We start from the raw sequence: 181887 nt of genomic DNA on the forward strand, positions 1-181887 counted from the left end.
GAGCCCTCCGCTGTCGAGCCGTTCCTTGAGGTGATCGGCGTCGTCCTTCTTGTTGAACGGGCCTGCACGCACACGGTAGACGGTCCGGCCGGCCTGCTCGCGTTCGGTCACGCGGGCTTCCACCCCCATCAGCGACAGCTTGGCGCGCTGCGCTTCGGCGTCCTCGGAGGTGCGGAAGGCGCCGGCCTGCACGAAGTACATGAAGGGGTCGGTGCTGGGGGCGGCGTTCGCGCTGCTGCTGGTGCCCGCGCGCGCCTTGGCGAGATCGCCCAGGGGGTCGCTCGACGGCGTGGCGTTGGCCTCGGCCGGCACGGGCGCGGGGCGTGCCGTGCGCGGCGGGGTGGCCGGGTCGCTGCCACGGGAACCCGGGGCAACCACCACTGGCACGGGCGCGGCCGGCGGGTTGAGAGGGCCGACGCTGGCCGGCTGCGTGGGCGTTGCTGGCGTCGCCGCGGCGGCGCGGGGCGGCGGCGCCGACTTGCCCGCGAGCGGCGCATTCGGATCCCAGTCGCGGTTCTTGCGCGCCTCGGCTTCGTCCTGCTCGGGGCCGCCGCGCTGCGTCTTGGTCATGAACGGGATCGGAACTTTGGTCACGTAGACCGCGATGCCGAGCGCCACGCCGAGCCCGAGCACCAGCCCGATGATCAAGCCGATGACGATGTTGCCGCTTTGTCTTTGTTTCATGGTGGAGGTCGAAATCACATCTTTCGCGGCGCGCTCACGCCGAGAACAGCGAGGCCATTGTGCAGCACCTGCGCAGTCGCCGCGACCAGCGCGAGGCGGGCCCGCTTCACCGGCTCGTCGTCGACCAGGATGCGCTCGGCGTCGTAATAGCTGTGGTAGCTGGCGGCCAGTTCGCGCAGGTAGAAGGTGACGTCGTGCGGTGCGAAATCCTTCGCCGCGGCGGTCAGCATGGCGGGGTATTTCGCGAGTTGCAGCAGCAGGGCCTGCGACGCCGGGCTTTGCAGCGGCGACAGGTCCACGTCCTTGAGCGTAGCCGCATCGCCGCCCCACGCTGCCAGCACCGAGCAGATCCGCGCATGGGCGTACTGCACGTAGTAGACGGGGTTGTCGTTGTTCTGCGCCAGCGCGAGGTCGATGTCGAAGGTGTATTCGGTGTCGGGCTTGCGGCTCAGCAGGAAGAAGCGAACCGCGTCGGTGCTGGTCCACTCGATCAGGTCGCGCAGCGTGACGTAGCTGCCCGCGCGCTTGCTGATCTTGACCTCTTCGCCGCCGCGCATCACGCGCACCATGGTGTGCAGCACGTAGTCGGGGTAGCCGGCGGGAATGCCGACGCCGGCCGCCTGCAGGCCGGCGCGCACGCGCGCGATCGTGCCGTGGTGGTCGGTGCCCTGGATGTTGACCACCTGGTGGAAACCACGCTCCCACTTGGCGATGTGGTATGCCACGTCGGGCACGAAGTAGGTGTAGGTGCCGTCGCCCTTGCGCATGACGCGGTCCTTGTCGTCGCCGTACTCGGTCGACTTGAGCCACAGCGCGCCGTCCTGCTCATAGGTCTTGCCGGCGTCGACGAGCTTCTGCACCGTCGCCTCGACCCGGCCGCTGGTGTAGAGGCTGGACTCGAGGTAGTAGTTGTCGAACTTCACCTGGAACGCCTTCAGGTCCAGGTCCTGCTCGTGGCGCAGGTAGGCAACGGCGAACTGGCGGATCGAATCGATATCGTCCACGTCGCCGCTGGCGGTGTACTCGCGATCGTCGGAGCGCACGGTCTTCTTCGCCTTGAAGTCCTCGGCGATGTCGGCGATGTATTCGCCGTTGTAGGCCTGCTCGGGCCATTCGGCGTCGCCGGGCTTGAGGCCCTTGGCGCGCAGCTGCGTGCTGGTGGCGAGCGTCTGGATCTGCACGCCGGCGTCGTTGTAATAGAACTCTCGCCAGACGCTGTCGCCTTGCGTGGCGAGCAGGTTGCAGATGGCGTCGCCGAGCGCGGCCTGGCGGCCATGGCCGACGTGCAGCGGACCGGTGGGGTTGGCGGAGACGAACTCGACCAGCACACGCTCGTCGCGGGCCGGCTGCTTGCCGAAATCCGCGCCCGCCTCCAGCACCTCGTGCACGACCTGCTGCTTGGCAGCGGTCTTGAGGCGGATGTTGAGGAAGCCGGGACCGGCGATCTCGACGGCTTCGACCCATCGGGTGAAGGCCGGCGTGGCCTGCAGGGCGGCACTGAGTTCTTCGGCCAGCTCGCGCGGCTTGCGCTGGAGCGGCTTGGCGAGCTGCATGGCCGCCGTGCTTGCGAAGTCGCCGTGGGCCGCCACCTTGGGCGACTCGAACGCGGCTTTGCTGCCGGCGCCGGGCGAGAGGGATTCGAGCGTGTTCGCGAGCGCCGCGAGCAGCTCCTGTTTGACCAATAGCATTCGCGAATTTTACCGGGGGCAAAACCTTCGCCAGTAACGATCATCAATGATCGTCATCCAACAGTGAACGACGACCGTTAGGATGGACAAGCCCCGGGGCGGGGAAGACCTGTCACAACCCTTCGTCAAGGAATTACTCCATCATGAAAAAGCTCCTTTCCCTGTTGGCTCTGGGTGCCTCCCTGTCGTTCGGTGCTGCACATGCGCAATCCACTTGTGACGCGCAGGCCGCGGAGAAGAAGCTGAATGGCGCCGCCAAGACCAGTTTCGTCACGAAGTGCGAAAAGGACGCCAAGGCTTCAGCGGCGCCCGCTTGCGCCGCGAAGGCGATCGACAAGAACGGCAAGCCGCTGGCGGGTGCCGCCAAGAACAGCTTCATGAAGAAGTGCGAAAGCGACGCGAAAGGCTAACTCGCCCATCGGGCCGAGCTGCGCTGACCACGGCGGCGACTCGCTACTTCAGAACGCCGAAGAGGTTGTTGTAGTCGTCGGTCCAGGGCTCCAGGCCCGCGATCTGCTCGATCTTCGAACTGGCCAGCCGAATGGCGCCGTTGGCGAGCCGGCCGGGCTCGCGAGCGACCAGCACCCAGTCGGTGTTCCGCAGCCCCTCGGCGCTCGGCTCGTCGTGCACCAGGGCGACGTGCAGGCCTTTTGCCAGCGCGATTTTCTCGACCACGGGCGCCAGCGCGAGGAAGCGGTTGGTGACGTGAAAGGCGACGATGCCTTCCGGACGCATGTGTCTCAGGTAGACATCCATCGCCTCGGAGGTAATGAGGTGGATCGGGACCGAATCGCCTGAGAACGCGTCAACCGCCAGCACGTCGAAGGCCTGAGGCGGTTCGCGCTCCAGCGCCAGGCGTGCGTCGCCGAGCACGCGCTCGATGCGAGCCGGACTGTCGGCAAGGAAGCTGAATTCGCTGTCGGCCAGATCGAATACTTCCGGATTGATTTCGTAGACGCGGTACACATCGCCGGGTCGGCCGTAGGTGGCGAGGGTGCCAGCGCCCAGTCCGATGAGCCCGATCCGTCGCGATCGGGCAGGCGCGGCCGCGATGGCCAGCCCGACACCGGAGCTCGGTCCGTAGTACGTGGTGGGTTCGCGCCGTCGCGCGGGTGCGAGGTACTGCTCTCCGTGCTTGACGGAGCCGTGGTACATCTGGCGCACGTGGTCTTTCGCTTCGCCGCGCAAAGTGTCGAGGGTGACCAGCGTGCCGTAGAAATTGCGCTGCATGCGGCGCGCACCCGTCGCGTCCCCTTCCACCTGCAAGGCGAGAAACCACGCGCAGGCGCCCGCCAGCGCGAGCGAGGCCGCCATGCCAACGCGTCGCTGTCGCCACAGGACGGCCGCGATCAGCGCGCACAGCGTGAGGCCCACGCCGAGTTCGTAGTACGCCGGCAGCACATGCGGCGCGACGAGCCCCACGCTCACGCCACCGAGCGCGCCGCCCAGCGACAGCATGAGGTAAAAGCGCGTGAGGTACGCGCTGCCCGGCCGCAGGCGCGACATCTCGCCATGCAGGAACATGCACAGCGCGAACAGGCCGACGACGTAGATCGGCAGTGCGGTCCGAAGGTTCGAGCCGAGGCTGTCCTGCAGCCCGAATGCGCACAACGCCAGCATCACAGCCGCCAGCGGCACGAAGACCGCACGGCGATACCAGCGGTCGCTCTCGAAAGTCAGCACGAAGCTCAACAGGTAGACCGAGAGCGGCAGCACCCACAGGAAAGGGATGGCCGCGACGTTCTGCGTGATGTGATTCGTGATGGCGAGTAGCAGCCACGAGCCAAGGGCCGGCAGGGCGAGCCACGTCAGGTAGTCGGCGATTCGAGGTTTCGCGGCAGGCATCCCCTCGACGCCCGGCTTGCGCGTGGCGGGGTGCGCACCGGCGGCCCAGTGCCGCGCCACGTACAGCGTCGTTCCGGCGCAGAGCACCACGAACACGCCGTACGCGATCGACCATCCCCAGGCTTGCTGCACCAGCGTGCTGCGGGGCTCGATCAGCACCGGATAGCTCAAAAGCGACGCGAGCGATGCGAAGTTGGAGAGCGAGAAGTAGCGGTACACCTGCGCACCCCAGGGCGTGCGCGCGACCCACGATTGCACCAGCGGCCCGGTGGTCGATAGGAGGAAATAGGGCAGGCCGATGGTCCCGAGCAGCAGCCCGAGGATCCAGAGCGTCGGGTCCTCCGCGCCGGTCGGCTTCCAGCGCGCGTTCGTCACGATCGGCAGGAAGGCCAGGCTCGCAAGCAGCAGCCCGACGTGCAACCTGGCCTGCGCCCGCGCGGCGAGGCGGCGCGTGATCCAGTCGGAATACGCATAGCCCGCCAGCAGCACGACCTGGAAGAAGACCATGCAGATCGACCACACCGCGGCCGAGCCGCCGAACCACGGCAGGATCTGCTTGGCGATCAGCGGCTGGACCAGGAAGAGCAGGAAGGCGCTCGTGAAGATCGTGCCGGCGAACAGCGCCTTGATGCTTGCCGGCCGCACGGGACGCTAGCTCCTGGCGCCGAAACCGCGCGCGAGAAAGACTGCCACCAGCGGAATCAGCGCGATCAAGTGCGCCTGGATCATCACCAGCTTGCGCGTCTTGCGGATCTCGGCCTCGGCCGGCAGCGAGCCGCTCGACCGCAGCGCCTTGCGCCAGCGGGAGTAGGTGAGCGTCGGAAAGATCGAGATCACGCCCACGATGATGAAGAGCGTGAGCTTCAGGTACAACAGCGGATTGGTCCAGTACCACGCCGTGCCCTTGATACCCCACCAGGTGCGCGCGACGCCGGTGGCGAGCACCGCGATCGCGGCGATGCCGTAGACCATGTCCACCTTGCCCAGCCGCTCGACCACCGCGGCGTTAAGCCACTCCACGCGGCACAGCGCGGCCTCGCTGGCGATGAAGACGACCATCGTGAGGATGGCCAGCAGGTGCAGGTAGGCAAGGATGGCTTCGAGCGTCATCGTGGAGGTTCCTTGGTTGTCGGGAGCGCAGCGATTGTGCCGCCCCAGAACTCGGGGCGTGCGTACTGCGCCTTCAGGAAATCGAGCCACAGTCGCACGCGCAACGGCAGGTGCTTGCGCTGGGGAAACACCGCATAGATGCCGTTCGGCGGCGCGGCGAATTCGTCCAGCAGCGGCACCAGCAGCCCGGCATCGATCTCGGCCTCCACCTCCCAGGTGCTGCGCCACGCGATGCCGTGGCCGGACAGGCACCAGTCGTGCAGCACCTGGCCATCGGAACAATCGAGCGGTCCGGTCGGCTTCAGGTGGATCACCTCGTGCTCGCCGTCGTCGGTCGGCACCCGAAAGGCCCAGCCGCGGGTCTGCGAGGCATCGCTCGACAGGCTGAGGCAGGCGAAGCGCGACAGCTCGCCCGGATGACGTGGGGCGCCGTGCCGGCGGATGAATCCAGGCGTCGCAACGCAGCGGCGCCGGTTGTCGGCAAGGCGCAGGCTCACCAGCGACGAATCGGGCAGGTCGCCGACGCGCACCGCGCAATCGAAACTCTCGCCGGCCATGTCGACCAGCCGGTCGCTGAGGTTCAATGAGATGGTGACTTCGGGATGCAGTTCGTGAAAGCGCGGCACCAGCGGCGCCACGTGCCGCCGGCCGAAGCCGGCCGGCGCGGTCACGCGCAAGTGACCGCTGGCCTTCACGCCGCCCGCGCTCACGCTGGCTTCCGCATTCGCCAACTCGACCAGCAGGCGCTGGCAGTCCTCCAGAAAGGCGCTGCCCTCGTGCGTGAGCGTGAGGCGGCGCGTGGTGCGCAGCAGGAGCTTGACGCCCAGCCGCTCTTCGAGCGCGTCCAGCCTCCGTCCGATGATCGCCGGCGCCACGCCCTCCGCCTTGGCCGCCGCCGTGAGGCTGCCGCGCGTGGCGATCGCGACGAAGGATTCGAGTTGCTTCAGGCGGTCCATGGCGGGCGATTATGCGTAGCGCATGCTGAAAACCCGGCCGGGCTGGCGACGCTGACGCGGCGCGCCTAAGCATTCCTACGGATGGCGGGCGGACTGCGATCGGCCTACAAGGCGTTTGTCAGGACTGTCCGGAGCACCATCGTGAACCCACTTGCCTCCAGCCGCGTCACCTGCATGCTTCCCGTGAAGGATCTCGCCCGCGCCCGCCGCTTCTATGAGGATTCGCTGGGCCTGGAGCCGCTCGGCGCCAAGCCGGACGGCAAGTTCATCTACCACTGTGGCGGCACCGAACTCGCGCTCTTCCCCAAGCCCGAAGGCACCAAGGCCGAACACACGGCACTGAGTTTTCGCGTGGAGCGCATCGATGAAGCGGTGAAGGCGCTGGAGCAGCGCGGCGTGCGCTTTGCCGACTACGACCTGCCGGGGCTCAAGACGGTCGAGCACGTGTGCGTGCTCGGCTCCGAGAAGGCGGCCTGGTTCGAGGACCCCGAGGGCAACATCCTCTGCTTGCACGAGGACATTTGAGCTCGCCCCCAGGCTCGCGCACTTCGTGTTTCTGGCCTTCCGGATTAGGTGCTGCAGGTGACGTCGTGCGACTTCAGCGCCGCGATCTGCGCGTCGGTATAGCCGACCTCCCTGAGCAGGGCGTCGGTGTGCTCGCCCAGCAGCGGGGGCTGCAGGCGGATGCCCGGGCGTTCGCCGCCGAGCGTGAAGGGCATCAACGGCACCTTCGATTCGCTGCCGTCGTTCATGCGGATCGGCGCGAGCCCGCCGGTCGCGTTGAGGTGCGGGTCGTCGAACAGATCCTGCGGCTTGGTGATGGGGGCGAAGGGAAGTTCGTTCTTCTCGAACACCGCGCTCAACTCCGCCGCGCTGTGCTCCGCCAGGTGCGAGCGCAGGATCGGCATCATCCATTCGCGCGCGAGCACGCGGTCGTTGTTGGTCTTCAGGCGCGGATCGGCCAGCATCTCTTCCAGGCCGAAGGCCTTGCAGAAGATGCTCCACTGCTTGTCGCTGACCGCCGCCAGGAATATCTGCTCGCCGTCCTTGACGGTGAACACGTCGTACACGCCCCAGGCCGAGATGCGGCTGGGCATCGGGTCGGCGGCCTTGCCGGTGGCGGCGAACTGCATCATGTGCTGGGCCACGAGGAAGATGTTGTTCTCGAACAGCGCCGACTGCACCTCGCACCCCTTGCCGGTGAGTTCGCGCTGGCGCAGCGCCGCCATCGCACCGATCGCGCCGAACATGCCGCCCATGATGTCGTTGACGCTGGTTCCCGCACGCAGCGGATCGCCGGCGCGGCCGGTCATGTAGGCGAGGCCGCCCATCATCTGCACCACTTCGTCGAGCGCGGTGCGGTGGTCGTAGGGGCCGGGGAGGAAGCCCTTGTGGCTCACGTAGATGAGGCGAGGGTTGAGCTTCTGCAGGCTGTCGTAGTCCAGCCCCAGCTTCTTCATCGTGCCGGGCTTGAAGTTCTCGCTCACGATGTCGGCGGTGGCGATCAGGCGCAGCGCGGCTTCGACGCCCTCGGGCTTCTTGAGGTCGAGCGCGATGCTCTTCTTGTTGCGGTTGAAGGTCGGGAAGAAGCCGGCGCCGGAGCCCAGCAGGCGCCGCGTGTTGTCGCCCTCGATGGGCTCGACCTTGATGACCTCGGCACCCAGGTCAGCGAGCAGCATGCCGCAGGTGGGCCCCATGACCATGTGGGTGAATTCGACGACGCGGATGCCCGCGTAAGGCAGTGGTGTGGACTCAGACATGAGCGCCCCCCTGGAAACCCTGGACGAAGCCCTTGGGCAGGCCGGCCTCGGGCGTCATGCCGTAGACCGGTTCGCCCGGCAGGCCGGCGATGAGCGGCGCGCGGGCCGCAATGAGCTGGTCGATGTCGATGCCGGTGCGCACGCCCATGGCCTCGAACATGAAGACGAGGTCCTCGGTGACGACGTTGCCCGAGGCGCCGGGCGCATAGGGGCAACCGCCCAGGCCGCCGAGCGACGAGTCGAAGGTGCGCACGCCTTCCTCGTAGGCCGCGAGGCAGTTGGCCAGCCCGAGCCCGCGTGTGTTGTGCATGTGGGCCGCGCCGGCCTTGTCGCCGAGTTCGGCGCGCAGGCGCTTGAAGAGGCGCCGGACCTGCGCCGGGTTTGCGTAACCCACCGTATCGGACAGGCCCGACTCGTCGGCGCCGGCCGCCACGCATTGCGCCGCCAGCCAGATGACCTCGTCCTCCGGCACCTCGCCCTGCAGCGTGCAGCCGAAGGCGGTGGAGATGCCCGCTTCAAGCCGGACCTGCGGCGCGATGTCGCGGCGCAGCTCGGAGATCGCGCGGACCTCCTCGACCATCTCCTCGCGCGTCTTGCGCACATTGGCGAGCGAATGGGCCGCGCTGGCCGAGACCGGCATCGTCAGCTTGTGCACGCCGGCCGCGAGCGCGGCTTCGGCGCCCTTGCGGTTGGGCACGAGCGCCATCACGGTCAGGCCGGGCAGCGTGACGGCGTGGCGCACCACCTCGGCGGCGTCGGCCATCTGCGGCAGCAGCCGCGCAGGCACGAAAGAGGCCACCTCGATCTCGCGGATTCCGGCCTTGTAGAGCGCGTCGATCCAGCGCAGCTTGTCGGCCGTCGGCATGGTGGACTTGACGGACTGCAGGCCGTCGCGTGGGCCGACCTCGCTGATGAGGACATCGGGGACAGTCATCGGGATTCGTCTCCTGGAGCGGTGGTGTTTGACAGTTCTATCTTGTAGAACTATATTCCGTTAAACAGAATTAAACCGGTGATCGCACGTCCTGTCAAGGCCATCCCATGCCACGCAAAGCCCAAACCGAATCGGTATCCGACCTGAACGCAGCGCCCGGCGGCGCCGCGGCGGTCGATCGTGCGCTCAGTCTGCTCTCGGCGTTCCGGCCCGGCGACGACGCACTCACGCTCGCGCAGTTTGCCGAGCGCACGCAGCTCTACAAGAGCACGGTGCTGCGCCTGCTCGCCTCGCTGGAACATGCGCGCCTGATCCGCCGGCAGGTGGATGGCCGCTACGCGCTCGGGACGGAAATCGCGCGCCTGCACGCGCTGTATGCGGCGTCCTTCTCGCTGGACGACGTGGTGCTGCCGGTGCTGCGCGAGCTCGTGGCGGCCACCGGCGAAAGCGCCGCGTACCACGTGCGCCTGCAGCAAGGCGCAGGCTGGGCACGGCTGTGCCTCTACCGCATCGACTCGCCGCACGTGGTGCGCGACCACGTCCGCGCGGGCGATCTGCTGCCCTCGGATCGCGGCGCCGGCGCGCGCATCCTGATCGCCTTCGGGCCGGAAGGCGAGCAGCCGCGCGGCGCGAAGGAGCGCGAGTTCTACGAATCGATCCGCGCGCAGGGCTATTGCGCCCTGGTCGGCGACCGCACGGCCGAGTTGGCCGGCATCTCGGCCCCGGTGTTCCATGCCGACGGCCGCTTGGCCGCGGCGGTCACGCTGACGATGCCGACCCACCGCTACGACGAGCGCTATATCGAGCCCGTACGAGCGGCCGCGCACCAACTGAGCGGCAAGGTCTAGTTGGCCCTCGGCCTCTATTCAGCCTTGAACCCGGACGCCTTGATCGGCATCTCCCAGCGTTTGAGGTGCGCCGCCTGGATGGCCGCCAGTTCGGCCGGTCCGGAATGTGCGGGCACCAGGCCCAGTGCGTAGATCTTTTCCTGAACGTCCGGGGCGCGAAGCGCGCTGGCAACGGCGCGATCGATGCGCTGCGCCATGTCCGGCGCCATGCCGGGCGGGCCGTAGAGCCCGAAGAAGGCGTCGGCCGTCACGTCGATGCCGATTTCCTTGAGCGTGGGTACATCCGGCAGCGCCCTGCTGCGCTGCTCGCCAGTCACGGCCAGGATGCGCACCTTGCCGGCGCGATGGTGCTCGATGGTCTCCGACGCCGTGTCGACCATCAGCGGCACCTGGCCGCCGATGAGGTCCTGGGCGGCAGGCGCGCCGCCGCGATAGGCCACATGGGTCATCGGAACGCCCGAAGCCTGGGCGAGAAGCTGGCCGGCGAAATGCGGCACGGTCCCCGCGCCCGATGTGGCGTAGTTGGCCTTGCCCGGATTGGCCTTCATCCAGGCCAGCACGGTCTTGAGATCGCCCGCTGGAGCGCCCGGTCCGGCGGTCACGGCGAAGTCGAAGGTGCTTGCCAGCGAGATCGGCGTGAAGTCCTTTGTCGTGTCGTAGCCGAGGTTCTGGTAGAGCCACGGGTGGATCACCAGCGCGCCGCTTGGCGAGAAGAGCAAGGTGTTGCCATCCGGCGCGGCACGCTTGACTTCGGCCAGCGCCAGGCGGCCCGCCGCGCCCGGCTTGTTGTCGATGATGACGTTCTGCCCCAGGGAGACGCGCATCTTCTCCGCCAGCAGGCGCGCCACCACGTCGGCCGAACCGCCCGGCGGAAAGCCGACGAGGATTCGGGTCGTGTGGTCCTGGGCGAGCGCGAAAGGCGCGGCGAACGTGGTTGCAACGGCAGCCGCAACGGGTATGGCAGCGACGCGCGCTGCGAAATCACGACGTTTCATGCGGTGGGTCTCCTCGGGGTTGTTGTTCTGTGCGCGGGTCGATCAACGGGCGCCGATCGCGTCGCGCAGCGCGGCGAGCACTGCACGGTTCTGTTCCGGCAAGCCAATGGTGATGCGCAGCCACTGCGGCACGCCGTAGCCGTCGAGCGTCGAAACGGCGATGCCGGCCGCCATCAGCCGCGAGCAGATCGCCTGGCCGTCGCCGACCTGCACCATCAGGAAGTTGCCGGATGACGGGAGGGTCTGCAGGCCAAGTTCGGCCAGGCCTGCCGCGAGTTGCGCGCGACCGTCCATGTTGAGCTGATAGCTGCGCGCCAGGAATGCTTCGTCGGCGAGCGCGGCTAGCGCTGCAGCCTGGGCCGGACTGCTCACGTTGAAACGGGGCCGCTGCGCGTTCATCCGCGAAGCCAACGCCGATTGAGAGACGCCGTAGCCGATGCGCATCCCGGCCAGGCCGTAGGCCTTGGAGAAGGTGCGCGCCACGATCAGGTTGGGAAAGCGCCGCACCCATTCGATGCTGCCGTAGCGCTGCGCGGGCGCGAGGTACTCGGTGTAGGCCTCGTCGAGCAACACCGTGACGTGCGTCGGCACCGCCTGCAGGAAGTCGAGCAGCGGGCCCGCTTCGAGAAAGGTACCCGTCGGATTGTTCGGGTTGGCCACGAAGACCAGCCGCGTGTCTTCGCCGATCGCGGCCCGCATCGCTTGGAGGTCATGTCCGAAATCACGCGCCGGCACGACCGTGCTCTTCGCATGGGCGTGCGCGGCCGCCTGTGCATAGACGACGAAGCCGTACTGCGAATAGACAACGCCTTCGCCCGGCTTCAGGCTCACCTGCGCCGCAAGCTCGAGGATTTCACTGGAGCCGCAGCCCAGCGTCAGCCAGTCGAGCGGCACGTCGAGCCGCGCCGCCAGCGCGTTCTTGAGCGCCGTGCCGTTGCTGTCGGGGTAGTTGCCCGCGCCTTCGAGCGCTGCCGCCGCGGCGCGGCGCGCGGATTCGGGCATGCCGAGCGGGTTTTCGTTGGAGGCCAGGAGGATCATTGATTTCAACGTGATATTTAACAAGTTAAATATATCGAGGATGTTCGTGGCGCTTATCAGGGCGTACCCTTTGACGTTGAGGCTTCAGATTCTTCGATTACCCTCAATTTAGTCACTGATCATTCACAGTTTCGGCTCTTACTCGCCAGTCAGGTATCGAATAAAGTTCCCGGCTGCACCTCTCAAGGAGAAAAGAACCATGACCGCCCGCACCACTGTTCACGGCCTCCAGGTCGCCAACGAACTCCATCGCTTCATCGAAGACATCGTCCTGCCCGCCACCGGCGTTGCGAGTGACACCTTCTGGAAGGGCTTCGACGCCATCGTCAGCGAATTCGCGCCCAAGAACATCGCCCTGCTCGCCGAGCGCGACCGCCTGCAGGCCGAGATGGACAAGTGGCACAAGGCCCACCCCGGCCCGATCACCGACATGCCGGCCTACCGCGGCTTCCTGGAATCGATCGGCTACCTGCTGCCGCAACCGAAGGACGTGCAGACCACCACGGCCAACGTCGACGCCGAACTGGCGTTGCAGGCCGGTCCGCAACTGGTGGTGCCGATCCTGAACGCACGCTATGCACTCAACGCGGCGAACGCACGCTGGGGCTCGCTGTACGACGCCCTCTACGGCACCGACGCGATTCCCGAGACCGGCGGCGCCGAGAAGGGCAAGGGCTACAACCCGGCGCGCGGCGCCAAGGTGATCGGGTTCGCACGCAACGTGCTCGACCAGGCCGCGCCGCTGGAGAACGGCTCGCACAAGAACGCGACTGGCTACACGGTCGAACACGGCAAGCTGGTGATCGCGCTGCAGAGCAGCAGCACGGAACTCAAGGACCCGACGCAGTTCATCGGCTACCAGGGTGATGCGGCCGCGCCGAAGTCGGTGCTGATCAAGCACAACGGCATCCACGTCGACATCCAGATCGATCGCAGTACCGCCATCGGCAAGAGCGATGCGGCGGGCATCAGCGACGTCGTGCTCGAATCGGCGCTCTCGACCATCCTCGACCTCGAAGACTCCGTGGCCGTGGTCGACGCCGAGGACAAGGTGCTCGCCTATTCGAACTGGCTCGGCATCCTGCAAGGCACTCTGACCGAGGAAGTCGCCAAGGGCGGCAAGACCTTCACGCGCGGCCTCAACCCGGACCGCGAATACACGGGCGCCGACGGCAAGCCGGTCAAGCTGCATGGCCGCTCGCTGATGTTCGTGCGCAATGTCGGCCACCTGATGACCAACCCGGCCATCCTGTACGCCGGCGGCAAGGAGATCCCCGAAGGGATCATGGACGCGGTGATCACGACGACCATCGCCACCATCGACCTGAAGCGCAAGGGCAACTCGCGCACGGGCAGCGTCTACATCGTCAAGCCGAAGATGCACGGCCCCGCCGAAGTGGGCTTCGCGAGCGCGCTGTTCGGCCGCATCGAGGAAATTCTCGGCCTGCCCGCCAACACCGTGAAGCTCGGCATCATGGACGAGGAGCGCCGCACCAGCGTGAACCTCAAGGCCTGCATCGCCGAGGCCGCCGCGCGCGTGGCCTTCATCAACACCGGCTTCCTCGACCGCACGGGCGACGAGATGCACACCGCCATGTACGCCGGCGCGATGCTGCGCAAGGGCGACATGAAGACCACGCCCTGGATCCAGGCCTACGAGAAGAACAACGTGCTGGTCGGCCTCTCGTGCGGCTTGCGTGGCAAGGCGCAGATCGGCAAGGGCATGTGGGCCATGCCCGACCTGATGGCCGCAATGCTCGAACAGAAGATCGGCCATCCCAAGGCCGGCGCGAACACCGCCTGGGTGCCATCGCCCACGGCTGCCACGCTGCATGCGTTGCACTACCACCAGGTGAGCGTGGCCGATGTGCAGAAGCAGTTGGAGAAGATCGACGCCAACGCCGAGCGCGACAACATCCTGAGCGACCTGCTCAAGGTGCCGGTCGCGCCGCACGTGAACTGGACCGACGCCGAGCGCCAGCAGGAACTCGACAACAACGTGCAGGGCATCCTGGGCTACGTCGTGCGCTGGATCGACCAGGGCGTCGGCTGCTCCAAGGTGCCGGACATCCACAACGTCGGCCTGATGGAAGACCGCGCGACCCTGCGCATCTCCAGCCAGCACATCGCCAACTGGCTGCTGCACGGCGTGGTGACGAAGGAGCAGGTCGATGCGACCTTCCAGCGCATGGCCGCGGTGGTGGACCAGCAGAACGCCGGCGATCCGCTCTACAAGAAGATGGCGGGCAACTTCGGCACCTCGGCTGCGTACAAGGCCGCGCTGGAGCTGGTGTTCAAGGGCGTCGAGCAGCCGAGCGGCTACACCGAGCCGCTGCTGCACGCATGGCGGTTGAAGGTGAAGGCGGGCGCCTGAGCCGCTGACTAGGACTGCGCGCGAGGCCGCGCGCGCTCCAGGATTCTGCCGACTTCGGCCGGATCCATCCCGTACATTTCCGCGAATTCGGCCACTGGACGGCCGCTGGCCTCGAAGGCGCGCAGCAACGCCTCGCGCCTCGCGGTCCGCGCGCCGACTTCTGCAAAGGCCTCGTCGAGCACGGCGCTCGATGCTTCGTCACCCGTGCGAACAGCCAGCACGTATTCCTCGCGCGTGAGACCAGAGGCCTCGATGGCCTCGACCAGACGGTCGCGCAGCTTGGGCCGAAGATCTTCGCTGCTGCGGGCCTGCCGCCGCTTGAAGACTTCGAGGATGGCGTGATGCACGTGCTCGGGCGCAACGGGTTCGACGGGCTGCCCGTTCAGGTCGTGGCGCTGCTCGCCGGCCGCCACGGCCTCGAGGTAGCGCGTGGAGCGGGCATGAAGCCCGAGTGCGATCTTGAGATCTTCCTTCTTGAACTCGTCCGGATGCAGGGCGAGCAGTTCCTGGTACACGCCGAGCTTCAGCGGCAGGAAGCGCGCACCGAACATCTTGGGATACAGCTCGAACAGCTTTTCGAGGGCGGGATGAACCTTGCGCGCACGCTGGGGCACCTTCGGGTTGGCGTTCTTCGGCTTGGCGTTCTGCCGCTCGCGGCCGCCTTTCTTGGCGGCCGCGGGTGCGGGGACGGTTTCGGGGGTCGGAGTCATCGAGATTTCTTGTCTGCGGAATCGGGGGCCCAACGGGCGAATGCGTTGCCCCGACTGTAATGCCGTGGCAAAGCCCCTTCCTCAGCCCCTCTGCGCCGCTTCAGCTTCGGCGCGCAGCCAGCGCACGAAGTCCTGGGCGTCAGGATTGCCTGCCGCACGGCGCGAGGTCTCGATGAAATAGCCGCGCCGCGACGCCGCGCCCTCGCTGAACGGCGCCACCAACTGCCCGGTCTGAACCAGCTCACGCAACAGCGGGAGACGACCGATCACCACACCCTGGCCGGCCACTGCCGCGGCGACAGCGTCGGCGTACTGCGTGAAGCGCATGGTGTTCTTCATCCGCAGGTCGGACAGCCCCATCACTTCGAGCCAAGGCTCCCAGTCGACCGTGGGCGCCTCGGCATGGTTGGGCATGTCGACAGTCAGCAGGGTCTGTTCCACCAGATCGCCTGGCACGTGCAAGGCGACAGCGATGCGCGGAGCGCACAGCGGCATGACGGACTCTTCGAACAGCGTCGCCCCGGTGCCGCGCGTGATCGGCACGAAGCGCACTGCCACGTCGATACGGCTGCGCTCCAAGTCCAGCACGTCGAGCGTCGCGGACACACGCACGTCGACCAGCGGGTGGTCGGCCGTGAAATGCGCGAGGCGGGGAATGAGCCACAGAGAGGCAAAGCCCGGCGTGGTGGTGATCGCGACCTGCCGCATGGCCGGCGCCGCCCGGAGCCGGGCGGTGGCGTCGCGCAGACGTTCCAGGCTCTCGACCACGGCGCGCTGCAGTACACGTCCGGCCTCGGTGAGCGCAAGTGCGCGATGGCGGCGCTCGAACAGCAGCACGCCGAGGCTGGCTTCGAGCTGCTGGATCTGCCGGCTCACCGCCGATTGGGTGAGAAACACCTCGGCGGCGGCTTGGGTGAAGCTCAGCGTCCGCGCGGCAGCCTCGAAGCTGCGCAACAGCTCCAACGGGGGTAGTTCGACCGCGGGCGCAGGGGTCTTCGCATTCTCTGGATGCATGCAACGAGTTCCGAATGACCGTATGACACGTAGGGCTCAGATCACTATATTCATTCTCATGACGAATGCCAAGGAGCCCGCGATGAACACCCGCCCGCAACGCCTGAGTCTGAGCCTGCCGAAGAAAGCCATCTTCACCCTGCCCGATGCCCATGACGTGGACATCGAATGCCAGGCCGGCAGCCTGTGGATCACGCTCGATCACGACCCGCGCGACATCATCCTCGAAGAGGGTGAGCGATTTCGCAGCGACGTGCACCGGCGCGCGCTGGTGGCAGCGCTGGAGCCCTCGTGCGTGCGTTTCACCGCCGAACGCCTCACGGTGGCGGCGGAGCGCGCACGGCCGGAACGCTCTGCGTCGCCCTGGCGACTGTGGCCCCACGGGATGACCCCGGCTTGACCCCAGGGCCCGGGCGTTGAACCATCAACGCTCGCGGCCATGGATGCACCTTTCGCGCCGGGCCCCCATTTCTCGGACGAAGGACATTCCATGGCAGAGGCATACATCGTGGCCACCGCGCGCACCGCCGGTGGCCGCCGCGGCGGCAAGCTCGCGGGCTGGCATCCGGTCGACCTGGCAGCGCAGGTCATCGACGCACTGGTTGAACGAAGCGGCATCGATCCCGCCGCAGTGGAGGACGTGATCCTCGGCTGCGTCAGCCAGGTCGGCGAACAGGCGACCAACGTTGCGCGCAATGCGGTGCTGGCGTCGAAGCTGCCCGAATCGGTGCCGGGCACTTCCGTCGACCGCCAGTGCGGTTCCTCCCAGCAGGCGCTGCATTTCGCGGCGCAGGCGGTGATGTCGGGCAGCATGGACGCAGTGATCGCGGCCGGCGTCGAGAGCATGACCCGCGTCCCCATGTTCACGCCCAACGCGCTGCCGGCCAAGGCCGGCCTCGGCATCTACATGAGTCCCGCGATGCAGCGGCGCTATCCCGGCGTGGAATTCAGCCAGTTCACCGGCGCCGAGATGATCGCGAAGAACTACGGCCTCTCGAAGGACGCGCTCGACCGCTATGCCTTCGAGAGCCACAGGCGCGCCATCGCCGCCAGCCGCGAAGGCGCGTTCAAGGACGAGATCGTGCCGGTAGAGATCCGACTGGCCGACGGTTCGGCCAGCGGCGAGATGCACACCGTCGACGAAGGCATTCGCTTCGACGCCACGCTCGAAGGCATCGCCGGCGTCAAGCTGATCGCCGAGGGCGGGCGCTGCACCGCCGCCACCGCCAGCCAGATCTGCGACGGCGCCAGCGGCGTTCTGGTCGTCAACGAGCGCGGCCTGAAGGCGCTGGGCGTGAAGCCGCTCGCGCGCATCCACCACATGAGCGTGATGGGACACGACCCGGTGATCATGCTGGAGGCGCCGATTCCGGCGACCGCACGCGCCCTCGCGAAAGCGGGCATGAGGATCGAGGACATCGACCTGTACGAAGTCAACGAAGCCTTCGCGCCGGTGCCGCTGGCCTGGCTGCAGACACTGGGCGCCGACGCCGCGCGGCTGAACGTGAACGGAGGCGCCATCGCGCTGGGGCATCCGCTGGGCGCCTCGGGCACCAAGCTGATGACCACGCTGGTGAATGCGCTCGGCCAGCGTGGCAAGCGCTACGGCCTGCAGACCATGTGCGAAGGCGGTGGCATGGCCAACGTCACCATCGTGGAAAGGCTTTGACATGAGCCCCGTCCTCTACGAACTGAACGACGGCATCGCGACGATCACGCTGAACCTGCCGGCCAAGCTCAATCCGATCGCGCTCGAACTGCAGACGGCACTGCGCGAGGCATTCGCGCGCGTGCGCCATGACCGCAGCGTGCGCGCCGTCGTGCTCACCGGCGCCGGCAAGGCCTTCTGCGTGGGCGCCGACCTCAGCGCGATGCGAGAACCCGTGGAGGGGAAAACGCTCGGCGACCAGACGGCCGACTGGATGCAGTCGATGAGCAACCCCCTGATCGAGGAACTGCGCGCGCTGCCAGTGCCGGTGGTCTGCGCGGTCAACGGCCCCGCGGCCGGCGCGGGCGTGGGCCTGGCGCTGGCGTGCGACATCGTCGTGGCTGCGCGCAGCGCGTATTTCTACCTGCCCTTCCTGCCCAAGCTGGGCATCGTGCCGGACCTCGGCTGCACCTGGTTCATCCCGCGTCGCGTCGGACCTGCGCGCTCCATGGGCATGGCCTTGCTCGACGAGAAGCTCGGCGCTGAAACGGCGGCGCAGTGGGGACTGATCTGGGCCTGCATCGACGACAAGTTGCTGCTGCTCGAAGCCTCGAAGATCGCGCAACGGCTGGCGCAGTTGCCGGTGCATGCAGTGATCGAGGCGCGCAAGGCCATCGAGCAGTCGGAGCGCCACTCGCTGCCGGACCAGCTCCACTACGAGAGCGAGCGCCAGCGAGAGCTGATCGAACAACCGACCTTCGCGGAGGGCGTGATGGCCTTCCTGCAAAAACGCGCTCCCGTGTTTCCGAAACGCTCATGACCATGATTGAACGCACCCTTTTCACGCCCGACCACGAGGCCTTCCGCGACAGCTTCCGCCGCTTCATGGACAAGGAGATCGCACCCTTCCACGACGCGTGGGAAGAGCAGGGCTACGTCGACCGCAAGGTCTGGGACAAGGCCGGCGAGAACGGCTTTCTCTGCATGGCTCTGCCCGAGGAATACGGCGGCGCGGGCGCCGACCTGCTTTATTCGGTGATCCAGTTCGAGGAACTCTGGGTCCGCGGCTTCACGGGGATCGGCTACGCGCTGCACAGCGAGATCGTGGCGCCGTACATCCTGCGCTACGGCACGGAAGAACAGAAGAAGCACTATCTGCCGAAGCTCGCTAGCGGCGAGATGATCGGCGCCATCGCGATGAGCGAGCCTGCCGCCGGCAGCGACCTGCAAGGCGTGCGCACGACCGCACTGAAGCAGCCGGACGGCAGCTACCTGATGAACGGCAGCAAGACCTTCATCACCAACGGCTGGCACGCCGATCTGGTGATCGTGGTTGCCAAGACCGACCCGGCCGGCGGCGCCAAGGGCACCAGCCTGTTCCTGGTAGAGCGCGGCATGCCGGGCTTCGAGAAAGGCAAGCGCCTGAAGAAACTTGGCCTGAAGGCGCAGGACACATCGGAGTTGTTCTTCAACGATGTCCGGCTGCCGGCCGATGCGCTGCTCGGCGGCGCGGCGCAGGAAAACCGCGGCTTCGTCTGCCTGATGGAACAGTTGCCGTGGGAACGGTTGCAGATCGCGATCAGCGCGGTCGCGGCGTCCCAGGCCGCCATCGACCAGACGGTGGCCTACGTGAAGGACCGCAAGGTCTTCGGCCAGCCCGTGGGCGCCTACCAGAACACGCGCTACACGCTGGCCGAGTTGCAGACCGAGGTTCAGGTGGCGCAGGTCTTCGTCGACAAGTGCATCGAACTGCTGATGCGGGAGAAGCTCGACACTGCGACCGCCAGCATGGCCAAGTACTGGACCACGGATCTGCAGTGCAAGGTGATGGATGAATGCGTGCAACTGCATGGCGGCTACGGCTTCATGTGGGAGTACCCGATCACGCGCGCCTATGCCGACGCGCGGGTGCAGCGCATCTACGGCGGCACGAACGAGATCATGAAAGAGGTGATCACGCGTTCGATGGGCCTGCCCGGACGCTGAAGCCTGGGCACTGGCATCCGACGGAGGGCTGCGGGACAATGCCGCATGCCCATCCTCAACGCCTTCTACGCCCAGTCCGGCGGCGTCACCTCCGTGATCAACGCCTCGGCCTGCGGCGTGATCGAGACGGCGCGCCAGCATCCCGATCGCGTCGGCAACGTGTACGCCGGCCGCAACGGCATCATCGGCGCGCTGACCGAGGAGCTGATCGACACCGGCCGCGAATCGGCCGAGGCGATCGCGGCCCTGCGCTCCACGCCCTCGGGTGCCTTCGGGTCGTGCCGCTACAAACTCAAGTCGCTCGAGAAGAACCGGCGCGAGTACGAGCGCCTGATCGAGGTCTTCAAGGCGCACGGCATCGGCTATTTCTTCTACAACGGCGGCGGCGATTCGGCAGACACCTGCTTCAAGGTAAGCCAGTTGTCGCAATCGCTGGGCTATCCGCTGCAGGCGATCCACGTGCCGAAGACCATCGACAACGACCTGCCGCTGACCGACTGCTGCCCCGGCTTCGGCTCGGTCGCGAAGTACGTGGCGGTGTCCACGCTCGAAGCCTCGCTGGACGTGCGCTCCATGGCGGCTACGTCGACCAAGGTGTTCGTGATCGAGGTGATGGGGCGCCATGCGGGCTGGATCGCTGCTGCCGGCGGGCTCGTGGCGGACCACGGCATTCCGGTCGTGATCCTGTTCCCGGAGATTCCCTTCGACCAGCCGGCCTTTCTCGCGCGAGTCGACGCGTTCGTGAAGTACCACGGCTACTGCACCGTGGTGGTGTCCGAAGGCTGCCATCACCCGGACGGCACCTTCCTCGCGGAGCAGGGCACCAAGGACGCCTTCGGTCACGCCCAGCTCGGCGGTGCGGCACCGGTGGTGGCGCAAATGGTCAAGGAGGCGCTGGGTTACAAGTTTCATTGGGCGGTGGCCGATTACCTCCAGCGTTCGGCGCGGCACATCGCATCGGCCACCGATGTGCGCCAGGCTTATGAACTCGGGCAACGCGCAGTCGAGCTCGCGCTCGAAGGCCGCAACTCGGTGATGCCGACAATCGACCGGACCTCCGACGAGCCCTATGCGTACAGCATCGGCACGGCGCCGCTCGATGCGGTGGCCAACGCCGAGAAGTTCATGCCGCGCGATTTCATTTCGGAGGATGGCTACGGCATCACGGACAAGTGCCGGCGCTATCTGCTGCCGCTGATCCAGGGCGAGGACTATCCGGCCTACCGCGACGGCCTGCCGGTCTACGTCACGCTGCAAAACATCGCGGTCGACAAGAAGCTGCCGGCCTTCGAGGTCAAGTGATGCGCGAAGTTGCAGGGCCTGATCCGTCCCGCTGCCCCCTGTGCGGCGAAACGAATCGCTGCGCGATGGAACTCGCGCGCGAGACCGGCCAGGCGCAGCCGCCGTGCTGGTGCATGGAAGCCGACTTCAGCGCCGATCTGCTCGCGCGGGTGCCTGCCGAGAAGCGCCGCCTCGCCTGCATCTGCGCGCGATGCGCCGCGCTGGCGGTGGTTCAGGACTGAGAAGCCGGCGCCTGGACGGTATCCGGCGCATCCGCAGCCGGCTCAGCAACCGGTTCGGCCGGCGCAGCCAGGTCGTTGTGCGACACCATCGCCGGCAGCCCGCCGCGCGCCCGCTGCTCGGTGATCACCTCGTGGATGAACTGCAGCTTGCCGACGGCAGCGCGCGGCAGGACGAAGGGGTAGTAGTCCGGCTGCCCCATGCTGCGCGACAACTCGTTGAGCACGTTGGTGAGCCGCACCCAGCCGTTCAGGAAATCGAGGAATTTCCCCGCGTTGGGGTCTTCGGGCTGCCAGAGATCGGCCAGCTCGAAGAGATCGCTCGTGAGTTCGACGTTCTGCGCGTCGACCCCGAAGCTCATCGCCGTATCGGCCGTATCGGCCATGTGCAGGTAGTGCGCCCAGGTCTCGGCCCAGTCTTCCCAGGGGTGCGAACTGGCGTAGCTGGTCACGAAGCGGTTGGCCCAGTCCGGCGCAGGGCCGTTGTCGTAGTGGTTGCGCAGCGCCGTGGCGTAGTCGGCCCGCTCGTCGCCGAAAAGCTCGCGGAAGCTGTCGATCCACGGCGTCGGGAGGACCAGCAGGTCCCAGTAGTAGTGGCCGATCTCGTGTCGAAAGTGGCCGAGCAGCGTGCGATAGGGCTCGCGCATCTCCGCGCGGATGCGCTCGCGCACGGCGTCTTCGGCCTCCTCGGCGTTGAGCGTGATCACGCCCATTTCGTGGCCGGTCATCACGTGCGGGCCACCGGGCATGTGGCTCAGGAAGTCGAAGGCCAGGCCGTGGACCGGATCGCTCAGGCGCGTCACCACCGGCAGGCCGAGGGCGAACAGCTGGGAGATCAGCCGCCGCTTCGCCAGTTCGAGGTTGCGCCACAGGTCGCCGTTGCTTGCGACGGAGAGGTCCGGGATGGTGCGCGTCACGCTGCATGAAATGCAGAGGCCGGGCACCAGGCCGTCGGTGTTGAAGCCGGGGTCGTCGCCTTCGCGCGGCGCGGGAACCATCCAGTTGCAGGCCGCCTCGGTCATCAGGTTGGCGCAGCGCCGGTACGCCTTGCCGTGGGTATCCCCGAACACGGTAAACGCGTCCGGCTCGGCGCCTTCGTGCGTGGCCGGCGCGAGCGGAACCACGCCCAGGCTTTCGACGACGTAGCCCAGTGGCGTCTGGCAGGCGAGGCACTGGCTGTTGCGCAGGAACACGGGGCGGCCGCACTGGCACTGGTAGGCGCGACTGACGCTGGGCGCCTGGAGCTCCGCAGCCAGGGACGGCGCGGGTTCGGCGGAGAAGGCGAGGTCTTCGTTGTTGTCGTTCTCGGGTTCCATGGCGGCAGATCTCTTGTCAAAGTCGGGACGACGCGAACTCATTGTGGACGCGAGCGACATGCCGATGCGGTGCTCAAACGCCCGTATCCTTGTAGGACGGCCCGAGCCGGTTCCGCCCCATGAACAATCCTCCCGTGCAATCCCTCAGCAGCCGCTATGGCGAGCGCTACCGCTGGCTTCTGCTGTTTTCCGTGATGGTGGGCGTGATGGCCTCGATCATGTCATCGACCATCGTCAACGTCGCGATACCCGGCATGAGTCACCACTTCGCGCTGGGGCAGGAGCGGGCGCAGTGGGTGAGCTCGGGCTTCATGGTCGCGATGACCGTGTCGATGCTCACCACGCCCTGGCTGCTGTCGCGCTACGGCTACCGGCGCACTTACATCGGCACGATGGTGCTGCTGCTGGTGGGCGGTCTGATGGGCGGACTGGCGAACAACTTCTCGCTGGTGCTGATCGCGCGGGTGGCCGAAGGGCTCGCGGCGGGCGTCGTGCAGCCGATCCCGGCCATCATCATCCTGCGCGCCTTCGAGCCGCACGAGCAGGGCCGCGCCAGCGGGATCTTCGGCATGGGGGTCGTGCTGGCGCCGGCCATCGGTCCGAGCATCGGCGGGGTGCTGGTCGACCTGTTCGGCTGGCGCTCGATCTTCTTCATGGTGGTGCCGTTCTGCCTGAGCTCGATCTGGCTGGCCTTCAAGTTCGTGCCGACCACCGCGCCGGGCGGCGTGGTGGCCGCCCGCAGCGGTGGGCTGGACTGGCGCGGGCTGACGCTCGGCACGGTCGGCACGTTGTGTCTTCTCAACGGGCTGGTGGAACTGCGCGGCGATTCGCCATGGCAGGCTGTCGCGCTGCTGGCTGCGGCGGCCATCGCGTTCGCCGCCTTCATCGCGTGGCAGAAGCGTCTCGCGACGACGGGCGGCCTGCCGCTGATGAACCTGGCGCTGTTCAAGTACCGGCAGTTCGCGATGGGCAGCGTGGTGGCCTTCATCTACGGCACGGCGCTGTTCGGCTCGACCTACCTGCTGCCGGTCTACATGCAGGTCGGGCTGCATCTGTCGGCCTCGCACGTCGGCACGATCCTGTTGCCGGCGGGCATCGTGCTGGCGTTGACGATCGCGGGCGTCGGGCGGCTGGCCGACAAGCATCCGACCTACCTGCTGGTCTGCACCGGCCTAGGGCTGCTGGCGGCCTCCTTCGCGCTGATGATGGTGCTGCGCATCGACAGTGCCCTCTGGCTGCTGGTGGTGTTCGCAATCGTGGGGCGGGTGGGGCTGGGCTTCATCCTGCCCTCGCTCAATCTGGGCTCGATGCGGCCGCTGGCCAAGCCGCTGATTCCGCAAGGCGCGAGCGCCATCAATTTCCTGCGCATGCTTGGCGGCGCCGCCGGGGTGAGCCTCTGCGCGATCGTGCTCGAATGGCGCTTGGCGGCGCACGGGGACTCGCTGGCCAACGTGGCCACCAGCCCTGCACGGATCGCCGCCTTCGACGAGGTGTTCGCCATGCTGGCAGCCCTGTGCGCTCTGGCCATCTGCGCGGCATGGCAACTGCGGGAGAAGGCCCCGAACAACCGTGACGCCCCCCCGTCGATTAACCTCGACCCAAATTGAACACCATCCCATTCACCGGCCGCGCAAGGCGCGCCGCCCCCGCAGGCTCCCGCGGAACCGGCTCCGCCGGGCCGCCGGGAGCGCCCCCTGCAAGGGGGTGGAGAGCGACACGAAGTGCGCGAGCCTGGGGGTAAGCCTATGTGCCAGCTTCTGGGAATGAATTGCAACACGCCGACCGACGTGACCTTCAGCTTCACGGGGTTCGCGCAGCGGGGCGGTCGCACAGACCACCATGCCGACGGCTGGGGCATCGCCTTCTTCGAGGACCGCGGCCTGCGGCATTTCGTCGACCACCAGCCGGCGTGCGAGTCACCGGTGGCGGAACTGATCCGGCGCTATCCGATCCAGAGCCGCAACGTCATCGCGCACATCCGCAAGGCGACGCAGGGCGCGATCAACCTGCAGAACTGCCATCCCTTCGTGCGCGAGCTGTGGGGCCGCTACTGGGTGTTCGCGCACAACGGCGACCTCAAGGACTTCCGGCCGCGCCTCCACGGCAACTTCCATCCGGTAGGCAGCACCGACAGCGAACACGCCTTCTGCTGGATCATGCAGGAGCTGGCCAAGTCCCACGCGGACGTGCCGAGCGTCGATGAACTCACGCTCACGCTGCGCGAGCTGGCACCCCGTCTGGCTGCGCAGGGCACCTTCAATTTCATGCTGTCGAACGGGCAGGCCTTGTGGGCGCACGCATCGACGCATCTCTGGTACGTGGAGCGCAAGCATCCCTTCGTGACGGCCGAGCTGTCCGACGAGGACCTCAGCATCGACTTCGCTCAGCACACCACGCCGAACGATCGGGTCGCCGTGGTGGTGACGGCGCCACTGACCACGAACGAGACCTGGACAGCCTTCGCGCCGCAGGAGCTGGCGGTGTTCGTGGACGGGCGGCGCAACGGCTGAGCCCCCGCCAGCCTCGCCACAGGGGCGCTGTTTGACTTGAAAACAACGCGGCGGACTCTTTTCGAGCGCTTGAGAACCTTCGCCTGCATGCGGACGAAGATAATAACCATTCTCATTCCCGTTCAAAAAAAGAGCCTCCCATGCGTTCAGTCCGCTTTCCCCTTCGCCCCGTCACCCTCGCCACCGCCCTCGCGCTGCAGGCCCTGATCGCGACGGCGCAAACGACACCGGCCGCACCCGCCGAAGCGGGCGGCGGCACCTTGTCCACCGTGACGGTCGAAGCCAGCGCGGACGCGTCCGCAGCCGGCCTGACGAAGCCCTTCGCGGGCGGACAAGTGGCGCGCGGCGGGCGAATCGGGATTCTGGGCACGCTCGACAACATGGATTCGCCCTTCAGCGCGACGACCTACACCAACGAACTGATCCAGAACCAGCAGGCCCGCAGCGTGGGCGACGTGCTGCTCAACGACCCCTCCGTGCGCGTGGCGCGCGGTTTCGGCAACTTCCAGGAGACGTACTTCATCCGCGGCTTCCTGCTGGGTTCCGACAGCATTGCGTACAACGGCATCTACAGCCTGCTGCCGCGCCAATACATCTCGTCTGAACTGTTCGAGCGAGTGGAAGTGCTTCGCGGCCCCAGTGCTTTCCTGAACGGCTCGGCCCCAGGAGGCGACGGCATCGGCGGCTCGGTCAACCTGCTGCCCAAGCGCGCCGGCAACGAACCCCTCACGCAACTCACGCTCGGAGGCTCCACCGGCTCGCAGTTCTACGGTGCGGCCGACATCGCGCGCCGGTTCGGACCTGACGACAGCGTAGGCATCCGCGTCAACGCGGCCCGTCGGGACGGCGGCACGGGCGTCGACCACGAAAACGTGGAACTCGACGTGGCATCCGTCGGACTCGACTGGCGCAGCCGGAACGCCCGGCTCTCGGCCGACATCGGCTACCAAGACCATCGCCTGAGCCAGACGCGCACCAACGTCGCGCTGGCGAGCAACCTCGTCCTGGTGCCATCGGCGCCGGATGCCAAGACCAACTGGGCGCAGCCCTGGACCTATTCGAACGAACGCGACACCTTCGGCACCGTGCGGGGCGAGTACGACTTCAGCGACAACGTCACCGGCTGGTTCGCCGCTGGCGCGCGCAGCGGCAGCGAAGCCAATTCGCTCGCCAACATCACGGTGGACAACGCACTCACCGGCGCCGGCACCACGTACCGGTTCGACAACACGGCGGATGAGGACGTGAAGGCCGCGCAGGTGGGCGTGCGCGGCACGGTCAGGACGGGCTCGGTCAAGCACACGCTGGTGGCCGGCTACGACTACTTCAATTCGGAGCGCAAGAACGCCTATCGCTTCGACTTCCTCAATACCCAGGCCACGAATCTCTACAACCCCGTCTATTCGCCGCTGCCCGCGTTCGGCCCCTTCGCATTCGGCGGCAACGACCTGGCCAACCCGGCGCTCACGCAGGAGAAGCGGCTGACGAGCTACGTCGTCGGCGACACCATGGGCTTCATGGACGACACCTTGCTGTTCACGCTGGGAGCACGTCGCCAGACCCTCAGGATCGACAACTTCGCCTACGACACCGGCGTGCGCTCGGGCGGCAACGACGAGAGCCATACCAGCCCCGCCGCGGGCCTCGTCTTCAAGGTCACCAAGGAAGTGTCCGCCTACGGGAACTACGTCGAGAACCTCGCCCCGGGCGAAACCGCGCCCGCGCAGGTCGGCGGACTTCCGGTGGTCAACGTGGGCGAGACGCTGCAGCCCTATGTCGCGCAACAGAAGGAGATCGGCGTCAAGTACGAAAGCGCCGGGCTCGGCGCCACGGCCGCCCTGTTCTCGATCGAGAAGCCGCGCGCCTTGCGCAATGCGGCCGGATTCTTCGTGGCGGAAGGCCAGGACCGCCACCAGGGTCTCGAACTCAATGTCTTCGGCGAACCGATCAAGGGCTTCCGTGTCCTGGGCGGGGTGACCTTCCTCAATGCCGAGCAACGAAACACCGGCAACATCGCGACCAACGGCAACAAGGTCATCGGCGTGCCGAACCAACAGGGCACCATCGGGGTGGAATGGGACGTGCCGGGCGTGCCGGGCCTCACGCTCGACGGCCGCGTCATCGCGACCGGCGCCAGCTACGCGGATGATCTGAACACCTTGCGCGTTCCCGGCTGGGGGCGCCTGGACATCGGCGCGCGCTACGTCACGGAAGTGTCGGGCAAGCTGCTGACGGTGCGAGGCCGCATCAACAACGTGGCGGATCGCAACTACTGGGCATCGGTGGGTGGCTATCCGGGCGCCGGCTACCTCGTGCTCGGCAACCCGCTCACCTTCACCCTGACGGCTTCCGTCGAGTTCTGAGATGCCGGCCGGCGGCGGGTCCGACCGGATCCGTCGTCAAGCCGGCTTCAGCAGCGCTTCCAGCGCATCGATGAACATGGCCGGCACGTCGAAGCCGGTCTGTTCCGTGATCTCCTGAAAGCAGGTCGGGCTGGTGACGTTGATTTCGGTCAGCGAGCCGCCGATCACGTCCAGCCCGATCAGCAGCAGCCCGCGCGCACTCAGCACCGAGCCAATGGCCTCGGCGATCTTGCGGTCCTGCTCGGTCAGCGGCTGGGCGACGCCCTTGCCGCCCGCCGCGAGATTGCCACGGACCTCCGTGCCTTGCGGGATGCGCGCGAGGCTGTAGGGCACCGGCTGGCCGCCGATCACCAGAACGCGCTTGTCGCCCTGCGAGATCTCCGGCACGAAGCGCTGCACCATGATCGTCTCAGCGCCGTTCTTGTTGAGCGTCTCGACGATCGAGCCGAGGTTCAGCGCATCGGCCTTCACGCGGAAGATGCCCATGCCGCCCATGCCGTCGAGCGGCTTCAGGATGATGTCCTGGTGCTCGGCGTGGAAGGCGCGCACGGCGGCCGCATCGCGCGTGACCAGCGTGGGCGTGGTGAACTCCGCAAACTCCATGATCGCGAGCTTCTCCGGATGGTCGCGCAGGGCCCGCGGCTTGTTCACCACGCGGGCGCCTTCGCGCTCGGCCTGCTCCAGCAGGTGCGTCGCGTAGATGTACTCGGCGTCGAAAGGCGGGTCCTTGCGCATCAGGACGACGTCGAACTCACGCAGAGGGCGCTCCAGGATCGCGGCTTCGCTGAACCAGACATCCGGATCACCCGTTAGCGTGATGGCGCGCGACCTGGCGGTGACCGGACGGCCGCGTTGCCAGCCCAGATCGCGAGGCTCGCACGCAGAGAGGGTGTGGCCGCGGCGCTGCGCCTCCCGCATCATCGAGAAGGTCGTGTCCTTGTAGATCTTGAAGTGCTCGAGCGGGTCGGCAACGAAGAGGATGTGCATTTCAGGAGGTCTTTCCCGCGGTCGGGGCGGAAATGTTGGAAGACTGGGAAGGCGCCGCTTCGTCAGCGGCCCGGTTGTCCAGCTTGATCTTGCAGGCAGCGGCGATGTCCTTGCCGGCGAAGGGTTTGCGGCCGAGTTGCTGGATGCCCAGCGCGACGGCGCCCGCCACCACGCCCCAGAAGGCAGAACCGATGCCCACGAGCGTGACGCCTGAGAGCGTGACGAGAAAAGTGATGAGCGCGGCCTCGCGGTGCGATTCATCGCGCACCGCTGCCGCGAGTCCGCTCCCGATGGTGCCTAGCAGCGCCAGACCGGCGATGGCGGCGACCAGCTCTTTCGGAAACGCCGTCAGCAGCCCGGTGACCGCGGCGCCGAACAGGCCGATCAACACGTAGATCGCGCCGCAGCTCACCGCCGCGGTGTAGCGCCGCGCGGGGTCTTCATGCGCCTCGCGGCCCATGCAGATGGCCGCGGTGATGGCGCTGAGGTTGAGCGCGAAGGCACCGAAGGGCGCGAAGACCAGCGTGAGGAGCCCGCTGATCGTGATGAGCTTGGACACCGGCAGGTCGTAGCCCGCGGCGCGGATGGCAGCCACGCCCGGCAGGTTCTGCGACGCCATGGTCACCACGAACAGCGGCAACGCGAGGCTGACGGTCGCCTGCCAGGTGAAGACGGGCATCGTGAACACCGGCATCGCCACGCTGAAGTGCACCGCACCCCAGGCGAGTTCGCCACGTGCCGCCACGAAGACGATGGCGACCAGCAGCGTGAGCGGGACGGCGTAGCGTGGCAGCAGCCGCTTGCCGAGCAGATAGGTGCCGAGCATCAGCAGCACCAGCGGTAGCGCCGTCTGCGCGGCAACGAACGCCTGCAGCCCGAAGCGAGCCAGCACGCCGGCCAGCAGCGCCGAGGCCAGGGCCATCGGAATCCTGTTCATCACACGTTCGAACCAGCCGGTCGCGCCCGCGAGGGTCATCAGCACCGCGCAGACGATGAACGCGCCGACCGCCTCGTTCATTCCGTAGCCCGCGCCGGCCACCGCGAGCACCGCCGCGCCCGGCGTGCTCCAGGCGATCATGACGGGCTTGCGCCACCACAGCGAGGGCAGCGCTGACGCCAGGCCCATGCCGAGACCCAGGGCCCACATCCACGAGGAAATCATCTCCGGCGTGGCGCCGAAGGCCTGCGCGGCCTGGAACACGATCGCCACCGAACTCGTGAAGCCCACGAGCACCGCGACGAAGCCCGCGGTGAGAGCCGAGAGGCTCAGATCCTTGAAAAAGCGCATGCCGACGATTGTGCCCCGAGGGTTGTCTCAGCCCAGGAACACCGCGGAACCGGCTACGCCGGGCCGTTGGTGTTGCCCCCGGCAGGGGGTGGGCGGCCACACGAAGTGGGCAAGCCTGGGGGCGAGCCTAAATTTCTATTTTTGAGCCCAGCTCCACCACGGCGTTGTTCGGCAGGTTCAGGAAGTCGGCAGCGCCGCTCGCGCTGTGATGCATCTGCGCAAAGAGCTTTTCGCGCCACGGCGCCATGCCGCTGCCGAGCGTGGGGATCACCACGTCACGCGACAGGAAGTAACTGGTCGTCATCACCTCGAGCTGGCATCCGCGCAGGCGGGCATGCTCCAGCGCGCGCGGCAGGTCGACGTCGTTCTTGAAGCCGTAGTGAACGATCACCTGCCAGCAATGGTGGCCGAGTGGCTCCATCTCGATGCGCTTGTCCATCGGAATCCAAGGCACCTCGTGGTTGCGCACGGTGACGAACAGATTCTGGTCGTGCATCACCTTGTTGTGCTTGAGGTTGTGCAGGAGCGCATTGGGCACCACGCCCGGCTCCGCGGTCATGAACACGGCGGTTCCGTCGACGCGCGCCGGCGGATTCACGAACACCGAGCCCAGGAAGTCCTTCAAGTCGATGGCCTCGGCCAGCTGCATCTCGCCCATGAGGCGCCGGCCTTCCTTCCAGGTCAGCATCAGCATGAAGATCGAGCCGCCGATCACCAGCGGGAACCAGCCGCCCTCGAACAGCTTGAGCAGGTTCGACGCGAAGAACAGGAAGTCGACCACGAAGAAGGCGCCGGTCGCGGCGACGCACAGGACCAGCGGGTACTTCCACGCGTAGCGGATCACGAAGAAAGTCAGCACGGTCGTGATCAGCATGTCGGTGGTCACGGCGATGCCGTAGGCCGCAGCCAGGTTGCTCGACGAGCGGAACATGACGACCGCGAGCACGATGGCGACGAACAGGCCCCAGTTGACGAAAGGCATGTAGATCTGGCCCGCCGTGCGCACGCTGGTGTGCTCGATGTTCAGGCGCGGCAGGTAGCCGAGCTGGATCACCTGCCGCGTGACGCTGAACGCGCCCGTGATGAGGGCCTGCGATGCGATCACCGTGGCGGCCGTGGCGAGGAACACCAAAGGCAGCAGCGCCCACTCCGGCGCCATCATGAAGAAGGGGTTCTGTACGGCCAGCGGGTTCTCCAGCAGCAGGGCGCCCTGCCCGAAGTAGTTGAGCGTCAGCGCCGGCATCACCACCGAAAACCAGGCGACGCGAATCGGGCGCTTGCCGAAGTGCCCGAGGTCGGCATAGAGCGCCTCGGCACCGGTCACGCACAGCACGATCGCGCCCAGGATGATGAAGCTGGTACCTGGGTTGTCCCACATGAAGCGCAGCGCGTAGTGCGGGCTGACCGCCTTCAGGATCTCGGGGTGATTCAGGATCTGCGACACGCCGAGCAGCGCAATCGCCGCGAACCACACGAGCGTGATCGGGCCGAAGAAGCGACCGATGCCCGCGGTGCCGCGCTTCTGCACCGCGAACAGGCAGAACAGCACGACCAGCGTGATGGGGATCACGTAGTGCCTGAACTGCGGCGACACCACCTCCAGGCCCTCGACTGCCGACAGCACCGAGATGGCCGGCGTGATGACGCCGTCACCGTAGAAGAGCGACGTGCCGAAGATGCCGATGACCAGCAGCCCCTGGCGCAGGCGAGGCTTGTCGACCACGGCCTGCGAGGCCAGGGCCAGCATCGCGACCAGGCCGCCTTCGCCCTCGTTGTCGGCCCGGAGCACGAGCACCACGTACTTGAGCGAGACGATCACCGTCAGCGTCCAGAAGAACATCGACAGGATGCCGTAGACGTTCTCGACGGTGAAGGGAACGTGACCGTGGCCGAACACCTCCTTGACGGAATAAAGCACGCTGGTGCCGATGTCGCCATAGACGACGCCGACGGCCGCGATGATCAACGCGAGGGAGGAGGATTTGGGGGCGGACACGAGGTCGATGCAAAGGGCTCTGTCGGACATGTTCGCCCGGGCGCGTCGCCGGCCTGAATGGCCGTCGCATCACTCCACCCTCAATTTTGCGGTTGCTATGGGGTCGCTATTTTGCCGCTGTCGCGAAGGCTCGCAAGGTGTAGCACGAAATCATTCATAGACTTCGGCATCGGGATCGGTCGCCTCGAGCTCGTAGCTGGCCGCCACCATCGCCAGCCGGCCGATCACACCGTACATATAGAAGCGGTTCGGGGCGCTGGCCCCGGGCTTCGCACCCGGTTGCGGTAAGTGCGCACTCTCCGAAAACGCCAGCGGCACGAAGCTCGCGCCCGGCAGATTGAGGTTCTCGTCCGGGTTGCGCTCGGCATGCACCCGGTAGAAGCCGCCTACCACGTAGCGATCCATCATGTAGACGACGGGCTCGGCGACGCCGTTGTGCACCCGCTCGTTGGTCAACACACCTTCCTGCACGATCAGGTCGTTCAGGTCCTGGCCGTCCTTGGCCCCGCCCTTGTTGCGCGACCGCTGGGCGAGCGCTTCAATTTCCTTGGCGTCGCGCACCGTCAGGACGCCCATGCCGTGGGCGCTGTTGTCGGCCTTGACGACGACGAATGGCTTCTCGTTGATGCCGTATTCCTTGTACTTGCGGCGCACCTTGGTGAGCAGCGCATCCACGTGGCTCGTGAGCACGTCTATGCCCTGGCCGCTCGTGAAGCTGATGTCGCCGGCCTTGGCGTACATCGGATTGATCAGCCAGGGATCGATGCCCAGCAGCTTGCCGAAGCGCTTGGAGACCTCTTCGTAGCTGTGGAAGTGGTTGCTCTTGCGGCGTACCGACCAGCCGGCATGCAGCGGCGGCAGCAGGTACTGCTCATGCAAGTCTTCGAGGATGCCGGGCGTTCCGGCCGAGAGGTCGCTGTTGAGCAGGATGGTGCAGGGGTCGAAGTGCTTGAGGCCGAGGCGCCGCTTGCTCCGCACCACCGGCTCCAGGCACACCGTCTCGCCATTCGGCAGCTCGATCTTCTTGGGCGACTTGATCGCCGGGTCGATGGAGCCCACACGCACGTTGAGCCCCGCCATGTGGAAGATGCGCACCAGTTGCGCAACGTTGGCCAGGTAGAAGGTATTGCGCGCGTGGTTCTCCGGAATCACCAGCAGATTGCGCGCCTCGGGACAGATCTTCTCGATCGCCGCCTGTGCAGCCTGCACTGCCAGCGGCAGCATCTCCTGCGTCAGGTTGTTCCAGCCGCCCGGGTAGAGATTGGTGTCGACCGGCGCCAGCTTGAAGCCGGCATTGCGGATGTCCGCCGAACTGTAGAACGGCGGTGTGTGTTCCATCCATTCGAGCCGGAACCAGCGCTCGATGGCCGGCGTGGAATCGAGGATGCGCTGCTCGAGTTCGTTGATGGGGCCGGTCAGGGCGGTAACGAGATGGGGGACCATGCGGCGGCCTTCTTGGATTGCAGCTTGAGCTAAGAGCGGAATTGTAGATTTGGGGCCGCATGCCCCGATGACAACCCGCAGCAACGCCGCGCATTCAATTTGGAAACACCGGGGTCAGGTTCTGACCTCACCTTGGCCGAGAACGACGTACTTGAGCGACGTCAGCCCCTCGATACCCACCGGCCCGCGCGCATGGAACTTGTCCGTGCTGATGCCGATTTCGGCACCGAGCCCGAATTCGAAGCCATCGGCAAAGCGGGTGCTGGCGTTGACCATCACGCTGGCGGAGTCGACTTCGCGCAGGAAGCGCTGCGCATTCATGTGGTCGCGCGTGACGATCGCATCGGTGTGGTGGCTCGAATAGCGGTTGATGTGCGCGATGGCTTCGTCCACCCCATCGACCACCTTGACGCTGATCACGGCGGCCAGGTATTCCTCCGACCAATCCGACTCCACGGCGTCCACGACCGATCGGCCCGGCGCGTGCAGGCCTTCGCGCAGGATCCGCGCCGCCGCCGGGTCGCAGCGCATCTCCACGCCCTTGGCAGCGAAGATCGCGCCGATTTCCGGCAGGAAAGTTTCGGCGATCGATGCAGCCACGAGCAGCCCCTCGGCCGCGTTGCACGGGCTGTACTTCTGTGTCTTGGCGTTGTCGACGATCTTCAGCGCCATGTCGAGTTCGGCCGTGTCGTCCACGTAGACGTGGCAATTGCCGTCCAGGTGCTTGATCACCGGCACTTTGGCATCGCGGCTGATGCGCTCGATCAGGCCCTTGCCGCCTCGCGGAATGATCACGTCGACGAACTCGGGCATGGCGATCAACTGACCCACGGCCTCGCGATCGGTGGTCTGCACCAGTTGCACGGCATCGACCGGCAGGCCCGCCTCGGCGAGCGATTCGGACACCAGTTGCGCCAGCGCCTTGTTCGATTCGATCGCCTCCGAACCGCCGCGCAGGATCGCCGCGTTGCCGCTCTTGATCGCCAGGCTCGCGGCTTCGATGGTCACGTTGGGCCGGCTCTCGTAGATCATGCCGAAGACGCCGATCGGCACGCGCATCTGTCCGACGCGGATGCCGCTGGGCTGCTGCTTCATGCCGATCACTTCGCCGATCACATCGGACATGGCTGCCAACTGCTCGCAGCCCAGGGCGACGGTCTCGATGACCTTCGGCGTGAGCTTGAGCCGATCAACCATCGGCGCCGACAGGCCGGCGCCTTCGGCGCGGGCCATATCCTTGGCATTGGCCTCGGCCAGCGGGCCGCCGACCGCGCGCAGCTTGCGCGCGAGAGCTCTGAGGGCCTTGTTCTTGGTGGCGGCATCGGCGCGCGCCATCTGGACGGAGGCCTGCTTGGCCTGCTCACCGAGGGTCCGCACGTACTCGGGGACATTCAACATATTCATCCCCCGGATTGTGCCGTGACCCCGAAGGTCAGCGGGCGTGAAGGGGCAGTCGTGCACCGCACTGGTGCATCGAAGGTGCCTCTAGGCGCCCTTGCCGCCCGCGCAGGCACGGCACAGCATCAACGCCAGGCGCTGCAAGGCCTGCCAGCCGTTGGCTGGCCAGTCGGGCTGCTTCAGGCCCTTGACGATGCCGTCGACCACGTGCGCCGATCGCAGCATGCGGGCGAGCGCACGGTCGTCCAAACGAGGCAGAACGCGCTCGAAAGCCCGCTCTCGCGGACCCCAGATCCGGTTTTCGCGCAGCGCCATGGGCAATGGGCGGCCAGCCGACATCGCGTCCTTCACGCGCTTCAGCGCGCGGATGTCCTCGGCCAGCGTGTAGTGCACCAGCACCTCGGCCTCGCCTTCGGCCTGCAGCCCTTCGAGCATGCGCGAGACACGCTGCGGGTTGCCGGCCAGCACGGCCTCGGACAGCTTGAAGACGTCGTAGCGTGCGACGTTGTTGACCGCGCCTTCGACCTGCTCCCAGCTCAGTTCGCCCTCGGGATGCAGCAGCGCGAGCTTCTGGATCTCCTGGTACGCCGCGAGAAGGTTGCCCTCCACGCGATCGGCGAAGAACTGCAGCGTGCGCTGGCCCTCCTCGCCGGCCTTCACGCGCTGGCCTTGCTGTGCGAGGCGCTGCGCGATCCATTGCGGCAGCGCGGTGCGCTCGATGGTCTCGATCTGCAGACTGACACCGTTGTTCTCGAGTGCAGAGAACCAGGCGCCGGTGCGCGTGGCCTTGTCGAGGCGCGGCAGCATCACCAGCGTGAGGGTGCTGTCGTTGCCCTGCGCGGCCTCGGCGATCTGCTGCAGCGCCACACTGCCGTCCTTGCCCGGCTTGCCCGAGGGAATTCGGATCTCGACGATCTGCCGGTCTGCAAAGAGGCTCAGCGAACCACCCGCCGCGAGCACGCCGCTCCAGTCGAAATGCGCGCCGGCCACGGTGTACGAACTGCGCTCGGTGTAGCCCTGCGTGCGTGCTGCCGCACGGATCGCATCGGCAGCTTCCTGCGCGAGCAACGGCTCGTCGCCGTGGATGGCGTACAGAGGCGCCACCCGCTTGGCGAGGTGCGCGGAAAGTTGGGCCGGCGCCAGTTGCACGGGATCTCAGGCGGCTTTGATCGCGGCGAGCCGACGCAGGATCTGCTGCGCGATGTCGGTCTGCATGTCGCGGAAGAGAAGCTCTGCCTCACCTTCCTTGGCCAGCGCCGCGGTTTCGTTGTAGGTGATGTCGCGGGTCTGCTGAATCGCGGTCGGGCCCATCAGTTCCTTGCCGTTTTGCCCGCGCACCCGGAATCGAATGGTCAGTCGCAGATTGAGTTCGCGCACCTGGCCCGAGGCGTTGGTCGAGATCACGATGTTTTCGCGGCTCTCGCCCAGGATTTCGAACACGGCCTCCGCCTCGTCGGCCTGATCGGCCGGGAGGACCTGGACCGTGCCGGCCGCCCTCAGGTTGCGCCGCAGGTAGTTCGCGAACGCCGTATTGCCCGGCACCGCAATGCTGTTGAACGCGAAGTCCGGCGCCTTGCGCAATTGAAAGCCGCAACCAGCAAGCGCCAGAGAAGCCGCGGCCATGGCCAAGAGGCCACGGCGCGGCAGTGCGGTGCGTGAATTCATGCGCTTCACAGGACCACGTTCACCAGCCGGCCCGGAACCACGATCACGCGCTTGGCCGTCGCGCCTTCGGTGTGCCTGGCGAGGACTTCGCTCGCGAGCACGATCTTCTCGATCTCCTGCTTCGAGGCGGCGGCCGGCACGCGAAGCGAACCGCGCAGCTTTCCGTTGACCTGCAGCATCAGTTCGATCTCGTCCTGTTCGAGCGCGGAGACGTCGACCACGGGCCAGGGCGCATCGAGCAGATCGCCCATGTCCTTGTCGTAGCCAAGCTGCTGCCACAGCTGGTGCGCGATGTGCGGCGTGGCCGGGTAGAGGCAGCGCAGCAGGATGCCGAAGCCCTCGCGCACGGCCGCACGGTCGCCCGAATCGGCCGTGGCAGGCTTGAAGCCTTCCAGCGCGTTGAGCAGCTTCATCGCGCCCGACACCACGGTGTTGTATTGCATGCGCTGGTAGTCGTAGTCGATCTGGCGCAAGACGGTGTGCACTTCGTGCCGCAGCGCCTTGGCATCCTTGCCGAATTTGAGCGCCTTGCCGGCTGGGCCGTCATCGGCCGCCGCACCGTGCAGCGACAGACCGAAGTTCCAGACCCGGCGCAGGAAGCGGTAGCTGCCTTCGACCGCCGCGTCGTTCCACTCGAGCGTCGCCTCGGGCGGCGCGGTGAACATCGTGTAGAGCCGTGCGGTGTCGGCGCCGTACTTCTCGATCAGGTCTTGCGGATCGACGCCGTTGCGCTCGGTCTTGCCCATCTTGCCGACGCCGCCGTACACCAGCCGGGTACCGTCGGCCAGCGTGCCACCGGTGATGCGGCCCTGCGCGTCGAGCACGGGAGTGACTTCGGACGGCGGGTGGTAGTCCTTGCCGCCCTTCTCGCCACGCGTGAAGTAGATGTGATTGAGCACCATGCCCTGCGTCAGCAGCTTGCTGAAGGGCTCGTCGACCGTCACGAGGCCGAGGTCGCGCATGACCTTGGTCCAGAAGCGCGCGTAGAGCAAATGCAAGATCGCATGCTCGATGCCGCCGATGTACTGGTCCATCGGCATCCAGTACTTCGCGCCGTCGGCCACCATCGCCCCGTCGCTCTTCGGATCGCAGTAGCGCATGAAATACCACGAGCTGTCGACGAAGGTGTCCATCGTGTCGGTCTCCCGGCGCGCGGCCTTGCCGCAGACCGGGCAGACGACGCCCGCATGGAAGCCTTCGTGCTTCGCGAGCGGATTGCCGGAGCCATCGGGTACGCAATCCGTCGGCAGCACGACCGGCAGGTCCTTCTCGGGCACCGGCACGGCGCCGTGTTCTTCGCAATGAATGATCGGGATCGGCGTGCCCCAGTAGCGCTGGCGGCTCACGCCCCAGTCGCGCAGGCGCCAAGTGGTCTGCATCTCGCCCAGTCCCTTCAGGTCGAGCGCATGGGCGACCGCCTTGACCGCCTCGCCGTAGTGCATGCCGCTGAAGTTGTCGGAATTGATGGTCACGCCGCGCTGCTTGTCGGCGTACCAGTCCTGCCAGCGGTGGTAGTCGAAGTGCGGCTCGTCGTCGACCAGCACGACCTGGATGATCTCGATGCCGTACTTGTTGGCAAAGGCGAAATCGCGCTCGTCGTGCGCGGGCACGCCCATCACGGCGCCGTCGCCATAGCCGATGAGCACATAGTTGCCAACCCAGACCGGAACCTGCTCCTCGGTGATGGGGTGCGTGACGGTGAGCCCCGTGGGCACGCCCTTCTTTTCCTGCGTGGCGATTTCGGCCTCGGTCGTGCCGCCGCTCTTGCACTCTTCAATGAACGCGGCAACCTTGGAATTCGCCTTCGCGGCGTGCAGCGCCAGCGGATGCTCCGGCGCCACGGCGCAGAAGGTGACGCCCATGATGGTGTCGGCACGCGTCGTGAACACGTACATGCGGCCGCCCTGGATCAGCTCGCCCTTGTCGTCCTTGATCTTGTGCGTGAACGCGAAGCGCACGCCTTCGCTCTTGCCGATCCAGTTTTCCTGCATCAGCTTGACGCGTTCTGGCCAGCCGGGGAGCTTGTGCTGGGTGTGGTCGAGGAGTTCCTCGGCGTAATCGCTGATCTTGAGGTAGTAGCCGGGGATCTCGCGCCGTTCGACGGTCGCACCGGTGCGCCAGCCCTTGCCGTCGATCACCTGCTCGTTGGCCAGCACGGTCTGATCCACTGGATCCCAGTTGACGACCTGCGTCTTGCGGTAGGCAATGCCCTTTTCGAGCATCTTCAGGAACAGCCACTGGTTCCACTTGTAATAGCCCGGATCGCAGGTCGCGATCTCGCGGCTCCAGTCGATCGCCAACCCCATGGCCTGGAGCTGGCTCTTCATGTAGCCAATGTTCTCGTAGGTCCACTGCGCCGGCGGCACGCCGTTCTTGAGCGCCGCGTTCTCGGCCGGCAGGCCGAAGGCATCCCAGCCCATGGGCATCAGGACGTTGTAGCCGCTCATGCGCAGGTAGCGCGTGAGCATGTCGTTGATCGTGTAGTTGCGCACGTGGCCCATGTGCAGCTTGCCGCTGGGGTACGGCAGCATCGAACAGGCGTAGTACTTTTTCCTGCGCGTGTCCTCGGTCACGCGGTAGGCATCGGCGGCGGTCCAGTGGGCCTGGGCTGCGGACTCGACGTCGCTGGGTTTATAGCTGGGGTTCATTGGGCTTCGCAACAGCCCGGCACCAGGCGGCCGGGGGAAGACGGATTATCGCGGGTTGGGCAATGGCCCACTTCTCGCATGCCACAATGATTTCGAATTGACAGAGGCACGCATGGTCAAGGACTGGTGGCGCGGGGCGGTGATCTACCAGATCTACCCGCGCAGCTTCATGGACAGCAATGGCGACGGCATCGGCGATCTGCCCGGGATCACGGCCAGGCTCGATCACGTCGCCGAGTTGGGCGCGGATGCCATCTGGGTCTCGCCCTTCTTCCGATCGCCGATGAAGGATTTCGGCTACGACGTGGCCGACTACCGCGCGGTCGACCCGATGTTCGGCACGCTCGCAGACTTCGACGCGCTGCTCGCCCGGGCCCATGCACTTGGGCTCAAGGTCATCATCGACCAGGTTCTGTCCCACACCTCCGACCAGCACGCATGGTTCGCGGCCAGCCGCGCGAACCGCCAGAACCCGCAGGCCGACTGGTACGTCTGGGCCGATCCGCGGCCCGACGGCACGCCGCCCAACAACTGGCTGTCGGTCTTCGGCGGCCCGGCCTGGCAGTGGGACTCGCGCCGGCGGCAGTACTACCTGCACAGCTTCCTGACCGAGCAGCCCGATCTCAACTTCCATTGCCCCGCGGTGCAGGACACGCTGCTCGGCGAAGTGCGTTTCTGGTGCGAGCGCGGTGTGGACGGCTTCCGCTTCGACGCCTGCAACCACCAATTCCACGATGCGCAACTGCGCGACAACCCGCCCGCCGACGGCGGCACGGTCAGTACGGTGCGCACCGACAACCCCTACGCGATGCAGCAGCACCTGCACGACAAGAGCCAGCCCGAGAACCTGCTCTTCCTCGAACGGCTGCGCAAGCTTCTGGACGAATATGGCGCGGTGGCGCTCGGCGAAGTCGGCGACGAGGACGCGCCGCCCGTGATGGCCCGGTACACCGAGCTTGGCAAGCGGCTGCACCTGGCATACAGCTTCAGCCTGCTCACGAGCGAGCACAGCGCGCGCCATCTGCGCACTCAGGTCGAGGCACTGGACAGCGCGCTCGCCAAGACGGGAGGCTGGGGCTGCTGGGCCGTCTCGAACCACGACGTGCCACGTGTCGCCAGCCGGTGGAATGCCGACGGCCAGGACGACACCCGCCGCGACCGCCTCTGGCTCACGCTGCTGCTGTCGCTGCGCGGGAGTGCCAGCATCTACCAGGGCGAGGAACTCGGGCTGCCCGAAGCGGAGGTGCCTTTCGAATTGCTTCAAGACCCGTATGGACGCGCCTTCTGGCCCGAGTTCAAGGGCCGCGACGGCGCCCGAACCCCGATCCCCTGGCTCGCCGACGAAGAGCACGCCGGTTTCACCAGCGGCGCGCCGTGGTTGCCCGTGTCCGACACGCACATCCCGCTGGCCATCGACCAGCAGGCGGGCGACCCGAAATCCATGCTGAGCTTCAGCCGGGCGTTGCTGCACTGGCGGCGCGGCCAGCCGCTGCTTCGCACCGGCAGCATGAAGTTCCTGGATGCACCCGAACCCTTGCTGTGGTTCGAGCGGCGGGAGGGCAACGCCTGGCTGCAGGCAGTGTTCAATCTCTCCGCCGAGCCGGCTTCATTGGCTTTGCGACAAGCACTCGCACCGATCGCGGGTGCTCCTTTCGCCGGCACGCAGCTCGAAGGCCGGACCCTCGCGTTGCCGCCCTTCGGCGTCTTCTTCGGAGAACCGCTTCATGCTCCCTGATGCCGAAGTCCGCGCCTTGATGCGCGCCGAGCACGGCGATCCTTTCGCCGTGCTCGGGCCGCACGACAGCGACGACGGCTTGTGGGTTCGCGCGCTGCTGCCGGGCGCCAAGGCCGTGGCGGTGATGCATTCCGGCTCGGGCTGGCCGCTGGCCGAACTCGACCGCCAGGGCGGCAGCGACCTCTTCGCCGGGCTCGTGCCCGCTTCGGAGGCCCGGCTGGGCTACCGCTTCAAGGTCGACTGGGGCACGCACAGCTCGCTGCTCGACGACCCGTACCGCTTTTCTTTCGTGCTCGGGGAAACCGACGTCTGGTTGCTGGCCGAAGGCACGCACCTGCGGCCCTTCGAGCAGTTGGGGGCGCACCTGCGCGAAATCGACGGCGTGCGCGGCGTCGCATTCGCGGTGTGGGCGCCGAATGCACGGCGCGTCTCGGTGGTCGGCGATTTCAACCAATGGGACGGCCGCCGCCACATGATGCGGCTGCGCCGCGAGTGCGGCGTGTGGGAGATCTTCGCGCCGCACGTGGCGCCGGGCGACAGCTACGAGTTCGAGATCCTGTCGGCGCAAGGACAGGTGCTGCGCAAGGCCGACCCCATCGGCTTTTCCGCGCGGCTGCGGCCCGACACGGCGTGCGTCGTGCAGCCGCTGCCGCAGCCCGCGAAAGTGCCTCCCGGCCGTGCCGAAGCCAATGCACGCGGCGCGCCGATCAGCATCTATGAGGTCCATCTTGGCTCGTGGCGGCGCAAGAACGGCCATGAATGGCTCGACTACCGCGAGCTGGCCGACACGCTCGTGCCCTATGCGCGCGACATGGGCTTCACCCACATCGAGCTGCTGCCGATCAGCGAACACCCCTTCGACGGCTCCTGGGGCTACCAGCCGATCGGCCTTTACGCGCCGACCTCGCGCTTCGGCACGCCGGGCGACTTCCGTGCCTTCGTCGAGGCCGCGCACGCGGCCGGGCTGGGCGTGATCCTCGACTGGGTGCCCGCGCATTTCCCGACCGACTCGCACGGACTCGGCAACTTCGACGGCACGGCCCTGTATGAGTACGCCGATCCGCGCGAAGGCTTCCACAACGACTGGCAGACGCTGATCTTCAATTACGCGCGCACAGAGGTGCGCAACTACCTCGTCGGCAATGCGCTCTACTGGCTGGAGCGCTACGGCGTCGACGGGCTGCGCGTCGATGCGGTCGCCTCGATGCTGTACCGCGACTACAGCCGCGAGCCGGGCCAGTGGGTGCCCAACGCGCAAGGCGGCCGCGAGAACCTGGAGGCCATCGACTTCCTCCGGCGGATGAACCGCGTGGTCGGCGTCGAGCGGCCCGGCGCCGTGACCATCGCCGAGGAGTCGACCAGTTTCCCGGGTGTGACCCGGCCGCCCGAGAACGGCGGCCTCGGCTTCCACTACAAGTGGAACATGGGCTGGATGAACGACACGCTGGCCTATGCAGGCATCGACCCGGTCCATCGCAAGCACCACCACCAGAAGATCACCTTCGGGCTGATGTACGCGCACACCGAGAACTTCGTGCTGCCGCTGTCGCACGACGAAGTGGTGCACGGCAAGGGCTCGATGATCGGCCGCATGCCGGGCGACGTCTGGCGGAAGTTCGCGGGACTGCGCAATCTCTATGGCTACCTGTGGGCGTATCCGGGCAAGAAGCTGCTGTTCATGGGCGGCGAGTTCGCGCAGTGGGCCGAATGGGATGCCGACCGCAGCCTGGACTGGCATCTGTTGGAGCAGGCGGCGCACCAAGGCATCCGGCGACTGGTGCGGGATCTGAACAATGTCTACCGCCATTTCCCCGCGTTGCACGAGCTTGATTGCGAGGCGCAGGGTTTCGCGTGGCTCAGCCATGACGATGTGCAGCACTCGGTGTTCGCGTTCGTGCGGCGCGCGCGAGATGGCGCATTCGTGGTGGCCGTGTGCAACTTCACACCGGTGGTGCGGCATGGCTACCGGCTGGGGGTGCCGGCCGCAGGGCGGTATCGGGAGATCATCAACACCGACAACGCGTTGTACGGTGGCACCGGCGTGGGCAACGGGATGATCCAGAGCGAGGCGGCGGACTGGCAAGGGCAGGCACAGTCGCTGGTGATTTCCGTGCCGCCCCTGGGCACCGTGATGTGGGTGCTGGAATGAGTGGCCTCCGTGCCATGTCGGGCGACGGCTCTCCCTACCCGCTGGGCGCCACTCCGGGGTCCGACGGCGTCAACTTCGCTCTCGCCGCCCCCAGCGCCACGGCCGTCGAGCTGTGCCTCTTCGACACCCTGGGCCAACACGAACAGCAGCGCCTCAAGCTGGCGAAGCGCGCCAACGGCGTCTGGCACACCCGTCTGCCCAGCGCCCGGCCGGGGCTGGTCTATGGCTGGCGCGTTCACGGCCCTTGGGCTCCTCACGAGGGCCAGCGCTTCAACCCCTCCAAGGTGCTCCTCGATCCGTACGCGCGCGAAGTGGTCGGCCAGTACGGCGGCGAAGACCTGTTCCTAGGCCACGACCCTGCCGACCCGGGCCGCCGCGACCCGCGCGACAACGCCTCCATCGCGCTCAAGGCAAGAGTCACCGCGCCGATGCCTCCGGGCGGCCCGGCGCGCCCTCGCGTCGAGCCTGGAGCCCGCGTGATCTATGAAGCCCACGTCCGCGGCCAGACCCAGTTGCACCCCGACGTGCCCCCCGCCCTCCGCGGCACCTATGCCGGCCTTGCGGAACCGGCGGTGCTCGACCACCTGCAGCGGCTCGGCGTCACCACGCTGAACCTGATGCCCGTGCAGCACCGCGCCGATGAATCGAGGCTGCTCGCGCTGGGCCTGCGCAACTACTGGGGCTACAGCCCCATCGGCTGGTTCGCGCCCGAGACGCGCTACTGGAGCGGCCGGCCCGGAACCACGCCCTCGAGCGAGTTCCGCGCGATGGCGGACGCGGTGCACGCCCGGGGCATGGAACTCGTGATCGACGTGGTCTTCAACCACAGCGGCGAGACCGACGAATTCGGCCCGACGCTGAGCCTGCGCGGCATCGACAACTCGCTCTATTACCACTTGCGCCCGGACGACCGGTCGCTCTACCAGAACTGGACGGGCTGCGGCAATTGCCTGAACCTGGCCGAGCCGCGCGTGGTGCAGCTCGTCATGGACAGCCTGCGCCACTGGGTCACCGAACTCGGCGTCGATGGCTTTCGCTTCGACCTCGCACCCGTGCTGGCGCGTCGCGAAGGCGGCGAGTTCGATCCGCGCGCGCCCTTCTTCGCGGCCATCGCGCAAGATCCGTTGCTGGCGCAGGCCCTGCTGATCGCCGAGCCGTGGGACATCGGCCCTGGCGGCTATCGCCTCGGCGAATTCCCGCCCGGCTGGATGGAGTGGAACGACCGCTTCCGCGATACGCAACGCGGCTTCTGGTTGCACCGCAGCGCGGGCCTCGGCGAGTTCGCGCAGCGTCTCACGGCATCGGGCAACGACTTCAACCATCACGGCCGCGCGCCCACCGCCAGCGTCAACTTCGTCACCGCGCACGATGGCTTCACCTTGCGCGACCTGCTCAGCTACAACGAGCGCCACAACCTGGCGAATGGCGAACAGAACCGCGATGGCCATGGCCATAACCTGAGCCGCAACTGCGGGGTCGAAGGCGACACCGATGACGCGCTGGTCTTGGCCGAGCGCCAGCGGCTGCAGCGCGCGCTGCTGGCTGCGCTGCTTCTCTCCCAAGGCACGCCGATGCTGCTCGGCGGCGATGAGCTCAACCACACCCAGCGCGGCAACAACAACGCTTACTGCCAGGACAACGACATCACCTGGCTGGCCTGGAACCGCGCCGATGCCGGCCTGACCGCTTTCGTCGCCCGTGTGCTGGCGCTTCGCCGCGAGGCCGAGCCCCTGCGCAGCGTCCGATGGTGGCCGGCCGTGCCGCCCTCGGGCGCCGCGACGTTGCGGTGGCTGACGCCCGCGGGCGACGCCATGACCCCGGGCGATTGGGAGCGCGGTGACCTGCATGCGCTGGCGATCGTCTTCGAAGCCATCCCGCCCGCCGCTAACTGGGTCATGCTGGTCAATGCAGAGGAACGCGACGTCGGCTTCGAGCTGCCGCCGGGTCGTTGGCTGCTTCAGCTGGCGAGCGACACGGACGACGCGCTGTCCGGCGCACCACTCGACGGCACCCAGGTCTTGCGCCCCGGCAGCCTCCGGGTCGCAAAAACATAGGAGCCAAGCGCCCGCCGGGGTGCTAGGCTGGATCACCGGGAAACGGAAAAAACCAACGGAGACATCTGATGGCCCAAATCGAGCAACCGACACTCCAGGCTCACCAACTCGTTCGCCGCACCATCGCCCTGGTGCTGGCCGGTGGACGAGGCTCCCGACTCAAGCAGCTCACCGACCGACGGGCCAAGCCGGCGGTCTACTTCGGCGGCAAGTTCCGCATCATCGATTTCGCGCTGTCGAACTGCCTCAACTCCGGCATCCGGCGCATGGCGGTCGTGACGCAATACAAGTCGCATTCGCTGATGCGTCACCTGCAGCGCGGCTGGAGCTTCCTACGCGCCGAACTCAACGAGATGGTCGACGTGCTGCCGGCCCAGCAACGCGTCGGCGATGAGCACTGGTATCGCGGCACGGCCGATGCGGTTTACCAGAACCTGGACATCATCCAGACCCGATCGACGCCACACGACTACGTGGTCGTGCTGGCCGGCGACCACGTCTACAAGATGGACTACTCGATCATGCTGACCGACCACGTCGCGCACGGCCTGGGCTGCACGGTCGGCTGCATCGAAGTGCCGCGCATGGAAGCAGTGGCCTTCGGCGTCATGGCAGTCGAAAAGGACCGCAAGATCACCGAGTTCCTGGAAAAGCCGGCCGACCCGCCCTCGATGCCCGGCAACCCCGACGTGGCGCTGGCGAGCATGGGCATCTACATCTTCGATTCCGAGTATCTCTACGAATTGCTCGAGGAAGACAACGCCAACCCGGAATCGAACCACGATTTCGGCAAGGACATCATTCCGCGCGTGGTCGCCGCAGGCCGGGCGGTGGCCCATCCCTTCGGCATGTCGTGCGTCACGCGGGCCCGGCGCGGCGCCGATGCCAAGGCCTACTGGCGCGACGTGGGCACGATTGATGCATTCTGGGCAGCCAACCTGGACCTGGCATCCATCACCCCGGAGCTCGACATCTATGACACCGACTGGCCCATCTGGACCTACCAGCGGCAATTGCCCCCGGCGAAGTTCGTGCTCGATCGCGAAGGCAAGCACGGCATGACCGTCAACACCATCGTCTCGGGCGGCTGCATCGTCTCGGGCTCCAAGGTGAGCAGCTCGGTGCTGTTCTCGGGCGTTCGCGTGCATTCCTTCTGCGAGATCAACGAGGCGGTGTTGCTGCCGGACGTGGAAGTCGGCCGGGGCGCGCGGCTCAACAAGGTGGTGGTGGACCGCGCCTGCGTGATTCCCGACGAGATGGTGGTCGGCGAAGACCCGGCGGCCGATGCCGCGCGCTTCGAACGCACCGAAGGGGGTGTGGTCCTGATCACGCGCGAGATGCTCAAGCGTCTCGAGCCGTAGCAAGCGCATGCGGGTCCTCCAGGTCAGCGCCGAACTGTTTCCCCTGCTCAAGACCGGAGGGCTGGCCGACATCGCGGGTGCGCTGCCGCTGGCGCTGATGGCGGCGGGGCAGGACGTGCGGGTGCTGCTGCCGGGATTCCCGGCCATCGTGGCCGGGGTACGCGACGCGGTGGTGGTGAAGGCGTTCGTGGCGCCCTGGGGCGAACGCGCAAACCTGTGCTTCGGCCGCATCGTGACGCCCGGCGCGCGGGACATCGCCGCCTATGTGATCGACGCGCCGGCGCTCTACGACCGGCCCGGCAATCCTTACGAAGATCTCGCCCGCGAGCCCTACGGCGACAACCACCGGCGATTCGCACTCCTCGGCTGGGCCGCGGCACAGATGGCGCAGGGGCTGGACGCCGACTGGCAGCCCGAAATCGTGCATGCCCATGACTGGCATGCCGCGCTGGCACCGGCTTACATGGCCTTTGCGCCACCTGACGGGCGACCCCGCGTGGGCAGCGTGTTCACGGTGCACAACCTGGCCTACCAGGGCCTGTTCGCGCCTCGGCATTTTCCTGAGCTTGGCTTGCCGCCGGCGGCCTTCGGCGTCGACGGGCTGGAGTACTACGGCCAGTTGTCGTTCATGAAGGGCGGACTCTGCTTTGCCGACCGCATCACCACCGTCAGCCCGACCTATGCGCGCGAGATCCAGACACCCGAGCAGGGTTGCGGGCTGGACGGCCTGCTGCGCAGCCGCGCGCACGTGCTCACGGGCATCCTCAACGCCGTCGACGATCAGGTCTGGAATCCGGCCACCGATGCGCTGATTCCCTACCGCTACGACCTGCGGCGGCTGGGCGGCAAGGCGCAGTGCAAGGCCGCGCTGCAGGAAGAATTCGGCCTGGCGCCGCAAGCCGATGCGCCACTGTTCGTGGTGGTGAGCCGGCTGACCGAGCAGAAGGGCCTGCACCTCGTGCTCGGCGGGCTCGACGCGCTGCTGGCGCAAGGCGGCCAGCTCGCCCTGCTCGGCAGCGGAGACGCGCCGCTCGAAACGGCCTTCCGGCAGCGCGCCGCCGCGGCGCCGGAATCGGTCAGCGTCACGCTGGGCTATAGCGAGGACCTGGCTCACCGCCTGTTCGGCGCGGGCGACGTCACGCTGGTCCCGTCGCTCTACGAGCCCTGCGGGCTCACGCAGATGTACGGGCTCAAGTACGGCAGCCTGCCGCTGGTGCACCGCGTCGGCGGCCTGGCCGACACCGTCGTCGATGCCACGCTGGAAGACATGGCCAGCGGTGAAGCCACGGGCCTTGCTTTCGATGACTTCGATGCCGCGGGCTATGCACGCGCGCTTCGTCGCGCCTTCGCGCTCTACCGGCGTCCGGCCGACTGGCGCGCCGTTCGCGCGAATGCCATGCGCCGCCCCGCCGACTGGGGCACTGCCGCCGCCCGCTACCTCGATGTCTACGCCGAGGCCCTGGCTTGAAGCCCGTCCGTCAGAGAACCCACGCCGCTCCCACCATGACCATCGCAGAATTCAAGTACGACCACCCCGACCGCGACGTCGCCGCCTTCAAGCGCGCCGTCGCCAACAAGCTCATCTACGCGGTCGGCAAGGACCCGGTGGCCGCCAGCCCCGACGACTGGCTGCACGCCACCGCGCTCGCCGTGCGCGACCAGATCGTCGAACGCTGGATGGGCACCACCCGCGCCATCTACGCGCAACGGCTCAAGCGGGTCTACTACCTGTCGATGGAGTTCCTGATCGGGCGCACCTTCACCAACGCACTGCTCGCCCTGGAGTTGCAGGACACGGTGAAGCAGGCGCTGGCCGACTTCGGCGTCGACATCCGCGCGGTGGCCGAGCGCGAGCCCGACGCCGCCCTGGGCAACGGCGGCCTAGGCCGGCTCGCCGCCTGCTTCCTCGATTCGATGGCCACGCTCGGCGTGCCGGGCCTGGGCTACGGCATCCGCTACGAGTACGGCATGTTCCGCCAGCGCATCGTCGACGGCCAGCAGGTGGAGACGCCCGACTACTGGCTCACGCGCGGCAATCCCTGGGAATTTCAGCGGCCCGAGGTGACCTACCGCGTGCGCTTCGGCGGCCACGTGCAGCGGCGCGAAGGCAAGGGCACGCCCTACGGCGCGGCGAACTGGGTGGACACCCACGACGTGCTGGCCGTGGCCTACGACACCATCATCCCCGGCTACGGCACGCAGGCCACCAACACGCTGCGGTTGTGGTCCGCGCGTGCGACCGAAGAAATCGATCTCTCGGCCTTCAACCGCGGCAACTACTTCGAGGCCGTCGAAAGCAAGAACCACTCGGAGAACGTCTCGCGCGTGCTCTACCCCGACGACTCCACGCCGTCGGGTCGCGAGTTGCGGCTGCACCAGGAATATTTCTTCGTCAGCGCGAGCGTTCAGGACCTTGTGCGGCGCTACCTGCGCAACCACACCGACTTCGATGCCTTGCCTGACCAGGTCAGCATCCACCTCAACGACACGCACCCGGTGCTGGCCGTGCCGGAGCTGATGCGCCTCCTGATCGACGAGCATGACCTGCCCTGGGACGCGGCATGGGCCCACACCCAGAAAGTTTTCAGCTACACCAACCACACGCTGATGCACGAGGCGCTGGAGACTTGGCCGGTGGAGATGTTCGGACGCGTGCTGCCGCGCCACCTGCAAATCCTTTTCGACATGAACTCGCGCTTTCTCGCGACGGTGACGCAGGCGCATGGCCACGACGTCGAGCTGCTGCGCCGCCTGTCGCTGATCGACGAGTCCGGCGAGCGACGCGTGCGCATGGCCTACGTCGCCGTGCTCGCCAGCCATTCCATCAACGGCGTGTCGGGCCTGCACTCTGAACTCATGAAGCAATCGATCTTCGCGGACTTCGCGAAGCTGTTTCCCGAGCGCTTCAACAACAAGACCAACGGCGTGACGCCGCGGCGCTGGCTCGCGCAGGCCAATGCGCCGCTGGCGGCGCTCCTCGACACGCGCATCGGCCGCGGCTGGCGGCGCGACCTGACGCAGCTCGAAGTGCTGCGGCCCATGGCGCAGCAGCCGGCCTTCGTGCGCGCGTTCCGCCATGCCAAGCGCGAGAACAAGCTGCGGCTGGCCAACTGGATCGACGAGCATCTGCGGATCGACGTCAATACCGACGCGCTGTTCGACGTGCAGGTCAAGCGCATGCACGAGTACAAGCGGCAACTGCTCAATGTGCTGCACGTGATCACGCGCTACCACCGCATCCTGGATGCGCCGGATGCCGGTCACGTGCCGCGCGTGGTGGTGTTCGCCGGCAAGGCGGCTTCGGCGTACCACATGGCCAAACTCGTGATCCGGCTCATCAACGACGTCGCACACGTCATCAACAACGACGAGCGCGTGGGCAAGCTGCTGAAAGTGGTGTTCCTGCCGAACTACAGCGTCAGCCTGGCCGAGGTCATCATGCCAGCGGCCGACCTGTCCGAGCAGATTTCGACGGCCGGCACCGAAGCCTCGGGCACCGGCAACATGAAGTTCGCGCTGAACGGCGCCTTGACCATCGGCACGCTCGACGGCGCCAACGTCGAGATGCGCGACAGCGTCGGCGCGGAGAACTTCTTCATCTTCGGCAACACCACGCCGCAGGTGGCCGACATTCGCGCGAGCGGCTACCAACCGCGCGACATCTACGAAGCCAACCCGGAACTCCAGCGGGTGCTCGACAGCGTCCGCGACGGCGCCTTCTCGCCCACCGAACCGGCGCGCTACCAGCAGATCTTCGACGCGCTGGTGAGCTGGGGCGATCACTACCTGCTGCTGGCCGACTATGCGAGCTATGTCGAGGCGCAGGAGAAGGTCGATGCGCTGTATCGCGATCCGGATGCGTGGACGCGCATGGCAATCCTCAATGTGGCGGGGATGGGCGCGTTCTCGTCGGACCGGACGATTGCGCAGTATGCGCATGAGATATGGAAGACAAGACCTGTGGTCTTGTCTTCCTGAGCTCACCCCCAGGCTCGCGCACTTCGTGTCGCTCTCCACCCCCTTTCAGGGGGCAACACCTGCGGCCCGGCGAAGCCGGTTCCGCGGTGTTTCACCGACGGGCCTGCTTCGCGGCCTTGGATTCAGGGCTTTTGGGGCGGGGTCTCCGTGACGAAGCCGATGCGGCTCAGGCCGGCCTTGTTGGCGATACCCATCAGTTCGACGACCTTGCCGTAGGGCACCGTCTGGTCCGCGCGCAGTTGGACTTCGGTGTCGCGGCTTTCGGCGGCCGCCTTGGTCAGGCCGGCGGCCAGTTCTTCGGGCGTGACCGGCTTGTCGTTCAGGTAGACCTTGCCCGCCGCATCGACCACGAGGGAGACGAACTTCGGCGTGTCGCCGGATTGACCCGCGTCGGTTCGCGGCAGGTTGAGTTTGATCGAGCTGGCCATCAGCGGTGCGGTGATGATGAAGATCACGAGCAGCACGAGCATCACGTCGACCAGGGGCGTGACGTTGATGTCCGACAGCGGGCGCTGACCCCCTGCGCCGGTCGATCGTCCGCCGGTGGCTGTGCTGCCTAGCGATGTACGACCGAAGGCCATACTGCGGCTCCCGCCCTCAGGCAGGCATCGGCCGCGCCGGCGGCAGTGGAATTTCCCGCCGCACGGGTTCGCCGAGCATGCCCAGCAGGTCGTGCGCGAAGCCTTCGAGTTCGGCTTCGATACGGCCGACCACACGTCCGAACACGTTGTAGGCCAGCACGGCCGGAATCGCGACGGCGAGGCCGAAGGCCGTCATGATCAACGCCTCGCCGACCGGGCCAGCGACCTTGTCGATGGTGAAGCCGCCCGTTTCGCCGGCGATGCCGACGAGAGCGCGGTAAATGCCCCAGACCGTGCCGAGCAGGCCGACGAAGGGCGCCGTGGCGCCGACAGTCGCGAGCAGGATCTGGCCGGCCTGCAGTCGCCGCAATGCCGCATGCAAGGCATCGCGCAGGACGCGTGTGACTCGCTGGGTCCGGTCAACGGCACCCCCGAGCGTGGCGCTGTCGGCATGCGTCGCGAGGTTCCTGACTGCGCTCACCGCCGGCAGGACCAGCGCTGCGCGATCGAAGGCCTTGAGGCTCAGCTCCGCATCCCCTATGGACGGCGACTGCCAGAACGCTGCGATGCTGCGCACCACGTCGCGCGTCCCGCCACGCAGGAGCCACGCTTTCCAGAGAATCACGACCCAGCTCGACACCGACATCACCAGCAGGAGCACCGCGACCGAGCGGCTGACGGCGTCACCGTGGGCGAGCAGCGCGAGGATGCTCATGCAGCCCCCACGCTCGGCACTGGCGTGTCCTCGCTGCCCCCCGAGGGCGCGCGAGCTTGCTTGGGACGGCCCAGCGCGGCGCTCATGCTCGGGGTCAGCGCAGACCCAGGACGTCGAACATGTCGAACAGACCTGCGCGCTGGTTGGCGAGGAAGCGCACGGCGCGCAGGCTGCCTTGCGCATAGGTCGCGCGGCTGGCCGACTTGTGCGTGATTTCGATGCGCTCGCCGGTGCCCGCAAACAGCACCGTGTGGTCGCCGACGATGTCGCCGCCGCGGATGGTGGCGAAACCGATGGTCGACGGATCGCGTTCGCCGGTGACGCCCTCGCGCGCGTAGACGGCGCATTCCTTGAGATCGCGGCCGAGCGCGTCGGCGATCACCTCGCCCATCTTGAGCGCCGTGCCCGAGGGCGCGTCGACCTTGTGCCGGTGGTGCGCTTCGATGATCTCGATGTCATAGCCGGTCGACAGCGCCTTGGCGGCCATTTCGAGCAGCTTGAGGGTGACGTTGACGCCGACGCTCATGTTCGGCGCCATCACGATCGCGATGTCCTTGGCGGCCTCGGCGATCTCCGCCTTCTGCGCATCGCTGAAGCCGGTGGTGCCGATCACGAGCTGCACACCGAGTTCGCGGCACACGACAAGGTGCGCCAGCGTGCCTTCGGGCCGCGTGAAGTCGATCAACACCTGCGCATCCTTGAGCCCGGCGCGCAGGTCGGACGCGACCGGAACGCCGCTCGTGAAGCCCAGGAACGCAGCCGCATCGCTGCCGATCGCCGCGCTGCCCACGACGTCGAGCGCGCCAGCGAGGCAGCAATCCGGCGCTTCGCGCACGGCCTCGATCAGCATGTGGCCCATGCGCCCGGAAGCGCCCGCGATCGCGACGCGACGCGGTGAAGAAGTTGGAGATGAAGAGTCGGTCACGCGTTTCAGCCTCTGGAAATGCGGAATTCGAAAAAGAGCGCGACGACCGGAGGCGGCCGGCGCGTGTTCAGCGCGATTCGAGCGAAGGGTAGGCCGCAGGCAGTGCCGGCGGAGGCGTGGCGGGCGCTGCCGCAGCATCGCCGTCCGCCTTCTTGTCCTTGGAGGGGACGAACTTCTTGAGCTGGTCTTCGGTCGCCTCCAGCGGCGGCACCTTGCCGCTGCGCTTGCGGGTGTCGAGTTGAACGACGAATTCTTCCTCGCTCGGCATCGGATCGCCTTCGAAGCGCTCGAGCACCTCGCCGTTGAAGAACAGCGTCAGGTGGCGGCGTTGCGGCTCGACGCCCTGGCGCCGGATCGTGAACACATAGTCCCAGCGATTGGAGTGGAAGACATCGGTCAGGAGCGACGTACCGAGGATCTCACGCACCTGTTGGCGCGACATGCCGGGCTTGAGCGCCTCGACCTGTTCCTTGGACACGAAATTGCCCTGAACCACTTCGACCTTGTAGGGGGTGACCGCGGTCAGGGCGCCGCGCGCGCTGTCGCCGACACTGCTGCAAGCGCCGAGGCAGAGGCTCGTGGCGAGGGCGCCGAAGAGCAGCCAGAGGCGGCGTTGTGGAATGGCAGGCATGGAAAAAGGGTTGGGCGATATGATCAAATCATTGTAGCGGCTGGCCCCCGGCGGGCCCTTCCCGCAAGGCTGGCGCAGGGAACCACCATGGCTAACATCGACGAACTCAAGAATACGGGCCTCAAGGCCACTCTGCCGCGCCTCAAGATTCTCGAAATCTTCCAGAACGGCGGCCAACGCCACATGACGGCGGAAGACGTGTTTCGCGTCCTCCTCAACGACCATTCCGATATCGGCCTGGCTACGGTCTACCGCGTTCTGACGCAGTTCGAGCAGGCCGGCATCCTCGAGCGCAGCCATTTCGAGAGCGGCAAGGCGGTCTACGAACTCAACGAAGGCAAGCACCACGACCACCTCGTGTGCACGTCCTGCGGCAAGGTCGAGGAGTTCTACGACGCAGAGATCGAACGCCGCCAGCAAATGATCGCCAAGGACAAGGGCTGGATTCTGCAGGACCACGCCATGTCCCTCTACGGCCTCTGCGCCGACTGCACCAACAAGCACTGAGCACAATAGGCTCGCCCCCAGGCTTGCTCACTTCGCGTAGCCGCCCACCCCCTACCGGGGGCAACACCGGCGGCCCGGCAAAGCCGGTTCCCCGGTGTTCCTGGGATTCGCGCTAGTCGTCTTCTCTGGCGCTTTCCATGGCCTTGTGATGGCGGGCGACGAAGTCGGCGTAGGTGTCGATGCCGCGCAGTTGCAGGATCGAGTTGCGCACGGCGGCCTCGACCAGCACGGCGATGTTGCGGCCGGCCACCACCTGGATGATCACCTTGCGCACCGGAATGCCCAGCACGTCCTGGGTGAGCGGCGCCGAGGGCATGCGCTCGTAGTCGCGCTCGAAGCTGTCGCGCCGCACGAGGTGGACGATCAGCTTGAGCCGCATCTTCCGGCGTACGGCCGTCTCGCCGAAGATCGCGCGAATGTCGAGCAGGCCGATGCCTCGCACCTCGAGCAGGTTCTGCAGCAGTTCGGGGCAGCGCCCTTCCAGAGTGGTCTGGTTGATGCGGTAGAGATCGACCGCGTCGTCGGCCACGAGGCCGTTGCCGCGCGAAATCAACTCCAGGCCGAGTTCGCTCTTTCCGAGCCCGGACTCGCCCGTGATCATCACGCCCAGCCCCAGGATGTCCATAAACACGCCATGCATCGATGTGCGCTCGGCGAAATGCTTGGAGAGATAGGCCCGCAGCAGGTCGATCACGAAAGCCGACGATTCACGTGTGGCGAACAGCGGCAATTGCGCGCGCTCGCAGATCGACAGCAATTCGTCGGGCGCCGGCTGGCCGTCCGCCAGCACCAGCATCGGTGGCTCCAGGGTCACGATGCGGGCAATGCGCCGTGCGCAGTCTTCCGGCGTGCCGCGCGTGAGATAGGCGACTTCGCGGGCTCCCAGGATCTGTACGCGGTACGGGTGGATGTAGTTCAGATAGCCCACCAGATCGGCCGCGGACTGGGCGCGGCTGATGACGTCCGGATCGAACTGACGCTCCGACGCGCCCAATCCCGCCAGCCACTCCCACCGGAGCGAGCCGCGAAACTCCTCGAACATCGCGTCGGCGCTGATGACGGTCGGCTTCATGCGCCAGACCGTCCCACGCCTGCGCGGATCAGGCGACCTGGGCGGATTGCCATCCTGCGATCAGGGCGTGCAGTGCCGCGGCGTCCGAACTCGACTTGATCTGCTCGCGCAGATTGGCGTCGCTGAGGAGTTCGGCGATCTCGGAAAGTATTTCAAGATGCTTCTGCGTGGCTGCTTCCGGCACGAGCAGGAAGATCAGCAGGACGACAGGCTGTTCGTCCGGTGCGTCGAATCCGATCGGGTTCGCCAACTGGAACACGGCGGCCATGGGCGACTTGAGGCCCTTGATGCGTCCGTGCGGGATGGCCACGCCATGGCCCAACCCGGTCGAGCCGAGGCGCTCGCGGGCAAAGAGGCTGTCGGTGATGAGGGCGCGGCCGAGACCATGCAGGTTCTCGAACAGCAAGCCTGCTTCTTCAAAAGCACGCTTCTTGCTGGTGGCGTCAACGCTCACGAGCACTTGAGCGGGAGGCAGGATGGACGCGAGTCGGTTCATGTTGGGGCAGGGCGGGGGCGATTATGCACCCACCCCGCAAAAAGCAAAGAGCCACCCGAAGGTGGCCCGCAAGAGTATTTGCCCGGAGTGGTACTACATCACACGCTTGGGCGCTTCGTGATGATGGTCCTGCAGGCGGTCCTTGTGGCGGACGACTTGCCTGTCGAGTTTGTCGACCAATTCGTCGACAGCAGCGTAGAGATCAGCGTGGCTCGACTCGGCGAACATGTCATTGCCCTTGACGTGAATGTTGCATTCGGCGCGTTGCCGGCGCTCCTTTTCCTTTTGCTTTTCCACCGTGAGGATCACCTTGACATCGACTACCTGGTCGAAATGGCGGGTGATCCGGTCCAGCTTGCTCGTAACGTAGTTGCGCAAGGCGGGTGTGACGTCGAGGTGATGACCGCTGATCGTCAAATTCATGAATGACCTCCTGGAATTGACGGTTGGGGAAATAGCCGCACCCCTTGGTAGGGAGATACAGCCGGGGAAACGAAAGCAGAGTGGGGAGAAGAGACGGAGAGGGGGAAGAGAAGAGAAAGCGGAGAAGGTCGGTTCACTATGCCCATGCTGTCATCGAATTGCAATCTTTCCGAACACGTACAAAGGGCCATTCCCCGTAGGGATTTCCCAACGCCATGAATCTGATAGCTGTCCCCTCGCCACGGCCCCGGCGCGAGGCGGGCGAAGCCCGGCAAGTCCGCGAGACACCGCGGTTCCGGCGCCGCCGGTCCGCCGGTGTTGCCCCCGGCAGGGGGTAGGCGAAGCGACACGCAGTGCGCGCAGCCTGGGGGCGAGCCTACTTCCAGGCGGCGCGCATGCGGCGCAACAGGTCGATCGTGGCGGCTGGCGCCGGCACGTGCGGCGCTCTCTCTGGCGGCGGCGGCCACGTCTGCTGCTCGAAGCGCTCGGCGTCGGACGCCGTGATGAAGCGCGTACGCCCCGCATACAAGTGTCGGTCGCCGCGAACCGCTTGTTGCGTGACGTAGAAGCGCTGCGGCACCAGCAAGTGCAGATGGTCGCGCGCACGCGTCATCGCGACGTACAGCAACCGCCGCTCCTCTTCGAGTTCTTGCGCCCCCTGCGCAACATCGGCCGGAATGCAGCCGTCGACCACGTTCAACACATGCACCGAGGTCCACTCCTGCCCCTTGGCCGAGTGAATGGTCGAAAGAATCAGGTAGTCCTCGTCGAGCAGGGGAGGCCCCGGCCGGTCGCTGGTGGCTTCGGGCGGGTCGAGCGTGAGTTCGGTCAGGAAGCGCTCGCGCGACGCATAGCCCGACGCCAGTCGCGCCAATTGTTCGACATCGCCGCGGCGCAGTTCGGCGTCCTCGTGGAGGCGCTCCAGATGCGGCAGGTACCACCGCAGCGCCAGGTCCATATCGGCGGGCCAGGCAAGCGCAGGCTCGCGCAGCGCTGCATAGATGGCGGCAAATCGCGCCCACTCGGTCTGCGCGGCGGAGGGCGGAACGAAGGCCTGCACGACCGCACCCGGATCGGCCGCTTCGGCCATTGCGTCGAGCAGACGGGTGGAAGTGACCGGCCCGATGCCCGGAATCAGTTGAGTGACGCGGAATCCCGCCATGCGCCCTCGCGGGTTCTGCGCAAAGCGCAGCACGGCGAGCAGGTCCTTTACATGCGCGGCTTCAAGAAACTTGAGCCCGCCGTATTTGACGAAGGGAATGTTGCGCCGCGCCAATTCAAGCTCGAGCGCGGCGCTGTGCGTCGACGTGCGAAACAGCACCGCCTGTGATTTGAGCGCCAGGCCGCCTTCGCGATGTGCCAGAACGCGGTCGGCCACCCAGCGTGCCTGCTGCGCCTCGTCGGGCACCAGCACAAGTTGGGGTCGGCCGGCCGAAGACTTGTCGGTCCAGAGCGTTTTCGCATGGCGCTCCGCGGCGGCGGCGATTACGGCGTTCGAGACATCGAGGATGGGCTGCGTCGAGCGGTAGTTGCGCTCCAGCGTGACGATTCGCGCGGGCCGGCTGAACTGCTGTGGAAAGTCGAGGATGTTGCGAACCGTTGCACCACGAAATGCGTAGATCGACTGCGCGTCGTCGCCCACCACCGTGACGCCACGTCCATCCGGCTTCATCGAACGCAGGATGGCGGCCTGCAGCAGATTCGTGTCCTGGTATTCGTCGACCAGCACATGATCGAAGCGCGCGCCGACGTGCTCGGCGAGTGTCGGCTCCGCCACCATCTCGGCCCAGTACAGCAGCAGGTCGTCGTAGTCGAGCACGTGCTGCTGCTGCTTGGCCTCGACATAGGCGCCGAACAGCCGCTTGAGTTCGGATTCCCATTCTGCGCACCAGGGAAACGCGTGTTTCAGCACTTCCGCCAGCGGCGCGCAGGTGTTGACGGTGCGCGAGTAGATCGAGAGGCAGGTGCCCTTCTGCGGAAAGCGCCGCGTCGTGGACGACAGGCCGAGGTCGTTGCGCACCAGCCCCATGAGGTCTTCGGCGTCGCCACGATCATGGATGGTGAAGTTCTCGTCCAGGCCGACCTGCGCCGCGTACTCGCGCAGCAGCCGCGCGCCGATGCCGTGGAAGGTGCCCGCCCAAGGCAGCGCCGGCGGCGCGTCGGTTTTCAGGCCGAGCACGCGCGCCAGCACCTGTCCGGCCCGGCGCTCCATCTCCTGCGCGGCACGGCGGGAGAAGGTCAGCAGCAGGATGCGCTGCGGATCGGCGCCGCGCGCGATCAGGTGGGCCACGCGGTGGGCCAGCGTGCTGGTCTTGCCGGAACCCGCGCCGGCGATCACGAGCAAGGGGCGATCGTCCCGCAGCACGTCGCCCAGGGCGACGTCCACACCGTGCTCCACCGCCGCGCGCTGCTCGTCGTTGAGCTGGGCGAGCGCGGTCGCCAGGCGATCGGTCTGGCTGGCGGAGGTGGGTTTCGCGACGCTCTGCATCGACGCAACTTTACTGTATGTCCATCCAGATACGGCCGGCGATGCCCGGAGGGCGGATGACATAATCGCGCCTCGCTGCAAACCGGAGCCTTTCATATGGAAATCGACCCGTCTCGGCAGCTTTCGCTCCCCCTCTGACACGTCCGTTGGCGAGGGAGTTGAAAGCGCCCCACCCCCTTCGCCCAACCGCCAGACCATTCACGGGAGTGAGCCATGCTCAACATCTTCACGCTCGCCAACGGTCGCCTCGTCCAGGAAGAGATCGAGGCGCTCGAAGAGCTTTCCCAGTTCCAGCCCATCTGGGTCGACCTCGAATCACCCACCGTCGAGGAAAAGCGCTGGATCAAGCAGTACTACGGCCTCTCCATCCCCGAAGACGCGATGGACGAGGACATCGAGGAATCCGCCCGCTTCTACGAAGAAGACAACGGCGAACTCCACATCCGCAGCGACTTTCTGATCGATGACGACGAGAACCCGCGCTCGGTGCGGGTGGCCTTCATCCTCAACCAGCACAACACGGAACTGCGCAGCCGCGGCGTGCTGTTCTCGATCCACGACGAGGACGTGCCCGTCTTCCGCCTGTTGCGCATGCGCGCACGCCGCGCGCCCGGCCTGATCGAGGACGCCAAGGAAGTGCTCCTGAAGCTGTTCGACGCCGACGCCGAATACTCGGCCGACACGCTAGAGAACATCTACGACGAACTCGAATCCGCCGGCAAGAAGGTGCTCTCGGGCAACGTGAGCGACGAACTGGCCGGCGAGGTGCTCGGCCTGATCGCGCGGCAGGAAGACTTGAACGGCCGCATCCGCCGCAACGTGATGGACACCCGCCGCGCCGTGAGCTTCATGATGCGCAGCCGCATGCTCAACGCCGAGCAGTTCGAGGAGGCGCGACAGATCCTTCGCGACATCGAATCGCTCGACAACCACACGGCCTTCCTGTTCGACAAGATCAACTTCCTGATGGATGCGACCGTCGGTTTCATCAACATCAACCAGAACAAGACCATCAAGATCTTCTCGGTCGCGAGCGTGGCGCTGCTGCCGCCGACCTTGATCGCGAGCGTGTACGGCATGAACTTCAAGTTCATGCCCGAACTCGATCTGAGCTACGGCTATGCCTACGCGATCGTGCTGATGATCGCGAGCGCGCTGGTGCCGATGTGGTACTTCCGCCGGCGCGGCTGGCTCAAATAGTCGCGGGCGCATCCGTCGGGAGCGTGGCCAGCCACGCGTCGATCACCGCGAGGCTGTAGCGGCTCGCGACCGCCGAGACGAATCGCGTGAAGTCGCCGTGGGCCGCGTCGTCGGCCCGATCGGAAATCGTGCGCACCGCGGCGAAGGGCACGCCGTAGTCGTGGCACACCTGCGCCACGGCGGCGCCCTCCATTTCGACCGCGAGCGCGTCGGGCAATGCCAGGCGCAGCGCTTCGCTTTCGGCCGAGGTCGACACGAAGCGGTCCCCGCTGACCAGCAGGCCGCGATGGACCTTCGGCGCGGTCAGTTTGAAGTCCTCGACCACCTTCTCGCCCAGGAGCGTGACCGGATCGCTCAGCAGGTCGGCGGCCACGACCGCCAACGCATCGCTGATTGCGGTGTCGGCCGCAAAGCGCGCGTGGCCGGTCAGCGGCACTTCGTACTTCGGGAAGATCGGCGAAGCGTCCAGGTCGTGCTGCAGAAGCCTGGTCGCCACGACCACGTCGCCGACGTCGACGCCCGGCGCCAGCCCACCGGCAACGCCGGTGAACACGATGGCCCGCACGCCGAATCGTTCCATCAACACCGTTGCCGTGGTGGCCGCCGCGACCTTGCCGATGCGCGACAGCACCGCGACCACGAGTTGCCCCTGCAGGTGGCCGACCCAGTAGTCCCGGCCGGCAACGTGGATGCGCTGCTCGTCAGGCATCTGCGCGAGCAGCGCCGCCAACTCCTCGTGCATGGCAGCCACGATGGCGATAGGCAGCCGGGGCGAATCGCTCATCGCGCGTCCTGTCTCAAGCCGTCACTGCTTGATGTCAACACCGTAGAAGGTATGGCGGCCGAACGGGCTCAATTTGAAGTCGACGACTTCCTTGCGAACCGGCTTCAACTGCACCGCATGTGCGATGGTGAACCACGGCGCTTGCTCCTTGAAGATCACTTGCGCCTTCTTGTAAAGCGCATCGCGCTCGGCCTGCTTGGGCACGTTCTTCGCCTGCACGACCAGGTCCTCGTAGGGCTTGTAGCAGAACTTCGCCACATTGCTGCCGCTGGCCGATTGCGCCGACGCGCAGCCCAGCAGGGTGTAGAGGAAGTTGTCCGGATCGCCGTTGTCGCCCGTCCAGCCGAGCATGCCCATCTGGTGCTCGCCGGCCTGCATGCGCTTGCGGTACTCGCCCCATTCGAAGGACTTGATCTCGGCCTTGACGCCGATCTTCGCGAGGTCGGCCTGCATCAGTTCGGCGATGCGCTTGGCGTTCGGGTTGTAGGGACGCTGAACCGGCATCGCCCACAGGTCGGTGGTGAACCCGTCCGGATAGCCCGCCTGCGCCAAGAGCTTCTTCGCGGCTTCCGGATCGTACGGGTCGTCCTTGATCGCGTCGTTGTATGACCACATGGTCGGCGGGATCGGATTCTTTGCGGCGACGCCGGTGCTGAGGTAGACGCCGTCGATGATGGCCTTCTTGTTGATCGCCATGTTGAGCGCCTTGCGCACGCGCACGTCGTCGAATGGCTTCTTCTGGGTGTTGTAGGCGAGGTAGCCGACGTTGAGACCGGCCTGCTCCAGCACCTGCACGTTGGGGTCCTTGCGGATCGCGTCCAGGTCGGCGGGATTCGGGTACGGCATCACGTGGCACTCGCCCTTCTGCAGCTTGGCCCAGCGCACCGACGCATCGGGCGTGATCGCGAAGATCAGGTCGTCGATCTTGGCCTTGCCACCCCAGTACTGCGGGAAGGCCTTGAAGCGGACGATGGCGTCCTTCTGGTACTGCACGAGATAGAAGGGGCCGGTGCCGATCGGATCCTGGTCGATCTTCTCCGGCGTGCCGGCCTTGAGCATCGCGATCGCGTATTCCTTCGACTGGATGCCGGCATAGGGCATCGCGAGGTTGGCGAGGAAAGGCGCCTCCGGCTTGTTCAGCGTGAACTTCACCGTGTAGTCATCGATGCGGTCGATGGACTTCAGCAGCTTGGGCATGCCCATGTCGTTGAAGTAGGAGTGGTTCGGGCTCGTGACCTTGAAGTAGGGGTCGTTCTCCTTCCACTGTCGCTCCATCATGAAGATGACGTCGTCGGCATTGAAGTCCCGCGTCGGCTTGAAGCTCTTGGCCGTGTTGTGCCACTTGACGCCCTTGCGCAGCTTGAAGGTGTACTCCGTGCCGTCGGGCGAAATGGTCCAACTCTCGGCGAGGCCCGGCACCACCTTGGTCGTGCCGCGCTCGAAATCGACGAGGTTGTTGTAGACCTGCGTGGTGGCGTCGAAAGAGGTGCCCGTGGTGTTCACGGCCGCATAGAAATTCTCGGGACTGCCCTCCGAGCAGTAGACCAGCGTCTTGGCCGAAGCGGCGCCGCAGGCGATCGCGAGCGCCGCCGGCGCCAGCAGCGCGGCAGTGCGAAGGCGGCGCGAGAGTTTGGAAGTGGGGGACATGTCGGTCGACTCCTTCAGGGTTGAATCCGCACTCAAGCGGGCAGGGAATGATCGGCACGGACTTCCGCCGCACCATCGAGAAATTTTTCGGCATGGTGGCAGGCCACCATGCGTTCGTCGAGCAGGCGCGGCAGCGGCCGTTCCGTGCGGCAGCGCTCGGTGGCATGCGCGCAACGCGTGTTGAACACGCATCCCGGCGGCGGCGCCAGCGGTGAAGGCAACTCGCCCTTCAGCACGATGCGTTCTGCCGCGAGGCCGGGTGTCGAGGCCAGCAGCGCCTGCGTGTACGGGTGCAGCGGCCGCGCGAAGATGCGCGCCTTGGGACCCTGCTCCACCGCATGGCCGAGGTACATCACCAGCACGTCGTGCGCGATGTGGCGCACCACGCCGAGGTCGTGCGAGATGAAGAGATAGGACAGCCCCAGCTCGGCCTGCAGATCCGCCAGCAGGTTCAGCACCTGTGCCTGGATCGACACATCGAGCGCGGACACGGGCTCGTCGGCCACCAGCAGGCGCGGATCGAGCATCAGCGCGCGCGCGATCGCGATGCGCTGGCGCTGGCCACCCGAGAACATGTGCGGATAGCGGTTGGCGTACTCGGGCCGCAGCCCGACGCGCGCCAGCATGTCCCGGGCCTTTGCGGCGCGCTCCGACTTGCCGAGCGACGTGTTGATCGCGAGCGGGTCTTCGAGCACGGCCGAGATCTTCTTTCGGGGGTTGAGCGAACCGTACGGGTTCTGGAACACCAGCTGCACGGCCTGCCGCAATTCGCGCCGACGCTCGGCGGGCGGGTCGACCGCATCGTGGCCAACCAGCGTGAGGGAGCCCGCCGTCGGCTTCTCGATCAACGCAACCATGCGTGCCAAGGTCGACTTGCCGCAACCCGATTCGCCGACCACCGCGAGCGTTCGGCCTTTCTCCAGCTTGAAGGAGATGTTGCCGACGGCCTGCAGATGCGCAGGGGCGCGAAAGAGTCCGCGCCGGACCGAATACACGCGCTGCAGCCCCTTGGCCTCGACGACCACTTCGCTCATCGCACGAACTCCACCACCTGCGCGCCATCGCGTGCAAGCGCCTCGTCGCGCCGGGGATCGCCGAGGGCGTAATGACAGCGCACCTGCCCGCCCATCCACTCCCGCAGTTCGGGCCGCTCGGTGCGCGAATGCGCCGTCGCGTAACTGCAGCGCGGCGAGAAGAGGCAGCCGGCCGGCCGATCGTGCACACCCGGGACCACGCCAGCGATGGTGGCAAGCCGCCCTTTGCCCGCGGTGCGTTCGGGCAATGCCGCAAGCAGAGCCGCGGTGTAGGGGTGCTGCGGCGCGGCGAACAGCTCGGTCACGCCGCGCTCCTCCATCACCTGGCCCGCATACATCACGGCCACGCGCTGGGCCATCTCGCTGACCACGCCCATGTTGTGCGTGATCAGCACCAGCCCCATGCCGCGCTCCTTCTGCAGGCTGCGCAGCAGGTCGAGGATCTGCGCCTGAATGGTCACATCGAGCGCGGTGGTCGGTTCGTCGGCGATCAGCAGGCGCGGGTTGCATGCGATCGCCATGGCGATCATCACGCGCTGGTTCATGCCGCCCGACAACTGGTGCGGGTAGGCGCCGAGGCGCGATGACGCAGCGGGGATGCCCACCTGTTCGAGCAACTCGGTCGCGCGCTTCTTCGCCTCGCGCTTGTCGAGGTTCAGGTGCAGGCGCAAGGTCTCCATCAACTGCCACCCAATCGTGAAGCAGGGATTGAGGCTGGTCGTCGGCTCCTGGAAAATCATCGCGACGTCCTTGCCGACGAGGCTGCGCCGCTCCTTGTCGGAGATGCCGAGCAAATCGTGGCCGGCAAAACGCAGGTGCTGCGCACGCACACGGCCGGGCCAGCCGATGAGGCCCATCAGCGCCATCATCGTGACGCTCTTGCCCGAACCCGATTCGCCGACGATGCCGAGCACCTCGCCCTGCTCCAGGCGCAGGCTCACGCCATCGACCGCATGCAGCGTGCCGCCTTGCGTGGGGAACTCCACATGCAGGTCGCGAATGTCTAACAACGGCATGGCGTGGGCAACTTCAGCGTTTGAGTTTGGGGTCCAGGGCGTCGCGCAAGCCGTCACCCAGCAGGTTGAATGCGAGCACGGCGGCGAGGATCGCGAGGCCCGGAAATGTCACGACCCACCACGCGCGCAAGACGAACTCGCGCGCGTCGGCCAGCATGGTTCCCCATTCCGGTGACGGCGGCTGTGCACCGAGGCCGAGGAAGCCCAGCGCCGCCGCATCGAGGATGGCGGTCGAAACCCCCAGAGAGGCCTGCACGATGAGCGGCGCGGCGCAGTTGGGCAGCACCTCGCGGAACATGAGGCGCAGCGTGCCCGCACCGCTCACGCGCGCGGCCGTCACGTAATCGCGCGACACCTCGGAGATCACGGCGGCGCGTGTGATGCGCACGTAGTGCGGCAGCACCACGATCGCGACCGCGAGCATCGCATTGATCAGCCCCGGCCCAAGGATCGCCACGATCACGATCGCGAGCAGCAGGCTCGGCAGCGTGAGGATCACATCCATCAGCCGCATGATCGCGATCTCGAGCACGCCACGAAAGAAGCCGGCGATCAGCCCCAGCGAGATGCCGACCGCGACCGAGATCGCGACGACGGCCATGCCGATCGACAGCGAGAGCCGCGCGCCATACATGAGCCGCGAGAGGATGTCCCGGCCGATGGCGTCGGTGCCCAGAAGATGCGCCATCGATCCGCCATCCTGCCAGGCCGGAGGGCGCAGGAAGGCTGTGCTGTCGGTCTGGTTGGGCGCATGCGGCGCGATCCACGGCGCGAACAGCGCCACCAGCAGCAGGAACACGACCACTCCCAGACCGATGACCGCGCCGCGATTGGCCGAGAACGAGCCCCAGAACTCGCGCCACGGCCCCGGTGGTGCAGTACCTATTTCGACGGGAACTGTGGTCGCGCTCATCGCGATTGCCGGATGCGGGGATTGATGAAGCCGTAGGCCAGGTCGACCACGACGTTGACCACCATCACGATGACGCCGAGCAGCAGCATGCCGCCCTGGAGCACGGGATAGTCGCGCCGGCCGATGGCCTCGATCAGCCACTTGCCGACACCGGGCCAGGAAAAGATGGTCTCGGTCAGGATGGCTCCCGTGAAGAGCACGCCAACCTGCAGCCCGATCACCGTGACTACCGGGATCAGCGCATTGCGCAGTGCATGCACGCCCACCACGCGCAGCGGCGCGAGTCCCTTGGCGCGCGCGGTGCGGATGTAGTCCTCGCCGAGCACTTCGAGCATGGCCGATCGCGTCATCCGCGCGATCACCGCGAGCGTGTTCGTGCCAAGCACGATGGCCGGCAGGATCAGGTGCTGCAGCGCCGAGAAAAACGCGCCCTTGTCATCCGACAGCAACGAATCGATGAGCAGGAAGCCGGTCACCGGCTCGATGTAGTACTGCACCGCGATGCGGCCCGAGACCGGCGTCCAGCCGAGCTGCACCGAAAAGAACAGGATCAGCAGCAACCCCCACCAGAAGATGGGCATCGAGTAGCCGGTGAGCGAAGTTGCCATCACGCCGTGGTCGAACAGCGAGTTGCGCTTGACCGCCGCAATGATGCCCGCCGGAATGCCGAGGATCAGCGCGAAGAGGATGGCGCACACCGCCAGTTCGACCGTGGCCGGGAAGAGCGCGAGAAACTCGCTCATCACCGGTTCCTGGGTGATGACCGACTTGCCCAGGTCGCCGTGCATCACGCGCTCGATGTAGATGCCGTATTGCGTGAAGAGCGGCTTGTCGAGTCCGTAGTCCTTCAGCAGTTGCGCGTGGCGGACCGGATCGATGCCGCGCTCGCCCGCGAGCGTCTCGATGGGGTCGCCCGGCACCAGCCGGATCAGGAAAAACGCAAGCAGCGTCATGCCGATGAAGGTCGGCACGAGGAGGCTTGCGCGTGTCAGGATGAATCGAAACATTCAGTCCCAATATGCAAGAGCGATGCCGGGTCGCGTCCCCGGCCGAACCCTTACTTTTTGACGTCGCGCAATTCGCGCCGCAGGATCTTGCCGACCGGCGTCTTGGGAAGATCGGTGCGGAACTCGATCACACGCGGCTGCTTGTAGCCGGTGAGGTTTGCACGGCAGAACTCGCGCACCTCGGCCTCGGTGAGGTCGGCGTCCTTCTTGACGATCACAAGCTTCACGGTCTCGCCGGTCTTCTCGTCGACGATGCCCACCGCGGCGCATTCGAGCACGCCCGGGATCTGTGCGACCACGTCCTCGATCTCGTTCGGGTACACGTTGAAGCCCGAGACCAGGATCATGTCCTTCTTGCGGTCGACGATCTTGAAGTAGCCGCGCTCGTCGACCACGCCGACGTCGCCGGTCTTGAAGTAGCCGTCGGCCGTCATGACCTTGGCCGTTTCGTCGGGACGCTGCCAGTAGCCGGCCATCACCTGCGGCCCCTTGACCGCGACCTCGCCGGCCTGGCCCAGGGCGACGTCGTGGCCGTCGTCGTCGATCAGCTTCACATAGGTGCTAGGCAAGGGCACACCGATGGTGCCGGTGTACGCGATGCTCGTCGTCGGATTGCAGGTGACCGACGGCGAGGTTTCCGAAAGACCGTAGCCCTCGCAGATCGGGCAGCCCGTCTTGTCGAGCCACAGCTTGGCCACCGCGCCCTGCACCGCCATGCCGCCGCCGACGGAGACCTTCAGGTTCTTCCAGTTGACGGTGCCGAAGTCGGGATGGTTCGCGAGGCCGTTGAATAGCGTATTCACGGCCGGGAAGCTGTGGAAGGTGTGCTTCGACAACTCCTTGAGCACGCCCGCGATGTCGCGCGGATTCGGGATCAGGATCAGCTTTCCGCCCGTGCGCATGCTCAGCATCATGTTCACGGTGAAAGCGAAGATGTGATACAGCGGCAGCGCGCAAACGCTGGTCGGCTGTTCGCCGGCGGGCACCTTCTGCATGACCGGATCGTTCCAGGCTTCGGACTGCAGCACGTTGGCGATCACGTTGCGTTGCAGCAGCACTGCGCCCTTCGACACGCCGGTGGTGCCGCCGGTGTATTGCAGCACCGCGACGTCGTCGGGACCGATCGCGACCGGCTGGACGGTGCGCGACGCGCCCTTTTCGAGCGCTTCGTTGAACCGCACCGCACCGGGCAGGCTGTATTGGGGCACCATCTTCTTGACGTTGCGCACGACGTAGTTGACCAGCGCACCCTTCAGCAGGCCCAGGCGGTCGCCCATCGCGGCCAAAACGACGTGCTTGACCGGCGTGGCCGCCATGCATTGCTGCAGCGTGGTGCCGAAGTTCTCCATGATGACGATCGCCTTGGAGCCCGAATCCTTGAGTTGGTGCTCCAGTTCCCGCGGCGTGTAGAGCGGGTTCACGTTGACGAGGATCAAGCCGGCGCGCAGCAGGCCCGCCACAGCGATCGGGTACTGCGGGCAGTTCGGCATCATCACGGCGACGCGGTCGCCCTTGACGAGGCCCAGGCCTTGCAAGTAGCCGGCGAAAGCACGGCTTTGACGGTCGACATCGGCGTAGCTCACGTCCTTGCCCATGAAGCTGTAGGCCGTGCGATCCGCGTACTTCGCGAAGCTTTCTTCCATGAGCGCGACCAGCGAGGGGTAGCGTGAGGCGTCGATGTCGGCGGGCACGCCTTGCGGATAGCTGCCAAGCCAGGGTCGGTCAGTCACAGTTAGTCTCCAATGCAAAATATTGTGTCGAAATTTGCCGCCATCGTAACTTGACGTTCGGATGTGGCACGGGCCGCGACACTGCGCGGCCCGTGGTTTTTTGCGCGCCGCGCCGAGAGTTACTCGATCGCCTTGGCCATGTCCTCTACGACCTTCTTGGCGTCGCCGAAGACCATCATGGTCTTGTCCATGTAGAACAGTTCGTTGTCCAGGCCGGCGTAGCCCGCGGCCATCGAGCGCTTGTTCACGATCACCGTCTTGGCCTTGTAGGCCTCCAGGATCGGCATGCCGTAGATCGGCGTGCCCTTGGTGAGCGCGGCCGGGTTCACCACGTCGTTGGCGCCCAGGATGATCGCGACGTCGGCCTGCGCGAACTCGCCGTTGATGTCCTCCATCTCGAAGACCTGGTCGTAAGGCACCTCGGCCTCGGCCAGCAGCACGTTCATGTGCCCCGGCATGCGGCCCGCCACCGGGTGGATCGCGTACTTCACCGTCACGCCCTTGTGCGTGAGCTTCTCGGCGAGCTCGTTGACCGCGTGCTGGGCGCGCGCCACCGCCAGGCCGTAGCCCGGCACGATGATCACCGTGTCGGCATTGGACAGCATGTAGGCCGCATCGTCGGCGCTGCCGCTCTTGACCGGGCGCTGCTCCTGGGTGCCCGTGGCCGCACTGGCCGCCTCGCCGCCGAAGCCGCCCAGGATCACGTTGAAGAACGAGCGATTCATCGCCTTGCACATGATGTAGCTCAGGATCGCACCCGAGGAGCCCACCAGCGAGCCCGCCACGATCAGCATCGCGTTGTTCAGGCTGAAGCCGATGCCCGCGGCCGCCCAGCCCGAGTAGCTGTTGAGCATCGACACCACCACCGGCATGTCCGCGCCGCCGATCGGGATGATGATCAAGACGCCCATCACGAAGGCCAGCACCAGCATCGCGAGGAAGGCCGCCCAGCTCTCGGTGGCCATGTAGACCAGCCCGAGCGCGATGGTCAGCAGGCCCAGCACGAGGTTGAGCATGTGCTGGCCCTTGAACTGCACCGGCGCGCCCTGGAACAGGCGGAACTTGTACTTGCCCGAGAGCTTGCCGAAGGCGATCACCGAGCCGCTGAAGGTGATGGCACCGATGGCCGCACCCAGGAACAGTTCGAGCCGGTTGCCCGCGGGAATGGCGTAGCGCAGGAAGCCGTCGATGACGGCCGCGCCTTCGGGCGTGTTGACACCGACCGCGGCCGCCACCGGCGGCGGCGTGATGCCGAAGGCCCAGGGCTCGACCACGGCGGCCACGGCGATGAAGACCGCGGCCAGACCGATCATGCTGTGGAAGAACGCGACCAGTTCGGGCATCTGCGTCATCTCGACGGTCTTGGCGCGATAGGCGCCATAGCCGCCGCCGACCACCAGGCCCAGCAGCACCCAGGCCATGCCCATGGCCTTGCCGCCGGAGAGCTGCACGATCAGCGCCGCGGTGGTCAGGATGGCGATGGCCATGCCGACCATGCCGAACAGGTTGCCCCGGATGGAGGTGGTGGGGTGGGAGAGGCCCTTCAGCGCCTGGATGAAGCAGACACTGGCAATGAGATACAGCAGCGTGACAACGTTCATGCTCATGCTGCATTCCCCTTGTCCGCAGCACCGGCCGCAGGCGCCTTCTTGTCCTTCTTTCTGAACATCTCCAGCATCCGCCGGGTGACCAGGAAGCCGCCGAAGACGTTCACTGCCGCGAGCGCCACGGCCAGCACGCCCATGGTCTTGCCCAGGCCGCTTTCCGTGAGCGCCGCCGCCAGCATGGCGCCCACGATCACGATCGCCGAGATGGCGTTGGTGACCGCCATCAGCGGCGTGTGCAACGCCGGCGTGACGGTCCACACCACGTGGTAGCCGACGTAGATGGCCAGCACGAAGATGATGAGGTTGATGACGGTGTGTGAAACGGGATCCATGCTGCTTCTCCTCGCGGTTCGCTTATTTCTTGGTGACCTGGCCGTCTTGCGCCATGCGGCAGGCCGCCACGATGTCGTCTTCGAGGTCGATCTTCAGCGCGCCTTCCTTGGTCACGATGAGCTTCAGGAAGTCGAGCACGTTGCGCGCATAGAGCGAGGAGGCGTCCGCCGCGACCAGCGCCGGCAGATTGGTCTCGCCGACGATGGTCACGCCGTGCTTCACGACCGTCTTGTCGGCCTCGGACAGCGGGCAGTTGCCTCCGACGCCCTCAGGGCCCTTGCCCGCGGCGATGTCGACGATCACCGAACCCGGCTTCATCGACTTGACCATCTCCTCGGTGATCAGGGTGGGCGCGGCACGGCCCGGGATCAGCGCGGTGCTGATCACGATGTCGGCCAGCGCCACGCGCTTGGCGACCTCGACCTGCTGGCGCGCCAGCCAGCTCGGCGGCATCGGCTTGGCGTAGCCGCCGACGCCGACGGCGGCTTCCTTCTCCTCATCGGTGTCGTAGGACACCTCGATGAACTTGCCGCCCAGCGATTCGATCTGTTCCTTGACGCTCGGGCGCACGTCCGACGCCTCGATGACCGCGCCCAGCCGCTTGGCCGTGGCGATGGCCTGCAACCCCGCCACGCCGACGCCGAGGATCACGACCCGTGCCGCTTTCACGGTGCCGGCAGCGGTCATCAGCATCGGGAAGAAGCGCTGGTACTTGTCGGCCGCGACCATCACGGCCTTGTAGCCGGCGATGTTGGCCTGCGAGGACAGCACGTCCATGCTCTGCGCGCGCGTGGTGCGCGGGGCCGCCTCGAGTGCGAAGGCGGTGAGGCCGGCCGCCGCGAGACGCTGCAGGCCAGCGGCATCGAAGGGATTGAGCATGCCGATGACGACGGTGCCCGGTTTCATGAGCGCGATCTCGTTGTCAAAGGGCGTGCGCACCTTGAGCACGAGGTCGGCGCCCAGGGCCCCGGCCTGGTCGGTGATCTCGGCACCGGCGGCCTCGTAGGCGGCATCGGTGACGCTGGCGGCAACGCCGGCGCCCGCCTGAACGCGGATGACATGACCCTGAGCCACGAGCTTTTTCGCAGTCTCCGGAGTGACGGCGACTCGGGATTCGCCTAGCGCAGTTTCGGCCGGCACGCCTATCAGCATGAACTTCTCCTCAGACAGCGTTGAAATTTCGCGCCGAGCTTACATGAAGACGTTCCCCTCAAGTTGTCCCTGGAGTGCACCTTCGAGCAGGTTGCCTGTGCGTCACCGCAACGCCTGCCGCTACCAAATTCTCGGCAGTATTGGGGTATGCACTCATTGATTGCGTGAACAAGTTGCGATGCCAAAACGGGCATGGATAGGTACACTCCCGGCACGTGACCGATCAAAGACTTCGGCACGCAATAACGAGATACAGGGAATGGAATGCGAATAGCAGCTTGACGATGAGGCGGTCCAGCTCGACTTGATCCGCCACACGATGGAGGGCATGGGTCACGAATGCCATGGCTTCAGCGATGGGAAGACGTTGCTGCGCGATCTCCGCCAGCAGACCTACGACCTGCTGATCCTCGATTGGACTCTCCCCGATGTACAGGGTCCCCGCGTGGTGCGATGGATCCGCGAGGATCTCAGCAGCCGGATCCCCATTCTTTTCGTGACCAACCGGCGCGAAGAGAAGGACATGGTCGAGGGGCTGGCGGCCGGCGCTGATGACTTCATGGTCAAGCCGATCCGCGTGGCCGAACTGCAGGCCCGCGTTCACGCATTGCTGCGCCGCTCCTATCCCGCCCAGCATGACGCCGACCTGATCTTCGGCGCCTACCACTTCGTCCCCGCGACCCGCAGCCTGCGGGTCCACGGAACGCTGGCCGAACTGAGCCACCGCGAATACGAGCTGGCCCTGTTCCTCTTCCAGAACCTCGGCCGACTGCTGTCGCGCGAACATTTGCGCGAAGCGGTATGGGGCGTGGGGGCTGAGTCGCCTTCGCGCTCGCTCGACACGCACATCTCCCGCCTTCGGGTGAAGCTGGATCTGATGCCATCCAACGGGTTTCTGCTGTCGGCGGTCTACGGACTCGGCTACCGGCTGGAGTCCATCGACGCCAACCTGCTCAGCTCGCTCTACAACTCGACGAGCCAGCCGGAATGAGCTCCGGCAGTCCGCGGCGCACTGCGGACACAGCCCCCTCGGACCGCTGGCGCTGGGCGCAACGACGCGGCCCGTGGCTGCTCCTTGCGGTGGCGCTGGTATTGCTGGTCAGTGGCCTCAGCCTGACCCAGCCGATGCCGAGGGCTGACCGGCTGCTGCAGGACAGCGCGCGCGCCGCACTGGCGGCGCCGCCGTCGAACGACATCGTGATCGTGGCCATCGACGAGAAAAGCCTCGACGCGATCGGCCGCTGGCCGTGGCGCCGCGCGCAGCACGCCGAGTTGCTGCGCGCCATTTCCGCCCAGTCGCCGAAATGCATCGGCTTCGACGTACTGTCGGCCGAGCGCGACGCGAGCCATGCGGGCGACGACGCGGTGCTCGCCGACGCCATGCGCGACAGCGGCTGCGTCGTGCTCCCAACCGCCCTGCAAATCCTCGGGCAGCGCTCCCAGCAAGAGTTGCGGCCCTTGCCCGTACTGGCCGAGGCGGCCGCCGGCATCGGGCACGTCCACCTGTCGGTCGACCGGGATGGCCTTGCACGCAGCGCCTATGCCCGCGAAGGCTTTGCGGAAAGCATGCGACCGCACTTCGTGATCGCGCTACGCGACGCCGCGGCCGGAGCGGGCGCTAGCGCCCCCTCGGCACCGCTGCCCGACGCCGAGCCCGCTGCGCCGGCCTCCGACGGAGTGCAGCGCACCTGGTTGCGCCGCGACTTCGAGGCGATCATGTTCACGCGCGGACCCGCGCGCTTCAGGACCGTCTCCTATGTCGATGTGCTTCGCGGCAACGTCGATCCCGACGCGTTCCGCAACCGCTACGTGCTCGTTGGCACGACGGCTCCGGGACTCGGCGACGCCCATGCCAATTCGGCCCCGAACCAGCCCGGCCTCATGCCAGGGGTGGAGATCTTCGCCAACATGCTCCAGGCATTGCTCGCCGGGCAGCACGTGAAATTCGCCGCGCCCTGGCAGAACCTGCTCTTCAATCTCGGGCCACTGCTCGCGGCGCTTTTCGGCGTGCTGTGGCTGAGGCCGCTGGGCGTGACGGCGCTGATCGGCGCCATGCTGGCGCTTCAACTCGGCATGCTGGGGCAGCCCTCGGTCAACGTGCTGTTCGCTCCCGCAGCCGGCGTCGCCGGTCTGCTGGCGCTGTACCCGCTCTGGAGCCATATGCGGCTCTCCGCGGCCATCCGCTATCTGCGCCGCGGTACCGATGAGCTGCTGCGCGATGTCGGCCGCCGGCCGACTTCCGCACAGCGTTACGTCGTCGGCGATTTTCTCGACCGCCAGATGGACGCCACCCGGGCCGCCGCGACACGTATGCGCGACGTGCACCGCTTCGTACGCGACGGCATCGACCATCTGCCCGACCCGACCCTGACCCTTAGCACCGAGGGCAGGGTGGTGCTGGCCAACGTCGCCGCGCAACGCTACTGGCAACACGACGCCAGCGAAATACACGGCCAGGACGCCCATGGGCTCCTGGCCGACATCCGCTCGCGCAACAACGGCGCGCGCATGATGCCGAAAGGCGCGCTGCTTGGCGAACTTCGAGCCATCGCGGGCGAGGGCGAAGACTCCATGGGGCGCGCCGTGCTCCTGCGCTGTGTTCCCTTCTTTGACGCAGGTGACGAACACGCTGGCTGGATGGTCTCCCTGGTAGACATCACGAAAATGCGCCGTGCGCAGAGCCAGCGCGACGAGGCGCTCCGCTTCATCTCCCACGATGCGCGCGAGCCCAGCGCGACGATCCTCACCATCATCGAACTCGCACGCGAGCGGCCTGAGACCTTCGCCGACGGATCGCTGCTCGAGCGCATCGAACGTCAGGCGCGCACAGGGCTCGAGTTGGCCGACGGATTCGTGAACCTCGCGCGCGCCGAGGCAGAGCCATTTCGCGCCGAACTGCTCGACCTGGTCGCATTGCTGCAGCAGACCATCGACGACAGCTGGGCACGCGCGCGCCGGCGCCAGGTGCGCATCGTCCTGGTCAAGGCGCTCGACGAAGCGCAGTGCATTGCCGACCGCAACCTGTTGATGCGTGCCCTGGCCAATGTGCTGAGCAACGCGCTCAAGTATTCCCCTTCGGGCGCCGACCTCGAATGCAGCGTGCAGGAAGACGAGCGAAATTGGCGGGTGGCGTTCCGGGACCACGGGCCCGGCATTCCGGTCGAGTTGCAGTCGCAGCTTTTCCAGCCCTTTCACCGCCTGAATCACGAGGCGCATCCCGAAGTCCACGGTGTCGGACTCGGGCTGCTGCTGGTGCGAACGGTCGTCCAGCGTCACGGTGGCTCGGTCGAAATCGACAGCGCGCAGGGTGCCGGCTGTATCGTCACGCTGGTGCTTCCAAAGCCGACGTCCGTCGAGCGCGAGGCACTGGGATCCCACGAGGAATCATGAATATGGCAGAACGCTGGAAGCCCAACGTCACGGTGGCCGCAGTGATCGAGCAGGACGGGCGCTTCCTGCTCGTCGAGGAAGAAACCCCCGAGGGGCTCCTCCTCAACACACCGGCAGGCCATCTCGACCCCGGCGAATCCCCCGCCGAAGGGTGCGCCCGCGAAACACTGGAAGAAACAGCCCATCGCTTCACGCCCACCGCCCTCATCGGCATCTACATGGCGCGGACGCGGCGCGAAGAAGACATCACCTACCTCCGCTTCGCCTTCACCGGCACGCTGGGCGCACAGGAGCCAGGACGCCTCCTCGACCACGGCATCGTGCGCACACTGTGGATGACCGCAGACGAGATCCGCGCCAGCACCACGCGCCACCGCAGCCCCCTGCTCCTGCAGTGCGTCGAAGACTATCTCGCAGGCAAACGCCACCCCCTCGACCTGATCCACGTAGACGACTCGGTATAGGAGCCGCCGTCCAAGAAACACCGCGGAACCGGCTCCGCCGGTCCGCTGGTGTTGCCCCCGGCAGGGGGTCAGCGAAGCGACACGGAGTGCGCGAAGCTTGGGGGCGAGCCTATGACCCCGCCCCCGAGGCACACCTCGCCGTCGTACAACACGGCCGACTGCCCCGGCGTCACCGCCCACTGAGGCTCCGCGAACTCCAGCCGGAAAGCGCCATTGGCGCCTTCACGCAGTTCGCACTTGGCATCGGCCTGGCGATAGCGCGACTTCGCGCCATAGGCGCCGGCCACCGGCGCGTCGCCCGCGACCCAACTGGCATCGTCGGCTTCCAGCGTCGGCGACAGCAGCCACGGGTGGTCATGCCCCTGCACCACCCAGAGCGTGTTGTTCGCGACATCCTTGCGCGCTACGAACCATGGCGAATGGTCGCCTGCACCCCGTTGCGCGCCCTTGGCCTTGATGCCGCCAATGCCGAGTCCCTGGCGCTGCCCGAGCGTGTAGAAACTCAGGCCCTGGTGCTCGCCGATCTGGCGGCCGCGCTCGTCGCGAATCGGGCCCGGCTCCTTCGAGATGTAGCGATTGAGGAACTCGCGGAACGGCCGCTCGCCGATGAAGCAGATGCCGGTTGAGTCTTTCTTCTTCGCGTTGGGCAGGCCGATCTCGTCGGCGATGCGGCGCACCTCGGTCTTGTGCAGCTCGCCGACCGGAAACAGGGTCTTCGACAACTGCCGCTGGTTCAAGCGGTGCAGGAAATAACTCTGGTCCTTGCCCGGGTCGAGGCCCTTGAGCAGTTCATGCCGGCCGGTGACGTCGTTGCGGCGGACACGGGCGTAATGGCCGGTAGCGATCTTCTCCGCGCCGAGCCGCATCGCGTGGTCGAGGAAGGCCTTGAACTTGATCTCTGCGTTGCACAGCACGTCGGGATTGGGCGTGCGCCCGGCCTGGTATTCGCGCAGGAACTCGGCGAACACGCGGTCCTTGTAGTCGGCCGCGAAGTTGACGTGCTCGATCTCGATGCCCAGCACGTCGGCCACGCTGGCCGCGTCGATGAAGTCGATGTTCGACGAGCAGTACTCGCTGTCGTCGTCGTCTTCCCAGTTCTTCATGAAGATGCCGACCACCTCGTGGCCTTGCTGTTTCAGCAGGTGCGCCGTGACCGCGGAGTCGACTCCGCCGCTCAGGCCCACCACGATGCGCTGCTTTTCCATAGGGTCGGGATTGTCCCAGCACCGGCAAGCCGGTGCCCGCATCCGGGAAATCACCGAGAGGCGGACCCGCCCGCTCCGCCGGCCGGCTCCCACAATGGACTGCCCAACCGGAGACAAAAATGGTTTCTTCTCCCTCCAGCGCCACGCCCTGGACGAAGTCCTATCCGAGCGGCATGCGCTGGGATGCCGAACTCCCCACCCGGCCGGTGCAGCAGATCCTCGACGAGGCCGTGGCGCAATGGCCCGACCGGCCGGCCATCGAGTTCATGGGCCAGGTCATCACCTACCGCGAATTCGGCGACGCCGTCGAGCATGCGGCTGCGGGCCTGAAGGCGCTGGGCGTCCAGCCCGGAGTGCACGTCGGCCTCTTCCTGCCCAACACGCCGCACTACCCGATCGCATTCTTCGCGGTGCTGAAGGCCGGCGGGACGGTGGTGAACTACTCGCCGCTGGATGCCGAGCGGGTGCTGGCCCACAAGATCGAGGACAGCCGAACGGACATCCTCGTCACCCTCGACCTCGCCACGCTCTACCCGCAGATGGCGCGGCTGCTCGGCAACTCGCGCCTGAAGAAGTTGGTCGTGGGCAGCCTCACGGACTATGGCGCGGCCCGGGATGCGGTGCGTGCACACCTGCAGGCCGCGGGCCAGCTCGCCGCCGTTTCGACGGACGATCGGCACATGTCCTTCACCCAACTCCTCGCGAACGACGGCCGCTACCAGCAGCATGACGTCAGCTCCGTCGACGACGAGATCGTGGTGCTGCAATACACCGGCGGCACCACCGGACTGCCGAAGGGCGCGATGCTCACGCACGCCAACCTGTCGTCGGCCTGCGCGCAGTACCTCGAATCGACTGGCGGCGATCCGCCGATCCTCGACCCGGGCAGGGAGCGGGTGCTGGTCGTGCTGCCGCTGTTCCATATCTATTCGCTGAGCGTGAACATGATGCTGGGCATCCGGCTGGGCGCTCACCTGGTGCTCCACACGCGCTTCGATCTCGATGCCGTGATGAACGACCTCGCGGCCAAGAAGATCACGGTGTTCCCCGGCGTGCCGACGATGTTCACCGCCATCATCAACCACCCGAAGGCCGGCGAGACCGACCTGCGCTCGCTGAAGTTCTGCGGCTCGGGCCGCGCGCCATTGCCGGTCGAAGTGGAAAACCGCTTCTTCTCGCTCACCGGCTGCCACCTCAACGAAGGCTGGGGCATGACGGAGACGTCGCCGACCGGCACCTTCACGCCCGCGCGCGGCATCCGCAAGGCCGGCTCCTGCGGCATGCCGCTGCCGGGCATCCGCCTCAAGCTCCTGAGCCTGGACGACCCGTCGAAGGAAGCCGCCATCGGCGAGCCGGGCGAGCTGTGCATCCGGGGCCCCAACGTGATGAAGGGCTACTGGAACAACGAGGCCGCCACGGCGGCTTCGATGACACCCGACGGCTACTTCAAGAGCGGCGACGTCGCGAAGATGGATGCCGACGGCTTCTTCTACATCGTCGACCGCACCAAGGACATGCTGCTGTGCGGCGGCTACAACGTCTACCCGCGCGTGCTGGAGGAGGCGATGTACGAACACCCGAGCATTGCCGAGGTGTGCGTGATCGGCATCCCCGACGAATACCGCGGACAGTCGCCCAAGGCCTTCATCAAGTTGAAGGAAGGCGCGCCGGCCTTCACGCTCGACGAGTTCAAGCTGTTCCTGAAGGACCGTCTGGGCAAGCACGAGATGGTGGGCGCGATCGAGATCCGCGACGAGCTGCCCAAGACCGCCGTGGGCAAGCTGTCGAAGAAGGAATTGGTCGATGAGGAAGAGCGCAGGCGGAGCGAGGCGGCTTCCGCAAGGAGCACGTCATGATTCATCTCAGCGGCATGGACGCATCGTTCCTGCACCTCGAAACCCCCGAGTCACCGATGCACGTCGGCAGCCTGCAGCTGCTCGACCTCCCCGCGGACTACGAAGGCGACTTCGCAGAGGACGCCAAGAAGTACCTGAGCGGCCGCCTGCACCTCGCATCGGTGTTCGTGCGCAAGCTGGCGATGATGCCATTCGACCTCGCCAACCCCGTCTGGGTGGACGATGACGACCTGGATCTCGAGCACCACATCCATCACGTGATCATGCCGAGGCCGGGCACGATGGCGCAGCTCGAACGCCTGGTTGGTCGGCTGCATTCGTCGCTGCTCGACCGCAGCCGACCCTTGTGGGAGATCCACATCATCGAGGGCCTGCAGACGGGCCAGGTGGCGCTCTACAGCAAGATGCACCATGCGGCCATCGACGGCCAGGCCGGCGTCGCCGTGGCGAAGGCACTGTTCGACATCTCGGAGACGCCTTCGGTGGTCAAGGCGCCACGCGCCACGCGCCGGCGTGATTCATCCCAACTCGGCATGGCCGAGCTGGCCAGCGCGGCGCTCAGCAACACGGTGCAGCAGTACGTCAAGCTCATCGAGTCGATTCCGACCACCGCGAAGGCCATCTCCAGCGTGCTGATGCCGGTGTCCGAGGCCACCGGCAAGCGGACCTTCGAGTTGCCCAAGGGGGTGAAGACCGCGCCGAAGACGCCGCTCAATGTGTCGATCACCAACCAGCGTTCGTTCGCAGGCCGGTCCGTGCCGCTGGCCGAGATCAAGCAGATGGCGAAGGCCGCCAACGTCAGCCTCAACGACGTCGTGCTGGCGATTTGCGCTGGCGCGCTCAAGCGCTATTTGGCGGACTACGGCTGCAGGCCCGACAAGCCGCTGATGGCGGCGGTGCCGGTGTCGCTGCGCAGCGAGGGCAACACCGACCTCAACAATCAGGTGTCGACGATGCTGGTGAGCCTGGCCACCGATATCTCGGACCCGCTCGAAAGGCTCGCGGCCATCCACGAATCGTCTAGCGAAGGCAAGAAGCTCACAGGCAACGTCAAGGCAGCCATACCGATGGACTTTCCATCGCTGGGCATGCCCACGATCGTGTCGGGGCTTGCATCACTCTATGGGCGCTCGGGCCTGGCCGACAAGCTGCCGCCGATCGCCAACGTGGCGATCTCGAACGTGCCGGGGCCTTCGTTCCCGCTCTACTTCGCGGGGGCCAGGCTGGCGACCTACTTCCCGGTGTCGATCCCTGGGCACGGGCTGGCGCTCAACATGACGGTGCAGAGCTACAACGGCTCGCTCGAATTCGGCCTCACGGCCTGCCGGCGCGCCGTGCCGGACGTGGCGGACCTTGCCGACTACGTCGTGGCGGAACACAAGAAGCTGTTATCGCTGACCCTTCGACACCACAGCGGCGCACAGCCAGAGGTCGAGGAGCAAAAGGCAGCGCCGCCAGTTGCAACAGCCCCCTTGAAGCCGCCATCGAAGCGCAAGCCCGCGGCTAAGAAGCGGGTTGCACCTGCGAAGACAGCTCCGCCAAGATCTCGTAAGACCGCAAGCGGGCTTGGTGGTCGAACACCTGCGAGGTGATCATCAGTTCGTCCGCACCGGTCCGCTCCACGAATTCCCGGACCTTGGCCTGCACCGTGTCGCGCGCGCCGACGGCCGAACAGGACAGCACCGAATCCAGCAACGCGTTTTCGGCAGGGCCCACGCGCTCGCGATAGCCTTCGACCGGCGGCGGCAGGCGTCCGGGCCGTCCACTGCGCAGGTTCACGAAGGCCTGCTGCCAGGAGGTCGCACGGAACGCGGCCTCTTCATCCGTCTCGGCGGCGAACACATTGAAGCCGAGCATCACGTAGGGCTTGGCCAGCTGCGCCGAGGGCTTGAAGGTCTCTCGGTAGATCCGGATCGCCTGCATCAACTGCTGCGGCGCGAAGTGCGAGGCAAAGGCATAGGGCAGGCCCAGGTGGGCTGCGAGCTGCGCCCCGAAGGTGCTCGAACCGAGAACCCAAACGGGCACCTCGAGTCCCATGCCCGGCACGGCGCGCACCGGCTGCCGGGGCTCCTTCGACATGAAGTCCATCAGCTCGATGACGTCCTGCGGAAACCGGTCGGCATCGGACTGCAGGTCGCGCCTGAGCGCCTGCGCGGTGCGCTGGTCGGAGCCCGGGGCGCGGCCGAGGCCGAGGTCGATGCGGCCCGGATAGAGCGACTCCAACGTGCCGAACTGTTCGGCGATGACCAGGGGCGAGTGATTGGGCAGCATCACGCCGCCAGCACCGATGCGGATGGTCGACGTGCCGGCACCAATGTAGGCCAGCAGCACGGCCGTGGCCGCGCTCGCGATGCCGGGCATGCCGTGGTGCTCGGCCAGCCAGTAGCGGCGATAGCCCAGCTTCTCGCCATGCTGCGCCAGGCTGAGCGAATTGCGGAAGGATTGCGCGGCGTCGCCGCCTTCAGTGATGGGGGAAAGATCGAGGATCGAAAACGGAGTCATGGCGCTATCTTGGCTCGGATCGCGTCGCTTCAAGCCGCGAAGGGCTATTCGCCCGGCTGCGGGTAGTCTTGGCACATGGCACTGCGTTCTTTCAGGCTCCTGGCGGCTCTCTTCATGCTTGCGTTGGTCGGTTGTGGCTCACTTCCCGGCGACGTCCATCGACCGGTCTCGTACAGCCTGCTGCCCTCACCCGACGAGAGCCCTATCGCGCGGCTTGCGGCGGACCAGTTGCCGGCCGGGGCCCAGTCCGGGTTCAGGCTGCTGCCGCTGGCTCGTACGCGCTCGACGCACGGCTGGCGCTGATCCGTCACGCCTCGCGCACGCTCGACCTGCAGTACTACATCTGGGACAACGACGAATCGGGCCGCGCGGTCTTCGGCGCCTTGAAGGACGCGGCCGAGCGCGGTGTCCGCGTGCGGCTGCTGCTGGACGACCTGAACACCACGAGCGTCGATAAGCTGCTGCAGGCCCTCTCCAGCGTACCGAACATGGAGATCCGCCTGTTCAACCCCTTCTGTTGTGCGCGCGCGAGCCTGGCGGGACGCATCGCGACGTCGCTGGGCGAACTTCCCCGGCTCGACCGTCGCATGCACAACAAGCTGTTGATCGCTGACGGCGCGCTTGCGATGATCGGCGGCCGCAACATTTCGGACGAATACTTTGCGCGAAACCCGGTCGCCAACTTCATCGACCTCGACGCCATCGCGGCGGGGCGCGTGGTGCCGCAACTGGCCATGCACTTCGATCGCTACTGGAACAGCGACGAGTCCTTTCCCGTGTCGTACTTTTCGAGTTCGCGCGACCCCGGAGTCAATTCCGGCTTGCTGCAGAAGCTGTTGCCGCCGAGCACGGGTCGTATGGAGCTCGAGCTTCCCGAGAAGGATCTCCTCGAGTTGGAACCCGTCAGCAAGGAACTCCAGGCCAACCAACTGACCCTGGTGGCCGGCCTCGCTTACGCCGTGGCCGATCGCCCTTCCAAGCGCTTCCTGCCCCCCGAGGAACTGGAGTCCAGCAGCCTGATGACTGGCGCATTGAGCCAGATGCTCGGTGCCCGCACGGAGCTGGTGGTGACGTCACCCTATCTCGTCCCGGGCAAGCCCGGCATGAGCGTGCTGCAGAGCCTGCAGCAGAAGGGCGTGCGCATGACACTCGTCACCAATTCGCTACCCGCCACCGATTCGGCCTTCGTCTATTTCGGCTATGCGCGCTACCGACCCCGCATTGCGAACGCAGGCGTCGAGATCTACGAGGTCAGCGCGAGCACGCCGCATGGCAACAAGGCCGTGTTCGGCGGCGGCTCCTCGCGTGGCCGCCTGCATGCGAAGCTGGCGGTCATCGACGAGGAAGTCGTGCTGCTGGGATCGCTCAACCTCGACCCGCGCTCCGCGCGCAGGAACACGGAACTGGGCGTTGCCGTCGACAGCCCCGAACTGGCGAAGCAGGCGCTGCGCATCGTCGAGGCCATGAAGGCGGAGGCCTATCGCGTTCGGCAGGAGCCCGAAGGCGGTTCGCTGGCGTGGGTTCCGCCCAACGAGGAAGACGATCAGGCGTTCAATGAAGAGCCGGGCGTGTCCGCATTGAACGCACTGCAAAGGCTCCTGCTGAATCCGCTCGTGCCCGAAGACCTTCTGTGAGACAGGCGCGGTTGCAGAGTCAGGCCAGGGCCTTGGCCTTCAGCTTCGCGAACTCGTCCTGACTGATCGTTCCGGCATCCAGCAGGGCCTTGGCGTCGGTAATCTGTTCGGCGGGCGACTTGCCGGCCACCAGACGGATGTACGCATCGGTGTCGGACTTGGCTCGCTGCATGCTGGCGCGCTGCCGCTCGGCCATGCCCCTGCCGCGCGCGACGATATAGACGATGGCGGTCAGCCCCGGAAGAAAGATCAACCCGACGAGCCACAGCACCTTGGATCCGCCGCCCAGATCCGGATCTCGAAACATGTCGACAACGATCTGAAAGAGGATAAAGAGGTATGCCACCATCACGAAGGTCGACAGCATCAGCAGAATCAGATCCCAGAAATTGCTCATTTCACATCCTCTCGTAGTTGTCTTGATTGAACCTACACAGTGAGCGCGCCGGTCGCGAGCGCGTACAGCGCGACGATCGCCGCGATGGCGAATACGGCGAAGACGATCGTCTCGGGAAAGGTGAAGAGCTGCTTTTTCTGCTCGCGCCGGGCCAGAAAATAGAGGAAGGTTCCGGGCGCGTAGAGCACCGCCGACAACAGCAGGTACTTCGCCCCGCCTGCGTACAGCATGCCCGCGGCATAGACGACGGCGATCGCGCCGCGCACCCGATCGACCGAGCGACTTCGCTCATCGGGCGCGTAGGTCTCGCCGGTCCATGCGAGCTTGAAGCCGTACGCCGCGACAAGCAGATATGGAATGAGCGTCATCGAGCTGGTCATCTTCAGCGCCAGCGTGAAGGCGTACTCGGCAAACCAGGTGACGAGCAGGAAGACCTGGATGACTATGTTCGTCAGCCACAGCGCGGCTGCGGGGGTTCCGTTCTTGTTTTCGCCGGCGAGAAAGCTCGGCATCGTCTTGTTCTTGGCCGCCGAGTGCAGGACCTCCGCAGCCAGCAGAGACCAGGAAAGGTAGTTGCCGAGGATCGAGATGAGCAGCCCGATGCTGATGAACACCAGGCCCCAGGGTCCGACGATGGACGCCATCACGCCGGCCATCGCCGGGGTGGGGAGCGCCGCGAGATCGGGACGCAGCAGCACGCCGTAGGAGAGCATGGTGACCATGATCAGCAGGCACAGCACACCCAGGAAGCCGAGCACGGTGGCAATGCCCACGTCCTCCCGCTTCTTCGCATAGCGCGAGTAGACGCTGGCCCCTTCGATGCCGACGAACACGAACACCGTGACCAGCATCGTGTTGCGGACCTGGCCGGCGAGGCTCGACAGGGTCTGCTCTTCGCCGCCCCAGAAGTTCATCGCGAAGATGTCCGCCTTGAATCCGGCGATGGCGAAGAAGATGAAGACAGCGATCGGCACGATCTTCGCGACGGTGGCGATGGTGTTCAGCGCAGCCGCCTCCTTCACGCCGCGCAGGATCAGGACGTGCACCGCCCACAGCAGGACCGATGCGGACACGATCGCCACAGCGGTCGTCCCGTCGCCGAAGACCGGGAAAAACTGGCCCAGCGTCGCCTTGATCAGCACGAGGCAGGCGACATCGGCGAGGCAGCAGCCGATCCAGTAGCCCACCGCCGACGCAAAGCCGAGATAGTTGCCGAAACCTTCCTTGGCGTAGGCATAGATGCCCGTGTCGAGATCGGGCCGTCGCCGGGACAGGGTCTGGAACACGAACGCCAGCATCAGCATGCCGGTGCCGGCAATGGCCCAGGCGATCAACGCACCCAGGCCGCCGGTCGAACGCCCGAAGGCCGACGGCACGGCAAAGATGCCTGAACCGATCATCGAGCCGACGACAAGGGCCGTGAGTGCGCCGCGCGAGAGTTGCTGGTCCTGGGGGGTGGTCATGCCGGGTCAGTGGCTTTTGCATCTGTCGCCATGAGGATCTCCTGTGTCGATGCCCCTTGGACAGACGCGACTTAGCATCATTGGCGTTCATCTCTTTGTCAAGCCAGCAACCGAGCGAACCAACGCACGGCCGGCCGCAGTTGTCGTTGCTGGATTTTTTGCCTGGCTGCGCAGATGATCGAGTCCCTCGCACCTTGCAAAGGACCTCCCATGGAATCAATCAAGGGTTGCTGCGCGACGGCGCATGCCCAGAACAACGGTCGGCGCGCATGGTTGAAGGCAGGAATGAGTGCAGGCGCCGTCGCACTCGTCGCAGGCACGGGATCCAACGCCCATGCTGCCTCCTGGACCCAGGCCGAGCGGGATGCGCTGACGCCCGACAGAGTGATCGAGATGATGAAGAGGGGGAACGGACGCTTTCGTTCCGGCAAGATGCATGCGCAGGACTTTCTTGCACAGAAGCGAGCCAGTGCCCCGGGCCAGTTTCCTGCAGCGGTCATCCTCAGTTGCATCGACTCTCGCTCACCCGCCGAGATTATTTTCGACATGGGGATCGGGGACACCTTCAACGCGCGCATCGCAGGCAACATCGCCAACAACGACCTGATCGGCAGCCTGGAGTTCGCGTGCGCGGCTGCGGGCGCGAAGGTGGTCCTGGTGATGGGACACACCGCCTGCGGCGCGATCAAGGGCGCCATCGACAACGTGCAACTGGGCAACCTGACGGGGCTGCTGGAGACCATCAAGCCAGCGGTCGCGGCAACTTCCTACACGGGCGACCGGTCCAGCAAGAACGATGCGTTCGTCGATGCGGTGGCGCGTACCAACGTGCAGCAGACCATCGACACGATACGCCGCGTCAGCCCCATCCTGGTGGACCTGGAGAAAAAGGGCCGGATCAAGATCGTCGGGTCGATGTACGACCTGCGCAACGGCGCGGTGACCTTTCTGGGCTAGCGATGTTCATCGCGATGCCCGAAAGGGCAAATGTTGCTGCACCTTCGGGCAATCGCCATGCATGCATCCGGTGCCATGATTTTCGAACCTGATGAAAGAGATCGACCCATGACAACGACGACGCAACTTCTTTCCCGCTTCGCGGCCTTCGCACTGGCCCTCTTGCTTGCAGCCTGTGCTTCACCGGGTTCGCAGTCGGGTTCGATGGCTGTGCGGCAAGGCGTGATCGAGCAGATCACTCCGACACAGATCCGAAGCTCGCATCACACGGGCGTCGGGGCGGTCCTCGGCGGCCTCACGGGCGTCGGCCTCGGCAGCCTGATCGGCGGAGGCACTGGGCGCGATGTAGCGATGGTCGTCGGCGCCATCGGCGGCACGATGGCCGGGGCCGAGGTCGCAAGAAGGTATGACCAGCCCGTGGCCGGCCAGGAGATCTTCGTCCGCACGACCAGCGGCGTTCTGGTCGAAGTGACGCAGCCAGCCACGCCGGGCCTTCGCGTGGGGCAGCGCGTCTACATCGAAGGTCAGGGCGACGCCGCTCGCGTCATCCCGCAGGCGCAATGACTTGATCGCGCGCCGGAGCGCATCGGGCACATCAAGACCGCCATGAAGCACGCCAGAATCCGCAAAAGCATCGCGTCCCCGGTGCCATGAGCGGAAACGGGTCCGAGCCATGACCTACCAGCTCGGCGTGGTGCTGGCCCTTCTCGCCGGCGCGATCACGATGTTTGCGATCAACCGGCCACGCACCGACGTGGTCGCGCTCATCATGATGGCCGCATTGCCGTTCACCGGAGTGGTCAGCATGCAGGAGGTACTGGCCGGCTTTGCGGACCCCAACGTCGTGCTGATCGCGTTGTTGTTCGTGATCGGCCAGGGCCTCGTGCGTACCGGCGTGGCGCGGCGCCTGGGCGACCTGCTGGTGGTCCGTGCAGGGCCGAACGAGACACGGCTCATCGCACTGCTGATGGTGATCGTCGCCGGCGTAGGCTCGGTGATGAGCTCGACGGCAGTGGTCGCGATCTTCGTTCCCATCGTGCTGCGCATCGCGAGCAACACCGGCATCGCAGCACGGCGACTGATGATGCCGCTCAGCGTCGCCGCACTGATCAGCGGCACGCTGACGCTGGTCGCGACAACGCCCAACCTGTTGATTCATGGCGAGCTCGTGCGCGAGGGATTCAACGGCTTTCACTTCTTCAGCTTCACGCCTTTCGGTTTGCCGTTGCTGGTGATGGCCATCACCTACATGCTGCTCACGCGACGCTGGCTGGCGGGGCCGGAAGGCCCGGCGATTCCGCCCAGCAGGCGGACCGGGCTCGGCCACTGGATCGAGGAATACGCATTGGCCGGGCGGGAGTATCGCTTTCGGGTCGCCCCGCACTCGCCCGCCGTGGGCCAGATGCTCGACGAGCTCGAACTGGAGGATGTGCCCGGCGTCAACGTGCTCGCGATCGAACGCAGCGTTCGCTTCACCCGCAGCCTGCTGTCGCCGGGCACGCGGCTCGAGGCGGGCGACGTGCTGTTCGTCGACGTATCCAATCCGGCCGCGAACATCGACCACCTGAGCCGTCGGCTCGCGCTGGAAAGAGTTCCGCTGGCCGGTGCCTACTTCTCGGAGCATGCGCAGGACATCGGCATGGCCGAGGTGCTGGTGCCGCCCGGCTCCAATCTGATCGGCAAGACAGTGGTCGAGTCGCGCCTGCGCGCCACCCACGATGTGTCCGTCATCGGACTGAAGCGCGGCAGCGAGCCTGTGGCCGCGGACCGTGTTCTTTCCGTTCCGCTGAAGGCTGGCGACACCCTGCTGGTGGTCGGCATCTGGAAGGCCATCCGCAAGCTCAAGTCGGACATGGATCTCGTCATCTTCAACCTGCCGGCGGAATTCGACGAGATCGCGCCGGCGGCGGCACGCGCGCCTTTCGCGCTGTTCTCGCTTGCGCTGGTCGTGGCCTTCATGGTCACCGGCGTCTTGCCGAACGTGCAGGCCGCGCTCATAGGCTGCCTGCTGATGGGGCTGTTCGGCTGCATGGATCTTTCCACCGCCTACCGCTCCATCTACTGGCAGAGCCTTCTGCTGATCGTCGGCATGCTGCCCTTTTCGCTTGCATTGCAGCGGACCGGCGGGGTCGACCTGGCGGCACAGATGCTGCTGGAACTGGTCGGCGAAGCCAGCCCACGCGCAGTGCTGGCGTCCATCTTCGTGGTCACCTCGGTGCTGGGCATGTTCATTTCCAACACGGCCACGGCCGTGCTGATGGCGCCGGTCGCCCTGGCTGTCGCCAAGCATCTGCAGGCGTCACCCTACCCCTTCGCCATGATGGTGGCACTGGCGGCTTCGGCCGCCTTCATGACGCCGGTGTCGTCGCCCGTCAATACGCTCGTGGTGGGACCGGGCGACTACAGCTTCATGGACTTCGTGCGCATCGGCGTGCCGCTCGTCCTTCTGACGCTGATCGTGAGCGTGCTGCTCGTCCCGTGGCTGCTGCCCCTGTAGCAGCTCGCGCAAATCAGAACGGAATGTCGTCGTCCATGTCGTCGAAACCTGACGACGACTTGGCCGGTGCCTGGCGTGGCGCGGGAGCAGGTGCGCGGGGTGCCGCTGCGGGCGGGCGCGAATAGCCGCCACCTTGCGAGTAGCCGCCGTCATCATCACCGCCCGATGGGCCGCCCTGGCCCTGGCGGCTGCCGAGCATCTGCATCTGGTCGACGCGGATATCGGTCGCGTACTTCTCGACGCCGTCCTTGTCCGTGTACTTCCGCGTGCGGATCTGGCCTTCGACGTAGATCTGCGAACCCTTGCGCAGGTACTGCGCGGCGATTTCGGCGAGGCGGCCGTTGAACACGAGGCGGTGCCACTCGGTGGCCTCGCGCATTTCGCCGCTTTGCTTGTCCTTCCACTTGTCGGTGGTGGCCAGGGTCGCGTTGCACACCTGATCTCCGCTCGGGAACGTGCGTGTTTCCGGATCGCGTCCGAGGTTGCCGACGAGGATGACTTTATTGACCGATGCCATATGCGCTGCCCCTGAAATATCAGAAGTCCAAGAAAACGAAGGATTGAACCAACAAGTCTACCTCGCCGAGCCGGCACGACGTATAGGCATCGTCCACCCCGACTGGATCAGGGAGCCCCGCTCAGCGCTTCGTCTCGATCTCGGGCGGGTCTGCGTCCGCGAGCCAAGCGTCGATCAGCGTATAGGACACGGCCAGCATGACCGGACCCACGAAGATACCGACCAACCCGAAGCCGAGCAGGCCGCCGATGACGCCGGCAAAGATCAGGAGCAATGGCAGGTCGGCGCCACGCTTGATGAGCATCGGGCGCAGGAAGTTGTCCATGGTGCCGACGATCAGCGTCCACACCCCCAGGAAGATGCCCCAGCCGGTCGAGCCGTGCCAGAAGACCCAGATCGCGGCCGGCGCGAGCACCAGAGTCGGTCCGATCTGGATGATGCACATCATGAACATCACCGCCGTCAGCAGGGCGGCGAATGGCACGCCGGCAATGGCGAGGCCGATGCCGCCCACCACCGCCTGGACGATGGCCGTCACGCCCACGCCCAACGCCACACCGCGGATCGCCTTGCCGGCCAAGACGACTGCACCTTCTCCGCGCGGCCCGCCCAGTCGCCGACCGAAGCGCAGGGCCTCGGCCGCCGCCGATTCACCCTGGGCGTACATCACGCCCGCGATGACCACGGTCAGCAGGAACTGCAGCGTCAGCGCACCCACGACGCCAGCCTGCGAAAAGAGCCAGCCCGTGACTTGCTTCGCATAGGGCGTGACCTTGGCCTCGACGCCGGCCACGCCGGAAGCGACAAGTTCGTCCCAGGCCAGCGTCAGCTTGGGTCCGACGAATGGCAGGCCACCGACCCATGCGGGAAGTTGGGGTGGGCCCTCGCTGATCTGCAGCCTGAACCAGTCGGCGACCTCGTCCGCGTTAGCTGCAATGGTCGAAATGGCCAGCGTCAGCGGCAGCACGAACAGCAGCAGCAGGATCAGCACCATCACCAGCACCGCGAGGCTGCGACGCCGCCACAGCCGGGCCTCGAACCACAGCAGTGCCGGCCAGGTGGCCACCACGACCATGACCGCCCAGATCGTCGCGCCCAGGAAGGGGCGAAGAATCCAGAGGGACGAGCCGATGAGCAGGACGATGCTCAGGACGCCAAAGGTGATCTTGGCAAGATCGGAGCGAGGATCGGTCATGAGGGTCACCAGTTTCTTGGACAACCCGCAGTTTGCTTGAGCCCGGGCTTGCCGTTAAGCCTTCAGTGCCTCGGCCCGGCTGGAAATCGCGCGTTCCAACAGCTCGAAGCGCAACCCGATCGTTGCCTCGACCTGCTCGACGCGTGCGAGCAGCGAGGCATGGCGCTCGGCATTGCGCTCCATGTGGGCGTTCTCCTGCGACTCCAGGAAGTTGCGCAGCTCAGTGAACCGCGAAGCCTCAGCCCTGTCAGCGAGCGTGCGCTGGGCCTGCATTTCCTTCGATTGCCGGCGCGCGTCGAGCAGCATCGAGCTCTGCAGATACACCACGTAGGTCGCAAAGACGACACCCAACAGCACCGTCAGCGCCAGCATGACCAGACCCAGCGGCGCCGTGACGTGCATGAATCCGACCGACATGACGACCGGCGCGGACAGGGTGCCCCAGTTCAGGGCGGCGAGTGCCGCGATCAGCATCATGACGATGAGCAACACGCCTGTTCTTACTCCCATTGCATTCCTTCTTCAGTTTCTTCCGTTGTAGAGGGCGGACCCTGTGAACAGTCCAGCGGTCTGACTTTATGAACTCCGCCCCTGCGCGTCCATGAGACGGTTCTGGCACTGCGATCGATCTTTCGAGCAGCCACCATGGAAGGTTCAGGTAACCAGACAATGCGCACGCGAGAAATCTACGAGTTCCACGAGCGTGGAGATGCTCAGTTTTTCAAAGATTCGCGTCTTGTAGCCGCTGATCGTCTTGTTGCTCAGACCGCGGGCCAGGTATTGCAATACAGTCAATTCACGATCGGAAAGACTCTCGATCAAAGTCCCGGGCTTTCCGTCTCCCAAGCTGGCGTGGTCCTTCAGGACGGAAGTCGCAAAATGCTGTAGCCGGACAACACGGTGTAGGAGGCCTGGACCACGCGCTCCGAGGAAGATTTCAAGAATATTCCTCGATTCGAGAATGAATCTCAGCGTCGCAGCCGGTCCTGCTCTGCGTTGCCGGTGAGCCCGGAGGACAGTCCGACCCCGACGATTCCTCCCGCGGGCCCCGAAAACGCCGGGGACTTATCATGTCCGGTTGCCCAGGACCGACCGCCCGTGAATTCCCCCTCCGATGACGCCTACCTCGGCGCCGTGCTCGCGCAGCAACGCATCAGCATTCGCGGCGCGCGCACGCACAACCTCAAGAACGTCGATCTCGACATTCCGCGCAACAAGCTGGTGGTGATCACCGGCCTGTCGGGCTCGGGCAAGTCGAGCCTGGCCTTCGACACGCTCTATGCCGAAGGCCAGCGCCGCTACGTCGAGAGCCTCTCGGCCTATGCGCGGCAGTTCCTGCAGCTGATGGACAAGCCGGACGTCGATGTGATCGAGGGCCTGTCGCCCGCGATCAGCATCGAGCAGAAGGCCACCAGCCACAACCCGCGCTCGACCGTGGGCACGGTGACGGAGATCCACGACTACCTGCGGCTGCTCTACGCCCGTGCCGGCACGCCCTACTGCCCCGACCACCACCTGCCCCTGCAGGCGCAGACCGTCAGCCAGATGGTCGACGCCGCCCTCGCGATCCCGAACGAGCCGCGCCTCATGATCCTGGCGCCGGTGGCGCGCGAGAAGAAGGGCGAGTTCCTCGAGCTCTTCGCCGAGATGCAGGCGCAGGGCTACATCCGCTTCCGCGTCGACGGGCAGACCTACGAATACAACGACCTGCCCAAGCTCAAGAAAACCGAGAAGCACGACATCGACGTGGTCATCGACCGCCTGCGCGCACGTCCCGACATGCAGCAGCGGCTGGCCGAGAGCTTCGAGGCGGCGCTGCGGCTGGCCGACGGCCGCGCGATCGCACTCGAGATGGACGCCCCCGCCGGCGAGCCCGAATCGGCGCCCGCGCCGAAGCCGGCACACGAGCACCTCTTCAACGCCAAGTTCGCCTGTCCGATCTGCCACTACTCGCTGGCCGAACTGGAGCCGCGCCTCTTTTCCTTCAACTCGCCCGTGGGCGCATGTCCGAGTTGCGACGGCCTGGGCCATCGCGAGTTCTTCGACCCGGCACGCGTGGTCGCATTTCCGTCGCTGAGCCTCGCGAGCGGCGCCGTCAAGGGATGGGACCGGCGCAACGGCTACTACTTCAGCATGCTGGAGAGCGTGGCGAAGCACTACAAGTTCGACATCGACCAGCCCTTCGAGGAACTGCCTGCCTCCGTCCAGCAGACCGTGCTGCACGGCTCGGCGCAGGAAGAGATCAAGTTCACCTACGTGATGGACAGCGGCCAGCAGGCGGGCAAGAAGCTGGTGCGCAAGCATCCCTTCGAGGGGATCATTCCGAACATGGCGCGGCGCTATCGCGAAACCGACTCGACGATGGTGCGCGAGGACCTCTCGCGCTTTCGCAACATGCAGCCTTGCCCCGACTGCGAAGGCACACGCCTGCGCCGCGAGGCGCGCAACGTGTTCCTGGTCGACGACACCGGCCCTGAGCAGCAGCGCATGGCGATCTACGAGATCAGCCGCGCTACGCTGCGCGAGAGCTTTGCGTACTTCCAGAAGCTGCACCTGCGCGGCGCGAAGGCGGAGATCGCCGACAAGGTCGTGCGCGAGATCGGACTTCGACTCAAGTTCCTGAACGACGTCGGCCTCAACTACCTGAGCCTGGACCGCAGCGCCGAGACCCTGTCCGGCGGCGAGGCGCAGCGAATTCGCCTCGCCTCGCAGATCGGCTCCGGCCTCACGGGCGTGATGTACGTGCTCGACGAGCCCAGCATCGGCCTGCACCAGCGCGACAACGACCGACTCATCGGCACGCTCAAGCATCTGCGCGACATCGGCAACAGCGTGATCGTGGTCGAGCATGACGAGGACATGATCCACGCGGCCGATCACGTGATCGACATGGGCCCCGGCGCCGGTGTGCATGGCGGCCGGGTGATGGCGCAGGGCACCTACGAACACGTCGCCGCCAGTCCCGATTCGCTGACCGGGCAATACCTCTCGGGCGTCAAGAAGATCGCGGTGCCTGCACGCCGCACGCCCTGGCTGCCGGTGGTCGCCAAGCCGGCGTTCAACGAGGGCAAGAAGGCATCGCGCTTTCCGCAGAGTCCCGCCGCGGAACGGCGCGCGGCACGGGAGGCCGCGCACCTGGCGTCGCAGTCGGATCTGCAGGAGATCCGCGTCATCGGCGCATCGGGCAACAACCTCAAGGACGCGAATGTGGCCTTCCCGGTGGGCCTCCTGACCTGCGTGACCGGCGTTTCGGGATCGGGCAAGTCCACGCTGGTCAACGACACGCTCTACGCCGCGGTGGCACGCACGCTCTATCGCGCGCACGAGGAGCCCGCCGCGCATGAGGCGATCGAAGGCATCGAATACTTCGACAAGGTCATCAACGTCGACCAGTCACCGATCGGCCGGACGCCGCGCAGCAACCCCGCGACCTACACCGGACTCTTCACGCCGATCCGCGAACTGATGGCCGAGACCAACACGGCACGCGAGCGCGGCTACGGCCCGGGCCGCTTCAGCTTCAACGTCGCAGGCGGACGCTGCGAGGCCTGTCAGGGCGACGGCGTCGTGAAGGTCGAGATGCACTTCCTGCCCGATGTGTACGTGCCCTGTGAGGTGTGCCACGGCCAGCGCTACAACCGCGAGACGCTGGAGGTGCAATACAAGGGCCGCAACATCGCGCAGATCCTCGACATGACGGTCGAGACCGCGCACGACTTCCTCAAGGCCGTGCCGACCATCGAGCGCAAGCTGCGCACCCTGCTCGACGTCGGCCTCAGCTACATCAAGCTGGGCCAGGCTGCGACCACGCTGTCGGGCGGCGAAGCGCAGCGTGTGAAGCTCGCGCTCGAACTCAGCAAGCGCGACACAGGCCGCACGCTCTACATCCTCGACGAGCCGACCACCGGCCTGCACTTCGCGGACATCGAGCTTCTGCTGAAGGTGCTGCACCAGTTGCGCGATGCGGGCAACACCATCGTGGTGATCGAGCACAACCTCGATGTGATCAAGACCGCCGACTGGCTGATCGACATGGGGCCGGAAGGCGGCGCCGGCGGCGGAACGGTGGTGGGCGTCGGTACGCCCGAGGACATCGCGGCGAACGAGGCGAGCCACACCGGGCGCTACCTGAAGCGGCTGCTGCCGGGCTGAGCCGGCGGCGGTGCTTCACCGCCATGACCTGCGAGGTCATCGACGCCGCGCACGTGCTCGACGACATTGGATGCAAGCCGGCGCCAGGGTGGCGCCGGCAGCAACCGGGCCGAACATCCCAGGCCACGAAAGAGCACCATGACCTCAGGTTTCGACATCCTCCCCCTCGCCGTCGCGCTTCTCATCGGCATTGCCGCCGTGGGCTCATGCATTGGCGTCGGCATCGTCGGGTCGAAGCTTCTCGAAGGCACGGCTCGGCAGCCGGAACTCAAGGACACGCTGCAGACGCTGTTCTTCCTGATCGCGGGGGTGACGGACAGCGCCTTCATCATCGCGACCGGCATCGGTCTTTGGTTTGCCACGGCCAATCCCTTCCGCGGGTGAGAAGCGGCGCTCAGGCGGCTCTGAGGAGGCGTTCGTGGTGGGCAACCGGCGCGATGGAGGTCTTTCGAGCCATCCCCTCGCTGCGCAGCGCCTGCCACAGCGCGGCATCACCGGCACGGCGCGCTGCTTCGGTCGCCGTCAGGTGGATGAGACTGCGCTGCGCCTGGCTGCCCCCGAAGCCATGCGTGTCGGGCAGCAGTGGCAAGAGCAACTCCGCGCAGTGTGCGTACCGGCCTTCGCCGAATGCGGTCACTGCCTCGCACAGGCTGCCCGCTTCGCTCCACCATGGCGCGGGCGCCGTCGGCGGCACGGCCTCCACGGCGCGGCGTGCGGCCGCGACCTTTGCGGCGTCGCCATCGCCCACCAACGCTACCAGCGCATGTACGTCATTGAAGACCGACCACCCCCAGACCGCCTGCTCGCGCCAGCGTGAAGCCAGCACAGTCCACCGCGAAGCCACGTCGACGCCGCGCAGACCGAGCCGCCACAGCAGCGCGCTCGCATCGACCAGGTCCATGGCCATCGACGCAGCGCCCGGAGCGATCGCACGGTCATAGAGCGCCAGCGCGGATGCGGGGTCTTCGTTCGACAGATGCATCAGCGCGAGATGCCAGTGGTTGTGCACCGCGAGCGCGTTGTCCTGCTGCCAGTGCGCCGTGCCGGTGGTGAGCCAGCGGATGCCTTCATCCACCCGCCCCTGCATCTCGTACACATGCGCCACCGCATGCACGGCCCAGGTGTCGTGCGCATGGAGGTCCAGCGCGTGCCTGCCCAGCGATTCGGCACGCGTGTACTCGTTGCACTCTTCGAGGCCGAAGGCGTACATGCCGAGGACGTAGCCATAGCCCGCATCGCCCTCCTTCCACTGGCAGAGTGCGCGGCCGACGCGGTCGCGCAGCATCGTGGTCTGGCCGAGCACAAGATCGCTCATGTGGGTGAGTTGCAGCGCGAAAAGGTCGCGCGGGTGGTCGATCACATGGCGGCCGAGCAAGCGATTGGCGCGGCCCAGGTCGCCATCCGCCCAAAGCTGCAGCGCGGCCTGGAAGGAATGCTCGCGCACGTTCGGCCGAAGGTGGCTGGCGGAAGCAGCCTCCAGGCTCGCGCGCGCCGCGGGCAGCAGTTGCCCATCGAAGGCACTGAGCATGAACCCAGCCATCATCAGGTGCCCCGAGATGAAGTCCGGATCCGCCTCCAGTGCCGGCTGCAGCACCGTGACGGGGTCGAGCCGCAAGCTGTTGAAGAGGTCGAGCGCCTGCTCGTAGGCGGCCACCGAGGCCAGCTGCTCGGTGGAGAGCGCTTCGCCTCGCGCGTCGTAGTGGTTCATCGCTGCTCCTTGAATCAATGACGGCACAAGCGTAAGTTCGGACCGCGCGATCGCCCGCAGCGATTCCCGCAACAAGCCTGACGATTCCGCCAACTGCCGACGATGTCCGCCGACAACCATCTGCCGCAGATCGCCATCCTGGTCACGCCCGAGAGCGCGGCCTCGGTGGTCTACGGGATGTTCGATTTCTTCAAGAGCGCGGGCCGCGACTGGCCGATGGTGGTCTGCGGCGAACCCGGCCCCGCGCTCCTCGATCCGGTGATCGTCAGCAGGCAGGCCGGTGTGGTGCATGTCGCCAATGGCGTGCCGATCGAAGCGCACTACGGCTTCGACAAGGTCAGCGCGCCCGCGGTGGTCTGCGTGCCGGAACTCCTGATCGCGCCGCACGGTCCGCTCGACGGACTCTTCGACCCCGAGGTGGATTGGGTGCGGCGCTGCCACGCCGGCGGCGCGCTCATCGCCACGGCCTGCTCCGGCGCCATGCTGCTGGGCGAGGCCGGTCTGCTCGACGACGAGGACGCCACCACGCACTGGGCCTTCTGCGATGTGATGCAGCGCCGCTACCCGCGCGCGCGCGTGCGGCCGCAGCGCGCGCTGGTTGCCTCGGGCGAAGGGCAACGCCTGGTGATGGCGGGCGGCGGAAGTTCATGGATGGACCTCGCGCTCTACCTGATCGCGCGTTGCGTCGGCATCGAGGCCGCCATGCAGGTCGCCCGGATCAACCTGATCGACTGGCATCACGTGGGCCAGCAGCCCTTTGCCCGCGTAGCGAGCACACGCCAGGTGGACGACGCGGTGATCGGACGCTGCCAAGCCTGGATTGCCGATCACTATGCCCACCCCGCGCCGGTCGCCGCGATGACGGGGCGCAGCGGACTGGCGGAGCGATCGTTTCAGCGCCGCTTCAAGCTCGCGACCGGCATGACGCCGATGGAATACGTGCAGACGCTGCGCATCGAGGAAGCCAAGCATCTGCTGGAAACCACGGTCGACGGGATCGAGGCCATCGCCGAGGAGGTGGGCTATGACGACGCGGCCTTCTTCGGCCGACTCTTCCGGCGCAGCGTGAACCTCACGCCGGCGCAGTACCGCCGGCGCTTCGGCGGCATGCGCGCGGCGCTGTCAGGCTCCGCCTGAGCCGCTCAGCGCTGCCCGATGCGGGTGTAGCCGAACAGGGCCTTCAACTCGCGCGGCTGAGAACGCCAGTATTGCTGCGGTGCTTCGACCTGCGCACCCAGTTCCGCAGCAGCGCGCCACGGCCAGTGCGGCTCGAACAGGATCGCACGGGCCAGCGCGACCAAATCGGCTTGTCCTGCCGAAACGATGGTCTCTGCCTGTGCAGGCTCGGTGACGAGTCCCACCGCGATGGTCGGCAGGCCCACCGCCGCCTTGACGCGCTCCGCCAGCGGCACCTGGTAGCCCGGCGACAACGGGATCTTCTGCAGCGGCGAAACGCCACCCGAGGACACGTGCATGAAGCTGCAGCCACGCTGCGAGAGCGTCTTCGCGAACTCGATGCTCTGCTCGACATCCCATCCATCAGCGACCCAGTCGGTGGCCGAGATGCGCACACCGACGGGCATGCGCTGCGGCACGGCGGCACGCACCGCATCGAACACTTCCAGCGGAAAGCGCATGCGGTTCTCGGGCGAGCCGCCGTAGCGGTCGTCGCGCTGGTTCGAGATCGGCGAGAGAAACTGATGCAGCAGGTAGCCGTGCGCCGCATGCAGTTCGATCGCGTCGATGCCGAGTGCGTCCGCTCGCTGTGCCGCGCGAACGAAGGCGGCCTTCACGCGGAGAAGTCCTTCGGCATCGAGGGCAACGGGCGGCGGCTCTCCAGGCGCATGCGGGATGGCGGACGGCGCCACGGTCTGCCAGGCGCCTTCGTCCGGCGAGAGGCACTGGCCACCTTCCCACGGTGCATGGCTCGACGCCTTGCGACCCGCATGCCCGAGCTGGATCGCAACCGGGATGCGCGAATAACGACGGATGGCCGCCAGCACGCGCGCCAGCGCGGCCTCGTTGTCGTCGGAGTAGAGGCCAAGATCACCGGGGGTGATGCGCCCCATCTCCTCCACTGCCGTCGCCTCGATGATCAGCAACCCGGCGCCGGAGAGCGCGAGTTGCCCGAGATGGATCATGTGCCAGTCGCCCGCGTTGCCGTTCTCCGCCGAGTACTGGCACATCGGCGCGATGACGATGCGGTTGCGAAGCTGCAGCGGGCCCAAGGCGTAAGGCGAGAAGAGGACACTCATGGGGAGACCCGGTGGGATGGAGCCGTCCGTTATATCGGCGCGGCGCCTCCGGTGCTCGACGAGGGGCTTCCCTCGCGCAGGATCCGCAGCATGCCTTCCTGCGCGGTGGACGCCACGAGCCGACCATCGCGCGTGAAGATGCTGCCACGGCACAACCCGCGGGCGCCGCTCGCGCTCGGCGAATCCAGGCTGTAGAGCAGCCAGTCGTCCATGCGGAAATCGCGGTGGAACCACATCGCGTGGTCGAGGCTGGCGGGACGCACCTTGCCGCTCATGAAGCTCAGGCCGTGCGGGAGCATCGCGGCGCGCAGCAGGCCGTGGTCGGAGGCGTAGGCCAGCAGCGCCCGGTGCACGTTGGGATCGTCCGGCAGCGGCGCGATGGCGCGCATCCAGATCGCGCTTTCCGAGGGGCGCGGCTCCGGCGTGAGCAGATCGTCGGGGTCGACGCGGCGGTATTCGATGCCATGCGGCACCAGACCCTTGACGCGCCAGCGCTCGGGCAGGCGGTCGCCGAGGGCGATGCGCTGGTCCAATTCGCTGGGCAGGCCGTCGGGGCCGGCGGCCTCCGGCATCGGAAGCTGATGGTCCATGCCGTCGTCCACCGTCTGGAAGGACGCCGACATCTCGAAGATGATGCGCTCACCCTGCCGCGCCACGACGTGGCGCGTGGTGAAGCTGCGGCCGTCCCGCACGCGATCCACCGCGTATTCGATGGGCGCGTGTTCACCGGGCAGCAGGAAGTAGGCGTGCATCGAGTGCGCCGGGCGGTCCGTGGCGACGGTCTGGCTGGCCGCCATCAGTGCCTGTCCCAGTACCTGGCCGCCGAACACGGCCGGCGTGCCGATGTCCTCGCTCTGGGCCAGGAAGCGGTCATTGCCCAGCGGTTCAAGGCGCATCAGTTCGACGAGTTCGTCGACGAGGCGGGCGGCGGTGGCGGAATCAGTCATCGGGGGAAAACGGTCGCAGGCAGCTGGGAAGAGCCCGCAACGATATCAAAGACACAGCCGCAGCGCTGTCCCGCGGCTGTCACCCGGCCGCCTTCAGCGGTCGAGGTCGGCGCCGTCGGCGGCCAGCTTTTGCTGGAGCCTCGGCACGTCGACAGCCGCGAAACTGCCGCTGCCCAGCGCCGCCGCGGCAGTGCCCGCGGCCTGGCCCATCACGAAGCAGCCACCGCTGGCGCGTGCCGCGGACTGGCCTTCATGCGTCATCGACGCACAGCGCCCGGCCACCAGCAGGTTGTCGACGCCGCGCGGCACCAGCATGCGCCAGGGCAGCTGGTTGTAAGTGCGGTTGTCGTCGCGCGGGAACGCCCATTCGATCTTGCCCGCGGCATGCATTTCCATTGGCCAGGCGTTGATGCCGATGCTGTCGTCGAAACGCGCGGACGAGAGGATGTCCTCGCCCGTCAACGCATAGAGCCCTTCGATGCGCCGCGTCTCGCGAATGCCCACCTGGGGTGCAATCTCGACGATCGCCGATTGCTCGAAGCCCGGCACCTCGGCCTTGAGAAAGCGGAAGTACTCGCCGATCTGCCGGCGGCCTTCGACCTCGCCGTCGCTGAGCTGTCGCGCGTCGACGCCGTTCATTGCGCCGCCCTCTGCATTGCGGATCTGCGTGACATTGGCGCGCCATTCGCGAGGGTCGATCTGCGGCCGCAGGATCGCGCCTTCGCGCGGGAAGCGGTACGCATCCGGGTCACGCTCGCGTGCCTTCGCCATGAGATCGTTGATGGCCTTGAATTCGCCGACGGCCGCCAGCGCGCGTGGCGCATCGACGTGACCGACGCGAAACATCGTCGATGGGAAGAGCCCGCTGCCTTGCCCGTCGCCGACGGCGAAAGGCACGCCCGCGAAGGCCGCGACGTCGGCATCGCCGCTGCCGTCGATGAAAGCGTTGGCGAGGATCGCTTGCCGTCCCGATTTGGTCTCCATCACCAAGGCCGCGATGCGGCTGCCGTCGATCAAGACGGCCGCGGCCCACGCATGGAACAGCAGATCCACGCCCGCGTCCAGCAGCAACTGGTCGGCCGCGCACTTGTAGACCGAGGTGTCGTAGGACCGCACGCGGATGCGCCCCTGCATGCCGTCCTGCGGCTTGTTCAAGCCGCCCATCGCGTCGATGCGCGCAAGCAGGTCGTCGGCGACGCCGTGGACGAGCTGCGTCATCTCGCCGTTGCGCTTGCCATAGAGGCCAGCGAAATTGGTCACGCCGCCGGCCGTGCCCATGCCGCCGAGGAAACCGTAGCGCTCGACCAGCAAGGTCCGCGCGCCATGGCGCGCAGCACTCACGCTGGCCGCGATGCCGGCGGGCCCGCCGCCGACCACGACGACGTCGTACTCGCCGAAGACCGGCAAGCTTCGTTGCGGCTCGATGACTGTTCGCGCGGTCACTGGAGCTTGATGCCGTTCGTAGTGATGATGCGGCTCATGATGGCCGCCTCTTCCTTGACGCGTGCACGCATGCCATCCGGCGACGTACCGACCGCCTGCCAGCCCTGCTCGAACAGCTTCTGGCGCACTTCCGGCGACTTCATGATGACCGCGAGTTCCTTCGAGATGCGGTCCTGCGCGGTCTTCGAGAGGTTCGCGGGGCCGAGCAGCGCCGTCCATACCTCGAGATTGAAATCGCGCACGCCGGCATCCGACAGCGGCGAAACGTCCGGCGCCAGCGTGCTGCGGCCGCTCGTGAGGCCGACAGCCTTCACCTTGCCGGCCTTGATCTGCGGCAACGCGACGCCCGGCGGAATCAGCGCCATCTGGATCTGGTTGCCGATCAGATCGGTCATTACCTGCGGATTGCCTTGATAGGGCACGTGCTCGGCCTTGAGCCCCGGCACCTTGCTCTTGAGCAGTTCCATGCCCAGATGGCCCACCGAGCCGACACCCACGGAGCCATAGCTCCACTTGTCGCCGCCCTTGCGCGCGGCGTCGAAGAAGGCGGTGCCGGCGGGCAGGCTGCTTTGCGACACCAGCACCAGCGGCGCCGTGGCGATCAGCGACAGGTACGTGAAGTCCTTCCCCGGGTCGTAGGGCAGCTTGGGGTACAGCATCTTCGACGAGGTCAGGTTGCCGTTGATGACGATGCCGATCGTGTGATCGTCCGTCGCCTTGGCCACCTGGTCGGCCGCGATATTGCCGGACGCGCCGGGCTTGTTGTCGACCACCACCGGCTGACCGAGGGCCTTGGCGAGCGGCTCGGCGATGGTGCGCGCAGCGATGTCGGGCGTCGATCCGCCGGGGAAGCCGACGATGAGCCGAACGGGTTTGGTGGGCCACGGGGCGCCTTGCGCCGAAGCGGCCAATGGCAACGCGCCCGCGGCCAGGCCGCAGGCAGCAATCAGGAGAGCTCTCTTGGATGCGTGCATAGAAAGTGAAGCGAGGGGAAGGGACATGAGGGGGCGAAGGATAAGCCCTCACGTAACAAGACGTCAGAATCTCATTCGAGACTGATGTTGCCCCGACGCACCAACTCCCCATAGACCTTGGACTTGGCTTCGGCGTTGCGCTGGATCTCCTCCGGGGACCACGCCAACGGCTCGAACGCGAAGGTGTCGAAGCGCGCGCGGATCTCGGGGTCGGCGATGACCTTGGCGACGTCGGCATTGATCCGGGCCTTGATGGCGGGCGACACGCCCTTGGGCGTCAGCAGCGACACGAAGGAATTGACCTCCAGGCTCGCAGGCCCGCCGGCCTCGGCCATGGTGGGCACGTCCGGCATTTGCGGGATGCGCTTGGACGCCGCGATGGCGATGTAGCGCAGCTTGCCGGCCTTGTAGATGCCCTGGCTCGACGGAATGCTCGCGAAGCTCCACTGCACCTCGCCCGACCCGACGTTGGCGAACAGCTGCGACACCTCGCGATAGGGCACGTGCTGCATCTGCGTGCCAGTCAACGCCTCGAGCTGCTGGCCGCCGAGATGGCCCGGACTGCCGACGCCCCACGAGCCGTAGCTGACCTGACCCGGCTTCTCCTTCGCCGAGGCGATGAGGTCCACCATGTTCTTCCACTTGGAATCGGTAGGCACCGCGACGAAGAAAGGCGTGCGGAAGAGCGACGCCACCGGATCGAAGTGCTCCAGGGTCACGAAATTGCGCGATTTGTACAGGTGCGGCAGTGCCGCGATATGCTCGCTGTCGAGCTGCAGCAGCGTGTAGCCATCCGGCGCCGCGCGGCGCACCTGCTCGATGGCGATGAAGCCGCCGCCACCCGGCTTGTTGTCCACCAGCACGCGCTGATTCCACAGCCGGCCGAGCTTGTCCGAGATCAGGCGCAGCACCGCATCCGGTCCACTGCCGGCGGCGAAGGGCGTGACGATGGTGACGGGCTTGCTCGGAAAGTCGGCGACCGGCGATTGCGCGGAAGCAGTCGCCGCCAGCAGTGCCGCGACGGTGCCGGCAATCAGCGAGAGGATGGATTTCATGAAGGGTTTGTCTCCGGGTGGTTGAGCAAGGCTGCGAAGTAATCAGGCGGCGGCCAGGCGCGCGTCGGCCAGGCACTGTTCGGGGTTCCACGCATAGAGCCACTCGACCGCGTCGTAGAAGCGCTCCGGCGTCCGGCCGGTCCATAGGCTGTTGCGGACCAGCCGCTCGACGCCCTTGGCGTGATAGATACGGCCCATCTCGCGCACCGACAGCACGACCCGCGCCGTGCGGGGAATGCGCGCCGCGGCATACAGGCGGAAGGCGGCCGGCAAGTCGAAGTCGCAGGCCTCGACAGCCTTGCCCAGCGTCACCGCATCCTCCAGCGCCATGCAGGCGCCTTGCGCGAGGTACTGCATCATCGGGTGCGCCGCGTCGCCCAGCAGCGTGGCGGGGCCTTCGCTCCAGTTCGCCACCGGGTCGCGGTCGGCGGTGCTCCAGCGGCGCCACGAAGTGGGCCGGTCCAGCAACTGGCGCGGTCGTGCGTGCACGCCCTCGAAGTACGACAGCACTTCCTTCTTGCTGCCATCGCTCACGCCCCACTCTTCGCGATCTCGGCTGTGGAAGGTCACGACCAGGTTGTATTGCTCGCCGTGGCGCAGCGGGTAGTGCACGAGGTGGCAGTTGGGCCCGGCCCAGACCACGGGCGCGTTCCAGCGCAGGTCCTCGGGCATGTCGGCGGCCGGCACCACGGCACGGTACACGACGTGGCCCGACACGCGCGGCGCGTCGCCGATGAGCTTCGAGCGGACCACCGACTTGACGCCGTCGCAGCCGACGATGGCATCCGCGCTGAAGCGCCGGCCATCGCGCGTGACGGCGGTCACACCACGGTCGCCGATATCGAGCGCCTCGACCTGCGCCGAGGTGTGGAAACGGATCAGCGGATGATCCTTGACCGCATCGTGGATCGCGCCGTGCAGGTCGGCGCGATGGCTCACGGCATAGGGGTTGCGAAAGCGTGCACGGAAAGCCTCGCCAACGGGCACCGAAGCGACCTCGCTGCAATCGACGGCATCCATCATCACGAGCCGGTCGGTGAACACGGACCCGCGCCGCACCGCGTCGCCGACGCCCAGCGCATCCAGCGCCGCGAAGGCGTTGGGCCCGAGCTGCAGGCCGGCGCCGATCTCGCCGATCGTGGCGCTCTGCTCCAGCAGATCGACCGAGATGCCGAGCCGTGCGAGCGACAGCGCCGCGGCCATGCCGCCGATGCCGCCGCCCACCAACAGGACGGTGGGTTTTGCTTTGGATGTCGTGCCCATGATGTGTGCCTCCGGTGGAGAAATGTCAGTCGACGCGCACGGAAATGGGCTCCAGCCCGTCGATGCGCACGCTCATCGTCTGGCCGCTCTTCACCGCGCCGACGCCTTCGGGCGTGCCGGTGAAGATCAAATCGCCGGGCTGCAGCGCGAACAGCGTCGACAGGTTGGCAATCACCTCGCTCACCGACCAGATCAGGTTGCGGATGTTGCTCTTCTGGCGGACTTCGCCGTCGACTTCCAGAACGATCCCGCCGTCCGTCATCTCACCCATCGCCGTGCGCGGGCGCACCACGCCGACCGGCGCGGAGAAGTCGAAGGCCTTGCCGATCTCCCACGGGCGGCCCTGCTCGCGCATCTTCATCTGCAGGTCGCGGCGGGTCATGTCCAGGCCGACGGCGTAGCCGTAGATGTGGTTCACGGCGACATCGACGGATATGTCGCGGCCGCCCTTGCCGATCAGCACGACCAGTTCCGCCTCGTAGTGGTAGTTGGCGGTCTGGCCCGGGTAGGGAATGCTCGCGGCCTTGCCCGCGGGCACCGGCACGATCGAGGCGTCGTCGTTCGGCTTGCAGAAGAAGAAGGGCGGTTCGCGATCGGGATCGAAGCCCATCTCACGGGCATGTGCCGCGTAGTTGCGGCCGACGCAGTAGACGCGCCGCACGGGAAACAGGTCGGCCGAGCCGGCCACGGGAAGGCCGACGACGGCCGGAGGGGAAACGACGAAAGACATGAGTACTCCTGCCGCGGCATGCGGCACATCGATCAAGGAAAAGGCCGGGAGACAGGGCCGCACGCGGCGGCCACCGTTCAACCCTCGTTGAGAAAGGCTTCGCGCAGCACGCCCATGGCCTGTTGCACCGGGCGGTCCGAGAAACTGAACAGAACCGTCTCTTCGCTCGCCGAAAGGCGCAGCGGCGCCCACGACGGGACGACGAAGGTGTCGCGCGGGCCGAAGTCAAAGCGCTGGCCGCTGATTTCCGCGACGCCTCGGCCTTCGACCACGCTGTAGATGGCGCCATCGGTTGCCCGGTGGGTCTTGCCGGCGAAACCGGCGGGAAGAAGTTGGAGGTGGGTCCCGATGGTCGGCATCGGCGAGCCGCCCGTCAGCGGGTTGATGTAGCGCAGCTTGTGGCCGAGCCAGGCGTCGGGTGCCTCCTGCTTCTGCAGCTGGGCCAGCGCCTCGCGGCTGCGCGCATAGGGGTAGTTGAAGATCGGCGAGGTCGGCGCGCAGTGGTCGTGCCGCACCGGGACCATGTTGTGGCCGAAGCGCGCCAGGCTGTGGCCTTCGGGGCGCGCGACGTGCTGCACCTTGGCGTCGTCGTTCTCGGCGAAGCCGGCGTCGAAGAAGCGCAGCATCGGGATGTCGAGGCCGTCGAGCCACACCACCGGTTCGCTCACGCCCTCGATGCCCTCGTTGCCATGGTCATGCCAGGCCCAGGACGGCGTGATGATGAAGTCGCCCGGATACATGGTGGTGCGCTCGCCTGCCACCGTGGTGTAGGCGCCCTTGCCGTCGACGATGAAGCGCAGCGCGGACTGCACGTGGCGGTGCGAGGGCGCCACTTCCCCCGGCATGATGAGCTGCAGCCCGGCGTAGAGCGACTGCGTGATCGACGAGCGGCCCGGGATGGCCGGGTTCTCCAGCACCAGAACGCGGCGCACGGCCTCCTCGGCGGTGATGAGTTCGGCCGACTCCATCAGCAGCGGGCGGATCTCGTCGTAGCGCCACAGCGCGGGCACGCACGGTGTCTGGGGCTCGCGCGGCACCAGGGCGTGCAGCGACTCCCACAGCGGGGTGAGATTCAGCGGGCGAATGCGTTCGTAGTAGGCACGGCGTTCGGCGGCGTCGGTGCGCGCGGCTTGCGGGGCGGTGTTCATTGGGTCTTGTCTCCTGACGGTGGGCCGCCAATAGACAGATTGTTGGACGCCCCCACTATTTATTCAAGACCTGCATCCAATACCTGGAATATCGTTTTTCGATAATGGGGCCTGCTGCATTCCCAGGAAAAGTCCCGATGTCCAAGCTCGATCTCGAATGGCTCGCCGTGTTCGACGAGGTCTACAAGACCGCCAGCGTCTCCAAGGCCGCCGACCGCCTGGGCATGGCGCAGGCGGCGGCCAGCACCATGCTGAACAAGCTGCGCGCCCACTTCGACGACCGCCTGTTCGCCCGCACCGCGCAGGGGATGCAGCCCACGCCCTACGCCCAGCGACTGGTCGTCCATGTCCGCGAGGTGCTGTCGCAACTCGACCAGGCGCGCGGCAGCCGCAGCGGCTTCGATCCCGGCGAAGCGCGGCGCAACTTCCGCATCTGCATGACCGACATCAGCGAGGTCGTGCTGCTGCCGGGCCTGCTCGACCACCTGCGGCGCGTGGCGCCGGGTGTGCGCATCGAGACCGAGATCATCTCGACCGATAGCGGCCGCCGGCTGGAAGACGGCGAGGTCGACCTGGCGGTGGGCTTCATGCCGCAGCTCGACGCCGGCTTCTACCAGCAGACGCTCTTCATGCAGAACTTCGTCTGCCTGGTGGCGCAGAACCACCCCCGCATCGGCACCCGGCTCACGCGCAAGCGCTTCGAGGCCGAGGCGCATGCGGTGATCTCGTCCTCGGGCACCGGCCACGCCATCGTCGACAAGACGATCACGCGCCTGGGGATCGAGCGCAACGTGGTGGCCCGGCTGTCGAGCTTCCTGAGCGTGGCGCGCATCGTGGCGCACACGGAGTTGATCGTGATCGTCCCGCGCATCCTCGGCGAAGTGCTGGCGACGCAGGAACCGGTGCGGCTGCTGGATACGCCCTTCGTGCTGCCGCCCTACGCGGTCAAGCAGCACTGGCACGAGCGCTTCCACGCGGACGCCGGCAACGCCTGGCTGCGGCGCACGGTGGCGCAACTCTTTGGGCCAAAGACCGCCGCGGCGCTCGCATAATTGGCACGGGCGCCTTCCGATCAACTCAACGCCCAGGCACCTCATGTCCTCTATCACCTTGCGCTTTCTTGCCGAACCCAGCACCGTCAACTTCGGGGGCAAGGTCCACGGCGGCACCGTCATGAAGTGGATCGACGAAGCCGGTTACGCCTGCGCGACCAGCTGGTCCAAGCGCTACTGCGTGACGGTCTTCATCGGCAGCATCCGCTTTCACCGCCCGATCATGATCGGCGACCTGGTCGAGGTCGAGGCCCGGCTGGCCTACACCGGCAACAGCAGCATGAACATCTCCGTCGAAGTGCGCAGCGGCGACATGAAGGGCGGCGAGATGCAAAAGACGACCGAATGCCTGGTCGTCTTCGTCTCGGTCGATTCGCACGGGCGTTCGCTGCCGGTCGATGCCTTCACGCCCGGCACGCCGGGGGAAATGGCGCTGGCCGAGCGGGCGCGCCAGCACCTCGAGGCTTCGCGGGCGGCCGCTGGGACGTAGCAGCGGGGGTCGGGCAGTGGAACACGCCCGATTCGCGCACCGAATCAGGCTTGAGCCGGCACAGGCACGGCGAGCGACTCCGCGAGGCGCGACAGGGAGTTCCAGATCGCCGGCGCGATCTCCAGATGGGTCGCGTTGCGTTCCCTGTGCTGCGCTTCGAATTCGCCGGGATACTGCACGCGATCGAAGCCGGGCGAAGTCGGTGTTTCGTGCAGGTAGTTGAGGAAGCCCTCGACCTCCGCGCTTTTCCATTCCTGCCCGAACTCCAGCCCAGGATCGATCAGCACCGCGAACATGTTGTTGACGGCCATGCCATCGCGCGGGTTGTCGGGCTGGATCGTGCCGCCGCCCGAGAGCACGCCGGCGAGCAGTTCCGCGACGACGCCCAGCGCGTAGCCCTTGTGCCCGCCGAAAGGCAGCAATGCGCCGGGCGAGTCGGCGAACATCACCGAGGGATCGGTGGTCGGCAAGCCGTCGGCGTCGATGATGCATCCCTCCGGCAGCGGCTCGCCCTTTTCGGCCGCCACGCGCGTCTTGTTGAAGGCGACGGCGCTGGTCGCGATGTCGACCACCAGCGGAGGACGGCCGTTGGGCATCGGGCCGGCAAAGCACAGCGGGTTGGTGGTCAGGCGCGCCACCTTGCCGCCGTAGGGCGCGACCATCGGGGGGCGGTTGATGACGTTGGTGAAGCTCAGCAACACGAATCCCGCCGCTGCCGCCATTTCTCCGTAGTGGCCCATCCGGCCGAGATGATGGGATCGCCTGAGCGTGAGGATGCAGTGGCCGGTCTGCCGCACGCGCTCGATGCCCGCCTGCATCACGGTCTTGCCTACGTGCTGCCCGAACCCCGAATGACCATCGAACACCAGCAGTCCGCCGCGATCGGAGATGCACTCGGCACGCGAGGCGGCCTGCAGGTGGCCGCGCTGGAGCGAGTTGCGGTAACTGGGCAGGATCGACAGCCCGTGGCTCGTATAGCCGCAGCGGTCCGATTCGACGAGGTGCTCGGCCACATCCGCGGCGATGTCGTCCGGCACACCCTGCGCCGCGAGCAGTTGCGCACCCAGCGAACGGGCGCCTTCCAGCGTGATCTTCATGACGACTCCTTCAGGTCCAGCCGAGCCAGCGCCAATAGGTCACCGCGAACACCAGCATCAGCAGGTATCCGACCACCGTGACGGGAACGCCCACGCGCGCAAACTGCTTGCCATTGAATGTCTCGGTGCCCAGGCACACCATGTTCTGCGGGGCATTGATCGGCAGGATGAAGCCGAAACTGACGGTAAAGCCGAGCAACATCGTCATGCCGACCTTGTTGAAGTCGCCGGGCAGTGTCTGCAGCACGGAAATCAAGATGGGCAGGAGCGCCGCAGTGAGCGCGGTCGCGCTGGCGAAGCCAAGATGGATCAGGATCAGGAACGCGGCCAGCACGGCGAACACCGCCACCGGCCCCTGTGTGGCCAGGCCGGAGTGCGCAACGACGAAGGCGCCCAGCCACTGGCCGGCTTGCGTCGTGAGCAACGCGGTCCCGAGGCTGATGCCCACGCCGAAGACGATCAGCGTGCCCCAGGGGATGCGCCCCTGGAGCGTCTTCCAGTCCATCACGCCGAGACGCGGCAGCATGAGCACCACCAGGCCGACATAGGTGATGGTGGCCGTGTCGATGTCGTGCAGCTTGCCCTCGGTGGACCAGAACAGGAGCAAGGCGATCGACACCGCTGCCAACCGCTTCTGCGGACCGGTCATCGGACCCAGCGCGCTCAGTTCGCGCTGCACCGCTTCCTTGCCGCCGGCGATCGCTTCCGCCTCGGGCGGCAGCAGCCAGCGCACGAGGAAGTACAGCACGATCGACATCACGACGGCCCAGGGCGCGCCGGCGATCAGCCATTGGATCCAGCTGACGCGCTCGCCCAGCAGTTTGTCCATGAAGCCCACGGTCAGGAGGTTCTGCGCGGCGGCGGTCTGTATGCCGACGTTCCAGACGCTGGTGGCCATCGCCACGGTGATCATGATCCCGGCCGCGATGTTCGAGCGACGATCGACGCCGAAGGCCAGGATGACGCCCATCATGATCGGGACCACGCAGGCGCTGCGTGCCGTCGCGCTCGGCACCACGAGCGACAGGACGATCGTGACCGCGATGCTGCCGATCAGGATGCGCCGCGTGCTGGTGCCGATGGTGGAGAGCGTGACCAGCGCGATGCGCCGGTCGAGTCCTGTGATGGTCATGGCGGCCGCGATGCACAGCGCGGCACCCACCAGCGCCAACGCCGTGCTGGAGAACCCCGCAAGCGCCATGCCCAGGGCCGGCCCCGTGCCGTAGGTGGCGGAGGGGTCGCCCACCTTGGGCGCTAGCCCGATCAGCGCAGCGATCAGCGAAGTGATCATGATGGCGCTGGCCTCGTAGCTCACCGCTTCGCTGATCCAGACGATCACTGCGAAGACGAGGATGGCCAGCATGCGATGCCCGGCAACCGGCAGGCCCTCGGGGAGGGGCAGGGCAAGCACCCCGAGCATCGCCGCCGCGGCGATGTAGAGGCCCCACGGAACGGGCTTGCGTGCCGGCTCGACAGTCTTGGCTTGCGGGCGCGCGGGTTCGTTCGTGCCAAGGCTCATGGAGTGCCTTCCGTAGGTGCAAGGCACCCAACCTAAGGTCAAATCGCCCAGCCGTCAATTGGCCGTAGGGGCACTGCCTTGCGCCCCCTCCCTCACCGCGGCATCAACTGATAGAAATCAAACCCGTTGCTGCGCCCGCCCAGGCAACCCGCCAGCGTGTCCTCCACTTCCCGCCACAGCGCCAGCCGGTTGCGCCACTTGCGCACGCTGTGGCCCTCGTCCGCGAAAGTCATGTACTGCACGGGCCGGCCGAGGCGCCGCAGCTCGGCCACCACGTCGTCGGAATCCTGGCGCAGCACGCGGACGTCGTTGCTTCCGTGGATCACCAGCAGCGGCGCCGTGATGCGATCGATCTGCGAAATCGGCGAGTTGGCGAGCATCTCCGCGCGCTCGGCGGGCTTCTCCACGTCGCCGAAGGTCATCGCGAAGTAGTGCCGGTTGCGCCAGAACGGTGGCCAGTTCTCGATCACGCGGGGCCAGTTGGCGACACCCACCACATCGATGCCGCAGCGGTAGTCGTGCCGCTTCTGGATCAACTGCGCCAGCACCGAGAAGCCGCCGAAGCTGGCACCGAAGACGGCCATGCGCTTCGGGTCGGCAATGCCCTGGTCGATGGCCCATTGCGCGGCCTCGGCGATGTCGCTCTGCATGCGCCGGTTGTATTCATGCGCGCCCGCCAGCATGAAGGCGCGGCCGTAGCCGGTCGAACCGCGGTAGTTGACGTGGAGCACCGCGTAGCCGCGATTGGCGAGCATCTGCGTGTTCGTGAAGCCGGCCGCCTGCCAGCGGTCGCGGCCCCAGGGGCCGCCATGGATGTCGATGACCAGTGGCGCCGGCCCCTTCACGCCGCGCGGACGCACCACGTAGCCGTGCACCGTGAGCCCGTCCGACGCCTTGAAGGAGAACGGTTCCACCGGCGAGAAGAGGCCGGGGTCGGGCTTGCGCTGAGGGGTCAGACGGGTGAGTTGCTGCGTGTCGCGGTCGAGCAGCATCTCGACGCCTTCGTCCCCGGTCACGGCGCGCAGCACCATCCGCCGCGAATCCTCGGCCACGCTCGAAGGCCGGGTGAGCACGGGCTCGCTGTCGAGCCAGCCACGGCTGCGCGCGGTCTGCACCGCCTGGGCCACGTCGGCGCCGAGCGCGGCATCGAGGTAGACGAAGCGCGGCAGGCCCGGCTCGATGCCGTAGGCGTAGGGAGCGCCCTGCCTCGGCGGGTACTGCGCTGAGTCGAGATCGACCTCGCCGTCCTCGGCCAGCACCCGCTCGCTGCGGCCGGCCAGGTCGATCTCCACCAGCGCGGCCTTGTCGCGGCCGATGTTGGTCATGGCCCAGACCTTGCCGCTGCCCAGGTCGATGCGGTGCGGCCAGAAGAAATCGAAGGCCTTCACGGTCCGCAGCAGGCGCCAGCTGCCGTCGGGATTCTTCAGCTCGATCGCCACGTCGGAACCGTCGGCGCTGCCGAGCTGGCGCGTGCGGCCGGCGAGTTGGTCGTCGGTGCCGATCATCCAGGCCAGCACGCGACCGTCACCCTCGCTGCGCGCAACTTCGCGCACGGTGCGCGTCGCGGCGTCACCCTCGAACAGGTCCATGCTCGCGCGGTCGCGCCGGTTGGTCGTGAAGAAGAAGCGCGTGCTGCCCGCCGCCCCTCGCGCGACGTAAGTCGAACGCACGCCGGGCCAGGGCGTCACTGCCCAGGGCCTGGCGTCCGGCTGTTCGCTGTCGACCACGAAGAGCTGGGTGTTCTCGTCGCCGCTGAAGTCCTTGATGTAGGCAACATGCCGGCTGTCCGCCAGCCATGAATAGGTGGGGCCGGACACGAAGGGGCGTCCGAGGGTGCCGGTCGCGAAGGTCTTGACGACGGGGCCAGTCGTGTCGGCAGCGTCAGCCGTGGGGCGCACCCCGAGCCCGATGTCGGTGCCCACGACCTGCACCCACAGCAGCTTCTTCGCATCGGGCGACAGCGCATGGCCGTCGACGTAGTCCACGTTCGCGACGAAGCGCCGCAGCGGCACCAGGGGCGGCAATGCGCCCCCCTTCTGCGCCGCGACCAGCGCGGGATCGGTGGGGGCCGTGGCACAGGCGCCAAGCGCCAGCACAGCCGACAAGGCCGCCGCAGCGGCCATCCAACGCGATGCCAAGCGCATGACTGTCTCCCTCTTCAAGTCGGTGTTGTTCCGGAAATTGTGAGGGAGGCAACCTTGGGCAAAGCCAAAGGTTGGCCATGCACAATCGCCGCGTGCACATTCTGCTGATCGAAGACGACCTCGACTTGGGCCGCGCCTTGCAGGCCGCGCTGAAGGTCGACGGGCTCAGCAGCGAATGGCGCCGACGGGCCGCCGACGCTCCACGCGTGCTCGACGGCAGCGTGTTCGATTGCGTGCTGCTCGACCTCTCCTTGCCAGACGGCAGCGGGTTCGACCTGTTGAAGCGCTGGCGGCGCGAGGGCTCGCTGCTGCCGGTGATCGTGATCACCGCACGCTCCGCGGTCGAGGACCGGCTGGCCGGGCTCGATGGCGGCGCCGACGATTTCGTCATCAAGCCCTTTGCAACGGTGGAGCTGATCTCGCGCATCCGCGCCGTGCTGCGCCGGTCCGCGCGGCAGGCCAGCGAAACCTGGAGCCTCGGCGCGCTGGCGATCGAGCCGCGTCGACACCGGGCCTCGCTCCATGGCGCGCCGCTGGAGCTGTCGCCGCGCGAGTTCCGCCTGCTGCTGGAGCTGGCCCGCGAGCCGGGCGCGGTGGTCGCCAAGGGCGTGCTGGCGAAGAAGCTCGAACCCCTCGGCGAGCCGCTGGACTTTGCCGCGATCGAGGTGCACGTGTCGAACCTGCGCCGCAAGATCGGCGGCGAGCGCGTGCACACGGTGCGCGGCGTGGGCTACATGCTCGCGTCATGAAAGAGATGCCGCACCAGCCGATCGACATCGTCCCCTTCGACCCCCATCACGCGACGGCCGCGCAATGGGCGGCGTACCACGCGTACCGGAGGATCCGCGCCGAGGAGGACATCCCCGGTGAGCCGATCCTGAGCGACGCCGATTTCGAGCATCAGCTGCGCCGACGTCGGCCGACGGACGAATCGCGCAGGGTGATCGCGCTGCACGGCGACCGGGTGGTCGGCAACCTGCTGCTCGAATTCCGCCGCGCAGGAACGCCCGACTACGAAAGCTTCGCGCCCTTCGTCTTCGCCGGTGGGGGCGTGATGCAAGCGTACCGCCGACAGGGCATCGCCACTGCCTTGCTCGGCGCGTTGCTGGCCTTCATGCAGGAGCACGGCAAGACCACGGCGACACTCGGTGCCCCTGCCCCTGAAGCCAACGCATTCCTGCGGGCGATGGGTGCCACGGAAAAGCACCGGGCGGTCGAGAATCGCCTCCCGCTCGACGGACTGGACTGGGACGCGCTCGACCGCTGGCAGGCCGACGCGACCTCAGCGTCGGGCGCGCGCCTGCGCTGGGAGATCCACGCCGGGCGAGTGCCGCTCGACCGCCTCGAGAGTCTGATAGCGCCGTTCACCGTGCTCATCGGCGACATGCCGTTGGGCGCGCTCGACCTGCCGGCCATCCGATACGAACTGCCGGCACATAGGAGCTGGTACGAGGAAATGGATCGCAGCGGTGGAGAGCATCTGGTGGTCTTGCTGCTCGACGGCGATGAAGTGGCTGCCGTCTGCAATGCCCACTGGGAGAAGCGCTTTCCGGACCGCGTGTTCCAGGCCCTCACTGCCGTGGCGCGCCCCTGGCGTGGCAAGGGTCTCGCCAAGGGCGTGAAGGCTGCGATGCTGAAGCTGGTGCGCGAGCGTCATCCGGAGGTCCGGATGATCGTCACGCACAACGCCGAAGTGAATGCGCCGATGCTGTCGATCAACCACCGGCTCGGCTTCGCGGTCTACCGCCAGACCGTCAGCTACCAGATCGACCGCGAGAGCCTGCGGACGCGGCTCGGCGAGCCGCGCGGGGTCAGGCTGCCGCCAGCACCGTCCCGCTGACTTCCCCCAGGCCGATGCGCACGGCGCCTGCGCGTTCGCAGTAGCCGCGCAGGCTCAGGGTGTCGCCGTCTTCGAGGAAGGTGCGGCGCTCGCCGTTGGGCAGCGTGATCGGGTGCTTGCCGCCCAGGGTGAGTTCGAGCAGCGAGCCGGCTTCGTCGGGTTTCGGGCCCGACAGGGTGCCGGAACCGAGCAGGTCGCCCGGCTGCAGATTGCAGCCGTTCACGGTGTGGTGCGTGACGAGTTGCGCGGCGGTCCAGTAGGCGGCTTGCGTGGTGTTGCCGCGCGTGAGCCGCACGGCGCCCTCGCCGGCTTCGCGCATCTTCGCGGTCTGCAGCCAGACTTCCAACGTGATGTCGAGCGCGCCTGCTTCGCTGTTGGCGGGCGAGTCGAGGTAGGGCAGGGGCCGGGGGTCGCCGGCCGGTCGCTCGAACCCCGCGCGGAAGGGCGCGAGCGCTTCCATCGTCACGATCCAGGGCGACAGCGTGCTCGCGAAGCTCTTCGACAGGAAGGGTCCGAGCGGCTGGTACTCCCAGGCCTGCAAGTCGCGCGCGGACCAGTCATTGAGCAGCGTCACGCCGAACAGGTGCTGTTCGGCGTTGGCGATGGCGATCGGCTCTCCGAGCGCATTGCCCTGGCCGACGACGAAGCCCAGCTCCAGCTCATAGTCGAGCCGCTTGGAAGGGCCGAAGCTCGGCGCCTCCGCATCGGGCGCCTTGGTCTGGCCCTGCGGGCGCTTGAAGCGCTGGCCGCTCACGCGGATCGACGACGCACGGCCGTGATAGCCGATGGGCACCCACTTGTAGTTGGGCATCAGCGGCTGGTCCGGGCGGAACAGCTTGCCGACCGTGGTGGCGTGGTGGATGCCGGTGTAGAAGTCGGTGTAGTCGCCGATGCGGCAGGGCACGGTGAGCTCGACGGCCGACTGGGCGAGCAGGGCCGTGCTCCAGGCCGCCTGCTTTCCGCTGCCTTCGCGCAGGCCTTCGGAAAGGGCAGCGCGCAGTGCCTGCCGCTCGGTGGCGTCTTGCGCCAGCAGCACGTTCATGTCATCGGTGTCCACGAGCCCCGCGGCCTTCAGGTCGAGCACCTGGTCGCCGATCGCGACACCGATGCGGAAGCCTTCGCTGCTTCGGGCCGGCCGGAAGCGCCCGAACGGCAGGTTCTGGATCGGAAAGTCGCTGCCGGCCTCGTTGGCCGAGGCCACCCAGCTGCGCAGCTTCGGGTCGTGGGTTGCGTTCAATGTGTTCATGGCTTGTATTGATCCTTGAGGCCGGCCCAGCAGTCGGCGTAGTCCTGGTCGAGCGCGGGGCTTTGCATCGCGAACTCGGTGGGAATGAAGCGGTAGCGGCTCTCGAACATGAAGGCCAGCGTGTTGTCGAGCTTCTGCGGCTTGAGGTCGCTGTGGCTCGCTTTCTCGAAGGCTTCCTCGTCGGGGCCGTGCGGCACCATGCAGTTGTGCAGGCTCGCGCCGCCCGGCTTGAAGCCGCCGGGCTTGGCGTCGTACTCGCCGTAGACCAGGCCCATGAACTCGCTCATGAGGTTGCGGTGGTACCAGGGCGGACGGAAGGTGTCCTCCATCACCAGCCAGCGCGGCGGGAAGATCACGAAGTCGCAGTTGGCCGTGCCGGGCGTGTCGCTCGGCGAGGTGAGCACGGTGAAGATCGACGGGTCCGGATGGTCGAAGCTGATCGACCCGATGGTCATGAAGTGCGCCGTGTCGTACTTCACCGGCGAGAGGTTGCCGTGCCATGCGACGACGTTGAAGGGCGATTGCCTCGTCGGCGCGGACCAGAAGCGCCCGCCCGATTTCTTGACGAGTTCGTAGCCGACGCTCGCATCCTCGAAGGCGGCGACCGGGGCCTGGAAATCACGCGCGTTGGCGAGGCCGTTCGAGCCGATCGGGCCCAACTCGGGCAGACGGAACTGCGCGCCGTAGTTCTCGCAGAGGTAGCCGCGCGACAAGCCGTCGGGCAGCGCGACCTTGAAGACGACGCCGCGCGGCACCAGCGCGATCTCGCCGGGCTTGACTTCGAGGACGCCCATCTCGGTGGTGATGACCAGTCGGCCTTGCTGCGGCACGAAGAGCATCTCGCCATCGGCGTTGACGACGGCGCGGCGCTCCATCGAGCGGCTCGCGAGGTAGACGTGCGCCGCGATGCCGGTCTGCGCCTCGGCGTCGCCGTTGGCGGCCAGCGTGTGGACGCCGTCGATGAAATCGACGTCCGCCTTGTCCAGCGGAATCGGTGCCCAGCGCAGCGGCTCGGGCGGCAGCGCGATCTCGCGGTTCGCGCCGGTCGTCCATTGCGCCTGCGCGTACGGCTTGTAGCGGCCGGACACCACGGAGGGCTGGCGGCGGTACATCCAGGTGCGCCGGTTCTCGTGACGCGGCGCGGTGAAGGCGGTGCCCGAGATCAGTTCCGGATACAGGTCGAAGGGCGCGCGCTGCGGGCTGTTGCGGCCCTGCGGCAAGGCGCCGGGGACGGCCTCGGTGGCGTATTCGTTGCCGAAGCCGCTCTGGTAGCTGAGATCGGCGGATGCTTGGGTCATGGTGTCCTCTCTCTTGAAATTCAGCGGGATGGCGCGGAGGCCTCGAAGGCCTGACGCAGAACGGCGGTCGAGCCGATGTGATTGGCCAGCACGAGCACGAGGCGCGCGTTGAAGGCGTGGCTCTCTTCGGTCGACAGGCCCTGGTGTGCTTCGATCAGCGCCTCGTAGAAGTCATCGGGCGCGTCCAGGTTCGGTGTGGTGATCAGTTCCATGGCTCTATGCCTTTGCCATCGCACGGTCACGCGCCGCGCGCACGGCCTGGGGGGTGGGGTTCCGCCAGCGTGCGCACACGTGCTGGTCGGGGCGCAGGAGGTAGACGGTGCCGGGTTGCGCGTCGTAACGGTGCGCCGCCAGTTCGCCCTCGCCGGTGGCCGCCACTCGCACGATGTGCAGGGGCAGGTCGGCTTGCGCGAGCACACGCAGGCTTTGTTCCGTCACCTCGCCTTCGCCGAAGACAAGCGCCGTGAAGCGCGTTCTGGCCTCGGAGGGCGACGCGGGACACAGCTCGCGCAGCAGCCAGCCCGTGCCGCCATCGGCGCACACGATCGGCGCATCGGCGGCCGGCGCGCCGGGCACCATCGGGCCGACGAAGGCATCGACGTCGGGCGTGTTCAGCGGCGAGCCGCGCAGGGTGGTCGGAACCGACAAGCGCCCGCTGTTCACCAGCGCGCGCGCAAAGGCATGGCGCTTGGAAAGCTCCAGCACCGCATCGCGGAACAACCGGCTGACCTCGCTCTTGGGCGTGATGAAGTCGGTCGCGCGGGTCGAGTTGCGGATGTTCTCGTCGGCCGCGTATTCACGCTCGCTCGCGTAGCTGTCGAGCAGCGCGTCGGGCGCTTCGCGCTGGAGCACCGCGGCGACCTTCCATGCCAGGTTGTCGGCGTCCTGCACGCCGGAGTTCGCGCCGCGCGCGCCGAAGGGCGAGACGCCGTGCGCGGAGTCGCCCGCGAACAGCACGCGCCCGTGGCGGAAATGCTCCATGCGCTGGCAGGCGAAGGTGTAGACGCTGGCCCAGCCGATCTGGAACTGGACCTTCTCGTGGCCGATGCTGTCGAGCAGCGCACGCACGCGCGGGATGATGTTCTCGTGCTTGCGCTCCTCCACCGGGTCGGCATCCCAGCCGAGCTGGAAGTCGACACGCCACATGCCGTCGGCCTGCTTGTGAAGCAGCACACTCTGGCCGGGATGGAAAGGCGGATCGAACCAGAAGCGGCGCTCGGTCGGCAGGTCGGCGTCCATGTTCACGTCGGCGATCAGGAAGCGGTCGCGGAACACGCGGCCCTTGGCCTCCTGTCCGAGCAGCTGACGCAGGTTGGAGCGCGAGCCGTCACAGGCGGCGACGTACTCGCCGGCCAACTGATAGTTGCCTTCCGGCGTTTCGATGGTCAGCAGCGCGTGGTCCGTGGCCTGTTCGACGCCGATGACCTTGTTGTTCCAGCGCAGGTCGATCAGCGGCAGTTCCGCCGCGCGCTCCGACAGATAGCCCTCGACGTAGTACTGCTGCAGGTTGATGAAGGCCGGCCGCTCGTGCCCGGCCTCGGGCAGCAGGTCGAAGCGGTAGACCTGCTCGTCCTTGAAGAACACCTTGCCCACGTGCCACGACACGCCTTTGTCGACCATGCGGTCGGCGCAGCCAAGGCGGTCGAAGACCTCCAGCGTGCGCTTGGCGAAGCAGATGGCGCGCGAGCCGGTCGAGAGCGTGCAGTCGTTGTCGAGCAGCACGACGGGGATCTGCCGCTGCGCGAGGTCGATCGCAAGGGCGAGCCCCACGGGGCCCGCGCCGACGACCACGACGGGATGGCGGGCTGGCGATGCGGCGTCCTGGTCCGCGTGCCGGCGGTAGTCGAAGCGCAGCGACTGGTAGTCGATCGGTGCTTCGGCGGTCGTTGCAGAGGCCCCCATGGCTTCAGCCTTCGAGCGTTTTCCACATTTCGATGTCGCGCTCTGCGGTCCAGATGCGCGGATCGGCATGGCCCGACGCTTCGTCGTAGGCGCGGCTCACGTCGAAGGGCATGCAGTGGTCGAAGATGACCCACTGGCTGTACTTGGGCTTGAGCCTGGCGTAGGTGTCCTTGTAGACCGCATTCAGGTCGCGGCCCGCCTTCACGCCTTCCTGCACGCTGCTGTAGACATCGGCGATGAAGCTGCGCGTGCCGGCCAGACCCTTGGCCACTTCCTCGGGCGTGGTGAGCGCCGCGCCGCGACCGGGCACCAGCGCCTTGGGCTGCAGGGCGGCGATGTTGTCCAGCGTCTGCGGCCAGTCCTGGAAGTAGGCGTCGCCGGCGTAGGGCGTGGCGTCGAACTCGACGAGGTCGCCCGAGAGCAGCGTGCGCTCCTGCGGCAGCCAGACGACGGCGTCGCCCTTGGTGTGGCCGCGGCCGAGCTGAATCAGCTGCACTTCGAGTTGGCCGAGCCACAGCGTCATCTTGCCGGTGAAGGTCATGGTGGGCCAGGTGAGCCCCGGCGGAACGGTCTCGACGTTCTGGAAGAGGCGCGGGAAGCGGCCGATCTCGCTGGCCTTGTCCTGCTCGCCGCGCTCGACGATGAGGTCGCGCGTGTCCTGGCTTGAAATGATGTGCTCGGGCTTGTAGCCGGCGGCGCCCAGCACGCGCACCGCGTGGTAGTGCGTGAGCACCACGTACTTGATGGGCTTGTCGGTCACTTCGCGGATGCGGCGCACCACGTCGGCGGCCATGGCGGGCGTGGCCTGGGTGTCGGCCACGAGCACGCAGTCGTCGCCGATCACGATGCCGGTGTTGGGGTCGCCCTCGGCCGTGTAGGCCCAGGCATGTTCCGAAATCTGGCTGAAGGTGATCTTCTTTTCTTCCAGGTCGGCCTGGCTGGCGAACTTCTTGGTCTCTGACATCGTGGGTCTCCTTGATTTGTCTAAAGTGAACGAATTCGCATGGGACGAATGAGCGGAGTGTAATTCGAGGATTGGATAATGTCTAATGTCTTCTGCATGAACGAACGACGAGCAAGGCCATGAACTCAGACAGCGACCGCGCGCAACGCGGCATCCAGAGCATCGAGGTGGGCGGGCAACTGCTGCGCGCCCTGGTGCACCATGGCCGGCCGATGGCCCTGAAGGACCTGGCGCGCGAGGCCGAGATGTCCCCCGCCAAGGCGCATCCCTACATGGTCAGCTTTGGCCGCCTCGGGCTGATCGAGCAGGACCGCACCAGCGGCCACTATCTGCTTGGACCGCTCGCCTTGCAACTGGGTTTGATCAGCCTGCAGCAAGCCAATCCCGTGCACATCGCGACGCCGCTGATCGCCGAACTGGCGCAGCAGATCGGCCAGACGGTGGCCATCGCCGTCTGGGGCGACCGCGGCGCGACCATCGTGCGCATCGCCGAATCGCCGGCGCCGCTGCACGTGAACATGCGGCACGGCACGGTGTTCTCGCTGACCAATACCGCGTCCGGTCGGCTCTTCGGCGCCTATCTGGATGCTTCCGTGGTGAGGCGGTTGCTGGATGAAGAGCGGCAGCGCGAGCAGAAAGGCGCCGCCGCCATCGCGCTGCAACGGGGCATGCCGCCCGTGCAGCCGCTACCAGGCTGGAAGGCCTTCGAGGCGCAATTGCACGAGGTGCGCTCCCATGGGCTGAGCCGCTCCGAGGGCGAGATCCTGCCGGGCGTGAGCGCGATGTCGGCGCCCGCCTTCGATCACACGGGCGCCATCGTGCTGGCCATCACCGCGATCGGACCGGCCGCCATCTTCGACACGCGATGGGACGGCGACATCGCGAGCGCCCTCAAGGCTTGTGCGGACCAGGTGTCGGAGCGGCTGGGGGCCGTCCCTTCAAGGCCTTGAGCCGCTCGATGCTCCCGGCCGGCCAGTAGTCGGACCGGCTGTAGTACTCCTCCACCACCGGCGTGCCGGGCGGCAGCACCACCCACGGCTGCTTCGTCGTCGTGAAGATGTGAATATCGGGCGGCAGCGCGTCGGGCGTGTCCAGCGTGCCGACCCGCACGAACTTCACCGCTTCGCCGGCGCCCGCATAGTGGCTCCAGAGCGCGATATGGCAGCGAGGGCAGCGCGCGATCTTCTGGCCCTTCCCGCTCAGCGACGGCGTATTCACCAATTCGATCTCGCCTTGCAGCAGTTCGACGCGGTCGCTCTCGATCATCGCGTTGAGCGCGAACGAAGCGCCCGTTTCGCGCTGGCACCAGCGGCAATGGCAGCAGTTCACGAAGAGCGGTTCCGTCGCCATCCGATAGCGCACCGCGCGGCAGGTGCACCCTCCTTCGAGCGGGAACATCAGCGAGACCGTCCGTCGAAGTGCTTCACCGCCACCGCATCGAGATCGATGCCTTCGAGGCAGCGGATATTGACGGCGATGGTCGGTACGCCCTTCGGATCGGTGGCCTCGGCAAACGGGTGGATGCCGCAGGTCTTGCAGAAGCGATGGTGGATGGCGTGCTTGTTGAAGAGATAGGCCCCCACGTTGTCGTCCTCGGGCGTGAGCAGCGTGAACTGCGTGCGTGGCACGAACCACAGCAGCGAGCCCTTTCTCTGGCACATGGAGCAGTTGCAGGCCAACGCGCCCTGGATTTCGCCCTCGACCTCGAAAGCGATCTTGCCGCAGTGGCAGCTACCCTTGTATTTCATCGCAGGTCTCCTTTCATGCGCGCTGGGCCGAAGCCAGGAGTCGAAGTCCCAATGACACTATGACGGCGCCGGCCACCCTGTCGGCCCACGCCTTGTACCGAAGATAGGTTTTCTGCGGCCCCTTGGCGGACAGGGCCAGCGCCACCAGCGCGTACCAGCTGGTTTCGAGCACGAAGACCACCGCCACGATGCCCAGCCCGAACGCCAGCGATGGCGAAGCCGGCATGAAGGCCGCGAACACGCTGGCGTAGACGATGGCCGTCTTGGGATTGCTCAGTTGCGTGGCGAGGCCGAGGAGGAATGAGCGGCCCGCATGGCGACGCGCGCCGGCCTCGCCGCTCTCTCCGGACTGCGACGACGCCATCGACAGCGGCTGGCGCGCGCCGAGCCAGATCCGTACGCCGAGGTAGGCCAGGTAGAGCCCCCCCGCGACTTTGAGGACGATGAAGAGCGTGGGGACGGCCAGCAGCAGCGCCTGCAATCCGGCCAGCGCCGCGAGCGCGAAACATGCGCCACCCGCACCCATGCCGAAGGCCGCGGCGACGCCTTCCAGGCGCGAAAGCGACACTGCCGTGCGCGCGACCATCACGAAGCTCGGGCCGGGGCTCACTACGCCGACGGCCAGCGCGCCGGCGATGCCCAGCAAGGGGAGTAACTGGTTCAACTTCGTCTCCTTACCCCTGGACCGGGGCTCGGAGGTTACTCCAACGGCCTCAGGCCATGAAACCGACGTTCTTGGGATAGTCGATGCCGTTGGCGTTGCCGCCGAAGTTCTTGAGGTTCGGCAGGATGCCCGGTAAGTCGGCCTCCGGCACGCCGAACCACCTGGCGAGCGTGGCGCCGTACTGGTCCACCGAGGTCGTCGGGATCAGCCGGCCCTGGCCCACATGGCCTTCGTAGCCGGCCAGCTTCGCGTCGTTGTTGATGCTGACCACCTGCGGCGTGCCGTAGAACTGCTTGCCGTTGACCGCGCCGCCGACGACGAAGTGGTGGCTGCCCCAGCCGTGGTCGGAGCCATTGCCGTTGCTGGCCAGCGTGCGGCCGAAGTCCGATGCCGTGAAGGCAGTGACCTTGTCGGCAATGCCCAGCGCGGCCGTCTGGCGGTAGAAGGCGGTCATCGCATCGCTCAACTGCTGCATCAGCCCGGGCTGATTGGCAATCAGGTTGTCGTGCAGGTCGAAGCCGCCCATCGACACGAAGAACACCTGCCGCTTGACGCCCAGCGCGGTGCGGCCATGAATGAGCCGGGCCACCATCTTCAGCTGACGCGAGAGGTTCGTGTTCAGCGCGCCGAAGGAATCGACCGGGAGCGCAGCCGAGAGCGCACCGGTGACGGTCGTCTCGGCTTCCACCGCGCGCTTGGTCACGCGGTTGTATTCGTTCTCCAGCATGTGGCTGCGTGCTTCCTGCACCAGCTGCGCCATCGCGGAGCGCACCGAGGCCGACACATAGCCGCTCGTGCCCTTGACGCTGTTGATGCCGACGGCGCCGCTGGTGCTCACCTGGTATTGCAGCGCCTGGTCGCCCGAGAGGAACACCGCGTTGCCCGAGACGGACATGCAGGTGAAGAGCGAGTTGGTGTTCTGCGACAGCGCCAGGTCGCCGAGGTTGCCGCCCCAGCCCACCGTCGAACCTTCCGGCGACGACGACTGCCAGGTCGACTGCTGGTCGTTGTGCGAGAACAGCTTGGGCGGCTGCGGGTAGAGCTTCTTGTTGCTGTTGTTGTACTGCGCACGATTGAGCGGCACCACCAGCGGGCCGACGTTGAGCTGCACCGCGACCTTGCCGTCGACGTTGAAGAGGTCCGCGAGTTGGGTCATCGCCGGGTGCAATGCGTACTGGCGAGCGCCCGCCAATGGCGTGGTGGGCGTCAACAGCGTCTTCGCGACATCCATGTCGTTCTTGGCGATGGCGATGCCGCCCGAGGCTTGCGGAACGCGAATGGCGCTGTAGGCGGTGTAGCTGGGGTCGTCGTAGGTGATGACGGTGTTGGCGTAGTCGTTGCCGCCGAAGAGGAACACGCACACCAGCGCCTTGTAGTCATCGCCGGGCGCGGCCTGCGCGGCGGCTTCGCCCATGGCGGCCAGGTTGAGCGCGAAGGGCAAGGCGGTGCCGGCCATCGCCAGCTGGCCGGTGCGGCGCAGGAAGGCGCGACGGCTGTGAGCGGCAGGATCGATCAGGTACATCGCGCGGTCCCTTATTTCTGGATCAGGTAGGAGGGCGAAGCCATCACCATCAGCACGGCGGCATATACGCGGTTGAGCTTGACGGCATCGGTGCTGCTGGCGGTCACGGCAGGCGTACCGAGGGCGTTGGCGATCAGCGCCTGGGTGGCGTCCGACAGCTGGTTGCCCGTGAGCAGCAGGTTCAGGCGGCGCACGAGGCCCGCGGGGTCCAGCACCAGTGCGAGTTCGCCCGCATAGGTCGCGTTCACGTCCTTGCTGTTCCTCGGCAGCGCGTCCTTCATGTAGTTGAGGTAGCCGCCGACGCTGGTTTCATTGACCACCTGGAATTCGGGCGCGACCATCTTCGCACTGGCGATCGCCGTCGAAGGCGGCACGTAGCCGGGGCGGAAGAAGTTGAAGACCGAGGGCGAGCGCAGCGGGCCCTGGCCGAGCTGGCTGTTCGGCTGGGAGAGGTCGCCGATCTTCCAACTGCCGGTGGTCGACACGGCGCCGAAGGTACGCGCCCATTGCACGAAGCGCAGCATGGGCTCGCGCAGTCGGCCGAAGGTCGGCTCGCTCAGGCCCGCAGGGCTGCGCGCCTCGTTGTCGAGCAGAACGGCCGCGAAGACGCTCTTCATGTCGCCGCGCACGCCGGAGCCGTTGTCCGCGAAGACGTCCGACACGCGCTTGACGTAGGCCGGGCTCGGGTTGCTGGTCACCAGGCGCTGGATCAACTGCTTGCCGATGAAGGGGCCGACGTTCGGATGGTTGAACAGCGTGTCGAGCGCGATCTTGAGCGCGGCCTTGCCCTCGGTGCCCGCCGGCACCGTGGCGCCGAGGAACTTCGCTTCGAGCGTTGAATGTCGCGAGGCCGTCAGCGCCATCGGCCGCGTGGTCCACAGGTTGCTTTCGGCGATGGAGCCGTCGGGACGGGTGAAGCCGCCCGCGGTGCCGCCCTTCTCGTCGGTGCGGATGTCCAGGTCGTAGCCCGTGAAGACGCGCGCCAGGTTGGTCACGTCGTCGAGGGTGTAGGTGTCGAGCGGCGCGCCGTCGGCGCCGGGTTTGAGGGTGCCGTCTGCGTTGAGCTGGTAGAGCCCGATGCTCATGAGCTGCATGACCTCGCGCGCATAGTTCTCGTCCGGCTGCCGGCCCTGGGCGTTTTCCTTCTGGTTGCCTTTGGTGTTGAGGTAGTAGCCCATCGCGGGGTTGAGCGTCACGTCCTCCAGCAGCTTGCGGAAGTTGCCGGTGACGCCCGCGACCAGGGTGTCCCAGTACTGCGCCATCAGATGGCTGGACCAGTTGGAGCCGATGTCGGTGGACGACACGACGAAGATCTCGGTCAACGCGAGCGCCATGCGCTTGCGGAAGCCGTCCGGCGCCGTCATGAGCTGGTTCCAGATCATGTCGTCGGTGTTGACGCTGCCGTAGGGCTTGCCCGCGATCCACTCCCAGCCGGTCTGCGTGCCGGGACGGTCGGCCTCCTCGCCCAGCCAGACCAGGTAGCCCTTGCTGCGCACGGCGGCGATCTCCGCCTCGGAGGCGGAGAACTGCGACTGGAGGAGGAAGCGCGCGGCCTCGTCGTCGGTCTTCGCTTCCCGATAGACGTAGGTCTGGGCGGTCGGCGTGCTGGCCAGCGCGGTCAGGGAACCGGCCTGAACGCCTGTGCCGGCGCCCGGCGCGGCAAACCCGCCGCCTCCGCTGCCACCCCCACCACCTCCGCATGCCGCGAGGGCGGCAGCGGAGGCCAGTGCGGCCGCGAGCGGCAGCGGGCTGTGCGACTCCGCTGCGGGGGCCGGCATGGATGTCTGGTCCGCGCGCGCCGAATCATCGGTCGCCTCAGCGCGGCCGGTTGCGATGTTTTCCACCATGGAACTACTCACTCCTCGGCGCTGGGGCGCCGCTTTTTCCAGGCAAGTGTCATGCCCAACTCGCGCCACGGCCAGAGGGCTTCAGGAGGAGGTCAACGGGACATTATTTGTTAAGAAGTGTGACTTTTTCGTCACTTCGCCGCCAGCAACGGCTTGGCGCGGCGCGGAATGTCGCTTCAGGACTTCGCGGCTTCGAGCCCGTCGCGGGTGCGGATCGCTTCGCGCCGGGCGGCCTCGGCAAAGTCGTCGCCCGAGGAGGCGTAGCAGATGGCGCGCGAGGAATTGACCACGATCGGCGCATCCGTGCGCCAACCAGCCCGCACGGTGGCGACCGCATCGCCGCCCTGTGCGCCCACGCCAGGGATCAGCAAGGGAACCGTGGGTGCGAGGGCCCTCACCCGTTCGATCTCGGCCGGGTAGGTGGCGCCGACCACCAGGCCCAACTGCCCGTTCAGGTTCCATGGACCCTGCGCAAGCCGGGCCACGTGTTCGTAGAGAAAAGGCTCGCCTTCCACGCCCGCAAGGCGCTGACCCTGCAGATCGGCGCCGCCCGGATTGCTGGTCCGGCACAGCAGGAAAGCACCCTTGCCATGGTGGCGCAGATAGGGCTCGACCGAATCGAAGCCCATGAAGGGCGAGAGAGTGACGGCGTCGGCGCCGTAGCGCTCGAAAGCCTCGCGGGCGTACTGCTCGGCCGTCGAGCCGATGTCGCCGCGCTTGGCATCGAGGATCGTGGGCACGTGCGGCGCGTTGCGGCGCATGTGCTCCATGAGCTGCTCCAGCTGCCCTTCGGCCCGGTGCGCGGCAAAGTAGGCGATCTGCGGCTTGAAGGCGATCGCGAGATCGGCCGTGGCATCGACGATACGGGCGCAGAAGTCGTAGATCTTGCTGGCATCGCCCTTCAGGTGGGCGGGAAATTTCGTCGGTTCGGGGTCGAGGCCGACACACAGCAGCGAGCCGTTTTGGCGCTCGGCGGCGCGCAGCTTTTCCAGGAAGGTCATGGGGCGGAATTTTAGGCGCGCCGGCTCAGGGCGGCCCGGCGACGGGCTCAGCCCGCGCGTTCGAACTGTTCGGCGGCCAGGCAGAGGTCGGCCCAGGCGCGGCCCTTATCGCCCGGGTTGCGCAGCAGATAGGCAGGGTGGTAGGTGGCGACCACCGGCGGCGCGTCCTTCACGCCGGGCAGCATCGCTACCGGCACGGCGCGACCGCGCAGCTTGCCGAGCGGATCACCGCTTTGCAGCAGGCTTTGCGCCGCCAGCGGACCCATGGCGAGCACGAGACGCGGCGCCAGCGCGGCAGCATGCTCCGCGAAGACATCGGCGATGGGGCGCGGGCTGTCCGGCTGCCCCGAGGCCACGCCCCGGTGCGTGCGCATCAGGTGCACGGGCGTCTCGCCGCCGTTCAGTTGCAGGGCGCGCAGCATGTTGTCGAACAGGCGTCCCGCGTCTCCGGCAAAGGGCTCGCCGTGGCGGCCGTCGAGTTCCGGCGGCATGTCCGTGACGATGAGCCAGCCGCCTTGCGGTGCGGCTGCGTCGCCATAGAGAAGCCGTGGCGCATCGACGAGGATGGAGGCGCCGTGGGTCAGCGCGACCGGCGCGCGCGGGGCCATCGCAGGTGCCGCCGCCGGCTCGGCTGCCAGGGGGCGCACCGGCGCGGCCGGCGCCACGACCCGAGGTCGAGCTTCCGCGGCGGCTTCGCCCACTGCGGGCGCTTCCGCCACGGCAACAGCCGGCGCTTCGACCAGCTCCGTCGCCGGCCACCAGAAGAGCTTGATGCCCATCTCGTCCAGCATCGCGCGCTGCCGCGCATCGAGGCTCATTCCACTCGTCGTCATTTCAAGCCTCCCCAGGCGCTATTGGATTCTTGCAGGCGCAGGCTCATCACCACTGCGTCCTCGCGGCGACCGTCGTGGGCCGGGTAGTAGCCCTTGCGCATGCCGACGCGGCGGAAGCCATTTCGTTCGTAGACCGCGAGGGCGCGCGCATTGCTTGCGCGCACTTCGAGCCACAGCCATTGGACGTTCTGCCCGCGCGACCATCCGGCCAGCGCCTCCAGCATCAGCGGCGCCCATCCTTGCCCATGGAAGGCCGGCGCCACGGTGATGTTGAGCAGGTGGACTTCATCGACGCCCTTCATGGCGACGAAGTAGCCAATCAGCGTTTCGTCTTCGATGCGACCCACGGCCCGGCTCCACAGTGCGCGCACGCCAGTCTGCGACGGCGCAGCCTGGCTGTCGGCGGCAGGCGCCACGAGGCATTGGCAGTGATAGCCGGCGGCCAGGGAGTCGGTGAAGTTGGCCTGCGTCCAGGGATGGGTGAACGCCGTCTGCTCGATCGCGCAGACGGCGGGGACGCGCTCGACCGTCATCGGTTCGAGGCGGGCTTCACGCGGCTGTTGCAGGACGGCGCTCATGGTGAATGCGTGGCCGCCGCCTTGATGGCGGCGCGCTCTTCGGTAGTCTGCGCCACTTTATCGCGAACGTAGAGAGGCCAGGCGTCCGCCGGCGCGACGGTGCGGCCCGCGGCCAGCAGCGCGGGCGCGAGGCGCAGCAAGGCCGCCGCTGTGGGAAGCACTTCATGCCGCGCCGTCGCGCGCGGGAGGCGCTCGCCGTAGGCCGCGAAGGCATTGCCCGCCAAAGCCCAGCCGGCCGGCACGACAACGGCTTCGGGCGCCAGCAGTTCCGCTTCGCTCGCGGTGACTTCGAGGCCGAGGTCGTAGCACGCCGTGTAGACCTGCTCCATCCGCGCATCGAGCACTGCGACCACACGCTCGATACCAAATCGATGGCGCGCCTCCTCGGCGACGGCATGGAGCGTGTCGATCGGCAGCAGCCGCACGCCGGCGCCGAAACCCAGGCCCTGTGCGACCGAGCAGGCCGTGCGCAATCCGGTGAAGGAACCAGGCCCGCGGCCGAAGGCGATGGCATCGAGTTCGACGAGCGTCAGGCCGGCTTCGACGAGCAGTTGCTGGATCAGCGGGATCAGCGTCGATGACGATTGCGCGCCGCCGATGCCGCTGTGTTCCAGCAACGTGTCGCCGTGCCGAACGGCGATCGAGAGTGCCTCGGTGCTGGTGTCGAAGGCGAGCAGCTTAGGCATCGATACCGCTCCTCGCCGCGGAGGCCACCACGGGGGCGGTCGTCTTCACGACGGCCGCACGGCTGCGCTGCACGCCGAACAGGATGCCCGCGGTGACGAGCAACAGACCCGCGATCAGGTTCCAGTACAGCGGTTCGTCCAGGAAGATCACCGCGCCGAGCGCCGAGAGCCCCGGCACCAGGGCCGTGATCATGGTGGAACGCACGGGGCCGAAATACTGAATCATCCGCGTGAAGGTAATGCCCGAGATGACGACCGAGCCCACACCCTGGAACAGCATCTGAAAGGCGATCTCGCCGACAGGCGCCGTATCGAGCCGGCTTGCCACCGCGCCGAATGCCGCCAGCAGCGCATAGACCGGCACATAGGTCATGAAGGCGAAGACCGTGATGGCGATGGTCGCGCGCACGGCGTCGAGCCCGTGCTTGCGCACCACCACGCTGTAGCAGGCCCAGCAGAAGGCCGCACTCATGAACAGCAGGTCGCCCTTCCAGATCGCGCCGCCCTCCAGCGCGTGCAGCAGGCTGGCGCCGCCGACGAAGAGATCGCCCAGGACGATCAGCGCCAGGCCCAGGGCGCGTCCCGGCGTGATGCGGTCGCGCAGCACGATGGCCGCGAGCACCGCCGTCCACAGCGGCAGGCTGCCGGGCATCAGGACGGACGCATGGACGGCCGGCGCAAAGACGAAGCCGGTGTAGGCGAGCAGCGCATAGGCCAGGCCGCCGAAGACACCGGCGATCGCGGTGAGGCGCAGCGGGAGCGGCGACAACCCGAAGAACGAGCTTTGCGCGGTCGGATCGCTCGCGCGCGCGCGCATCACCAGCCAGGCGCCCCAAGGCATCAGCACCAGGCTGGCGCCGCAGATGCGGGCGAATGCGATGTCGAAGGGGCTCAGCGACCGGCCGGCGGAGGCCCGCGCGATCACGATGAAGGCGGTCCAGACGAAAACGGTGACGATGGCTGCGCCGATGCCGATGGTGCGGGGAGAAAAACGGGGAGCAACGGGCATCGAGGGATTATCGGCGCGGTGGCCATCGCTCCCCCCAGGCTAGCCCACTTCGTGTGGCCGCCCACCCCCTGCCGGGGGCAACACCAGCGGCCCGGCAAAGCCGGTTCCGCGGTGTTTCTGGTATGGGCGCGTCGGATAATCGCGGGGATGTCTTGCTTGCCTCTTGTCTTGCGGCGCTTCTGTCGCGTGCTTCCGGTTGTTTTCGCGCTCTCACTGGCGCCGTTTCACGTTGGGGCGCAAGCGCTTCCCAACGAAGTCGATGCCGCGCTGGTCCGCGCGAAGGTGCCGCGCGATGCCGTGACGATGCTGGTGGTCGACGCCGAGGGCATCCGCCCGCCCCGGCTCGCCTGGCGCACCCAGACGCAGGTCAATCCGGCGTCGATCATGAAGCTGGTCACGACCTATGCGGCGCTCGATCTGCTGGGTCCGGCGTTTACGTGGACGACACCGGTGTACGTCGACGGACCAGTGCGCAACGGAGTGCTCGAAGGCAATCTCTATATCAGGGGCCAGGGCGACCCGAAGCTCGTGCTGGAACGGCTGTGGCTCCTGCTACGCCGTGTGCAGGGCCTGGGCATCCAGAGCATCAATGGCGACATCGTGCTGGACCGCAGCGCGTTCGAAGTCGCGGACACCGACCCGTCCGCCTTCGACGGCGAGGGCCTGCGCCCTTACAACGCCGCGCCCGACGCGCTGCTGATCAATTTCAAGTCGGTCGTCATGACCTTCGTGCCCAACCGCGCGACGCAGACGGCGCAAGTGAGCTTCGAGCCGGCACTGGCCGGCGTGACCGCGCAAACTACGGTGCCACTCTCGGCCGGGGAGTGCAACGACTGGCGCACGACGCTGGCCGCCGACTTCGCCGATCCGGCACGCCTCGGCTTCGCGGGCAGCTTCCCGGCCGCCTGCGGCGAGAAGGTCTGGCCCGTGGCCTACGCCGATCCTCGCAGCTACGCGGCGCGCGCGGTCGGCGGGCTCTGGATCGAGATGGGCGGCCGCATCCAGGGCGTGGTGCGCGAAGGCCGCGTGCCTGCGGAACTCAAGCCGGCCTTCGAACTGCCCTCGCCGCCGCTGGCCGAGGTGATCCGCGACATCAACAAATACAGCAACAACGTGATGGCGCAGCAACTCTTCCTCACGCTGGGCTTGCAGCAGAAGAGGCGCGGAACGCTCGACGGCGCGCGCTCGACCATACGCCAATGGTGGAACGACCGCATCGGCACCGGCGAAGGGCAGCCGGTGTTCGACAACGGATCGGGCCTCTCGCGCGAGGAGCGCATCAGCGCGGCCGCGCTTGCGAAGATGCTGCAGGTGGCGTGGCGCTCGCCGGTGATGCCCGAGCTGGTGTCGTCGCTGCCGGCTTCGGGTGTCGACGGCACGCTGCGCAAGCGCGGCCTGCGCTCGGGCGGCGCGGCCCACCTCAAGACCGGCACCTTGCGCGACGCTGCGGGCGTGGCCGGCTACGTGCATGCCGCGAGCGGCCGGCGCTATGTGGTCATCGCCATCGCGAATCACGCCAACGCCGTCGCGGCGCGGCCGGCCTTCGACGCGCTGGTCGACTGGGCAGCGCAGGACAACTGACCGCCGCCACGTGTAGGCGAACACCGCTTGCGCGGCTTGCCACCCCTGCCCAGAATCGAGCGCGAATCCGATGCAAATCACAGCAGGAGACAAGTCCATGACCCGACTGCCCGCACTCGCCCTCTCGGGCATCGCGCTCCTCCTCTCCGGCTGTGGAGGCGGCGACCACAACAACTTCGTGTTCAACGTGCCGTCCGCGGTCGATTCGGGACGCGGCTCGGTCGTGACGTTTCCGCCCGAGCGAACCAAGCAACTGTCGCTCAACGATTTCACGGCGCTGCTCGCCTCCACGCCCCAGGGAACGCAAATACAGCAGGTGACGGGGGCCGCCAAGTGCGGAGTCGACATCCGCTATCTGGAGTACCGCACCGTCGGCGGCCAAGGCGAGGAAACCAATGCCACGGCCGCCATCATGGTGCCCACCGGCAGCGACGCCGTCTGCAACGGTCAGCGCCCGACGGTTCTGTACGCCCACGGCACCACCCCGGCGCGAGACTACAACCTCGCCAAATGGACCGAGGCCAACCAGCCCGCCGCTGGCGAGGGCCTGATTGTCGCGGCCATGTTCGCCGCACAGGGCTACATCGTGGTGGCGCCCAACTACGCGGGCTATGACAAGTCGACGCTTCCCTACCACCCCTATCTCAACGGCGACCAGCAGGGCAAAGACATGGTCGACGCGCTGGCCGCGGCCCGCAAGACCTTCTCGGTGATCAGCGCGTCCGACTCGGGTGCCTTGTTCATCACGGGCTATTCGCAGGGCGGCTACGTGGCGATGGCGGCGCACCGCGAGATGCAGACGACCGGAAAAACGGTGACGGCCTCGGCACCCCTGTCCGCGCCCTCAGCCATCGCCCTGCTGACGGATTACAGCTTCAGCGGCTGGCCGGCGCTGGCCTCCACGATCTTCACCCCCTTGCTTTCGACCAGCTGGCAGAAGCAGTTCGGCAACGTCTACACAGCCACCAGCGACATCTACGAAGCGCAATACGCGCCGGGCATCGACACCCTGCTACCCAGCCTGACGCCGATCAACACCCTGTTCCAGACTGGAAAGCTGCCGCCCCTCGCGCTCTTTCCGGCCAACGCCGTGCCGGGACCGATCAGCCCTGCGTTCTCGTTCTTCTACGGCCCCAACAACCTGGTCAGGCAAAGCTACCTGACACAGGCCGCCAACGACATCCTGGCCAATCCCTGCGCCGGCAATGCCCTGCCGGCGACGGTGGCATCGCTGGGCACCACGGCGCCGCTCAACTGTCAGCCGTTGCTCGGCTTCCGCAAGGCAGCGGTGGCGAACGACCTGCGCAACTGGCTGCCGACCCGGCCCATGTTGATGTGCGGCGGCGCCAACGACCCGACCGTGAACTTCCTGAGTACCCGCGCGACCGCCGGCTACTTCCGCGCCCGCGGCGTGCCGGCTGCGGCGTTGACGGTGGTGGACCTCGAAGACGGCGCCACGACCGATGCCTTCTCGTCCGCGCGGGCCGGTTTCGCCGCCGCCAGGGCCAGCGTCGTCGCGAATACGCCCGGCACGCCCGCGGACCAGGCGCAGGCCGTCGCGCTGGCGTACCACGGCACGCTGGTGATGCCGTTCTGCCTGGCGTCGGCCCGGGGCTTCTTCCAGGGCGTGCTCGCTTCAGGACTCTGAAGCGGAACTGTGGGATTCAGGCCGCGGCTGCGCGCTGCAGTCGGTCCCGGACGCCTTCCCATTCGGGCCCGGATGGGGGCGTCTCCACCCAGATCAGCTTGACGCCTTCGGTGTCGAAGGCGCGCAGCACCGCGAAGAGCTGTTGCGCGGTGGCTGCCGCATCGTCCGGCATGCGCCGCTGCAGCACGCGCTGCGACCGGCTCTTGAGCGCGGTACGCGACCACACGGCGATGTGCGCTGCATTCGCGCCGAGCACGTCGAGCCCTGTCTGCAGCGCCTTGGCATCCATGAGGCGCACCTTGGCGCTGGGCGCGTAGTGCGCTTCGAGCGTTCCGGAGGCGCGCGGATCGGGCGTGGCGAGGTCTTCCTTGTCGCGCAGCGCTTCGCCGCACGCCGACTCGATCTGCCCGCGCGTGATGGCGCCGGGGCGCAGCAGCACGGGTGCGCCCCGGCTGCAATCCACGATGGTCGACTCGATGCCGACCTCGCACGGACCGCCGTCGATCACCAGGAGTTCGTCGCCGAATTCCTCCTGCACGTGCAGCGCCGTTGTCGGGCTCACGCGCCCGAAGCGGTTGGCGCTCGGCCCTGCGACGCCGTACACGCCCTGCCGGGCGCAAGCCGCGAGCAGCGCCTGCGCCACGGGATGCGATGGGCAGCGCAGGCCGATGGTGTCCTGCCCGCCCGCGGCGGCAGCGCCGACGCCGGGCTGGCGCGCCACGATCAAGGTGAGGGGTCCGGGCCAGAAGGCGCGCACCAGCTTTTGCGCGAACTCGGGAAGTGGCTGGGCGAATCGGGCCAAGGCCTCGGTGCCGGTCGCGCCGGCCGGCACATGCACGATCAGCGGATGGTCGCTCGGCCGGCCCTTGGCCGCAAAGATCCTCGCGACGGCGGCGTCGCTGCCCGCATCCGCGCCCAGGCCGTAGACGGTTTCGGTCGGAAAGGCGACCAGCCCACCATCGCCCAGGATCCGGGCGGCCTCGTCGATGGCTTCGGGCGTACGACCGTCGCGGATCATTCCGCTCACTCCGACAAGGGGATGGGCAGGCCCAGCAACGCCGCGGCAAAGTCCGCCGTGCTGCGAACCGCTTCGATACCGTCCCCGGTGATATTCAGGTGCCCCATCTTGCGGCCGCGACGCGCCTCGGTCTTGCCGTACAGGTGCAAGTGCGTGCCAGGCAGGGCGAGCACGTCGGCCCAGCGCGGCTCTTCCTGCACGTCGCTGTCGATGAACCACAGGTCGCCGAGCAGGTTGAGCATGATCGCGACGCTGTGCTGGCGCGGCGGATTCAGCGGCAGGCCCGCGAGCGTGCGCACCTGCAACTCGAACTGCGAGACGTCCGAGGCGTCCATCGACCAGTGGCCGCTGTTGTGCGGACGCGGCGCCATCTCGTTGACGACCAGCGAGCCATCGGACAACACGAAGAATTCGACGCACAGCACGCCGACGTAGCGGAGGCCTTCCGCGATTGAACGGGCCGCCGCCACGGCACGGCGCGCGGTCGATTCGGGCATGTTCTGCGGATGGACTTCGGTCACGGCGAGGATGCCGTCACGATGCAGATTGCGCTGCACCGGGAAATGCACCATGTGCCCGTCCACGCCCCGCGCGACGATCACCGAGCACTCGAAATCGAGCGGGAGCAGTTTCTCGAGCACGCACGGGACGCCACCGGCATCGGCCCAGGCCGCGGCCAGCTCGGCCTGCGTCGCCACGCGGCGCTGGCCCTTGCCGTCATAGCCGAGCCGGGCGGTCTTGAGGATCCCGGGGAGCAGGTTCGGCTGAACGGCCGCCAGGTGGTCGGCAGTCTCGATGACGGCGTAGGGAGCGCAATCGACGCCGCAGCGAACGAAATGGCCCTTCTCGCGGATGCGGTTCTGCGCGATCGCCACCGCATCGGCGCCGGGGGCCACCGGCCGCGCGATGGCGAGATGTTCGAGCGAAGGGGCCGGAACGTTCTCGAACTCGGTCGTGATGGCGTCGGCCAGCCCCGCGAGCCGCGCCAGGCCGTCCACGTCGGTGTAGTCGGTGTGGATGTGGTGATGGCTCACTCGCCCCGCAGGGCTGTCGGCATCGGGGTCGAGCACGGCGGTGAAATAACCCATGCGCTGGGCCGAGTGCACGAACATGCGGCCCAGCTGGCCGCCGCCGATCACGCCCAGCGTGGCGCCCGGCGGAATGGTGCTCACAGTGCGCCCCCACCCTGCGGCGAAAACGGTGATACCTCCGCGGACTCGACCGGCGGTAGTGTCATGGACTGGGCGGCCTGGGTCTGCTTTTCGCGGAAGGCGTCGAGCTGCGCGCGCAGCGTCGGGTTGCCCACCGCCAGCATCGCGACCGCGAACAGGGCCGCATTGGCCGCGCCCGCGTTGCCGATGGCGAAGGTGGCGACCGGCACGCCCTTGGGCATCTGCACGATGCTGTAGAGCGAATCCACCCCCTGGAGATGCCGGCTCGCGACCGGCACGCCGAGCACCGGCACCGTGGTCTTGGCCGCCAGCATGCCGGGCAGGTGGGCGGCCCCGCCGGCGCCTGCGATGATCGCCGCCAGCCCGCGCGGGGCGGCGCTTTCGGCGTAGGCGAACAATTCGTCGGGCATCCGATGCGCCGATACGACCCGGGCTTCGTGGGCGATGCCGAATTGCTGGAGAATCTCGACGGCGTTGCGCATCGTCTCCCAATCGGAGTTCGAGCCCATCACCACACCGACCTGAATTGCTTGCTTCATGGTTCGAATTTTACGTTTCACCCCCCACATCCAGCGATGATCGACATCACCCTCGAAAATTTCCAGACCGAGCTCATCGACGGCTCGATGACCACACCGGTGCTGCTCGACATCTGGGCCGAGTGGTGCGGCCCGTGCAAGCAGCTCGGCCCGGTGCTCGAAAAGCTCGAAGTCGAATACGCCGGCCGCTTCACGCTCGCCAAGCTCGACGCCGACAAGGTGCCCCAGATTTCGCAGCAGCTGAGCCAGATGTTCGGCGTGCGCAGCATCCCGTTTTGCGTGATGTTCAAGGAAGGGCAGCCGGTCGACGGCTTCGTCGGCGCGATTCCCGCCGACCAGATCCGCACCTTCCTCGACAAGCACGTGCCAGGCGCCGACGAGACCGAGGCACTGGAACAGGAAGAGTCCGCGCAGGCAGCGCTGGCCGAGGGCGACACCGTGGGCGCGCTCGAAAAGCTCCAGCATGCGGTCGCCACCGACCCGGCCAACGACGATGCGCGCTTCGACTACATCAAACTGCTGCTGCAGGAAGGCCGCATCGACGATGCCAAGGTGGCCTTCGCTCCGGTGATCGCCAAGACCACGATCGTGCGCCGCTTCGACTCACTGCAGCGCTGGATGGACGCGATCGATTTCGCGATGCCGGCGACGGGTGCCGCACCCGCGCTGGCCGATCTGGAGTCACGGATCGCGGCCAACAAGCGCGACTTCGATGCCCGCTTCGACCGCGCCCGCCTGCTCATGAGCGCCCAGCACTGGACGGACGCAATGGACGAACTGCTCGACATCCTGATGCGCGACAAGAGCTGGAACGAGGACCTGGCGCGCAAGACCTACATCGCCATCCTCGACATCATCGAGCCGCCGAAGGTCAAGGTGGCCGATGGCCAGATCCCGCCCGACGATCCGACGGTGGCCAGCTACAGGCGCCGTTTGAGCAGCGTGGTCCTGAGCTAGGGCGACCTCGCATACGATGCCGGGGTGAACAATCTGTTGCAGAAGGAAGACAGACCATGCGTTTTCGCCCCGCTGCCTTTTTCGCCGTAGTCCTGCTTGCCGCCGGAGTGGTGGCCGGATGCGGTAGCGGCATCAGCCTCGACGAAGCAATCGAAGGCCCGGTCTGGCGCCTCGAACAGCTTGGCGGGGAAACGGTCACGCCCAGCGGCGATCCCCAGCGCGATGCGCAGCTCCAGTTCGACCGGCGCAACAACCGCCTGAGCGGCTCGGGCGGTTGCAATCGCGTGACGGGGACTTTCGAGCGCAGCGGTAGCGCGCTCAAGATGAGCCAGTTGGCCTCGACGCGGATGGCGTGCGCCGATCCGGCACGCAGCGCCAGCGAAACGCAGTTCTTCGCAGCCTTGCAGGCCACGGCGAGCTATCGGATGCAGGGGCCTTCGCGTCTGTCGCTGCTCGATGGGAGCGGGCGGACGGTGGCGACGCTGAGCAGCGCCTCGACACGCTGAAGGCGCCGCCCTACCAGCGGCTCGGCAGCGGCCCCTTGACCTTCATCCGCCCCTGGCTCACTTCGATGTAGCCACCGACGGCCAAGTCTTTCAACAATCGACTGACCATCTCGCGCGAACACCCGATCTCGCTCGCGATGGCCTGATGCGTCAAGCGCTCCTCGATGCAGCGCGTTCCGTCGGGCTGCAGCTTGGCGCGCTCCTCGAGCAGCAGCTTCAGGCGGCCATAGACGTCCAGCAAAGCCATGCTGCGTGCGCTTTCCGTCGCCAGACGCGCGCGGCGGATCAGCCGCACGATCAGCGCCAGCGTGAACTCCCGATCCGCCCCGATGTGCTGCAGCACAGTTTCGCGCGTGACCACGGCGCAAACCGTCGGTTCGACCGCCTGCACGCTCGCGGATCGCGGGCCGCCGTCCAGCGACATCTCCCCGACGTACTCGCCGGGTCCGTGCAAGGCCAGCGTGACTTCGCGGCCTCGCGCATCGGCAAGAAAAGCCCGCAGCCGGCCGGACAGCACGATGTAGACGGAGCCGCCGGTGTCGCCCTCCTCGATCAGCATGGCGTGCGTCCGGTAGCGCCGCTGAACGCCGTGCTCCGCCAGCTTCTGCAACGGTGGCGGCAGCACGACTTCCGGGAGGTCGCCAATGGATGCGTGAGGAGCCATCCACTGAATATAAGCGCGCGCCCAGACCGCACGCGCTTGGGGTAAGTCGCTACTCGACCATCCGCAAGGCGGACACGATCTGCGGCATGCGCGACACGCGGTGGACGACCTCGCGGATGCTGCTACTGCCCGTCTTCTGGCGCACGTTCTTGATGTGAGTACGCACTGTGGACATCCGAATGCCTTCCAGGCAGGCGATCTCTTCGGCCCCGTGGCCGGCGCACAGCCGGGCCAGCACGTTCTGCTCGGCCCGTGTCAGGTGCCGGGCGCGCGCGAACATCTGCATCGTAAGCATCTCGCAGCCAGGGCGGCGGCTGCACATGACGAGCACGGTGTCGATGGTCGAGGCGCCATGCACGGCAGCGAGCGGGATGAAGGCCAGCGACAGCGTGTCGCCGTCGTGCTCGAGTTCGACGATGCCGCGGCAGTCGCGCTCCGCGTCCTTGAGCGCCTGGCGAACCTGTGACTGGGCTGCGGGGTTGCTGGCGCAGAGCATGCCGTCCCCGTTGCGCAGCATGTGGCCTGTCGTCAATTCGCGGCGGGCTGGGTAGTTGGCGTGCAGGATGCGGCCGGTCAGGTCGATCAGCAGCAGTCCGTGGTCGATTTCGTCTAGGACTCGGGCCAGCATGCCGGCCTGCAACGCGTCGGGTGGGCTCGCCGTGACGGGACTCCAATCCGAAACGTAACGGATCTGAAGGTCGGCTGTCGTTTCCATGGCGCTCTCCTCATTTGTAGGGATGCGCTCAGTTTGAAAGACGGCCGCCTTTGCGTGCGGTGACTATTGCCGGCGACTTTGTGATTTATTCACATCACCCCCCCGAGTGGGCTTGACTCAACCCGTCAGCCGTTGCAGCGCTTCGCGGTACTTGGCGGCCGTCTTCTCGATCACTTCAGCCGGCAGGCGCGGCGCGGGCGGGGTCTTGTCCCAGGGCTTGCCGTTGATCTTCGTGGCTTCGAGCCAGTCGCGCACGAACTGCTTGTCGTAGCTCGGCGGGTTGGTGCCGGCCGCGAGGGCGGCCTCGTAGCCCTCGACGGGCCAGTAGCGCGAGCTGTCGGGGGTGAGCACCTCGTCCATCAGCACCAGCGTGCCCGCCTCATCCAGGCCGAACTCGAACTTGGTGTCGGCGATGATCATCCCCTTGCCGAGCGCGATCTCGGCGGCCGCCTCGTAGATCGCAATGCTGGTCTCGCGGATCTGCTGCGCAAGCTTGGGGCCGACGATTTCCACCACCTTGTCGTAGCTGATGTTCTCGTCGTGCGCGCCCGCCTCCGCCTTGGCGGCGGGGGTGAAGATCGGCAGCGGCAGCTTGCTCGCGTTGGTGAGGCCCTCCGGCAGGGGCACGCCGCAGACGGCGCGGTTTTCCTGATATTCCTTCCAGCCGCTGCCTGCGAGATAGCCGCGAACGACTGCTTCCACGGGAATGGGCTTGAGTCGCTTGACAAGCATCGAGCGGTCCCTGACCTGCGGCACCTCCTCCGGCTTCACCACGCTTTCCGGCGCATCGCCGGTCAGGTGATTGGGGCACAGGTGGCCAAGCCGGTCGAACCACCACAGCGCCATCTGCGTGAGGATCACGCCCTTGCCCGGAATGGGCTCACCCATGATCACGTCGAAAGCGGAAAGGCGGTCGCTCGCGACCATCAGGATGCGGTCGTCGCCGACGGCATAGTTGTCGCGCACCTTGCCGCGCGCGAGCAGCGGAAGGCTCTGGATGGAGGAGGTGTGGACGGTGGTCATTGGGATGGCTGTGGAGCGGTGCGGTGGACGTCGGAGATTGTGCGCGCGGCAACACTCAGAAAAAAGCCACCGCGAAGGTGGCTTCTGCGTCGGATCGTCGGATCGAAGGGGTCAGACGACTTCTTGGATCAGTTCGCCCTTGGCGTACTTGGCGGCGACCACTTGCAGGTTGTCGCCCTTGATCTTCGGGCCCTGGCCTTCGCAGCCGAACTCGATGAAACGCTGCTTGCAGATCAGCCTGGCGGCTTCGCGCGCCGGCTTGAGCCATTCGCGGGCATCGAACTTCTCGGGATTCTCGGCCAGGAACTTGCGCACCGCGCCGGTCATTGCCAGGCGAATGTCGGTGTCGATGTTGATCTTGCGCACGCCGTGCTTGATGGCTTCCTGGATTTCCTCGACCGGCACGCCGTAGGTTTCCTTCATGTTGCCGCCGTACTGGCGAATGATCGCCAGCAGTTCCTGCGGCACGCTCGACGAGCCGTGCATCACCAGGTGGGTGTTGGGAATGCGGCGGTGGATTTCCTTGATGCGGTCGATCGCCAGGATGTCGCCGGTGGGCTTGCGGGTGAACTTGTAGGCGCCATGGCTGGTGCCGATGGCGATGGCCAGCGCGTCGATCTGCGTGCGCTTGACGAAGTCGGCGGCCTGCTCGGGGTCGGTCAGGAGTTGCTCGCGCGTCATCGTGGCATCGGTGCCGTGGCCGTCTTCCTTGTCGCCCTTCATGGTCTCCAGCGAACCGAGGCAGCCCAACTCGCCTTCGACAGTCACACCGTACTTGTGCGCCATGTCGGCGACCTTCTTGGTCACGTCGACGTTGTAGTCGTAGCTGGCGATGGTCTTGCCGTCGGCCTCGAGCGAGCCGTCCATCATCACGGAGCTGAAGCCGAGGTCGATGGCGCCCTTGCACACGTCCGGACTCTGGCCGTGGTCCTGGTGCATCACCAGCGGGATCGTCGGGTAGGCCTCGATCGCGGCCTGGATCAGGTGCTTGATAAAGGCTTCGCCCGCGTACTTGCGGGCCCCGGCGCTGGCTTGCAGGATGACCGGCGCGCCGACTTCCTTGGCGGCCTCCATCACGGCTTGCACCTGTTCGAGGTTGTTGACGTTGAACGCCGGAATGCCGTAGCCATTGGCGGCGGCGTGGTCGAGCAGTTCGCGCATCGAGACGAGAGCCATGGAAATACCTCGCGAAAATCTGGGGATGAATCGGGAAAAACTCCAACGATTCTACTAACCACCCCCGCGGACATCACCCCATGGCCTCAGAGACCGCTCCCGATTCGGGAAACACCGCGGAACCGGCTCGGCCGGGCCGCCGGTGTTGCCCCCGGCAGGGGGTAGGCGGCCACACGAAGTGGGCGAGCCTGGGGGCGAGTCAAGTGACTCTGCAGATCTTGAGCATGTTCGTGCCGCCCGGCGCGCCCATCGGCTCGCCGCAGGTGATGGCGTAGACATCGCCCTTCTGTACGATCCCGCGCTTCTTCAGGTGGGCCTCCGCCTGCTCCAGCGCCGTGTCGCGATCGCTTTCCGAATCCATCAGCAGCGGGCGGACGTTGCGGTAGAGCGCCATCTTGCGCTGCGTCGAGAGGCGCGAAGTCAGCGCATACATGGGAATGTGCGCCCGGTGGCGGCTCATCCACAGCGGCGTAGAGCCCGATTCCGTCAGCGCGACGATCGCCTTGGCGCCGAGATGATGGGCCGTGAACAGCGCGCCCATCGCGATCGACTGGTCGATGCGGCTGTACTTCTGGCCGGTGAAATCGGCGTCGAGCTGCAAATCCTCGGCGGCTTCGGCGGCTTCGCAGATGCGGCTCATTTCCTGCACGGTCTCCAGCGGATAGCGACCCGAGGCGGTCTCGGCCGAGAGCATCACGGCATCCGTGCCGTCGAGCACCGCGTTGGCCACGTCGCTGACCTCAGCGCGAGTGGGCACAGGATTGGTAATCATCGATTCCATCATCTGCGTGGCGGTGATGACGACCTTGTCCATCTCGCGGGCCATGCGGATCATCTTCTTCTGCAGCGCTGGCACGGCGGCATTGCCGACCTCGACGGCCAGATCGCCGCGCGCGACCATGATGCCGTCGCTCGCGCGCAGGATTTCCTCCAGCTTGGGAATCGCCTCGGCGCGCTCGATCTTGGCGATCATCCCGGGCTTGTGGCCGAATTCCGCGGCAGCCACATTGCAGAGCTGACGCGCCATTTCCATGTCGGTCGCGTTCTTCGGGAAGCTCACCGCCACATAGTCGGCCTGGAAGCTCATCGCGGTCTTGATGTCCTCCATGTCCTTGGCCGTCAGCGCCGGAGCCGTGAGGCCGCCGCCCTGCTTGTTGATGCCCTTGTTGTTGGAGAGATCGCCGCCAAGGCGGACGGTGGTGTGCACGGCATCGCCCTTCACGGCATCGACCGTGAGCACGATCAACCCGTCGTTCAGCAGCAGGCTGTCGCCGGGCTTCACGTCACGCGGGAGATCCTTGTAGTCCAGGCCGACCGCATCGATGTCGCCCGGTTCGGTGCGCGACGCGTCGAGCACGAATTTCGCGCCCGCCTCCAGGCGGACCTTGCCCTCGGCGAACTTGCCGACGCGGATCTTCGGACCCTGCAGGTCGGCCATGATCGCCACCTCGCGGCCGCTGCGGCGCGCGGCCTCGCGCACCATCAAGGCCCGATCGATGTGGTCCTGCGCCGTGCCGTGGCTGAAGTTGAGCCGCACCACGCTGACCTTGTGCTGAATCAGCTGCTCCACCAACTCGGGCGTACTCGACGCGGGTCCGAGCGTGGCGACGATCTTGGTGGCATGGCGGGGAAGGCGTGGCGTGCTCATTGAAGTCTCCGGTTTGTATTCCACACTGTATACACTTTGCCCGCCACCCGCCACCCATTTCTTCGGCGCCCCCTTCCGGAAACACCGCGGATCCGGCTCCGCCGGTCCGCCGGTGTTGCCCCCGGCAGGGGGTAGGCGTAGCGACACGAAGTGCGCGCGGCCTGGGGGCGAGCCCTATTCGGCGCGCTTGGCGAGGATTTCGAACGCCGGAAGCGTCTTGCCTTCGAGAACCTCGAGGAAGGCGCCCCCGCCGGTCGAGATATAGCCGATCTTGTCCTCGATGCCGTACTTGGCGATGGCCGCCAGCGTGTCGCCGCCGCCCGCGATCGAGAAAGCCTTGCTGTCGGCAATGGCGCGGGCGATGGTCTTCGTGCCGCTGGCGAAGGCATCGAACTCGAACACGCCGACCGGGCCGTTCCACACCACGGTGCCGGCTTCGCGCAATTGCGCGGCCAGCAGGTCGGCGGTCTTCGGGCCGATATCGAGGATGAGGTCGTCGTCGGCCACGTCGCTCGCGTCCTTCACCGTCGCGGGCGCATCGGCTGCGAAAGTCTTGGCCGTGACGACGTCCACCGGTATCGGCACCGCGGCGCCACGCGCGCGCATGACTTCGATGACGGCCTTGGCCTCGTCGAGCAGGTCGGGTTCCGCGAGCGACTTGCCGATCTTCAGGCCCCCCGCCAGCATGAAGGTGTTCGCGATGCCGCCGCCGACGATCAGCTGGTCGACCTTGTCGGCCAGGCTTTTGAGGATGGTGAGCTTGGTGCTGACCTTGGATCCCGCGACGATCGCGACCAGCGGCCGCTGCGGGTGGGCCAGTGCCTTGGTGATGGCGTCGATCTCAGCCGCCAGCAACGGACCGGCACAGGCAATCTTGGCGAACTGTGCGATGCCGTAGGTGGTGGCCTCGGCGCGGTGCGCGGTGCCGAAGGCGTCGTTCACGTAGATGTCCGTCAGAGCGGCGAGCTTGCGCGCAAGCGTCTCGTCGTTCTTCTTCTCGCCCTTGTTGAGGCGGCAGTTCTCGAGCAGCACGACCTGCCCGGGCGCCACCTGGACGCCATCGACCCAGTCGGCCACCAGCGGCACCTCGCGGCCCAGCAGTTCGCCCAGGCGCGCCGCGACGGGCGCGAGCGAATCCTCGGGCTTGAACTGGCCCTCGGTGGGCCGGCCCAGGTGCGACGTGACCATCACCGCGGCACCCGCATCGAGCGCCAGCTGGATGCACGGCACCGAGGCACGGATGCGCGTGTCCTCGGTGATGCGGCCCGCGTCGTCTTGCGGCACGTTGAGGTCGGCTCGGATGAACACGCGCTGGCCGGAGGCCTTGCCTTGCGCACAGAGGTCGGTGAATCGAAGAACGTTCATGGGGATAAGCGGATTGGATGCGGATGAAAGTGCCTCGACGGGCAGCAGCGGACATTGTAGGTATCGCTTGCTTTCAGGCGAGTGTCAGCCGGCGAGTCCAGGCTTCTGCACGAAGCCTTCCAGCAGTTCGACGAAGCTGGCGGCCGCCGGCGACAGCGAGCGCTTCGACGCACCGTACACGCACACCTCGCGGTGAAAGTCGGGCCGATCGAGCCGCACCATCTGCAACCCGTGCGCGCGCACCAGGGACGCGGAGTAGGTCGGGCAAACCGTGAGCCCCAGCCCGGAAGCGACCATGCCCAGCGCCGTGGTCATATAGGACACCTCCTGCGTCGTCGCCCGCAGCATGAATTCGCGCGCATCGGCCTCGAGTTCGGGCAGCACCCGCTGACGAAAGTCCCGCGTCGGCGCAATGAAGGTATAGGGCCCGAGTTCGCTCCAGCGCACCTTGCGGCGTCGCGCGAAGGGATGGTCGGGCGGACAGATCAGCCAATGGCGGTCGCGAAACAACGTGCGGCGCTCGATCGCGGCATCGACTGCCACGTCCTGCCCGACGGCCAGCTCCACCTCGCCCGACAGCACGCCGGCCAGCAGGTGCTCGGGCAGCGTGTCGGCCAGACGCACGTCGATGTCCGGATGGCGCTTGCGGTAGGCCGCGATCACGCGCGGCATCAGCGTGCAGGCCATGAGTTGCGGCGCGGCCAGGCGCAGCACGCCCCTCTTCTTGTCGCGCAGGTCGGTCACATCGGCCACCGCGCCTGCGAGGTCGACGAGCAGCCGCTGCACGGAGGGCTGGAACGCCCGCCCAGCCTCCGACAGCAGCACGCGCCGCGTGTGGCGGTCGAAGAGCTGCACGCCCATCTCTCGCTCCAGCTCACGCACCAGCACGCTCAGCGCCGATTGCGTGAGGTGCAGCGTCGCGGCGGCGGCCGTGAAGCTGCCGGTCTCGGCGACAGCAACGAAGGCGCGCAACTGTCGCAGGGTCAGATTCATGGCCTCAGTTCATCAATCAATGAATTTATTTCGATTGAATCATAAGAAGAACGACGGCCCAATCCCTCCCCAAGCCCCCTGATGGAGACAACCATGATCGCCGAGAACGCGCCTGCCGACTCGCCCCCCGTGCCCGTGCAGGGCCTGCACCACTTCGCCTGGCGCTGCCGCGACAGCGAGGAAACCCGCCGCTTCTACGAGGACCTGCTGGGCCTGCCGCTGACGCACGTGATCAAGAGCGACCACGTGCCGAGCACCGGCGAGCACTGCCCCTACGTGCACATCTTCTTCCAGATGCGCGACGGCTCGCACATCGCGTTCTTCGACCTTGGCGACGACGTCGCCGCGCTGCCCTCGCCCAATACACCGGCGTGGGTCAACCACATCGCGTTGCGCGTCGGTTCGGTCGAGGAGCTGATGGCGGCCAAGATGCGCCTCGAAGCGGCCGGTGTCGAAGTGCTGGGGCCGACGGACCACCACATCATCGAGTCGATCTACTTCTTCGACCCGAACGGCATCCGGCTCGAACTCACCACGCCCACGGCGTCCAAGGCGGAGATGGCCGCCCACGCGCAGCGAGCACGCGCCGAGCTGGACGCCTGGACGGTCCGCAAGGCCGAACTGCGGAAGGCGACGAACCATGGCTGACTTGCAACTCGCGGTCATCGACGTCAAGCCCGGCGCCGCGCTGGAGAGCCAGTCGGGCCTGCAGATGCTGCGCCCGCGCATCTACGGCGCGTATCGCGCGCCGAGCGGCCCGAAGAAGGTCGCGGCGATCGTGATGCACCCCACGAGCAACTTCATGGGCCACTACCTGATCGGCCCGCTGGCCGAGCGCGGCATCTGCTGCATGGGCCTGAACTCGCGCTACATGGGCAACGACACGGTGCTGCTGATGGAACGCGCCATCCAGGACCTGGGCGCCGGCGTGCAGTTCCTACGGGCGGCGGGCTACGAGAAGGTGGTGCTGATCGGCAACTCGGGTGGCGCCGCATTGGCGAGCTTCTACCAGTCGCAGGCAGAGAACCTCACGGCGCACCACTTCCCCGACGGCGATCCGACGCACCTGCACCGAGACGACCTGCCGCCGGTGGACGGCATCGCGCTATGCGCGGCGCACCAGGGTCGTTCGAAGCTGATGCGGGACTGGATCGATCCCTCCGTCACCGACGAGCACGAACCGATGTCCGTGGACCCCGATCTGGATATGTACGACGCGCGCCACGAAGTGCCCTACATCGCCGACTTCCTCGCACGCTTCAGTGCGGCCCAGAAGGCGCGCCTCGACCGCATCGAGCAATGGGCACTGGAGCGGCTGCGCCAGTTGCGCAGCACGCCGGGCGCGCCACGCGACCAGGCCTTCGTCGTCTACCGCACGCATGCCGATCCGCGCTGCGTGGACCTGTCGATCGACGCTAACGACCGCGCACCCGGCAGCGTCTGGGGCGATGCGCGGCAGGTGAACTACTCGGCCAACGCGATGGGCCGCACGACCTCACTGACGGCCTTCCTCTCGCAATGGTCCTCGCGCTCGCAGGCCGATGGACCATCGAATCTCGCACGCACGACGGTGCCCAAGCTGCTGCTGACCTACACCGGCGACCAGTCGACCTTTCCGAGCACGCGCGACGCGTGGATGGCGGCGGGCGGCGAGCGCATCCGCAACGTCGACATCGTCGGCGGCAACCACTACCTCGCCGGCCAGCCGGAACTGGTGCTGCGCGCGGCCGATGCGGTCGCCGAGTGGGCGCACGCGCTATGAGCACGTTGAAGACACCAATGGAAAGCTACACCTTCGCACCCGAGTACCAGCTGCCGCATTGGCCCTTCGTTCCTCCGCCCGAGCTGGACAACGATGCCGTCGTGCGCCATCCGATCGTGATCGTCGGCGCAGGCCCGGCAGGGCTCACGCTCGCCTGCGACCTCGCCCGGCGCGGCGTGCACGCGGTGCTGCTCGACGAGGACGACACAGTCGGCGTGCGCGGCGCCTCGTCGCGCGGCATCTGCTACGCGCAGAAGAGCCTGGAAATCTTCGCGCGCCTCGGCATCTACGAGCGCATCGCGGAGAAGGGCATCACGTGGTCCTTCGGCCGCACCTTCTCCGGCGAGCAGGAGGTCTACAACTTCAACCTGAAAACCGACAGCGTCTCGGTGCAGCCGCCCTTCATCAACCTTCAGCAGTTCTACGTCGAGTGGTTCCTGGTCGACCGCATCCTCGAACTCGGCCTGACCGACCTGCGGTGGAAAAGCAGAGTGACGCAGGTGACGCCGCTCGTCGACGGGGTGCGCGTGCAAGTGGAAACGCCCGCCGGCAGCTACACCATCGAAGCCGATCACCTCATCGACGCCACGGGCGCCAACAGCCCGATCCGCACCCAGCTCGGTATCGACGCGCACCCGTCGCGCAGCACCGACCGCTGGTGCATCAGCGACGTGCGCTTCAAGAAGCCACTGCCGACGGAACGCTGGACCTGGGTCGACGCGCCCTTCAACGAAGGCCGCGCCGTCTGGCAGCACCTGATGGGCGATGGCGTCTGGCGCATCGACTACCAGATGCCCGAGGACTGCGACACCGCCCACATCAGCAGGCCCGAAGTGGCCGGTGCACGCCTGCGCGAGCAACTCGGGCCGGGCGTGGAATTCGAGTTCGTCTGGATTGGGCCGTATGGCTATCGCGATCACCTGCTCGACGACTTCCGGCATGGCCGCATCCTCTTTATCGGTGACGCGGCTCACGTCGTGAGCCCCTTCGGCGCGCGCGGCGGCAACAGCGGCATCCAGGACGCGGCGAATCTCGGCTGGAAGCTGGCGCTGGTCGCGCGGGGGCTGGCCGGCGACGCGCTGCTCGATACCTACGATGCGGAGCGACGTCCTGCGGCAGCGGAAAACCTCCGCGTCACCAGCCGCTCGGCGCGTTTTCTCGCGCCGCGCTCGCCGGCCGAGCACACGCTGCGGCGCGCGGTGGTCTCGCTCGCATCGCGCCACGCCTTCGCGCGAGCGCTGGTGAATACGGGTCGCATGTCGGTGGCCAACGAGTACCCCACGGCGGCTCATCTGCCCGAAGGCGGTCGGACTGTGCAGAACCTGCCGCTACGCCGGCTCGACGGCAGGCCGACCACGTTGATGGAACTGCTGGCCGATGGCACGCAGTGCCTCGGCCTCTGGTTCGCGCCGACGCGCGCCCAGATCGCGGCAGCAGCGGACATGACGCCCTCACTGCCGCTTCGGCTCGTGGCCATCGGCGGCGACAGCGGCTTGCCCACCCTGCAACCCGACGAACTTCTCGCGCGCCATCTCGGCAACCCGGCGGCCGGCAGCCTGTGCCTCGTCCGCCCGGACGCCTACCGGGCCGCGCTGCTGAACGACCCCACGCCTGCATCGATTTCGGCTGCGGTCCACGCCGCTCTGGCGCATCGCTGAGAAAGGACGGACACCCACATGATCACCGAGCCCCACATCCCCGATCCCGACGGCTTCTACGCGGCCTGGATCAGCGCCGTCGAGGGATTGACCGAATCGCAGAGCGCCGACTTCAACGCCCGCCTCGTGCTGCTGCTGGCCAACCAGTGCGGCGACCAGGCCGTGCTGCTGGATTGCATCGCCGCCGCGCGCGAGAGCGGCGAGCCCTCCCACCCCACGACAAAAAGCCCCGCATGAACGCATCCGTCTCCTTCGCCTCCGCCTCCGACACCCGCGAGCAGAAACCGCAAGTGCGAGAACTCGCGCCCCACGTGTACGGCTACATCAGCGACTTCGACCCCAACTGCGGCTTCATCGTCGGTGACGAGCACGTGGTGCTGATCGACACCCGGCCGACGCCGCGCATGGCGCGCGACTTCATGGCCGACATCCGTACCGTCACCGACAAGCCGATCAAGTTCATCGTCCTCACGCATTACCACGCGGTGCGCGTGATGGGCGCGAGCGCCTTCGACGAGGTGCAGGCCATCATCGCCAGCCAGGGCACGCTCGACTGGGTGCGCGAACGCGGGCAGGCCGACTTCGATTCGGAGGTCGGCCGCTTTCCGCGCCTCTTCGCCGGCGTCGAGGAGATCCCCGGCCTCACCGTGCCGACCCTGAGCTTCGAGCGCGAGATGAGTCTCTGGCTCGGCGCGCGCGAAGTGCGGCTGATGTGCCTCGGCCGCGGCCACTCGGGCGGCGACACGGTGGCGTGGCTGCCCGACTGCGGCGTGCTGTTCTCCGGCGACGTGGTGGAGAACCACTGCGGCGTCTACGCCGGCGATGCCTACATCCAGGACTGGGCGGGCACGCTCGACGCCGTCGCCGCACTGAAGCCCGAAGTGCTCGTGCCCGGTCGCGGCGCGGTGCTGAAGGGCACGACGGCATGCGCCGAAGCCGTCGAACTCACGAAGGCCTTCCTCTCGACCCTGCTCGCCAGCGTGCGTTCGGGCATCGACGCGGGCGACAGCCTGCGCGGCTGCTTCGAGCGCGCCGAGCGGGCGATGAAGCCGCGCTTCGGCGAGTGGCCCGTGTTCCAGCACGTGCTGCCCTTCGATGTGTCGCGCGCCTATGACGAACTGCGCGGGATCGAGCATCCGGTCGTGTGGACCGCGGAGCGCGACCGCGAGCTGTGGCAGGTCCTGCGCGGCTGATCCTTATTTTTCAACCCCGGAGACAAACCGATGAAACGATTCCTGCAACTGCTCGCCGCCTGCCTCACGCTCGCGGTGACCAGTCACGCACCCGCGCAGACCGCGTACCCCAGCCAGCCCGTGCGCTGGATCGTTCCCTACGTCGCCGGCGGCGGAACGGACAATCTCGCGCGTTCCCTCGCCGAAGCGATGCAACCCTCGCTCGGCCAGCCGATCGTCATCGACAACCGCCCCGGCGCCTCGACCAACATCGGCGTGTCGGTGCTGATGCAGGCGAAGCCCGATGGCTACACGATCATGCAGGCCGAGAACGCGGCGCTGCTGTTCAACGAGCATATGTTCGCCAAGCTGCCCTACAAGCCGGCAACCGACTTCACCTACATCGGCACCATCGGCCGCTTCCCGGTGGCCCTGGTCGTGCATCCGGACTTTCCGGCAAAGACGGTCGCGGAATTCGTGGGTTACGTGAAGGCGAATCCCGACAAGGTGAGCTACGCCTCCCCCGGCAATGGCTCGCCGCATCACATGGCGATGGAGCTCTTCAAGCAGAAGGCCGGCATCAGCATCCAGCACGTGCCCTACAAGGGCGCCGCGCCGGCCATGACCGACATCATGGGCGGGCAGGTGCCGACCATGATGCTGGACCTCGCCTCGGGCCTGCCGATCATCAAGTCGGGCAAGGTGCGCGTGCTGGCGATTGCGCTGCCGCAGCGGGCCAGCGCGCTGCCTGATGTGCCGACCTTCTCCGAGCTGGGCTACAAGGACGTCAACGCCTACGCCTTCCACGGCCTCATCGGCCCGGCCGGCATGCCGCCGGAAGCCGTGAACCGCATCAACGCCGAACTGAAGAAGGCCATGCTGGCACCCAAGGTGGTGAAGCTGTTCTCGGAATTCGGCTTCGAGGCCCTGCCTGGAACACCGCAGGATTTCTACAGGCTGTCGCGGGCGGAGAGTGATCGCTGGGGCCAGATCATCAAGACGGCCGGCGTGCAGTTGGACTGACTACCAGCCCAGACCCAAGTGCAGCGGGAGATAGACCGCCATCCCCGCCAGCATCGTCCCGAGCACGCCACGCCGCCAGAAGAAATAGGCGGCGCCCGCTGCCGCGGCATAGAGGCGGGCGTCGCGGAAGGTCGAGATCAGGTGGCCCTGCGTCATGACGATCTCGGGAATGATCACCGCCGCCAACGCGGCCACCGGCGCGTAGTGCAACGCGCGGTGCGCCCACTCGGGCAGGCCCCAAGGGCGGTCGAGGATGAAGAAGAAGCAGCGCGTGAGCACGGTGACGCCGGCCAGGCCGACGATGACGGCGAGCGTCCACAGATCGGTTTCTCCTCCGTGACTCATTTGTCGTCCTCCGCGTCCGGATCCAGCCCGAACTGCTTCTCGAGCCAGAAGCACAGCAGCACGGCGACACCGATGCCGGCGACGATGTTCAGCTTGAGCGGCAATGCGTACGCGGCCACGGCCGTGACGCCCGCGATCAACGCGGCCAGCACGCGAAGGCGCGTCGTCGCCATGGAGCACACGATGGCGACCAGGCTCAGCACGCCGGCGAAGCCCAGCCCCCAACTCTGCGGAATCATGTTCGCGAGCAGAATGCCGAGCAGGCTCATGCTCATCCAGGCGCACCACGTCACGAAATAGTTGCCCGTGAGGTAGGCCTCCTGCGATCGCATCTCGGCCTCGGTCGTGGGCGGTTGCGCATATCGGCGGGTGAACAGCGCATAGCTCATGTCGGCCGTGAGGTAGCCGTGCATCATGCGGCGCCAGCGCGGCATGTGCATGAGGTAGGGACGCAGGTGCAGGCTGAAGACGACGAAGCGCAGGTTGACGCAGAAGCCCGTCGCCAGCACGACCCAGGCCGGCGCGCCGGCGATCAGCAGCGGAATCGCCGCCAGCTGCGAACTGCCGGCGTAGACCAGCAGGGTCATCGCGATGGCCTCGAACACGCTCATGCCCGACTTGAGCATGGCCACCCCGGTCATGAGGCCCCAGGCGCCGATGCCGACAGCGACGGAGGACATCTCGCGCACGCCTTGGCCGAACTCCGGCTGGCGACGGATCGACGATGAAAGAAACATCAGCCGAAGACCTGGCCGGCCTTCACGTCGAAGCCGCGCAGGAAATCGGCGACCCGCAAGCGCTTGCCGCCCGCGCGCTGCAACTCGGTGAGCGTGACGATGGAGTGCTTGGCGGCCACGGCAATGCCGGAAGGCGTGACGGCGAGCACCGTGCCGGGTGCTTCGGAGGGCGTGCCCGCCTGGGCCTCGGCAGCCCAGAGCTTGACGGTCTCGCCGTCGAGCGCGCTGCTGGCGCCGGGGAAGGGGTCGAAGGCACGGATGCGACGCACGATCGAGGCGGCATCCTGCGTCCAGTCGACCTGGGCCTCGCTCTTCTCGACCTTGTGGGCGTAGGTCACGCCTTCGGTGGGCTGGGGTTCTGCATGCAGCGTGCCGGCCTCGGCCTGATGCAGCGCGTCGATGATCATTCTCCCGCCGAGTGCCGCCAGGCGGTCGTGCAGGCGGGCGGTGGTGTCCTCGCCGATCGGCAGCGATTCGCGCAGCAGCATGTCGCCGGTGTCGAGGCCGGCGTCCATCTGCATGATGGTCACGCCGGTTTCGGCGTCGCCGGCTTCGATCGCGCGGTGGATGGGCGCGGCGCCGCGCCAGCGCGGCAGGAGGCTCGCATGGATGTTCAGGCAGCCGAGGCGCGGCGCGTCAAGCACCCATTGGGGCAGGATCAGGCCGTAGGCCGCAACGACCATCACGTCGGCCTTCGCGTCGGCGATGGCGTCACGCGCGGCAGCGGCGTCTTCGGGGTACTTGCCATCCAGCCGCAGGCTGCGCGGCTGCGCGACGGGCCAGCCGAAGCCGACGGCGAACTGCTTGACGGGCGAAGCCTGCAGCTTCATGCCGCGGCCGGCTGGCCGATCGGGCTGAGTCAGCACCAGGACGACCTCGAAACCGGCCCCGGCCATCGCCTCCAGCGCGACACGCGCGAACTCGGGCGTACCCGCAAACACCACCCTCATGCGCGGCTCACCGGGAATTGTCCATGTCGCGGAACAGCTCGTCCGCAGTGTGATAGTGGTCGACCACGCCTGTCGGATCGACATATATATAGAGCAGGCGGCGGTTGTTGAGCGACTTGTAGCGCCAGGCCCAAACTTGGCCGTCGAAGGAAGTCACGCGCGACATCTCGAAAGGCCGGCCATAGGTGCGCAGCACATCCTCGACGCGCCATGCGCCGGGCTTGATGGTGCTATCGAACAGGCCTTCGTACAGCTCCTGGCGAATGGAGAAGACCTTTCCGTTCGCGTCGACGTCGACGTTGTTCACCGCGACACCTGCGGGCGCCCGCGAATACTGGAGCCGCTCTCCGCCGCCGGGCAGGGCGTAGGTGGCGGTCGGCGTGCCCAGGCGCTGCAGCGTCGTCGCGCGGTCCGTGCCGAGCGGCAGCCTGGTGGGCTCGCTCACACAGCCGGCCAGGATCGCCGCCAGCGCGACGACCAGAGGCCACAGGCGTCCGGACATCAGCGTCTTCCTTCGCGCTGATCGAGCTTCTGGTCCTCGCGCTGCTGTTTGAGCAGCTTGCTCTTGATGCGGTTGCGTTTCAACGGGGACAGGTATTCGACGAACACCTTGCCGAGCAGATGATCGAGTTCGTGCTGGATACAGACAGCCAGAAGGCCCTCGGCCTCGATGGTCTGCGGTTCGCCTTCGCCATCGAGGGCGGTGACTCGGACCGACGTGGAGCGCTCGACGCCGTCATAGATCCCTGGGACCGAGAGGCAGCCCTCTTCATTGAGCACCTTCTCGTCGCTGGCCCACACGATTTCGGGATTGATCAGGACGATCGGCTTGTCGCGGTCCTCGGAGACGTCGATCACGACCAGCCGCTCGTGCACGTCGATCTGCGTGGCGGCCAGGCCGATGCCGTTGGCGTCGTACATGGTCTCCAGCATGTCGGCGACCAGCGTCTTGATGCGAGCATCCACACCCTGCACCGGCTTGGCGACGGTGTGCAGGCGCGGGTCCGGGTAACTCAAAATGGTTCGTTTGGCCATGAAAGCGAGGAAAAGTTGTCGCTATTTTCGCCATTTCCGCGACGCGCCGACGCGCCGCGAGGTCATAGTCGTTGCCCAATCAAGGGCTTCAGCGCAAAATTCGTAGCAAATTGTGAGGATTCGTACTGACTGCTCGGCGCAGTGTGTGCACACCATAAACCATGAACAAACTCCGCATCAACAAAGGTCTGCGTCCGAGCTTCGTCGCCACGCTGGCGGCGCTCACCGTGGCGACCATGGGTGGCACGGCACATGCGCAGAACTATCCCGTCACGCCGCAGCAGCGGGCCACGGCCCAGCAGACGGCGCAGGCGGGTATTCCGGTGAGCGAGCTGGCGCCGAACGCACCCGACGAATACACGGTCAAGCCCGGCGACACGCTCTGGGCGATTTCCCGCCTCTTTCTCCGCAGCCCGTGGCGCTGGCCCGAACTCTGGGGCATGAACATCAGCGAGATCTCGAACCCTCACCGGATCTACCCCGGCCAAGTGCTCTACCTCGACAAGACCGGCGGACGCGCCCGCCTGAGCACGCGCCGCGGCGGCGGAGCGCCCGAAGGCACGGTCAAGCTGTCGCCCCGCACGCGCTATGAATCGCTGTCGGGCATGGCATTGCCGACCCTCAATCCGAGCCTGATCGAGCCCTTCCTGAGCGAGCCGATCATCATCGACGACGACACGCTGAGGACAGCGCCGCACATCGTGGCGGGCAACGAGAGCCGCGTGCTCCTGGCGCGTGGCGACCGCGCCTACGCGCTGGGCGATTCCAATTCGCAACTGATCGAGACGGCCGGCCCGATCCAGACCTACCGCGTCTTCCGCAATGCCACGCCGCTGAGCGACCCGGCCACTGGCGAGCTCCTCGGCTACGAGGCGGCGTACCTCGGCAGGGCACAGCTCAAGCGCAGCCAGTCGGTCGAAGGCCAACTGGTCGAAGGCAAGGAAGTGATCAACGTGATCCCGGCGACCATCGACATCACCTCCGCACGCGAGGAAATGCGCGCCGGCGACCGGCTCTTGCCGGAACCCCAGCGCCAGTTGCTGAGCTATGCGCCGCGCGCGCCGGAACAAGTGATCAATGGCCGCATCGTCTCGGTGTACGGCAATGCCGTGCAGTACGTTGGGCAGAACCAGGTGGTGGTGATCAACAAGGGCACGCGCGACGGCATCGAAAGCGGCCATGTGCTCGCCATTCTGAAAAACGGCGAGACCGTCGTTGATCGCGCGGCCAACCCCAATTACACCGGCAAGCAAGTCGTGAAGCTGCCCAACGAGCGCATCGGTCTCTTGATGGTATTCCGCCCGTTCGAAAAGGCTTCCTACGCCCTGGTGCTCGAAATCAGCGACGCGCCGAAGGCCGGCGACCTGCTGGTCAATCCCTGACGGCCAGCCCGCTTTCGTTTTCGCGTGGAGCGTGAAGAGCTCTCAAGCTGGCTCAGACTTTCGCTGACGCCGGGCATCGGCAACACCGCAGGCCGCAAGCTGCTCGCGGCCTTCGGCCTGCCTGCCGATGTCTTCAGGCAAACGCCGGACGCGCTCGGGCAGGTGGCGTCCGATGCGCAAGTGCAGGCACTGCTTCGAGTGCCGGCGGACCTGCCCCGGCTCATTGACCAGACGCTCGAATGGATGCACGGCGCCGACAGCCATGGCGCGACGCGGCGCATTCTGACCTTGAGCGATGCTGGCTATCCGGCATCGCTGCTCGAAACGGCCGATCCGCCGTTGATGCTCTACCTGCTGGGCGCGCCGGCCTTCGACCTGACTCGACTGGATCGCAGCATCGCCATCGTCGGCAGCCGCAATCCCACTTCGCAGGGCATTGAAAACGCACGCGGCTTCGCGCGGGCTTTCGGGCAAGCGGGCATCACCGTGGTGTCGGGCCTCGCGCTCGGGATCGATGGCGCTGCGCATGAAGGAGCCCTGGAAGCGGCTCAGGGCTCTGGCCTATGTGCCACGGTAGCCGTGGTGGGAACCGGCCTGGACCGCGTCTATCCCGCGAAACACCGGGACCTGGCGCATCGCATCGCGGCCCAGGGGCTGATCGTGAGCGAGTACGCGCTCGGCACGCCACCGCTCAACCAGAACTTCCCGAAACGCAATCGCATCATCGCGGGGCTCTGCAGCGGAACGCTCGTGGTGGAAGCGGCGCTCAAGTCCGGCTCTCTGATCACGGCGCGCCTCGCGGCCGAGCAAGGCAGGGAAGTGTTCGCGATCCCGGGGTCCATCCATTCGCCGCAAGCGCGCGGCTGCCATGCACTGATTCGCCAGGGCGCGAAGCTGGTCGAATCGGTCAACGACGTGTTCGAAGAGTTGCGCTTCGACGTGGCAGCGCCCGCAGCGGCGCGCTCATCCGGCCCGGGAGCCGACGCAGCAGATGAACCCGCGCTGCTGCGCGGGTTGGGCTTCGAACCCGTGAGTCTCGACATGCTGTGCGCACGCACGGGCCACAGCGCCGCGGACCTGCAGGCGAAACTGCTGGAACTCGAACTGGAGGGCCGCGTCGCCCGCCTGCCGGGCGGATTGTTCCAGCGCGTCGCGCTCGGCTGACCATCGGGCGAAACACGCGGCGTCGTGTTCGCGCAACTTGCGGGGCGCCGCGCCATGACTGGGCTATATTGGCTCCATGTTCGAAGTGCTCGTGTTTGTCTACGAAAACTACTGGCGCGGCGATGCGTGCCCCGAACCCGAACAACTGGGCCGCAAGCTCAGTGCACAGGGCTTCGATGCGGAAGAGATCCGCGAAGCGTTGCAATGGCTCGATGGCCTGAGCCTCGCGACCCAGGGCATCGAGCTCACCCGGCATGCCGACGGCCTCTCCGCCACCGTGAGTGCTCGCGGCGCGGGAGATGCCGTGATTGCGCAGTCACCGGGCTCGATGCGCGTCTATTCGAGCGCCGAGCAGGAGCACATCGGCGCGGAGTGCCTGGGCTTCATCAGCTTTCTCGAATCGTCGGGCGTATTGCCCGCCGGCATGCGCGAAATCGTGATCGAGCGCGCCATGGCGACACCGGGCGACCCGTTGGCACTCGACGAACTCAAGATCATCGTGCTGATGGTCCACTGGAGCACCGGCGTCGAGCCCGATGCCTTGGTGCTCGACGAACTCTGCGACGACACCGCGAGTCGTACGGCCCACTAGGATGACCCTGCCAGGAACACCGAGGAACCGGCTCCGCCGGGCCGCTGCGCGCAGCCTGGGGGCGAGTTCAGTTCAGGAGGCGTTCGGGGTTGGCGTCCAGCTTTGCTAGCGCCTCGCGCGTGGCACGGACTGTGAGGGTTTCTTCTTCGGCTGGTACCAGCAAGCCTGCCTGCAGGTAGGACGCCAGCCTCCCGACCTGAATCAGGAAGCTGCGGCCGTCGCTCGAGGCGAACAGGTGCAGTTGCTTGCGTTCGCTGCGCCAGACGAACTGGACCTGACTGACCCGGTCGTTGTGGTCGAGCATGAACCAGGTGCCCACCTGAAGTTCGTGCGCCCAGGCGAGCATGTCTTCGCCGACCTTCGTGCCGGTGTCGGGCACCACTTCGATGGATGCGGCATCGACGCCCAGCAGGAGTTCGATGCTCGCGGCATCCAGCGGCAGGTCAGTCGCGCCTTCGTCGGAGACGAAGTCCTCGATGTTGGCCAGACGTTTTGCCATGGCCTCGATCTTGGCCGGCGGGATGGCCTCAGTCTTCGACAGGAAGGCGTCCGACAGCGTTGCGCCGATGGTCTTGATGTGTGCCTCTTGCGGCTCGCCCACGATGCCGAGCAGCGTCATGCCCTGGCGCAGGCGCTGGAGCAACTTGGGGAGGTCCTGGATCACGCGGGTGCGGTCGTTGCGATTGGGCTTGGCGCTCGCGGCCCACACGAGATCGGAGGCGGAGCGCTTCAGCGTCACTGTCTGCTCGTCCTGCGGCCCATAGCGCAGGGCCGCGATGGCCAGCACCTCGGCCCAGACCTTGAACAGGAACTCTCGGATCTCCTCGCGCACCGGCATGTCGTTGAGCATCTTGCGCAACTCGATGGTGTACTGGATCGCCATCGTTTCCTTCTGCTCGACCTGCTGCGCCACGCTCATCACCTTCTGGGTGGTGTCGCTTTGCGTAAGGTACTTGTTCAGGAAGGCGACAAACTCGTCGAACACCAGCTTGAAGACGCGCTGCCCAGTTTCGGGGTACTGCTCGATCACCTGCACGACGCGGCGGATTTCGCCTTCAAGCGCACTGCCCGAAATGGCGGCGGCATCGAAGCCCATCACGCAGGACCCCATGCGGTCGATCAGCATGCGCGCGGGGTGCTGCAGGGTGCCGAAGAATTCCGGCTCGGCAATCGCCACGCGCAGGACCGGCATCTGAAGCCGTGCGAACCAGACGCGCGCGGAAAAGGGAATGCGCTCCTCGGCCAAGATGGCCTGGAACATCAGCGCCACGATCTCGACGGTGGCCTTGTCCGCGGTCGTCGGCGCCTTCTTCTTGAGTTCGCTGGTGCGGCGGCGCAGTTCGGCCGACGCATTGTGAATCGCGGTGGCTTCGTCGCCGACCACGTATTGGGACGCGTGCACCTGGTAGGCCACTTCCGCATCGGCGATGGCCGCCGCGAAGGCAGGTGCGCCGCCGGCGCCGCCAACGTGAACCCCTGCCCCACCCACCACCATCTCGCCCGGCCCTGCCTGGCGATGCTGCGTGATGTCGCCACCGATGCGCGCACTCACGAAACGCTTGAGATTGAGCAGCACGCCCTGCGCGCGCTGACGCGCCAGCAGCAAGGGCGAGCCCCCGGTGGCCACCATCGTGTCGCCGCCCGCATACCCGGCGCCGCCGGTCATGCCGCGCCCGACGACGCCGATCGCCGCCGGTGCAAAGCTCCCCGCGGGGGCGCCAAAGCCGCCGCGCATGACGGGCTGCTGGACAGTCATTCCCATGGCTGCGCTGCTGCTGCCGGCATGGCCGCCCGCAAAGCTGCCGCCGAGCGCTGCGTTGCCGGAGTTGGCCGAGCCCGTGCGCCGCACGAAGCTCTTGAGATCGATCTCGCGCATCACCTCCTTGGCGACCAGGAAGGCATTGGCGTCCTTGTAGGCCTTGACCATCACGTCGACCATATGCTGCTGCACCTGGTCCTGGACCTTGGTCCAGAGCGCGCGGCTCAGGCCGGTGGCCAGCCACTGGTCGACCATCACCTTGGCGAGCGCCTCGGGCTTGAGGATGTCCTTGGCGTCGAGTTCGTTCGTCCCTTCGAGATGCTGAATGCGCAGCCGCAGGTCGTTGAGTTCGAAGTTGGCCTTGTCCTGAATCGCTTGGGCCAGCCGCGACGACAAGATGCTGGTTTCCACCACCTCGTCGCCGATCAGTTCAAGGCGCGAGAGAGAGTTGGAGGGCGTCCCGCCGGCCGTGCTGGCGGCCAGCGCCTTGCGCCACGCGTTCTGCGACAGCTGCACCCAGTTCGAACCCTGCGCCTGGAAGGCGAGGAAGCCGTCGCGGTTCTCCTGCATGTCGCGCGCGTTGCCGGTTTGCGCGGCCAATGCGACGAGCCTTTCGCGGATCGCATGGGCAACCGGCGCGATCACCCCCTCGGTGGCGGCGACGAAACGCTCGCGCGTCTCGCGGGAGAGCTGGAGAGAAGAGGCATGGGACCGCGTGGGCATGGAGGTCAGGATCAGGACGGCAATTAATTCGATTCGGCAAGCACGAGCTTGCATCGGGAAGCGTAACCGCACAAGAGCCGGCAATGCTCGGCAACCCCAACCCTGACCCCAAACGCAAGGGCCGGGCCAGGCCCGCGCCGGGCCGCCCCAAGGCGGCCTGCAGCCCCCTCGCGGGGCAGCGAGTACACGCAGTGAAGGAGCTTGGGGGCCAGATTCACACCGTGGCGCCGGCGTTCGGATCGTCGGGGTCGCCCTCGCGCTTGATCGGCCCCTTGACCAGGTCCTCGCGCTTGACGCCCAGCCACATCGCGATGGCGGCCGCCACGAAGGCCGACGAGTAGATGCCGAACAAGATGCCGATGGTCAGGGCGAGCGCGAAGTAGTGCAGCGTCGGACCGCCGAAGAAGAACATCGAGAGCACCACGAGCTGCGTGGACCCGTGCGTGATGATGGTTCGGCTGATGGTCGAGGTGATCGCGTTGTCGATGACCTCGCGCGTGGTCATCTTTCGATAGCGCCGGAAGTTCTCGCGCACCCGGTCGAAGATCACGACCGACTCGTTGACCGAGTAGCCCAGCACCGCCAGCACCGCCGCCAGCACTGCCAGCGAGAACTCCCACTGGAAGAAGGCGAAGAAGCCCAGGATGATCACCACGTCGTGCAGGTTGGCCAGCACGGTCGCGAGCGCGAACTTCCATTCGAAGCGGAAGGCCAGGTAGATCATGATGCCGACCACCACCATGCCCAGTGCCTTCAGGCCGTTGGTGGTGAGTTCATCGCCGACCTGCGGCCCGACGAACTCGGTACCGCGCAGCGTGGCGGTCGGGTCGACTGTCTTGAGCGCCTCCATGACCTGGGAACTCTGCTGCGCGGAGGTCTGGCCCTTGTGGACCGGCAGGCGGATCTGCACGTCGCGCGAAGTGCCGAAGTTCTGGACCTGCACATCGGTGTAGCCCAGCTTGCCGATGGTCTCGCGCACCTTGCCGATATCGACCGACTGCTGGTAGGCGACCTCCATCACCGTGCCGCCGGTGAATTCGACCGACAGGTGCAGACCGCGATGGAACAGGAAGAACACCGCGAGCAGGAAGGTCACGATGGAGACCGCGTTCAGCACCAGCGCGTGGCGCATGAACGGAATGGTCTTGTGGATTCGGAAAAATTCCATTTTGCGTGTCCCTTATTTCGCGGCGGCCTCGGCCGGGTCGGCCGGTGGCTTCCAAACGGTGCCGATCGACAAGGTCTTGAGCTTCTTCTTGCTGCCGTACCAGAAGTTGACCAGCCCGCGCGAGAAAAACACCGCCGAGAACATCGAGGTGACGATGCCGATGCAGTGCACGACCGCAAAGCCGCGAATCGGGCCGGAGCCGAAGGCCAGCAGCGCGATGCCCGCGATGAGCGTGGTGACGTTGGAGTCCAGGATCGTGCCCCAGGCGCGGTCGTAGCCCGCGTGGATGGCGGCCTGCGGCGAGGCCCCTGCGCGCAGTTCCTCGCGGATGCGCTCGTTGATCAGCACGTTGGAGTCGATGGCAACGCCGATCGCGAGCGCCATGGCCGCGATGCCCGGCAGGGTCAGCGTGGCCTGCAGCATCGAGAGGATCGCGACGAGCAGGAGCAGGTTGACGGCCAGCGCGATCGACGAGAACACGCCGAACAGCGCGTAGTACAGGCACATGAACACCATGATGGCGATGAAGCCATACATCACGCTGTCGAAGCCCTTCTTGATGTTGTCGGCGCCGAGGCTCGGGCCGATGGTGCGTTCCTGGATGATCTCCATCGGTGCAGCGAGCGAACCGGCGCGCAGCAGCAGCGCGAGGTCGTTGGCCTCGACGACGCTCATGGAGCCGGAAATCTGGAAGCGATTGCCCAGTTCGCCGTTGATCGACGGCGCGGTGAGCACTTCGCCCCTGCCCTTTTCAAAGATCAGCATCGCCATGCGCTTGTGCATGTTCTCACGGCTGACGTCGCGCATGATGCGGCCGCCCTTGGAGTCCATGGTCAGGTCGACCTTGGGCTGCTGGGTCTGTGAATCGAAGCCGGGCTGGGCGTCGGTCAGGTTCTCGCCCGTCACCAGCACCTGCTTCTTGACGATCACCGGGCGGCCTTGCCGGTCGAGGAATTTCTCGGAGCCGAACGGCACCGGCCCCGCGCCCTGCTCGGCGGCCCGCGCTTCCGCGCTCTCGTCGACCAGACGCATTTCGAGCGTGGCAGTGCGGCCGAGGATGTCCTTGGCCTTGGCCGTGTCCTGCACGCCGGGCAGTTGAACCACGATGCGGTCCAGCCCTTGCTGCTGAATCACGGGCTCGGCCACGCCGAGTTCGTTGATCCGGTTGTGCAAGGTCGTGATGTTCTGCTTGAGCGCCGCGTCCTGCAGGCGCCGCGCCGCTTCGGGCCTGATCGAGACCGTGAGCTTGAAGTCGTTGCCTTCCTGGCTTTCGACCGCCGTGAGGTCCTGGAACTGGTCCTGCAGCAGCGCCTTGGCTGCCGTCACGCCGGCCTCGTCTCGGAAACGCATTTCGATGGTCTGGCCGACGCGATTGACCGCGCTGCCACGGACGCCTTTGTCGCGCAACCCCGTGCGAAGGTCGCTCGCGAAGGATTCGGCCCTCTTGTCGATGGCGCCCTTCATGTCGACCTGCAGCAGGAAGTCCACACCGCCGCGCAGATCGAGACCCAGGTACATCGGGAAGGCATGCAGCGCGGTCAACCAGGACGGCGACCGCGAAAGCAGGTTGAGCGCCACCACGTAGGGCGGGTCACTCGGGTCCGGCACCAGCGCGTGCTGCAGGACATCGCGCCCCTTCAGTTGGTCGTCGGTGTTGGTGAAGCGCGCGCGCACCGAAGTGGCATCAAGCGTCAACAGGTCGGGCGTGACACCGGCGGCCTTCAGGGCCTCGGCGACACGCGCCTGCGTGCCGGCATCGACCTTGACGGTCGACTTGGCCGACGACACCTGCACCGCAGGCGCCTCGCCGAAGAAATTGGGCAGGGCATAGATCAGCCCCACGAGCAACACGATCACGATGATCGCGTACTTCCAAACCGGATATCGGTTCATCGAATCACCTCAAAAACTCTCTCGCCAGCCGGGAGGGGCATGTGCTTTTCGGCTGCGCGGAGCGCGCCCGTTCGTGGGCTGACGTGGAACCGGCTTTGCCGGCCCACCGGCAGCGCCCCCGGTAGGGGGTGGGCGGCCACACGAAGTGGGCAAGCCTGGGGGCGAGCATTTACTTGATCGCGCCTTTCGGGAGCACCTGGACCACCGCGCTGCGCTGGACCTGGACTTCGACGCCCTTGGCGATCTCGACGGTCAGGTACTGCTCGCCGATCTGGGTGATCTTGCCGAGCAGGCCGCCGGCCGTCGCCACCTCGTCGCCCTTGGCGAGCGCCTCGATCATCGCGCGGGCTTCCTTCTGGCGCTTCATCTGCGGGCGGATCATCACGAAGTAGAGGACCACGAACATCAGCACCAGCGGGAGCATGCTGCCGAGCGAGGACATCATGTCGCCGCCTCCGGAAGCAGCGGGCGCGGTCTGGGCATAAGCAGAGGAAATGAACAAGGGAGTCTCCAGCAGAGGGGAAGAAATAAGTGCGCCGGCCTCCAATACAAGAGGGCCCGCAGATCCGCGGCGGAGCAAAACCCGCCGCGCAGCGCGGTACCTTGGCCGCGCACAGCGCCGAACATTGTATTCGTCAGGGAAACGCCGCGCCGGGGGGATCCCGGCGCGGCGATCGGGGCTTTTGGCGGCGGGGTCAGGCCGCAGCGCGCGCTGCCTGCGGATGGCGCCACTTGGCCATCAACTCGGCCCAGCGCACGCGCGCCGCGGCCAGGTTGCGCTCCTTGACGTGGCCATAGCCGCGGATCTGCTCGGGCAGGCTGGCGATTTCCAGGGCCGTGGCGTAGTTCTCGGCGCTCAGGCCGGACAGCACTTCGTCGATGCTCGCGCGGTATTCGCCGATCAGTGCGCGCTCGGTCTTGCGCTCCTCGGTGCGGCCGAAAATGTCCAGCGCCGTGCCGCGCAGGCCCTTGAGCCTGGCGAGCACCTTGAAGCCGGTCAGCATCGCGGGACCGAACTTCTGCTTTTGCAGTTCGCCCTTGGCATTCTTCTTCGCGATGATGGGCGGCGCGAGGTGGTAATTGAGCTTGAAGTCCTTGCCCATCTGCCCCTCGAACATGCCTTCGACCCGGTCGAGGAAGCTGCGGTCGGTGTGCAGCCGCGCCACCTCGTACTCGTCTTTGTAGGCCATCAGCTTGAACAGATAGCGCGCGACGGCCTCGGACAGGCTGGTCTTTCCCAGCGCCGACTCGGCCTTCTGCACCTTGGCGACGAAGGCCTTGTACTGGTCGGCGTAGGCCGCGTTCTGATAGCCGGTCAGGAATTCGACGCGGCGCGCCACCAGGCTTTCGACCGTGTCGCGCTTCTTGAATTCGATGATCTGGCCCGGCTGGACGCGCTTTTGCAGTTCGCTCGGTCGCTGGGCGGCCTGGCGGCCCCACTCGAAGGCGGCCTTGTTGTTGTCGACCGCCACGGCGTTCAGCTCGATCGCACGCATCAGCGACGCATGCTCGAGCGGGAGCCAGCCCTTTTGCCATGCGTAGCCCAGGATCATCGGATTGACGTAGATCGAGTCACCCATCAGCGAGGTCGCGGCCGCATCGGCGTCGAAGGCGCCGACGGCATCGGCGCCCACCGCGCGTGCGATCTCGACAGCGCAGGCATCCTGCGGGTTCTGCCAGTTGGCATTGCGCACGAAGGACGCCGTCGGGCTGCTGTGGCTGTTGAGCGCCACGTGCGTGCGGCCTTCGCGCATGCGCGCCATGGTCTCGGCATTGACGCTGACCAGCGGATCGCAGGCCAGGATCAAATCGGCCGCCGCCGTGCCGACGCGGGTGGTGCGGATGTCGTCCTGCGTGTCGCCGATCAGCACATGGCTCCAGGTGGCGCCGCCCTTTTGCGCGAGGCCCGCCGCGTCCTGCGTCACGATGCCCTTGCCTTCGATGTGCGCCGCCATGCCGAGCAACTGGCCGATGGTGATGACGCCCGTGCCTCCCACACCCGCGACCACAACTCCCCAGACGTTCCCGCCCGCGAGCGAAGGCAGTGCCGGCTCGTCGAGCGCCCCCAGTTCGGCCGGCGTGGAGCCCTTGCTCTTCGACTTCTTCTTGAGTTGGCTGCCCTCGACAGTCACGAAGCTGGGGCAGAAGCCCTTGAGGCAGCTCATGTCCTTGTTGCAGGTGCTCTGGTTGATGGTGCGCTTGCGACCGAACTCGGTTTCGAGCGGCTCCACCGACAGGCAATTGCTCTGCACGCTGCAGTCGCCGCAGCCTTCGCAGACCAGCTCGTTGATGACCACGCGCTTGGCCGGATCGACGGCCGTGCCCCGCTTGCGGCGGCGGCGCTTCTCGGTCGCGCAGGTCTGGTCGTAGATGATGGCCGTGGTGCCCTTGATTTCGCGGAACTCGCGCTGGATCTCGTCCAGCTCGTCGCGGTGGCGCACCTTGACGTTCTCGCCGGGCACGTTCACGCCCTCGTACTTCTCGGGTTCGTCTGTGACGACGACGACCTTCACTGCGCCCTCGGCGTGCAGGCTTTCGGCGATCTGCAGCACCGAGTGGCCCTCGGGGCGCTCGCCGACCTGCTGGCCGCCGGTCATCGCGACCGCGTCGTTGTAGAGGATCTTGTAGGTGATGTTCACGCCGGCCGCGATGCTCTGGCGGATCGCCAGCAGGCCGCTGTGGAAGTAGGTGCCGTCGCCGAGGTTGGCGAAGATGTGCTGGTCGGTCGTGAAGGGCTGCTGGCCGACCCACGGCACGCCCTCGCCGCCCATCTGCGTGAAGCCGATGGTCGAGCGGTCCATCCAGGTCGCCATGAAGTGGCAGCCGATGCCACCCATCGCACGCGAGCCTTCGGGCACGACGGTGCTGGTGTTGTGCGGGCAGCCCGAGCAGAACCAGGGCTGGCGGCCCGCGTCTGACACGCCAGTGGTTTGCGGCGCCGCCATGGCGCGCTCCTTGGCCTCGAGAATGGCGAGCTGGGCGTCGATGCGCGCGGCCATGTCAGCGCCGGCTGCCGCCAGCAGACCGGTCTTCTTCAGGCGCTGTGCGATCGCCTTGGCGATCAGCGCCGGATTCAGGTCCGCATTGGCGCGCAGCAGCGTGTGCGAGGTCGGATTGGGCATCGACCATTCGCCGCCCGAGTAGCCCTCGGCCTGATGCACTTCGCCCTCGTCGAACTTGCCGACCACGTTGGGCCGCACGTCGGGGCGCCAGTTGTAGAGCTCTTCCTTGAGCTGGTATTCGATGACCTGGCGCTTTTCCTCGACCACCAGGATTTCCTGCAGGCCGGTGGCGAAGGCGCGCGTGAGCTGCGCTTCGAGCGGCCACACCACGGCTACCTTATGGAGACGAATGCCGAGCTGGCGGCAGGCCGCGTCGTCCAGGCCCAGGTCGATCAGCGCCTGGCGCGTGTCGTTGAAGGCCTTGCCGCTGGCCATGATGCCGAAGCGGTCGTTCGGCCCTTCGATCACGTTGTGATTGAGCCGGTTGGCACGGATGTAGGCGAGCGCGGCGTACCACTTGTAGTGCATGAGCCGCGCTTCCTGCTCCAGCGCATGGTCGGGCCAGCGGATGTGCAGGCCGCCTGGCGGCATCTGGAAGTCGGTGGGCATGACGATCTCGACGCGCTCGGGGTCGATCATCGCGGTGGCGCTCGATTCGACGATCTCCTGGATCGTCTTCATGCCCGACCAGATCCCGGCGAAGCGGCTCATCGCGAAGGCATGGATGCCGAGGTCGAGGATTTCCTGCACGTTGGCCGGGAAGAACACCGGCGTGCCGCAGGCCTTGAAGATGTGGTCGCTCTGGTGCGCCGCGGTGGAGCTCTTGGAGATGTGGTCATCGCCGGCCACCGCGATCACGCCGCCGAATTCGGTGGTGCCGGCCATGTTGGCATGCTTGAAGACGTCGGAGCAGCGGTCCACGCCCGGGCCCTTGCCGTACCAGATGCCGAAGACGCCGTCGAACTTGTTGGTGCCGGCTGGCGAGAAGCCGAGCTGCTGAGTACCCCAGAGCGCGGTCGCCGCGAGTTCTTCATTCACGCCCGGCTGGAAGACGATGTTCTGTTCTTTCAGGAACTTGCTGGCCTTCCAGAGCGCCTGGTCGTAGCCGCCGAGCGGCGAACCGCGGTAGCCGCTGATGAAACCTGCCGTGTTCCTGCCCTGCTGCTGGTCGCGCAAGCGCTGCAGCATCGGCAGCTTGACCAGCGCCTGCACGCCGCTCATGAAGGCGCGGCCGTAGTCCAGTGAGTATTTGTCGTCGAGCGTGACCGTTTCCAGGGCCTTGCGAATGTGCTCGGGCAGGGGGGCATTCATCGTGTCTGTCTCCAGGTGGGCTGAGCCTTGTGGGCGTGGCTTTGCGGGGCATCCGGGTCGGATTCCCCTCGGCCATCATGACGCAAAGTGTATGCCTGCTGTCGTGACAGGTGTTTGCGTTCTTTGCCTGTTGGTCGCCCCATTTTGAAAGAATCTTGCTTAATATGCACACCAATGGAAAGCATTGACAAGTTTGACCTCGCCATCCTGCAAGAACTGCAGGCCGACGGGCGCCTCACCAACGCCGAGCTTGCACTGCGCGTGGGCCTTTCGGCCGCACCGTGCTGGCGCCGCGTGCGGGCGCTCGAGGAGGCCGGCTTCATCAAGGGCTATCACGCGGAGATCGACCGCCACAAGATCGGCCTCGGCGTGCTCGCTTTCGTGCGCGTGGACGCGGAGCGCGTGACCGTCGATGTCACGCGCAAGCTGGAGGACGCGATCCGCAAGCTGCCGGAAGTCATTGCCTGCCACTACATCAGCGGCACCGGCACCTTCGAGCTGCAGGTGGTGGCGCAGGACCTCGACAGCTTCTCCCGCTTCGCGCTGCAGCACCTGCTCAACCTGCCGAACGTGAAGGATCTGCACACCAGTTTCTCGCTCGGCGAAGTCAAGGCGAGCCACGCCTTGCCGCTCGACCACCTGGCGCCCCAGACGGGGCGCCGACAATAGGCCTCGATGCCACCGATCTCGCCCCAGGAAACTCCCTCTGCGCCGCGCGTGCAGCCACGCGTCGGGCCTCTCGAACCGCTGAGGCTCCCGGTGTTCCGCATGCTGTGGAGCACCTGGCTGATCGCCAACGTCTGCATGTGGATGAACGACGTGGCGGCCGCCTGGATGATGACCTCGCTCACCACCTCGCCGATCTGGGTCGCGCTGGTGCAGTCGGCCTCCACGCTGCCGGTGTTCCTGCTCGGACTGCCCAGCGGCGCGCTGGCCGACATCCTCGACCGGCGGCGCTGGCTGGTCGCCACCCAGTTCTGGCTGGCCGGCACCGCGATCGTGCTGTGCGTCGCGGTCGTGATGGACGTCATGAACGCGCCACTGCTGTTGGCCCTGACCTTCGCCAACGGCATCGGCCTGGCCATGCGCTGGCCGGTGTTCTCGGCCATCGTCCCCGAGTTGGTGCCGCGAACGCACCTGCCGGCGGCGCTCGGGCTCAATGGCATCGCGATGAATGCCTCGCGCATCGTCGGCCCGCTGCTGGCCGGCACGCTGATCGCTAGCACGGGCACGGTGTGGGTGTTCGGGCTCAATGCCGTGATGTGCGTGGCCTCGGGCTTCGTCGTGCTGCGCTGGCGGCGCGAGCACACGCCCAATCCGCTGGGACGCGAGAAGCTGATCAGCGCCATGCGCGTCGGCGTGCAGTTCGTGCGCCAGTCGCAGCGCATGCGCGCGGTGCTCACGCGCGTGGCACTCTTCTTCCTGCATTCCACGGCGCTGCTCGCGCTGCTGCCGCTGCTGGCGCGCAATCTGCACGGAGGCGGCGCCGGCACCTTCACGCTGCTGCTTGCGGCCATGGGTTCGGGCGCCATCGTGGCGGTGCTGTTCCTGCCACGGCTGCGCCAGGCGATGGTGCGCGACCAGTTGGTGCTGCGCGGCGCGCTGCTGCAGTCCGGCGCGACGGCGGTGATGGCGGTAGCGCCCAATGCATGGGTGGCCGTGCCCGCGATGTTCCTCGGCGGCATGGCCTGGATCACCGTCGCCAATTCGCTGTCGGTGTCGGCCCAGCTCGCGTTGCCCGACTGGGTGCGTGCGCGCGGCATGTCGATGTATCAGATGGCCATCATGGGCGCGAGCGCGTTCGGCGCCGCGCTCTGGGGCCAGGTGGCGGAACTCACCTCGCTCTACATCAGCCTCGGCATCGCCGCGGTCACCGGCACGCTGTGCATGCTGGCCGCGCTGCGCTACGTGACCGACGGCACCGGCGAAGAGGACGACACCAGCCCCGCCCAGCAGGGCTGGGCCGCCGGTCCGCCGAAGAGCGCGCCCGGCGAAGAGGGCCGCGTGGTGATCACGGTTGAATACCTGATAGACCCCGCGCGCGCCGCCTCTTTCCTGATCGTCATGCACCAGACACGCCGCGCACGGCTGAGCCAGGGCGCGATCGCGTGGGAGTTGCTGCATGACATCACGGACCCGTCACGCTATGTCGAGCAGATCGTCGATGAGTCATGGACCGAGCATCTGCGGCGCTTTCACCGCGCGACAGCGGCGGACATGGCGTTGCGGGAGCGGCGGCTGGCGTTCCATCAGGGGGAATCGCTGCCGGTGGTGACTCGCTACATCGTGCACCGCTAGGGGCTCGTCCCTAGTGGAAGAAGAGGAGCCGCGTCAGCAACGTGTGCCCCGCCTCCGCGAACATCAGCCCCACCAGCACCAACAGGCACAGCGGCGGCAGCAGGATCGCATACACCAGCGACAACCTTTCCCACGCCATGTGCATGAAGATCGCCACGATTAGCCCGGCCTTCAACAGCATGAAGGTGATGATCAGCCCCCAGCGCAGGTAGCCCTGGAAGTGCAGGTAGTCGACCATGTACGACATCGCGCTGAGCACGAACAGCAACCCCCAGATCTTGAGGTAGAGGCTGATCGGATGTTGCTGGCCTGTGCCTGGGGTCATGATCGTCCTCACCAGAGATAGAAAAACGCAAAGATGAACACCCACACGAGATCCACGAAGTGCCAGTACAGGCCCGTGATCTCGACGATCTGGTAGTTGCCGGTCCGGTCGTAGTCACCGCGCATCAGCTTGAAGGCCACGATGAATAGCAGGATCACGCCGCCGGTCACGTGAAGACCGTGGAAGCCGGTGATCATGAAGAAGGTCGAGCCGAACTGCGCCGCGCCCATCGGATTGCCCCAGGGCCGCACGCCCTCCATGATCAGCTTGGACCACTCGAAAGCCTGCATGCCGACGAAGAGTTCGCCGAAGGTCGCGGTCACGAGCATGAGCGTGGCGGCGTTCACCTTGTCGCGGCGATAGGCGAAGTTGACGGCCATCGCCATCGTGCCGCTGCTGCTGATGAGCACGAAGGTCATGATCGCAATCAGCAGCAAGGGCACGTTGGCGCCGCCCACGTGCAGCGCGAACACCTCGCTTGGATTGGGCCATGCAGCGGTGGTCGACACGCGCACCGTCATGTAGCCGGTGAGGAAGCAGCTGAAGATGAAGGTGTCGCTCAGCAGGAAGATCCACATCATCGCCTTGCCCCACGAGACGTGGAAAGCACGGCGGTCCGACGACCAGTCGGCGATCAGCCCGCGCCAGCCTTCCGCAGCGATCGGAGGGCTGAGCACAGGTGTCGCGATGGTTGCGGTGTTCATGAATGCCTCCTCAAGCGGTTCCGCAGATGAATCGCGCCACTTCCGGCGTGACCAACCCCAGCGTGGCGAACAGCAAGACCCACACTGCGAGCATGAAGTGCCAATAGCGCGCGCAGAGCGCAATCCGCCAGGCCGCCTCGGCGGGTTCGCGCCGGACGGCACGCACCGTCCACGCCCAGGCGGCGAGCCCACCGGCCATGTGAAGGCCGTGCATTGCGGTCAGCAGGTAGAAGAAGCTGCCGGCCGGATTGCCGGCAGGCATCACCTGTGCGCTCCACAAGGCCTGCCAGGCCCACAGTTGCACACAGATGAACGCCGCCGCGAACAGCCCTCCCGCTTGCAGCAGGCGACGCGTATGCAAGACATCGGCGGCGCGCGCCGCCCGGTGGGCCAGTTGCAAGGCCACGCTGCCCGCAACGAGCAACGACGTGCTGAGCCAGAGCTGCCACGGCAGCGCGAGTGTCACTGCGTCGCTGCTGTTCATGCGCATCACGTAGGCCGTGATGAAGAGCGAGAACAGGCTGGTGGCGACGCCCATGAACACCCACAGGCCGATGCTGGCCGCGCTCGCGTGCGCGGCGCGCAGCCTGCCGCTCCGATCGATGCCGTTGGCGACCATCGAAACGCTCATGCCAATGCCCCTCGGGCTTCGTCCTTGCCGCCATGAGGCTCGGGCTCGACGCCGCCGGCTTCGGGCGGTGCGGTCTGCGGGATGAAATCTTCCGACTTGCCCGGCACGCCATAGGCATAGGCCCACCGATAGACCACCGGCAACCGCGGCCCCCAGTTGCCATGGGTCGGCGGCGTCTCGGGCGTCTGCCATTCGAGCGAAGCGGCGCGCCACGGATTGGCATTCGCCGGCCGGCCGCGCCACGCGCTCCACGCGAGGTTGATGATGAACAGCAACTGCGCCGCGCCGACGACCAGCGCGACCACGGTGATGAAGGTGTTCAGGCTGAACGCCGACGGCGGAATGAACTTGTAGCCGTCGAAGTTGTAGTAGCGCCGCGGCATGCCCAGCACGCCGAGGTAGTGCATGGGGAAATAGATCAGATAGGTGCCGATGAATGTGATCCAGAAATGCAGGTGCCCCAGCCGGTCGTCGAGCATGCGGCCCGTGACCTTCGGGAACCAGTGGTAGATGCCGCCGAACACCACCAGTAGCGGTGCCACGCCCATCACCATGTGGAAGTGCGCCACCACGAAGTAGGTGCCCGAGAGCGGAATGTCCACGCTCACGTTGCCGAGGAACAGTCCGGTCAGCCCGCCGATGGCGAAGGTGCACACGAAAGCCAGCGCGAACAGCATCGGCACCGACAGGTGGATGTCTCCGCGCCACAGGGTCAGCAGCCAGTTGTAGACCTTGATGGCCGTGGGCACGGCAATGATCAGTGTCGTGGTGGCGAAGAAGAAGCCGAAGTACGGGTTCATGCCCGCCACGAACATGTGGTGCGCCCAGACGACCACGCTCAGCCCGCCGATCGCCACGATGGCCCACACCATCATCCGGTAGCCGAAGATGCACTTGCGCGCGTGCACGCTGATCAGGTCGGAAACGATCCCAAAGGCCGGCAGCGCCACGATGTAGACCTCCGGATGGCCGAAGAACCAGAACAGGTGCTGGAACAGCAACGGGCTACCGCCCTTGTAGCCCGTGATCTGCCCCATCGACACCAGCGCCGGCATGAAGAAGCTCGTGCCCAGCGTGCGGTCGAGCAGCAGCATCACGCCGCTCACGAACAGCGCCGGAAAGCCGATCAACGCGAGGATGGTGGCGACGAAGATGCCCCACACGGTCAGCGGCATGCGCATCAGCGTCATGCCTTCGCAGCGGGCCTGGAGCACGGTGGTCACGTAGTTCAGGCCGCCCATCGTGGTCGCAACGATGAAGATGACGAGCGACACCAGCATGAGGACGATGCCCCAGTCGTAGCCCGGCGTGCCCCGCAGGATCGACTGCGGCGGATACAGCGTCCACCCCGCGCCGGTCGGCCCACCCGGAACGAAGAAGCTCGCCATCAGCACCACGACCGACAGCAGGTAGACCCAGAAGCTCAGCATGTTGAGATAGGGGAAGACCATGTCCCGCGCGCCCACCATCAGCGGGATCAGGTAGTTTCCAAAGCCGCCGAGGAAGAGCGCGGTCAACAGGTAGATCACCATGATCATTCCGTGCATGGTCACGAACTGGTAGTAGCGCTCGGGGTTGATGAACTCGAAGTGGCCGGGGTAGCCGAGTTGCAGCCGCATCAGGTTCGACAGCACGACCCCCACCACCCCCACCGTGATGGCGACGCAGGCGTACTGGATCGCGATAACCTTGTGGTCCTGGCTCCAGATGTAGCGCCTCAGGAACGATGTCGGCGCGTGGTGTTCGGCTTCGTCGTCGTGTGGCACGGTGTGCCCCGCGGGCGAATCAGGGTTCATCGCTGCACCTTCGGTTCGGTGGCTGCCTGCGCCGGCGGGCTGCCGAGGGACTGGATGTAGGCCACCAGCGCGGCCAGTTCTTCGTCGGTCAGGTCGATCTTGGGCATGACGGGCGCAAAGCCCTTCACGCCACGCGCCTGCGGATCGCGGATGAAGCTGCGCAGGTAGTTGTCATCGACCAGCGCGGTGGTGCCGTCCCTCATGTTTTCGGTCTTGCCGTAGAGGCCCTTCCACGTCGGCCCTACGCGGGCGGTGCCGTCGATGGTGTGGCACGCCACGCAGCCCTTGGATTCGGACAGCGCGCGGCCCTGCTCCACGCGCGCGCCCGCGCCACCAGCGGCCGCTTCGCCCGTCGGAGGCGGGAGCGTCTTGACCTGCGTCCTGGCGAAGGTCGGCAATGCCACCTGCCAGGCCTGGAACTGCGCCGGATCTTCCACCACCACGAAGCCGCGCATGTTCGGATGGCCCACGCCGCAGAGCTGCGCGCACAGCGCCTCGAAGCGGCCCACGACGGTCGGCGTGAACCAGAAGCGGCTGACCTGCCCCGGCACTATGTTCATGCGGGCGCGAAACGGCGGGACGTAGAAGTCGTGCAGCACGTCGTGCGAGCGAACCAACACCAGCACTGGCTTGCCGAGCGGCAGGTGCACCTCGTCGCTGGCGACCATGATGTCGTCCTGCCCAGCCGGGTCGCCGGGATCGAGCCCGAACGGATTGGAGGCGCTGTAGAAGCGCGCATCGCTCGCGCCCAGCTTGCCGTCAGCGCCGGGAAAACGGTATCGCCACTGCCATTGCTGGCCCACCACCTCCAGCACGAGCGAGTCGCGTGGCTCCCTTACGTAGTTGGCGTAGACCACGAGACCCGGCGCCAGCAGCGCGATGATCCCGACCGTCGTGCCGCCGATCAGCCAGCGTTCCAGCTTCTTGTTGTCGGGCTCATGTGCCGCGCGGCTGCCTTCGCGGTGACGGAAGCGCACCAGCGTGTAGACGACGAAAAGATTGATCGCGACGAAGAAAATGCCCGTGATGACCAGCGTGATGGTCAGCGTGTGGTCCATCTCCTGCCAGTTGGAAGCCAGTGGCGTCAGCCACCACGGATTGAGAAAGTGAAAGGCCACCGAGGCGACCACGATGAGCAGCAGGGCAACGGCCATGATCATGTGCGGTTCCTTTGCTGTGCATCGGCGGTCCGCGACTCATCGGCGATGCGGCGGCGTTTCAGCGGAACGCCGGTACCTGCTGCTCCTCGCCCTCGAAACGGGCTTCAGGATGCGCGGTCTGCAACAGTGCCTCGATGTCCTGCACGCGCGATCGCGGCAAATCCACCATCAGGAGAATCCGGCCCTCGGCCATGGCGCCTTCGAAGCGCTGCAGCCGGGTGCTCGGAATGGAGATGCCGATCATGCTGGCGGACCAGGCGCCGATCACGCCGCCCAGCACGCCGAGCAACACGGCCACTTCCCATTCGGGGTCGTCGCCCATGATCGGAAAAAGCAAGCCGGCCACCAGGCCGATGACCATGCCGCAGGCGCTGCCGATCACCCACCCGGTCTTCGCCGCGTGCACGACGTCCGAGGTCTGCCACACGTTGGCCGTGTGCAGGCCAGTCATGTCCATGCCTTCCGGCCCGGCGAAATGAATGCGCGCAACGTCGACACGCGCCTGCACGAGATCGTGCATCGCTTGCCTGGCGCTCGCCAGATCTGGCATGAGCCAGTAAATACGTCTCCTCATGGCACCCTCCTTTCCGTCTTGCGACGAGACAAGGAACCATGGACGACTTATATGCCCATGAGCGTCTGTTATCAAGTCGGCAACCACCGACCCGCATCACGCCGACGGCAGAAGCATTCTCAGCAGGCCCTGGGCCGTCACGAGGTTTCGCGGCGTGTGGGTTTCCTCGATCACGCCGCTCAGCCGCTTCCTGACGCTCTCGCTGTGGCGCGCGCGCCAGATCAGGAGGTCCGCGAGCCACGGGTGGTTGTTGATGCGGTTGGCCTGCTCGTAGGCATCGAAGCGCGGCTTCAGCGCGTGCAACGCGGCCTCGTAGCGTGCGCGCACTTGCGCGTCGCCCAGCCGCTGGTCGCGGCCTTCTGCGATCGCCTGCGCGGCGAGCATGCCGGTCTCGAGCGCCTTGCCGATGCCCTCGCCGGTGAAGAGATAGGTGCTGCCCGCCGCCTCGCCCGCCACCAGCAGCCCGGGCCGCGACCACTTCGCGCCGTCGAGCGAACAGCGCAACGGCGCGCCCTTCAACGGACCCAGCGGCTCGCCGCCCTCCATCAGCTCGCGCGCCGGCGCGTACAGCCTTGTGAAGGTGGCGAACAACTCGCGCAGGTTGACGTCGGGCACGTCCGCGCGGCTGTGGGTGATCCCGACACCGATGTTGAACACGCCGCCGGCGCACGGGAAGATCCAGCCGTAGCCGCGCCGCAATGCGCGATGCCACACCACGTCGAGTCCCTTGATCCGACCCGCCATCGCATCGTTCCGGACGTAACCCCGCAGCGCCATCCCGCTCGGCGTGCGGCGCGTGCACAAGCCGGCCGAGTTCAGCGGAACCGATGCCGCGCCGGTGGCGAGCACGGTCCAGCGGGCGCGCAGCGCGTGCGGTACGCGCGGCGCGCCATCCGGCAAGGCAAGCCGCGCGCCGATCACCTGTTGACCGGGATCGAGGAGCGGTGCATCGAAGCGGGCCGGAGCGAGCCAGCGCACACCCGCCCTGATCGCCGAAAGCCGCAGGATCTCGTCCAGTTCACGGCGCGGCAGCACCGCGAGATGCGCCGGCACCTCCACCCGCCCGCCGCTCGGGCCGACACAGGCGACGTGCGTCGCGGCCCGTGCGTGTGCCAGCACTTCGTCGAGCACGCCGAGCCGCTCCAGCGCCCGGTGAGCATCCGGAATCAATCCGTCGCCGCAGACCTTGTCGCGCGGGAACAACTGCTGGTCGGCGAGCACTACATCGAAGCCCGCCCGCGCCAGCGACTGGGCACAAGCGGTCCCGGCCGGGCCGGCGCCGATTACCAGCACCTCGCACGCTTGCGGGACCGGCGCCACCGGATCAGCCGCCGCTGCCATAAGGCCGGGTGAGGATTTCAAGGACGTGGCCGTCGGGGTCGTCCCAGTAGACCCCCCGGCCGCCGTCGCCGTGGTTGATCTCGCCGGGCTGGTGGTGGCCGGGATCGGCCCAGTAGGGAATCCCGCGTGCGCGGATGCGCCCGAAGATGTCGTCGAACTCGCTCTCGCTCACGAGAAAGGCGTAGTGCGCCCAGTCGAACTCACCATCGACTTTCATGAAATCGAGCGTGACGCCGTTGTCGATTTCCACGCCATGAAACGGCCCGAAGGGCACCGGCGCGCCGCGCCCGAGCAACTCGGCCAGGAGTGCCGCCGATGCCCGCGGGTCGCGGGCCTTGACGATGGTGTGGTTCAACTGGATGGACATGATGGTCACCCTTCGATGCAAGCCACAAGTATTACGGCCACATCCGGCAGGCGCAACGCGGGGACGACGAATGACGGGCCGCAGCATGGGCAATGAGCCCCGCCAAGCTCGCTCTTGAAAGCCGCCGCCTGGCCCCCACGTCTCTTGGGATACCGCGCCCCGATGAAGGCGATGACCATCGACGATGATCGCTGCCCACTCGCGCAGCGTATCGCCAAGCAGCCATGTACAAATTCCTGAAGATCTTCGCGCGCCCGTTGGCCGCGCTCCGGCAATCCGGCACCCAAGTCGCCAGCGAGCCCGGCATCCCGTCCGCCGGGGCTCGCGCATCGAGCCCCCGCCATCTCGCAGATATCCGCGAGATCGTGGGCCAGATGTCGGAGTCTCTGGGTGCCCGGCTCAAAGCGGCGGGCATCGCGATGGATCTGCGCATTCCATCGGATCCACTGACCGTGTTTCTCGACCGCTCGGGGATGCAGGAGGTCTTCACGCAAGTCGCCGATCTGGCCTGCCGCATCATGCCGGCGGGTGGCACGTTGCAGTTGTTGGCCCGCGCGGATGGCGCGCACGCCGTCATCAATTTCATGGACCAGGCGCCTGCCGAAGAGCCGCGCCTCGGTCGGTGCTTCAGCGCCGCTTTGGCGCGTCGAGACGATGCGGCCCACGCCCATTCGATCGACGGCGTCAAGCTGTGCGAACAGATCGTGAGCGACAACGGTGGGCGCATCTACGCGGCACCGTCGCCGCTGGGCAGCCTCGGGGTCACTCTGCGGCTGCCGCTCTGCTAGCTGCGCGCCCACCCGCGGCGCGCCTGCTCAGTGCTGCGGCAAATACATCGTCGCTTCCACCTCGATCAGCACTTCGTCCCCCGGCAGGAAGCGCGATAGCTCCACCACCGTGCTGACCGGCGGTTCGCCCGGGTAGAAGAGTCCACGCACGCGGTTGTACGGCGCGTAGTCGGAGCCTCATGCGCCCGAGGTGCGCGGCAGCGAGCGCAGCCAGCCGAGCCCGTCCGAGGTGCCGTTGGCGACGGCACCGCGCCGCGGCCGGTATTCGCAGCCGACCCAGCCCTCCCAGCCGCATTGCGCGGACACCTCGTCGATGACATCGAAGAGATAGGGATGGTTCATCTCGCCGATGTCGGGCTCGTTCCGGTCCGGCACGCCCGCGATCTGAAAGTGCCCGACGCGGCCCGTGGGCAGGTACTTGCGGATCTTCATCGCCACATCGCCCTCGACGATCTGGCAATGGTAGAGATCCATCTGCACCTGCACGTTCAGCGCGCCGACGGCCTCGACGATCTCGTGTGCGTGGTCCTGCCGGTTCAGGAAAAAGCGCGGAATGTCGCGCGTGTTGATCGGCTCGATCAGCAGATCGAGCCCGCCCTTGGCCGCTTCGACCGCGGCCCAACGAAGGTTGTCGATGTAGTTGGGCTGCACGGCGTCCCGTTCCGTGCCTCCCGGCACCAACCCGGCCATGACGTGGATGCGCGGACACGACAGTGCGGCGGCGTAGTCGAGCGCCTTGAGAATGCCTTCCCGAAACTCCGCTTCGCGCCCCGGCAGGCAGGCGAGACCGCGCTCCCCACGCTCCCAGTCACCGGGCGGCCCGTTGAACAGCACCTGCTGCAACCCATTGGCCGACAGCCGAGCCGCGAGTTCCCGCTGTTCATAGGCATAGGGAAACAGATATTCGACAGCCCGAAAGCCATCCTTCGCAGCGGCTTCAAAGCGGTCCAGAAAATCAAGCTCCGGATAGAGCATTGAAAGATTGGCGGCAAATCGAGGCATCAAAAACTCCAACAGATCGAAGGCGCGGCGGCGCCCCGCAATTCCAGAAATGCCACGGATCCGGCTCCGCCGGTCCGCCTTCGTTGCCCCCCGGAGGGGGGTGTCCGAGCCACACGCAGTGGGCGAGGCTGGGGGGTAGTCACCATCTCGCACCGAAGTTGCGGCGCAGGTCGTTGATCTGCTTCGGGCCCAGAGGTTCGGGCGCGCTTTGCTTCGCCTGGCTCGACAGGAGCCAGAGCTTGGCGGTTTCCTCCAGCTCCTCCAGCACGGCCATCGCGGCGGCGGGCGTGTCGTGCCAGACGTTGGGGCCGAGGCGGTCGAGCATCACGGCGCGCAGCGGCGTGCCTTGCGTGCCGTAGCGCTCGATGGTCTGCGCGACCAGCGCCGCGGCTTCGGGCGCGCCGGGGAGGTGGTACGGAATCACCGGGACATGGCCAACCTTCATCACGAAATACGGCGTGATCGGCGGGAGCAACTCCGCGCCCGCCGTGTTCAGCGTGAGCGCCACGCAGTGCGTGCTGTGCGTGTGGATGACGCAGCGCGTGCCCGCATCGAACTGGCTCGCAGCGCCGTAGATGCGCGCGTGCAGGGCGATGGTCTTGCTGGCGAGGTCGCCGTGGGTCTGGTGCAGATGGGCGTCGAGCCGTGCGAGCTTCGCAGGGTCGAGAAAGCCGAGGCAGGCATCGGTCGGCGTGATCAGGAAGCCGCTGTCGAGCCGGATGCTGATGTTCCCGGCAGTGGCGTGCACGTAGCCGCGCTCGAAGAGGCTGCGGCCGATGCGGCAGATTTCTTCTCTCGCGTGGCTCTCGTTCATCCGAGGAATGTAAAGGCTTTGGTGAAGAAATCGTCGCTGCCGAAGTTGCCGGATTTGAGCGTGATGTGAAGGCCCGCACCGTCGGCCGCATCGCTGTGCGCATGGCACCACGGCACGCCCGGATCGATCTGCGCACCGATCTGCAACTGGGCAATGCCAAGCGCCTGCACGACCGCGCCCGAGGTCTCGCCGCCCGCCACGACCAATTGCCGCACACCGCGCTCGATCAGCCCACGTGCAATGGCGGCAATGGCTTCCTCGACCATGGCGCCCGCCTCCGCGACACCGAGGCGCCCCTGCACCGACTTGACGGCCTCGGGGTCCGCCGTCGAATAGATCAGCACGGGCCCTTGCTCGATGAGCGGCGCCGCCCAGGCCAACGCCTGCGCGACCACGTTGATGCCCGAAGCGATCTGCACCGGATCGATCGCCAGGGCCGAGCGGCCCGATGCGATGAAATCTGCGACCTGCCGATTCGTCGCGAGCGAGCAGCTGCCCGAGACGACCGCCTGCAAGCCGCTCGCCGCGGGCAGCACGCTGGCGGCGGACGAAGGCGCGAGCCCGAAGTTGGCCGGCAGGCCGATCGCCACACCCGAGCCTGCGGTGACGAGCGGCATGTCGGCGAGCGCGGGCCCGAGGCGCATCAGATCGTCGTTGGACACCGCATCGACGATGGCGACGCCCACGCCTTCGCGGCGCAACTGCGCGATGTGCTCGCCGATCGCCGCAGCGCCCTTCGCCACGGTGACGTGGTCGATCAGCCCGACCTTGCGCCGCGTCTGAGCCTGCATCACGCGCACGAGGTTCGGGTCGGTCATGGGCGTGAGCGGATGGTTCTGCATGCCGCTCTCGTTGAGCAGCACGTCGCCCACGAACAGGTAGCCCTTGAACACGGTGCGCTTGTTGTCCGGGAACGCGGGCGTGGCGATGGTGAAGTCGCAGTCCAGCGCATCCATCAGCGCCTCGGTGACCGGTCCGATGTTGCCCTCGGCCGTGCTGTCGAAGGTGGAGCAGTACTTGAAATAGACCTGCCGCGCGCCCTGCACCTTCAGCCAGCGCAGCGCGTCGAGCGACTGCGCCACCGCCTCGGCCGGCGCGATGGTGCGCGACTTGAGCGCCACCACCACCGTATCGACCTCCGCCGCCAGCGGCGAGGCCGGCACGCCGATGGTCTGGACCACGCGCATGCCCGCGCGCACCAGGTTGTTCGCGAGATCGGTCGCGCCCGTGAAGTCATCGGCGATGCAGCCGAGCAGGAGCGTCATGGCTTGCCCGCCTTGGTGGAGGGCGGCAGCTCGATGCCCGGAAAGATCTTGATCACGGCGCTATCGTCCTCCTTCGCGAAGCCCGCGGTGGATGCCTGCATGAACATCTGGTGCGCGGTGGACGCGAGCGGCAGCGGAAACTTGCTGGCCCGCGCCGTGTCGAGCACCAGCCCCAGGTCCTTCACGAAGATGTCGACCGCCGACAGCGGCGTGTAGTCGCCCGCCAGCACATGGGCCATTCGGTTCTCGAACATCCAGCTGTTGCCGGCGCTGTGCGTGATGACCTCGTAGAGCGCATCGGGCGCCACGCCTTCGCGCAGGCCCAGCGCCATGGCCTCGGCCGCCGCAGCGATGTGCACGCCGGCGAGCAGCTGGTTGATGATCTTCACCTTGCTGCCGGCGCCAGCGCGATCGCCCAGGCGGTAGACCTTGCCGGCCATGGCGTCGAGCACCGGGTCGGCCTTCGCATAGGCCTCGGGCCGGGCGGCGCTCATCATGGTCATCTGCCCGCTCGCGGCCTTGGCGGCGCCGCCGGAGATCGGCGCGTCGATGTAGTGGATGCCCGAGGCGTTCAGGCGCTCTTCGAGCGCGATCGACCAGTTGGGGTCGACGGTCGAGCACATCACGAACACGCTGCCGGGTTTCATCGCCGCAGCCGCTCCGCCTTCGCCGAAGAGCACGTCCTCGGTCTGCTGCGCGTTGACGACGACGGAGATGACCACGTCGCACGCGGCCGCGACCTGCGCCGGGGTGGCCCAGGCGACGCCGCCCTGTTCGGCGAAGCGCAGTGCCGCACCAGGCCGCACGTCGCACACATGCACTTCGTAGCCCTTGCTGCGCAGTGTTCCCGCAATGCCTGCGCCCATGGCGCCCAGGCCGATGAGTCCCGCTTTGTTCATGGATGGTCCCGAGGGTTTCGAAGGAAGGCCAGCACGCAAGAAACGCGCTGGCGTCCGCGCCGGCCGCCTGGCGGGCCGCGCGGGATCAGGGGGCCATCATAGAAATTCGCGACCGCATCACAACGGGACTAACCCCTCATGGCGACACGTCGAAACCGGAGACGTTTCAGCGCGGCGCCAGTGCGTGCCGTGCGGCCCGCACGATGCTCTGGGCATCGACACCGAAGAACTGCCGCAACGCGACACGGGTGTCGCTGCGGCCGAAGCCGTCGGTACCGAGCGTGAGGTAGCGGCGGCCTTCGGGCAGGAAGGCGCGGACGCTCTCTGGCACGGCGCGCACATAGTCGGTCGCGGCAACCACCGGGCCGCTTCCGCCGGCCAATTGCTGCGCGATGAACGGCGTGCCCGGGCTCGCGTCGCCCGCCAGCGCGCGCTCTTCGCAAGCCCGGCCGTCGCGGGCCAGCTCGCTCCAGCTCGTGACGCTGAAGACCTCGGCGGCAATGCCCTCTCCGGCCAACATCTGCGCGGCCTTGATGACTTCGGTCAGGATCGCGCCGGAGCCGAGCAGCGTGACCTTCGCGCTCACGGACTTCGGCTGCGCGCCCTTCCAGCCGTCGAAGCGATAGCAGCCGCGCAGCACGTCGGTTTCCGCGCCCGCAGGCAAGTCAGGCTGCGCGTAGTTCTCGTTCATGAGCGTGACGTAATAGAACACGTCCTTCTGCTCGACCAGCATCTCGCGGATGCCCGCATCGACGATGACCGCCATCTCGCCGGCGAAGGCCGGGTCGTAGGCCTTGCAGTTCGGAATGGTCGCTGCGATGAGATGGCTCGATCCGTCCTGATGCTGCAGTCCCTCGCCGCCCAGCGTGGTGCGGCCCGAGGTCGCGCCGAGCAGGAAGCCGCGCGGCCGCTGGTCGGCGGCGGCCCAGATCTGGTCGCCCACCCGCTGGAAGCCGAACATCGAGTAGTAGATATAGAAGGGCAGCATCGCCAGCCCGTGCACGCTGTAGCTGGTGGCAGCAGCCGTCCAGCTCGCGATGGCGCCGGCCTCGCTGATGCCTTCCTCGAGGATCTGGCCATCGGTCGCCTCGCGGTACGAGAGCACCGAGCCGATGTCTTCCGGCGCATAGCGCTGGCCCACGCTCGAATAGATGCCGACCTGCTTGAATAGGTTGGCCATGCCGAAGGTGCGCGCCTCGTCCGCGACGATGGGCACCACGCGCGGGCCGAGCGCCGGGTCCTTCATGAGATTGCCCAGCATGCGCACGAAGGCCATGGTGGTGCTCATCTCCTTGCCCGCGGCGGCCACCGCGAATTGCGCGTAGGCCGCGATGTCGGGCTTGGCGACCACCTCGCAGGCGGTCTCACGGCGCGGCATGCTGCCGCCGAGCGCGGCGCGACGCCCCAGCAGATAGTGCATCTCGGCGCTGTCGTCGGCCGGCTTGTAGAAGGCGGCCTTCGTGGCCTGCTCATCCGTGAGCGGCAGGTTGAAGCGGTTGCGGAACTCGATGAGGTCAGTGTCGTCCAGCTTCTTCTGCGAGTGCGTGGTCATCTTGCCCTGCCCCGCGCTGCCCATGCCATAGCCCTTCTTGGTGTGGGCGAGGATCACCGTGGGCTGGCCCTGATGGGCGGCAGCGGCGGCGTAGGCGGCATGGATCTTCACGAGGTCGTGGCCACCGCGCTTCAGGCGGTCGATCTGCTCGTCGGTCATGCCTTGGGCGAGCCGCGCGAGTTCCTCGTCCTGGCCGAAGAAGGTGTCGCGGTTGTAGCGGCCATCCTTGGCCGCGAAAGTCTGCATCTGGCCATCGACGGTGTTGGCGAAGGCACGCACCAGCGCGCCGTTCACGTCGCGCGCAAAAAGGCCGTCCCAGTCGCTGCCCCAGACGAGCTTGATCACGTTCCAGCCGGCGCCGGCGAAGAGCTTTTCGAGCTCGTCGATGATGCGGCCGTTGCCGCGCACCGGCCCGTCGAGGCGTTGCAGGTTGCAGTTGACCACCCACACGAGGTTGTCGAGCTTCTCGCGCGCGGCGAGCGTGAGCGCGCTCATCGATTCGGGCTCGTCCATCTCACCGTCGCCGAACACGCCCCAGACTTTCCGACCCTCGCAGTTCAGGAGGTTGCGGTGCGTGAGGTAGCGCATGAAGCGTGCGTGGTAGATCGAGCTGATCGGGCCGATGCCCATCGAGCCGGTCGGGAACTGCCAGAAGTCCGGCATCAGGTACGGATGCGGATAGCTGCTGAGCCCCCGTGCGCCCTTGCCCTCGGTGAAGGCGGGTGCGGTGAGTTCCTGCCGGTAATGGGTCAGGTCTTCCTCGCTGAGGCGGCCTTCGAGAAAGGCGCGCGCATAAACACCCGGCGCGCTGTGCGGCTGGAAGAACACGAGATCGCCGCGATGCGCCTCGGTGCGCGCACGGAAGAAGTGGTTGAACCCCGTCTCGAACAGATCGGCCGCACTCGCGTAGCTCGCGATGTGGCCGCCGAGTTCGCCATAGGCCTGGTTGGCGCGCACGACCATCGCGAGCGCGTTCCAGCGCATCAGCGACGCGAGACGCTCCTCGATCGCGAGGTCGCCGGGGAACGCCGGCTGGGCCTCGACCGCGATGGTGTTGACGTACGGCGTCGACAGTTCGGGCTGCCAGCCGATGCGCTGCGCCCGCGCCATGCGCGCGAGTTCGTCCAGCATCCAGCGCGCCCGCTCGGGGCCGTGTGTTTCGGCCAGCGCGACGAAGGCATCGCGCCATTCGGCGGTTTCGACGGGGTCGGCATCGTGAAGGGACATGTCGAGCAATGCGCGCAACTGATCGGGGGATATCGGGGCGTTCATAGACCGCACTTTAGGCCGCGAGTTTTGAAATGAGATGCCGTTTCCACCCATTTCAGCGGTCGACAGCCACATAGAATGCCGCGATTTGGCTCTTGCACAGCATTTCATGCAACTCGACGCAATCGATCTCCGCATCCTGGACGAACTGCAGCGCGACGGCGCGCTTTCGAACGTGGAACTGGCGCGCCGGGTGCATCTGTCGCCCTCGCCGTGCCTGGCGCGCGTGAAGGCGCTCGAGAGCACCGGCGTGATCCAGCGCTACGTCGCACTGGCCAGCGCGAGCGCCTTGGGCCTCGGCCTCAACGTGTTCATTTCCATCAGCCTCAAGACGCAGAGCAAGCAGTCGCTGGCCGAGTTCGAGCAACGCATCGCGGAGCACGACGAAGTCATGGAGTGCTACCTGATGACCGGCGATAGCGACTATCTGATCCGGGTCGCCGTCGCCGACATCGGGGCGCTCGAGAAGTTCATCCTCGAACAGCTCACGCCGATCGCCGGGATCGAGAAGATCCGCTCCAGCTTTGCGCTCAAGCAGGTGCGCTACAAGACGGCGCTTCCGCTGCCGCAATAGGCTCAAGCAAAGCTGCGGGGAGATCGATCTCTGCGTTTTTGGGGCCAAGCGTTGCACGCGAGCAAATCTCGCGGTTCCACCTGAAAGAAGTGCAACCGAAGGTGGCCGAGTTGACCAGAGCGCGACACACACGGTTGCGTATGCACGGCTCGGTGGGCTTGGCCGCACCTATCGTTCCCCTCCACTGGCTCCGGTTGAGGCTCTCAACATCAACAAAGTGAGGCTTTCATGTTCGACCGACGCACCCTTGCAGCTTGCTGCGTGCTTGCCCTTCCGTATGGCGCCTGCCTTGCGCAGACCACTTTCGCAGCGGACCAGTACTACGACAACCGGTGGTACATCACGCCCTTCGGCGCCTACGTCCATCCGGACGGCGACCGCAACGCCGACAAC

At 66.8% G+C, this 181887-nt stretch carries 160 protein-coding genes and 2 pseudogenes (1 of these 162 cut by a window edge); 55 read left to right on the forward strand and 107 right to left on the reverse strand.

Features of this window, described 5'->3' with window-relative positions; translation table 11 throughout:
• Both QTI04_RS18735 and argS read right to left on the reverse strand, forming a co-directional pair.
• On the reverse strand, positions 1–684 hold the 5' portion of the coding sequence (locus QTI04_RS18735) for an SPOR domain-containing protein (protein WP_286616986.1). The gene continues 30 nt to the left of window position 1, outside the view; the window shows 684 of its 714 coding nt (coding positions 1–684); it begins with the start codon at positions 682–684; the stop codon falls past the left edge of the window.
• Between the two features lie 14 nt (positions 685–698).
• Positions 699–2372, reverse strand: a complete 1674-nt coding sequence (argS, locus tag QTI04_RS18740; protein WP_286616988.1) for an arginine--tRNA ligase — start codon at positions 2370–2372, stop codon at positions 699–701.
• A gap of 143 nt (positions 2373–2515) precedes the next feature.
• On the opposite strand from argS, the gene QTI04_RS18745 reads away from it, so the two are divergent.
• Positions 2516–2782 (forward strand): hypothetical protein, encoded by a 267-nt coding sequence (locus QTI04_RS18745; RefSeq protein ID WP_286603616.1) that lies wholly within the window; start codon positions 2516–2518, stop codon positions 2780–2782.
• Between the two features lie 43 nt (positions 2783–2825).
• Here QTI04_RS18745 and QTI04_RS18750 read toward each other — a convergent pair whose 3' ends face one another.
• From QTI04_RS18750 to QTI04_RS18760, 3 genes are read right to left on the reverse strand one after another with little or no spacing between them, the layout of a single operon-like run.
• A complete protein-coding gene (locus tag QTI04_RS18750; RefSeq protein WP_286616989.1) occupies positions 2826–4862 on the reverse strand; it encodes a fused MFS/spermidine synthase in 2037 nt (678 codons plus the stop codon).
• Between the two features lie 6 nt (positions 4863–4868).
• Positions 4869–5327, reverse strand: a complete 459-nt coding sequence (locus QTI04_RS18755) for a DUF2214 family protein (RefSeq protein WP_286616990.1) — start codon at positions 5325–5327, stop codon at positions 4869–4871.
• Entirely contained in the window at positions 5324–6283 is a 960-nt protein-coding gene (locus QTI04_RS18760; RefSeq protein ID WP_286616992.1) for a LysR family transcriptional regulator, read from the reverse strand. Before QTI04_RS18760 ends, QTI04_RS18755 begins: the two co-directional genes overlap by 4 nt.
• A gap of 174 nt (positions 6284–6457) precedes the next feature.
• Here QTI04_RS18760 and QTI04_RS18765 point away from each other — a divergent pair, with 174 nt between their 5' ends.
• Positions 6458–6808: a VOC family protein gene (locus tag QTI04_RS18765; protein ID WP_286603678.1), complete on the forward strand. Its 351-nt coding sequence runs from the start codon at positions 6458–6460 to the stop codon at positions 6806–6808.
• 44 nt (positions 6809–6852) lie between these two features.
• Here the strand turns inward: QTI04_RS18765 and QTI04_RS18770 are convergent, their stop codons facing one another.
• Both QTI04_RS18770 and QTI04_RS18775 read right to left on the reverse strand, forming a co-directional pair.
• On the reverse strand, positions 6853–8043 hold the full coding sequence (locus QTI04_RS18770) for a CaiB/BaiF CoA-transferase family protein (protein WP_286616994.1): 1191 nt from the start codon (positions 8041–8043) through the stop codon (positions 6853–6855).
• Positions 8036–8977: a hydroxymethylglutaryl-CoA lyase gene (locus QTI04_RS18775; RefSeq protein WP_286616995.1), complete on the reverse strand. Its 942-nt coding sequence runs from the start codon at positions 8975–8977 to the stop codon at positions 8036–8038. The genes QTI04_RS18770 and QTI04_RS18775 overlap by 8 nt, the downstream gene beginning before the upstream one ends.
• A gap of 107 nt (positions 8978–9084) precedes the next feature.
• Here QTI04_RS18775 and QTI04_RS18780 point away from each other — a divergent pair, with 107 nt between their 5' ends.
• Positions 9085–9825 carry an IclR family transcriptional regulator gene (locus QTI04_RS18780; protein WP_286603625.1) on the forward strand — a complete coding sequence of 247 codons (741 nt, stop codon included), beginning with the start codon at positions 9085–9087 and terminating at the stop codon, positions 9823–9825.
• A 14-nt stretch (positions 9826–9839) separates the two neighbouring features.
• Here QTI04_RS18780 and QTI04_RS18785 read toward each other — a convergent pair whose 3' ends face one another.
• A complete protein-coding gene (locus tag QTI04_RS18785) occupies positions 9840–10820 on the reverse strand; it encodes a Bug family tripartite tricarboxylate transporter substrate binding protein (protein WP_286616996.1) in 981 nt (326 codons plus the stop codon).
• 42 nt (positions 10821–10862) lie between these two features.
• Positions 10863–11858: a histidinol-phosphate transaminase gene (gene hisC / locus QTI04_RS18790; protein WP_286616998.1), complete on the reverse strand. Its 996-nt coding sequence runs from the start codon at positions 11856–11858 to the stop codon at positions 10863–10865.
• A 199-nt stretch (positions 11859–12057) separates the two neighbouring features.
• Between hisC and QTI04_RS18795 the strand changes: the two genes are divergently transcribed.
• On the forward strand, positions 12058–14232 hold the full coding sequence (locus QTI04_RS18795; protein ID WP_286617000.1) for a malate synthase G: 2175 nt from the start codon (positions 12058–12060) through the stop codon (positions 14230–14232).
• A gap of 8 nt (positions 14233–14240) precedes the next feature.
• Here the strand turns inward: QTI04_RS18795 and QTI04_RS18800 are convergent, their stop codons facing one another.
• Both QTI04_RS18800 and QTI04_RS18805 read right to left on the reverse strand, forming a co-directional pair.
• Positions 14241–14942 carry a ProQ/FINO family protein gene (locus tag QTI04_RS18800; protein WP_286617002.1) on the reverse strand — a complete coding sequence of 234 codons (702 nt, stop codon included), beginning with the start codon at positions 14940–14942 and terminating at the stop codon, positions 14241–14243.
• Between the two features lie 81 nt (positions 14943–15023).
• On the reverse strand, positions 15024–15956 hold the full coding sequence (locus QTI04_RS18805) for a LysR substrate-binding domain-containing protein (protein ID WP_286617004.1): 933 nt from the start codon (positions 15954–15956) through the stop codon (positions 15024–15026).
• Positions 15957–16038: 82 nt separating this feature from the next.
• Here QTI04_RS18805 and QTI04_RS18810 point away from each other — a divergent pair, with 82 nt between their 5' ends.
• From QTI04_RS18810 to QTI04_RS18835, 6 genes are all read left to right on the forward strand, one after another.
• Positions 16039–16356 (forward strand): DUF2917 domain-containing protein, encoded by a 318-nt coding sequence (locus QTI04_RS18810; RefSeq protein ID WP_286617006.1) that lies wholly within the window; start codon positions 16039–16041, stop codon positions 16354–16356.
• 90 nt (positions 16357–16446) lie between these two features.
• Entirely contained in the window at positions 16447–17625 is a 1179-nt protein-coding gene (locus QTI04_RS18815; protein WP_286617008.1) for an acetyl-CoA C-acetyltransferase, read from the forward strand.
• A gap of 1 nt (position 17626) precedes the next feature.
• Positions 17627–18424 (forward strand): enoyl-CoA hydratase-related protein, encoded by a 798-nt coding sequence (locus QTI04_RS18820; protein WP_286617010.1) that lies wholly within the window; start codon positions 17627–17629, stop codon positions 18422–18424.
• A 2-nt stretch (positions 18425–18426) separates the two neighbouring features.
• A complete protein-coding gene (locus QTI04_RS18825) occupies positions 18427–19590 on the forward strand; it encodes an acyl-CoA dehydrogenase family protein (RefSeq protein ID WP_286617121.1) in 1164 nt (387 codons plus the stop codon).
• Between the two features lie 45 nt (positions 19591–19635).
• Complete coding sequence (locus tag QTI04_RS18830) at positions 19636–20892, forward strand: 6-phosphofructokinase (RefSeq protein ID WP_286617011.1); 1257 nt, start codon at positions 19636–19638, stop codon at positions 20890–20892.
• Entirely contained in the window at positions 20892–21113 is a 222-nt protein-coding gene (locus QTI04_RS18835; protein WP_286603636.1) for a cysteine-rich CWC family protein, read from the forward strand. Before QTI04_RS18830 ends, QTI04_RS18835 begins: the two co-directional genes overlap by 1 nt.
• Here the strand turns inward: QTI04_RS18835 and QTI04_RS18840 are convergent.
• On the reverse strand, positions 21104–22426 hold the full coding sequence (locus tag QTI04_RS18840; RefSeq protein ID WP_286617012.1) for a putative zinc-binding metallopeptidase: 1323 nt from the start codon (positions 22424–22426) through the stop codon (positions 21104–21106). The two genes, QTI04_RS18835 and QTI04_RS18840, sit on opposite strands and share 10 nt — an antisense overlap.
• Before the next feature lie 119 nt (positions 22427–22545).
• Here QTI04_RS18840 and QTI04_RS18845 point away from each other — a divergent pair, with 119 nt between their 5' ends.
• The 3 genes from QTI04_RS18845 (at position 22546) to QTI04_RS18855 (ending at position 27299) form a co-directional block, all read left to right on the forward strand.
• Positions 22546–24033 carry a DHA2 family efflux MFS transporter permease subunit gene (locus tag QTI04_RS18845; RefSeq protein ID WP_286603639.1) on the forward strand — a complete coding sequence of 496 codons (1488 nt, stop codon included), beginning with the start codon at positions 22546–22548 and terminating at the stop codon, positions 24031–24033.
• Between the two features lie 138 nt (positions 24034–24171).
• Positions 24172–24936: a class II glutamine amidotransferase gene (locus QTI04_RS18850; protein WP_286603640.1), complete on the forward strand. Its 765-nt coding sequence runs from the start codon at positions 24172–24174 to the stop codon at positions 24934–24936.
• Positions 24937–25076: 140 nt separating this feature from the next.
• On the forward strand, positions 25077–27299 hold the full coding sequence (locus QTI04_RS18855; RefSeq protein WP_286617013.1) for a TonB-dependent siderophore receptor: 2223 nt from the start codon (positions 25077–25079) through the stop codon (positions 27297–27299).
• 36 nt (positions 27300–27335) lie between these two features.
• Here the strand turns inward: QTI04_RS18855 and gshB are convergent, their stop codons facing one another.
• The 8 genes from gshB to leuS form a co-directional block, all read right to left on the reverse strand.
• Positions 27336–28286, reverse strand: a complete 951-nt coding sequence (gene gshB / locus QTI04_RS18860; RefSeq protein ID WP_286617014.1) for a glutathione synthase — start codon at positions 28284–28286, stop codon at positions 27336–27338.
• A gap of 1 nt (position 28287) precedes the next feature.
• Positions 28288–29574: a benzoate/H(+) symporter BenE family transporter gene (locus QTI04_RS18865; RefSeq protein ID WP_286617015.1), complete on the reverse strand. Its 1287-nt coding sequence runs from the start codon at positions 29572–29574 to the stop codon at positions 28288–28290.
• Between the two features lie 127 nt (positions 29575–29701).
• Complete coding sequence (locus QTI04_RS18870; RefSeq protein ID WP_286603644.1) at positions 29702–31570, reverse strand: potassium transporter Kup; 1869 nt, start codon at positions 31568–31570, stop codon at positions 29702–29704.
• A 150-nt stretch (positions 31571–31720) separates the two neighbouring features.
• A complete protein-coding gene (gshA, locus tag QTI04_RS18875; protein WP_286603645.1) occupies positions 31721–33013 on the reverse strand; it encodes a glutamate--cysteine ligase in 1293 nt (430 codons plus the stop codon).
• Between the two features lie 114 nt (positions 33014–33127).
• Positions 33128–34417 carry a glutamate-5-semialdehyde dehydrogenase gene (locus QTI04_RS18880; protein ID WP_286617017.1) on the reverse strand — a complete coding sequence of 430 codons (1290 nt, stop codon included), beginning with the start codon at positions 34415–34417 and terminating at the stop codon, positions 33128–33130.
• A gap of 81 nt (positions 34418–34498) precedes the next feature.
• Entirely contained in the window at positions 34499–35560 is a 1062-nt protein-coding gene (holA, locus tag QTI04_RS18885; RefSeq protein ID WP_286617018.1) for a DNA polymerase III subunit delta, read from the reverse strand.
• Between the two features lie 6 nt (positions 35561–35566).
• Positions 35567–36034: an LPS assembly lipoprotein LptE gene (lptE, locus tag QTI04_RS18890; RefSeq protein ID WP_336621896.1), complete on the reverse strand. Its 468-nt coding sequence runs from the start codon at positions 36032–36034 to the stop codon at positions 35567–35569.
• A gap of 47 nt (positions 36035–36081) precedes the next feature.
• Positions 36082–38724, reverse strand: a complete 2643-nt coding sequence (gene leuS, locus QTI04_RS18895; RefSeq protein WP_286617020.1) for a leucine--tRNA ligase — start codon at positions 38722–38724, stop codon at positions 36082–36084.
• A gap of 112 nt (positions 38725–38836) precedes the next feature.
• Between leuS and QTI04_RS18900 the strand changes: the two genes are divergently transcribed.
• The 6 genes from QTI04_RS18900 to QTI04_RS18925 all read left to right on the forward strand — a co-directional run bounded on the left by QTI04_RS18900 (position 38837) and on the right by QTI04_RS18925 (position 50001).
• A complete protein-coding gene (locus QTI04_RS18900; protein ID WP_286617122.1) occupies positions 38837–40459 on the forward strand; it encodes an alpha-amylase family glycosyl hydrolase in 1623 nt (540 codons plus the stop codon).
• Positions 40449–42608 carry a 1,4-alpha-glucan branching protein GlgB gene (gene glgB, locus QTI04_RS18905; RefSeq protein WP_286617022.1) on the forward strand — a complete coding sequence of 720 codons (2160 nt, stop codon included), beginning with the start codon at positions 40449–40451 and terminating at the stop codon, positions 42606–42608. Before QTI04_RS18900 ends, glgB begins: the two co-directional genes overlap by 11 nt.
• Positions 42609–42622: 14 nt before the next feature.
• Entirely contained in the window at positions 42623–44662 is a 2040-nt protein-coding gene (glgX, locus tag QTI04_RS18910; RefSeq protein WP_286617123.1) for a glycogen debranching protein GlgX, read from the forward strand.
• 68 nt (positions 44663–44730) lie between these two features.
• Positions 44731–46023, forward strand: a complete 1293-nt coding sequence (glgC, locus tag QTI04_RS18915; protein ID WP_286603653.1) for a glucose-1-phosphate adenylyltransferase — start codon at positions 44731–44733, stop codon at positions 46021–46023.
• Between the two features lie 7 nt (positions 46024–46030).
• Positions 46031–47491 carry a glycogen synthase GlgA gene (glgA, locus tag QTI04_RS18920; RefSeq protein ID WP_286617023.1) on the forward strand — a complete coding sequence of 487 codons (1461 nt, stop codon included), beginning with the start codon at positions 46031–46033 and terminating at the stop codon, positions 47489–47491.
• Between the two features lie 35 nt (positions 47492–47526).
• Positions 47527–50001: a glycogen/starch/alpha-glucan phosphorylase gene (locus QTI04_RS18925; RefSeq protein WP_286617024.1), complete on the forward strand. Its 2475-nt coding sequence runs from the start codon at positions 47527–47529 to the stop codon at positions 49999–50001.
• A 122-nt stretch (positions 50002–50123) separates the two neighbouring features.
• Here the strand turns inward: QTI04_RS18925 and QTI04_RS18930 are convergent, their stop codons facing one another.
• The 4 genes from QTI04_RS18930 to QTI04_RS18945 all read right to left on the reverse strand — a co-directional run bounded on the left by QTI04_RS18930 (position 50124) and on the right by QTI04_RS18945 (position 52853).
• Complete coding sequence (locus QTI04_RS18930; protein ID WP_286603656.1) at positions 50124–50582, reverse strand: biopolymer transporter ExbD; 459 nt, start codon at positions 50580–50582, stop codon at positions 50124–50126.
• Positions 50583–50598: 16 nt separating this feature from the next.
• Positions 50599–51297: a MotA/TolQ/ExbB proton channel family protein gene (locus tag QTI04_RS18935; RefSeq protein WP_286603658.1), complete on the reverse strand. Its 699-nt coding sequence runs from the start codon at positions 51295–51297 to the stop codon at positions 50599–50601.
• Between the two features lie 94 nt (positions 51298–51391).
• On the reverse strand, positions 51392–52231 hold the full coding sequence (gene dapB / locus QTI04_RS18940; RefSeq protein ID WP_286617124.1) for a 4-hydroxy-tetrahydrodipicolinate reductase: 840 nt from the start codon (positions 52229–52231) through the stop codon (positions 51392–51394).
• Positions 52232–52289: 58 nt separating this feature from the next.
• Positions 52290–52853 (reverse strand): outer membrane protein assembly factor BamE, encoded by a 564-nt coding sequence (locus QTI04_RS18945; RefSeq protein WP_286617026.1) that lies wholly within the window; start codon positions 52851–52853, stop codon positions 52290–52292.
• Between the two features lie 87 nt (positions 52854–52940).
• Between QTI04_RS18945 and fur the strand changes: the two genes are divergently transcribed.
• Positions 52941–53360 (forward strand): ferric iron uptake transcriptional regulator, encoded by a 420-nt coding sequence (gene fur / locus QTI04_RS18950; protein WP_286603661.1) that lies wholly within the window; start codon positions 52941–52943, stop codon positions 53358–53360.
• Positions 53361–53472: 112 nt separating this feature from the next.
• Here fur and hprK read toward each other — a convergent pair whose 3' ends face one another.
• The 4 genes from hprK to QTI04_RS18970 form a co-directional block, all read right to left on the reverse strand.
• On the reverse strand, positions 53473–54432 hold the full coding sequence (gene hprK, locus QTI04_RS18955; RefSeq protein ID WP_286603662.1) for an HPr(Ser) kinase/phosphatase: 960 nt from the start codon (positions 54430–54432) through the stop codon (positions 53473–53475).
• Between the two features lie 28 nt (positions 54433–54460).
• Entirely contained in the window at positions 54461–54928 is a 468-nt protein-coding gene (locus QTI04_RS18960; RefSeq protein ID WP_028251657.1) for a PTS sugar transporter subunit IIA, read from the reverse strand.
• 93 nt (positions 54929–55021) lie between these two features.
• Positions 55022–55351, reverse strand: a complete 330-nt coding sequence (gene raiA, locus QTI04_RS18965) for a ribosome-associated translation inhibitor RaiA (RefSeq protein WP_068640485.1) — start codon at positions 55349–55351, stop codon at positions 55022–55024.
• Between the two features lie 376 nt (positions 55352–55727).
• Positions 55728–57839: an ATP-dependent helicase gene (locus QTI04_RS18970; protein ID WP_286617027.1), complete on the reverse strand. Its 2112-nt coding sequence runs from the start codon at positions 57837–57839 to the stop codon at positions 55728–55730.
• A 213-nt stretch (positions 57840–58052) separates the two neighbouring features.
• On the opposite strand from QTI04_RS18970, the gene corA reads away from it, so the two are divergent.
• Positions 58053–59039: a magnesium/cobalt transporter CorA gene (gene corA, locus QTI04_RS18975; RefSeq protein ID WP_286603664.1), complete on the forward strand. Its 987-nt coding sequence runs from the start codon at positions 58053–58055 to the stop codon at positions 59037–59039.
• Here corA and QTI04_RS18980 read toward each other — a convergent pair.
• The 10 genes from QTI04_RS18980 to QTI04_RS19025 all read right to left on the reverse strand — a co-directional run bounded on the left by QTI04_RS18980 (position 59032) and on the right by QTI04_RS19025 (position 70262).
• A complete protein-coding gene (locus QTI04_RS18980; protein WP_286617028.1) occupies positions 59032–59823 on the reverse strand; it encodes a 5'-methylthioadenosine/adenosylhomocysteine nucleosidase in 792 nt (263 codons plus the stop codon). The genes corA and QTI04_RS18980 overlap by 8 nt on opposite strands.
• Before the next feature lie 21 nt (positions 59824–59844).
• Positions 59845–61470 carry an ABC transporter substrate-binding protein gene (locus QTI04_RS18985; RefSeq protein WP_286603666.1) on the reverse strand — a complete coding sequence of 542 codons (1626 nt, stop codon included), beginning with the start codon at positions 61468–61470 and terminating at the stop codon, positions 59845–59847.
• A gap of 32 nt (positions 61471–61502) precedes the next feature.
• Complete coding sequence (locus tag QTI04_RS18990; RefSeq protein WP_286603667.1) at positions 61503–62504, reverse strand: peptide ABC transporter ATP-binding protein; 1002 nt, start codon at positions 62502–62504, stop codon at positions 61503–61505.
• Positions 62501–63520 carry an ABC transporter ATP-binding protein gene (locus tag QTI04_RS18995; protein WP_286617029.1) on the reverse strand — a complete coding sequence of 340 codons (1020 nt, stop codon included), beginning with the start codon at positions 63518–63520 and terminating at the stop codon, positions 62501–62503. The genes QTI04_RS18990 and QTI04_RS18995 overlap by 4 nt, the downstream gene beginning before the upstream one ends.
• A gap of 13 nt (positions 63521–63533) precedes the next feature.
• Positions 63534–64433 (reverse strand): ABC transporter permease subunit, encoded by a 900-nt coding sequence (locus QTI04_RS19000; RefSeq protein WP_286603669.1) that lies wholly within the window; start codon positions 64431–64433, stop codon positions 63534–63536.
• A complete protein-coding gene (locus QTI04_RS19005) occupies positions 64430–65440 on the reverse strand; it encodes an ABC transporter permease subunit (protein WP_286603670.1) in 1011 nt (336 codons plus the stop codon). Before QTI04_RS19005 ends, QTI04_RS19000 begins: the two co-directional genes overlap by 4 nt.
• Before the next feature lie 50 nt (positions 65441–65490).
• A complete protein-coding gene (locus QTI04_RS19010; protein WP_286617030.1) occupies positions 65491–67170 on the reverse strand; it encodes a long-chain-fatty-acid--CoA ligase in 1680 nt (559 codons plus the stop codon).
• Positions 67171–67289: 119 nt separating this feature from the next.
• On the reverse strand, positions 67290–68777 hold the full coding sequence (locus QTI04_RS19015) for an NAD(P)(+) transhydrogenase (Re/Si-specific) subunit beta (RefSeq protein ID WP_286617031.1): 1488 nt from the start codon (positions 68775–68777) through the stop codon (positions 67290–67292).
• A complete protein-coding gene (locus QTI04_RS19020; protein ID WP_286600092.1) occupies positions 68774–69109 on the reverse strand; it encodes an NAD(P) transhydrogenase subunit alpha in 336 nt (111 codons plus the stop codon). Before QTI04_RS19020 ends, QTI04_RS19015 begins: the two co-directional genes overlap by 4 nt.
• 22 nt (positions 69110–69131) lie before the next feature.
• The gene (locus tag QTI04_RS19025; protein ID WP_286617032.1) at positions 69132–70262 is read right to left on the reverse strand and encodes a Re/Si-specific NAD(P)(+) transhydrogenase subunit alpha; all 1131 of its coding nucleotides are present in this window, start codon (positions 70260–70262) and stop codon (positions 69132–69134) included.
• Between the two features lie 277 nt (positions 70263–70539).
• On the opposite strand from QTI04_RS19025, the pseudogene QTI04_RS19030 reads away from it, so the two are divergent.
• From QTI04_RS19030 to QTI04_RS19040, 3 genes and pseudogenes are all read left to right on the forward strand, one after another.
• Positions 70540–71253 (forward strand): annotated as a pseudogene (locus QTI04_RS19030) (response regulator transcription factor); the annotation flags it as partial.
• A complete protein-coding gene (locus QTI04_RS19035; RefSeq protein WP_286617033.1) occupies positions 71250–73652 on the forward strand; it encodes a CHASE2 domain-containing protein in 2403 nt (800 codons plus the stop codon). The pseudogene QTI04_RS19030 and the gene QTI04_RS19035, both read left to right, overlap by 4 nt.
• A 2-nt stretch (positions 73653–73654) precedes the next feature.
• Entirely contained in the window at positions 73655–74116 is a 462-nt protein-coding gene (locus tag QTI04_RS19040; protein WP_286617125.1) for an NUDIX hydrolase, read from the forward strand.
• Between the two features lie 68 nt (positions 74117–74184).
• Here QTI04_RS19040 and mnmA read toward each other — a convergent pair whose 3' ends face one another.
• Entirely contained in the window at positions 74185–75321 is a 1137-nt protein-coding gene (gene mnmA / locus QTI04_RS19045) for a tRNA 2-thiouridine(34) synthase MnmA (protein ID WP_286617034.1), read from the reverse strand.
• A gap of 119 nt (positions 75322–75440) precedes the next feature.
• Between mnmA and QTI04_RS19050 the strand changes: the two genes are divergently transcribed.
• A complete protein-coding gene (locus QTI04_RS19050) occupies positions 75441–77177 on the forward strand; it encodes a long-chain fatty acid--CoA ligase (protein WP_286617035.1) in 1737 nt (578 codons plus the stop codon).
• Positions 77174–78769, forward strand: coding sequence for a wax ester/triacylglycerol synthase family O-acyltransferase (locus tag QTI04_RS19055; RefSeq protein WP_286617037.1), 1596 nt, complete (start codon positions 77174–77176; stop codon positions 78767–78769). Before QTI04_RS19050 ends, QTI04_RS19055 begins: the two co-directional genes overlap by 4 nt.
• Here QTI04_RS19055 and QTI04_RS19060 read toward each other — a convergent pair.
• Positions 78681–79679, reverse strand: a complete 999-nt coding sequence (locus tag QTI04_RS19060; RefSeq protein ID WP_286617038.1) for an LLM class flavin-dependent oxidoreductase — start codon at positions 79677–79679, stop codon at positions 78681–78683. The two genes, QTI04_RS19055 and QTI04_RS19060, sit on opposite strands and share 89 nt — an antisense overlap.
• 131 nt (positions 79680–79810) lie before the next feature.
• Here QTI04_RS19060 and QTI04_RS19065 point away from each other — a divergent pair, with 131 nt between their 5' ends.
• Positions 79811–81313 (forward strand): phospholipase D family protein, encoded by a 1503-nt coding sequence (locus QTI04_RS19065; protein ID WP_286617039.1) that lies wholly within the window; start codon positions 79811–79813, stop codon positions 81311–81313.
• Between the two features lie 19 nt (positions 81314–81332).
• Here QTI04_RS19065 and QTI04_RS19070 read toward each other — a convergent pair whose 3' ends face one another.
• Positions 81333–81710: an SHOCT domain-containing protein gene (locus tag QTI04_RS19070; RefSeq protein ID WP_286617040.1), complete on the reverse strand. Its 378-nt coding sequence runs from the start codon at positions 81708–81710 to the stop codon at positions 81333–81335.
• A 32-nt stretch (positions 81711–81742) separates the two neighbouring features.
• Positions 81743–83173, reverse strand: coding sequence for a basic amino acid/polyamine antiporter (locus QTI04_RS19075; RefSeq protein WP_286600109.1), 1431 nt, complete (start codon positions 83171–83173; stop codon positions 81743–81745).
• Between the two features lie 210 nt (positions 83174–83383).
• Here QTI04_RS19075 and QTI04_RS19080 point away from each other — a divergent pair, with 210 nt between their 5' ends.
• From QTI04_RS19080 to QTI04_RS19090, 3 genes are all read left to right on the forward strand, one after another.
• Complete coding sequence (locus QTI04_RS19080; RefSeq protein WP_286600110.1) at positions 83384–84130, forward strand: carbonic anhydrase family protein; 747 nt, start codon at positions 83384–83386, stop codon at positions 84128–84130.
• Between the two features lie 108 nt (positions 84131–84238).
• The gene (locus QTI04_RS19085) at positions 84239–84694 is read left to right on the forward strand and encodes a hypothetical protein (RefSeq protein WP_286600111.1); all 456 of its coding nucleotides are present in this window, start codon (positions 84239–84241) and stop codon (positions 84692–84694) included.
• A 109-nt stretch (positions 84695–84803) separates the two neighbouring features.
• On the forward strand, positions 84804–86627 hold the full coding sequence (locus tag QTI04_RS19090) for an SLC13 family permease (RefSeq protein ID WP_286617041.1): 1824 nt from the start codon (positions 84804–84806) through the stop codon (positions 86625–86627).
• A 13-nt stretch (positions 86628–86640) separates the two neighbouring features.
• On the opposite strand, the gene ssb is transcribed toward QTI04_RS19090, so the two are convergent.
• The 4 genes from ssb to QTI04_RS19110 form a co-directional block, all read right to left on the reverse strand.
• On the reverse strand, positions 86641–87144 hold the full coding sequence (ssb, locus tag QTI04_RS19095; RefSeq protein ID WP_286600114.1) for a single-stranded DNA-binding protein: 504 nt from the start codon (positions 87142–87144) through the stop codon (positions 86641–86643).
• A gap of 121 nt (positions 87145–87265) precedes the next feature.
• A complete protein-coding gene (gene ydiK, locus QTI04_RS19100; protein WP_286600117.1) occupies positions 87266–88339 on the reverse strand; it encodes an AI-2E family transporter YdiK in 1074 nt (357 codons plus the stop codon).
• A 54-nt stretch (positions 88340–88393) separates the two neighbouring features.
• Complete coding sequence (locus QTI04_RS19105; protein ID WP_286617042.1) at positions 88394–88849, reverse strand: LapA family protein; 456 nt, start codon at positions 88847–88849, stop codon at positions 88394–88396.
• A gap of 144 nt (positions 88850–88993) precedes the next feature.
• Positions 88994–89185 (reverse strand): LuxR C-terminal-related transcriptional regulator, encoded by a 192-nt coding sequence (locus QTI04_RS19110; RefSeq protein ID WP_336621895.1) that lies wholly within the window; start codon positions 89183–89185, stop codon positions 88994–88996.
• A gap of 252 nt (positions 89186–89437) precedes the next feature.
• Here QTI04_RS19110 and uvrA point away from each other — a divergent pair, with 252 nt between their 5' ends.
• Entirely contained in the window at positions 89438–92491 is a 3054-nt protein-coding gene (gene uvrA / locus QTI04_RS19115) for an excinuclease ABC subunit UvrA (protein WP_286617043.1), read from the forward strand.
• Between the two features lie 138 nt (positions 92492–92629).
• Positions 92630–92875 (forward strand): F0F1 ATP synthase subunit C, encoded by a 246-nt coding sequence (gene atpE / locus QTI04_RS19120; protein WP_286600122.1) that lies wholly within the window; start codon positions 92630–92632, stop codon positions 92873–92875.
• Positions 92876–92885: 10 nt separating this feature from the next.
• Here atpE and QTI04_RS19125 read toward each other — a convergent pair whose 3' ends face one another.
• Complete coding sequence (locus QTI04_RS19125) at positions 92886–94199, reverse strand: tetratricopeptide repeat protein (protein ID WP_286617044.1); 1314 nt, start codon at positions 94197–94199, stop codon at positions 92886–92888.
• Between the two features lie 102 nt (positions 94200–94301).
• Between QTI04_RS19125 and QTI04_RS19130 the strand changes: the two genes are divergently transcribed.
• On the forward strand, positions 94302–95336 hold the full coding sequence (locus QTI04_RS19130; protein WP_286617045.1) for a GlxA family transcriptional regulator: 1035 nt from the start codon (positions 94302–94304) through the stop codon (positions 95334–95336).
• 5 nt (positions 95337–95341) lie between these two features.
• Here the strand turns inward: QTI04_RS19130 and QTI04_RS19135 are convergent, their stop codons facing one another.
• The 8 genes from QTI04_RS19135 to gtdA form a co-directional block, all read right to left on the reverse strand.
• Complete coding sequence (locus tag QTI04_RS19135) at positions 95342–96454, reverse strand: NADH:flavin oxidoreductase/NADH oxidase (protein ID WP_286617046.1); 1113 nt, start codon at positions 96452–96454, stop codon at positions 95342–95344.
• A gap of 29 nt (positions 96455–96483) precedes the next feature.
• Positions 96484–97401 carry an acyl-CoA thioesterase II gene (locus tag QTI04_RS19140; RefSeq protein ID WP_286617047.1) on the reverse strand — a complete coding sequence of 306 codons (918 nt, stop codon included), beginning with the start codon at positions 97399–97401 and terminating at the stop codon, positions 96484–96486.
• 93 nt (positions 97402–97494) lie between these two features.
• A complete protein-coding gene (locus tag QTI04_RS19145; RefSeq protein ID WP_286617048.1) occupies positions 97495–98844 on the reverse strand; it encodes an FAD-dependent oxidoreductase in 1350 nt (449 codons plus the stop codon).
• Positions 98841–99818 (reverse strand): tripartite tricarboxylate transporter substrate binding protein, encoded by a 978-nt coding sequence (locus QTI04_RS19150; protein WP_286617049.1) that lies wholly within the window; start codon positions 99816–99818, stop codon positions 98841–98843. Before QTI04_RS19150 ends, QTI04_RS19145 begins: the two co-directional genes overlap by 4 nt.
• A 71-nt stretch (positions 99819–99889) precedes the next feature.
• Complete coding sequence (locus QTI04_RS19155; RefSeq protein ID WP_286617050.1) at positions 99890–100873, reverse strand: tripartite tricarboxylate transporter substrate binding protein; 984 nt, start codon at positions 100871–100873, stop codon at positions 99890–99892.
• Positions 100874–100915: 42 nt separating this feature from the next.
• Entirely contained in the window at positions 100916–102136 is a 1221-nt protein-coding gene (locus QTI04_RS19160; RefSeq protein WP_286617051.1) for a 3-hydroxybenzoate 6-monooxygenase, read from the reverse strand.
• A gap of 25 nt (positions 102137–102161) precedes the next feature.
• Entirely contained in the window at positions 102162–102866 is a 705-nt protein-coding gene (locus QTI04_RS19165; RefSeq protein ID WP_286617052.1) for a fumarylacetoacetate hydrolase family protein, read from the reverse strand.
• A gap of 77 nt (positions 102867–102943) precedes the next feature.
• A complete protein-coding gene (gene gtdA / locus QTI04_RS19170; protein WP_286617053.1) occupies positions 102944–104014 on the reverse strand; it encodes a gentisate 1,2-dioxygenase in 1071 nt (356 codons plus the stop codon).
• 137 nt (positions 104015–104151) lie between these two features.
• Here gtdA and QTI04_RS19175 point away from each other — a divergent pair, with 137 nt between their 5' ends.
• Both QTI04_RS19175 and QTI04_RS19180 read left to right on the forward strand, forming a co-directional pair.
• The gene (locus QTI04_RS19175; RefSeq protein WP_286617055.1) at positions 104152–105066 is read left to right on the forward strand and encodes a LysR family transcriptional regulator; all 915 of its coding nucleotides are present in this window, start codon (positions 104152–104154) and stop codon (positions 105064–105066) included.
• Between the two features lie 43 nt (positions 105067–105109).
• Complete coding sequence (locus tag QTI04_RS19180; RefSeq protein WP_286600135.1) at positions 105110–105556, forward strand: acyl-CoA thioesterase; 447 nt, start codon at positions 105110–105112, stop codon at positions 105554–105556.
• A 44-nt stretch (positions 105557–105600) separates the two neighbouring features.
• Here QTI04_RS19180 and QTI04_RS19185 read toward each other — a convergent pair whose 3' ends face one another.
• The 3 genes from QTI04_RS19185 to QTI04_RS19195 all read right to left on the reverse strand — a co-directional run bounded on the left by QTI04_RS19185 (position 105601) and on the right by QTI04_RS19195 (position 110316).
• Positions 105601–106653, reverse strand: coding sequence for an Ldh family oxidoreductase (locus QTI04_RS19185; protein ID WP_286617057.1), 1053 nt, complete (start codon positions 106651–106653; stop codon positions 105601–105603).
• A gap of 10 nt (positions 106654–106663) precedes the next feature.
• Positions 106664–108172 carry a DASS family sodium-coupled anion symporter gene (locus tag QTI04_RS19190; protein ID WP_286617058.1) on the reverse strand — a complete coding sequence of 503 codons (1509 nt, stop codon included), beginning with the start codon at positions 108170–108172 and terminating at the stop codon, positions 106664–106666.
• Positions 108173–108264: 92 nt separating this feature from the next.
• A complete protein-coding gene (locus tag QTI04_RS19195; RefSeq protein WP_286617060.1) occupies positions 108265–110316 on the reverse strand; it encodes a prolyl oligopeptidase family serine peptidase in 2052 nt (683 codons plus the stop codon).
• A 92-nt stretch (positions 110317–110408) separates the two neighbouring features.
• Between QTI04_RS19195 and QTI04_RS19200 the strand changes: the two genes are divergently transcribed.
• Both QTI04_RS19200 and QTI04_RS19205 read left to right on the forward strand, forming a co-directional pair.
• The gene (locus tag QTI04_RS19200) at positions 110409–111065 is read left to right on the forward strand and encodes a response regulator transcription factor (RefSeq protein WP_286617128.1); all 657 of its coding nucleotides are present in this window, start codon (positions 110409–110411) and stop codon (positions 111063–111065) included.
• Positions 111062–112156 carry a GNAT family N-acetyltransferase gene (locus QTI04_RS19205; protein WP_286617061.1) on the forward strand — a complete coding sequence of 365 codons (1095 nt, stop codon included), beginning with the start codon at positions 111062–111064 and terminating at the stop codon, positions 112154–112156. Before QTI04_RS19200 ends, QTI04_RS19205 begins: the two co-directional genes overlap by 4 nt.
• On the opposite strand, the gene fahA is transcribed toward QTI04_RS19205, so the two are convergent.
• Genes fahA through QTI04_RS19230 form a run of 5 tightly spaced genes read right to left on the reverse strand, consistent with a single transcriptional unit; the run spans position 112128 to position 117566 of the window.
• Positions 112128–113402, reverse strand: a complete 1275-nt coding sequence (gene fahA, locus QTI04_RS19210; RefSeq protein ID WP_286617062.1) for a fumarylacetoacetase — start codon at positions 113400–113402, stop codon at positions 112128–112130. The genes QTI04_RS19205 and fahA overlap by 29 nt on opposite strands.
• The gene (gene hmgA, locus QTI04_RS19215; protein ID WP_286617063.1) at positions 113399–114700 is read right to left on the reverse strand and encodes a homogentisate 1,2-dioxygenase; all 1302 of its coding nucleotides are present in this window, start codon (positions 114698–114700) and stop codon (positions 113399–113401) included. The genes fahA and hmgA overlap by 4 nt, the downstream gene beginning before the upstream one ends.
• A 20-nt stretch (positions 114701–114720) precedes the next feature.
• Positions 114721–114912: a DUF2783 domain-containing protein gene (locus QTI04_RS19220; RefSeq protein ID WP_286600146.1), complete on the reverse strand. Its 192-nt coding sequence runs from the start codon at positions 114910–114912 to the stop codon at positions 114721–114723.
• A gap of 4 nt (positions 114913–114916) precedes the next feature.
• A complete protein-coding gene (locus QTI04_RS19225) occupies positions 114917–116602 on the reverse strand; it encodes an FAD-dependent oxidoreductase (RefSeq protein WP_286600149.1) in 1686 nt (561 codons plus the stop codon).
• Between the two features lie 4 nt (positions 116603–116606).
• Positions 116607–117566: an MBL fold metallo-hydrolase gene (locus tag QTI04_RS19230; RefSeq protein ID WP_286617064.1), complete on the reverse strand. Its 960-nt coding sequence runs from the start codon at positions 117564–117566 to the stop codon at positions 116607–116609.
• 119 nt (positions 117567–117685) lie between these two features.
• On the opposite strand from QTI04_RS19230, the gene QTI04_RS19235 reads away from it, so the two are divergent.
• Positions 117686–118516, forward strand: a complete 831-nt coding sequence (locus QTI04_RS19235; protein ID WP_286600151.1) for an IclR family transcriptional regulator — start codon at positions 117686–117688, stop codon at positions 118514–118516.
• On the opposite strand, the gene QTI04_RS19240 is transcribed toward QTI04_RS19235, so the two are convergent.
• The 10 genes from QTI04_RS19240 to QTI04_RS19285 all read right to left on the reverse strand — a co-directional run bounded on the left by QTI04_RS19240 (position 118458) and on the right by QTI04_RS19285 (position 127454).
• Positions 118458–118964, reverse strand: coding sequence for a GFA family protein (locus QTI04_RS19240; RefSeq protein WP_286617065.1), 507 nt, complete (start codon positions 118962–118964; stop codon positions 118458–118460). The two genes, QTI04_RS19235 and QTI04_RS19240, sit on opposite strands and share 59 nt — an antisense overlap.
• Positions 118964–119314: a GFA family protein gene (locus QTI04_RS19245; protein WP_286617067.1), complete on the reverse strand. Its 351-nt coding sequence runs from the start codon at positions 119312–119314 to the stop codon at positions 118964–118966. Before QTI04_RS19245 ends, QTI04_RS19240 begins: the two co-directional genes overlap by 1 nt.
• A gap of 13 nt (positions 119315–119327) precedes the next feature.
• The gene (locus QTI04_RS19250) at positions 119328–119978 is read right to left on the reverse strand and encodes a LysE family translocator (protein ID WP_286617068.1); all 651 of its coding nucleotides are present in this window, start codon (positions 119976–119978) and stop codon (positions 119328–119330) included.
• A gap of 49 nt (positions 119979–120027) precedes the next feature.
• Positions 120028–121500 (reverse strand): DUF1501 domain-containing protein, encoded by a 1473-nt coding sequence (locus QTI04_RS19255; protein ID WP_286600158.1) that lies wholly within the window; start codon positions 121498–121500, stop codon positions 120028–120030.
• An 11-nt stretch (positions 121501–121511) separates the two neighbouring features.
• Complete coding sequence (locus QTI04_RS19260) at positions 121512–123278, reverse strand: DUF1800 family protein (RefSeq protein ID WP_286617070.1); 1767 nt, start codon at positions 123276–123278, stop codon at positions 121512–121514.
• Between the two features lie 245 nt (positions 123279–123523).
• Complete coding sequence (gene pyrF, locus QTI04_RS19265; protein ID WP_286617072.1) at positions 123524–124348, reverse strand: orotidine-5'-phosphate decarboxylase; 825 nt, start codon at positions 124346–124348, stop codon at positions 123524–123526.
• A 47-nt stretch (positions 124349–124395) separates the two neighbouring features.
• Positions 124396–125181: a uracil-DNA glycosylase family protein gene (locus QTI04_RS19270; RefSeq protein WP_286617073.1), complete on the reverse strand. Its 786-nt coding sequence runs from the start codon at positions 125179–125181 to the stop codon at positions 124396–124398.
• On the reverse strand, positions 125178–125759 hold the full coding sequence (gene rimI / locus QTI04_RS19275; RefSeq protein WP_286617075.1) for a ribosomal protein S18-alanine N-acetyltransferase: 582 nt from the start codon (positions 125757–125759) through the stop codon (positions 125178–125180). The genes QTI04_RS19270 and rimI overlap by 4 nt, the downstream gene beginning before the upstream one ends.
• A complete protein-coding gene (gene tsaB, locus QTI04_RS19280) occupies positions 125756–126445 on the reverse strand; it encodes a tRNA (adenosine(37)-N6)-threonylcarbamoyltransferase complex dimerization subunit type 1 TsaB (RefSeq protein ID WP_286617077.1) in 690 nt (229 codons plus the stop codon). The genes rimI and tsaB overlap by 4 nt, the downstream gene beginning before the upstream one ends.
• On the reverse strand, positions 126438–127454 hold the full coding sequence (locus QTI04_RS19285) for a DMT family transporter (protein WP_286617078.1): 1017 nt from the start codon (positions 127452–127454) through the stop codon (positions 126438–126440). The genes tsaB and QTI04_RS19285 overlap by 8 nt, the downstream gene beginning before the upstream one ends.
• Positions 127455–127601: 147 nt before the next feature.
• Between QTI04_RS19285 and dacB the strand changes: the two genes are divergently transcribed.
• Positions 127602–129035, forward strand: coding sequence for a D-alanyl-D-alanine carboxypeptidase/D-alanyl-D-alanine-endopeptidase (dacB, locus tag QTI04_RS19290; protein WP_286617079.1), 1434 nt, complete (start codon positions 127602–127604; stop codon positions 129033–129035).
• Positions 129036–129132: 97 nt separating this feature from the next.
• On the forward strand, positions 129133–130683 hold the full coding sequence (locus tag QTI04_RS19295; protein ID WP_286617081.1) for a S9 family peptidase: 1551 nt from the start codon (positions 129133–129135) through the stop codon (positions 130681–130683).
• A 16-nt stretch (positions 130684–130699) separates the two neighbouring features.
• Here QTI04_RS19295 and QTI04_RS19300 read toward each other — a convergent pair whose 3' ends face one another.
• The 3 genes from QTI04_RS19300 to purE are packed head-to-tail and all read right to left on the reverse strand — an operon-like array spanning position 130700 to position 133412.
• Positions 130700–131701 (reverse strand): L-threonylcarbamoyladenylate synthase, encoded by a 1002-nt coding sequence (locus QTI04_RS19300; RefSeq protein WP_286617083.1) that lies wholly within the window; start codon positions 131699–131701, stop codon positions 130700–130702.
• A 5-nt stretch (positions 131702–131706) separates the two neighbouring features.
• A complete protein-coding gene (locus QTI04_RS19305) occupies positions 131707–132873 on the reverse strand; it encodes a 5-(carboxyamino)imidazole ribonucleotide synthase (RefSeq protein WP_286617085.1) in 1167 nt (388 codons plus the stop codon).
• A complete protein-coding gene (gene purE, locus QTI04_RS19310) occupies positions 132870–133412 on the reverse strand; it encodes a 5-(carboxyamino)imidazole ribonucleotide mutase (RefSeq protein WP_286600172.1) in 543 nt (180 codons plus the stop codon). Before purE ends, QTI04_RS19305 begins: the two co-directional genes overlap by 4 nt.
• 36 nt (positions 133413–133448) lie before the next feature.
• Between purE and QTI04_RS19315 the strand changes: the two genes are divergently transcribed.
• Both QTI04_RS19315 and QTI04_RS19320 read left to right on the forward strand, forming a co-directional pair.
• Positions 133449–134369 carry a tetratricopeptide repeat protein gene (locus tag QTI04_RS19315; protein WP_286600173.1) on the forward strand — a complete coding sequence of 307 codons (921 nt, stop codon included), beginning with the start codon at positions 133449–133451 and terminating at the stop codon, positions 134367–134369.
• 56 nt (positions 134370–134425) lie between these two features.
• Positions 134426–134875 carry an META domain-containing protein gene (locus tag QTI04_RS19320; protein WP_286617087.1) on the forward strand — a complete coding sequence of 150 codons (450 nt, stop codon included), beginning with the start codon at positions 134426–134428 and terminating at the stop codon, positions 134873–134875.
• 10 nt (positions 134876–134885) lie between these two features.
• Here the strand turns inward: QTI04_RS19320 and QTI04_RS19325 are convergent, their stop codons facing one another.
• From QTI04_RS19325 to QTI04_RS19355, 7 genes are all read right to left on the reverse strand, one after another.
• Positions 134886–135539: a Crp/Fnr family transcriptional regulator gene (locus tag QTI04_RS19325; protein WP_286600176.1), complete on the reverse strand. Its 654-nt coding sequence runs from the start codon at positions 135537–135539 to the stop codon at positions 134886–134888.
• A 49-nt stretch (positions 135540–135588) separates the two neighbouring features.
• Complete coding sequence (locus QTI04_RS19330; RefSeq protein WP_286617088.1) at positions 135589–136254, reverse strand: helix-turn-helix transcriptional regulator; 666 nt, start codon at positions 136252–136254, stop codon at positions 135589–135591.
• Positions 136255–136371: 117 nt separating this feature from the next.
• Positions 136372–137277, reverse strand: a complete 906-nt coding sequence (locus QTI04_RS19335; protein WP_286600180.1) for a phosphoribosylaminoimidazolesuccinocarboxamide synthase — start codon at positions 137275–137277, stop codon at positions 136372–136374.
• A gap of 111 nt (positions 137278–137388) precedes the next feature.
• Positions 137389–138453 (reverse strand): class II fructose-bisphosphate aldolase, encoded by a 1065-nt coding sequence (gene fba, locus QTI04_RS19340; RefSeq protein WP_286617089.1) that lies wholly within the window; start codon positions 138451–138453, stop codon positions 137389–137391.
• 199 nt (positions 138454–138652) lie between these two features.
• On the reverse strand, positions 138653–140101 hold the full coding sequence (pyk, locus tag QTI04_RS19345; protein WP_286600183.1) for a pyruvate kinase: 1449 nt from the start codon (positions 140099–140101) through the stop codon (positions 138653–138655).
• 174 nt (positions 140102–140275) lie between these two features.
• Complete coding sequence (locus tag QTI04_RS19350) at positions 140276–141466, reverse strand: phosphoglycerate kinase (protein WP_286617091.1); 1191 nt, start codon at positions 141464–141466, stop codon at positions 140276–140278.
• 84 nt (positions 141467–141550) lie between these two features.
• Positions 141551–142459, reverse strand: a complete 909-nt coding sequence (locus QTI04_RS19355) for a LysR family transcriptional regulator (protein ID WP_286617092.1) — start codon at positions 142457–142459, stop codon at positions 141551–141553.
• Between the two features lie 93 nt (positions 142460–142552).
• Here QTI04_RS19355 and QTI04_RS19360 point away from each other — a divergent pair, with 93 nt between their 5' ends.
• The 6 genes from QTI04_RS19360 to QTI04_RS19385 are packed head-to-tail and all read left to right on the forward strand — an operon-like array spanning position 142553 to position 148074.
• On the forward strand, positions 142553–143107 hold the full coding sequence (locus QTI04_RS19360) for a VOC family protein (RefSeq protein ID WP_286600186.1): 555 nt from the start codon (positions 142553–142555) through the stop codon (positions 143105–143107).
• Positions 143100–144221, forward strand: coding sequence for a S9 family peptidase (locus tag QTI04_RS19365; RefSeq protein WP_286617094.1), 1122 nt, complete (start codon positions 143100–143102; stop codon positions 144219–144221). Before QTI04_RS19360 ends, QTI04_RS19365 begins: the two co-directional genes overlap by 8 nt.
• 17 nt (positions 144222–144238) lie before the next feature.
• Positions 144239–145879, forward strand: coding sequence for an FAD-dependent oxidoreductase (locus tag QTI04_RS19370; RefSeq protein ID WP_286617095.1), 1641 nt, complete (start codon positions 144239–144241; stop codon positions 145877–145879).
• 18 nt (positions 145880–145897) lie between these two features.
• Positions 145898–146116: a DUF2783 domain-containing protein gene (locus QTI04_RS19375; protein WP_286600191.1), complete on the forward strand. Its 219-nt coding sequence runs from the start codon at positions 145898–145900 to the stop codon at positions 146114–146116.
• Positions 146113–147072 carry an MBL fold metallo-hydrolase gene (locus QTI04_RS19380; protein ID WP_286617097.1) on the forward strand — a complete coding sequence of 320 codons (960 nt, stop codon included), beginning with the start codon at positions 146113–146115 and terminating at the stop codon, positions 147070–147072. Before QTI04_RS19375 ends, QTI04_RS19380 begins: the two co-directional genes overlap by 4 nt.
• 30 nt (positions 147073–147102) lie before the next feature.
• On the forward strand, positions 147103–148074 hold the full coding sequence (locus QTI04_RS19385; protein WP_286617099.1) for a tripartite tricarboxylate transporter substrate binding protein: 972 nt from the start codon (positions 147103–147105) through the stop codon (positions 148072–148074).
• On the opposite strand, the gene QTI04_RS19390 is transcribed toward QTI04_RS19385, so the two are convergent.
• From QTI04_RS19390 to def, 5 genes are read right to left on the reverse strand one after another with little or no spacing between them, the layout of a single operon-like run.
• On the reverse strand, positions 148075–148419 hold the full coding sequence (locus tag QTI04_RS19390) for an AzlD domain-containing protein (protein WP_286600195.1): 345 nt from the start codon (positions 148417–148419) through the stop codon (positions 148075–148077).
• Positions 148416–149156, reverse strand: coding sequence for an AzlC family ABC transporter permease (locus tag QTI04_RS19395; protein WP_286600196.1), 741 nt, complete (start codon positions 149154–149156; stop codon positions 148416–148418). Before QTI04_RS19395 ends, QTI04_RS19390 begins: the two co-directional genes overlap by 4 nt.
• On the reverse strand, positions 149156–150106 hold the full coding sequence (fmt, locus tag QTI04_RS19400) for a methionyl-tRNA formyltransferase (protein ID WP_286617101.1): 951 nt from the start codon (positions 150104–150106) through the stop codon (positions 149156–149158). Before fmt ends, QTI04_RS19395 begins: the two co-directional genes overlap by 1 nt.
• A 7-nt stretch (positions 150107–150113) precedes the next feature.
• A complete protein-coding gene (locus QTI04_RS19405) occupies positions 150114–150608 on the reverse strand; it encodes a hypothetical protein (protein ID WP_286617103.1) in 495 nt (164 codons plus the stop codon).
• Complete coding sequence (def, locus tag QTI04_RS19410; protein ID WP_286617105.1) at positions 150608–151141, reverse strand: peptide deformylase; 534 nt, start codon at positions 151139–151141, stop codon at positions 150608–150610. Before def ends, QTI04_RS19405 begins: the two co-directional genes overlap by 1 nt.
• Before the next feature lie 161 nt (positions 151142–151302).
• Between def and QTI04_RS19415 the strand changes: the two genes are divergently transcribed.
• The 3 genes from QTI04_RS19415 to QTI04_RS19425 all read left to right on the forward strand — a co-directional run bounded on the left by QTI04_RS19415 (position 151303) and on the right by QTI04_RS19425 (position 154279).
• On the forward strand, positions 151303–152523 hold the full coding sequence (locus QTI04_RS19415; RefSeq protein WP_286600202.1) for a LysM peptidoglycan-binding domain-containing protein: 1221 nt from the start codon (positions 151303–151305) through the stop codon (positions 152521–152523).
• A gap of 24 nt (positions 152524–152547) precedes the next feature.
• On the forward strand, positions 152548–153687 hold the full coding sequence (gene dprA / locus QTI04_RS19420) for a DNA-processing protein DprA (RefSeq protein WP_286617106.1): 1140 nt from the start codon (positions 152548–152550) through the stop codon (positions 153685–153687).
• A 76-nt stretch (positions 153688–153763) separates the two neighbouring features.
• On the forward strand, positions 153764–154279 hold the full coding sequence (locus QTI04_RS19425) for a DUF494 family protein (RefSeq protein ID WP_286617107.1): 516 nt from the start codon (positions 153764–153766) through the stop codon (positions 154277–154279).
• 67 nt (positions 154280–154346) lie between these two features.
• Here the strand turns inward: QTI04_RS19425 and QTI04_RS19430 are convergent, their stop codons facing one another.
• From QTI04_RS19430 to QTI04_RS19450, 5 genes are all read right to left on the reverse strand, one after another.
• Positions 154347–156761 (reverse strand): DUF1631 family protein, encoded by a 2415-nt coding sequence (locus QTI04_RS19430; protein ID WP_286600206.1) that lies wholly within the window; start codon positions 156759–156761, stop codon positions 154347–154349.
• A 214-nt stretch (positions 156762–156975) separates the two neighbouring features.
• Complete coding sequence (secF, locus tag QTI04_RS19435; protein WP_286600208.1) at positions 156976–157929, reverse strand: protein translocase subunit SecF; 954 nt, start codon at positions 157927–157929, stop codon at positions 156976–156978.
• Between the two features lie 12 nt (positions 157930–157941).
• Positions 157942–159822 (reverse strand): protein translocase subunit SecD, encoded by a 1881-nt coding sequence (secD, locus tag QTI04_RS19440; RefSeq protein WP_286600209.1) that lies wholly within the window; start codon positions 159820–159822, stop codon positions 157942–157944.
• A gap of 169 nt (positions 159823–159991) precedes the next feature.
• Positions 159992–160324: a preprotein translocase subunit YajC gene (yajC, locus tag QTI04_RS19445; RefSeq protein ID WP_286600210.1), complete on the reverse strand. Its 333-nt coding sequence runs from the start codon at positions 160322–160324 to the stop codon at positions 159992–159994.
• 193 nt (positions 160325–160517) lie between these two features.
• Positions 160518–164135, reverse strand: a complete 3618-nt coding sequence (locus QTI04_RS19450; RefSeq protein WP_286617108.1) for an indolepyruvate ferredoxin oxidoreductase family protein — start codon at positions 164133–164135, stop codon at positions 160518–160520.
• 174 nt (positions 164136–164309) lie between these two features.
• On the opposite strand from QTI04_RS19450, the gene QTI04_RS19455 reads away from it, so the two are divergent.
• Together QTI04_RS19455 and QTI04_RS19460 are read left to right on the forward strand one after the other, a co-directional pair.
• Positions 164310–164804: an Lrp/AsnC family transcriptional regulator gene (locus QTI04_RS19455; RefSeq protein WP_286600212.1), complete on the forward strand. Its 495-nt coding sequence runs from the start codon at positions 164310–164312 to the stop codon at positions 164802–164804.
• A 6-nt stretch (positions 164805–164810) separates the two neighbouring features.
• Positions 164811–166433, forward strand: a complete 1623-nt coding sequence (locus QTI04_RS19460) for an MFS transporter (protein WP_286600214.1) — start codon at positions 164811–164813, stop codon at positions 166431–166433.
• 10 nt (positions 166434–166443) lie between these two features.
• Here the strand turns inward: QTI04_RS19460 and QTI04_RS19465 are convergent, their stop codons facing one another.
• The 8 genes from QTI04_RS19465 to QTI04_RS19500 all read right to left on the reverse strand — a co-directional run bounded on the left by QTI04_RS19465 (position 166444) and on the right by QTI04_RS19500 (position 173331).
• Positions 166444–166758, reverse strand: coding sequence for a cytochrome C oxidase subunit IV family protein (locus QTI04_RS19465; RefSeq protein ID WP_286600216.1), 315 nt, complete (start codon positions 166756–166758; stop codon positions 166444–166446).
• An 8-nt stretch (positions 166759–166766) separates the two neighbouring features.
• Positions 166767–167462 (reverse strand): heme-copper oxidase subunit III family protein, encoded by a 696-nt coding sequence (locus tag QTI04_RS19470; protein WP_286600219.1) that lies wholly within the window; start codon positions 167460–167462, stop codon positions 166767–166769.
• Positions 167463–167472: 10 nt separating this feature from the next.
• Entirely contained in the window at positions 167473–168081 is a 609-nt protein-coding gene (locus tag QTI04_RS19475) for a cytochrome c oxidase subunit 3 (RefSeq protein WP_286600790.1), read from the reverse strand.
• Positions 168082–168089: 8 nt separating this feature from the next.
• On the reverse strand, positions 168090–169859 hold the full coding sequence (gene ctaD, locus QTI04_RS19480; RefSeq protein WP_286617130.1) for a cytochrome c oxidase subunit I: 1770 nt from the start codon (positions 169857–169859) through the stop codon (positions 168090–168092).
• Positions 169860–169885: 26 nt separating this feature from the next.
• Positions 169886–171049, reverse strand: coding sequence for a cytochrome c oxidase subunit II (locus QTI04_RS19485; RefSeq protein ID WP_286600220.1), 1164 nt, complete (start codon positions 171047–171049; stop codon positions 169886–169888).
• A 58-nt stretch (positions 171050–171107) separates the two neighbouring features.
• Positions 171108–171623 (reverse strand): DUF1269 domain-containing protein, encoded by a 516-nt coding sequence (locus QTI04_RS19490; protein WP_286617110.1) that lies wholly within the window; start codon positions 171621–171623, stop codon positions 171108–171110.
• Between the two features lie 96 nt (positions 171624–171719).
• Positions 171720–172985 (reverse strand): NAD(P)/FAD-dependent oxidoreductase, encoded by a 1266-nt coding sequence (locus QTI04_RS19495; protein ID WP_286617111.1) that lies wholly within the window; start codon positions 172983–172985, stop codon positions 171720–171722.
• Positions 172948–173331 (reverse strand): VOC family protein, encoded by a 384-nt coding sequence (locus QTI04_RS19500; RefSeq protein WP_286600223.1) that lies wholly within the window; start codon positions 173329–173331, stop codon positions 172948–172950. The genes QTI04_RS19495 and QTI04_RS19500 overlap by 38 nt, the downstream gene beginning before the upstream one ends.
• Positions 173332–173555: 224 nt before the next feature.
• On the opposite strand from QTI04_RS19500, the gene QTI04_RS19505 reads away from it, so the two are divergent.
• Positions 173556–174119, forward strand: coding sequence for a hypothetical protein (locus QTI04_RS19505; protein WP_286617113.1), 564 nt, complete (start codon positions 173556–173558; stop codon positions 174117–174119).
• A 27-nt stretch (positions 174120–174146) separates the two neighbouring features.
• Here the strand turns inward: QTI04_RS19505 and QTI04_RS19510 are convergent.
• The 6 genes and pseudogenes from QTI04_RS19510 to mdeB all read right to left on the reverse strand — a co-directional run.
• A pseudogene (locus tag QTI04_RS19510) lies at positions 174147–174287 on the reverse strand (RidA family protein); the annotation flags it as partial.
• A gap of 9 nt (positions 174288–174296) precedes the next feature.
• A complete protein-coding gene (gene otnI, locus QTI04_RS19515; RefSeq protein ID WP_286600225.1) occupies positions 174297–175121 on the reverse strand; it encodes a 2-oxo-tetronate isomerase in 825 nt (274 codons plus the stop codon).
• Positions 175122–175260: 139 nt separating this feature from the next.
• On the reverse strand, positions 175261–175935 hold the full coding sequence (locus QTI04_RS19520; protein ID WP_286600227.1) for an aldolase: 675 nt from the start codon (positions 175933–175935) through the stop codon (positions 175261–175263).
• Positions 175932–177200, reverse strand: coding sequence for a 3-oxo-tetronate kinase (gene otnK / locus QTI04_RS19525; protein WP_286617114.1), 1269 nt, complete (start codon positions 177198–177200; stop codon positions 175932–175934). Before otnK ends, QTI04_RS19520 begins: the two co-directional genes overlap by 4 nt.
• Positions 177197–178099 (reverse strand): L-threonate dehydrogenase, encoded by a 903-nt coding sequence (gene ltnD / locus QTI04_RS19530; protein WP_286600230.1) that lies wholly within the window; start codon positions 178097–178099, stop codon positions 177197–177199. The genes otnK and ltnD overlap by 4 nt, the downstream gene beginning before the upstream one ends.
• Positions 178100–178265: 166 nt before the next feature.
• The gene (gene mdeB, locus QTI04_RS19535; protein ID WP_286617115.1) at positions 178266–180923 is read right to left on the reverse strand and encodes an alpha-ketoglutarate dehydrogenase; all 2658 of its coding nucleotides are present in this window, start codon (positions 180921–180923) and stop codon (positions 178266–178268) included.
• Positions 180924–181029: 106 nt separating this feature from the next.
• Here mdeB and QTI04_RS19540 point away from each other — a divergent pair, with 106 nt between their 5' ends.
• Positions 181030–181494, forward strand: coding sequence for an Lrp/AsnC family transcriptional regulator (locus QTI04_RS19540; protein WP_286617116.1), 465 nt, complete (start codon positions 181030–181032; stop codon positions 181492–181494).
• The last annotated feature ends 393 nt before the right edge of the window (positions 181495–181887 follow it).

Origin of the sequence: Variovorax sp. J22R115 (assembly GCF_030317005.1) — a bacterium.
In the GTDB taxonomy this organism is placed as follows: Bacteria; Pseudomonadota; Gammaproteobacteria; order Burkholderiales; family Burkholderiaceae_C; genus Variovorax.

What these genes read in the sequence shown, in the direction of transcription:
- argS (WP_286616988.1), bottom strand. Translation starts at nt 2,372, where the DNA reads ATGCTATTGGTCAAACAGGAGCTGCTCGCGGCGCTCGCGAACACGCTC.
- QTI04_RS18745 (WP_286603616.1), top strand. Translation starts at nt 2,516, where the DNA reads ATGAAAAAGCTCCTTTCCCTGTTGGCTCTGGGTGCCTCCCTGTCGTTC.
- QTI04_RS18755 (WP_286616990.1), bottom strand. Translation starts at nt 5,327, where the DNA reads ATGACGCTCGAAGCCATCCTTGCCTACCTGCACCTGCTGGCCATCCTC.
- QTI04_RS18760 (WP_286616992.1), bottom strand. Translation starts at nt 6,283, where the DNA reads ATGGACCGCCTGAAGCAACTCGAATCCTTCGTCGCGATCGCCACGCGC.
- QTI04_RS18765 (WP_286603678.1), top strand. Translation starts at nt 6,458, where the DNA reads ATGCTTCCCGTGAAGGATCTCGCCCGCGCCCGCCGCTTCTATGAGGAT.
- QTI04_RS18770 (WP_286616994.1), bottom strand. Translation starts at nt 8,043, where the DNA reads ATGTCTGAGTCCACACCACTGCCTTACGCGGGCATCCGCGTCGTCGAA.
- QTI04_RS18775 (WP_286616995.1), bottom strand. Translation starts at nt 8,977, where the DNA reads ATGACTGTCCCCGATGTCCTCATCAGCGAGGTCGGCCCACGCGACGGC.
- QTI04_RS18780 (WP_286603625.1), top strand. Translation starts at nt 9,085, where the DNA reads ATGCCACGCAAAGCCCAAACCGAATCGGTATCCGACCTGAACGCAGCG.
- QTI04_RS18785 (WP_286616996.1), bottom strand. Translation starts at nt 10,820, where the DNA reads ATGAAACGTCGTGATTTCGCAGCGCGCGTCGCTGCCATACCCGTTGCG.
- hisC (WP_286616998.1), bottom strand. Translation starts at nt 11,858, where the DNA reads ATGATCCTCCTGGCCTCCAACGAAAACCCGCTCGGCATGCCCGAATCC.
- QTI04_RS18795 (WP_286617000.1), top strand. Translation starts at nt 12,058, where the DNA reads ATGACCGCCCGCACCACTGTTCACGGCCTCCAGGTCGCCAACGAACTC.
- QTI04_RS18800 (WP_286617002.1), bottom strand. Translation starts at nt 14,942, where the DNA reads ATGACTCCGACCCCCGAAACCGTCCCCGCACCCGCGGCCGCCAAGAAA.
- QTI04_RS18805 (WP_286617004.1), bottom strand. Translation starts at nt 15,956, where the DNA reads ATGCATCCAGAGAATGCGAAGACCCCTGCGCCCGCGGTCGAACTACCC.
- QTI04_RS18810 (WP_286617006.1), top strand. Translation starts at nt 16,039, where the DNA reads ATGAACACCCGCCCGCAACGCCTGAGTCTGAGCCTGCCGAAGAAAGCC.
- QTI04_RS18815 (WP_286617008.1), top strand. Translation starts at nt 16,447, where the DNA reads ATGGCAGAGGCATACATCGTGGCCACCGCGCGCACCGCCGGTGGCCGC.
- QTI04_RS18820 (WP_286617010.1), top strand. Translation starts at nt 17,627, where the DNA reads ATGAGCCCCGTCCTCTACGAACTGAACGACGGCATCGCGACGATCACG.
- QTI04_RS18825 (WP_286617121.1), top strand. Translation starts at nt 18,427, where the DNA reads ATGATTGAACGCACCCTTTTCACGCCCGACCACGAGGCCTTCCGCGAC.
- QTI04_RS18830 (WP_286617011.1), top strand. Translation starts at nt 19,636, where the DNA reads ATGCCCATCCTCAACGCCTTCTACGCCCAGTCCGGCGGCGTCACCTCC.
- QTI04_RS18835 (WP_286603636.1), top strand. Translation starts at nt 20,892, where the DNA reads ATGCGCGAAGTTGCAGGGCCTGATCCGTCCCGCTGCCCCCTGTGCGGC.
- QTI04_RS18840 (WP_286617012.1), bottom strand. Translation starts at nt 22,426, where the DNA reads ATGGAACCCGAGAACGACAACAACGAAGACCTCGCCTTCTCCGCCGAA.
- QTI04_RS18845 (WP_286603639.1), top strand. Translation starts at nt 22,546, where the DNA reads ATGAACAATCCTCCCGTGCAATCCCTCAGCAGCCGCTATGGCGAGCGC.
- QTI04_RS18850 (WP_286603640.1), top strand. Translation starts at nt 24,172, where the DNA reads ATGTGCCAGCTTCTGGGAATGAATTGCAACACGCCGACCGACGTGACC.
- QTI04_RS18855 (WP_286617013.1), top strand. Translation starts at nt 25,077, where the DNA reads ATGCGTTCAGTCCGCTTTCCCCTTCGCCCCGTCACCCTCGCCACCGCC.
- gshB (WP_286617014.1), bottom strand. Translation starts at nt 28,286, where the DNA reads ATGCACATCCTCTTCGTTGCCGACCCGCTCGAGCACTTCAAGATCTAC.
- QTI04_RS18865 (WP_286617015.1), bottom strand. Translation starts at nt 29,574, where the DNA reads ATGCGCTTTTTCAAGGATCTGAGCCTCTCGGCTCTCACCGCGGGCTTC.
- gshA (WP_286603645.1), bottom strand. Translation starts at nt 33,013, where the DNA reads ATGGTCCCCCATCTCGTTACCGCCCTGACCGGCCCCATCAACGAACTC.
- QTI04_RS18880 (WP_286617017.1), bottom strand. Translation starts at nt 34,417, where the DNA reads ATGAATATGTTGAATGTCCCCGAGTACGTGCGGACCCTCGGTGAGCAG.
- lptE (WP_336621896.1), bottom strand. Translation starts at nt 36,034, where the DNA reads ATGGCCGCGGCTTCTCTGGCGCTTGCTGGTTGCGGCTTTCAATTGCGC.
- leuS (WP_286617020.1), bottom strand. Translation starts at nt 38,724, where the DNA reads ATGAACCCCAGCTATAAACCCAGCGACGTCGAGTCCGCAGCCCAGGCC.
- QTI04_RS18900 (WP_286617122.1), top strand. Translation starts at nt 38,837, where the DNA reads ATGGTCAAGGACTGGTGGCGCGGGGCGGTGATCTACCAGATCTACCCG.
- glgB (WP_286617022.1), top strand. Translation starts at nt 40,449, where the DNA reads ATGCTCCCTGATGCCGAAGTCCGCGCCTTGATGCGCGCCGAGCACGGC.
- glgX (WP_286617123.1), top strand. Translation starts at nt 42,623, where the DNA reads ATGTCGGGCGACGGCTCTCCCTACCCGCTGGGCGCCACTCCGGGGTCC.
- glgC (WP_286603653.1), top strand. Translation starts at nt 44,731, where the DNA reads ATGGCCCAAATCGAGCAACCGACACTCCAGGCTCACCAACTCGTTCGC.
- glgA (WP_286617023.1), top strand. Translation starts at nt 46,031, where the DNA reads ATGCGGGTCCTCCAGGTCAGCGCCGAACTGTTTCCCCTGCTCAAGACC.
- QTI04_RS18925 (WP_286617024.1), top strand. Translation starts at nt 47,527, where the DNA reads ATGACCATCGCAGAATTCAAGTACGACCACCCCGACCGCGACGTCGCC.
- QTI04_RS18930 (WP_286603656.1), bottom strand. Translation starts at nt 50,582, where the DNA reads ATGGCCTTCGGTCGTACATCGCTAGGCAGCACAGCCACCGGCGGACGA.
- QTI04_RS18935 (WP_286603658.1), bottom strand. Translation starts at nt 51,297, where the DNA reads ATGAGCATCCTCGCGCTGCTCGCCCACGGTGACGCCGTCAGCCGCTCG.
- QTI04_RS18945 (WP_286617026.1), bottom strand. Translation starts at nt 52,853, where the DNA reads ATGCCTGCCATTCCACAACGCCGCCTCTGGCTGCTCTTCGGCGCCCTC.
- fur (WP_286603661.1), top strand. Translation starts at nt 52,941, where the DNA reads ATGGCTAACATCGACGAACTCAAGAATACGGGCCTCAAGGCCACTCTG.
- hprK (WP_286603662.1), bottom strand. Translation starts at nt 54,432, where the DNA reads ATGAAGCCGACCGTCATCAGCGCCGACGCGATGTTCGAGGAGTTTCGC.
- QTI04_RS18960 (WP_028251657.1), bottom strand. Translation starts at nt 54,928, where the DNA reads ATGAACCGACTCGCGTCCATCCTGCCTCCCGCTCAAGTGCTCGTGAGC.
- raiA (WP_068640485.1), bottom strand. Translation starts at nt 55,351, where the DNA reads ATGAATTTGACGATCAGCGGTCATCACCTCGACGTCACACCCGCCTTG.
- QTI04_RS18970 (WP_286617027.1), bottom strand. Translation starts at nt 57,839, where the DNA reads ATGCAGAGCGTCGCGAAACCCACCTCCGCCAGCCAGACCGATCGCCTG.
- corA (WP_286603664.1), top strand. Translation starts at nt 58,053, where the DNA reads ATGCTCAACATCTTCACGCTCGCCAACGGTCGCCTCGTCCAGGAAGAG.
- QTI04_RS18980 (WP_286617028.1), bottom strand. Translation starts at nt 59,823, where the DNA reads ATGAGCGATTCGCCCCGGCTGCCTATCGCCATCGTGGCTGCCATGCAC.
- QTI04_RS18985 (WP_286603666.1), bottom strand. Translation starts at nt 61,470, where the DNA reads ATGTCCCCCACTTCCAAACTCTCGCGCCGCCTTCGCACTGCCGCGCTG.
- QTI04_RS18990 (WP_286603667.1), bottom strand. Translation starts at nt 62,504, where the DNA reads ATGAGCGAAGTGGTCGTCGAGGCCAAGGGGCTGCAGCGCGTGTATTCG.
- QTI04_RS18995 (WP_286617029.1), bottom strand. Translation starts at nt 63,520, where the DNA reads ATGCCGTTGTTAGACATTCGCGACCTGCATGTGGAGTTCCCCACGCAA.
- QTI04_RS19000 (WP_286603669.1), bottom strand. Translation starts at nt 64,433, where the DNA reads ATGAGCGCGACCACAGTTCCCGTCGAAATAGGTACTGCACCACCGGGG.
- QTI04_RS19005 (WP_286603670.1), bottom strand. Translation starts at nt 65,440, where the DNA reads ATGTTTCGATTCATCCTGACACGCGCAAGCCTCCTCGTGCCGACCTTC.
- QTI04_RS19015 (WP_286617031.1), bottom strand. Translation starts at nt 68,777, where the DNA reads ATGAGCATGAACGTTGTCACGCTGCTGTATCTCATTGCCAGTGTCTGC.
- QTI04_RS19020 (WP_286600092.1), bottom strand. Translation starts at nt 69,109, where the DNA reads ATGGATCCCGTTTCACACACCGTCATCAACCTCATCATCTTCGTGCTG.
- QTI04_RS19025 (WP_286617032.1), bottom strand. Translation starts at nt 70,262, where the DNA reads ATGCTGATAGGCGTGCCGGCCGAAACTGCGCTAGGCGAATCCCGAGTC.
- QTI04_RS19035 (WP_286617033.1), top strand. Translation starts at nt 71,250, where the DNA reads ATGAGCTCCGGCAGTCCGCGGCGCACTGCGGACACAGCCCCCTCGGAC.
- QTI04_RS19040 (WP_286617125.1), top strand. Translation starts at nt 73,655, where the DNA reads ATGGCAGAACGCTGGAAGCCCAACGTCACGGTGGCCGCAGTGATCGAG.
- mnmA (WP_286617034.1), bottom strand. Translation starts at nt 75,321, where the DNA reads ATGGAAAAGCAGCGCATCGTGGTGGGCCTGAGCGGCGGAGTCGACTCC.
- QTI04_RS19050 (WP_286617035.1), top strand. Translation starts at nt 75,441, where the DNA reads ATGGTTTCTTCTCCCTCCAGCGCCACGCCCTGGACGAAGTCCTATCCG.
- QTI04_RS19055 (WP_286617037.1), top strand. Translation starts at nt 77,174, where the DNA reads ATGATTCATCTCAGCGGCATGGACGCATCGTTCCTGCACCTCGAAACC.
- QTI04_RS19060 (WP_286617038.1), bottom strand. Translation starts at nt 79,679, where the DNA reads ATGACTCCGTTTTCGATCCTCGATCTTTCCCCCATCACTGAAGGCGGC.
- QTI04_RS19070 (WP_286617040.1), bottom strand. Translation starts at nt 81,710, where the DNA reads ATGAGCAATTTCTGGGATCTGATTCTGCTGATGCTGTCGACCTTCGTG.
- QTI04_RS19075 (WP_286600109.1), bottom strand. Translation starts at nt 83,173, where the DNA reads ATGACCACCCCCCAGGACCAGCAACTCTCGCGCGGCGCACTCACGGCC.
- QTI04_RS19080 (WP_286600110.1), top strand. Translation starts at nt 83,384, where the DNA reads ATGGAATCAATCAAGGGTTGCTGCGCGACGGCGCATGCCCAGAACAAC.
- QTI04_RS19085 (WP_286600111.1), top strand. Translation starts at nt 84,239, where the DNA reads ATGACAACGACGACGCAACTTCTTTCCCGCTTCGCGGCCTTCGCACTG.
- QTI04_RS19090 (WP_286617041.1), top strand. Translation starts at nt 84,804, where the DNA reads ATGACCTACCAGCTCGGCGTGGTGCTGGCCCTTCTCGCCGGCGCGATC.
- ssb (WP_286600114.1), bottom strand. Translation starts at nt 87,144, where the DNA reads ATGGCATCGGTCAATAAAGTCATCCTCGTCGGCAACCTCGGACGCGAT.
- ydiK (WP_286600117.1), bottom strand. Translation starts at nt 88,339, where the DNA reads ATGACCGATCCTCGCTCCGATCTTGCCAAGATCACCTTTGGCGTCCTG.
- QTI04_RS19105 (WP_286617042.1), bottom strand. Translation starts at nt 88,849, where the DNA reads ATGGGAGTAAGAACAGGCGTGTTGCTCATCGTCATGATGCTGATCGCG.
- atpE (WP_286600122.1), top strand. Translation starts at nt 92,630, where the DNA reads ATGACCTCAGGTTTCGACATCCTCCCCCTCGCCGTCGCGCTTCTCATC.
- QTI04_RS19125 (WP_286617044.1), bottom strand. Translation starts at nt 94,199, where the DNA reads ATGAACCACTACGACGCGCGAGGCGAAGCGCTCTCCACCGAGCAGCTG.
- QTI04_RS19130 (WP_286617045.1), top strand. Translation starts at nt 94,302, where the DNA reads ATGTCCGCCGACAACCATCTGCCGCAGATCGCCATCCTGGTCACGCCC.
- QTI04_RS19135 (WP_286617046.1), bottom strand. Translation starts at nt 96,454, where the DNA reads ATGAGTGTCCTCTTCTCGCCTTACGCCTTGGGCCCGCTGCAGCTTCGC.
- QTI04_RS19140 (WP_286617047.1), bottom strand. Translation starts at nt 97,401, where the DNA reads ATGACTGATTCCGCCACCGCCGCCCGCCTCGTCGACGAACTCGTCGAA.
- QTI04_RS19150 (WP_286617049.1), bottom strand. Translation starts at nt 99,818, where the DNA reads ATGCACGCATCCAAGAGAGCTCTCCTGATTGCTGCCTGCGGCCTGGCC.
- QTI04_RS19155 (WP_286617050.1), bottom strand. Translation starts at nt 100,873, where the DNA reads ATGAAATCCATCCTCTCGCTGATTGCCGGCACCGTCGCGGCACTGCTG.
- QTI04_RS19160 (WP_286617051.1), bottom strand. Translation starts at nt 102,136, where the DNA reads ATGGGCACGACATCCAAAGCAAAACCCACCGTCCTGTTGGTGGGCGGC.
- QTI04_RS19165 (WP_286617052.1), bottom strand. Translation starts at nt 102,866, where the DNA reads ATGTCTTTCGTCGTTTCCCCTCCGGCCGTCGTCGGCCTTCCCGTGGCC.
- gtdA (WP_286617053.1), bottom strand. Translation starts at nt 104,014, where the DNA reads ATGAACACCGCCCCGCAAGCCGCGCGCACCGACGCCGCCGAACGCCGT.
- QTI04_RS19175 (WP_286617055.1), top strand. Translation starts at nt 104,152, where the DNA reads ATGTCCAAGCTCGATCTCGAATGGCTCGCCGTGTTCGACGAGGTCTAC.
- QTI04_RS19180 (WP_286600135.1), top strand. Translation starts at nt 105,110, where the DNA reads ATGTCCTCTATCACCTTGCGCTTTCTTGCCGAACCCAGCACCGTCAAC.
- QTI04_RS19185 (WP_286617057.1), bottom strand. Translation starts at nt 106,653, where the DNA reads ATGAAGATCACGCTGGAAGGCGCCCGTTCGCTGGGTGCGCAACTGCTC.
- QTI04_RS19190 (WP_286617058.1), bottom strand. Translation starts at nt 108,172, where the DNA reads ATGAGCCTTGGCACGAACGAACCCGCGCGCCCGCAAGCCAAGACTGTC.
- QTI04_RS19195 (WP_286617060.1), bottom strand. Translation starts at nt 110,316, where the DNA reads ATGCGCTTGGCATCGCGTTGGATGGCCGCTGCGGCGGCCTTGTCGGCT.
- QTI04_RS19205 (WP_286617061.1), top strand. Translation starts at nt 111,062, where the DNA reads ATGAAAGAGATGCCGCACCAGCCGATCGACATCGTCCCCTTCGACCCC.
- fahA (WP_286617062.1), bottom strand. Translation starts at nt 113,402, where the DNA reads ATGAACACATTGAACGCAACCCACGACCCGAAGCTGCGCAGCTGGGTG.
- hmgA (WP_286617063.1), bottom strand. Translation starts at nt 114,700, where the DNA reads ATGACCCAAGCATCCGCCGATCTCAGCTACCAGAGCGGCTTCGGCAAC.
- QTI04_RS19220 (WP_286600146.1), bottom strand. Translation starts at nt 114,912, where the DNA reads ATGGAACTGATCACCACACCGAACCTGGACGCGCCCGATGACTTCTAC.
- QTI04_RS19225 (WP_286600149.1), bottom strand. Translation starts at nt 116,602, where the DNA reads ATGGGGGCCTCTGCAACGACCGCCGAAGCACCGATCGACTACCAGTCG.
- QTI04_RS19230 (WP_286617064.1), bottom strand. Translation starts at nt 117,566, where the DNA reads ATGTCAGAGACCAAGAAGTTCGCCAGCCAGGCCGACCTGGAAGAAAAG.
- QTI04_RS19235 (WP_286600151.1), top strand. Translation starts at nt 117,686, where the DNA reads ATGAACTCAGACAGCGACCGCGCGCAACGCGGCATCCAGAGCATCGAG.
- QTI04_RS19240 (WP_286617065.1), bottom strand. Translation starts at nt 118,964, where the DNA reads ATGTTCCCGCTCGAAGGAGGGTGCACCTGCCGCGCGGTGCGCTATCGG.
- QTI04_RS19245 (WP_286617067.1), bottom strand. Translation starts at nt 119,314, where the DNA reads ATGAAATACAAGGGTAGCTGCCACTGCGGCAAGATCGCTTTCGAGGTC.
- QTI04_RS19255 (WP_286600158.1), bottom strand. Translation starts at nt 121,500, where the DNA reads ATGTACCTGATCGATCCTGCCGCTCACAGCCGTCGCGCCTTCCTGCGC.
- QTI04_RS19260 (WP_286617070.1), bottom strand. Translation starts at nt 123,278, where the DNA reads ATGCCGGCCCCCGCAGCGGAGTCGCACAGCCCGCTGCCGCTCGCGGCC.
- pyrF (WP_286617072.1), bottom strand. Translation starts at nt 124,348, where the DNA reads ATGACCTTCCTGGAAAAGCTGCGCGCCGCCGAGCGCCAAAACGGCTCG.
- QTI04_RS19270 (WP_286617073.1), bottom strand. Translation starts at nt 125,181, where the DNA reads ATGACGACGAGTGGAATGAGCCTCGATGCGCGGCAGCGCGCGATGCTG.
- rimI (WP_286617075.1), bottom strand. Translation starts at nt 125,759, where the DNA reads ATGAGCGCCGTCCTGCAACAGCCGCGTGAAGCCCGCCTCGAACCGATG.
- tsaB (WP_286617077.1), bottom strand. Translation starts at nt 126,445, where the DNA reads ATGCCTAAGCTGCTCGCCTTCGACACCAGCACCGAGGCACTCTCGATC.
- QTI04_RS19285 (WP_286617078.1), bottom strand. Translation starts at nt 127,454, where the DNA reads ATGCCCGTTGCTCCCCGTTTTTCTCCCCGCACCATCGGCATCGGCGCA.
- dacB (WP_286617079.1), top strand. Translation starts at nt 127,602, where the DNA reads ATGTCTTGCTTGCCTCTTGTCTTGCGGCGCTTCTGTCGCGTGCTTCCG.
- QTI04_RS19295 (WP_286617081.1), top strand. Translation starts at nt 129,133, where the DNA reads ATGACCCGACTGCCCGCACTCGCCCTCTCGGGCATCGCGCTCCTCCTC.
- QTI04_RS19300 (WP_286617083.1), bottom strand. Translation starts at nt 131,701, where the DNA reads ATGATCCGCGACGGTCGTACGCCCGAAGCCATCGACGAGGCCGCCCGG.
- purE (WP_286600172.1), bottom strand. Translation starts at nt 133,412, where the DNA reads ATGAAGCAAGCAATTCAGGTCGGTGTGGTGATGGGCTCGAACTCCGAT.
- QTI04_RS19315 (WP_286600173.1), top strand. Translation starts at nt 133,449, where the DNA reads ATGATCGACATCACCCTCGAAAATTTCCAGACCGAGCTCATCGACGGC.
- QTI04_RS19320 (WP_286617087.1), top strand. Translation starts at nt 134,426, where the DNA reads ATGCGTTTTCGCCCCGCTGCCTTTTTCGCCGTAGTCCTGCTTGCCGCC.
- QTI04_RS19325 (WP_286600176.1), bottom strand. Translation starts at nt 135,539, where the DNA reads ATGGCTCCTCACGCATCCATTGGCGACCTCCCGGAAGTCGTGCTGCCG.
- QTI04_RS19330 (WP_286617088.1), bottom strand. Translation starts at nt 136,254, where the DNA reads ATGGAAACGACAGCCGACCTTCAGATCCGTTACGTTTCGGATTGGAGT.
- QTI04_RS19335 (WP_286600180.1), bottom strand. Translation starts at nt 137,277, where the DNA reads ATGACCACCGTCCACACCTCCTCCATCCAGAGCCTTCCGCTGCTCGCG.
- fba (WP_286617089.1), bottom strand. Translation starts at nt 138,453, where the DNA reads ATGGCTCTCGTCTCGATGCGCGAACTGCTCGACCACGCCGCCGCCAAT.
- pyk (WP_286600183.1), bottom strand. Translation starts at nt 140,101, where the DNA reads ATGAGCACGCCACGCCTTCCCCGCCATGCCACCAAGATCGTCGCCACG.
- QTI04_RS19350 (WP_286617091.1), bottom strand. Translation starts at nt 141,466, where the DNA reads ATGAACGTTCTTCGATTCACCGACCTCTGTGCGCAAGGCAAGGCCTCC.
- QTI04_RS19355 (WP_286617092.1), bottom strand. Translation starts at nt 142,459, where the DNA reads ATGAATCTGACCCTGCGACAGTTGCGCGCCTTCGTTGCTGTCGCCGAG.
- QTI04_RS19360 (WP_286600186.1), top strand. Translation starts at nt 142,553, where the DNA reads ATGATCGCCGAGAACGCGCCTGCCGACTCGCCCCCCGTGCCCGTGCAG.
- QTI04_RS19365 (WP_286617094.1), top strand. Translation starts at nt 143,100, where the DNA reads ATGGCTGACTTGCAACTCGCGGTCATCGACGTCAAGCCCGGCGCCGCG.
- QTI04_RS19370 (WP_286617095.1), top strand. Translation starts at nt 144,239, where the DNA reads ATGGAAAGCTACACCTTCGCACCCGAGTACCAGCTGCCGCATTGGCCC.
- QTI04_RS19375 (WP_286600191.1), top strand. Translation starts at nt 145,898, where the DNA reads ATGATCACCGAGCCCCACATCCCCGATCCCGACGGCTTCTACGCGGCC.
- QTI04_RS19380 (WP_286617097.1), top strand. Translation starts at nt 146,113, where the DNA reads ATGAACGCATCCGTCTCCTTCGCCTCCGCCTCCGACACCCGCGAGCAG.
- QTI04_RS19385 (WP_286617099.1), top strand. Translation starts at nt 147,103, where the DNA reads ATGAAACGATTCCTGCAACTGCTCGCCGCCTGCCTCACGCTCGCGGTG.
- QTI04_RS19390 (WP_286600195.1), bottom strand. Translation starts at nt 148,419, where the DNA reads ATGAGTCACGGAGGAGAAACCGATCTGTGGACGCTCGCCGTCATCGTC.
- QTI04_RS19395 (WP_286600196.1), bottom strand. Translation starts at nt 149,156, where the DNA reads ATGTTTCTTTCATCGTCGATCCGTCGCCAGCCGGAGTTCGGCCAAGGC.
- fmt (WP_286617101.1), bottom strand. Translation starts at nt 150,106, where the DNA reads ATGAGGGTGGTGTTTGCGGGTACGCCCGAGTTCGCGCGTGTCGCGCTG.
- QTI04_RS19405 (WP_286617103.1), bottom strand. Translation starts at nt 150,608, where the DNA reads ATGTCCGGACGCCTGTGGCCTCTGGTCGTCGCGCTGGCGGCGATCCTG.
- def (WP_286617105.1), bottom strand. Translation starts at nt 151,141, where the DNA reads ATGGCCAAACGAACCATTTTGAGTTACCCGGACCCGCGCCTGCACACC.
- QTI04_RS19415 (WP_286600202.1), top strand. Translation starts at nt 151,303, where the DNA reads ATGAACAAACTCCGCATCAACAAAGGTCTGCGTCCGAGCTTCGTCGCC.
- QTI04_RS19425 (WP_286617107.1), top strand. Translation starts at nt 153,764, where the DNA reads ATGTTCGAAGTGCTCGTGTTTGTCTACGAAAACTACTGGCGCGGCGAT.
- QTI04_RS19430 (WP_286600206.1), bottom strand. Translation starts at nt 156,761, where the DNA reads ATGCCCACGCGGTCCCATGCCTCTTCTCTCCAGCTCTCCCGCGAGACG.
- secF (WP_286600208.1), bottom strand. Translation starts at nt 157,929, where the DNA reads ATGGAATTTTTCCGAATCCACAAGACCATTCCGTTCATGCGCCACGCG.
- secD (WP_286600209.1), bottom strand. Translation starts at nt 159,822, where the DNA reads ATGAACCGATATCCGGTTTGGAAGTACGCGATCATCGTGATCGTGTTG.
- QTI04_RS19450 (WP_286617108.1), bottom strand. Translation starts at nt 164,135, where the DNA reads ATGAATGCCCCCCTGCCCGAGCACATTCGCAAGGCCCTGGAAACGGTC.
- QTI04_RS19455 (WP_286600212.1), top strand. Translation starts at nt 164,310, where the DNA reads ATGGAAAGCATTGACAAGTTTGACCTCGCCATCCTGCAAGAACTGCAG.
- QTI04_RS19460 (WP_286600214.1), top strand. Translation starts at nt 164,811, where the DNA reads ATGCCACCGATCTCGCCCCAGGAAACTCCCTCTGCGCCGCGCGTGCAG.
- QTI04_RS19465 (WP_286600216.1), bottom strand. Translation starts at nt 166,758, where the DNA reads ATGACCCCAGGCACAGGCCAGCAACATCCGATCAGCCTCTACCTCAAG.
- QTI04_RS19470 (WP_286600219.1), bottom strand. Translation starts at nt 167,462, where the DNA reads ATGAACACCGCAACCATCGCGACACCTGTGCTCAGCCCTCCGATCGCT.
- QTI04_RS19475 (WP_286600790.1), bottom strand. Translation starts at nt 168,081, where the DNA reads ATGGTCGCCAACGGCATCGATCGGAGCGGCAGGCTGCGCGCCGCGCAC.
- QTI04_RS19485 (WP_286600220.1), bottom strand. Translation starts at nt 171,049, where the DNA reads ATGATCATGGCCGTTGCCCTGCTGCTCATCGTGGTCGCCTCGGTGGCC.
- QTI04_RS19490 (WP_286617110.1), bottom strand. Translation starts at nt 171,623, where the DNA reads ATGAGGAGACGTATTTACTGGCTCATGCCAGATCTGGCGAGCGCCAGG.
- QTI04_RS19500 (WP_286600223.1), bottom strand. Translation starts at nt 173,331, where the DNA reads ATGTCCATCCAGTTGAACCACACCATCGTCAAGGCCCGCGACCCGCGG.
- QTI04_RS19505 (WP_286617113.1), top strand. Translation starts at nt 173,556, where the DNA reads ATGTACAAATTCCTGAAGATCTTCGCGCGCCCGTTGGCCGCGCTCCGG.
- otnI (WP_286600225.1), bottom strand. Translation starts at nt 175,121, where the DNA reads ATGCCTCGATTTGCCGCCAATCTTTCAATGCTCTATCCGGAGCTTGAT.
- QTI04_RS19520 (WP_286600227.1), bottom strand. Translation starts at nt 175,935, where the DNA reads ATGAACGAGAGCCACGCGAGAGAAGAAATCTGCCGCATCGGCCGCAGC.
- otnK (WP_286617114.1), bottom strand. Translation starts at nt 177,200, where the DNA reads ATGACGCTCCTGCTCGGCTGCATCGCCGATGACTTCACGGGCGCGACC.
- ltnD (WP_286600230.1), bottom strand. Translation starts at nt 178,099, where the DNA reads ATGAACAAAGCGGGACTCATCGGCCTGGGCGCCATGGGCGCAGGCATT.
- mdeB (WP_286617115.1), bottom strand. Translation starts at nt 180,923, where the DNA reads ATGAACGCCCCGATATCCCCCGATCAGTTGCGCGCATTGCTCGACATG.
- QTI04_RS19540 (WP_286617116.1), top strand. Translation starts at nt 181,030, where the DNA reads ATGCAACTCGACGCAATCGATCTCCGCATCCTGGACGAACTGCAGCGC.